Raw genomic sequence first — 230,686 nt, forward strand, 5'->3', positions numbered from 1 at the left:
CCACAATGTAATTTTAATAGACATTGTGGGTAGGTAGATTAACGTATTTATTGTGATAGTAATTGTTTAGCAACATCAAGTTGTTGTTTGACCGATGATTGCCCCGTTGACCCGTAACTTTGACGTCGTTTCAAGCAATTTTCAGGCTGCAAATAATCGTAAATATCGGCATCGATACTAGAATGATGTTGTTGATATGTTGCTAAAGGAACATCTAATAAATAATGACCTTGTTGTATACATTCTAAGACGATTTTTCCTACAATTTCATGTGCAGTTCTAAATGGAATATTTTTAGTTACTAAATAATCTGCTAGTTCCGTTGCATTTGAAAAATCTTCTTTAACAGTTTGATTGAGTCGTTCTTTATTAATTGTCATCGTTTGAATCATACCTTCGAAAATACGTAAAGAACCTTTAATTGTATGGACAGCATCGAATAAACCTTCTTTATCTTCCTGCATATCTTTGTTATATGCTAGAGGTAATCCTTTTAAAGTCATAAGCATGCTCATTAAATGACCAGTCGTTCGACCAACTTTACCTCTAATTAATTCTGCCATATCAGGATTTTTCTTTTGTGGCATAATAGATGAGCCAGTTGAAAATGCATCTGATAATGTAATGAATTTAGCTTCGTCTGTGGACCAGAAAATAATTTCCTCTGCAAAGCGTGATAAGTGAACCATCGTTAAAGAAATATTATGCAATGTTTCAATAATATAGTCTCTGTCACTAACAGCATCTAGGCTATTCTCATAGAGACTGCCAAAGTTCAACAATGCTGTTGTCTCGTGTCTATCGATAGGGTATGTGGTACCACTTAAGGCTGCTGCACCTAAAGGATTAATATCGATTCGTTTTAAACTATCTTCAAATCGTTGTTGGTCTCGTTGTAACATCCAAAAATAAGTCATAATATGATGTGCAAATGAAATTGGCTGTGCACGCTGTAAATGAGTATAACCAGGCATAATTGTATCAACATTATTGGAAGCGATGTCTACAATTACACTTTGTAACGACTTAATTAATGCGATGATATCTTGCACTTGTTTCTTAGTGTACAAGTGCATATCTGTTGCAACTTGATCGTTTCTACTGCGTCCAGTATGCAACTTACCACCAGCATCACCAATACGTTTAATTAATTCATGTTCAATATTTAAATGAATATCTTCTAATGATGCACTAAATTGAATTTGATCTTGATGATAATCATGTTGAATAGATTTTAGTCCTTGTATAATTTGTTCGCTGTCTTGTTGACTAATAATGCCTTGATTCGCAAGCATAGTTGCATGCGCAATGCTGCCTTCGATATCTTGATCTATGAGCGTTTGGTCAAAAGTAATGGATGCGTTAAAGTCGTCAACCCACTCTTCAGGTTGTACTTCAAATCTACCGCCCCAAGCTTTATTGCTCATTGCTATAGCCTCCATGCAACATCGCATTTACTTGAGTAGGTAAACCATAGATATCGATAAAGCCAACAGCAGCGTCTTGATTAAATGCATCTTCTTTTGTATAAGTTGCTAATTTTTCATCATATAATGTGTAAGGTGATTTTCTACCATTCACGATGGCATTACCTTTGAATAATTTAATTCTGACATCACCACTTACGTATTGCTGAGTACTATCAATAAATAATTTCAAGCTATCAGTTAAAGGTGAGAACCAAAGTCCATTGTATAGTTGTTCAGCAAATTGCTTCTCAATGATTGGTTTAAAGTGTGCGACATCTTTAGTTAACGTAATCGTTTCTAATGCTTTATGCGCTTTTAAAATAACTTCTGCAGCAGGTGCCTCATAAATTTCTCTTGATTTGATACCTACAAGTCTATTTTCTACATGGTCAATTCTTCCGATACCATGCTTACCAGCTAATGCATTCAACGTTAAAATTAAATCGTCTAATTCATATGTTTTGCCATCAATTTGAACTGGGATGCCTTTATCAAACGTTAAAATGATTTCATCAGCAGTATCTGGTGTTTCTTCTAAAGCATTTGTTAGATCGAACGCATCCTCTGGTGGCGCAGCATAAGGATCTTCTAAAATACCACATTCATTCGCTCTGCCCCATAGATTTTGATCGATAGAATAAGGTGAATCATGGTTGATTGATACAGGGATATTATGTTTAATTGCATAATCGATTTCTTCTTCACGACTCCATGCCCACTCACGTACAGGTGCGAATGCTTTCAATGATGGGTTTAATGCTTTAATGGCAACTTCGAAACGTACTTGGTCATTCCCTTTACCAGTACAACCATGTGCAATACCTACTGAATTTGTTTTCTCAGCAATCTCTACTAATTTTTTAGCGATTAATGGTCTTGATAAAGCTGAAACTAATGGATATGCATTTTCATACATTAAATTTCCTTTGATTGCATAACTTACATACTCATCACTAAATTCTTTTGTTGCATCAATAATATGACATTCAACTGCTCCCATATCTAAAGCTTTTTTATAAACGATGTCTAAATCTTTACCTTCACCAACATCTAGGCAACAAGCTACAACGTCGTATCCTTTGTCGATAAGCCATTGAACGGCCACACTTGTATCTAGTCCTCCTGAATATGCTAAAACAATTTTCTCTTTCATAAAATTCACCTCATTGTAGTTATCTGAATATTTCGTATGAACACATGATAGCAAACTTTTAATGAAAATAAAACCATTATTTTACATATTTATTCATAAAATGCGATAGAGATAGTTAGAGTTGTAAGTATAAATGCTTATTTATCAATGTTTAAAAGTATTTTAAAAAACATGCAAATTGTATAAAAAATGTTTGAGTGTTTGACGCCAGTTTGAAATGTTTGTTGAAAAATAGGTGTGAAACGTCACATAAATATCAATTTTATTGATTAAGTACAAACTTGTGAATTGAATCGCAAACGTAAACTTAGTAAAATTAAGATATTAAATGAAACAGGAGGCTTTTATAGATGACTCATATTCAATTAGATTTTAGTAAAACGTTAGAATTTTTCGGTGAACACGAATTAAAACAACAACAAGAAATTGTTAAATCAATTCACAAAACAATTCATGAAGGTACTGGTGCAGGTAGTGACTTCTTAGGCTGGGTTGATTTACCAGTTGATTACGACAAAGAAGAATTTTCAAGAATTGTTGAAGCATCAAAACGCATTAAAGAAAATTCTGATGTTTTAGTAGTCATCGGTATTGGTGGTTCTTACTTAGGTGCACGTGCAGCAATCGAAATGTTAACGTCATCATTTAGAAACAGCAATGAATACCCTGAAATTGTATTTGTTGGTAATCACTTATCATCAACATATACGAAAGAGTTAGTTGATTATTTAGCAGACAAAGATTTCTCTGTAAACGTTATTTCTAAATCTGGTACAACTACAGAACCAGCAGTTGCATTTAGATTGTTCAAACAATTAGTTGAAGAAAGATACGGTAAAGAAGAAGCACAAAAACGTATATTTGCAACAACGGATAAAGAAAAAGGTGCTTTAAAACAGTTGGCTACAAACGAAGGTTATGAAACGTTTATCGTACCTGATGATGTAGGTGGAAGATATTCTGTTTTAACAGCAGTAGGATTATTACCAATTGCAACAGCTGGAATTAACATCGAAGCTATGATGATTGGTGCTGCAAAAGCACGTGAAGAATTATCTTCAGATAAATTAGAAGACAACATTGCATACCAATATGCGACAATTCGAAACATTTTATATGCAAAAGGTTATACAACAGAAATGTTGATTAACTATGAACCATCTATGCAATACTTTAATGAATGGTGGAAACAATTATTTGGTGAATCAGAAGGTAAAGACTTCAAAGGTATCTATCCTTCAAGTGCCAACTACACAACTGATTTACATTCTTTAGGTCAATATGTACAAGAAGGCCGTCGTTTCTTATTCGAAACAGTGGTAAAAGTAAATCATCCTAAATATGATATTACTATTGAAAAAGATAGTGATGATCTAGACGGATTAAATTATTTGGCTGGTAAAACAATCGACGAAGTTAACACAAAAGCATTCGAAGGTACATTATTAGCGCATACTGATGGTGGTGTTCCTAACATGGTAGTGAACATTCCACAATTAGATGAAGAAACTTTCGGTTATGTCGTATACTTCTTCGAACTTGCTTGTGCAATGAGTGGATACCAATTAGGTGTAAATCCATTTAACCAACCTGGTGTAGAAGCATATAAACAAAACATGTTCGCATTATTAGGTAAACCTGGTTTTGAAGACTTGAAAAAAGAATTAGAAGAGCGTTTATAAAATACATTACTTCAATGATTAGTGAAGTTTGAAAAGATAGAACTAGACGTTAACTATTTAAAGCATATTTTCGAGGTTGTCATTACAAATGTAAAAATGTAATGACAACCTCGTTTTTATTTATATGCAAGAACTAGGTTACTAGCTAATGTGACAAGATGTTAAGAGAAAATTAAAGAAAAAATAACATCTGTCATACAATAATATTGTTATACTACTAGAGACTGATTTATTAGCATGATTACATGTTAATGTTTCTTTACTTAGTAATTAACTTTATAATGTAAGAATAATTATCTTCAACCAAAGAAAGGGATTGATGATTTGTCGTTTCATCAAGTAGAAGAATGGTTTGAGATATTTCGACAGTTTGGTTATTTACCTGGATTTATATTGTTATATATTAGAGCGATAATTCCAGTATTTCCTTTAGCACTCTATATTTTAATTAACATTCAAGCTTATGGACCTATTTTAGGTATATTGATTAGTTGGCTTGGATTAATTTCTGGAACATTTACAGTCTATTTGATCTGTAAACGATTGGTGAACACTGAGAGGATGCAGCGAATTAAACAACGTACTGCTGTTCAACGCTTGATTAGTTTTATTGATCGCCAAGGATTAATCCCATTGTTTATTTTACTTTGTTTTCCTTTTACGCCAAATACATTAATAAATTTTGTAGCGAGTCTATCTCATATTAGACCTAAATATTATTTCATTGTTTTGGCATCATCAAAGTTAGTTTCAACAATTATTTTAGGTTATTTAGGTAAGGAAATTACTACAATTTTAACGCATCCTTTAAGAGGGATATTAATGTTAGTTGTGTTGGTTGTATTTTGGATTGTTGGAAAAAAGTTAGAACAGCATTTTATGGGATCGAAAAAGGAGTGACATCGTGAAAAAAGTTGTAAAATATTTGATTTCATTGATACTTGCTATTATCATTGTACTGTTCGTACAAACTTTTGTAATAGTTGGTCATGTCATTCCGAATAATGATATGTCACCAACCCTTAACAAAGGGGATCGTGTTATTGTAAATAAAATTAAAGTTACATTTAATCAATTGAATAATGGTGATATCATTACATATAGGCGTGGTAACGAGATATATACTAGTCGAATTATTGCCAAACCTGGTCAATCAATGGCGTTTCGTCAGGGACAATTATACCGTGATGACCGACCGGTTGACGCATCTTATGCCAAGAACAGAAAAATTAAAGATTTTAGTTTGCGCAATTTTAAAGAATTAGATGGAGATATTATACCGCCTAACAATTTTGTTGTGCTAAATGATCATGATAACAATCAGCATGATTCTAGACAATTTGGTTTAATTGATAAAAAGGATATTATTGGTAATATAAGTTTGAGATATTATCCTTTTTCAAAATGGACGATTCAGTTCAAATCTTAAAAAGAGGTGTCAAAATTGAAAAAAGAATTATTGGAATGGATTATTTCAATTGCAGTCGCTTTTGTCATTTTATTTATAGTAGGTAAATTTATTGTTACACCATATACAATTAAAGGTGAATCAATGGATCCAACTTTGAAAGATGGCGAGCGAGTAGCTGTAAACATTATTGGATATAAAACAGGTGGTTTGGAAAAAGGTAATGTAGTTGTCTTCCATGCAAACAAAAATGATGACTATGTTAAACGTGTCATCGGTGTTCCTGGTGATAAAGTAGAATATAAAAATGATACATTATATGTCAATGGTAAAAAACAAGATGAACCATATTTAAACTATAATTTAAAACATAAACAAGGTGATTACATTACTGGGACTTTCCAAGTTAAAGATTTACCGAATGCGAATCCTAAATCAAATGTCATTCCAAAAGGTAAATATTTAGTTCTTGGAGATAATCGTGAAGTAAGTAAAGATAGCCGTGCGTTTGGCCTCATTGATGAAGACCAAATTGTTGGTAAAGTTTCATTTAGATTCTGGCCATTTAGTGAATTTAAACATAATTTCAATCCTGAAAATACTAAAAATTAATATGAAACAAATACAACATCGTTTGTCGGTTTTAATACTGATAAACGATGTTTTATTTTGTTAGTACCACAATAAAAGCTAAGTTCGAAATGAACTTATAATAAATCAATCACAATCACTTTGTGTTAAAATATGTGTCAAAGGAAGTGAGGGTTTGTCATGACATTACATGCTTATTTAGGTAGAGCGGGAACAGGTAAGTCTACGAAAATGTTGACCGAAATAAAACAAAAAATGAAAGCAGATCCGCTTGGAGATCCAATCATTTTAATTGCGCCAACTCAAAGTACATTTCAATTAGAACAAGCCTTTGTCAATGATCCGGAATTAAATGGTAGTTTAAGAACAGAAGTGTTGCATTTTGAACGATTAAGTCATCGTATTTTCCAAGAAGTTGGTAGTTATAGCGAACAAAAGTTATCTAAAGCTGCAACGGAAATGATGATTTATAACATTGTTCAAGAACAACAAAAGTATTTAAAACTTTATCAATCACAAGCAAAATATTATGGGTTTAGTGAAAAATTAACAGAACAAATTCAAGATTTTAAAAAATATGCAGTAACGCCTGAACATTTAGAACACTTTATTGCTGATAAAAATATGCAAACTCGAACTAAAAATAAGTTAGAGGATATTGCTTTAATATACCGTGAGTTCGAACAACGCATTCAAAACGAGTTTATTACTGGTGAGGATTCATTACAATATTTTATTGATTGTATGCCGAAATCAGAGTGGCTAAAACGTGCTGATATATATATTGATGGTTTTCACAACTTTTCAACGATTGAGTATTTAATAATCAAAGGATTAATTAAATATGCGAAGAGTGTCACAATTATATTGACGACAGATGGTAACCACGATCAATTTAGTTTATTTAGAAAACCATCGGAAGTGTTACGACATATTGAAGAAATAGCAAATGAACTCAATATTTCTATTGAACGTCAATATTTCAACCAATTATATCGCTTCAATAATCAAGATTTAAAGCATCTTGAACAAGAATTTGATGTACTTCAAATCAATCGAGTGGCATGTCAAGGTCATATCAATATTTTAGAATCTGCGACTATGAGAGAGGAAATAAATGAAATTGCGCGACGTATCATCGTTGATATTCGTGATAAGCAATTACGATATCAAGATATTGCAATTTTATATCGTGACGAGTCTTATGCTTATTTATTTGATTCCATATTACCGCTTTATAATATTCCTTATAACATTGATACAAAGCGTTCGATGACACATCATCCGGTCATGGAAATGATTCGTTCATTGATTGAAGTTATTCAATCTAATTGGCAAGTGAATCCAATGCTACGCTTATTGAAGACTGATGTGTTAACGGCATCATATCTAAAAAGTGCATACTTAGTTGATTTACTTGAAAATTTTGTACTTGAACGTGGTATATACGGTAAACGTTGGTTAGATGATGAGCTATTTAATGTCGAACATTTTAGCAAAATGGGGCGTAAAGCGCATAAACTGACCGAAGATGAACGTAACACATTTGAACAAGTCGTTAAGTTAAAGAAAGATGTCATTGATAAAATTTTACATTTTGAAAAGCAAATGTCACAAGCGGAAACTGTAAAAGACTTTGCAACTGCTTTTTATGAAAGTATGGAATATTTCGAACTGCCAAATCAATTGATGACAGAGCGAGATGAACTTGATTTAAATGGTAATCATGAAAAGGCGGAGGAAATTGATCAAATATGGAATGGCTTAATTCAAATCCTTGACGACTTAGTTCTAGTATTTGGAGATGAACCAATGTCGATGGAACGTTTCTTAGAAGTATTTGATATTGGTTTAGAACAATTAGAATTTGTCATGATTCCACAAACATTAGATCAAGTTAGTATTGGTACGATGGATTTGGCTAAAGTCGACAATAAGCAACATGTTTACTTAGTTGGAATGAACGACGGCACCATGCCACAACCAGTAACTGCATCAAGTTTAATTACTGATGAAGAAAAGAAATATTTTGAACAACAAGCAAATGTAGAGTTGAGTCCTACATCAGATATTTTACAGATGGATGAAGCATTTGTTTGCTATGTTGCTATGACTAGAGCTAAGGGAGATGTTACATTTTCTTACAGTCTAATGGGATCAAGTGGTGATGATAAGGAGATCAGCCCATTTTTAAATCAAATTCAATCATTGTTCAACCAATTGGAAATTACTAACATTCCTCAATACCATGAAGTTAACCCATTGTCACTAATGCAACATGCTAAGCAAACCAAAATTACATTATTTGAAGCATTGCGTGCTTGGTTAGATGATGAAATTGTGGCTGATAGTTGGTTAGATGCTTATCAAGTAATTAGAGATAGCGATCATTTAAATCAAGGTTTAGATTATTTAATGTCAGCATTAACGTTTGACAATGAAACTGTAAAATTAGGTGAAACGTTGTCTAAAGATTTATATGGTAAGGAAATCAATGCCAGTGTATCTCGTTTTGAAGGTTATCAACAATGCCCATTTAAACACTATGCTTCACATGGTCTGAAACTAAATGAACGAACGAAATATGAACTTCAAAACTTTGATTTAGGTGATATTTTCCATTCCGTTTTAAAATATATATCTGAACGTATTAATGGCGATTTTAAACAATTAGACCTGAAAAAAATAAGACAATTAACGAATGAAGCATTGGAAGAAATTTTACCTAAAGTTCAGTTTAATTTATTAAATTCTTCAGCTTACTATCGTTATTTATCAAGACGCATTGGCGCTATTGTAGAAACAACACTAAGCGCATTAAAATATCAAGGCACGTATTCAAAGTTTATGCCAAAACATTTTGAGACAAGTTTTAGAAGGAAACCAAGAACAAATGACGAATTAATTGCACAAACATTAACGACAACTCAAGGTATTCCAATTAATATTAGAGGGCAAATTGACCGTATCGATACGTATACAAAGAATGATACAAGTTTTGTTAATATCATTGACTATAAATCCTCTGAAGGTAGTGCGACACTTGATTTAACGAAAGTATATTATGGTATGCAAATGCAAATGATGACATACATGGATATCGTTTTACAAAATAAACAACGCCTTGGATTAACAGATATTGTGAAACCAGGTGGATTATTATACTTCCATGTACATGAACCTAGAATTAAATTTAAATCATGGTCTGATATTGATGAAGATAAACTAGAACAAGATTTAATTAAAAAGTTTAAGCTGAGTGGTTTAGTGAATGCAGACCAAACTGTTATTGATGCATTGGATATTCGTTTAGAACCTAAATTCACTTCAGATATTGTACCAGTTGGTTTGAATAAAGATGGCTCTTTGAGTAAACGAGGCAGCCAAGTGGCAGATGAAGCAACAATTTATAAATTCATTCAGCATAACAAAGAGAATTTTATAGAAACAGCTTCAAATATTATGGATGGACATACTGAAGTTGCACCATTAAAGTACAAACAAAAATTGCCATGTGCTTTTTGTAGTTATCAATCGGTATGTCATGTAGATGGCATGATTGATAGTAAGCGATATCGAACTGTAGATGAAACAATAAATCCAATTGAAGCAATTCAAAATATTAACATTAATGATGAATTTGGGGGTGAGTAATAGATGACAATTCCAGAGAAACCACAAGGCGTGATTTGGACTGACGCGCAATGGCAAAGTATTTACGCAACTGGACAAGATGTACTTGTTGCAGCCGCGGCAGGTTCAGGTAAAACAGCTGTACTAGTTGAGCGTATTATCCAAAAGATTTTACGTGATGGCATTGATGTCGATCGACTTTTAGTCGTAACGTTTACAAACTTAAGCGCACGTGAAATGAAGCATCGTGTAGACCAACGTATTCAAGAGGCATCGATTGCTGATCCTGCAAATGCACACTTGAAAAACCAACGCATCAAAATTCATCAAGCACAAATATCTACACTTCATAGTTTTTGCTTGAAATTAATTCAACAGCATTATGATGTATTAAATATTGACCCGAACTTTAGAACAAGCAGTGAAGCTGAAAATATTTTATTATTAGAACAAACGATAGATGAGGTCATAGAACAACATTACGATATCCTTGATCCTGCTTTTATTGAATTAACAGAACAATTGTCTTCAGATAGAAGTGATGATCAGTTTCGAATGATTATTAAACAATCGTATTTCTTTAGCGTTGCAAATCCAAATCCTACAAATTGGTTGGATCAATTGGTGACACCATACGAAGAAGAAGCACAACAAGCGCAACTTATTCAACTACTAACAGACTTATCTAAAGTATTTATCACAGCTGCCTATGATGCTTTAAATAAGGCGTATGATTTGTTTAGTATGATGGATGGCGTCGATAAACATTTAGCTGTTATAGAAGATGAACGACGTTTAATGGGGCGTGTTTTAGAAGGTGGTTTTATTGATATACCTTATTTAACTGATCACGAATTTGGCGCGCGTTTGCCTAATGTAACAGCGAAAATTAAAGAAGCAAATGAAATGATGGTCGATGCCTTAGAAGATGCTAAACTTCAGTATAAAAAATATAAATCATTAATTGATAAAGTGAAAAATGATTACTTTTCAAGAGAAGCTGATGATTTGAAAGCTGATATGCAACAATTGGCGCCACGAGTAAAGTACCTTGCGCGTATTGTGAAAGATGTTATGTCAGAATTCAATCGAAAAAAGCGTAGCAAAAATATTCTGGATTTTTCTGATTATGAACATTTTGCATTACAAATTTTAACTAATGAGGATGGTTCGCCTTCAGAAATTGCCGAATCATACCGTCAACACTTTCAAGAAATATTGGTCGATGAGTATCAAGATACGAACCGGGTTCAAGAGAAAATACTATCTTGCATCAAAACGGGTGATGAACATAATGGTAATTTATTTATGGTTGGAGATGTTAAGCAATCCATTTATAAATTTAGACAAGCTGATCCAAGTTTATTTATTGAAAAGTATCAACGCTTTACTATAGATGGAGATGGCACTGGACGTCGAATTGATTTGTCGCAAAACTTCCGTTCTCGAAAAGAAGTACTGTCAACGACTAACTATATATTCAAACATATGATGGATGAACAAGTCGGTGAAGTAAAATATGATGAAGCGGCACAGTTGTATTATGGTGCACCATATGATGAATCGGACCATCCAGTAAACTTAAAAGTGCTTGTTGAAGCGGATCAAGAACATAGTGATTTAACTGGTAGTGAACAAGAAGCGCATTTTATAGTAGAACAAGTTAAAGATATCTTAGAACATCAAAAAGTTTATGATATGAAAACAGGAAGCTATAGAAGTGCGACATACAAAGATATCGTTATTCTAGAACGCAGCTTTGGACAAGCTCGCAATTTACAACAAGCCTTTAAAAATGAAGATATTCCATTCCATGTGAATAGTCGTGAAGGTTACTTTGAACAAACAGAAGTCCGCTTAGTATTATCATTTTTAAGAGCGATAGATAATCCATTACAAGATATTTATTTAGTTGGGTTAATGCGCTCCGTTATATATCAGTTCAAAGAAGACGAATTAGCTCAAATTAGAATATTGAGTCCAAATGATGACTACTTCTATCAATCGATTGTAAATTACATTAATGACGAAGCAGCAGATGCTATTTTAGTTGATAAATTAAAAATGTTTTTATCAGATATTCAAAGTTACCAACAATATAGTAAAGATCATCCGGTGTATCAGTTAATTGATAAATTTTATAATGATCATTATGTTATTCAATACTTTAGTGGACTTATTGGTGGACGTGGACGACGTGCAAACCTTTATGGTTTATTTAATAAAGCTATCGAGTTTGAGAATTCAAGTTTTAGAGGTTTATATCAATTTATTCGTTTTATCGATGAATTGATTGAAAGAGGCAAAGATTTTGGTGAGGAAAATGTAGTTGGTCCAAACGATAATGTTGTTAGAATGATGACAATTCATAGTAGTAAAGGTCTAGAGTTTCCATTTGTCATTTATTCTGGATTGTCAAAAGATTTTAATAAACGTGATTTGAAACAACCAGTTATTTTAAATCAGCAATTTGGTCTCGGAATGGATTATTTTGATGTGGATAAAGAAATGGCATTTCCATCTTTAGCTTCGGTTGCATATAAAGCTGTTGCCGAAAAAGAACTTGTGTCAGAAGAAATGCGATTAGTCTATGTAGCATTAACAAGAGCGAAAGAACAACTTTATTTAATTGGTAGAGTGAAAAATGATAAATCGTTACTAGAACTAGAGCAATTGTCTATTTCTGGTGAGCACATTGCTGTCAATGAACGATTAACTTCACCAAATCCGTTCCATCTTATTTATAGTATTTTATCTAAACATCAATCTGCGTCAATTCCAGATGATTTAAAATTTGAAAAAGATATAGCACAAGTTGAAGATAGTAGTCGTCCGAATGTAAATATTTCAATTATATACTTTGAAGATGTGTCTACAGAAACCATTTTAGATAATAATGAATATCGTTCGGTTAATCAATTAGAAACTATGCAAAATGGTAATGAGGATGTTAAAGCACAAATTAAACACCAACTTGATTATCAATATCCATATGTAAATGATACTAAAAAGCCATCAAAACAATCTGTTTCTGAATTGAAAAGGCAATATGAAACAGAAGAAAGTGGCACAAGTTACGAACGAGTAAGACAATATCGTATCGGTTTTTCAACGTATGAACGACCTAAATTTCTAAGTGAACAAGGTAAACGAAAAGCGAATGAAATTGGTACGTTAATGCATACAGTGATGCAACATTTACCATTCAAAAAAGAACGCATATCTGAAGTTGAGTTACATCAGTATATCGATGGATTAATCGATAAACATATTATCGAAGCAGATGCGAAAAAAGATATCCGTATGGATGAAATAATGACATTTATCAATAGTGAGTTATATTCGATTATTGCTGAAGCAGAGCAAGTTTATCGTGAATTACCGTTTGTAGTTAACCAAGCATTAGTTGACCAATTGCCACAAGGAGACGAAGACGTCTCAATTATTCAAGGTATGATTGACTTAATCTTTGTTAAAGATGGTGTGCATTATTTTGTAGACTATAAAACCGATGCATTTAATCGTCGCCGTGGGATGACAGATGAAGAAATTGGTACACAATTAAAAAATAAATATAAGATACAGATGAAATATTATCAAAATACGCTTCAAACGATACTTAATAAAGAAGTTAAAGGTTATTTATACTTCTTCAAATTTGGTACATTGCAACTGTAGTATTTTGATTTTCAAAAGAATAAAAAATAATTTCGATTAAGTGCAAAGTCCTTGTAGCAGAATGAACACAACTCATTTTCAAAATTGTCTTACTTATTTATTTGTTATTTGATAACGAAAAAAGTTATAATGTGAATTAAGATAAAGATGAGGAGTTGAGAATGAATGAAATTCTTATCATTCAAGTATAATGACAAAACTTCATATGGCGTTAAAGTAAAACGCGAAGATGCTGTATGGGATTTAACACAAGTATTTGCTGACTTTGCAGAAGGAGATTTCCATCCTAAAACATTGTTAGCTGGTTTACAACAAAATCATACTTTAGATTTTCAAGAACAAGTACGTAAAGCAGTTGTAGCAGCAGAAGATAGCGGCAAAGCTGAAGACTATAAAATTTCATTTAATGACATTGAATTCTTACCACCAGTAACACCTCCGAATAATGTGATTGCTTTTGGTAGAAATTACAAAGATCATGCGAACGAATTAAATCATGAAGTAGAAAAATTATATGTATTTACAAAAGCAGCGTCATCTTTAACAGGAGATAATGCAACAATTCCAAATCATAAAGATATTACTGATCAATTAGATTATGAAGGTGAATTAGGTATTGTTATTGGTAAGTCTGGTGAAAAGATTCCAAAAGCATTAGCTTTAGATTATGTTTACGGCTATACAATTATTAACGATATCACTGATCGCAAAGCACAAAGTGAACAAGATCAAGCATTTTTATCAAAAAGTTTAACTGGCGGTTGCCCAATGGGTCCTTATATCGTTACTAAAGACGAACTACCATTACCTGAAAATGTAAATATTGTTACAAAAGTTAACAATGAAATTAGACAAGATGGTAACACTGGCGAAATGATTCTTAAAATTGATGAATTAATAGAAGAAATTTCAAAATATGTTGCACTACATCCGGGAGATATTATTGCAACTGGTACACCAGCAGGCGTTGGTGCAGGTATGCAACCACCTAAATTTTTACAACCAGGTGATGAAGTTAAAGTGACTATTGATAATATTGGAACGCTGACAACTTATATCGCTAAATAATTATCATTTAAAAAGCTAACCAGTCTTTATATAGATTGGTTAGTTTTTTCTTGCTTTTCTAAAAAGGTGTTAAAGATAAATTATTTATAATGTTACCATTTTGAGATGAAAGTGAAATATTGATATTAAGAAGTAGTTGATTATTTTACAGCAGATTCACAATATTCTAATAAGGAATAAAATGTCATGTTCTTCCTCTCAAATATAGAAGTGTGGTAGAATATATATTCGTGTATAATCAAATCATGATTAAATTACAAGCAAGTGGGTATTAATCCCAAGAAGCTTTAATTTAATAATATAAATAATTAAAGTGGGGGGAATCAGTATGTTATATTTACATATATTAAGTTGGGTATTAGCGATTATTTTATTTATCGCTACATACTTAAACATTTCAAAAAATCAAGGCGGATCACCATTTTTCAAACCGTTGCACATGATTTTACGCTTATTTATGCTGTTGACGTTAATTTCAGGATTTTGGATATTAATTCAGTCATTTATGAATGGCGGGGCAAATCATATGTTGCTTACATTGAAAATGCTGTGTGGTGTTGCAGTAGTTGGATTGATGGAAGTGTCGATTGCTAAAAGAAAGAGACATGAACAAAGTCACAAAATGTTTTGGATAACAATGGCATTAATTATCATCACAATGGTATTAGGTGTCATTCTACCGTTAGGGCCTATATCAAAATTATTCGGTATTGGCTAATTGATAAGACATATAGTATATGACATAAGGCATGGACAATTATTAGTCCAAGACCTTATGTCTTTTTTGATTCTAAAAATGTTTAAACATAAAAAAAGGACTGGATAGTAGTACCAGTCCAACATAATTCTAACCTAGACAATTAAGATTAGATTGAATCGCATGATTCATTTATTTAGCTTTGTAACCAATCATATTGATTAAATCTTTAGGGTGGCTATATGGTGGTGCATAAGCCACTTCAAACTCAGTTAACTCATCTACAGTTAGCTGGTTCATCATTGCCATCGATAGTACATCAATACGTTTATCTGCACCTTCTTTTCCTACTGCAGCTGCTCTTAAAATCTGACGGTTTGAAGTGTCATAATATACCCTTAAGTGTAAAGGGGAATTTCCTGGGTAATAATTCGCGTGTGCACCTTGAGTGACTTCCACCATTTTATAGTCAAATTGCTTTAGTTCATTTGGTTTAACGCCGACACTCGCAAATGTATAATCAAAGAACTTCACAATATTGTTGCCTAAGAAGCCTTTGAATTCAATAGTGTCATTTCCAGCAATTTGTTCGGCAACAATACTTGCTGCACGGTGAGCGCCCCAAGCTAAAGGAACACTAGCCGGTAGATCGACATGTCGATAATGTGATGTTGCAATATCGCCTATTGCATAAATGTTTGGAACATTTGTTTCAAATTTATCGTTTACCGGTATGAAACCTTTTCGATCAAGTTTGATATTTGAACTTTCGATAAATTTTGAATTGGGGTGAGTACCGACACCTTCAATAATCATATCGTAATGTTCAACTTTTCCTGATTTAAATGTAATTTCATTTCCATTGATAGCATCAATTTCCTCATTTAAACGGTATGGAATCTCCCGCTTATCTAATTCATCAAGTATAGGTTGATTCATGTCAGCATCCATTAATTTATTTATCTTATCAGATCGATGAATTAAAGTAGGGTGTAAACCACGTTCGTAAAGATTTTCAAGAACTTCTAATGAAACATACCCTGCACCTATAACCAATACTTTATCAACTTGATTTGCTTTGATGAATTGATCGATAGCATCAGTGTCTTCTAAATTTCTAAGTGTAAATGTAATATCACTTTCAAAGCCAAGGCTATTTGCACTTGCACCAGGGCTTAAAATGAGTTTATCGTAAGATTCTTCAAATTGTTCGTTGGTCTTTCTATTTAATACAGTTACAGTTTGTCTTTCATCATTGATTGCAATAACTTCATGATAAGTTTTTACTGTAATTTGCTTTCTATCATAAAATTTTTCAGGTGTATACGCTAAAGCATATTTTCTATCTTCAACAACTTCGCCAATGACATAAGGCAATGCACAATTAGCAAAGCTCATATCACGATCTTTTTCAAAAATAATAATGTCACTTTCTTTATCTAAACGTCGAATTTGGCTGGCACATGTTGCACCGCCAGCGACTGCTCCGACTACGACTATTTTGGGCATCGTAACTTACCTCCTATTGTTTTAAAATATTATAAAATGATTAGTTATAAATTAACAGTAATATCTAATATTTAAATTAAAGAAATCATTCAAATATCGACCAATGCCATCTTCATTATTGTTGAATGTAATATTGTTCGCTACATCTTTAAGTTCTTGCAAACCATTTTCCATAGCAACACCATGGCGGGCGTACTCAATCATTTCAATATCATTATCTTCATCACCGAATGCAATAATATTATTTCGGTCAATATTTAAAAATTGTCTAACTTGCTCAATGCCTCTTGCTTTATTAATACCAAGTTTTACAATTTCAATGACAGGGAATGGTGCGCCCCAGCGTCGATGCTCAATATGATCGGCATAAAAATGAGTAAGCATATTTTTGATTTCAGGTATTTTACTTTCTTCGGCTTCAATTAAAATTGAGGTAGGGGATTCTTTCAAGTGGACAAGTAAATTACCAGTTTGAATTCTTGGATTACCCATTGAAAAACCTTCAAATAATCTTGGATCATGATTGTTAATGAAAACATAATCTTTCACTTCTGCTATAATATTCGATACTTGATATTGTTGTAATCCTTGAATAATGTTTTGTGCGATGCCTAAATCTAAAATTTCATGGCAAGTTTTGAAGTTTTTATCTTTAGGGTGATGTACGTAAGCGCCATTAAAATTAACAATTGGTGTCGTTAAATTTAATTCATGATAATACATTTGACTTGCACGATAAGGTCTGCCAGTCGCAATCATAATTTGGTGTCCACGTTGTTGTAATTCATTTAATACTTGTTTAGTATATGATGAAATTTCTTTGTTATCGTTTAATAATGTTCCGTCTAAGTCTAGACATATTAAATGTGGTTGCATATCTCTCTCCTCATAAGTTGCTTAGTTCATATAGATACATCATAGCATTTTATTGGCGTTTTGTCGGATATTTGATATATTATGAATAATATGACATTAAAGAGGTGATATGGATGGAAGAGGCATTGAAAGATAGTATCTTAGGTGCATTAGAAATGGTAATTGACCCTGAATTAGGAATTGATATCGTTAATTTAGGTTTAGTATACAAAGTGAATGTTGATGATGAAGGCGTATGTACAGTTGATATGACTTTAACATCAATGGGATGTCCAATGGGACCTCAAATTATTGATCAAGTTAAAACAGTATTAGCAGAGATTCCTGAAATTCAGGATACTGAAGTGAATATCGTATGGAGTCCACCTTGGACAAAAGATATGATGTCACGTTACGCTAAGATTGCACTTGGTGTGAGCTAACATAAACGTGCATTGCCTGTAGAATTTCTTTTAGAAATTCTCTGTGTTGGGTCCCCGCAGTCAATATAACATTGTAGAGTATAATTCATTGTGAATAAGCTCCCTTCAAAGTAGACATTGAAAAATGAAAATTTTGAAGGGAGCCTTATTTATGTTCTAGGTTCTGATTTCATTTTGAAAATTTATATCTAACTTGTTTCAAAAAATATGAATTAAGACAGTGACTTGCACTTCCAAGAGTGCACAATTCATTTTCTAGTTGAATATTTTCTTGGAAATTTTTATAATAAATTGAATTTATATTACAGTTATATTACAATACATAATACTTCATAGTTTTTAAGTTGCCGAGTTGCATTACAAATTGGATTTCGAAGTAAGAATCATCATTGGTAATTTTTTTAATTTAACAGTATTTTAGTCAATATGATTTTGATGATGTCGTAATTCAATAATATACATATGCATTTCAATATTCTTTTAAACAGCATAACTAAATTTAATTAAGCATCTAAGAAGAACAGTTTTAAAAGGGAAGAATGCAAAAATGAACAAAACAAAGGGTTTTACAAAGTATAAGAAAATGAGATATATGCCAGGGCTCGATGGTTTGAGGGCAATCGCTGTTCTAGGAATTATTATTTACCACTTAAACAAGCAATGGTTGACAGGTGGCTTTTTAGGTGTGGATACATTTTTTGTGATCTCTGGTTATTTAATTACAAGCTTATTACTCAAAGAGTATGATGACACAGGTATCATTAAATTGAAAAGCTTTTGGATACGTCGTTTAAAACGTTTATTACCAGCAGTCATAGTTTTATTAATGGTTGTAGGGACAGCAACCTTATTATTAAAATCAGATAATATCATTAGGGTTAAACATGATATTATTGCTGCGATATTTTATGTATCAAACTGGTGGTATATAGCAAAAGATGTTAATTATTTTGAGCAATTTTCATTTATGCCATTAAAGCATTTATGGTCTTTAGCAATTGAAGAACAGTTTTACATATTTTTCCCAGTTATTTTGGTTACATTATTGTTAACAATTAAAAAGCGATACAAAATAGGATTTATTTTTTGGGGAGTATCAATAATTTCTTTAGGGTTAATGATGTTTATCTACAGTATTAATGGGGATCATTCACGAGTGTATTTTGGTACAGATACTAGATTACAGACATTGTTACTGGGTGTTATTTTAGCTTTTTTATGGCCACCGTTTAAATTGAAAAATGATCCACCTAAAGTTGTAAAATATGTTATTGATAGCATAGGTAGTTTATCATTTATAGTACTTATATTATTATTTTTCATTATTAATGATGAGACGAATTGGATATATGATGGTGGTTTCTATTTAATATCCATATTAACGTTATTTATTATTGCCAGTGTCGTTCATCCATCTACATGGATAGCGAAGATATTTTCAAATCCAGTGTTAGTATTTATCGGGAAAAGGTCTTATAGTTTATATTTATGGCATTTTGCAGTAATTAGTTTCGTACATAGTTACTATGTAGATGGACAGATACCTGTATATGTGTACTTTATAGATATAAGTTTAACAATTATATTTGCAGAGCTATCATATCGCTTTATAGAAACTCCATTTAGAAAAGAAGGTATTAAAGCTTTAAATTGGCGACCTTCTTATATACCACAATTTATAAGAATGGCAATTGTAGTAACCTTGTTAATTCCATTTATGTTGATTTTAGTAGGTGCATTCAATAAATATGGTAAAGACATTATTGGAGAAAAAGCGAATAGCTTTGATACCACTATTGAAGATAATTATTTAATGCGGATAGCACCAATTGATAACATTCACATTGATGGCTTAGTAAGTGAGAAGAAAAAGGAATCTTCCGACGTATATAATAATATTAAACCTCTTTTAATCGGTGATTCAGTAATGGTTGATATCGGTGAGTCATTTAAGTCATCAGTTCCTAAGTCTAGAATTGATGGAAAAGTAGGGCGTCAATTGTATCAAACCTTACCTTTAGTTAAAGCGAATTATTCACAATATAAAAAATCATCTGATCAAGTCGTATTAGAATTAGGTACAAATGGCGACTTTACTGTCAAACAGCTCGACGATTTACTTAATCAATTTGGAAAAGCCAAGATTTATTTAGTTAATACACGTGTTCCAAGAATTTATGAGGCAAATGTAAATCGATTATTAGCTGACGCGGCGAAACGAAAGTCCAATGTCACATTAATTGATTGGAATAAGCGATCACAAGGACATAGTGAATATTTTGCACCAGACGGTGTACATTTAGAGTACAAAGGAGTCCTAGCTTTAAAAGATGAAATATTAAAAGCACTTAAAAAGAAATAACATATGTTTAATAAGTCTAGTTAATGTGTAACGTAACATTAGCTAGATTTTTTTATTCAAAAAAATATTTACAAATATTAGGAAATTTAAGTGTAAAAGAGTTGATAAATGATTATATTGGGACTATAATATAATTAAGGTCAAAGAAAGTCAAAGTCAAAAGTGCAACTTGACCAACTCTACAAATTAGAGGTGAAATTATATGGATATAAATAAAATGACATATGCTGTTCAAAGTGCTTTACAACAAGCAGTTGAACTGAGTCAGCAACATAAATTACAAAATATAGAAATTGAGGCAATTTTAAGCGCTGCCTTAAATGAAAGTGAAAGCTTATATAAAAGTATTTTAGAACGAGCAAATATTGAGGTAGATCAATTAAACAAAGCTTATGAAGACAAACTAAACACGTATGCATCTGTAGAAGGTGACAATATACAATATGGTCAATATATTAGCCAACAAGCAAACCAATTGATAACTAAGGCTGAATCATACATGAAAGAATATGAAGATGAATATATTTCAATGGAGCATATTTTACGTTCGGCAATGGACATTGATCAAACAACAAAACATTATATAAATAATAAAGTAGAAGTTATCAAAGAAATTATTAAAAAAGTAAGAGGGGGAAATCACGTGACATCACAAAATCCAGAAGTTAATTACGAAGCATTAGCTAAATATGGCCGCGACTTAGTAGAAGAAGTTAGACAAGGTAAAATGGATCCTGTTATAGGAAGAGATGAAGAAATTCGAAATACGATTCGTATTTTAAGTCGTAAAACTAAAAACAACCCTGTGCTCATTGGTGAACCAGGTGTTGGTAAAACTGCAATTGTTGAAGGATTAGCGCAACGTATAGTTAAGAAAGATGTGCCAGAATCATTATTAGATAAAACTGTTTTTGAGTTAGATTTAAGCGCATTAGTAGCGGGCGCTAAATATCGTGGTGAATTTGAAGAGAGATTAAAAGCAGTCCTAAAAGAAGTTAAAGAGTCTGATGGTAGAATTATATTATTTATTGATGAAATCCATATGCTTGTAGGTGCTGGTAAAACAGATGGTGCCATGGATGCAGGCAACATGCTAAAACCAATGTTAGCACGAGGAGAGTTACATTGTATTGGTGCAACAACTTTAAATGAATATCGAGAATATATTGAAAAAGATTCGGCATTAGAGCGTCGTTTCCAAAAAGTAGCAGTTAGTGAGCCTGATGTTGAAGATACAATTTCAATTTTACGTGGTTTAAAAGAACGATATGAAGTGTATCATGGTGTGCGTATTCAAGATAGAGCCTTAGTTGCTGCCGCTGAATTGTCTGATCGTTACATCACTGATCGTTTTTTACCAGATAAAGCGATTGATTTAGTTGACCAAGCATGTGCAACAATTCGTACGGAAATGGGATCAAATCCAACTGAATTGGATCAAGTTAATAGACGTGTCATGCAATTAGAAATTGAAGAAAGCGCACTTAAAAATGAATCTGACAATGCGAGCAAACAGAGATTACAAGAACTACAAGAAGAGCTTGCCAATGAAAAAGAGAAACAAGCAGCACTTCAATCTCGTGTAGAATCAGAAAAAGAAAAAATAGCAAATTTACAAGAAAAACGTGCGCAACTAGATGAAAGTAGACAAGCGTTGGAAGATGCACAAACAAATAACAATTTAGAAAAAGCTGCTGAACTACAATATGGAACAATTCCTCAATTGGAAAAAGAACTTAGAGAATTAGAGGATAATTTCCAAGATGAGCAAGGTGAAGATACAGATCGAATGATTCGTGAAGTTGTAACAGACGAAGAAATTGGCGATATTGTCAGCCAATGGACAGGCATACCAGTTTCAAAATTAGTTGAAACAGAACGTGAAAAATTACTTCACTTAAGTGACATCTTGCATAAACGTGTTGTAGGTCAAGATAAAGCGGTTGACCTGGTTTCAGATGCAGTAGTTAGAGCAAGAGCAGGTATTAAAGATCCAAACAGACCTATTGGTAGTTTCTTATTCCTAGGTCCAACTGGAGTAGGTAAAACTGAATTAGCTAAATCATTAGCTGCATCATTATTTGATTCTGAAAAACATATGATTCGTATTGATATGAGTGAATATATGGAAAAACATGCAGTATCAAGATTGATAGGGGCACCTCCAGGATATATTGGACATGATGAAGGGGGTCAATTAACTGAAGCGGTTCGTCGTAATCCATACTCAGTTATCTTATTAGATGAGGTTGAAAAAGCGCATACTGACGTCTTTAATGTATTATTGCAAATTTTAGATGAAGGCCGTTTAACTGATTCTAAAGGACGTAGCGTTGATTTTAAAAATACTATTATTATTATGACAAGTAATATTGGATCTCAAGTTTTATTAGAAAACGTAAAAGAGACTGGTGAAATTACAGAATCAACAGAAAAAGCTGTTATGACAAATTTAAATGCATATTTCAAACCAGAAATTTTGAATCGTATGGATGACATCGTATTATTTAAACCTCTATCTATTGATGACATGAGTATGATTGTAGACAAAATATTAACGCAATTAAATATAAGATTATTAGAACAGCGAATCTCAATTGAAGTTTCTGATGATGCTAAAGCTTGGCTAGGTCAAGAAGCTTATGAACCTCAATACGGTGCAAGACCATTAAAACGTTTTGTACAACGCCAAATTGAAACACCATTAGCACGTATGATGATTAAAGAGGGATTCCCAGAAGGTACAACGATTAAAGTTAATTTAAATTCAGACAATAACTTAACGTTTAATGTTGAAAAAATTCATGAATAAAATTGAACCAAGAATGTGATGATTAATCGCATTCTTGGTTTTTTAGATTTGAAATTTATTATAATTGTTCATTGGCAATATACTTTTTAAATGATTTAATAAAAACCAATATTTCTGGGCTTTCTTTTTTGCTGTATATATATGTAAATGAAATAGGCGCTTGTAAAATTTTCGTGTTAATAACCGAAATATTGTAATCACTATCTGTTGTTATATAAATAGGCAGGAATGATATACCTTGATTCATTTCGATTAATTTAATTGAAGTATGCACATCATTGATAGATAGAAATTGTGCTTTTCCATAAATATTTAAAATATTATTTTTAAGTGATGACCAATATTCTGGATGGTTATCACTTATTATTTTGTATTTTTCAAATAAAGATGCCTCAGTTAGAAGATGATTATTCTCTTTATTGGGAGCAATCAATACAATTTTACCTTCGCATACTTTTTCAGAATGAACTTCTCTTAGTTTAGGTTGATTTCTGCTAATCCCGATGTCATACGTATGATTATTAATATCTTTTTCAATATTTTCATTTTTGACATGGAGAGAAACATCGATAAACGGATGCTCGTTAAAGAAAGATTTTAAAAATTTGGGCATAATGAATGTCGCGATATATGAAGACACGACAACATTTAATTTCGATTGAAACATCGTTTTTTTAAGTTGGATATGTTTGATGCCACTTTCATATTGTTCAATAAAACTTTGCGCAATTGGAAGAAATGTATGACCATCTTCAGTCAAGATAATTTGATTTTTATAAGTTTCAAATAGTTTCACATTGAGATGCTGTTCTAAATTTTTAATTTGCTTATGTATAGAAGGTATAGTGAGATTAATTTCTTCACTAGCTAATCGATAGTTTAACGTCTTCGCTAAAATGACAAATGTATAGTACCAATCCAAATTCATGAACTTACCTCTTTCAAAAAAGTTAATAATTCATTAGATAATATTTAATTTTTATTGCATAAAAATAATATTAATATTATATCAGAGGTTATCGAGGGGGTGAAGTAATATGATTCGAATTCAAGATAATACAATAAGGGATGGTATGCAACAAAGTAATGTTCGAAAAAGTCTAATTATAAAAAAAGAAGTATTGAAACAAATTAACAAGTTAAATATAAATTCTGTTGAAGTAGGCATGTGTACAACTATCGAGGATGAATTTAATATTCATCAATTCAGAGACATTTTAAGTCCTGAAAAAGAATTAGTAGTATTGACTAGGCTTAATGAAAAAGAAATAAAAAAAATAGTCAAATTGAAAATTCATAATTTAGTGGTAAAAATACTATTGCCAATATCTGACTTGCATATAAAAGAAAAGCTTAATTTTTCAAATAAATATTATATTCAGAAAATCAAAGACTGCTTGGATATATTAAAGAAAGATAAAAAAGGAGTAGATATTTGTTTTGAAGATGCAACAAGGACTTCTAGAGAAAAATTGAAAGAATACATGGAAATTATTTCAAAATATCAAGTTAGAACAGTTACATTTGCGGACACTGTAGGATGTTCGACACCATTAGAATACGGAGATATTTTTAATTACTTTGTAAAAAAATATTCTAACATAATTTTTTCTGCTCATTGTCATAACGATCTAGGGTTGGCTACTGCAAATACATTAACTGCAATTTTAAATGGTGCAAAGCAAATAGAAACTACATTTTTGGGAATTGGTGAGAGAGCGGGTAATGCTCCTATTGAGGAAATAATTACTATTTTGACAAAAAAACAAATAGAAAGTACGGAATTCACTTTACCCGACGTATATAAAACTAGTATTAATATTTCTAAAATTCTCGATTTTCAAATATCAGAAAACAAACCTATAATTGGTGAAAATATATTTAAACATGAATCAGGAATTCATCAAGATGGTACTAAAAAAAATATAAATATGTATCAATATTTAGTTCCTAGTGATTTAGGATTGAAAAATTCACAAGTTGTTCAGTTTCCAATAAGTAATATTTCTAGTAAGAAAATCTTGCACAATAAATTTAAATCAATAGTTAACACTGAAGAAATTGATGAAAATATTTCTTTCTATAAACTTGTGAACAAGTTTTCACCTGAAGTAGCACCTGAAGATACAGTGGATTTACTTCAGATAATAAAAAGGAGGAGTAAAGATGGAAATTTTAAATGATTCTGTAAAAAGTTTTGAAAAACTTTATTTACAATTACAAGATGGTTTTCCAGTGATTGTTCCTACTGATACTAATTATAATTTATGTAGTTTACCAAACAATGATCTTTGTATCGATAAAATATTTGAATATAAAAAGAGATCGAAAGATAAGCCATTATCATTATTTATTGATAAGCCAGAGGATTGGAAATTGTATGGAGATAATCAAAATACGGAAATAGTTGATAAACTAGTTGAAATATTTTGGCCTGGACCATTAAATATTATTTTAAAAAATAAAACAAGCTATAATTATATGCTCAATAATTCAGATAGTATAGCTATAGGATGTGTGCAAAATAAAACGATGAGAAGGTTTATTTCATATATTAATTCACCTATAGCAATTACTTCAGCAAATATCTCTGGAACTGCCGATGATATTTTAATAACTGAAAATGAAGCAATTAAGCACATGGGCGAAAATGTAAGATATATGCTAAGAAGTCAAAATAAAACTAACTATAAAACATCTAGTACGATTATTAAAGTGACAGATAATAAAATTGAATTATTAAGAGAAGGAGATATAAAGTTTGAAGAAATAAAAGAAAGACTAGGTACAGGTATTATTTATGAATAAGTTAATACTTGGGATTTATTTGTACCGAATTTTTTCACGAGCATACTTTTATTTACCGTTTTTATTAATTTACTTTTTGATTCAAGGTTATTCCATAATACAATTAGAAATATTAATGGCGTCTTATGGCATTGCAGCATTTTTATTCTCTCTATACAAAGAGAAGTGTTTTAAAATTTGTAACTTAAAAGATTCTAATAAATTAGTTGTTAGTGAAATATTCAAAATCATCGGTTTATTGTTGTTATTATATCAAAATCAATATTTAATTTTAGTAGTGGCACAAATATTATTAGGGTTAAGTTACTCAATGATGGCGGGTGTTGATACCGCAATAATTAAAAGAAATATAACAAATGAGAAATACGTACAAAATAAGTCAAATAGCTATATGTTCCTATCATTATTAATTTCAGGGATTATAGGTAGTTATCTTTATGGAATAAATATTAAATGGCCTATAATAATGACTGGTATATTTTCAATTCTAACAATTATAATTATTCGATGCACATTAGTTGAAAATAGGGAATTAAATTTAATAGGAGAAACAAAGGGAAAGATAAAGAAATTTCTACCGGAAGAGAAGTTTTGGATATTGCATTATTCTTTTTTAAGAGCGTTAATATTAGGATTTTTTATAGGATTTATTCCAATTAATATATATAATGATTTAAAACTGAATAATTTACAATTTATTTCAGTATTAACTTGTTACACAGTTATGGGTTATTTATCTTCACGTTATTTAACTAAATACTTGAACTATAAGTTTGTGTCAGAAATTTGTTTAATAATATTTTTAATAATATATACATATCAAAGTTTCATAGCAGTTACTATTTCTATGATATTTTTAGGTATTTCTTCAGGGTTAACTCGTCCACAAACTATAAATAAACTTTCTAGCAGTAGTAACTTAAGAGTGATGCTTAATTATGCAGAAACGTTATATTTTATTTTTAATATCGCATTTTTACTTATTGGTGGTTATCTATATTCAATTGGAACTATTCAATATTTAATGTTATTTATGTCATTATTGACGTTTATATATTTACTAACATTATTTTATTTAAGGAGAGATCAACATGAAAATCAACACAGAATTTAAAGGAAATAATATACCATATGAATATGCGGCAGGCGCAGATATAAGTGATTTAATAAATGGCAATCCAATTAAATCATTCCCGTTTGAAATAACAGAACTTCCAAAAGATACTAAATATCTTGCATGGTCTCTGATAGATTATGATGCAATACCAGTTTGCGGATTTGCATGGATTCATTGGAGCGTTGCTAATGTAAGTATCACTGGTGATTCAATTTCTATAAAAGCAGATTTATCAAGAACAAAGGGTGACTATGTACAAGGTAAAAATAGCTTTACTAGTGGGTTGTTGGCTGAAGATTTTTCAGAAATAGAAAATCACTATGTAGGACCAACACCACCTGATAAAGATCATCAATATGAATTAACAGTTTATGCGTTAGATCATTCTTTAAATTTGAAGAATGGGTTCTACTTGAATGAATTTTTAAAAGAAGTAAATCAACATAAAATTGATCAAACAAGTATTAACCTTATAGGAAGAAAAATTTAATGCTAAATATCTCATCAATATAAAATTGTTCAATTAAAAGTACAAAGAAACAAGAGATTTAATTTATATATTAGGTACGGCGTTCGCTATAATGCAAAGAAGTAATTAAATTTAAGAAATGTAAACTTAGTTATTGTAATGTGAATTTATTTGAAAAAATAGAAAGTATTAACAATTATAGCTTTTACATTAATTAAAATTTATTTTTAAAAACAAGTAAACAATTTACATACTTATAATTTTTGAAACTTTTAGATTTGTGTTATATTGATTTTGTAAGATACTTTAACTCACAAAGGAGAGAGATTATATGAAATTAAAATCATTTATAACTGTAACTTTGGCACTGGGCATGATCGCAACGACTGGCGCTACTGTGACAAGTAATGAGGTATCTGCAGCAGAAAAGGACAAACTACCGGCAACTCAAAAAGCTAAAGAAATGCAAAATGTTCCATATACAATTGCAGTAGATGGCATTATGGCTTTCAATCAATCTTACTTAAATTTACCAAAAGATAGCCAATTATCATATTTAGATTTAGGAAATAAAGTTAAAGCTTTATTATATGATGAACGTGGTGTAACACCTGAGAAGATTCGAAATGCAAAATCTGCCGTTTACACGATTACTTGGAAAGATGGTAGTAAAAAAGAAGTGGATCTTAAGAAAGATAGCTACACAGCAAACTTGTTTGATTCAAATTCAATTAAACAAATTGATATTAATGTAAAAACTAAATAAACACTTAAAATTATCAAATTCAACATGAAGCATTTAATTTTACAGTGATGATTATAATATAATTGCCTTGATACAAAGATTACTCGTAAATGACATCTTTGTATTAAGGCTTTTTCTAAATTTAAAAGTGATGGGTTAGAGGTTATTGAGCTTTAAAATATTCAAAATACAAAACATTAATGGCCAAAAATAAAAGCCGCCTTTATCTGGGCAGCTTCAATAATAAGAAAGACATATTTCATTTTATACTAAATAGTTATTGTGATGAATCTTTCGGCGGTTTAATTACTGCAGCAAAAATTGCTGTGAAAATCGTGAACAATACTGCCATGATAATTGGATTCACTACATTTAAGCTGTCTCCACCTACTAGGCTATTAAGTACAAAGTTAACCATTTGCATTAATAATAATGCCCAAAAGAATGTTACGAGGTGTTTCATGTCATTCTACCTCCACTTTAATTATATATATTTTATTTTAAGTGAAAGTTAGAAATTTGTATAGTAACATCTCATATATTTTGACCATATTATACAGTTTAAATAAATGATTTTATCTGAATGGCTATTCAAATTTAAGCGCATTAAAACCAATTTCATACTGAAATTTGACGATAATAAAGCATTAAAATTTTATTAACTAGTCAATATTCCTACCTCTGACTTGAGTTTAAAAAGTAATCTATGTTAAATTAATACCTGGTATTAAAAATTTTATTAAGAAGGTGTTCAACTATGAACGTGGGTATTAAAGGTTTTGGTGCATATGCACCAGAAAAGATTATTGACAATGCCTATTTTGAGCAATTTTTAGATACATCTGATGAATGGATTTCTAAGATGACTGGAATTAAAGAAAGACATTGGGCAGATGACGATCAAGATACTTCAGATTTAGCATATGAAGCAAGTGTAAAAGCAATCGCTGACGCTGGTATTCAGCCTGAAGATATAGATATGATAATTGTTGCCACAGCAACTGGAGATATGCCATTTCCAACTGTCGCAAATATGTTGCAAGAACGTTTAGGGACGGGCAAAGTTGCCTCTATGGATCAACTTGCAGCATGTTCTGGATTTATGTATTCAATGATTACAGCTAAACAATATGTTCAATCTGGAGATTATCATAATATTTTAGTTGTCGGTGCAGATAAATTATCTAAAATAACAGATTTAACTGACCGTTCTACTGCAGTTCTATTTGGAGATGGTGCAGGTGCGGTTATCATCGGTGAAGTTTCAGAAGGCAGAGGTATTATAAGTTATGAAATGGGTTCTGATGGCACTGGTGGTAAACATTTATATTTAGATAAAGATACTGGTAAACTGAAAATGAATGGTCGAGAAGTATTTAAATTTGCTGTTAGAATTATGGGTGATGCATCAACACGTGTAGTTGAAAAAGCGAATTTAACATCAGATGATATAGATTTATTTATTCCTCATCAAGCTAATATTAGAATTATGGAATCAGCTAGAGAACGCTTAGGTATTTCAAAAGACAAAATGAGTGTTTCTGTAAATAAATATGGAAATACTTCAGCTGCGTCAATACCTTTAAGTATCGATCAAGAATTAAAAAATGGTAAACTCAAAGATGATGATACAATTGTTCTTGTCGGATTCGGTGGCGGCCTAACTTGGGGCGCAATGACAATAAAATGGGGAAAATAGGAGGATAACGAATGAGTCAAAATAAAAGAGTAGTTATTACAGGTATGGGAGCCCTTTCTCCAATCGGTAATGATGTCAAAACAACATGGGAGAATGCTCTAAAAGGCGTAAATGGTATCGATAAAATTACACGTATCGATACTGAACCTTATAGCGTTCACTTAGCAGGAGAACTTAAAAACTTTAATATTGAAGATCATATCGACAAAAAAGAAGCGCGTCGTATGGATAGATTTACTCAATATGCAATTGTAGCAGCTAGAGAGGCTGTTAAAGATGCGCAATTAGATATCAATGATAATACTGCAGATCGAATCGGTGTATGGATTGGTTCTGGTATCGGTGGTATGGAAACATTTGAAATTGCACATAAACAATTAATGGATAAAGGCCCAAGACGTGTGAGTCCATTTTTCGTACCAATGTTAATTCCTGATATGGCAACTGGGCAAGTATCAATTGACTTAGGTGCAAAAGGACCAAATGGTGCAACAGTTACAGCATGTGCAACAGGTACAAACTCAATCGGAGAAGCATTTAAAATTGTGCAACGCGGTGATGCAGATGCAATGATTACTGGTGGTACGGAAGCTCCAATCACTCATATGGCAATTGCAGGTTTCAGTGCAAGTCGAGCGCTTTCTACAAATGATGACATTGAAACAGCATGTCGTCCATTCCAAGAAGGTAGAGACGGTTTTGTTATGGGTGAAGGTGCTGGTATTTTAGTAATCGAATCTTTAGAATCAGCACAAGCTCGAGGTGCCAATATTTATGCTGAGATAGTTGGCTATGGTACTACAGGTGATGCTTATCATATTACAGCGCCAGCTCCAGAAGGTGAAGGCGGTTCTAGAGCAATGCAAGCAGCTATGGATGATGCTGGTATTGAACCTAAAGATGTACAATACTTAAATGCCCATGGTACAAGTACTCCTGTTGGTGACTTAAATGAAGTTAAAGCTATTAAAAATACATTTGGTGAAGCAGCTAAACACTTAAAAGTTAGCTCAACAAAATCAATGACTGGTCACTTACTTGGTGCAACAGGTGGAATTGAAGCAATCTTCTCAGCGCTTTCAATTAAAGACTCTAAAGTCGCACCGACAATACATGCGGTAACACCAGACCCAGAATGTGATTTGGATATTGTTCCAAATGAAGCGCAAGACCTTGATATTACTTATGCAATGAGTAATAGCTTAGGATTCGGTGGACATAACGCAGTATTAGTATTCAAGAAATTTGAAGCATAATTATAAAAATCTTCAGTAACGTTGTTTTAGTTACTGAAGATTTTTTCTGTTTCTTTATACTAAGATGAGCGACAGCACAATCGTCATAATAAAATATAGAATATTTATTAATAATAAGGGGATTATCCATGTAGAAACAAAGTAATGCTCTTTTTTTACCTCTTGTGGGTTGAAAAATGGATCATCAGAGATAGACTTCTTCTTTTTCGAAGATGACATTTGATACTTTAATCTTCTAAAACCATAACTTGTCGCATCAAAAATGCCTTCTTGTACAAGTAAAATCAAAAATATGCTAATAAAAATAATTAATGAAACATAAAACAATATATTTAAATATGTAATGATAGTATGGCTATTAAAAACCCATATAATAAACGTTAATATTGGCGTTATTAGTGCCATTCCAAGCCATTTTTTCAACATTTGATCACTCCCACTTATAGAAAACTCTTACGCATAGTTTACATTAAAATGAGACATTGAGGAATGATTTTTTAATTTCTGCAGCTTTATTGAAATTCTAAAATCAATCATTCTTCATTAGTTTAAAGCAAAAAAATATTGATATATAGTAAATATTGTATATATAATATTAGTTAAGATTTCAGAAAATTTTGAAGGGAATGGAAATTTAGAAATCGGAATTTGTTAGAGGAGGGGATTAGATGGGGAAATATATTTTCAAACGATTTATTTATATGCTTATTTCTTTATTTATTATTATTACAATTACATTTTTCTTAATGAAATTAATGCCAGGTTCGCCATTTAACGATGCTAAATTAAATGCTGAACAAAAAGAAATTTTAAATGAAAAATATGGATTAAATGATCCTGTAGCTACGCAGTATTTACATTATTTAAAAAATGTTGTTACAGGCGATTTTGGTAATTCATTCCAGTATCATAATCAACCTGTGTGGGATTTGATTAAACCGAGACTACTACCTTCTTTTGAAATGGGTCTTACAGCAATGTTCATCGGTGTGATACTGGGACTTATTTTAGGTGTTGCAGCAGCTACTAAACAAAATTCTTGGGTTGACTATACAACTACAGTTATTTCAGTTATTGCTGTATCTGTACCATCTTTTGTACTTGCTGTACTTTTACAATATGTATTTGCAGTTAAATTAAGATGGTTCCCAGTAGCTGGATGGGAAGGTTTTTCGACCGCGGTATTACCGTCACTTGCATTATCTGCAGCTGTTTTAGCAACTGTCGCCAGATACATAAGAGCAGAGATGATAGAGGTATTAAGTTCAGACTATATTTTATTAGCGAGAGCTAAAGGTAATTCGACAATGCGTGTACTTTTTGGACATGCACTTAGAAATGCTTTAATTCCAATTATTACAATTATCGTTCCCATGTTAGCAAGTATTTTAACAGGCACTTTAACAATTGAAAATATTTTTGGGGTTCCTGGATTAGGGGATCAATTCGTACGTTCAATTACAACAAATGATTTCTCAGTAATCATGGCAATCACACTATTATTTAGCACACTGTTTATCGTTTCTATTTTTATTGTAGATATTTTGTACGGTGTGATAGATCCACGAATTCGTGTTCAAGGAGGTAAAAAATAATGGCTGAAAATAAAAACAATTTGTCGATTAACGACGATCATTCTAATGCAGCTATGACGCATACCTCTGACGCTATCGCATCATCTGATTTTATTATTAGAGAATTAGACTTGAATCAGGAACCTGAAATGCAACGAGAAAGCAAAAACTTTTGGCAAGATGCTTGGGCTCAGTTAAAACGAAATAAGTTAGCTGTTGTCGGTATGATAGGTTTAATTATCATTGTAATATTTGCTTTTATCGGTCCAGTTATAAATAAACATGATTATGCTGAACAAAATGTAGAACATAGAAATCTTCCGGCAAAAATACCTGTATTAGACAAAGTTCCATTTTTACCTTTTGATGGTAAAGATGCAGATGGCAAGGATGCTTATAAAGCAGCAAATGCTAAAGAAAATTATTGGTTTGGTACTGATCAGTTGGGTCGAGATTTATGGACAAGAACATGGAAAGGTGCTCAAATTTCATTGTTTATCGGTGTTGTTGCAGCGATGTTAGATATTTTTATTGGCGTTGTATATGGTGCGATTTCTGGATTCTTCGGTGGACGTGTCGATACGATTATGCAACGTATACTTGAAGTCATAGCATCTATTCCGAATTTAATTGTCGTAATTTTATTTGTATTAATTTTTGAACCATCCATTTGGACAATTATATTGGCTATGTCTATCACAGGCTGGTTAGGCATGAGCAGAGTTGTACGTGGAGAATTTTTAAAATTGAAAAATCAAGAGTTTGTCATGGCTTCGAAAACATTGGGGGCTTCAAAATTCAAATTGATATTTAAGCATATTTTACCTAATACGTTAGGTGCTATCGTGGTTACATCAATGTTTACAGTACCTAGTGCTATTTTCTTCGAAGCATTTTTAAGTTTCATTGGTATAGGTGTACCTGCACCTCAAACATCGTTAGGGTCATTAGTAAATGATGGGCGCGCAATGTTATTAATTTATCCACATGAATTATTTATACCAGCAATGATTTTAAGTTTATTAATTCTATTCTTTTACTTATTTAGTGATGGATTACGTGATGCATTTGATCCGAAAATGCGTAAATAAAAGGGGGCATAGCATATGACTGAAAGAATATTAGAAGTAAATGATTTGCATGTTTCCTTTGATATTACAGCAGGGGAAGTGCAGGCAGTGAGAGGTGTAGATTTTTATTTAAACAAGGGGGAAACATTGGCAATTGTTGGTGAATCAGGTTCAGGTAAATCTGTAACAACAAAAGCAATTACAAAATTATTCCAAGGGGACACAGGAAGAATTAAAAAGGGAGAAATTTTATTTTTAGGGGAAGATTTAGCAAAAAAACCTGAAAATGAGTTAATTAAATTACGTGGCAAAGATATTTCAATGATCTTTCAAGATCCAATGACATCTTTAAACCCAACGATGCAAATTGGTAAACAAGTCATGGAACCATTAATTAAGCACAAAAATTATAGTAAAGCACAAGCTAAAAAGCGCGCATTGGAAATACTAAATCTTGTAGGTTTACCAAATGCAGAAAAAAGATTTAAAGCATATCCTCATCAATTTTCAGGTGGACAAAGGCAAAGAATTGTTATTGCAACCGCATTAGCTTGTGAACCTAAAGTGCTCATTGCTGATGAACCAACGACTGCATTAGACGTAACGATGCAGGCACAAATTTTAGATTTAATGAAAGAACTACAACAAAAAATCGATACAGCAATTATTTTTATAACGCATGATTTAGGGGTTGTTGCGAATATTGCTGATAGAGTGGCAGTTATGTATGGTGGTCAAATGGTTGAAACAGGAGATGTTAACGAAATATTTTATGATCCAAAGCATCCATATACATGGGGATTATTATCGTCAATGCCTGATTTATCAACAACAAATGACACACCATTACTAGCGATTCCTGGAGCGCCACCTGATTTATTACACCCACCTAAAGGTGATGCATTTGCGAGACGTAGTCAATATGCATTAGATATTGATTTTAAAGTAGAACCACCGTGGTTTAAAGTTTCACCGACACATTTTGTGAAATCTTGGTTATTAGACGCACGTGCACCAAAAGTTGAACTACCCGAGCTGGTAAAACAACGTATGAAACCGATGCCTAATAATTATGAAAAACCACTCAAGGTAGAAAGGGTGTCGTTCAATGAAAAATGATGAAGTGCTATTATCTATTAAAAATTTAAAGCAATATTTTAACGCAGGAAAGAAAAACGAAGTGAGAGCGATTGAAAATATTTCGTTTGATATATACAAAGGGGAAACATTAGGTTTAGTAGGAGAATCGGGGTGTGGTAAATCTACAACTGGTAAATCAATTATTAAACTTAATGATATTACAAGTGGAGAAATTTTGTATGAGGGTATTGATATACAAAAGATTCGTAAACGTAAAGATTTGCTTAAATTTAATAAAAAGATACAGATGATTTTTCAAGACCCATATGCGTCTTTAAATCCTAGGTTAAAAGTAATGGATATAGTAGCTGAAGGTATTGATATCCATCATTTAGCAACTGATAAGCGTGACCGAAAAAAACGTGTCTATGATTTACTTGAAACTGTTGGATTAAGTAAAGAACATGCCAATCGCTATCCTCATGAATTTTCAGGTGGACAACGCCAACGTATTGGAATTGCCCGTGCATTAGCCGTTGAACCAGAATTCATTATCGCGGACGAACCAATATCGGCATTGGATGTTTCAATCCAAGCTCAAGTAGTTAATTTATTATTAAAATTACAACGTGAAAGAGGGATTACGTTCCTATTTATAGCTCATGATCTATCAATGGTGAAGTATATTTCAGATCGTATTGCAGTCATGCATTTTGGGAAAATAGTTGAAATTGGACCGGCAGAAGAAATTTATCAAAATCCATTACACGATTATACTAAGTCTTTATTATCAGCCATTCCACAACCTGATCCTGAATCAGAACGCAGTCGCAAACGATTTAGTTATATTGATGATGAAGCAAATAATCATTTAAGACAATTACATGAAATTAGACCGAATCACTTTGTCTTTAGTACTGAAGAAGAAGCGGCACAACTACGAGAAAATAAATTGGTGACACAAAATTAAGGGGAAGGGGGAAATGCAATGACGAGAAAATTTAGAACACTTATTTTAATTTTGATTGCTACAATTGCATTAAGTGGTTGTGCTAATGACGATGGTATTTATTCAGATAAAGGTCAAGTATTCAGAAAAATTTTGTCATCAGACTTAACATCCCTTGATACATCATTAATAACGGATGAAATATCTTCTGAAGTGACTGCGCAAACATTCGAAGGTTTATACACATTAGGAAAAGGTGACAAACCGGTGTTAGGTGTTGCGAAAGCTTTTCCTGAAAAGAGTAAAGATGGTAAAACTTTAAAGGTTAAATTAAGAAGCGATGCTAAATGGAGCAATGGTGACAAAGTGACTGCACAAGACTTTGTTTATGCTTGGAGAAAAACAGTTGACCCTAAAACAGGTTCTGAATTTGCATACATTATGGGGGACATTAAAAATGCGAGTGATATTAGTACTGGTAAGAAACCTGTAGAGCAATTAGGTATCAAAGCATTAAATGATGAAACATTACAAATTGAATTAGAAAAGCCGGTTCCATATATTAATCAATTATTAGCACTTAATACCTTTGCACCTCAAAATGAAAAAGTTGCCAAAAAATATGGTAAAAATTACGGTACGGCAGCTGATAGAGCGGTATACAATGGTCCATTTAAAGTTGATGATTGGAAACAAGAAGATAAAACCTTACTATCTAAAAATCAGTATTATTGGGATAAAAAGAATGTAAAATTAGATAAAGTGAATTATAAAGTTATTAAAGACTTACAAGCCGGTGCATCATTGTATGATACTGAATCAGTAGATGACGCAGTTATTACTGCAGATCAAGTAAATAAATATAAAGACAACAAAGGATTAAACTTTGTGTTAACGTCTGGGACATTTTTTGTAAAAATGAATGAAAAACAATATCCTGATTTTAAAAACAAAAATTTAAGATTGGCTATCGCACAAGCAATAGATAAAAAAGGATACGTTGATTCAGTGAAAAACAATGGCTCAATTCCTTCCGATACACTAACAGCCAAAGGAATTGCGAAAGCGCCTAATGGCAAAGATTATGCGAGTACCATGAATTCGCCTTTAAAATATAATCCTAAAGAAGCAAGAGCACACTGGGACAAAGCTAAAAAAGAGTTAGGTAAAAATGAAGTGACATTTTCAATGAACACAGAAGATACACCAGATGCAAAAATATCTGCTGAATATATCAAATCGCAAGTTGAGAAAAATTTACCAGGAGTTACTTTGAAAATTAAGCAATTACCGTTTAAACAAAGAGTATCACTAGAACTGAGTAACAATTTTGAAGCATCACTTAGTGGTTGGTCTGCAGATTACCCTGATCCTATGGCTTATTTAGAAACAATGACCACAGGTAGCGCACAAAATAATACAGACTGGGGTAATAAAGAATATGATCAATTACTTAAAGTAGCAAGAACCAAATTGGCACTTCAACCGAACGAACGATATGAAAACTTGAAAAAAGCAGAAGAAATGTTCCTAGGAGATGCACCGGTAGCACCAATTTATCAAAAAGGTGTTGCACATTTAACAAATCCTCAAGTAAAAGGATTAATTTACCATAAATTTGGTCCAAATAACTCACTTAAACATGTATATATTGATAAATCGATAGATAAAGAAACAGGTAAGAAGAAAAAATAATATGCTTTGTAAATTAGGCTGGAGACATATCTCCAGTCTTTTTGTGTTGGATAAAAACTTTGGGAATAAAAATTTAAAATAAGTCGTTTTTTAAATTACTGAAATTGATTAAATGCATAAATAACTGAATATTCTAAAAATAAACTTGTAATAATTTTTTCTATGAGTAAACTAAAAAGAAAAAATTAGATTGAAAGTAGGAGGCATATGTATGGGGAAGCTAATTAAATATATTTCAATACTTCTTATTGTCGTTTTAGTGTTGAGTGCTTGCGGAAAAAGCAGTAATAAAGATGAAGGAGTAAAAGATGCTACTAAAACGGAAACCTCAAAACATAAAGGTGGTACCTTAAATGTAGCATTAACAGCACCGCCAAGTGGTGTTTATTCTTCGTTATTAAATAGTACACATGCAGATTCTGTAGTTGAGGGATATTTTAACGAAAGCTTATTAGCAACTGATAAAAAAATACGTCCTAAGGCATATATTGCTTCATGGAAGGACATCGAGCCGGCTAAGAAAATAGAATTTAAAATTAAAAAAGGTATTAAATGGCATGATGGTAATGAATTGAAAATTGATGATTGGATTTATTCAATTGAAGTCTTAGCTAACAAGGACTACGAAGGTGCTTATTATCCAAGTGTAGAAAATATCCAAGGTGCGAAAGATTATCATGAAGGAAAAACTGATCATATTAGCGGATTGAAGAAAATAGATGACTACACTATGCAGGTTACATTTGATAAAAAACAAGAAAATTACTTAACAGGATTTATTACTGGACATTTATTAAGTAAAAAATATTTATCAGATGTACCAATTAAAGATTTAGCGAAATCAGATAAAATCCGAAAATATCCTATTGGTATTGGACCGTATAAAGTTAAGAAAATCGTTCCAGGTGAGGCTGTTCAACTCGTTAAATTTGATGATTATTGGCAAGGTAAGCCTGCACTAGACAAAATCAATTTAAAAGTTATTGATCAAGCTCAAATTATTAAGGCAATGGAAAAAGGCGATATTGATGTTGCGAATGATGCTACCGGTGCAATGGCAAAAGATGCTAAGTCATCTAATGCTGGTCTCAAGGTATTATCTGCGCCAAGCTTAGACTACGGTTTAATAGGATTCGTATCTCATGATTACGATAAAAAAGCTAATAAAACTGGTAAAGTGAGACCAAAATATGAAGACAAAGAATTACGTAAAGCAATGCTTTATGCAATTGATAGAGAAAAATGGATTAAAGCGTTTTTCAATGGTTACGCTAGTGAAATCAATAGTTTTGTACCATCTATGCATTGGATAGCAGCCAATCCTAAGGACCTAAATGATTACAAATATGATCCTGAAAAAGCTAAAAAAATCTTAGATAAGTTAGGTTATAAAGATAGAGATGGTGACGGATTTAGAGAAGATCCTAAAGGTAATAAATTTGAGATTAACTTTAAACATTATTCAGGTTCAAATCCTACTTTTGAACCAAGAACTGCTGCGATAAAAGATTTCTGGGAAAAAGTTGGCTTGAAAACAAATGTGAAGTTAGTAGAATTCGGTAAATATAATGAAGACTTAGCAAATGCATCTAAAGATATGGAAGTGTACTTCAGATCATGGGCAGGAGGTACAGATCCAGATCCATCAGATTTATACCACACTGATAGACCTCAAAATGAAATGAGAACAGTTTTACCAAAATCAGATCAATATTTAGATGATGCATTAGACTTCGAAAAAGTAGGCATTGATGAAAAGAAACGTAAAGATATTTATGTTAAATGGCAAAAATATATGAATGATGAGTTACCTGGATTACCAATGTTCCAAGGTAAATCGATAACTATTGTTAACGATAAAGTACGAAACTTAGACATTGAAATTGGAACTGATCAAAGTTTATATAATTTAACTAAAGAAGCTTAGTAATGTAACCTCGACGATTTTGTCGAGGTTTACTTATATGGGGGGATGTTATGAATAATGTATTGTTAGAGGTTAAAGATTTAGAAACATCATTAAAAATAAATAATGAATGGTTAGCAACTGTTGAAAATATTTCTTTTGAATTATCTAAAGGAGAAGTTTTGGGTATAGTAGGGGAATCTGGTTGCGGTAAGTCCATATTAAGTAAGTCAATTATTAAATTATTACCAGAAAAGATATCTAAACTAAGTAGTGGAGAAGTTATATTTGATGGTAAACGAATCGATACGCTCAATGAGAAGCAATTGCTAGATATTCGAGGAAATGATATTGCTATGATTTTTCAAGAACCTATGACTGCTTTAAATCCTGTATTTACCATAAAAAATCAACTTGTGGAATCTATAAAATCACATAAAAAAATTTCTAAAAAAGAAGCAAATAACTTAGCAAAAGATTTACTAAAAAAAGTTGGAATTGCTAGACAAGATGAAATATTAAATAGCTATCCTCATCAATTATCTGGTGGTATGAGACAAAGAGTAATGATTGCAATGGCCATTTCATGTTCTCCTAAATTATTAATTGCTGATGAACCTACAACAGCATTGGATGTCACGATTCAAGCGCAAATATTAGACTTATTAAAAGAATTGCAAAAGGAAACGCAAATGGCAATTATGATGATTACACATGATTTGAGTGTAGTTGCTGAGTTTTGCGATAAAGTCTTAGTTATGTATGCAGGTCAAATTGTAGAATTTGGAGGCATAAAAGAAATACTACACAATCCGAAACATCCTTATACCCAAAAATTATTATCAACAATTCCAAAACTTAAAGAAGGGCAGAAACGACTTGAAACGATAGAAGGAATTGTGCCATCAATCCAAGCATTTCACGTTAATAAGTGCAGATTTGCAAATAGATGTAACAAAAAACTGGATATTTGTAATAATCAATCTCCTAAAATGCATGTTTGTGAAGACGTCATTGTACGTTGTCATTTGTACAAAAATGAATATAAGGAGATATAAGAATGGAAAATATTTTAGAAGTCAACCAAATAAAAAAATACTACAAAATTAAAACTGGATTATTACAAAAAACTCAGTACGTTAAAGCTGTTGATGACGTATCGTTTTCAATAAAAAAAGGACAAACTTTTGGATTAGTAGGAGAATCGGGTTGTGGTAAGTCAACGTTAGGTAAAGTGATTATCAGGCTTGAAGATGCAACTTCAGGTTCAATAATTGTTAATGGTGAAGATATAACAAGATTACAAGGTAAAAAACTCAGAAAATCACGACAACAATATCAGATGATATTTCAAGATCCGTATGCATCATTGAATCCGATGCAAATGGTTGGAGATATCATTTCAGAACCTATTTTAAATTATAAAAAATTGCCAAAAGAAGAAATAAAAAAAGAAGTACTATATTTATTAAAATGTGTTGGCCTAAGTGAAGATGCATATTATAAATATGCACATGAATTTTCAGGTGGACAGAGACAAAGAGTGGGAATTGCAAGAGCATTGGCTTTGCGTCCGAGTTTAATTGTTGCTGATGAGCCTGTAAGTGCATTAGATGTATCTGTTCAATCTCAAGTACTGAATTTATTAAAAGATTTACAAGAGCAATTTAAGTTAAGCTATTTATTTATCGCGCATGATTTAAGTGTAGTGAAACATATTAGTGATGTAATTGGAGTTATGTATTTAGGTCATATAGTTGAAATTGCATCTGATAAAGAAATTTATGAAAATCCCAAACATCCATATACAAAAGCATTAATTTCATCAATACCACAAATTGATAAACATAATAACAATAGAATTATATTAAAAGGAGAATTACCTTCGCCAAGTAATCCGCCGCAAGGTTGTCCTTTTCATACAAGATGTCCGATTGCAAAAGATAAATGTAAAGAAAATATACCACAATTAAAGGACATTGGTAACGAACATCAAGTTGCTTGTTTCTACGTAGATAAAGTAGGTGATTTAAATGCTTAAATTAATACTTAAAAGGTTAGGGTTAATGATCCCGTTACTAATTTTAATCTCAATAGTTGTATTTTCATTAGCAATCATACAACCAGGAGATCCATTTTCAGATTTACAAAACGGTAAAATAAAACAAGAAGCAATAAATGCACAAAGGGAAAAGTTAGGCCTCAACGACTCAATACCACATCAATATATTAGATGGGTCAATCATGTTATACATGGTGATTTAGGGGAGTCAATCAAATATAAGAGGCCGGTAATTGATGTTATTGAGGAAAGAATTCCAAATACAATATTACTCGGTGCTATGTCATTAATTATTACTTATATTATCTCATTTGCTTTAGGAATAACGTCAGGTAGATATTCTTACAGTTTGACTGATTATACTGTGCAAATATTTAATTATTTGATGTTAGCTATTCCATCTTTTATTGCGGGAGTATTTGCAATTTTTATTTTTTCTTTTGAATTACAATGGTTTCCGTTTCAAGGTTCTGTTGATATTAACCTTAAAGAAGGTACTTTTGAATATTATATGAGTAAAATTTATCATACATTTTTGCCTGCATTAACTTTAGGATTATTATCTACTGCTGGTTATATTCAATATTTACGTAATGATATTATTGAAAATTCTAAAAAAGATTATGTATTGACGGCAAGGTCAAAAGGATTATCTATGAATAAAATTTATAATAAACATATATTGAGAAATTCTTTAATACCTATTATTACATTTTTAGGTGCTGATATTGTAAGTATTTTAGGTGGAGCTGTGATTACTGAGACTATCTTTTCATATAACGGTATCGGTAAATTATTTTTAGAATCGGTAATAGGTCAAGACTATCCATTAATGATGGCATTAACGTTATTTTTCTCATTTTTAGGTTTATTGGGTAATTTGATTTCTGATATTACTTATGGATTTATAGATCCAAGAATTAGAAGTAACTAGGGGGGATTGGAATGCAAAATAAGTCAAAATCGCCTTTTAAAATTGCATTGTCTAGATTTATTCATAATAAAATTGCAATGTTATCGATTATTTTTTTATTAATCATAACTATTGTATCAATTATAGCGCCATTAATAGCTCCTTTTCCAGTGAACCAACAAGATTTATTAAATATAAAAGGTGAAATGACAGCACAAAACATTCTTGGTACAGACTCTGGTGGTAGGGATAACTTTAGTCGTTTGTTATATGCAGGTCGTATTTCATTATCCATTGGAATTACATCTACAATAGGAATGCTTTTGATTGGAATTACAGTTGGAGTGATTTCTGGTTATTTTGGAGGTATTGTTGATACATTATTAATGAGAATAACCGAATTTGTTATGTTATTTCCATTTTTAATATTTGCAATTGTATTAAATGCTGCACTTGGAGATAAAATTAAAAATCCTTATGGATCTGCCATAATTCTTGTTCTAGTTATTATCGTATTAAGTTGGGGAGGTATTGCAAGACTTGTTCGTGGTAAAGTACTTCAAGAAAAAGAAAATGAATACTTTTTGGCAGCAAAATCAATTGGTACACCCACATATAAAATTATTTTGAAACATCTTTTGCCGAATATATTAAGTGTAGTTATCGTACAAGCAACATTGTTATTTGCCGGTATGATTGTAGTGGAATCAGGATTGAGCTTTTTAGGATTCGGAATTAGTAAAGCAATACCATCTTGGGGTAATATGTTGAGTGATGCTCAAGAAGGGGATGTTATAAGTGGTAAACCGTGGATATGGATGCCACCTGCTATAATGATTACATTAACTATATTAAGTATAAACTTTGTAGGGGAAGGGCTTAAAGATGCTTTTAATCCTAGAGGTAGACGTTAAATAATAAAAGAGGCACTAGTTAATTCTAGTACCTCTTTATTTTATCTCTTACGTCCTAATCCCATCGCTTTTTCCATTTTTTTGACAGTTTTAAATGAAACTTTGTGTGCTTTATCTCTACCTTGATCTAAAATATCATCAAGTTTATCTGAGTTATAGAAACTTTCGTATTTTTCTTGGAATTCTACTAAAAATGCTTTAACTATTTCAGCAAGGTCACCTTTAAATTTACCATAACCTTCCCCTTCATATTTTGCCTCAATATCTTTAATTGGCATGTCGGTTAATCCAGCGTATATTGAAATTAAATTTGTTATACCTGGCTTGTTGTCACGATCAAATTTAATAATACCATCTGAATCAGTTACTGCGCTTTTAATTTTTTTAGCTGCAACATTCGGCTCGTCCAATAATGAAATGAAGTTTTTAGCATTATCATCACTCTTACTCATTTTTCTTGTTGGGTCTTGTAAACTCATGACACGTCCACCAACTTTAGGCATACGAATTTCAGGTTTCACAAGCACATCATTATAGCGACTATTAAATCTATCTACAAGGTTACGAGTCAATTCGATATGCTGCTTTTGGTCATCTCCAACTGGAACGATATTAGTATTGTAAAGAACAATATCAGCTGCCATTAAAGGTGGATATGTTAATAGACCAGCTGGTATACCTTCAACTGCTTTCTGAGCTTTATCTTTGTATTGCGTCATACGCTCTAATTCTCCAACAGAAGCAATCGTAGTTAACATCCATCCTGCTTGTACGTGTGCAGGGACTTCAGATTGTATGAACAATGTTGCTTTGTCTGGATCTATACCAGAAGCTAAATAAATCGCTGCTAATTGTCTGGTCTGTTTACGTAATTTTAAACGATCTTGTGGCATTGTAATTGCATGTTGATCTACGATACAGAAATAACAATCATAGTCATTTTGCACATCAACAAATTGTTTTAGTGCGCCAATATAATTTCCAATAGTAGGAATTCCACTAGGTTGGATGCCTGAAAATAATGTCTCCATTTAAATGCCTACTTTCTTAGTAATATTTTAATAATTATCATTATAACAGTATTTCTTAAAAATGTAAGATGTGTTAGAATATACGTATAACTTACTACTAACAAAGGATTAATAATCTTTTTTATAAGTGTAGAAACTTATCTGAAAAATTAGGTTTTTCTCATTTAATTTTAATGTTAGATAGTTATAATAAATAGTAACGATTAAGAATTTTAGAAAAAAATGTTTTTTCTTGATCTATAACTAAATTTTAAGCAATGAATTTTATTCATTCAAATAGGAGAGTGAGATGTATGGTAACATTATTTACTTCACCAAGTTGCACATCTTGCCGTAAAGCGAAAGCATGGTTACAAGAACATGACATTCCGTATACGGAGCGTAATATTTTTTCTGAACATTTAACAATTGATGAAATTAAGCAAATATTAAAAATGACTGAAGACGGTACTGATGAAATCATTTCTACACGTTCTAAAACATACCAAAAATTAAATGTTGATATTGATTCACTACCATTACAAGACTTATATTCAATCATTCAAGATAATCCTGGCTTATTACGTCGTCCAATTATTTTAGATAATAAACGACTACAAGTTGGTTATAATGAGGACGAGATTCGACGTTTCTTACCTAGAAAAGTTCGTACGTTCCAATTACAAGAAGCACAACGTATGGTTGACTAATAACCATTTAACTATGTGTCATACTTTACTAAAAGATATGTCAAGCAACACTATTTCTATAGTGTTGCTTTTTTGGTTTTAATTTTACAATAATTGCTTAGTATCTTTTAAATCAAATGTGCAATTGTTAATATAGCTCTATATTAGAGTGTTTTGGATGAAACATTTGCTATGATAAGGTAAAATTAAATTAAGAAAGTGCTTTAATGCTTTAACTGTATAAATCATTTAAATAGTTTTGCTACAACGAATATGTTATTATAAGTTACCAAAATATTTTAGAGAAAGAAATCAAACAAATAAATTGTATTTTGTTTGATGCTTTAATACAATGTGGATACTATTCATCGACTGTAAGGAGTGAGATGATATGAGAATAGAACGAGTAGATGATACAACTGTAAAATTGTTTATAACATATAGCGATATCGAGGCCCGTGGATTTAGTCGTGAAGATTTATGGACAAATCGCAAACGTGGCGAAGAATTCTTTTGGTCAATGATGGATGAAATTAACGAAGAAGAAGATTTTGTTGTAGAAGGTCCATTATGGATTCAAGTACATGCCTTTGAAAAAGGTGTCGAAGTCACAATTTCTAAATCTAAAAATGAAGATATGATGAATATGTCTGATGATGATGCAACTGATCAATTTGATGAACAAGTTCAAGAATTGTTAGCTCAAACATTAGAAGGTGAAGATCAATTAGAAGAATTATTCGAGCAACGAACAAAAGAAAAAGAAGCTCAAGGTTCTAAACGTCAAAAGTCTTCAGCACGTAAAAATACAAGAACAATCATTGTGAAATTTAACGATTTAGAAGATGTTATTAATTATGCATATCATAGCAATCCAATAACTACAGAGTTTGAAGATTTGTTATATATGGTTGATGGTACTTATTATTATGCTGTACATTTTGATAGTCATGTTGATCAAGAAGTCATTAATGATAGTTACAGTCAATTGCTTGAATTTGCATATCCAACAGACAGAACAGAAGTTTATTTAAATGACTATGCTAAAATAATTATGAGTCATAACGTAACAGCTCAAGTTCGACGTTATTTTCCAGAGACAACTGAATAACGATATTAATTAAGCAACGCACTATGAAAGGAGACTCTTTGGAGTCTCTTTTTTTATTGATTTCAAAAGCTGAAAAAGTAATAGTAGTTAAACTTACGTGTAATATTTTGAGGTGAAGATATGTTAGTAGCTTTAAATGAAGAAAAGGAACGTGTGTTAGCAACTACTGCATTGAGAAAGACACAATATTTTTGTCCTGTGTGTGGCAAGCAAGTTATTTTAAAGCGTGGGCTCAAAGTAATTAGTCATTTTGCACATAAACATTTAGCGGAACAAAAATGTTTTAATAATGAAACGATTAAACATTATAAAAGTAAATTGATTTTAGCACAGATGATACAGCAACAAGGATGTAAAGTAGAGATAGAGCCATTTTTAAAAGAAATAAAACAAATTCCGGATATTTTGATTAATAATAAATATGTTATTGAGCTACAGTATTCGCCAATTCCTTATAAACAGATTCTTCAACGAACGGAAGGTTTAAAGAAAATGGGATATAAAGTAAGTTGGTTATTAAATGATGTTGATTATTGTCATAATAAAGTGAAGTTCAATCATTTTCATAGTTTGTTTATTAATCCAATCACTCGAAAACTTCATACGTTCAATTTAGAGAAAAAACAAATAATGATGTTTCAACAAATACAATATTTAGGCGGGCACAAATATGTCGCTGAAAAAAGGAATGCCAAAATTATTGAGTTGTTTAATGAGGCGCCTTGTGATTATCATGCTGTTTATAAATTATCAAAGTTCGCAATTAATCAATATATCAAATATTGTCGCTGGCAAAATTCTGTTTTAGAACCCACTTTAAGTGCAATGTATCAATTACAGTTAACTGATCAAGAAGTAGTGTACAATTATGGTTATATTTTTCCAGAGCAAATTTATATTGAAAATCATCCAATTGAGTGGCAATTACAAGTTGATTTATGGTTAAAGAATGGAAAAAGCAAATTAGTAAATGACAATCTTAATTATTTTAAACTGAAAAAATTTATTGTTGCTCTAGAAAGTAAAACAGCAATTATAGAAAAACTTATTAACAATTATTTAAATATTTGTTCAGATAGAGGTAATGACGTGCAAATTTTGTTCTAAAATGAGAAAATTATATCAATTATATTTTATTAGGAGGTTTACTACATATGAGTCAACAATTATCGAGAGAAGAACAGGAACGTAAATATCCTGAATATACATGGGACTTAACAACAATTTTCAAAGATGATGAAGCTTTTGAGGCTGCATTTAAAGAAGTTGAAAATGAGTTAGGCAAAGAAGAACAATTTAAAGGACACATTGGTGATAGTGCTGAGACATTATACAATGCGTTAGAATTAGAAGATACATTAGGTACTAAATTAGAAAAAGTATATGTATACGCGCACCTAAAACAAGACCAAGACACAACGAACGACAAGTATACTGGTATGGAGTCAAGAGCACATCAATTAATTATTAAATTTAGCTCGGCATGGAGTTTCTTAGTGCCAGAGATTTTACAAATTGATGAAGATAAAATTCAATCATTTGTAAATTCATATGATAAATTACAAAAATTCGCATTTGATTTGAAGTTGATTAATGAAAAACGTCCTCATATTTTAGATGCTGAAACTGAAAAGTTATTAACAGAAGCGCAGGACGCGTTATCAACGCCATCAAATGTATACGGTATGTTTAGCAACGCTGATTTAGTATTTGAAGATGCGATTGATAAAGATGGAAATGCACACCCGTTAACACAAGGTACATTTATTAAGTATTTAGAATCAGATGATCGCAAACTAAGAGAAAGTGCTTTTAGAAATGTATATAAAGCATATGGTGCTCATAATAATACGCTTGGCGCTACGCTAGCAGGTGAAGTGAAGAAAAATGTATTTAATGCTCGTACACACAATTACAAAACTGCAAGAGAAAAAGCATTAAGTAATAATCATATTCCAGAAAATGTATATGACAATCTAGTAAAAACTGTACATAAATATTTACCATTGCTACATAGATATACTGAATTGCGCAAAGAATTGCTAGGTTTAGATGACTTGAAAATGTATGATTTATATACACCATTAATTAAAGATATTAAGTTTGAAATGCCTTATGAAGAAGCTAAAGAGTGGATGTTAAAAGCTTTAGAACCAATGGGTGAAGAATATTTAAATGTAGTTAAAGAAGGCTTAAACAATCGTTGGGTCGATGTCTATGAGAATAAAGGTAAACGTTCAGGTGGCTATTCATCAGGTGCACATTTAACTAATCCATTTATTCTACTTAACTGGTCTAATACTATTTCAGACTTATACACATTAGTTCATGAATTTGGGCATTCAGCACATAGTTACTTCAGTAGAAAATTCCAACCGTCAAATTCTAGTGACTACACTATTTTTGTCGCTGAAGTTGCATCAACTTGTAACGAAGCACTTTTAAGTGATTATATGGATAAACATCTTGATGATGAAAAACGCTTATTATTATTAAACCAAGAATTAGAACGTTTCAGAGCTACATTATTCCGACAAACAATGTTCGCAGAATTTGAGCATAAAATTCATGCAATTGAAGAAGCAGGTGAACCATTAACGCCAACTAGAATGAATGAAGAATATGCCAAATTAAATAAATTATACTTCGGTGATTCTGTAGAAACTGATGAAGATATTAGTAAGGAATGGTCACGTATTCCACACTTCTATATGAATTATTATGTATATCAATACGCAACTGGTTACAGTGCAGCTCAAAGCTTAAGTCATCAAATTTTAACAGAAGGTAAGCCAGCAGTAGATAGATATATTAATGAATTCTTGAAAAAAGGTAGCTCAAATTATCCAATTGAGATATTAAAAAATGCTGGTGTAGATATGACAACACCTGAACCAATTGAACAAGCTTGTGAAGTTTTTGAACAAAAATTGAACGCTTTTGAAAAATTAATGAAAGCTTAGTACTATTGTATTCGCTTACATTATGAACAGATTGTGACAATTTAAATTAAGTACTATTAAAAGGTTGAAATGGTAGAGATAGCATGTTATATTATGAACATGAAATTAATCACATAACAAACATACCCCTTTGTTTGAAGTGAAAAATTTCTCCCATCCCCTTTGTTTAGCGTCGTGTATTCAGACACGACGTTTTTTTATGTTCTTTTTTAATAAGAGAGAAGTGAAGTTGTATAAAAATGTATTAAATATGCACTTTTTATACATTAACGATTAATATAAGTCTATTATGTACCAAATTTATAATTTGTATAATTTTCGAACTGGTTAAATTCGAAAAATATCACTAATATATTTAGATCGATGTGTAACATTACGTTCTAATAATTTAATGTTGCAAAATTAAGAGTCAGTAAAAAGACCTCGTTACATTTATGGTGTACGAGGTCTTTAATTTATTTATTTTGATTTGATTTTAGGCATTTTAGATTTCCAGAAATCGCCGTCTGGATATTTAAGTTTTTCAATTTTTTGTTGAATGGCTAACTTCTTTAACTCTTTGTTTAAAAGTTTTTCTGGCCATTCATAAATAGTAAGTAATTCTTCCATCGTTACAAGTTGTTGTTGCTGTATATAAGTTTCTAATTTAGGAGGAAGATTCTTTTCGATAGGTTTACCCATCAATTCATTAATTATATAAGTATAGATGTGATATGGGTATAATCCTTCGACTTTTAAACCTTCTTCATGAACATCTTCACTAAAGAAAACGAGAGAAGGGGCTTGTTCGATTTCCATTTCTCTTGCAATATGCAAATCAATTTTCAAGCTTTCGGTTAGTTTACTTTTTTGTAAGTCGTCTTTAAATACTTCTAAATCAATACCTGCATTTTGAATACAGTCACAAATCATTGATTCTGTAATAATATCTCTTTTAGGTATGATTTCATTTTGCATTAAATGTATAAATCGTTCGGCACGTACACGACCTTGTAACTCAGCTGCTTTATAAGCTAGGGCGATGTTATCAAAGTTGGATGTACTTTGAGCTTGGCATTTCGTTAATACTTTTAACGAAGGATTTAATATATGTCTGATACGTATATATTGATTATATTCAATTCTTAATTTGGATAAGATTGCTGATAATTTGAAGCAATCGGAGCTAAATGGATCGAAAAATGAATAAATTTCGATTTTACTTACAGGTGATAGATTAATATCTTCACGACTCTTATTTTCCATTATTCGTAATTCTCCAGCCATGTTTATTCACCTACAATTAATTTTAGGAATTCACCATATGATTAGCAGTTAATCTTAAGCGCTCAAATAAATAATCTCCAACACCTTGTGGAAACGCAGCGCGATTAATTGCTGTCTGCATATTTTCTAACCATGCATCTCTTTCAAATTCAGTGATTGTAAAATCCATATGTCTTTTTCTTAGCATAGGATGTCCGTGTTCTTCGGTATAAATGTTTGGACCGCCCAAAAACTGTGTTAAAAATTGTTTTTGTTTACGACTTGTTTCTGCAAAATCTCCTGGAAACAGGTGATTAAGTCGTTCATCTTTTTCTACAAGGGTGTAAAAATAATCAATCATATCGTATAACGCTTCTTTACCAATGATGTCATATGGTGTTGTTGTCATTTAATCACCCATTTTCAAAAATTTACTATTACGAACTTAAGTTAATATATAACTAATATAACATGATTTTAAACATTTGAAAGAAATATGCATATTTGCCAATTTAATTTATATTGTTTGAAAGTGTTTCTTTTTTCTTGAAAAAACGTTGAACTTTATTTAAAGGTTGATGATGTTCGAGGTTTAGTTCGTTTAATAAAGATTGGAACTTTTGTAAACCTTGATTATAGTCTTTAACTTCGAACTCTAACTCATAATCCGCAGTATCGAAATACTCACTTTTATCTAAAACGAGTAAATCACCTTTATATTTAGTTTCTTGGCGATATGTCGTTAATGCACCAAGTATTGATAAAGTTGTATCTTTTACACCAAACTGTTCAACTATAATTTGACGAATGTCATCTGGAAGATTGTCGTTTGAAATAATCAAGTTCATCTCTGGTTTAATGTCGACGATATAGTTGTATTCTAATAGACCAACCTTTGCTGGTGTCTTTAAAGTCATTTCATATTGATTGTCTTTAACTCTTATGCGTAGTGCAGAGCGATGTTCCTTTAATTTGAAATCGGGTGTATCAATATAGTAATTGACTTGCTTAAAAAGCACACTGTCTTTAAAATATTTCTCTTGCAATTTATTATAGATTGATGCAGTTATCATTTGTTTAAATTCTATTTCATGATTTGTTGCCATGATATGTATACACCTCGTATCAAATTCAATTTATCTTAACTATATTATGAATGACAAAGTTGAATTTTAAAAGCAATTTCCTTTATCTATTATCAATGTTAATTTGACCATTAAAAATAGTGTTCGTAAGTGTTTTGTATTATTGAATTGTGTTAAAATGTTATGGAATAAGAGGAGGATTAAGCATGCGTTTATATATTAATGAAATTAAAATTAAAGATGACATACTTTATTGTTATACAGAAGATTCTATTAAAGGATTATCTGAAGTAGGACAAATGCTCGTTGATAGTGATAATTATGCCTTTGCGTATACATTAGATGATGGTAAAGCGTATGCTTATCTCATTTTCGTACAAGAAACATGGACGATGTTGCATGAAAACACGACTAAAAAAATTATTATCAATGATGAACTAGAATTGACTGAATTCCACCAAGAACTTACTTATATTTTAGACAACATAAAAGGGAATAATAATTATGGTAAGGAATTTGTTGCAACCGTTGAAGAAACATTCGACATTGAATAAAGCGGGGTGAAGCACTATGAATCAATGGGATCAGTTCTTAACACCTTATAAGCAAGCGGTTGATGAGTTGAAAGTGAAACTTAAAGGCATGCGCAAACAATATGAAGTTGGTGAACAAGCGTCGCCAATAGAATTTGTTACTGGTCGTGTTAAACCGATCGCTAGTATTATAGATAAGGCAAACAAACGACAAATACCATTTGATAGGTTAAGAGAAGAAATGTACGATATCGCTGGTTTAAGAATGATGTGCCAATTTGTAGAAGATATTGATGTTGTCGTCAATATTTTAAGACAAAGAAAAGATTTTAAAGTAATTGAAGAACGAGATTATATTCGTAACACTAAAGAAAGTGGTTACCGCTCGTATCATGTCATTATTGAATATCCAATTGAAACATTACAAGGCCAAAAATTTATATTGGCTGAGATTCAGATTCGTACATTAGCAATGAATTTCTGGGCAACGATTGAACATACTTTACGATATAAATATGATGGTGCTTATCCGGATGAAATTCAACATCGTTTGGAAAGAGCGGCAGAAGCAGCGTATTTACTTGATGAAGAGATGTCTGAAATTAAAGATGAAATTCAGGAAGCTCAAAAATATTACACGCAAAAACGTTCTAAAAAACATGAAAATGATTAACGAGGTGTTATAAATCATGCGTTATACAATTTTAACTAAAGGTGACTCCAAGTCTAATGCCTTAAAGCATAAAATGATGAACTATATGAAAGATTTTCGCATGATTGAGGATAGTGAAAATCCTGAAATTGTTATTTCAGTTGGTGGTGATGGTACATTACTACAAGCATTCCATCAGTATAGCCACATGTTATCAAAAGTGGCATTTGTTGGAGTTCATACAGGTCATTTAGGATTTTATGCGGATTGGTTACCTCATGAAGTTGAAAAATTAATCATCGAAATTAATAATTCAGAGTTTCAGGTCATTGAATATCCATTGCTTGAAATTATTATGAGATACAACGACAACGGCTATGAAACAAGGTATTTAGCATTAAATGAAGCAACGATGAAAACTGAAAATGGCTCAACACTTGTTGTGGATGTTAACTTAAGAGGGAAACACTTTGAGCGATTTAGAGGCGATGGATTATGTGTATCAACACCTTCGGGTTCAACGGCTTATAACAAAGCGCTAGGTGGCGCACTGATACATCCTTCACTTGAAGCAATGCAAATTACAGAAATTGCCTCAATAAATAATCGTGTGTTTAGAACGGTAGGATCACCACTTGTATTACCAAAGCATCATACATGTTTAATATCACCAGTTAATCATGATACCATTAGAATGACGATAGATCATGTTAGTATCAAACATAAAAATGTTAATTCAATACAATACCGTGTAGCAAATGAAAAAGTGAGGTTTGCACGTTTTAGACCATTCCCGTTCTGGAAACGTGTACACGATTCTTTCATATCAAGTGATGAAGAACGATGAAATTTAAGTATCATATATCACAACAAGAAACTGTTAAAGCTTTTTTAGCACGACATGATTTTTCTAAGAAGACAGTGAGCGCCATTAAAAATAATGGCGCTTTAATTGTTAATGATGAACCAGTCACAGTACGTAAGCAATTAATGCCAAATGATATATTAGAAATTCATTTACCGCGAGAAATACCGAGTGTTAATTTAATACCTTATGCTCGTAAGCTAGAAGTATTGTATGAAGATGCTTTTATCATCATAGTTACTAAACCAAACAATCAAAATTGTACGCCTTCGAGAGAACATCCTCATGAAAGTTTAATCGAACAAGTACTATATCATTGTCAGGAACATGGTGAAAATATTAACCCACATATTGTTACGCGTCTAGATCGTAATACAACTGGTATTGTGATATTCGCTAAATATGGACATATCCATCATTTATTTTCTAAAGTAAACTTGAAAAAAATATATACTTGCCTTGTATATGGCAAAACCCATACATCTGGTATTATTGAAGCTAATATTAGACGGTCAAAGGATAGTATTATAACTAGAGAAGTTGCCTCGGATGGTAAATACGCTAAAACATCTTATGAAGTAATAAATCAGAATGATAAATACAGTTTATGCAAAGTTCATTTGCATACGGGACGTACACATCAAATTCGTGTACATTTTCAACATATTGGGCATCCAATTGTGGGAGATTCTTTGTATGATGGTTTTCATGACAAAATTCATGGTCAAGTACTGCAATGTACGCAAATATATTTTGTTCATCCAATCAATAAGAACAATATTTATATTACAATTGATTATAAGCAATTACTTAAATTATTCAATCAACTCTAATTCACACAGGGGGTGTAAGTATGTCAATGAACACAGATGAAAAAGAGCGTGTTCAAGAGGAATTATATGATGAGACATTATTAGATCAATACTTAGAAAATGATGATATTGATCAATTTAGAGATGAATTTCTAGCATTACACACATATGAACAAAGTGAGTATTTTGAAGATACTACCGATGAAAATAGACAAAAGATTTTTCAATATTTATCACCTGAAGAGGTTGCAAATTTCTTTGATCAATTAGATATTGATGACGATGAATATGAGTTGCTATTTGATAAAATGAATGCGACATACGCAAGTCACATATTAGAAGAAATGTCATACGATAATGCAGTAGATATTTTAAATGAGTTGACTAAACCAAAAGTTGCTAGTCTTTTAACATTGATGAATAAAGATGACGCGAATGAAATCAAAGCATTACTTCACTATGATGAGGATACGGCCGGCGGTATTATGACGACGGAGTATTTATCACTTAAAGCGCATACGCCTGTTAAAGAAGCGTTATTATTGGTCAAAGCGCAAGCGCCAGACGCAGAAACAATATATGTTATATTTGTCGTTGATGATGATGGTAAATTAGTAGGTGTTTTATCACTAAGAGATTTAATTGTAGCTGAAAATGATGCTTATATTGAAGATATTATGAATGAACGTGTCATTAGTGTGAATGTAGCAGACGACCAAGAAGATGTTGCTCAAGTTATGAGAGACTATGATTTCATGGCTGTACCTGTTATAGATTACCAAGAACATTTGCTTGGTATCATCACGATTGATGATATTTTAGACGTTATGGATGAAGAGGCTAGTGAAGACTACTCTCGTTTAGCCGGGGTATCAGATATCGATTCGACTAATGATTCAATCATTAAAACAGCATTAAAACGTTTACCATGGTTGATTATTTTAACATTTTTAGGAATGATTACTGCGACAATTTTAGGGAGATTTGAAAAAACATTAGAAAATGTAGCGCTACTCGCAGCGTTTATTCCTATTATTAGTGGTATGTCAGGAAATTCAGGTACACAATCTTTAGCCGTTTCAGTTCGTAACATTACGACAGGGGAAATTAATGAGCAAAGTAAATTTAGAATTGCATTAAGAGAAGCGGGAAGTGGTGTATTATCGGGCGTTGTATGTTCAACAATATTATTTACAATTATTGTTGCAATATATCATCAGCCACTTTTAGCATTAATCGTTGCAGGAAGTTTAACTTGTGCGATGACGGTGGGGACGTTTGTAGGTTCGATGATTCCATTATTGATGAATAAATTAAATATCGATCCAGCAGTGGCTAGTGGACCATTTATTACAACAATTAATGATATTATTAGTATGTTGATTTATTTTGGTTTAGCTACATCATTTATGGCTTACTTAATTTAAGGAGGAGTTATGGAGTTTTTATCTTTAGTTATTGTTGTTTTAGCAGCGTTTTTAACTCCAATAATTGTCAATCGATTAAATATTAATTTCTTGCCAGTTGTTGTTGCAGAAATTTTGATGGGGATTGTGATTGGAAATTCATTTCTAAATATAGTAGAAAGGGATTCAATTCTAAATATTTTATCAACGTTAGGCTTTATCTTTTTAATGTTTTTAAGTGGTTTAGAAATTGATTTTAAAGCTTTTAAAAAAGATAAACGCGCACGTCAAGGACAAAATGATGATGAATCCTCAATTCCAGGGCATCTTAATCTAGCGTTAACTGTATTTGCATTTATTATGATTATTTCGATTCTTTTAGCGTATGTATTTAAATGGCTTGGATTAGTGGATGATGTGTTATTAATGGTCATTATCATTTCAACTATTTCCTTAGGCGTAGTTGTTCCAACTTTAAAAGAAATGAATATTATGAGAACAACTATAGGGCAATTTATCCTATTAGTAGCAGTACTTGCGGACTTAGTAACTATGATTTTATTAACGGTCTATGGCGCAATCAATGGTCAAGGCGGCAGTACAATATGGTTAATAGGTATATTAGTTGTTTTCACAGCAATTTCATATATTTTAGGTGTTCAATTTAAAAGAATGTCATTTTTACAAAAATTGATGGATGGTACGACGCAAATCGGTATTCGTGCGGTATTTGCATTAATAATATTATTAGTAGCCCTAGCAGAGGGAGTTGGCGCAGAAAATATATTAGGTGCATTCTTAGCAGGTGTCGTTGTTTCATTATTAAATCCAGATGAAGAAATGGTTGAAAAGTTAGACTCATTTGGTTATGGGTTCTTTATTCCTATTTTCTTTATAATGGTTGGTGTAGATTTAAACATACCTTCATTAATTAAAGAACCGAAATTACTAATTATCATACCGATTTTAATCGTTGCATTTATCATTTCAAAATTAATTCCAGTCATGTTTATTCGACGTTGGTTTGATATGAAAACAACGATTGCATCAGCATTTTTATTAACATCAACATTATCGCTCGTGATAGCTGCAGCCAAAATTTCAGAAAGATTAAATGCTATTTCAGCTGAAACGTCAGGTATATTAATTTTAAGCGCAGTCATTACATGTGTATTCGTTCCGATTATTTTCAAAAAACTGTTTCCAGTTCCAGATGAGTTTAACCGTAAAATTGAAGTTAGTTTAATTGGTAAAAATCAATTAACGATTCCTATAGCGCAAAATTTAACATCTCAGTTATATGACGTGACATTATATTATCGCAAAGACTTGAGTGATCGTCGTCAATTGTCAGATGATATCACGATGATAGAAATTGCTGATTATGAACAAGATGTTTTAGAACGACTAGGTCTGTTTGACCGAGACATAGTTGTTTGTGCTACGAATGACGATGATATTAACCGAAAAGTTGCTAAATTAGCCAAAGCACATCAAGTTGAGCGTGTCATTTGCAGACTTGAAAGCACAACGGACGATACAGAGTTAGTTGATTCAGGTATTGAAATTTTCAGTAGCTACTTAAGTAATAAAATCTTATTAAAAGGTTTAATTGAAACACCTAACATGTTGAATTTATTAAGTAATGTTGAAACGTCACTATATGAAATTCAAATGTTAAATTATAAATATGAAAATATTCAATTACGTAATTTCCCATTCGGAGGAGACATCATCTTCGTGCGTATTATCCGTAATAATGAGTCGATTGTTCCGCATGGAGATACACAATTGCGATATGGAGATCGCTTAATTGTTACCGGTGCTAAAGAATACGTTGATGAATTGAAGCAAGAGTTAGAATTTTATTTTTAACAATAATGATATTAAAATGCAGACGTATTTTAGTACGACGTAAAATTAATGATTTTAAAATGCTAGTATGTATATGATTTTGATAAATAAATGCTTTTTACGTAAATCAAGTTTGATACAGAAAGGACTAAATCAAACATTTATCGTTGTAATACGTTTAAATAACTTTATTAAAAAGTCATAATAGTGTTAAAATGTATTGACGAATAAAAAGTTAGTTAAAACTGGGATTAGATATTCTATCCGTTAAATTAATTATTATAAGGAGTTATCTTACATGTTAAATCTTGAAAACAAAACATATGTCATCATGGGAATCGCTAATAAGCGTAGTATTGCTTTTGGTGTCGCTAAAGTTTTAGATCAATTAGGTGCTAAATTAGTATTTACTTACCGTAAAGAACGTAGCCGTAAAGAGCTTGAAAAATTATTAGAACAATTAAATCAACCAGAAGCGCACTTATATCAAATTGATGTTCAAAGCGATGAAGAGGTTATTAATGGTTTTGAGCAAATTGGTAAAGATGTTGGCAATATTGATGGTGTATATCATTCAATCGCATTTGCTAATATGGAAGACTTACGCGGACGCTTTTCTGAAACTTCACGTGAAGGCTTCTTGTTAGCTCAAGACATTAGTTCTTACTCATTAACAATTGTGGCTCATGAAGCTAAAAAATTAATGCCAGAAGGTGGTAGCATTGTTGCAACAACATATTTAGGTGGCGAATTCGCAGTTCAAAATTATAATGTGATGGGTGTTGCTAAAGCGAGCTTAGAAGCAAATGTTAAATATTTAGCATTAGACTTAGGTCCTGATAATATTCGCGTTAATGCAATTTCAGCTGGTCCAATCCGTACATTAAGTGCAAAAGGTGTGGGTGGTTTCAATACAATTCTTAAAGAAATCGAAGAGCGTGCACCTTTAAAACGTAACGTTGATCAAGTAGAAGTAGGTAAAACAGCGGCTTACTTATTAAGTGACTTATCAAGTGGCGTTACAGGTGAAAATATTCATGTAGATAGCGGATTCCACGCAATTAAATAATATCATTCAACAGCTTTGTTCACGTTATCATATATGTGAGCAAAGCTTTTTTGCTTTTATAATAATCGGACTGATGGAAAATTATTTGATATTTCATCTGACTGATTTTTTTTATGCACAAAAAAATCTCCTCAAAAGCTGTAGTTTCAACTTTTGAGGAGATAGTATCTTATATTCTTAAAAGACATCCACAGAATTAGTCCTTAACATTACTGTTTGCTTTATCAATAATGCGTTGGCGGTATTTGAAAATATTACTAACAACCGTTTTAAGTACAGCATATAATGGCACTGCAATCAGAACTAATGTAAAGCCACCTAAATCTCCTGCTGCTAAAATAACAACGATAATTGTTAAAGGATGGATACTTAAAGATTTACCCATTACATTTGGCGTAATGATATTACCTTCAAGTTGGTGTGCAATTAATGTAATGATACAAACCCATATAAATGTAGTAGGACTATCTATAATACCGAGTATTGCTGCAGGTGCAAATGATAACCATGAACCTAAGAAAGGAATTAAGTTTGCGACACCAGCAAATAGAACTAATAAAGGAATATATGGTAAGTCAATAATTGAATAACCGATATATAAGAATATACCTAAAATAACACTGACAGTTACTTGACCTTGAATGTAAGATTTTAATGTAAAGTTTAAATCAGTTAATAAATCTACGAAAAATACTTTACGTTCACCTTTGAAAAATTTAGCAACAGCTGGGATAAATTTTTCATGGTCTTTTAACATATAAATTAAGAAGAATGGAACCATAATCAATAAGAAGATGGTTGAAATTAATGATGTAATGTACTGTAATGAATTAGATAAAATATTAGTAACGCCATCACCCATTGATTTAACCATATTTGTAATTCTACTTGTTACATCTTCAGGTAATTTATCCATTTGAGCTAGTGCGAATTTAATAATTTGCTCTGCTTCTTTTTGTAGGGCAGGTGTCTGACTAATTAAATTGTTGATATTTGAAATGATGATTGGTGCAACAAACGCAACAATTAAGCCGATAATAGCAAACAAAGCTAACATGATTGTTGTTATACTAGCCCATCTTGGAAAACCGACTTTTTCAAGTAAGTTTTGAAAAGGTAGACAGATATAAAATAAAAAACCACTAATTAAAAATGGAAGAAATACAGAACCGATGATTGTAGCTATTGGAGTAAATACTTCGTGCACTTCCATAAATAGTTTGATGAGAATGAACAGCATAATCAGAGCGATGCCAGTTCGGAACCAAACCTTGTTTAACATAAACGATGTTCCTCCTATTTTTCTAAACTTAGTTATTATTTAGTATATCCTAAATAGCAGTGCTTAAAAAGGTTAATATTTTTTAAATATACTTAAATTAACCATTCACTTTCTATTTTAAGATATTTACTTTCAATAGTTTGTGAGACTTTTCAATGACTCGTAAGTCTGCAATTGGATCAAACAGCACCAGTTTATATGAATAACTTATTTTAATATTAAACGTGTTTAAATAATGAAATGATCATATTAATATTTATAAGAATATTCTGAAAAATATATTGAAGTGTCTCGTGCTTAATCGTATAATATTTTTATGTTTAAACAATAGGGGGAATCTTATGATTGAAAAATTAGTAACCTTTTTAAATGAGGTTGTTTGGAGTAAGCCATTAGTTTATGGTTTGCTAATTACTGGTGTGCTATTTACATTGCGTATGCGATTTTTTCAAGTTAGACATTTTAAAGAAATGATTCGATTAATGTTTCAAGGAGAGAAGTCTCCTAATGGTATTTCAAGTTTTCAAGCGATAGCCATGTCTTTAGCAGGCAGGGTTGGTACAGGTAATATTGTCGGTGTATCTACTGCAATATTTATAGGAGGACCTGGTGCAGTATTTTGGATGTGGATTACTGCGTTTTTAGGTGCAAGTAGTGCTTTTATTGAATCTACACTTGGTCAAATATTCAAGAGAGTTGAAAATAATGAATACCGTGGTGGACCAGCGTATTATATTGAATATGGTATTGGTGGTAAATTTGGTAAAATTTACGGAATTATCTTTGCTATTGTTACGATTATCTCAGTAGGTCTATTGCTTCCTGGTGTGCAATCTAACGCTATAGCAAGTTCTATGCATAATGCGATTCATGTTCCACAATGGTTAATGGGTGCTATTGTTGTAGTTATTTTGGGATTAATTATTTTTGGTGGTGTACGTAGTATTGCCAATGTTGCAACAGCCGTTGTACCATTTATGGCAATTATTTACATACTGATGGCTGTCATTATCATTTGTATCAATATACAAGAAGTGCCAGCGTTATTTGCATTAATTTTCAAATCAGCATTTGGATTACAATCTGCTTTTGGTGGTATCGTTGGCGCAATGATAGAGATTGGTGTTAAACGTGGATTATACTCAAATGAGGCTGGTCAAGGTACAGGTCCACACGCAGCAGCGGCAGCAGAAGTATCACATCCAAGTAAACAAGGTCTAGTACAAGCATTTTCAGTTTATATTGATACATTATTTGTATGTACTGCAACTGCTCTGATTATACTTATTTCTGGTACATATAATGTGACTGATGGTACGGTTAATGCGAATGGCACACCGCATTTAATTAAAGATGGCGGTATTTATGTTGAAAATGCAACAGGTAAAGATTATTCAGGTACTGCGATGTATGCACAAGCCGGCATTGATAAAGCGTTCCATGGCAGTGGTTATCAATTTGATCCTACTTTCTCTGGCGTAGTTTCGTACTTTATTGCATTTGCTTTATTCTTCTTTGCATTTACTACAATTTTGTCGTACTACTACATTACAGAAACAAATGTTGCTTATTTAACGCGTAATCAAAATAATCAAGTTTCATCGATATTTATTAATATTGCTCGTGTGATTATTTTGTTCGCTACATTTTACGGTGCAGTTAAAACAGCTGATGTAGCATGGGCATTCGGTGATTTAGGTGTAGGTCTAATGGCTTGGTTAAATATCATTGCGATTTGGATTTTACATAAGCCTGCCGTAAATGCTTTAAAAGATTATGAAATTCAAAAGAAACGTTTAGGAAACGGTTATAATGCAGTTTATCAACCTGATCCGAATAAATTACCTAATGCTGTCTTTTGGTTGAAGACATATCCAGAACGTTTAAAACAAGCACGTGCCAAAAAGTAATCTACTTTTGTTTATAGTATATGTAGTGATCATTTGATAAAAAAAGAAACAGCATTGATAATTTTAGGTGCTCAGAAATTTGAATTTTAAAAATATAGTGTCTCTTGGTACAATAACAATACAACTACTAGGGGGCACTTTTTTATGTCAGAATTTAAAACTGGTAAGATTAATAAACATGTTTTATATAGTAATATTTTAAATAGAGATGTCACGATAAGTATTTATTTACCAGAATCTTATAATCAACTTGTTAAATATAATGTCATTCTTTGCTTTGACGGATTAGATTTTTTACGTTTCGGGAGAATACAACGTACATATGAATCGTTAATCAAAGAAGCGCGTATTGATGATGCGATCATTGTTGGATTCCATTATGAAGACGTTGATAAGCGTAGAGAGGAATTTCATCCACAAGGAAGTCGTTCTCATTTAACTATTCAATCAGTCGGTAAAGAAATATTGCCATTTATTGACTCGACGTTTTCTACACTGAAAGTAGGTAATGCAAGGTTATTAGTAGGGGATAGTTTAGCGGGTAGTATTGCCTTATTAACGGCGTTGACCTATCCAACGATTTTTAGTCGTGTAGCAATGTTAAGTCCACATTCAGATGACAAAGTATTAGATAAGCTAAATCAATGTGCTAATAAAGAACAATTGACAATTTGGCATGTCATTGGTCTAGATGAAAAAGATTTTACTTTACCAACAAATGGTAAGCGTGCCGATTTCTTAACACCGAATAGAGAATTAGCTGAACAAATTAAGAAATATAATATAACTTATTATTACGATGAATTTGAAGGTGGTCACCAATGGAAAGATTGGAAACCATTGCTGTCAGATATATTATTGTATTTTTTACGTAAAAACACAGATGATCAACATTATGAGTAATTTACATTAGTAGATTTAGTATGAATTGTCTTCATATAGTTTGGTCTATAATATAATTTATAAAAGATTTTACTGTTTGATTTAATTTAAATTTGTCGAAATTGCAAAAGATGTATAATGAATTATTTTTAATGTAACGGTTTTCAAAGAAATTTGATATAATAGCAATAGGTTAAACAAAGGAGGAATTCAGATGATTTTAGGATTAGCATTAATTCCATCAAAGTCATTTCAAGAAGCGGTGGATTCTTACCGTAAAAGATATGATAAACAGTATTCACGAATTAAACCACATGTGACAATTAAAGCGCCATTTGAAATTGAAGATGGTGATTTAGATTCTGTCATTGAACAGGTTAGAGCTCGTATTAATGGTATACCAGCAGTAGAAGTTCATGCTACAAAAGCTTCTAGCTTCAAACCAACGAACAATGTGATTTACTTTAAAGTTGCGAAGACGGACGACTTAGAAGAATTGTTTAATCGCTTTAATGGAGAAGATTTCTATGGAGAAGCTGAACATGTTTTTGTGCCACACTTTACAATAGCACAAGGACTATCTAGCCAAGAATTCGAAGATATTTTTGGTCAAGTAGCATTAGCTGGGGTAGACCATAAAGAAATTATCGATGAATTAACTTTGTTACGTTTTGACGATGACGAAGATAAATGGAAAGTTATTGAAACGTTTAAATTAGCTTAAGTAACATAATAGTATTGTTAATCGTAGTATGTTTGAATTAATAAGAAAATGGTCATTTTTATTGAATGTAATAAAAATGACCATTTTCTTTATTTTAAAATACGTTTTAACCTTACTTAGCTTTTTCTCTATTTGCTATAAAGTAGCTTCCATAAAATACAGCTAAGACTAAAAAGATTAATGCCGAGAAATAAAATGTATTGTTTAAATCGTTGGTAAATTGTGTAATTAATCCGCCAAATAATGGCCCTATCATTGAGCCGAATCCTTGGATACTATTAAAAACACCCCAAGTTTCTTCTTGTTCATCTGATTTGATAAATCGTGCCATAAAGGTATTCCATGCTGGTAATAAGATGCCATACATTAGACCGATAGCTAAAGCGATAATCCACACGATGTGAATATTAACAATCATAGATAGAGTAAAAATTAATATCATGTATAAAATAAATCCGCTTAGAATAACACCATACATAAAGTTTCTGCTGCGGTTATCTATTAGTTTCGATAAAAATAGCATCGAAACTGCACAGCCGATACCACCAATAATGATTGCAACAGTATATTCAATTGTGCTTACGTTAATAACCTTAGTAGCATATGTTGGTAATATAGGAACTAGGGCAGCAATTGCGGCACCTTGTAAAAGAATACCAGGGAACAACAATAAATGGCGCTTTGTCACATCAACAATTTGTCTCAATTGAGCTTTAACTGGACGAGTATTATAATTTGTTAACTTTACATCGACAAAATAATATAATATCCATGCAATTAAAACGACTAAAGACATCATGAAGGCAAAGCGTGTTGGGTGCACTTTGATAAGTAGATTCATAAAAACCATACCTACCAATAGGCCTAACAACCATGAAAAATAAACATAGCCCATTTGTTTGCCACGTTTATCTTCTTCAACACTGGATAACATAATGACCCAAATAGGACTAACTGCAATACCGAGCATCATAGCACTAAATATGATTACAAAAGGTGATGCTGGAAACCAAATAACTAAAAATAAACTTGTAAATGCTAAAATAAATCCAGTCGTTAAAACGATTTTTGTGCCGAATTTTTTCAGTAAAAATCCTATAACAAAGTTTGTAGATGCATCAGCAATAAAATGTATTGAAAATGCTAGAGACGTTATTGCTACAGCAATGGATGTAACTGTTGGCAAGAAATTAATATAGCTTAGGATATACATGCCTCTCGCAAATTCCATTAAAAATAAGATAATAAGCATTAAAATGAAATTTTTATGATTAGCGTAATTATTTAACGAAGAATCTTGCATATAAAGGAACCTTTCCATAAATCTCTTGTGGTTGTGATGAATGACCGATTAAATCAAGTAAGTCTCGACATATTGTCTGTGTAGCATACTTAATTTTATCTTGTTCCATTGCACTAATCATGTTAGTTAATTGCTCATTACCGTTCGTTAAACTTGCTACAATTTTTATTGCTTCTTCTGGAGTATCAGCGATTTTACCAAAACCTTTTTCTTCAAAGTAAAGGGCATTTTCAAGCTCTTGACCAGGTGCAGGATTTAGGAAAATCATTGGAATACAACGGGCGAAACCTTCAGTTATTGTGATACCACCAGGTTTCGTAATCATAAGTTGACTTGATGCCATCCATTCATTCATGTGTTTGGTATAACCTAGAATCAATACATTCTCGTTAGATTTAAACTTAGCTATTAAAGAACGCTTTAGCTCTTTGCTCTTACCACAAATCATAACTACTTGTGCATTTGCACTTTTCGCTAATATATCAGTAATCATCGTGTCAAAACCTTTAGATACACCAAATGCACCAGCTGACATTAAAATAGTTTGCTTATCTGGATCTAAGTTGTTGTCTATTAACCACTGCTTTTGATTAATAGGCGTTTCAAATTTGTTATCAATAGGAATACCTGTCACTTTAACTGTTGAAGGATCAATACCTACGTCTATGAAGTCTTGTTTCGTTTCTTTTGTTGCCACATAATATCTTGTTGAATACGGCGTAATCCAGTTTTTATGTAAGCGATAGTCTGTCATCACTGTAGCAACTGGAATATTAATGTTAAATTGCTCAGTTAGTACCGACATAACTGGTGTAGGAAACGTTAATAATATTAAATCTGGCTTTTCTTTTATCAATAAATTAATTAACTTATTAAGTCCATAGTATTTGTAAAAACATTTGTCTAGTTTATCTGGGCGGCTGTAATAAAACCCTTTGTACATATTTCTAAAATATTTAAAGCTATTGATATACCATTTTTTACAAATAGAAGTCAAAATTGGATGAGCTTCCATAAATAAATCGTGCTCAATGACGCTTAAATGGTCTAGATTCATATCATTAAGTTGATTAACGATACTCTGTGTAACTTGCATATGACCGTTACCGAATGAGCCAGTAATAATCAATATCTTTTTATTTTGAGTAACCATTAATAGCCACCCTCCGTTAGTTTGAAAATTTTATTTAAGTGTAACTTATTTTACGGCATTATAAAAGAAATAAAGACGCAAAGTCGTTACATTTATAGCAATTTTAATCAATAGATGAATTGATACAAAATAAAACGTTATTTTATAAAGCAATTTATTGTTCTATGTTTTATTTGTATATTTAAAATTATCCAGTATACAATTATAGCATATTTTTGGAAACAATTATGATATTATACCATGTTACAAGATGGTTTTAATAATTTAAGATGAGCCATAATTGTAAAACTAATTCATAATACCGTATGTTTTATTTTTAATAGTAGAAATTAGAAAATGCTGATTAGTAGGATATAACAGTGAAATTATAAATTTATTAACATCAACAAAACGTGTATAATAAACATATTGTAGAAAAAGGAGCGGTTCAGTTTGGATGCAAGTACGTTGTTTAAGAAAGTAAAAGTAAAGCGTGTATTGGGTTCTTTAGAACAACAAATAGATGATATCACTACTGATTCACGTACAGCGAGAGAAGGTAGCATTTTTGTCGCTTCAGTTGGATATACTGTAGACAGTCATAAGTTCTGTCAAAATGTAGCTGATCAAGGGTGTAAGTTGGTAGTGGTCAATAAAGAACAATCATTACCAGCTAACGTAACACAAGTGGTTGTGCCGGACACATTAAGAGTAGCTAGTATTCTAGCACACACATTATATGATTATCCGAGTCATCAGTTAGTGACATTTGGTGTAACGGGTACAAATGGTAAAACTTCTATTGCGACGATGATTCATTTAATTCAAAGAAAGTTACAAAAAAATAGTGCATATTTAGGAACTAATGGTTTCCAAATTAATGAAACAAAGACAAAAGGTGCAAATACGACACCAGAAACAGTTTCTTTAACTAAGAAAATTAAAGAAGCAGTTGATGCAGGCGCTGAATCTATGACATTAGAAGTATCAAGCCATGGCTTAGTATTAGGACGACTGCGAGGCGTTGAATTTGACGTTGCAATATTTTCAAATTTAACACAAGACCATTTAGATTTTCATGGCACAATGGAAGCATACGGACACGCGAAGTCTTTATTGTTTAGTCAATTAGGTGAAGATTTGTCGAAAGAAAAGTATGTCGTGTTAAACAATGACGATTCATTTTCTGAGTATTTAAGAACAGTGACGCCTTATGAAGTATTTAGTTATGGAATTGATGAGGAAGCCCAATTTATGGCTAAAAATATTCAAGAATCTTTACAAGGTGTCAGCTTTGATTTTGTAACGCCTTTTGGAACTTACCCAGTAAAATCGCCTTATGTTGGTAAGTTTAATATTTCTAATATTATGGCGGCAATGATTGCGGTGTGGAGTAAAGGTACATCTTTAGAAACGATTATTAAAGCTGTTGAAAATTTAGAACCTGTTGAAGGGCGATTAGAAGTTTTAGATCCTTCGTTACCTATTGATTTAATTATCGATTATGCACATACAGCTGATGGTATGAACAAATTAATCGATGCAGTACAGCCTTTTGTAAAGCAAAAGTTGATATTTTTAGTTGGTATGGCAGGCGAACGTGATTTAACTAAAACGCCTGAAATGGGGCGAGTTGCCTGTCGTGCAGATTATGTCATTTTCACACCGGATAATCCGGCAAATGATGACCCGAAAATGTTAACGGCAGAATTAGCCAAAGGTGCAACACATCAAAACTATATTGAATTTGATGATCGTGCAGAAGGGATAAAACATGCAATTGACATAGCTGAGCCTGGGGATACTGTCGTTTTAGCATCAAAAGGAAGAGAACCATATCAAATCATGCCAGGGCATATTAAGGTGCCACATCGAGATGATTTAATTGGCCTTGAAGCAGCTTACAAAAAGTTCGGTGGTGGCCCTGTTGATCAATAAAAGATTTATTGATGAAGGTAAAACTATTGATGTTTATTTATTCGAAGCATTAAATAACCAGATAATCATTGCTATACCAGATTGGTTTTGGTCATATCAGATGGCAATGACATTAGATGAAGAAACTTGTTTTGAAGCAATACTCATGCAATTGTTTGTTTTTAAAGAAGAGGAAGAGGCAGAATCGATTGCATCACAACTAACAGATTGGATAGAAACATATAAAAAGGAGAAAGACTAATGAACTTAAAGCAAGAAGTTGAGTCTAGAAAGACTTTTGCGATTATTTCACATCCCGATGCAGGGAAAACAACGTTAACTGAAAAACTATTGTACTTCAGTGGTGCTATTCGTGAAGCGGGTACAGTTAAAGGGAAGAAGACTGGTAAATTTGCGACAAGTGACTGGATGAAAGTTGAACAAGAGCGTGGTATTTCTGTAACTAGTTCAGTAATGCAATTTGATTACGATGATTATAAAATCAATATCTTAGATACACCAGGACATGAAGACTTTTCAGAAGATACGTATAGAACATTAATGGCAGTTGACAGTGCTGTCATGGTCATAGACTGTGCAAAAGGTATTGAACCACAAACATTGAAGTTATTTAAAGTTTGTAAAATGCGTGGTATTCCAATCTTTACATTCATTAATAAATTAGACCGAGTAGGTAAAGAACCATTTGAATTATTAGATGAAATCGAAGAGACATTAAATATTGAAACATACCCTATGAATTGGCCAATTGGTATGGGACAAAGTTTCTTTGGCATCATTGATAGAAAGTCTAAAACAATTGAACCATTTAGAGATGAAGAAAATATATTACATTTGAATGATGATTTTGAGTTGGAAGAAGATCATGCAATTACAAATGATAGTGCTTTTGAACAAGCGATTGAAGAATTAATGTTGGTTGAAGAAGCGGGTGAAGCCTTTGATAATGACGCGCTGTTGAGTGGAGACTTAACACCTGTATTTTTCGGTTCAGCTTTAGCTAACTTTGGTGTACAAAATTTCTTAAATGCATATGTTGATTTTGCGCCAATGCCAAATGCGAGACAAACAAAAGAAGACGTTGAAGTAAGCCCGTTTGATGATTCATTTTCAGGATTTATCTTTAAAATTCAAGCCAACATGGACCCTAAACACCGTGATAGAATTGCCTTTATGCGTGTCGTTAGTGGTGCATTTGAACGTGGTATGGATGTTACTTTGCAACGTACTAATAAAAAGCAAAAGATCACACGTTCAACGTCATTTATGGCAGACGATAAAGAAACTGTGAATCATGCTGTAGCAGGCGATATCATTGGACTATATGATACTGGTAATTATCAAATTGGAGATACTTTAGTTGGTGGAAAACAAACCTACAGTTTCCAAGATTTACCACAATTTACGCCAGAAATTTTTATGAAAGTTTCTGCTAAAAACGTCATGAAACAGAAGCATTTCCATAAAGGTATTGAACAATTAGTACAAGAAGGTGCGATTCAATACTATAAAACATTACACACAAACCAAATTATTTTAGGTGCTGTTGGTCAGTTACAATTTGAAGTTTTCGAACATAGAATGAAAAACGAATATAATGTTGATGTTGTTATGGAGCCAGTAGGCCGTAAAATTGCACGTTGGATTGAAAATGAAGACCAAATTACAGATAAGATGAACACATCAAGATCGATTTTAGTGAAAGATAGATATGACGATTTAGTATTCTTATTTGAAAATGAATTTGCAACAAGATGGTTTGAAGAGAAATTCCTTGAAATTAAATTGTATAGTTTACTTTAACAGCTCAATTGTATAATCGAATTTGTTACATTAAAAATAATTGTTTCGTTGAAGAAAAATAAATTGTATATTTTAAAAGAAAAAGGTATACTATGATGTATCAAATGAATAACCTATGGCATTTTGTCAGAGGGGAGTAACTTAAGAATCATGACCGTATAAATGATTCGACACTTTATCGTCATTACGAAGATATCTTCCGGTAAAGTGGGCAATTTAAATTGCTTAGTGAGACCTTTGCTATTTATTTAGCATAGGTCTTTTTGTTTGTACTTAACTTATTTATTTAAAGGAGTTGTACATGTTAATGGATCCAAGTTTGATCTTACCTTATTTATGGGTACTTGTCGTTTTAGTATTTTTAGAAGGCTTATTAGCAGCAGATAACGCGATTGTTATGGCTGTAATGGTTAAGCACTTACCACCCGAACAACGTAAAAAAGCTTTGTTTTACGGTTTGTTAGGTGCATTTGTATTTAGATTTTTAGCATTATTCTTAATTAGTATTATCGCGAACTTTTGGTTTATTCAAGCTGCAGGAGCGGTTTACTTAATTTATATGTCAATCAAAAATCTGTGGCAGTTCTTTAAACACCCAGAAATTGAAAGTCCTGAAGCTGGAGATGATCATCATTATGATGAATCTGGTGAAGAGATTAAAGCAAGTAACAAATCATTCTGGGGAACTGTGTTGAAAATAGAATTTGCAGATATCGCATTTGCCATTGATTCTATGCTTGCTGCTTTAGCTATTGCTGTAACACTTCCTAAAGTTGGTATTCACTTTGGTGGTATGGACTTAGGTCAGTTCGTAGTCATGTTCCTAGGTGGAATGATTGGTGTTATTCTAATGCGTTATGCAGCAACATGGTTTGTAGAGCTATTAAACAAATATCCAGGACTTGAAGGTGCAGCCTTCGCGATCGTTGGTTGGGTAGGTGTTAAATTAGTTGTCATGGTATTAGCGCACCCAGACATCGCTGTATTGCCTGAGCACTTCCCACATGGCGTATTATGGCAATCTATTTTCTGGACAGTACTAATTGGATTAGTAATTATCGGTTGGTTAGGTTCAGTTGTTAAAAATAAAAAATCGCATAAATAATTGATGTGAAGCGGACAATCTTAATTTAGTTTAAGGTTGTCCTTTTTCATTTAATTGAGTGATTTATGAAAAATGGATTTTGAAGAATGTGAATCAAAAGATGCGATATAGTATTAAGAAAATGTGCCTTTTATATTTAGCATTTTTTCAATAGAAATTATATAGATTTTAAAGCAAATTAGGTGTTAATGTGTCATAATGATAAGTGATTTTATTGAATGGAGTGGACATTAGTGGATATTGGTAAAAAACATGTAATTCCTAAAAGTCAGTACCGACGTAAGCGTCGTGAATTCTTCCACAACGAAGACAGAGAAGAAAATTTAAATCAACATCAAGATAAACAAAATATAGATAATACAACATCAAAAAAAGCAGATAAGCAAATACATAAAGATTCAATTGATAAGCACGAACGTTTTAAAAATAGTTTATCATCGCATTTAGAACAGAGAAACCGTGATGTTAATGAGAATAAAGCTGAAGAAAGTAAAAGTAATCAGGATAGTAAGTCAGCATATAACAGAGATCATTATTTAACAGACGATGTATCTAAAAAACAAAATTCATTAGATTCAGTGGACCAAGATACAGAGAAATCAAAATATTATGAGCAAAATTCTGAAGCGACTTTATCAACTAAATCAACCGATAAAGTAGAATCAACTGAAATGAGAAAGCTAAGTTCAGATAAAAACAAAGTTGGTCATGAAGAGCAACATGTACTTTCTAAACCTTCAGAACATGATAAAGAGACTAGAATTGATTCTGAGTCTTCAAGAACTGATTCAGACAGCTCGATGCAGACAGAGAAAATAAAAAAAGACAGTTCAGATGGAAATAAAAGTAGTAATCTGAAATCTGAAGTAATATCAGACAAATCAAATACAGTACCAAAATTGTCGGAATCTGATGATGAAGTAAATAATCAGAAGCCATTAACTTTACCGGAAGAACAGAAATTGAAAAGACAGCAAAGTCAAAATGAGCAAACAAAAACCTATACATATGGTGATAGCGAACAAAATGACAAGTCTAATCATGAAAATGATTTAAGTCATCATACACCATCGATAAGTGATGATAAAGATAACGTTATGAGAGAAAATCATATTGTTGACGATAATCCTGATAATGATATCAATACACTATCATTATCAAAAATAGATGACGATCGAAAACTTGATGAAAAAATTCATGTTGAAGATAAACATAAACAAAATGCAGACTCGTCTGAAACGGTGGGATATCAAAGTCAGTCAACTGCATCTCATCGTAGCACTGAAAAAAGAAATATTTCTATTAATGACCATGATAAATTAAACGGTCAAAAAACAAATACAAAGACATCGGCAAATAATAATCAAAAAAAGGCTACATCAAAATTGAACAAAGGGCGCGCTACGAATAATAATTATAGTGACATTTTGAAAAAGTTTTGGATGATGTATTGGCCTAAATTAGTTATTCTAATGGGTATTATTATTCTAATTGTTATTTTGAATGCCATTTTTAATAATGTGAACAAAAATGATCGCATGAATGATAATAATGATGCAGATGCTCAAAAATATACGACAACGATGAAAAATGCCAATAACACAGTTAAATCGGTCGTTACAGTTGAAAATGAAACATCAAAAGATTCATCATTACCTAAAGATAAAGCATCTCAAGACGAAGTGGGATCAGGTGTTGTATATAAAAAATCTGGAGATACGTTATATATTGTTACGAATGCACACGTTGTCGGTGATAAAGAAAATCAAAAAATAACTTTCTCGAATAATAAAAGTGTTGTTGGGAAAGTGCTTGGTAAAGATAAATGGTCAGATTTAGCTGTTGTTAAAGCAACTTCTTCAGACAGTTCAGTGAAAGAGATAGCTATTGGAGATTCAAATAATTTAGTGTTAGGAGAGCCAATATTAGTCGTAGGTAATCCACTTGGTGTAGACTTTAAAGGCACTGTGACAGAAGGTATTATTTCAGGTCTGAACAGAAATGTTCCTATTGATTTCGATAAAGATAATAAATATGATATGTTGATGAAAGCTTTCCAAATTGATGCATCAGTAAATCCAGGTAACTCGGGTGGTGCTGTCGTCAATAGAGAAGGAAAATTAATAGGTGTAGTTGCAGCTAAAATTAGTATGCCAAACGTTGAAAATATGTCATTTGCAATACCTGTTAATGAAGTACAAAAGATTGTAAAAGATTTAGAAACAAAAGGTAAAATTGACTATCCCGATGTAGGTGTTAAAATGAAGAATATTGCCAGTCTAAATAGTTTTGAAAGACAAGCAGTTAAATTGCCAGGAAAAGTTAAGAACGGTGTTGTTGTAGATCAAGTTGACAACAATGGTTTAGCAGATCAATCTGGTCTGAAAAAAGGTGATGTAATTACTGAATTAGATGGCAAACTTTTAGAAGATGATTTACGCTTTAGGCAGATTATATTTAGTCATAAAGATGACTTGAAATCAATTACAGCGAAGATTTATAGAGATGGTAAAGAGAAAGAAATTAATATTAAACTAAAATAATGTTGAGGTGAACAACGTGTCAATTTTTAGCCAGTTTTTAAAAAGATCAAGCCCTCAACAAGGTATTGTATTGTACTATATCGTCGCAATTGTCATTGCATTTTTATTATTAAACTTACCGTATGTTCATAAACCAGGTGTAGAAGTAAATCCAATTGACACATTATTTGTTGCCGTATCCGGAATTAGTGTTACTGGATTGTCTCCGATAAGTATTGTCGATACCTATTCTACATTTGGACAATTAATTATCCTCGTGATATTAAATATTGGTGGAATTGGCGTCATGGCAATTGGTACGATGTTATGGGTGGTACTAGGTAAACATATTGGAATTAGAGAACGTCAGTTAATTATGTTAGATAATAACAAAAACACAATGAGTGGTACCGTCAAATTGATTATTGATATTGTAAAATCAATATTTGTAATCGAACTCGTAGGAGCCATGTTATTAGCATTTTACTTTTATCGAGATAATCCAGATTTAAAATATGCAATCATGCAAGGTGTTTTTGTTTCTATTTCTGCCACTACCAATGGTGGATTAGATATTACAGGTAAGTCATTAATTCCTTATGCACATGATTATTTTGTACAAGCGATAGTTATATTTTTAATAATTTTAGGATCAATCGGCTTCCCAGTATTATTAGAAGTTAAAGCTTATATTCAAAATAGGGTTACTAATTTTAGATTTTCATTATTTACTAAAATTACGACATCAACATATTTATTCCTATTTATTGTTGGGGTATTAGCCATTCTATTATTTGAACATAACCATGCGTTCAAAGGTTTAAGTTGGCATCAATCGTTATTCTATTCGCTGTTTCAATCAGCGACTACAAGAAGTGCGGGTCTTCAAACAATTGATGTGACAACACTAAGTGACCCCACTAATATTATCATGGGTATTTTAATGTTTATAGGATCTTCGCCAAGTTCGGTTGGTGGCGGTATTCGTACAACAACTTTCGCTATTTTAATTTTGTTTTTAATTAACTTTAGTAATAATGCCGATAAAACATCCATTAAAGTTTACAATAGAGAAGTACACATTATGGATATTCAACGTTCATTTGCAGTATTTACAATGGCGACAATTTTAACATTTTTAGGAATGCTAATTATATCAGCTACTGAAAATGGTAAGCTTACATTTTTACAAGTATTTTTTGAAGTCATGTCTGCATTTGGAACTTGTGGACTATCGCTTGGTGTCACAAGTGATATTAGTGATATTTCTAAGGTCGTACTAATGGTACTCATGTTTATAGGACGTGTTGGCTTAATATCATTTATCATTATGATAGCAGGACGTCGAGAACCAGATAAATTCCATTATCCAAAAGAACGTATTCAAATAGGATAATATAATAGCAATCTAAGTTTAGTTAATATAGATTTTAACTGGAACTTAGATTGCTTTTTTAGTTTGTATTTTTAACTTATTTTATAAGACGATTGGTTTTCAAAATGGTAAACTAGTAACAATGAGAGGTGTAACATGATGGAAAAAAATGAAAACATTAATGTAGAGATTTTAACTACGTCAGATATGCATAGTCATTTCTTAAATGGTGATTATGGTTCAAATATTTATAGAGCTGGTACTTATGTTAACCAAATAAGAGCACAAAATCATCGCGTCATTTTATTAGATAGTGGCGGAAGTTTAGCTGGCTCGTTAGCGGCCTATTATTATGCTATTGTTGCACCTTATAAACGACATCCAATGATAAAGTTAATGAACAGAATGCATTATGATGCTAGCGGTGTGAGTCCAAGTGAATTCAAGTTTGGTTTATCATTTTTAACTCGTTCAATTGCTTTGGCACGTTTTCCATGGTTATCAGCAAATATTGAATACAATGTTACTAAGGAGCCTTATTTTTCAACTCCATATTGTATTAAACATTTTGGTGACTTAAAAATTGCTATCGTAGGCGTCACAGCAGATGGTTTAATGGAAAATGAGTATTCTGAAATGGAGCAAGATGTATCTATTGAAAAGACATTAGTGGCATCAAAACGTTGGATTAGATATATCCATGAAGTTGAAGAGCCAGATTTTTTGATTGTAATTTATCATGGTGGATTGAATAAAATTAGTAATAGTACGAAAAATAAAAAGGCAAGTTCGAATGAAGCTGAAAAATTAATGGAAGAACTCGGTGTTATAGATTTAATGATTACAGCTCATCAGCATCAAACAATAGTAGGTCAAGATCATGAAACGTATTATGTTCAGGCTGGTCAGGATGCCAAAGAGCTTGTACATCTTTCGATTAATTTTAAAAAGAGAACAACAACTTATGATGTTGAAAGCATTGATTCTAAAGTGATTGACTTAAATGAGTATGAAGAGGATCAAGAATTATTAGATTTAACATTCTATGATAGAAAAGCAGTGGCTTATTGGTCACAGGAAATCATAAGTGATAAAGGTTTGATGTTATCAGTGAATGGGTTACAAGATTTAGTCTGTCAAACACATCCATTTTCGCAATTATTACATGATGCAATTCAGCTTGCATTTGATAATGATATAACATGTGTCCACGTGCCTATGAACGGAGAGAAGGGGTTGAGTGGACAGATTCGAAATGAAGATTTGTATCATGCATACCCATATCCAGATAAGCCAATGGATATGACAATTAGTGGTCAAAATATCAAAGATATATTGGAGTATAGTTATTCACATTTAGATTTTGTTAACGAGCAATTAAGCTTAACAATTATTGATGAAACGTTATGTACAATGTGGCAAGGATTCAATTATGAGATTGATATGAATCAAGAACCTGGGCAACGAGTAATGTTAGATCAAATTGATTTGACTAAGAGTTATAGAGTTACAATGACTGACTATTGTTATCGTAACTACAAGAATTATTTAAAAAATGCTATTATACATGAATCGTACGATGAAACAATGAGTACATTAATTGCAGAGAAGTTAAGAGATCCGAATTATCGTATTTCATGTAGTGATAATTTTGTAGTTAAAAACAGGTAAATATTGCTATGTAATAAATTAATTATAAGTTCAACAAGTATAAAAACCTTTCTTAGAGAAGATTATCTAGGAAAGGTTTTTAGAATTTTAAAATTGATATAAAAGAACAGTGAAATTCTCATTCATTATATATAAGTAAACAAAAAAGCTAAAATGGTATATACCATTTTAGCAAGTAACGGAAACGGAGGGATTCGAACCCTCGCGCCGCTTTCGCGACCTACACCCTTAGCAGGGGCGCCTCTTCAGCCAACTTGAGTACGTTTCCAATGGCTCCACAGGTAGGACTCGAACCTACGACCGATCGGTTAACAGCCGATAGCTCTACCACTGAGCTACTGTGGATTAATTTGTATGTGTTTGAATATCAAGCACAAATATTATTATAACAAGATTAAGTTAATTTGCAATAGATACCTTAAAAAAATATGCAGAACATTTACACTATATTTATAAAACATTCCGCATATTTTAAAAATAAACAATTTATTTATCTTCAAATAAAGAATAGCGTGTCAATGCTTCAAACACATTCAATGTGGCTTTATTATAATCTATTGGTTGGTCGGGATTTTTTGATATCATGCGAGATTGTTTATCTACCATGTAATAGTAAAAAATGGAATTGTTATATTGATGCCATAAACTGTGGTATGAAACATGAAGAATGATAGATTCATTATTAATAAATGTCACTTTACATTTACGATTTTTTAATTCTTTAATACTTTCGATATAATGCATATTTAACCAAATATTTTCATTTTGTCTGTCAGAATGTGTTGGGAAAAAATAAGTTGGAAATAATGGTGTTAGTAAAATAGGTGGTTTACTAGAAATGCCAGTAATGCGGTTTGTCTCTGCTTTCTTGCCAAGATAAGTATTACCATAAAATTTGCAAGAGCGTTCAATGATTTTCTGGACTTTAAAAGGATTTTGAATACGCGTTTTGTCAAACCGAATTATTTCACTACCGTTTCTTTGATCGTCATCATCAAATGCTGGTCGAATAACCATGTCTCCTTTGCGTATCACATAAATATTTTGAGAATACATAAGCAAAACCTCGCTTTATTAAGTTTTAAACCATTAATATAAAAATACAATTAATGATATAAAGATATTTTATAATAAAATTCTGAGTTGTCAAGTTATTATTTTGGTGAAAATGTACAATAATTTTTAACTAATAGTCAGAATATTCATTGATTTCAAAATTAGAAAAATGTATACTTATTATAAATTAAAGAAAGGTAGTGGTTTCTATGAAATACAATACTAATGTTAAACATACAACTTTAGAAGCGTTTGTCACAACTGTCAATGATTTGGGTATTGAATTAATTATCAATGAAGCACTTCGAGAGGTAAGAAAACGACAGCTCATAGAACTTATAGATGACGCACTCGTCAATAAAGATGAAGCAGCATTTAATCAATATACGGCAGAATACAAAAATTTGGAGGCATTTCTCGGTGAATAACATTGATTCGAATTCCATAACGCAATCATAAAAGGACTATTCTTAACATCTCATACATGTAAGAATAGTCCTTTAATCGTTTATGACATTAATCTAATTAATTCATGTCTATCTATGTCACCGAAATAATGATATAAATCATATTCTGATAGTGCTTCTTCTATGTGCTCAAAGTCGTGTAGACAGCCAACTAATGCATTTTCAAGATCAGTGACATCTCCGACACCAAAGAAATCACCGAAAATTTTTGCATGTTCGATTTTACCTCGTTTAACATCAAACTTAATTTGTACAAATCCTTTTTCAAATTTTTCCTCGCGTTCAAAGTTATATTTAGGGTTTCTACCATAATTCCATGCCCAAGTTCTATATTTGTCGTTACTTAACTTTTCAATATTTTCCCAATCTTCATCCGTTAATTTATATTCTTCTACTTCAGTTTCTCCAAAGATAGTTTTCAAGATGATTTTTTTAAATTCTTCAATTTCTAAAGGGTCATTTAAAAATTCTTGAATGTTTGCTACTCGTTTACGAACAGATTTAATACCTTTTGATTTAATCTTAGCTGGATTAACTTTTAGTGCATTCTGAACTTCGTCTAAATCACTATTTAACATCAACGTACCATGACTAAACATTCTATTTTTAACTTTAACCATAGCATTCCCTGAGATTTTCGCTTGTCCAACTTGAATATCGTTACGACCAGTTAATTCAGCATTTACGCCTAAAGATTGTAATGCTTGAACAATTGGTTCAGTGAATTTTTGGAAATTGTGGAAACTGTTACCATCATCATCTGTTATAAAACTAAAGTTTAAATTGCCAGTATCATGATAAACAGCGCCACCACCAGAAATTCTTCTAACTACATCGATGTTATGAGCATCTATATATGTCTGATTTACTTCCTCTATCGTATTTTGATTCTTTCCAACAATGATAGATGGTCTATTTATGTAAAATAAAAAGTAACTTTCTTCTGCTGGTAAATTTTTTAAAACATATTCTTCCATTGCTAAGTTTAAAGTTGGATCTGTAATATTATTATTACTAATGAATTTCATTACAATCTCTCCCTTATATCTATATATATTCTCTACTTATTTATGCCTTAACTTTGCTCAAAATGCCAATTATATACTCACAAATCATTCTAAATATCGGCTTAAAGTTACATTTTATTATTTTTGATTGTTAATAGTTTATTTGTTAAGTGAATTTTAGTACAATATAATTTAGTTATGATTTAAGGAGGACTTAAAATGACTGTTGCAGAAGTGGGTAACATTGTTGAGTTTATGGATGGATTAAGAGGTCGTGTTGAAAAAATCAACGATAACTCTGTTATTGTTGACTTAACAATTATGGAAAATTTTAATGACCTTGATTTACCGGAAAAAACTGTTATCAATCATAAACGATATAAGATTGTTGAATAAGAAGGTAAGTTATAATGAATAAAATCTCGAAGGCTTTAACTTGGTTTATTATAAGTTTCATTATATTTCATCTCATATTATTTATTATGTGGGGCGAACACCAAGAATACTGGTATTTATATACAGGTATAATGCTAATTGCTGGTATCAGTTATGTATTTTATCAAAGAGATATTGAATCTAAGCGGTTGCTTACATCAATTGGTGTTGGTATTATTACGGCAATTATTTTAATTATGCTTCAACTTTTATTCTCACTTATAACTTCTAATTTAAGTTATAGTTCATTAATTAAAGAATTAGCAAGAACAGGTGTCAATTGGAAGTGGCAAATGTTAGTAACTTTACTTTTTGTCATTCCATGTCACGAGTTATATATGAGAACTGTTTTACAAAAAGAATTAACACATTTTTCAATACCGAAATGGATAGCTATATTAATAACTGCAATTTGTTCTAGTTCATTATTTATTTATTTAGATAATTGGTGGATAGTAACATTTATATTTGTTGCACAAGTGATATTATCATTAAGTTATGAGTATACTCGACGCATAGCAACAACATCCGTTGCGCAAATTGTTGCTATTATATTGTTATTAATTTTTAATGCTTAAATAAGCTTTTCTTAGACGTCTGTGTTCTAAGAAAAGCTTTTTGCTTTAGAAAAGCAATACGAAGATTCAAGGCATGCTTTATTATAGTGTATACATTTTTAACGGCAAGCAGTTATTATTGAGGTTATATTTTAGTCAGTTTTTATTACTAAATATTTTATAAAAATAGTATAATATTTTGTGGGCAAGTTGAATTGATGGTGGCTATCTGAGTAAAGGGGGGTGGTACCTATGGCATTACTTAACACTTTTGAAAGGAAAAGCCTATTGTGATATCTATTGCAAACGCATTACATTTAATGTTAAGTTTCGGTATGTTTATCGTCACTTTCATTGGTATAGTAGTAGCAATAATAAATTTAAGCAATAAAAAATAACCATCATTTCAAAACTTTGACATAGAATGATGGTTAAAGAAAATCTCATTTAGTCACCGTCTTTTTAACGGGCTCATTAGGCGACATGTTCCTGCATGTCGTCTTTTTACATTTTTATAGTAACATATCTTTTATTTAATTGTCTATTTTTATTAGATGTGTAACAAAATTTTGAAGTATTTTCCGTATATTGCCTGCTAAACATGTCAGATTTGAAAGGAAAATCATACTGTGGTAGAAATCAATTATGATTATATGGTAGTACTTATAAATAAGTGATTTCTATTGAATATGTAATGAAGTTCATATATTAATATAACTTTCATTGATATAGAAGTCGCAATGATTAATTTAAACAATAAAAAACAACCATCATTTCAAAACTTTGACAACGAATGATGGTTAAAGAAAATCTCATTTAGTCACCGTCTTTTTAACGGGTTCAATAGGGGACATGTTCCTGCATGTCGTCTATTTATGCACTGCGCAATTTAACAATAATACAATTATACTTTGATGTCCATTTAACATAAAGTGGTTGAAATTTGTAGCAAATAAATTAACCTTGACTATTTTCAGAAAATTCTGTATAAATAACGAAAAAGAGATATGGATTAAATATGAAGAGGTGTTTTTATAGAAGAATAAAATTTTTGGCACTATATTATATTTAACTTTATCACTTGGATTATCAACAGCAGCTTATGCATCTACAGAATACGCAGAAGGAGGCACTTGGAGTCACGGTGTCGGCAGTAAGTATGTTTGGTCTTATTATTATCATGGTCATAAAGGACATGGTGCAACAGCTATTGGAAAATATAGATCATTTAGTGGTTATACAAGAGCTGGTGTAAAAGCAAAAGCATCAGCTACTAAACATAATTGCTGGGTCAATAGAGCGTATTATAACATTTATTAAATACTAAAAAATCATAGAAAATAAACAACGCAAGAGGTACAACATGAAATGGTTCAAATTAATACTTGATGTTACAACCTTCATTCTGATTGCTATATTGTTATTTGTTTATACATATAAAGAAAACGAAGAAATATTGCCTGATACTAAATACCCTATAGCGGTAACTGACTGGAATAAAAAATATAGTAAAAATGAGATTTATAAACGTATAAATCAATTCGCTAAAAATGAGAACGTAGCAATCTATAAATCAACTTCAAATTATACAAACAAAAACGTAGATAAAGATATATATGTATTTAATAAATCAAAAGCAACAACTATCACTCCTTTTAACGCTAAATATAACATTCATTATTTAAGTGACGACGAATTATTAAAAAAAGATATCAAAGGAAGTTATTTTGTAAAAGACAAAAATTTTGACGTGTCTAAATTCATAAATTTTTTAAAAGAATATGGTGTTACTGCTGAATCATACAAAATAGATCATATGATGATTGCCGTTGGTGTCATTAAACAAATGAATATAGAAGTTCCGTTATCCGCACTTTTAATCGTTTATTTTATTTATTATATTTTCGAAAAGAACATTAATTTCAAAGCGTATGCGATTAAGTATTTAAATGGTTTTACATTAAGAAAAATAATTTTTGAAAATTTTTCAAAAAAATGCACGTATTGGGTAACGTTAATCATAAGTCAAATTCTTTTAACTACAAGTGTACTTTGGATATTAAATTACACGGGTAATTTAGATTTATTCATATTAAGATTAGTTCTGCTTTCATGTCTTTTCATTTTAACGATTAGTGTTATTAATTTATGGACTTTCTTAATGTTACTAAATTTAAATATTGCTAATATGATTAAAGGTAAGCAGCACTTTAAAACAATTCGTTTTATTAATACAGTTTGTAAAAGTATTCTCTTAGTACTAATAGCTAGTGTAATGATAGAAAATACTAGTGTTATTAAAGATTTGAATAAAATAAAGGAAACTGAGAAATATTGGAATGTATTAGATGATTATTACACGATTGAATTTGCACCTTATCACGAAACGAAACAAAGTTTGATTGATAATATGCTGCGATCAGAACAATTAGTAAAGGCTAGTGAAGCAGAAAATAATGCGATTTTATTCAAACCAAAGGGTGACTCCGTTGACAATGACAACTTTTCGCCTGATGAGGGGAATGTAATATTAGTAAATAATCAGTTCTGGTCGATTTATTACAAGCAGTTTCAACCTGATATTCCGATAAAAAATCAAAAAAATAATGTCGAAGTAATTATTCCACAAAAGTTTCATGCAATGCGTAATGAAATCAATCAAGCATATCATTCATGGTTTGAATTTGTACAAAATAAAAATAATAAAGAGAATAAGTTATCTATACAGTTTATCAACAAAAATGATTATCGAATTTTTTCATTTGATGCACGAGATAGTCGCCATTTGTCATTTATAGAGGCGCCAATCATTGTGAATGTTCAGGCATCAGATTTATCGAATGATTTTTATTATGCCATGATCAGTCAAGGCGGGTATTTATTCAAAAATTATGACGCGCTAGTAAAAAATATTGAAAATTATCATCTTGATGGGGAAATCAGTGGAATAACCAATTATAAAGATAGCGTGATGGAAATGTATCATGAAAACAATTTGAAATTAACAGTACTCAACTTTTCACAAATCATTATCGCAATCATTTTAATAATTATTATTTTATTTGATGTGAAATATTATTTTGAACAGCATCGAAAATTACTCGTAATCAAAAAGCTATATGGTTATTCAACATTAAGAGCCAATTACCAATACTTATTAATAAATAATATAGTTGTTGTTTTTATTGGAATATTGACGAATGTAATTTTACATTCTCAGTATATAATGATGATATTTGCAACGATTCTTGTCGTTCAAATATTATTGCAGATTTGCAGCCTATACTATCATGGCCGACGTTTTAATGAAGTTATCAAGGAGTTTTAACTATGAAATTTATCATTGCAATATTATTAGGATTAATCGTATCCATTACTATTGCTTTTACAATCATACATCATCCTATACTTGATCGTTTTAATCCTTTCTTAAAAACGGAGTATAGTTATGCCAAAGTGCCAAAAGGTACGCAACAATATGTTAATATTACGGCTTATAGTGAAAGAGGGGAAAAGCTTGATTATAAATTAACATTTAATGGATTTTCACCTAGTAGAACGTATGTCGAAATAAAGCATAAAGGGCAATATGTCATATCGATCACATATGTTGAAAAAGAGGATATACCAAAAGAGGTAAGACAAGAATGATAGAATTAAAAGATTTAACCATACAAAAAGGTAATATACATATTTTGAAGAAACTTAATTTGAAATTTCAATGTGGAAAATCATATGCACTTATTGGTAAAAGTGGATGCGGTAAATCTACATTATTAAATACTATTGCTGGACTTGAAAAAACGGGGAAACAATATGTCTATTTTAATGGTCAATTAGAACAATTTAAATCTAATTTTTACAGAGATAAATTAGGATATTTATTTCAAAATTATGGATTAATCGATAATTTGACAGTAAATGAAAATTTAGATATTGGATTAGCATATAAAAAAATAAGTAAGAAAGAAAAAGAACAATTAAAGATACGTTATATAGAACAGTTTGGTCTGTCAAACAGTTTAAAAAGAAAAGTTCATACGCTAAGTGGAGGTGAACAACAACGTGTCGCTTTAATTAGAATGATGTTAAAAGATCCGATTGTTATGTTAGCTGATGAACCAACGGGTGCGTTAGATCCTAAAACAGGACAGATGATTATTCAATCATTATTTGATTTGGTCGATGAAAATAAAGTGCTGATTTTAGCAACACATGATATGGCTATTGCAAATCAATGTGACGAAATAATAGATTTAGAACAGTATAGTAAAGTAGCATCTATGTGATATCCAAAAGATAAAATTAAAAGCCAATCAATGGGAAATGTTGACTTCAACACTCCGTTTGATTGGCTTTTATAATGTGTTACTAAGTTATGAAAGTAACAACGGTAAACTGAAAAAAAGCAATATAATAATATTTAATACGATTAGTAATAAATGTAATTGATTTTTCGTTTTAATATAGCAAAAAACAATGACTAAAGATAACAACAATATCATGATTGCACCTGGGAAGAACCATAATGCTGAAGCTGTGTACCAAATCATTGGTAACGCCATAATAATAAAAGATATAAGACAAGAAAGGATACCAATAATATTATAAGTTCTAGTCAAAATTACACCTCCAATTTTCATTTTAAAATGACATGCGTAAAACAATCATTTTAAATACATCATACAATAAAATTAAATTGTGCGGTAGAAGAATTTGAAATTAAATTGAATTGGCTTGATTAAAAGGTGATTTTATAGAAGTTAATAAAAATGGTTATTTAATAGAAAAACATAATATTAAAGACATGGCTGATAAAATACTAAAGCTTGTTAATAATGATGTTTTAGCAGAGGAGTTTGGTTCGAAAGCGAGAGAAAACATTATAGAAAAATATTCAACGGAATCAATATTAGAAAAATGGTTAAATCTTTTCAATAGCTAAATGAAAAAATCCTAGGTATTCATGAGTACCTAGGATTTTTACGCATGATATATACAAAAAAAGAGAGGATAGTCCTCTCAAATAATAGTTAATAAAATTGTAGCCATTTCTTCCAGCTGTAACTACTAATACAAGCTAAGTTCATTACGATATGTATGATTTCAAATTCATAACCACTTACATATCCTCTTGTAAGTTTAAGTGTGAAGATTGAGCCTAACATAACACAAATATAAAAAACATTAACATAAGGCGTTAAAAAGCCGATAATAAGTGCTAAACCTCCAACAACTTCACCAATTGACATCAATACTGCGATGGTAGGTGGTAAACCTAAAGAGCCTAAGAAGTGAATTGTTCCATCTAAATCAACAAATTTCAAAGTACCATGCACTAAGAATGATGTTGCTAACATCCATCTAATTAAAAGCATACCTAATTTCATCATGTCACCTCCAACATTCATATTTTTAAAACATAGTCCAAATTATATTTGTAAACATGTGGAAAGTAAAGATTTTTTATAAGATTAATTATTAAATATTTATTAAATATTCTATTGTATTGAACAATTGTTGTAGAAAGATGTTTAAGTCATCAGTTACTTTTTGTATTTATAAATAAAGATTAGTACAGCATAGTGCAAAGATTATAGGGAAATGAATTAACTATTGCATCGCTATTTATGAATCGTAAACACTATTATGAAATTGCGAGAGTAGTATGGATAATTAGAATGATGGTTTGAGATAAATGAGTATTATTAACCAGTGCGTCATCTTCAAAATTAGAGGCCATTTGCTGTTTATAATAAGAAGATTTGATAATAAACTATGATAAGAAAAAATAATAGCATACCAAATATATCATAAACAAATTAAATGATAAAATAATAATGCAGTTTTCTATTAAAGTTGTTTGGAGGTAAATATGTGAATAGGAATATCGTTAAATTAGTTGTGTTTATGCTAATCTTAGTTGTAGCAGTAGCGGGTTGTGGTCAAAAAGATACTGAAGAGAAAACTGAAATGACGACAATAAAAGATGAATTAGGAACTGAAAAAATTAAGAAAAATCCTAAACGTGTTGTTGTATTAGAATATAGTTTTGCTGATTATTTAGCAGCATTAGATATGAAACCTGTTGGTATTGCAGATGATGGCAGCACTAAAAATATAACAAAGTCAGTAAGAGATAAGATTGGGGCATATGAATCGGTTGGATCTAGACCGCAACCGAATATGGAAGTGATAAGTAAATTAAAACCGGATTTGATCATTGCAGATGTTAGCAGACATAAGAAAATCAAATCAGAATTGAGCAAAATTGCTCCGACAATCATGTTAGTTAGCGGTACGGGAGATTATAATGCAAATATTGAAGCATTTAAAACAGTCGCTAAAGCAGTAGGCAAAGAGAAAGAAGGCGAGAAGCGTCTGGAAAAGCATGATAAAATATTAGCGGAGATTAGAAAGAAAATTGAACAGAGTACGTTAAAATCTGCATTTGCATTCGGTATCTCAAGAGCAGGTATGTTTATTAATAATGAAGATACATTTATGGGACAATTCTTAATTAAAATGGGTATTCAACCTGAAGTCACAAAAGACAAAACTACGCATGTTGGTGAACGCAAGGGTGGTCCTTATATATATTTAAATAATGAAGAACTTGCCAATATCAATCCAAAAGTTATGATTTTAGCCACTGACGGAAAAACGGACAAAAATAGAACGAAATTCATTGATCCTGCAGTTTGGAAATCATTAAAAGCTGTGAAAGATAACAAAGTTTATGACGTTGACCGAAATAAGTGGTTGAAATCAAGGGGGATTATCGCAAGTGAAAGTATGGCAGAAGATTTAGAAAAAATTGCAGAAAAAGCAAAATAAAAATACAGCGCTACTCGTAAATCATATAAGAGTGGCGCTGTATTTTTAATTATGTTTATTATCTGTCGGATGTGATGATTTACCTGAAAGTTTATTTCGAATAAATTTAATTACATAACCGACAAGGATTGTTTTAACAGTTCTTTTAATGAATTGGCGCATCGTTACATACCTCATTTCTCTATATCTTACGAACTATATACCCATTCATATATGCTTTTTAAACGTCATTGTCACAATTTAATTTTTAGGGAATATAATATAACCATCTTTATCTGCTTTTTTAGTAAAAATGACAAAAATTGCATGTATTATTGAGATGATGGTAGGGATACCTGTCCAGAAAAATAATAAGTGAAAAAGACCTTGTCCAAATTTATCAGCATAAAATTTATGAATACCTAAACCTCCAAGAAATAATGCAACAATAACATAAATGGCTTTATTGACTTTCATTTGTAAATCCTCCTTAACTATAATTCTACTTAAATTCGTTGTGAAAACCAATATTTCTAACTTTAGAATTTTCAAACTTTCTAAAATTATAAGTATATCTTTTTAAAATAAGCTAGAATTTCTATATAATAAATGTTAATAACGTAAAAGGGAATGATGACATAGTGATACGTCAAGCACGTCCAGAGGACCGATTTGATATTGCGAAGTTAGTTTATATGGTTTGGGATGATATGGAATTAGAATTGGTAAAGCATCTACCTAAAGACATGGTATTAGATGCAATTGAAAAAAGCTGTGTTGATGCAACATATCGAACTTTTTATCAGCATATTTTAGTTTATGAAGTAGAAAATAAAGTAGCAGGTTGTATTATTAGCTATAGTGGTGAAAATGAATTGAAATACGAAAAAGCATGGGAACTACTTGACTTGCCAGAAGAAATAAAACAATATGGCACGCCATTACCTGTAAAAGAAGCTAAAGACGATGAGTATTATATAGAAACAATTGCGACATTTGCAGCATATAGAGGTAGAGGCATCGCGACAAAGTTATTAACGTCATTACTTGAATCAAATACACATGTTAAATGGAGTTTGAATTGCGATATTAATAATGAAGCAGCATTAAAGTTATATAAAAAAGTAGGCTTTATATCTGATGGACAGATTGAATTATACAAGCACATGTATCATCATTTAATTGTTAAATAAAAAAACTCGACAGTTCGATGTAAGTCGATTGCCGAGTAGTATCATTTTCTATTAAATGCCTGCAAATAATGCACTAATATAAATACCTAATGCATATAATAAACCGAAAAATGTATTTGTTTTACCAGCAGCAGCCATTGCTGGCATCATTGTAGGCGGTGTATCATTCTTCTTGAAACGTCTGATAACTTTAACAGGCATTGGGAATGATAACAACGCAAGTAAGTAAAATAATGAGCCACCAGGTTTAATAATGATCGTAAGTACAATAAAGGCATAAGCGATAAAGTACATGATTGCCATAAATGTTAAAGAAGCATTTTTACCTAATAGAATGGGTAAAGTTTTGCGACCACTTGCTTTATCTTTGACACGGTCGCGAATATTGTTAGCCATATTAATTAAACCGATAGTGATTACTATAGGTACACTTAACCAAATTACATAACTTTGAATATTGCCAGTTTGAATAAAGAATGCAATAACGATAATAAACATACCCATAAATACGCCTGAGAATAATTCACCGAAAGGCGTCCATGAAATAGGGAAAGGGCCACCTGTATATAGGTAACCAACAGCCATACATACTAATCCAACTGGTAATAACCAAAATGAAGAGTTAGCAGCTAAAAACAAACCTAATATTGCTGCTAAGATGTAAAATGCAATGGCTAATCGTAGCACAAGCTCTGGGCTCATACCGTTGCGAACAATGGCACCACCAATGCCTACAGATTCATGATCATCAAGGCCTTTTTTATAATCATAGTATTCATTAAACATATTAGTTGCTGCTTGAATAAGTAAGCATGCTAGTAACATGGCAATGAATAGGCTGATTTTAATATGATCTTCGCTACCAAGAAAATATATTTTAGATGCTGCTGTACCAACTAAAACGGGTACTACGGAAGCAGTTAATGTATGAGGACGCATTAAATGCCAATATTTCTTAACTGTAGAATATTGCTGATATTGATTACTCATTGAATACAAAACCTCTTTAAATCATATTTTTTATAACAAAGATATTTTAATAGAAAGTAGCATAAAGGTCAATTGACGTGAAAAATTGCAAGATAAGTTTAAGCAATTCTTGTAACACAATTATCCAAAAATGATACAATATAATAATGAGTGAAAAAAGACGAAGAAAGAAGTGAAATGGATGGCTACGGGCGTATTAGAGGACGATATTGTCAAAGAGATATATGGCAGCTCAAAGGAATGGGTTTCAGTTGAAGTGAAATTATCACAGTCACTAGACCCGAGCACATTATTTCATCTCACTGACAATGAGGCAGGAGATCGCTTTTATATGCGTTTGAATGATAATCGAACGTCATATTTTGGCTACAAAGCAATTCAATTATTCAAAAATAATTCTAAAAATAAACAATCTATTTTTAAAGACTGGGAAAAATTAAAACATAACATCACATTTATACATCCGCAATCTGAGAAACATCATCTTCGAGTTGTTGGAGGGTTTCAATTTTCAAGTCATAAATCAGATGATGAATGGCGAGAGTTTGGACTAAATCATTTTGTATTACCTGAAGTTTTAATTTCAACTGATAATAATGGGACATTTTTAACTTATACAGTTAAAAGGGAAAGTTTTACTGTTGAGGCATTGAACGATTTAATGGATTTGTTCAACAATATATCGGATATAGATGTGGACGAGCAAATTGGGGAAATTACTAGAAATGAAGATATTTATAAAGATGACTGGCGTCAACTTGTAGTAGAAGCTATAGAATCTATTAATAATGAAGAAAAAATTGTACTAGCACGTAGACGGTTAATAAAGTTCGATAAAGATATCAGTATTCCATATATTCTAAAGCAAGCATATTCTAAAGAAAAAAACAGTTATATATTCTTGTTAGAATCACAAGATTCTATTTTCTTTTCACAAACACCTGAACAATTAATAAAGGTCAATAATAAAATACTATCGACTAAAGCTGTAGCAGGTACAATTAAACGTTCACAAGATGAGGACGAAGATACAAAAAATGTTGAAGCATTTTTAAAAGATAATAAAAACTTAATCGAACATCGATTTGTTGTTGACAGTATTTTACATGATATTAAACCTTATATCACTGAATTACATTATGATAAGACGCCTAAAATTCTAAAAAATGATCATTTATATCACTTGTACACTGAAATAAAGGCGCCACTGAAGGATGATTCGTATATTAGTTTAATTGATCATTTACATCCAACACCTGCTTTAGGTGGCTATCCAAAAGAATTTGCGATGGATTTTATTGAACAGAAAGAATTTGGTACACGAGGATTATATGGTGCGCCGGTTGGCTATATAGATATATATGATGATTGTGAATTTATTGTTGCAATTCGTTCGATGCTTATTAAGAAAGCACAAGCAACTTTATTTGCTGGGTGTGGCATTGTTAAAGATTCTGATCCAGATAGTGAATTGGCAGAAACGAACCTTAAGTTCACACCTATGATGAATGCATTAGGAGTCGATATGAATGGGAAATCATAAAGCAGCTTTAACGAAGCAAGTTTTTACATTTGCATCTGAGTTATATGCATACGGCGTAAGGGAAGTAGTTATCAGTCCGGGATCACGCTCAACGCCACTTGCACTTGCATTTGAAGCACATCCAAATATTAAAACATGGATACACCCCGATGAGCGAAGTGCAGCATTTTTTGCAGTTGGGTTAATTAAAGGCAGTGAAAGACCTGTCGCTATATTATGTACGTCAGGTACAGCAGCAGCGAATTATACGCCTGCAATTGCTGAAAGCCAAATTAGTAGAATTCCATTAATCGTTTTAACAAGTGACCGTCCGCATGAATTAAGAAGTGTAGGCGCACCACAAGCGATTAATCAAGTAAATATGTTTAATAATTATGTAAGTTATGAGTTCGATATGCCTATTGCGGATGATAGTAAAGAGACCATTAATGCAATTTATTATCAAATGCAAATTGCTAGTCAATATTTATATGGACCACATAAAGGGCCAATTCATTTTAACTTGCCATTTAGAGATCCGTTAACACCTGATTTGAATGCAACAGAATTGTTAACTTCTGAGATGAAGATTTTACCGCACTATCAAAAAAGTATAGATGCATCGGCATTAAGACACATTTTAAATAAGAAAAAAGGTTTAATTATTGTAGGGGATATGCAGCACCAAGAAGTTGATCAAATACTAACGTATTCAACGATATATGATTTGCCTATTTTAGCTGATCCTTTAAGTCATTTAAGAAAATTTGATCATCCGAATGTTATCTGTACATATGATTTGCTGTTTAGAAGCGGCTTAGACTTAAATGTTGATTTCGTAATTCGTGTTGGGAAACCAGTGATTTCTAAAAAGTTGAATCAATGGTTAAAGAAAACTGATGCATTTCAAATATTAGTGCAAAACAATGATAAGATTGATGTCTTTCCTATAGCGCCAGATATTTCATATGAGATTTCTGCAAATGATTTCTTTAGATCATTAATGGAAGACACGACCATCAATCGCGTAAGTTGGTTAGAAAAATGGCAATGCTTAGAGAAAAAAGGGCGTAAAGAAATTAAATGTTATTTGGAACAAGCTACAGATGAGAGTGCATTCGTTGGTGAATTGATTAAGAAAACATCTGAAAAAGATGCATTATTTATTAGTAATAGTATGCCTATCAGAGATGTAGATAACTTGTTATTGAATAAAAATATAGATGTCTATGCGAATCGTGGTGCGAATGGTATTGATGGTATCGTTTCAACTGCACTGGGTATGGCTGTGCATAAACGAATAACATTATTGATAGGTGATTTGTCATTTTATCATGATATGAATGGACTATTAATGTCAAAATTAAATAATATTCAGATGAATATTGTATTATTGAACAACGATGGTGGCGGTATTTTTTCATATTTACCACAAAAAGAAAGTGCAACTGACTATTTTGAACGGTTGTTTGGCACACCGACGGGATTGGATTTCGAGTATACAGCTAAGTTATATCAATTCGATTTTAAACGTTTTAACAGTGTTTCAGAATTTAAAAATGCCACATTGTTATCTGAAACTTCGACGATTTATGAATTGATAACGAATCGCGAAGATAACTTTAAACAGCATCAAATTTTATATCAGAAATTGAGTGAAATGATTCATGACACATTATAAATACTATGAAGCAAACGTTGAGACCAATCAAGTTTTAGTATTACTGCATGGTTTTCTTAGCGACAGTCGTACTTATTATAATCACATCGATAAATATACTGATATCTGTCATGTCATCACTATAGACTTACCAGGCCATGGCGAAGATCAGTCTTCAATGGATGAAACGTGGAATTTTGATTATATTACGACGTTGTTAGACCGAATTTTAGATAAATATAAAGATAAATCAATAACATTGTTTGGATATTCAATGGGTGGGCGTGTTGCATTATATTATGCAATTAATGGTCACATCCCTATATCTAATTTGATATTAGAAAGTACGTCACCAGGTATTAAAGAAGAAGCAAATCAATTGGAACGCCGTCTTGTTGATGATGCACGTGCTAAAGTATTAGACATAGCAGGTATTGAATTATTTGTTAATGATTGGGAAAAGTTGCCATTATTTCAATCGCAACTAGAATTACCAGTTGAAATACAACATCAAATAAGACTACAACGATTGTCTCAATCGCCACAGAAAATGGCCAAAGCATTAAGAGATTATGGTACAGGTCAAATGCCAAACTTATGGCCGCGCCTGAAAGAAATTAAAGTACCAACATTAATATTAGCTGGAGAATATGATGAAAAATTTGTACAGATTGCGAAAAAAATGGCAAATTTAATTCCTAATAGTAAATGTAAATTAATTTCTGCTACAGGTCATACAATTCATGTGGAAGATAGTGATGAATTTGATACAATGATATTAGGATTTTTAAAGGAGGAGCAAAATGACTAACAGACAATGGGAAACACTTAGAGAATATGATGAAATCAAATATGAATTTTACGAAGGGATTGCTAAGGTAACAATAAATCGCCCTGAAGTACGCAATGCGTTTACACCTAAAACAGTTGCTGAAATGATTGACGCATTTTCACGTGCACGTGATGATCAAAACGTTTCAGTTATCGTATTAACTGGTGAAGGTGATTTAGCATTCTGTTCTGGTGGTGACCAGAAGAAACGTGGACATGGTGGTTATGTAGGTGAAGACCAAATCCCTCGCTTAAATGTATTAGATTTACAGCGTTTAATTCGTATTATTCCAAAACCGGTTATCGCGATGGTAAAAGGTTATGCTGTAGGTGGCGGTAATGTACTAAATGTTGTTTGTGACTTAACGATTGCTGCTGATAATGCTATTTTTGGACAAACTGGTCCTAAAGTAGGTTCATTTGATGCAGGTTATGGTTCAGGATATTTAGCACGTATCGTTGGACATAAGAAAGCACGTGAAATCTGGTACTTATGTCGTCAATACAATGCACAAGAAGCTTTAGATATGGGCCTAGTAAATACAGTGGTACCTTTAGATAAAGTTGAAGATGAAACTGTGCAATGGTGTAAAGAGATTATGAAACACTCACCAACAGCTTTACGATTCCTTAAAGCAGCTATGAATGCTGACACAGATGGTTTAGCTGGTTTACAACAAATGGCTGGGGATGCAACATTGCTTTATTACACAACTGATGAAGCGAAAGAAGGCCGTGATGCGTTTAAAGAAAAACGTGATCCTGACTTCGATCAATTCCCTAAATTCCCATAAGTTATTTTGAATATGATATTAAGTCACTTGCGTCGTTTATTAGCGACGATAGGTGGCTTTTTTATTTTATAAGAATTTAAAAGAGAATTTTAATTAATTATCATAAAGATAAGATGGTTTGAGTAAATTAATAGAGAAAGAATAAATGTTAAAGATTATTATTACAATGAAAAAACGAGCTGGTGAGAAATTGAATTCTCGCCAACCCGCTTTATGAAGTGAAATCATTTAAATTAGTTATACTAAGCGCTCATAAACGATTGGGCGCGAAGTGCCAATACCTTGTTTGGATGACGTTTGCATGAGGATATGCTGTGTATCATCATAATCAAGAATATAAGTGATTTCTTCATTATCAATAGATGAAAATTTAATGCGTTGATGTGCCGTATCTATAAAAAGAATATGATATTGATTGTGACTTGTATCATCGCCATGACGTATACAAATTGATTTTTGTAATTGATGATTACTCCAATTACCAATGAATAAATTGATATTGGTTTGTTCTAGATGTGTGAGTTTGGTTGTGTCGTAAACTAAATTTATAAATTGTAGTTGATACATAGTTTTACCTGCCTTTAATCAATATCTATATTACTTTTTAGTAACCTATCATTGAACCATACCAGTTATAATCACGATTGAATGATAAATGTAATAGGCTTGAATCTGCATCTTGGATTGATAATTCTGTATCCCAAGGATTCCAGTAAATAAGTTTTTCTTGGTCATTAATTTTAGCATTACCAACAACTGCTAGGGCATGTCCTAAATGTGGATCATTAGGGTTTTGAGATACACTTTGTGCAAGAATCATAATTCCTACATTATCTTTTGTAAGTTGATCAACTTGTTCATATGATGGTACGCCTTCTTGATAATGAATATCTCTGCCTTGTGATTTACCGTATTCAATCATTTGATTAGGGAATGTTGAGCAATTAGGAAGGTCTTGCTCACTTACTTCAGGGTATAATGTACGCATAATATCATGTGCATTATAAGTGTCTGTATTTTTAGTTGCATTTAATAATGCTGCCATACTAAATCCTGCACACCATGAGTTATCGAATTGTTGTTCTCTAATTTTGAAGTTTTTTAATGTATTTTCATATTGAACTTGATCTTCTTGTATCGCTTCGTTTTCTTCAACTTTAGTAGGTGTTACTGTATTTTTTAACTCTTGTTTCAATTTTGCTGAAACTGTTTTAGCACTTTCTTTTTCTTTTACATTACCAGGTAGTGGCGTAGCTTTTACTAATCTAACTTTGCCATCTTCTTCAAAATAAAACCCTTTTTCATCAGTAAGAACAGTGATATTTGAATTTTTATCTTTAATTTGGTCTAAATCTTTAGCGATGAAGTTTGAAATTTTAACACTGTAATTCATGTCTTCTTTTGATTTGTTTAAATCATCTTTATTTTTAGGGCTAAGTGTTAAAGTATAAACAATTTTACCGTCTTTTATAACTGGATAATAGTAACTATTATCTTCTTCACCATTAAATTTATAAATTTTAAAAGCTTCGCCAAGTTCATATTTACCAGTTTTTGCATTACTTTGTTTATCTAATGCTTTAGCATAACCAGCAAATTGTTGTTGTGCTAGATCTTTTACTTTTTGAGGTACTTTGTCACTCTTAACATTAATTTCTAGCTGTTTAGAGTGTGAATCGGCTTTGGCTTTATTGTTATTAGCAAATGCGCCTAGTGATAAAATAAGCATTGAAACCATTATGATGCTTATAATATTGAATACTCTAGATTTATATGAACTATTCATATAATACCCTCCATTTAAATCAAAATATTTTGCGTTGCTAAGACTTTGCTTCTATTTACTAAATCTAAATTAAGATGAAGTTTATGCAGCGTCAGGGTTGTCTGAATTATTGTTATCGCCATTGTCTGGATTATCAGGGTTGTTAGGGTTGTCAGGGTTATTTGGTTCATCTGGGTTGTTAGGGTTATCAGGATTGTTAGGGTTATCAGGATTGTTAGGGTTATCAGGATTATCTGGGTTATTAGGTTGGTCATCGTTGGCAAAATGGATATCTTCAATATTTTGTTTTAAGAAGTTGCGTACATTTTCATTAATAAATACCGCACCATTAAATTCATTTGGTACACCGCCCCAATGAATTCCGATCACTTCATTTTTTTCATTAAATACAGGTGAACCTGAGTTACCACCAGTTGTACTTAAATCATATTGCATAGCTTCGCCTTTGAGGTAAGTGATTTTTCCTTTACTTTCCCACATTGTTGCTACAGGTTTATCACCAGGATATCCTGTTACAGTAATATTTTGGTTAACTTGTGTTTCAGCATTATTACTCATTGTTGCTGGTTTAACTACTTCACCAATATGTTTGTTTTGCTCATTAGGGGAGAATTTAACTATTGCTAAATCACCTTCGCCTGAATATTTAGTGATTTGTTCAGCAGTGAAACCACCATTTGGATAATTGTCTTGGTTAATTGCAGAAGGGAATGCTTTTAAAGCATGAGGATCACCGTGCGTAGCATCTACGACGTGTTTATTTGTTAAAAGAGTATCTTTACCTACAACTACACCGGAAGCAATAAATGTACCAGTAGGTGCTTCAACTTGAATATAAGTTACGGGTGCATAATGACCATTCGTTGTATCTGTGATTTGGTGACGATCGTTATTCGGTAATATAACATTTGCGTGTTCACGTTGTTCTAATGGTTTAAGGTTACCGCCTTTTTTAATCTTAGGTGTTTGCTGTTTGCTTGACTGCGTTTGTTGTGGATGATTGTCCATAGCTTTTGATGATAACGCGTTTGCTGCTGGAGAACTCACAAGTGTCGCTGTTGTCAAAGTTGCAACGAATAAAGAACTAACTTTTAAAAATTTACCTTTCATCTAAAAACCTCCAAAAAATTTATTTACAAGTTAAATATAACACTAAAAATTTTTAAGTCAATAAGAATATATAAATAAATTAAAAAGTTTTTGTAAAGATTAGAGTTTACAAAAACATTAAGGGAATTAAAATTGAATTGTATTATACTTTATTCAATTGAGTTAAATTGATAAGATCGTCAATTGTTTGCATTTATCTAAAAGAATAAATAAGAAAGGAATTGAGAGCGAATGGAAAGTATTTGTTTATAATAATAAATAGTAACTTTTGAATAATAATTGTTTGGCCAAAGGTAGATTAATATGAATGGTGATATATTATTTGAGTGCTTAAGTTTCGAAGAACAATTATAAGTTAGCATATTAAAACCTTTTGATAGAATCATTTTGAGTGAGGTGTTTAAAGGAGAGGAATATAACTCGGTAGTATTTACAGTCTCTATAGAGTATTATTTAAAACTTATAGAATATAAAAAACTGAACGTACTATGAATTTAGTTCACGACGTCCAGTTCAACATATCATTTTTATTTAGTATTTAAATATTTAGCAAGTCTCTTCATACCTTCTTTTAAAACATCCATTTCATAAGCATAGGAAATCCTTACAAATCCTTTACCGAATTCTGTAAAGGATGAGCCTGGAACGATTGCTAAATGTGTTGATTCAAGTAAATCGACACAAAATTCGAAATCGTCATCGGTGATATGTTTAATACTTGGGAAAATATAAAACGCGCCTTCAGGTTGAGCGGTAATCTCAAAACCTAATTTAGTTAATTCAGATACTAAATAATTTCTTCGTTCTACATAAGCTTCGTTCATATATTTAGGAGCTTCTAATCCTTCGTTAAGTGCTGTTATACATGCTATTTGAGCTGGAACATTGGCACAAATACAATTATAGGCGTGCATAAATGTTAATTTATCAATCAAATATTGAGGCCCTAATAGAAAACCAATTCTTATTCCGGTTGCTGAGTGTGATTTACTTAAACCACCAATTAATATTAATTGATCACGAATGTCTTCAAATTCAGCGAAGGATACATGTTTACCACTAAATGTATTTTCAGCATAAATCTCATCGCTAATAATAAATATCGGATATTTTTTTAATACATTTACGATATTTAAAACTTCATTTCTTTTTAAAACTACGCCAGTTGGATTAGTCGGATAATTTAACAAGACAGCTTTTGTCTTTGGAGAAATATGACTTTCTAATGCATCAGGTGTAATTTTGAATTGTGTTGCTGTTGTATCAATATAAATTGGTTTACCACCTAGTACTTCGATGAGTGGTATGTAGCCTGCATAAATTGGTCCCGGTATTATAATTTCATCTCCAGGCTCTATGATAGAACGTAACGTTGTGTCTATTGCTTCACTTGCTCCATTTGTCACAATAATTTCTTCAGGATCATAGGAAAAATGATAACGATTTTTGAAGTATTGACTAATTGCTTCGCGAGTTTCTAATAACCCTTTATTGTGAGAGTATGATGTCTTGTCATTGTTAATAGCATCAATATATGCCTTTTTCACAACATCAGGCATCGGGAAGTCTGGTTGGCCAATAGTTAAATTAACACAATCATCCAAATTATTCATACGATTTGAAAATTGGCGAATACTTGGTGCTCTTAAATATTTAGAATTAGAATTTAAAGAAAGTTTCATTTGTGACACCTCAAATATAAATCAAATATTGTCTAAAAATTTAGAAATTAATAATATCATAACATACTTTTAAACCAAAAAAGGGTAAATTACTTAAGCTTTATTTGAAAAACGAAAAATGTCTAAATACACTGTAGTAACTACTTTTCAAAATGAATAAAGTGGTTACAGTTAATGTACTTAGACACTATAAAATTATGAATCTTTAAACTGTGATGGTCTTTGTAAATTAATTATTGGATTTGTCCATTTACAAACAAAGTTTGTAGATAATACATATACGATGATTACAGATATACTTATTAAATAAAGATAAGTCATTAATGATATAGGATTATCGAATGGGTACCATTCAAATCCTCTAACAATGCCAATAATTAAACCATGTAATAAATATACGTATAGCGTACGACTACCAATATAAGTATATAATTTTTTCTTTGTTGACATTAAATTTAGAAACGCAGTCATTGCGATTAATATAATTCCATATAATATAAGTCGTTTAAAAGGACTGAATATACTCTGTCCTTCATTTTCAAGTGAAGTATATGGTGAACTTCCCAATAACCAATCTGCATTGATAGGATGAATCACGTAAATGATAAAAAACAAAATAAAGGTAATGATAGATACTGGTATTAGTTTTTTATTTTTAAAAATAGCCGTATGTTTTTTGGTGAAAATGTAACCTAGGTAAAATATTGGGAAAAATACGATTGTCCTTGAAATGCTCAAGTAGCTATCGATGTTATCTGAAAAACCTGCTCCAATAGATATAATAATTGAAACTGATAGCACTTTATATGGATTAAATCTTCTAACTATTACTAAAATGACATGAAAGAAAAATAGCGTGATCAAAAACCATAACGCAAATACTGGGTTAAAAGGATCAAGTTGTAATTCGTCACTTTTACCTGTTAAGAAATAATATATTGAAAAGAATGCAAAAAATATCATATAAGGTACTATCAAACGTTTTGAAATTTTTTCTAAATAGTATGGTTTATCAATATTTTTCGCGAAATAACCAGATATAAACAAAAATGTTGGCATATGGAAACTATAAATAACTAGGTATAATGCTGATAAATATTTATCGCCACTAGTGTAGGGTTGTAACATATGTCCAAATACGACTAATAATATTAAAATTGCTCTTGCGTTGTCAAAAAAATAATCTCTCTCTTTTAATGAAGTCATATTTTATCTCCTTTATGTCCATAAGACTCTTACTAATTTATTATATTTTGTATTAGTTATGCAACAAATTTGTCTATTGTGTCGAATAGTATTGTAAAAATTATAAAAAAAGCATATAATATTATAAATAATATGTAGTGGAGTAGATCAACATGTATAAACAACTTGAAAAACTTATTACACTGACTAACAATGACTTAAACTTAGTGAATAGAAGATTTGGACAACGCACGGATATCACATCTGAACAGCTAGAACTTCTCCGTATTTTATTTAATTACGATCGCTTATCACAGTATGATTTGACGATGAAGATTAGCAGGGAACAATCTATAGTTTCAAGGTGGATTAAGAAATTAGTTTTGAAAGGTTACATCACAAGTCAACAATCTAGCGAAGATTTAAGATGTAAAGAATTAATTTTGACTGATCAAGCACGTACATTAATTTCACAAATAAATAATGCACGTTGCGAATTGATTGAAGCAAGATGTCAATGTTTATCGGAAGTCGAATTAGACAATTTAAATCAATTACTTGATAAGTTAAATCAACGACGCATATCGTTGTAACACGACAATAGCAAACACATAATTTAGTGTCATTGTGCACACAACAAAAATTGAATCATGAATTACAAGCAAAAGTAGCGGTGATTGTTAAAATTGATGGTAAACAATCACCGCTATTTTTGCTTGTGTATGTATAAAAAAGGGATCAAAGGTCATCCCCCATGATTGATAGTGGGGGATGACTTTTGATCCTATGTTCATGTTGCTTATTTATATTGTGGGATGTCGAAGTATTTGCCGACTTCGCCAATTTTATCATAGTAGCCTTTGATGATTTTAGCATTGATGTTAGCCCAATCTACATCTGTAGCATATTGGTGTGTTCCTGGATGTGCAGGATTCCATCTCATTTTGTAAAGTGTATTTTGACCAGCTTTTACATATGAGTTGCCGATGAATTTAGCACCACCAACGATTGCTTTTGATACTGTGTCCCAACCAGCTTGTTTAGCATATTTAATACCTTCACGTAAAGGATCGTTATCATATGCAGCAATACCAAATACGTTATGGTATTTCGTGTTTGAGTTAGTTACAACTTTGTTGTTCACTACATCTGCACCTTTCGCTAATTGAGAAGTACCGTTACCTGTTTCTAATAGGGCATGTGAGATAAGATAAACTTCATTAATGCCATACATTTGAGCAGCTTTGTTAAATGCAGCACCTTGGTTTTCTAATACACCTTTACCTTTTAAGAATTGATTAATTTTATCAATAGAAATATTTTGTGGTTGGTCTAAGCGTAAGAATTGATATTTTAATGCTGGATCTTGAGCTAAACGCTTCGTATCCATTGCATGCTTAACATCATTAAAGTTAGCATCTGTCCACTTACCTGGTACACGTTGTACTTGTGGTTTATATTGTAAACCAGCTTGTATTTGAGCAACTTGGTTTAATGTCATACCTGTTTGATTATACTTAATTAATTCTTTAGCTAAATCAGTTGATTTAATCCATGCTAATTTACCGTTAGATAATTTACCATAGTACCAAGTTTGTCCATTAATGACTTGTTCTTTAACAACTGCGAATGGTTGTTCATTAAATGCTTTTAATGAGTATTTAGCTGTATCAGAATTTGGTGTTACATAGTAATAACCATTACCATTTTTAATTACATAAGTGTAGTTATAATCTTTGGCAGCTGATGTAGTTGGTTTCACAGCAGTTGGTGCAGTTAAATCTTTTGCATTTACCCAACCAGTGCGGTTATTAATAGTACCGTATAAATAAACATCTTTGCCTACAGATACTTGTTTCGTTGCATTAAATGTACCTTGAGCAATGTTATTGCCTGTTAAAATGACTTGGTTTTTAGTACCCCAAGGAACCATTGATAAGCCGTTATTTGATTTATTAACAGTATATTTTTGAGTCGTTTTAACTTCTTTGCCTAGGTTTTGAACATTTAAGTCTTTTACATTGAACCAACCTAATGGGATGTTATGGCTTGTATTGTTTAATAATACATACGTTTCATTACCATGAGCACGCTCTTTTGTTACATAGAACGTACGGTCTGCATATTTCGCACCGTTTTTCGCTGTTTTTTCATAAACAGAAGCACGAATACCAGTGTTGTTTGGTTTAACTTGAGCAATCTTGCTAACTGTTTGAGTCGTTTGTGGTTTAGTAACAGTATAAGCTTTTACAGCTGTTTTTGGTTGTGCTACTGCTTTTTTAGGTGCAGCAGGTACAGCTAAATATGCTTTACTTACCCAACCAGATTTACCATTTACAGTTCCAAATAAATAGATAGATTTATCAATTTGTTGTTGCTTAGTCGCTTTAAAAGTTTGGTTACCTGTACCAGAAACTGCACCAGCTTCTTGTTTATAAGTGCCCCAAGGTACTGAATATAATTTAGTGCCTGGTTTTACTGTATATGTTTGCATTACATTTACAGGTGATTTTGCATTGTTATAAATAACGTCACCTTGTTTAACCCAACCAATTAAAGTTGGACTATTGTAATCTTTAACTAAGTAGAATTTGTTTCCACCTAAACTTGCTTCTTTTGTTACAGCAAATGTTTTTTGAACTTCTTTCGTTGGCTTACCAGTTTTGTCATAAACTGTAGTGAATAAGCCATTGTTTTTAGCATTAATTTGAGCAACACCGTTTAATGATGAAACTGTTAATTTATTATTTGTTGTAGGTGTTGATGGCTTAGGTATTGGTGTAGGCGTAGGTTTAGCAGTATCAACTAAATATGCTTTACTTACCCAACCAGATTTACCATTCACAGAGCCATATAAATAAATTGATTTATCAATTTGTTGTTGCTTTGAAGCCTTAAATGTTTGGTTTCCAGAGCCAGACACGCTACCAGCAACTTGTTTAGATGTACCCCAAGGTACTGTATAAAGTTTCGTACCAGATTTGATTGAATATGATTGATTTACATTTACAGGTGATTTAGCTGTGTTGTAAACCACATCGCCTTCTTTAACCCAACCAAATTTATTACCAGAATTGTAATCTTGAACAAGATAGAATTTTTGATTACCTAATGTAGCTGTTTTAGATACAGCAAATGTTTTTTGAACTTCATTAGTTGCTTTACCAGTTTTGTCGTAAACAGTAGTATATAAACCACTATTTGTTGGTTTGATTTGTGCGACACCATTGTTTGCTGCAACTGTTAATTTACCAGTTGATGGTTTCGACGGTGTTGTTGGTTTTGATGGTGTAGTAGGGGTAGTTGTAAATTGCGTACCCCATGGCGCCACTTTACCCATTTTTATTAAATATTTTTCATTAATTAAGTCATATAATTGATCATAACTATAATTATGACTTCTTAAATATCCATGTGGATCGGCATGGTCCGTACCACCTAAATATTTACTTACAGCGTAGTGAGTCCATACTGTACCATTTCCATCATACTCAGCACTGTCTGGTTTTAAACCATAATATTGTAATTGTGTAGCTGCATAGTCAGCATAGTTATTCATTGAACGTGCAAATGAAGCATAGTCGTGTGTGTGTACGATTTCAACATTGATGAATCTAGGGTTACCGACTGCACCGACACCCCAAGATAAGTAATCCGTTGGTGCTGTTTCGATTATACGATCCCCATCAACAAATGCATGTACGAATGCGTTTTGATAGTTATTTTTCATATAACTAATTTCACCATTTATCGTCGAACGATCATTAGCTGTATCATGAACTACGATACCTTCAGGACGACCTACGCCGTTACGGTATGCGTATTTAGGGAAGTAAGATGTATAATCTTCTTCAATTTTAGGTGCTTTTAAGTTATTTTTACGAATGTAATCGTTAATTGAAGAGTTTACTTGTGGTTTATATTTTGGCAAACTCGTTTTTGGTGTTGCAGCAACTGATCTTGGTTGTGCTGAAGCGCTAAAAGTAGTTACTTTAGGTGTCGCTTCAGTTTTAGCTTTAGGTGCTGCGGCTTTATATTGCGTTTCAAGAGCTGCAGGTTTAGCAGCTGATTTAATTAATTCTGGATTAATTTGATGTTCTGAATTATCATCTTCATCATCAACTAAACTATAACCAGCATTTGTAACATTAGTGTTAGTTTTAGGTGCTGTAGTGCTTGTTGACTTTGCAACAGGCTGCGTATTATTTGTAGTCGCTGATTGATTAGCACGAGTGTCACCATTTACTTGTGCAGTATCAACTTTTTGACTTACTTGAGCATTGCCTGTTTTGTTATTTGCTGTTTTTGGTTGGACAATAGCAGGGTCTTGATATACTTGAGTGCCAGAAATGTTTTGCGTTGGATTTTTTACCTCAGCTTTTGCTTGTTCAGTAGTTGCTTTAACTTTATTACTATCTAAAACATTTTTATTAGTAGTTTGATCTTGTGTCGTCTCAGCTGCTTGAACTTGATGTGCAGTGACTGCTGAACCTACAAGCGTTAATGCAACCATTGATGGTAGTTTGTAATTGAATTTTTTCGCCATTCTATTTATTACTCCTAACATTTATTAATTATTACTAACATTATAGTACCTGTTTTATATACCTGTGCGTATTTAACCAATTTGTAATATACTCTTAATTTACATTTTCACTGTAAAAAAATGAAAAAAATTTTGAATCTCAATGGTGACGTGACAAATCAAATAGAATTGATGTCAATTTAAGAATTGGTTTATTACAAATGTTTCTAAAATAGATACAACTTTTTTTAATTAAGCGAGGTTAACTTTTTTGTCATTTCAATATGCTCGATGCCTTCCTCAAGAAATATATTACCTCTCATTTTAAAGTTTAAACTTTCATAAAATGGGATAGCATGACATTGGGCATTCATAGTAGCTACGTAAAAACCTTCATCTTTAGCTAATGATTCTACAGCTTGCATAAGCATTCTACCCATTCCTTGTCCACGATGTGATTTCATCACAGCTACTCGTTCTATTTTGACAGTTGTTTCATTAATAGGGCGTATTCGAGCAGTGGCAACTGGCTGTCCATTATCATATCCAATGAGGTGAATAGATTCAGATTCATATTCATCAATTTCACTTTCCTCAGGGACGCCTTGTTCTTCTACAAACACTTTCTTTCTTATATAGAAGCAATCTTCTAACATCTTTTGATTGTTTACTTTTGAAAACATAAAATTCCTCCACATCCTAACAAAATCATTTACATTTAATTTACTAATAATAACATAGAATAACGATTGTTATTTTCCTCAAAAATAATTAGACATAAAAAAGCTATAAAGATGATTCACAAGAATCATCTTTATAGCTAATTAATTATTAATGTTATAGTGCTTCTTTTCTAATAATTGCTGTATATTGCCAAAAGATTCGCATTTGAGCAATATTCCAATTATTCATTCCCATTGTAAATCCTGAAGGCTTAAATATATTCACATCAGTTACTTCTAATGCTGCTGCAACTAAATATTGTAATGGAATGCTTAGTGATTTCATTGTTTCGGTAATGCCATTTTCATCATATACCCATGAAAATGGTAACTCTGATTCGAAAACATCAACACTATTGAAAATTTCAGGTAGGGCTAAAATATAACATGCACCATCTACAATAGGATTGTCGATACTATTTTTGTAATAAATTAGGAGTGCTTCATAGTTTTCTCGATGCTCATGATTGACGTAAAAAAATTCACTTCTAAAATGAGCCATATCTTGGCTATGAATGATTTGTTGTTCTAACATATTAAACATGCCATTTATATTTGCAATCTTTTCGTATGTTTTTCTACTCATGTATGATGCTCCTTTCATAAATAGTAAATGTTAATCGTCATATAATATTAATTTACAACACCATTTTGGTTATTTGAAGCTTGTGGCGCTTGTTGTGTGCCACCTTGATTTTGATTTAAGTTTTGATCTGTAGCAGGTTGTTGTTGATTGCTGGAATCACTGTTATTAGTTGAATCATTGTTCTCGTTAGATGTCTTATCTTTATCTGTCGTATCATTTTGTTCTTTTCTCAATAAACTACTATCTAAAGGCGTTAACGGTATTAATGAACCATAATGATTAATGACACGTTGATCTAAGAAATCATTTTTATCATTAATAGGTGATAATTCTAAGTCTTTACGAAGTAAGTTTGCATATTTTTGAATGCTTTCAACACTTGGATGATAATAGTAAATACCATTTAACATATCATCTTTACCTTTTAATTGCGCAGTTTTAATTTCAACATCATTTGTTAAGTACATTTTTGCTAAAGCTTTAATTTCAGAGTTAGTTAAATTATGCTTTGCATTTTTGCCTACAATTTGAATCACGTTATCAAGTTTATCAATAGAATCAACTTCCTGTGCTTTTTGGAATAAAATCTTAATTAATTCCATTTGACGTTGTCCACGTTTTAAGTCTGAATCATGATGTCTAGTTCTAGCAACTGCTAAAGCCTCATCACCATTTAATTTTTGGTACCCTTTTTTAATTTTAATCTTACCAGTATCATCTGTGTTAGGTTCATTTAAGTCGTATGGCACATCATAGTATATGCCACCAAGCTCATTTACAGCCTCGACAAATGCTTTCATATTGACTCTCACATAATAATCAACAGGTACATTCATGGTAGCTTCTACCGAATCCATTGCGGCAATTGGACCACCATATGCATGTGCATGGGTAATCTTATCGTAATAGCCAACTTTAGGAATGTAGCTGATAGTATCACGTGGAATACTAAGCATTCTAATTTGATGTTTTGATTGATTAAAAGTAGTTAAAATCATAGCGTCTGATCTAGAGTGTTCAGCATCCTGTCCTTTTTTTCTTCTTCCATCGTTATCATCGATACCTAAGAAAAGAATAGAGATAGGTTGTTCTTCGGGATTGACTTTATTATCTCTTAAGTTGGATTGACGATTAGCATTTTTGCTGTCTTGAGAAGATTCGAATGCATCTTGGGACGTTTTAAAAAGTAACGTAGCGAAGACTATTGGAACAACAATGAGAACCAATGCTAGAAGGATCAAAAAGTATTTTAAAAATTTATTCATGATTGATGCTCCTATATTAAATTTTTGTTAAATCATAATCATAATTTTAAAATATAATTAGTTGAACGATATTTATACAACTTCATTACTAATACATTATAGCCTTAAATTGTAGTACTTTATAGTAAAAAATACAAATGTTATGTCAAAGTTCCTTGTAATTTGAATGTTTTGTTAAAATCAAAAAGCATTTTTAAAAATATAATGCGACTTTAGTATGATGTCTTAAAAAATTTAAAGGCGTAATATAAATTCGAGTGATTTATACAAAGTGATAAGGTATAATTAATTTTGTTGTATAGATAACATATTAGAAAAACTTATTACTATGTAGCGTAAAGCATAAATGAATGATAAGTTAATTTTTGTAAGTTGTATTATTAGGCATCTAGGTTCAAATTTTTAACGATTTAAATATATAAAATGAATACATTGTGAGGCAATTATCAAATGAAATTTAATAAAGTAAAACTAGTTATACATGCGTGTGTACTATTATTTATCATTATTTCTATAGCGTTAATTTTTCATCGATTACAGACGAAGACACATTCTATAGACCCAATACATAAGGAAACAAAATTATCAGACAATGAAAAATATTTAGTGGATCGTAATAAGGAAAAGGTTGCGCCGTCTAAACTAAAAGAGGTATATAATAGCAAGGATCCTAAATATAAGAAAATTGACAAGTATTTACAAAGTTCATTATTTAACGGTTCAGTAGCTATATATGAAAATGGCAAATTGAAAATGAGTAAAGGTTATGGATATCAAGATTTTGAAAAAGGTATTAAAAACACACCGAATACGATGTTTTTAATAGGTTCAGCTCAAAAATTTTCAACAGGGTTACTGTTAAAACAGTTAGAAGAAGAACATAAAATAAATATCAATGATCCAGTAAGTAAATACCTTCCATGGTTTAAAACATCTAAGCCTATCCCATTGAAAGATTTAATGTTGCATCAAAGTGGATTATATAAATATAAATCCTCAAAAGATTATAAAAATTTAGATCAAGCAGTTAAAGCGATTCAAAAACGTGGTATTGATCCTAAGAAATACAAAAAGCATATGTATAACGATGGGAATTATTTAGTACTTGCGAAAGTTATTGAAGAAGTTACAGGTAAATCTTATGCTGAGAATTATTATACAAAAATAGGAGATCCTTTAAAACTTCAGCACACAGCATTTTATGATGAACAACCTTTTAAAAAATATCTAGCAAAAGGTTATGCTTATAATAGTACAGGACTTTCATTCTTAAGACCTAATATTTTGGACCAATACTATGGTGCAGGTAATTTATATATGACACCAACAGATATGGGTAAATTAATTACTCAAATACAACAATATAAATTATTCAGTCCTAAAATAACCAATCCATTATTACATGAGTTTGGTACGAAACAGTATCCAGATGAATATCGATATGGTTTCTATGCTAAGCCAACATTGAATAGACTTAACGGGGGATTCTTTGGACAAGTCTTTACTGTTTACTATAATGATAAGTATGTAGTTGTACTTGCATTAAATGTAAAAGGAAACAATGAAGTTCGAATCAAACATATTTATAATGATATTTTAAAACAAAATAAACCTTACAATACGAAGGGTGTTATTGTTCAATAATTAATATAGAAGATATAACATGTATATGGCATTAAGGCATCGACCTTATCTGACCAGTATACGAGTTATATCTTTTTTTTTATAGTGGTAAAAAGTTTAAAGTATAAGGTTGAAGAAGGATGAGTTTAAAAATATGTGTTAACTGATAAAAGGGGAAATCATTTGGTGAGTTGGCATCAGACTAAAATGAATGAAGACGAATACATTGGTCCATGCGTGGTGTGAATGTTTTCTAAATCTAACTGGAAATGATAATTTAATAATGTACACTTTTGATTGTTTAAACATGTACAATTTTTAAAAACCTAGGGATAATTTTATTGACGTGAACAACATTGAGATTATCTTTAGACATAAATATGGATTTTGAAGTTACTATATTTATTAGTTGTGGTTGTTAATGTATTAATTGAATTGATTATAATGATTGTCTTATAAGATATAGAAGGGGACTTAACCATTTAAAAATTGAAGGAAAATAAAAACCAGCTAACAAAAGTGTTAGCTGGTTAAACTTTACATTATTAAAATGTTGTTTATAAGTGTGAAGAGTGACCGCCTTGCATAACCCAATATGTTCCGACAACGAAACAAAGTGTAATTACAAGAGCAAAGATAACTTTGAATGTTTGTAAACGTCCATCTTTACCTTCAGTTAAATGCATGAACATTAATAATTGAAGTCCTGCTTGGACGAATGCAAAGCCAAAGATAATTGTCAACTTCGCGTGGAATGTTAATGACGTGTATAGTGTTACGTAAACTGCTAAAAGCGTTAATACGATAGATGCGATAAATCCTACAGTATGTTTCATTATTGTACTCATCCGCTATACACCATCCCTATCATATATACGGCAGTAAAGATGAAAACCCAAACAACATCTAAGAAGTGCCAGTATAAACTTACTATAAATAATTTTGGCGCATTATATTTGTCTAATCCGCGTCGTTGGATTTGGATTAATAAACAAATGGCCCAAACGATACCTAGCGATACGTGACAACCATGCGTTCCTAATAGGATAAAGAAACTAGACCAGTAAGAACCAATTGTTGGGTTAACGCCTTCTGATGCATAGTGTGCGAATTCATAAATTTCGAATCCAACAAAGACTAAACCTAAAAGTAACGTAATGATCATCCAAAACATCATTAACTTTTGTTTTTCTTGGCGCATGTAGTAAATAGCAATACCACATGTGTAAGAACTGAATAATAATGCAAACGTCATTATTAAAACAAGAGGCAATTCAAATAACTCAGTAGTCATTTTACCTGCATAATCGCCACCATGTTGCAAAGTTAATAGTGTCGCAAATAGGGTACCGAATAACGCAAATTCGGCTGTAATGAAAATCCAAAAGCCAAGCTTATTTAATTCGCCTTCATGTGTGCGTGAATCAATAGTGTTTGTATCATGACTCATGACTTACAGCCTCCCTTTCTTTAATACGCGCTTCTCTTAATCTAGCTTCAGTTTCAGCAACTTCAGCAGCAGGGATATGATATCCGTGATCGATTTGGAAACTGCGATAAATCATAGTACCAAAAATACCGAATAAACAAATTAATGCTGGAATTACAGTTTCGAAAATTAAGAAGAAACCGCCGATAGTCATAAAGATACCAATCCAGAATCCAACAGGAGTATTGTTTGGCATATGAATGTCTTTGTAATTATGGTTGTCTAAGTAATGACGACCATGTTCTTTCATATCAACAAATGTGTCGTAGTCATTCCAATCTGGTGTAATGGCAAAGTTGTATTTAGGTGGAATTGCTGATGCAGTAGTCCACTCTAGAGTACGGCCAAGGCCATCCCAGTTATCTCCAGTTGCTTCACGTGGAGATTTGAAGTGACTGTATACGATACTAACAACAAGGAATAAGAATCCGATTGCCATTAATAATGCACCGATAGTTGAAATTAAGTTTAATAAGAACCAACCATCTGATGGCATATAAGTGTATAAACGACGTGGCATACCATCTAATCCAAGAATGAATTGTGGTAAGAAACAAACGTTAAATCCGATCATGAAGAACCAGAAGCACCATTTGTTTAATGTTTCGTTTAATTTGTAACCCATCATCTTTGGATACCAGAAGATTAAACCAGCTAAGCAGGCAAATACAACACCAGTAACCAATGTATAGTGGAAGTGAGCTACTAAGAAGTACGTATTGTGATATTGATAGTCAGCTGATGCCATTGCTAACATTACACCCGTAACACCACCTAAAAGGAAGTTAGGGATAAATGCTAATGAGAATAGCATTGGTGACTCAAATGTAATACGTCCTTTATATAATGTTAATAACCAGTTAAACAATTTCACACCAGTTGGAATACCAATCAGCATTGTTGAAATTGAGAAGAATGAGTTGATTAACGCACCATTACCCATTGTGAAGAAATGGTGAACCCAAACTAAGAAACTAAGGAACGCGATACCGGCAGTTGCCCATACCATACTTTGATGTCCGAATAAACGCTTACGAGCGAATGTCGGGATAATTTCTGAGTAAATACCAAATGCTGGAAGGATAACGATATAAACTTCAGGGTGCCCCCATACCCAGAAGAAGTTAGCCCAAAGCATTGGCATACCGCCATGTGCAACTGTGAAGAATGCTGTGTCAAATATTCTATCAGTTGTCATTAATGCTAACGCTACTGTTAAAGGAGGGAAAGCAAGAATAACAATTAATGTAGTAATAAATGTTGTTACTGTAAACATTGGCATTTGCATAAACTTCATAGTTGGTGTTTTACATCTTAAAATTGTTACAAAGAAGTTGATACCTGTAGCTAAGGTACCAAGCCCTGAAATTTGTATAGCTATTAAGTAATAGTTAACACCCGGACCAGGACTGAATTCACCTGCTAGTGGCGCATAGTTTGTCCAACCAGCTGCTGGTGAACCACCAATAATAAATGACAGGTTGAATAAAATCATACCTGCAAAGAATAGCCAGAAACTTACGTTGTTTAATACTGGGAATGCAACATCACGTGCTCCAATTTGTAATGGAACAACGATATTCCATAAACCAAAGATAAATGGCATTGCCATGAAGATAATCATGATTACACCATGTGTACTAAAAATTTCGTTATAGTGGTTAGATTCTAAAAATTTGTTATCAGGTACTGTTAATTGCGCACGAATAAGTAACGCATCAATACCACCACGGACGAACATTAATACGGCACAGATTAAATACATAATACCGATTTTCTTATGGTCTACAGATGTGAACCATTCTTTGTAAAGATATTTCCATAATTTAAAGTAAGTAATTACTGCGATTAAACCAATAACTAAGAATGGGGCACCAATTTGTGCCATTGTAATCATCCAGTTACCTTTAACTAGTAATTGATCCCATGGAAAATTCATTAATGTCCACCTCCATGATCATCATTGTCTTGATCTTGCGCATCTTTTGAAATTTTCTTCATTTCTTTCGCATTTTTCGATTCATCTTTCTTGAACTCATTGTTATATGGTTCGTCATTTCCAAGAATCATCAACTTCATACCATGTCGTTTATAGTTCGCATTTGTAATTTGAGCTTTACGAGCAGGTATTAATGGTTTGTCTGATACATCTTTAAACATATTTTCTTCACTAGTGAAGTTTGGATCTTTCAATTCGAAATTGAAACGTTTATATGCATAGAAGATGTATTCTGGATCGGCTGCTGGATCAACAAACGCCATATGTGTACCATTAAATTCTAAAGCTTTATTAGGTGTGCTTGGTAATAATTGTTTATCAAATGTATCTTGATCTAACGTTTTCTTACCTTTAACTTCTTTCACCCATTTGTCGTAGTCTTTTTGACTAACGGCATTTACTTTAAATGTTTGACGTGAGAATCCTTCACCATTGAAGTTAGAGTTACGACCTCTGAACGTACCAGTTTGAGATGCTTCTAACGTCCAATTCATTGTCATGCCAGTCATGGCATATTTTTGACCACCTAATTGTGGAATCCAGAAACTTGTCATTGTATCCATAGCTTGAAGCTTAAATACGACAGGACGATCTTTAGGGATTGTTAATGTATTAACAGTCTCTATATGTTCATCTGGATAAGCAAAGAACCATTTGTATCCTGCACTTACTGCATATACAACCATTGGATCTTTCTCACTCTTCGGTGGTTTTTCGTAATCGTATAAAGTTTTAACTGTAGGAATAGCTAAAGCAGCAACGATTATGATAGGTATTACAAACCATATTGTTTCAATGATGGCATTATGGTGCATCTTACCAGATTCGGCATTCTTATTATAACTATACTTGTAAATAAAAATGGCGAACATGCCAAGTACAACGAAACAAATAACAAGCATGAAGACGATTGAATAAAGAATCAAGAACTTCTGACTACTTGCTACTGGCCCTTTTGCGTTGAAAATTTCTATATTTGAACAACCACTAAGTAAAATTAGTGTGCCAAATAATAGAAGCAAAGACTTAAATTTTGACACTTTTTTGACCTCCTAATACTACAAATGTAGGGCTTAACATTAATTTTAAGTTATTACACAATATTTACAAGGGCTTATGGGAAAAAAATTAATAAAATTGTATCAAAAATGTTGATAAATCAAGGTGTGACGTGGGTTCACACATTTGTTAAAATTATGTGTACATTTTGTGACTAATAGCGTTTTTGAAAAAATTGCTTCATATTTAAAAGGAAAGTTGAGAATAGCTTTCAATTAAAGGTTAATTGAATGAAAATAAAAAAAGTTTGAAATTGTCTAATAAATTGAAAATGATGGCTAGTTCATTGAAAGGAAGCGCAAACACTTTAAAAAGGAATTTGCCAAAAGTAATTTATCGTTAAACAATGAAAAGTGGAAATTTGTTTGTTCAAAATCAAAACATTTTTTAAAAAGAGCAGTTAAGTTTTAATAATTTGATAGGTAGTCCTTTGGTATACAGAAAAAATACAATATTTAGGTTAAAGTTGCAGATGAAGTTGGAATAACAAATAAAATGGTAGCAAAACATGTTCGTTTGCTACCATTTTATTTACAGTATAGTGATGAGGGCTATTTAACCTCAATATACCTAGTGGAAATTTTAATTGCACCATCTGAATCAGTGACATGATATTTAATTTGATATTTACCAGATTTAGATGTATCAATTTGGCCATCGACTTTAATTTTATCGGTTAAATCTCCATCTTCTTTATCAAATGCACTTATGCCGTTTAGAAGGTTATAATCTTGACCTTTCTTAATAACGATATCATTAGCGCCTTTAATTTGTGGTGTAGTATTCGTCGTTGCATCTGCATTTAAATTTGGTGTTACTAGTGTAGCAGAAACACCGAGGGCTGATAATGACTGTAATAGTTTATTCATAATGTAACCTCCGAATGATAAGTCATTTCTGAGTTAGCTTTACTATACCTTAATTTATATTATTTACACATCATACTATAGTCCTAATCTTACCCTATAAAGAATGAAATTTAAATATAAATTTATAAATAATGAGGAAATAATTATTATTTTGAAAATCTGCCACAATTGTAAAATTAATAATTTAGGGATAATTTGAAATCAAATATAACTTTATTCGACAGTTTGAACTTAAATTTTTGTGTATCAAAACAATAAGAAAAGGGAGGCGAAAATGATAAAGAACCACTAATGATTAACTATGTAGTAGTACTTTATCATAGTCACAGCTTCTTTGTTGGGGCCTCGCTGACTTGCATTGTCTGTAGAATTTCTTTTCGAAATTCTCTGTGTTGGGGCCCATCCCCAACTTGCACATTATTGTAAGCTGACTTTTCGTCAGCTTCTTTGTTGGGGCCCCGGACTATAATTGAAAAATGCTTGTTACAAGCTTATTTTCATTCAATTAACTACTGTCTATATAAAATTGTTGAGCCAAGAACAAAGTGAAATGCTCCCTTCAAAGCCTTCATTTATTCAATGTCTACTTTGAAGGGAGCATTTGATCGATTAATGTCCCAGGTTTTTCTTGTTATTCATTGCAATTGCAAAATAATATTTAATGTGGGTTAAAAGAGTTCATTAAAACTCAGTTATTAGGGAGTGGGACAGAAATGATATTTTCGTAAAATTTATTTCGTCGTCCCACCCCGGCAAGGTTGACTAGAATTGAAAAAAGCTTGTTACAAGCGAATTTTCGTTCAGTCAACTACTGCCATTATAACTTTGTAGAGCATAGAACATTGATTTATGTCTCAGGCTCTTTACGAATCAATACCTCGACGCATTTTTTCTGCAAGCAAAGTATTATTTAATACCATAGTAATTGTTAATGGACCAACGCCACCAGGAACTGGTGTAATAGCTCCAGCAATTTCTTTAACCGCATCATAATCAACGTCACCTTTTAATTTGCCATTTTCATCTGGCGTATTGCCAACATCGATAATTACTGCTCCTTCTTTGACCACATCTTTTGTTACTAAACTAGGCTTACCAACTGCACTGACAATGACATCAGCATCTTTTAAATATGATGCCATATCTTTTGAACGAGAATGTAAGATTGTTACTGATGCATTTTTTTGAAGTAGTAACTTAGAAACTGGTTGTCCGACAATATGACTTCGTCCAATTACAACTGCATTTTTAGCTTCTAAATCAATATCAGCATGTTTTAATATTTCCATGATGCCGAGCGGTGTGCAAGGTACAAAAGTTTGTTCATCGATATATAATTTCCCTATATTTATTGGATGAAATCCGTCCACATCTTTTTCAGGATTGATTGCTTCTAATATTTTCTGTTCGCTAACTTGTTTTGGTAATGGTACTTGTACCAAAATACCACTTACAGAATCATCATTATTTAGTCTATTTAGTTCGTTTAATACTTCTTCTTCAGTAGCTGTTTCTTCCAAATGTACGATTTCTGAAATCATACCAATTTTTTCAGCTGCTTTCTTTTTTGATCTAACATAACTTTGACTAGCGCCATCATTACCAACTAATATAACGGATAATTTAGGTGTAAAACCCTTTTCTTTTAGCGCTTCAACTTGATCTTGTAACCCCTGTCTGTAGTCTTTGGCAATTTGTTTACCATCTAAAATTTTAGCAACCATAAAAACTTCTCCTCCTATTGTCAATATCCTAACTTTGTTAGTTTATAAAACTAATTTACATAGCAAAAGACGTAAATTCAAACAAAAAATCAAAATAAAGTTCGATTTTTGATTGAAAAAGCAGAAATTGCTTGTTATGCTATATCTATAATATACAACTAAAGTAATTCACAATTCAAACTTTTGAAAGGGTGTACAAAGTGAAAGTAGCAGTCATTATGGGCAGTTCTTCCGATTGGAAAATTATGCAAGAGAGTTGTAACATGTTGGATTATTTTGAAATTCCGTACGAAAAACAAGTAGTATCCGCACATCGTACGCCAAAAATGATGGTTCAATTTGCTTCTGAAGCGAGAGAAAGAGGTATAAACATTATCATTGCAGGCGCTGGCGGTGCGGCACATTTACCAGGTATGGTTGCATCATTAACGATGCTACCAGTTATTGGTGTGCCGATTGAAACAAAAAGTTTAAAGGGTATAGATTCTTTATTATCAATTGTTCAAATGCCAGGAGGTATTCCGGTTGCAACGACTGCAATTGGTGCAGCAGGTGCTAAAAACGCAGGTATACTTGCAGCAAGAATGTTAAGTATTCAAAATCCTTCTTTAGTTGAAAAACTAAATCAGTATGAATCTTCGTTAATTCAAAAAGTGGAGGACATGCAAAATGAACTTCAATAAATTAAAGTTTGGTGCGACTATTGGCATTATTGGTGGTGGTCAGCTTGGAAAGATGATGGCACAATCAGCTCAAAAAATGGGTTATAAAGTGGTTGTATTGGATCCTTCTGAAGATTGTCCATGTAGATACGTTGCACACGAATTTATACAAGCCAAGTATGACGATGAAAAGGCACTCAATCAATTAGGACAAAAATGTGATGTGATTACTTATGAATTTGAAAACATTTCAGCCCAACAATTAAAACTATTATGTGAAAAGTACAATATTCCGCAAGGTTACCAAGCTATACAGTTATTACAAGACCGCTTAACTGAAAAAGAAACATTAAAAAGTGCTGGTACCAAAGTTGTCCCGTTCATTTCAGTAAAAGAATCTACAGATATTGACAAAGCAATTGAAACATTAGGATATCCTTTTATTGTAAAAACTAGATTTGGTGGCTACGATGGCAAAGGTCAAGTTTTAATTAACAACGAAAAAGACTTACAAGAAGGTTTTAAATTAATTGAAACTAGTGAATGCGTAGCTGAAAAATATTTGAATATCAAGAAAGAAGTATCTCTTACTGTTACAAGAGGAAACAACAATCAAATCACTTTTTTCCCATTACAAGAAAATGAGCATAGAAATCAAATACTTTTCAAAACAATTGTTCCAGCGAGAATAGATAAAACAGCTGAGGCGAAAGAGCAAGTTAATAAAATTATCCAATCGATTCATTTCATTGGAACATTTACAGTGGAATTTTTTATAGATAGTAACAACCAATTGTATGTGAACGAGATTGCACCAAGGCCTCACAATTCCGGACATTATTCAATTGAAGCATGTGATTATTCACAATTTGATACTCATATTTTAGCAGTTACCGGACAATCATTACCAAATTCAATTGAATTATTAAAGCCTGCAGTCATGATGAACTTACTAGGTAAAGACTTAGATTTATTGGAAAATGAATTTAATGAACATCCAGAGTGGCACTTACATATTTATGGTAAGTCTGGGCGTAAAGATAGCAGAAAAATGGGGCATATGACTGTACTAACGAATGATGTAAACCAAACTGAACAAGATATGTACGCTAAATTTGAGGGGAGTAATTAAAGCATGACATTATTATATGAAGGAAAAGCGAAGCGCATTTTCTCAACAAATCAAGAAAATGAATTAAGAGTTGAATATAAAGATGAAGTTACTGCTGGAAACGGGGCTAAGAAAGACACAATGGCAGGTAAGGGGCGATTAAATAATCAAATTACTTCTATTATATTTAAATATTTACAAGAAAATGGAATAGAAAGTCACTTTATTAAACAATTATCTGAAACAGAACAATTAGTTAAGCCTGTGAAAATAATTCCATTAGAAGTAGTTGTTCGTAATATTGCTAGTGGATCTATTACAAAGCGTTTAGGTTTTGAAAATGGTGAAGTTTTTAGAGAACCACTTGTAGAATTTTTCTATAAAAATGATGCGTTAAATGATCCGTTGATAACGGATGACCATGTTAAATTGCTCAATATAGCATCAGATGAAGATATTGAAATACTAAAATCCAAAGCATTAAAGATTAATAATGTGTTGAAACAATTAATGGATGCTATGAATTTAAAATTAGTAGATTTTAAAATCGAATTTGGAAAGACTGAGACTGGTCAAATTTTGTTAGCGGATGAAATATCTCCAGATACATGTCGAATTTGGGATAAAGCTACCAATGCAAACTTTGATAAAGATGTATATAGAAATAACACTGGATCACTGATTGAAACATATCAAATATTTTTAAACAAATTGGAGGATTTAAAATAATGAAAACAATTGAACTACATATCACATTACAACCACAAGTATTAGATACGCAAGGACAAACGCTTACTCGAGCTGTACATGACTTAGGTTATGCACAAGTGAATGATATTCGTGTAGGAAAAGTATTATATATGACAGTGGATGAGGTTAGTGATGAAAAGGTACACAACATTATTACAACTCTAAGTGAAAAATTGTTTGCAAATACAGTGATTGAAGAATATAGCTATAAAGTGTTAGATGATGAAAAGGAGAATGCATAAAATGAAATTTGCGGTTCTTGTTTTTCCAGGTTCGAATTGTGATAGAGACATGTTTAATGCTGCTATTAAAAGTGGTGTTGAAGCGGAATATGTAGATTATAGAGAAACATCACTAAGTGGATTTGATGGCGTACTTATTCCTGGTGGATTTTCATTCGGGGATTACTTAAGATCTGGGGCAATGGCTAGTGTAGCGCCGATTATTTCGGAAGTTAAACGTCTTGCAACTGAAGGTAAGCCAGTATTAGGTGTTTGTAATGGGTTTCAAATTTTAACTGAAATAGGCTTATTACCTGGTGCATTATTGCATAACGATTCACATTTATTTATTAGTAGAAATGAAGAGTTAGAAATAGTGAATAATCAAACGGCATTTACAAATCTTTATGAGCAAGGTGAAAAAGTTATATATCCTGTAGCTCACGGTGAAGGTCATTATTATTGTACTGATGAAATATATCAACAATTAAAAGCTAACAATCAAATTATTCTGAAATATGTGAATAATCCGAACGGTTCATATGATGATATTGCAGGAATTGTTAACGAAAAAGGCAATGTATGTGGCATGATGCCACATCCTGAAAGAGCTTTAGAAACGTTGTTAGGTACTGATAGTGGTGTGAAATTATTTGAAGCGATGGTAAAAAGTTGGAGGGAACAACATGTCTAAATTTATCGAACCAAGCGTTGAAGAAATTAAACTTGAAAAAGTATATCAAGATATGGGATTAAGTGATCAAGAATATGAAAAAGTTTGCGATATTTTAGGCAGACAACCTAACTTTACAGAAACAGGTATCTTTTCTGTTATGTGGAGTGAACATTGCTCTTATAAACATTCTAAACCGTTTTTAAAGCAATTTCCTACGTCAGGTGAGCATGTGCTTATGGGTCCAGGTGAAGGTGCAGGGGTAGTCGATATAGGTGATAATCAAGCCGTAGTATTTAAAGTAGAGTCTCACAATCATCCATCAGCAATTGAACCATATCAAGGGGCTGCTACAGGCGTTGGTGGAATCATTCGTGACATTGTTTCTATTGGGGCTAGACCTATTAATTTGTTAAACAGTCTTAGATTTGGAGAATTAGATAATAAACAAAACCAAAGATTACTTAAAGGGGTTGTAAAGGGTATCGGAGGTTATGGTAACTGCATTGGTATTCCAACAACTGCTGGTGAAATCGAATTTGATGAACGTTATGATGGCAATCCACTTGTTAATGCAATGTGTGTTGGTGTTATCAATCACGACATGATTCAAAAAGGCACAGCAAAAGGTGTAGGTAATTCGGTCATTTATGTTGGTTTGAAAACTGGTCGAGATGGTATTCATGGTGCTACTTTTGCATCTGAAGAATTGACGGAAGAAAGCGAAAGTAAACGACCTTCTGTACAAATCGGTGATCCATTTGTAGGTAAAAAATTAATGGAAGCAACACTTGAAGCAATTACATTTGATGAATTAGTTGGTATTCAAGATATGGGTGCTGCTGGTTTAACATCTTCATCGTCTGAAATGGCGGCAAAAGGTGGTAGTGGGTTACATTTGAGATTAGAACAAGTGCCAACACGTGAGCCAGGTATTTCTCCTTATGAAATGATGCTTTCAGAAACTCAAGAACGTATGTTACTAGTTGTTGAAAAAGGTAATGAACAAAAATTCTTAGATTTATTTGATAAGCACGAATTGGATAGTGCTGTTATAGGTGAAGTTACAGATACAAATCGTTTTGTTTTAACATATGATGATGAAGTTTATGCTGACATTCCAGTTGAACCACTAGCTGATGAAGCACCTGTATATATTTTAGAAGGAGAAGAAAAAGATTATAATACTTCTAAAAATGATTATACACACATCGATGTTAAAGATACTTTCTTTAAATTACTTAAGCATCCGACTATAGCATCTAAACACTATTTATATGATCAATACGACCAACAAGTTGGTGCCAATACGATAATTAAGCCAGGACTTCAAGCATCGGTAGTACGTGTGGAAGGCACAAATAAGGCAATTGCTTCAACAATTGATGGTGAAGCGCGTTATGTATATAACAATCCATATGAAGGTGGAAAGATGGTAGTAGCTGAAGCTTATCGAAATTTAATTGCCGTGGGTGCAACACCATTAGCAATGACAGATTGTTTAAATTATGGTTCTCCTGAAAAGAAAGAAATCTATCAACAGTTGATAGATTCAACGAAAGGTATGGCAGAAGCATGCGACATTCTTAAGACACCAGTAGTTTCTGGAAATGTATCTTTATATAACGAAACGAAAGGTACTTCTATTTTCCCAACACCAGTTGTTGGAATGGTAGGTTTGATTGAAAATGTAAATTATTTAAATGATTTTGAACCTCAAGTTGGAGATAAATTATATTTAATCGGTGATACTAAGGACGACTTTGGTGGTAGTCAACTTGAAAAGTTAATTTATGGCAAAGTTAATCATGAATTTGAGTCATTAGATTTGAGTTCAGAAGTTGAAAAAGGTGAATCAATCAAGACCGCTATTCGTGAAGGACTATTATCACATGTTCAAACAGTTGGTAAAGGTGGCTTACTGATTACCTTAGCTAAACTAAGTGCGCATTACGGTTTAGGATTAAAATCTTCAATAGATATAACAAATGCACAATTGTTTAGTGAGACACAAGGCCGATATGTTGTTTCTGTTAAATCAGGTAAAACTTTAAATATTGATAATGCAATAGAAATTGGACTTTTAACAGATAGTGATAATTTCAAAGTAACAACACCATATACAGAGATTAGTGAAAATGTTTCAGATATTAAACAAATATGGGAAGGGGCAATTGCTCAATGTTTAACTACTCAGGATTAAACGAAGAATGTGGCGTGTTTGGTATTTGGAATCATCCTGAAGCAGCGCAACTAACATATATGGGACTTCATAGTTTGCAACATCGTGGTCAAGAAGGTGCAGGTATAGTTGTTTCTGATCAAAATGAATTAAAAGGCGAGCGAGGATTAGGCTTACTAACTGAAGCGATTAACGATGATCAAATGGAACGATTAAAAGGATATCAACATGCAATTGGTCACGTCCGTTATGCTACTTCAGGTAATAAAGGTATTGAAAATATTCAACCGTTTCTGTATCACTTTTATGATATGAGTGTAGGTATTTGTCATAATGGTAACCTCATTAATGCTAAATCATTGCGTCAGAATTTAGAAAAACAAGGTGCTATCTTCCATTCGTCTTCAGATACTGAAGTCATTATGCATTTGATACGTCGAAGTAAAGCTCCTACTTTTGAGGAAGCATTGAAAGAAAGTTTGCGAAAAGTTAAAGGCGGTTTTACATTTGCGATATTAACTAAAGATGCGTTATATGGCGCAGTAGATCCAAATGCTATCAGACCACTTGTTGTAGGTAAAATGAAAGATGGTACATACATCCTTGCAAGTGAAACATGTGCAATAGATGTGTTAGGTGCAGAATTTGTTCAAGATATTCATGCAGGTGAATATGTCGTGATTAACGATAAAGGTATTACAGTTAAATCTTATACACATCATACGACAACTGCAATTTCTGCGATGGAATATATTTATTTTGCTAGACCAGACTCAACAATAGCTGGTAAAAATGTCCATGCAGTACGTAAAGCTTCTGGTAAAAAATTAGCCCAAGAAAGCCCTGTAAATGCTGATATGGTCATCGGTGTACCCAATTCATCGCTATCAGCTGCGAGTGGTTATGCTGAAGAAATAGGTTTGCCATATGAAATGGGACTAGTTAAAAATCAATATGTTGCAAGAACATTTATTCAACCAACTCAAGAATTACGTGAGCAAGGTGTGAGAGTGAAGTTATCTGCGGTAAAAGATATAGTAGATGGGAAAAATATCATTCTTGTTGATGATTCCATTGTTCGCGGTACGACAATTCGACGCATTGTGAAAATGTTAAAAGATTCTGGTGCAAATAAAGTGCATGTGCGTATAGCATCACCGGAATTTATGTTCCCAAGTTTTTATGGAATCGATGTTTCAACTACGGCAGAATTAATTTCTGCAAGCAAATCACCTGAAGAAATTAAAGATTATATTGGCGCTGATTCATTAGCATATCTATCTGTAGATGGGTTAATTGAATCAATTGGTTTAGATTATGACGCGCCATATAGTGGCTTATGTGTAGAAAGTTTCACTGGAGATTATCCTGCAGGGTTATATGATTATGAAGCAAATTATAAAGCACATTTAAGTCATCGACAAAAGCAATATATTTCTAAAAACAAACACTTTTTTGATAGCGAGGGAAATTTAAATGTCTAAAGCATATGAACAATCTGGTGTAAATATTCATGCTGGTTATGAAGCTGTAGAAAGAATGTCTAGTCATGTTAAACGTACGATGCGTAAAGAAGTTATCGGTGGTTTAGGTGGATTCGGTGCTACATTTGATTTATCACAATTAAATATGACAGCGCCAGTTTTAGTTTCTGGAACAGACGGAGTAGGTACGAAATTAAAACTAGCTATCGACTATGGGAAACATGATTCGATAGGTATCGATGCAGTTGCAATGTGTGTTAATGATATTTTAACGACAGGTGCAGAACCATTGTATTTTTTAGATTACATCGCTACAAATAAAGTTGTTCCTGAAGTTATTGAACAAATTGTTAAAGGTATTAGTGATGCATGCGTTGAAACGAATACTGCACTTATCGGTGGAGAGACTGCTGAAATGGGTGAAATGTATCACGAAGGTGAATATGATGTAGCCGGATTTGCTGTTGGAGCAGTTGAAAAGGATGACTATGTAGATGGTTCAGAAGTGAAAGAGGGACAAGTTGTTATAGGACTTGCGTCAAGTGGCATTCATTCAAATGGATACAGTTTAGTGCGCAAATTAATTAATGAATCAGGCATTGATTTGGCATCAAACTTCGATAATCGTCCATTTATAGATGTCTTTTTAGAACCAACTAAATTATATGTCAAACCTGTACTTGCTTTAAAAAAAGAAGTTTCTATTAAGGCAATGAATCATATTACTGGTGGAGGTTTTTATGAAAATATTCCACGTGCATTGCCAGCCGGATATGCTGCTAGAATTGATACTACATCATTTCCAACGCCAAAAATATTTGATTGGTTACAACAACAAGGCAATATAGACACAAATGAAATGTATAACATTTTTAACATGGGTATTGGCTATACGGTTATCGTTGATGAAAAAGATGCATCACGCGCTTTGAAGATTTTAGCAGAACAAAATGTGGAAGCTTATCAAATTGGTCATATTGTGAAAAATGAGTCAACTGCAATTGAATTGTTGGGGGTATAACAATGGTTAAAATTGCGATTTTTGCATCAGGTTCAGGAAGTAACTTTGAAAATATAGTTGAGCATGTTGAATCAGGAAAACTTGAAAATATTGAAGTTACGGCGCTATATACGGATCATCAAAATGCGTTTTGTATAGATAGAGCAAAAAAGCACGATATTCCTGTTTATATTAATGAACCAAAACAATTTGATTCAAAAGCAGCGTATGAACAACATTTAGTAACATTATTAAATAAAGATAAGGTAGAGTGGATTATTTTAGCTGGCTACATGCGTCTAATTGGTCCAGATTTATTAGCTTCATTTGAAGGTAAAATATTGAATATACATCCATCTCTATTGCCGAAATATAAGGGGATTGACGCAATAGGCCAAGCATATCATAGTGGCGATACTATTACTGGTTCGACAGTACATTATGTTGATTGTGGTATGGATACGGGAGAAATTATTGAACAGAGACAATGTGATATTAGACCGGACGATTCAAAAGAACAATTAGAAGAGAAAGTAAAAAAATTGGAATATGAGTTATATCCAAGTGTTATTGCTAAAATTGTAAAATAAGGAGTATGTATGTGATGAAGAAAGCTATTTTGAGCGTATCAAATAAAACAGGTATTGTAGAGTTTGCTAAAGCGTTAACGCAATTAAATTATGAATTATATTCAACTGGTGGTACTAAACGTATATTAGATGAAGCAAATGTACCAGTTCGTTCTGTTTCAGACTTAACACATTTTCCAGAAATAATGGATGGCCGTGTTAAAACATTACATCCGGCTGTTCATGGTGGCATTTTAGCTGATCGAAATAAACCGCAGCATTTAAATGAATTATCAGAACAACATATAGATTTAATTGATATGGTAGTAGTTAATTTATATCCATTCCAACAAACTGTTGCAAACCCTGATGTGACGATGGACGAAGCAATTGAAAATATTGATATTGGTGGTCCAACAATGTTACGTGCTGCAGCTAAAAACTATAAACATGTAACAACAATTGTACATCCGGCAGATTATCATGAAGTATTGACGCGATTAAGAAACGATTCGTTAGATGAGTCATATAGACAATCATTAATGATTAAAGTTTTTGAGCATACTGCAGAATATGATGAAGCGATTGTACGTTTCTTTAAAGGGGATAAAGAAACTTTAAGATATGGAGAAAATCCACAACAATCAGCGTATTTTGTGAGAACTTCGAATGCTAAGCACACGATTGCAGGTGCTAAACAATTACATGGGAAACAATTAAGCTATAACAATATTAAAGATGCAGATGCTACACTAGCTTTAGTTAAAAAGTTTGATACACCTGCTGCAGTTGCGGTTAAACACATGAATCCATGTGGTGTTGGTATCGGTGACACGATTGAACAAGCATTTCAACATGCGTATGAAGCGGATAGTCAATCAATATTTGGTGGAATTGTTGCATTAAACCGAGCTGTAACACCTGAGTTAGCAGAGCAATTGCATAGTATCTTTTTGGAAGTCATTATTGCACCAAAATTTACAGATGAAGCATTAGATATTTTAAAACAAAAGAAGAATGTAAGATTATTAGAAATTGATATGACTATAGACAGTAACGAAGAAGAGTTTGTTTCAGTATCTGGCGGATATTTAGTTCAAGATAAAGACAATTATGTCGTGCCAAAAGAAGAAATGAAAGTTGTTACAGAAGTAGCACCTACTGATGAACAATGGGAAGCAATGTTATTAGGATGGAAAGTTGTACCATCAGTAAAAAGTAATGCAATTATTTTAAGTAATAATAAACAAACTGTAGGTATAGGTGCTGGACAAATGAATCGTGTCGGTGCTGCTAAAATTGCGTTAGAGAGAGCTATTGAAATCAATGATCATGTAGCGTTAGTATCTGATGGATTTTTCCCTATGGGAGATACAGTTGAACTTGCAGCACAACATGGTATAAAGGCAATTATCCAACCGGGTGGTTCGATTAAAGATCAAGATTCAATTGATATGGCTAATAAACATGGTATTGCAATGGTAGTCACAGGCACTCGACATTTTAAACACTAATTTTAAAGGGGCGTAACATAAATGAATGTATTAGTAATTGGTGCTGGTGGACGAGAACATGCACTTGCATATAAACTTAATCAATCGAATCTAGTTAAACAAGAGTTTGTCATTCCAGGTAATGAGGCAATGACACCTATAGCTGAAGTACACACTGAAATTTCAGAATCTAATCATCAAGGGATACTAGATTTTGCTAAACAGCAAAATGTTGATTGGGTAGTTATAGGTCCAGAACAGCCGCTAATTGATGGATTAGCAGACATTTTACGAGCGAATGGTTTCAAAGTGTTTGGTCCAAATAAGCAAGCAGCTCAAATCGAAGGCTCAAAATTATTTGCTAAAAAGATAATGAAAAAATATAATATTCCAACTGCTGATTATAAAGAAGTTGAGCGAAAAAAGGATGCTTTAACATATATTGAAAACTGTGAATTGCCCGTTGTTGTCAAGAAAGATGGGTTAGCTGCTGGGAAAGGCGTTATTATTGCAGATACTATTGAAGCAGCCAGAAGTGCTATTGAGATTATGTATGGTGATGAAGAAGAAGGTACTGTTGTATTTGAAACGTTTTTAGAAGGTGAAGAGTTCTCGCTAATGACATTTGTTAATGGTGATTTAGCAGTACCTTTCGACTGTATTGCACAAGATCATAAACGCGCATTTGATCATGATGAAGGACCAAATACTGGTGGTATGGGGGCTTATTGTCCAGTACCACATATTAGTGACGATGTTTTAAAACTTACAAATGAAACAATTGCACAACCCATTGCAAAGGCAATGCTTAATGAAGGTTATCAATTCTTCGGTGTATTATACATTGGTGCTATTTTAACTAAAGATGGTCCAAAAGTAATAGAATTTAATGCCCGTTTTGGTGATCCTGAAGCTCAAGTATTATTAAGTCGCATGGAAAGTGATTTAATGCAGCATATTATTGATTTAGATGAAGGAAAACGTACTGAATTCAAATGGAAAAATGAATCTATTGTAGGGGTCATGTTGGCATCAAAAGGATATCCTGATGCATATGAAAAAGGGCATAAAGTAAGTGGCTTTGATTTAAATGAAAACTATTTTGTTAGTGGATTAAAGAAGCAAGGTGATACCTTTGTTACTTCAGGTGGTAGAGTTATACTTGCCATCGGAAAAGGTGACAATGTACAAGATGCACAGCGAGACGCATACGAAAAAGTATCTCAAATACAAAGTGACCATTTATTCTATCGTCATGACATTGCGAATAAAGCACTACAACTTAAATAAGTATATTTAAAAAATACTAAGATTAGCTATGAAGAAATCTATAACGATAGTTTTTTTCATAGCTTTTTTAGTTGTAGAGTCTAGGACATTGATTTCTGTACCAAATTTGTGATTATGCATATGTAATACAAAAGAGGCGCCACAACATGTTTGGATGAACAAAATAACATGTTTGTGGCACCTCTTTTGTTTAGTATGGAATAAATGGTTTTCTTTTTCTATACAATGAATTTCTAATTTAGTATCTATACAATTATGGATAAAATTTAACCTACACGACCAAGACGAACATCATCTATGCCCGTGATGGGTAAGGTGATTGAACAATAATATGCCATAGTAATAATGGCAATTAAAACTATAATAAAGATTATATCTTTATATGAGAAAGGTACGTTGTAATAGTAAGTACGAGGACCATCTCTAAATCCTTTCGACTCCATCGCAACTGATAATTGATGTGCCTTTCTAATATTTTGGCTTAATAGAGGTATAATTAAATGCTTAAATCTCTTTAACCCTCTATAATTTGCTGCGTCTATCATCTGATAGCGCATTTTTAAAGATCTGCGAAGCTGTATTAAAGAACTAATCATTAAAGGTATCATACGAATGGCAGCCATGAATGCATAAGCAACTTTTGATTTAACCTTTAAATGTTGCATTAAACTATAAAATATCATGACAACCTGAGATGTAAGTGCGATTAAGATACCGAAAAATGAAATAGCAATGGTTCTTAATGATACATGTAAACCACGAACTAAACTTTCTGTTGTAATATGGATAAATCCGAATTTCAAAATTGTATGGCTACCATTCCCGTATAAAATCATGAACAGGGAAGAGAGTAATGCAAAGCCAATACTTATAGTTATAAAAATTGCTGTAATTTTAAACTGAGTACCATTAAACATCAATAAGAAAACTAACATTAAGATAGTGATATAAAGCATAAAATCGAAATTATGCACAAATATAATAAAGAAAAATAGTATAATTCCAAGAAATAGTTTCGTTATAATGTTGACATCATCAACAAATGATTGCCGAACTTTCCATTGCTCATACATTCGTATCACCATCACAATCTAGTAACGCACCATCTGAAATTTTAAGTCTTCTTGATGGATAACGTTCAATTATTTCATCGTCATGTGTAACCATGACAATACTTTGTCCCAAATTAATTCGCTTTTGGAAAAGTTTGATCAACTGGAATGTATTATGGCTATCAAGTCCAAATGTCGGTTCATCTAAAAAGATAATATCAGCTTTAGAACTTAGTGCGGTAGCTACGCTAAGGCGTCGTTTTTGACCAATAGACAACTCATAAGGATGTTGATCTTTTACATTTTGTAAATCTAAAAGTTTTAAAAGTTGTATCGTTTCATCATCACTTTGATCTTTAGAAAGGTGATTAAAATGAATGTTAATTTCATCATAAACCGAATTTGTTATAAATTGTAATTCTGGGTTTTGATAAACTAGGTACATGTGTTTTGCTGCATGTTTAATTTTTGTTAAACGCTGATTTTCAAAATAAACATCACCTTGATATTTAATCAATTGCATAATTGATTCAAGCAAGGTTGTTTTACCACTACCATTTGCCCCTGTAATTGTAATCCACTCACCTAGACCAATTTCTAAATCTGAGAATGAGAGCAATGTTGATTTACCGCGAATAATACGTCCATTTTTAAATTGTAATAAGTGTGAGTTTGTTGTTGGAAAGTCAACACGACTTGGTGCGAATTCCCATGCACGTGGATGCCACACACCATATTCACTGAGTAAATGAACATACTTCTGTAATATGATTTCAGGACATTCATCGGCAATGATATTTCCGTTATAATCCATCAAAATGACGCGGTCGACATGATTCCAGATGTGTTTAACTTTATGTTCAACGATTACAACAGTTTGATCTTCCCAAAGTTCAATTAGTTTAGTCCATAAATCTTCTGTTGCTTGAACATCTAACATTGCTGTCGGTTCATCTAAAAACAATGTTTTTGATTGTTGAAGAATGGTTTCAACAATTGCCAATTTCTGTTTCATCCCGCCACTTAAATCTTTGATATACGTTTCAGGGGTAACATTTAAATTGACCATATTTAAAGCATTGATAATTAACGCATCCATGTCTTCACGTGGTACTTGTCTATTTTCTAAAACGAATGCAAGTTCTTCGTATACTTTTGGCATACAAAACTGGCTATCAGGGTCTTGGAAAATAACGCCACTTAATGGGTCAACGATTAGTTCATCATATTTCATAGGTAATTCAATTAAATTAGGAACAATACCACTTAATACATTCAGAAGTGTACTTTTACCGCAACCAGAAGGACCGAGTAAAAGTACTTTTTCTTTGTCTTGAATAGTGATATTTAAATGATCGAAAATTTTACGCTGACCATTTGGATATTTTAATCGTAAATCACTTACTTTTAACACTCTGAATGCTCCTCTTATAAGTTGTCGTAATCTTCTTTAGCAGCTGGTCTAAATAATTTTGTTACGCCTGTCTTATCTAAAGCTTTTACTAAAAGGTAAGATAGGACGCCGGCGACTACTGCACCACTAATTAATCTAAATACGATGAATAATGTTAAGTTCCAACCTGCAACTTCATTTAAATAACCATAGAAATAATCTATAGGGAAAGCCGCGATTGCTGTACAAAAACCTGCTAACATAGCTACCATAACTGAACGAGATTGATATTTAAAAATTGCAAAGACAAGTTCACACGCTAAACCTTGTATGAAAGCGTAAACGATTGTCGGAATATCGAAACGACCCATAATGATAGTTTCGCCGGCACCTGCAGCAAATTCAGCCAGTAAAGCAATACCTGGTTTTGGAATAATTAGATAGCAGACAATCGCTGCCATGAACCAAACCCCGTTTGTTAATTGTTCGAGGTGAAGGCCTGTAGCTTGCACACCATTGTAAACAAACCACCATAAATTGTAAATAACTGCGAATACTACTGAAATAAGTACGGTTACTAGTATTTCAGATAGCTTTAAACCTTTTGACATTTTTACATCCTCCTAATAAAAAAACGCACAACCATCCATAGGAAAGTTATGCGTTCACAATATATATTAGTAAAACATATGTATAGTAACACTTTCCTACGCTAGTTCAAGCTAGATCAGGTTCAAAGGGTTTGAGGGCAAGCCTCATCTCAGTATAAAACACCCCTAGTGTGTGCGATTTATTTAATTAATTATACTGTAAGACGTTTGTAAACTTATGTCAATAGGTTGTCTTCATGAAATTTCGTTTAATTCGATTTAAAATTTATAATATTAGCATTGGATTTAAATTGAAGATGTAGTAGGAATGTTAGTAATTAAAGATATAAAAATATGCGACATGTAATAAGATTGAGCTGATAAATGAAGAGGGATACTTATCAATCATACCTCTTTAACAACAGTGAAGAACCCGTGCATAATGGCTTACGAATTATAGTTTGTAGGGTAAAAGAGGGATACATGCGCCGAGCACATGCAAAAAAGCCCCTAACAACTAAAAGTTGTAAGGTAAAAGAGGGATACATGCGCCGAGCACATGCAAAAAAGCCCCTAACAACTAAAAGTTGTAAGGTAAAAGAGGGATACATGCACCGAGCGCAAGCAAAAAAGCCCCTAACAACTAAAGGTTGTAAGGAAGAAGAGGGATACATGCACCGAGCACATGCATAAAATCCCCTAACAACTAAAAGTTGTAAGGTAAAAGAGGGATACATGCGCCGAGCACATGCATAAAATCCCCTAACAACTAAAAGTTGTAAGGAAGAAGAGGAACACATGCGCCGAGCACATGCATAAAATCCCCTAACAACTAAAAGTTGTAAGGGGATTTAAATTAATTTAGTGTATCTTGGATATCTTGTTTTGTTTGATTAATATCTTCTGTTTTTTCTTCTTTTTTATCTTTTAATTTTTCTTCAACTTCTTTAGCTTTTTCTGCTGCTTTTTTATTTTGATTTTCATTAGACATGATTAATTCCTCCCAAATTGGATAATTATTTATATATAAATCTTACCCGGTTGTACTTTCGTTAAACTTTTCTAAGTCTATAGCACTATTTATTCATTTATCTAAAGACAACAACATTAGATTAATATATAATGATTTTGAGGTGAACATAATGTCTTTTCTTAGGAAACACGCCGAAATTATTTTTAGCTATTTAATCGGTATCGTTTCACTCTTCACTGGTCTCATTATTTTAATTAACTTGCCATTAATTAAACAATTAAATGGTGGTAAAAAAGTTGATACACATGTTCATAATGTGTGGGAATTTCTGAATGCATTTTTCAGTGAAATTATTAAAGTAATGAGTCGATTTATAGGTAATTTCCCTATAGTTAGTGCAATTGTGATAATTATATTCGGTATTTTAGTTATGTTGATTGGTCATACATTACTTAGAACTATTAAGTATGACTATGATATTTCTATCTTTTTCTTAGTTATCGGTATCATGTACTTTATTATTACTCTTATATTAATGACTCAAGTTTATGGATTCTTTGCAGTGATTTTCATTATTCCATTTACAATTCATATAGGATATATCGTCTATAAAGATGAATTGAATCAGGAAAATGTAAAAAATCATTTCATGTGGATAATTGTGAGTTATGGTATAAGTTACTTAATTACACAAATTGCATTGTATGGCAGAATTGATGCTAATGAAATAGAGTCAATTGATATCTTAAGTGTCAATGCTTTCTTTATAATTATGTGGTTACTTGGTCAAATGGCTATTTGGAATTTCTTGTTCTTGCGCCGAGCTTTACCTTTAACAAAGCAAGAATTAGGTGAAGAGGAGCCAGAATTATCAAGAACAAGTAAAGGGAATGTCACGAATCAAACTAAAATTCACTTGAAACAACTCCAAGATAAGACTACAGAATATGCACGTAAGACAAGAAGAAGTGTCGATTTAGATAAAATTAGAGCTAAAAGAGATAAATTCAAAAAGAAAGTTAATGATATTATCGATATTCAAGAAGACGATATTCCTGATTGGATGAGAAAACCGAAATGGGTTAAACCAATGTATGTCGAACTATTTTGTGGTGTCGTCATCTTTTTATTCACATTTTTAGAATTTAATAATCGTAATGCATTATTTGTATCTGGTGATTGGAAATTATCACAGACACAATATGTTATTGAATGGGTTACATTATTAATTCTGTTATTCATTATTATCGCATATATCGCTACAACGTTAACTTTCCACTTGAAAGGTAAGTTTTATTATTTACAACTATTTATGGGGAGCATTTTATTCTTTAAATTGTTAACGGAATTTATAAATATAATGATTCATGGACTACTACTTTCAGTGTTCATTACGCCAACATTACTATTAATGTTATTGGCAATCATCATTTCTTATTCGTTACAATTACGAGAGCGACCATAATTAAAAGCATTATAAAAGTACTATCTATTAAACATTTTGATGTGTACGCTATAAGTTAGATATATCTCTAACTTATTTAGATACAGGTCAATGAAGTTTATGGATAGTACTTTTTTTGTAACTAGATTTGATTGATTCAGGTGATGTGAATTAAGTATTGAAAATTGTATACAAAGTTTTAGTGCAAATAAAATAGTTGAAAAGTTATCCATTTGTAAAATCAAGAAAACTAGTAAATAGTTGAAGCGACATATGGAATTTGCGAAACGATATATAGTATTTCCTTTGTAGAAATTTAACATATATCATTCGAATTACTAATTTGTTAAAATCAACAGTAAGATTAGAAGTAGATGATATTGAAATTTGGCAAACAATTTAATCTATATAAAACTACAACGAAACACAGAAAGGAAGTTGTCAGATGAAAATAGCAACTCTGAACAAAGGCAAAGAAACAAAATATTTTAATGGATATCCTTTAATTGAAGAAGAGGATATCTATTCACAAGATCATTTAAAAGAAGGAGATATTTTTCAAATTGTGACTGATAAATCACAATATGTTGCAACGGCTTATGTTGGTCGCCAACATAAAGGATTAGGTTGGGTTCTAACATACGATAAAGCTCAAGAAATCAACACAGCTTTCTTTGTGAAATTGTTTAATACTGCATTAGCAGAACGTGATTATTATTTTAATATAGATGGAACAAATGCTTTTAGATTATTTAATGCTGAAGGTGATGGTGTTGGGGGATTAACAATCGACAATTACGATGGTCATTTGTTGATTCAATGGTACTCAAAAGGTATTTATAAATTTAAATATGCCATTCTTGAAGCGGTTAGAAAAGTATTTGATTATAAATCTATTTACGAAAAAGTAAGATTTAAAGACAGCGAATATAGTGGTGGTTTTGTTGAAGGCGATGCACCTGAGTTTCCAATTGTTATCGAAGAAAACTTCACATTTTATAATGTAGACCTTGAAGATGGTTTGATGACAGGTATCTTTTTAGATCAAAAAGAAGTGCGCAAGAAATTAAGGGGTCAATATGCCAAAGAACGCCATGTTTTAAACTTATTTAGTTATACAGGTGCTTTTTCTGTAATAGCAGCAAGTGAGGCATCTTCAACAACAAGTGTAGATTTGGCTAATCGTTCTCGTAGTTTAACTGAAGAAAATTTTGGATTAAATGCTATTGATCCTAAATCCCAATATATTTATGTCATGGACACTTTTGATTTCTATAAATATGCTGCACGACATGGACATAGTTATGACACGATCGTGATTGATCCACCTAGCTTTGCACGCAACAAAAAACGTACATTTTCAGTGCAAAAAGATTATGACAAATTAATTAATGGCGCCTTAAATATTTTATCATCTGAAGGAACATTATTGTTATGTACAAATGCAAGTGTATATCCATTAAAGCAATTTAAAAATACTATTAAAAAGACGCTTGAAGAGAGTGGCGTTGATTATGAATTAACTGAAGTTATGGGTTTACCAAAAGATTTTAAAACGCATCCACATTATAAGCCATCTAAATATTTAAAAGCTGTTTTTGTAAATATTAGACATTAATTTGATAAAAAGGGGTATAGTAACTTATTGAGAAAAAGAAGGGTGATAATATTATGGGATTCAAAAACAATTTAACATCAAATTTAACAAATAAAATTGGTAATTCAGTCTTTAAAATAGAAAATGTTGACGGAAAAGGTGCAATGCCAACGACGATTCAAGAATTGAGAGAAAGACGACAACGTGCTGAAGCAATTGTAAAGAGAAAGTCTTTAATGTCATCAACAATGAGCGTTGTTCCAATTCCGGGTTTAGATTTTGGTGTTGATTTAAAATTAATGAAAGATATTATCGAAGATGTAAATAAAATATACGGATTAGATCATAAGCAAGTTAATAGCCTTGGGGATGATGTGAAAGAAAGAATTATGTCTGCAGCAGCAATTCAAGGTAGTCAATTTATTGGTAAAAGAATTTCAAGTGCATTTTTAAAAATAGTTATTAGAGATGTAGCTAAACGTACTGCTGCAAAACAAACAAAATGGTTTCCTGTTGTAGGACAAGCTGTGTCTGCATCTATTAGTTACTATTTTATGAATAAAATTGGAAAAGATCACATTCAAAAATGCGAAAATGTTATTAAAAATGTCATGTAGGTGCTATAATAGTTTTGCAATTTGCAAATTTTACTGAAACCGGTTTTAAACGAATTGAATTTAAAGCATGGTTTTGGTAAAGTTAATGTATAAAACTAAGTTAGTATTGTAATAATATTGAAGATTCTAACTATACGAAGGAGAAATGTAATTATGGAACAAAATTCATATGTAATCATCGACGAGACTGGTATTCACGCTAGACCAGCAACAATGTTAGTACAAACAGCTTCAAAATTCGATTCTGATATTCAATTAGAATATAACGGTAAGAAAGTAAACTTAAAATCAATCATGGGTGTTATGAGCCTTGGTGTTGGTAAAGATGCTGAAATTACAATTTATGCTGACGGTAGTGATGAATCTGACGCCATTCAAGCAATCAGTGACGTCTTATCAAAAGAAGGATTGACTAAATAATCATGTCTAAATTAATTAAAGGTATTGCTGCATCTGATGGTGTCGCAATTGCTAAAGCTTATTTATTAGTTGAGCCAGACTTAACATTCGACAAAAATGAAAAAGTCACTGATGTTGAAGGAGAAGTTGCAAAGTTCAATAGCGCTATCGAAGCTTCTAAAGTTGAGTTAACTAAAATTAGAAATAATGCAGAGGTTCAACTAGGTGCTGATAAAGCTGCTATCTTTGATGCACATTTATTAGTTTTAGATGACCCTGAATTAATTCAACCAATCCAAGATAAGATTAAAAATGAAAACGCTAATGCTGCTACAGCATTAACGGATGTAACAACACAATTTGTTACAATTTTTGAATCTATGGATAACGAATACATGAAAGAACGTGCGGCTGATATTCGCGACGTTTCTAAACGTGTGTTATCACATATTTTAGGTGTAGAATTACCGAATCCGAGTATGATTGATGAAAGCGTTGTTATTGTAGGGAATGACTTAACGCCATCTGATACTGCTCAATTAAATAAAGAATTCGTACAAGGTTTTGCTACAAACATTGGCGGAAGAACAAGTCACTCTGCAATTATGAGTCGTTCTTTAGAAATTCCAGCAATTGTTGGTACAAAATCAATTACTCAAGAAGTTAAACAAGGCGACATGATTATCGTAGATGGATTAAATGGTGATGTAATCGTTAATCCAACTGAAGATGAGTTAATCGCTTATCAAGATAAACGTGAGTGTTATTTTGCTGACAAGAAAGAATTACAAAAACTACGTGATGCTGATACTGTTACAGTTGATGGTGTTCACGCAGAGCTTGCTGCAAATATTGGTACACCTAATGATTTGCCAGGTGTTATTGAAAATGGTGCACAAGGTATCGGCTTATATAGAACTGAGTTTTTATATATGGGTCGTGACCAAATGCCTACAGAAGAAGAACAATTTGAAGCTTATAAAGAAGTATTAGAAGCAATGGACGGTAAACGTGTTGTTGTACGTACTTTAGATATAGGTGGAGATAAAGAATTATCATACTTAAACTTGCCTGAAGAAATGAATCCATTCTTAGGTTACCGTGCGATTCGTTTATGCCTTGCGCAACAAGATATTTTCAGACCACAGCTACGTGCATTATTACGTGCATCAGTTTATGGTAAGTTAAATATCATGTTCCCAATGGTTGCAACAATTAACGAATTTAGAGAAGCAAAAGCTATATTATTAGAAGAAAAAGAAAACCTTAAAAATGAAGGTCATGACATTTCGGATGATATAGAATTAGGAATCATGGTAGAGATACCTGCAACAGCAGCATTAGCTGATGTCTTTGCTAAAGAAGTAGATTTCTTCAGTATCGGTACAAATGATTTAATTCAATACACATTAGCTGCTGACCGTATGTCAGAGCGTGTATCATATCTATACCAACCATATAACCCTTCAATCTTACGTTTAGTTAAACAAGTTATTGAAGCGTCACATAAAGAAGGTAAATGGACAGGTATGTGTGGTGAAATGGCTGGAGATGAAACAGCTATTCCATTATTGCTTGGTTTAGGTTTAGATGAGTTCTCTATGAGTGCAACGTCTATTCTGAAAGCAAGAAGACAAATTAATGGTTTAAGTAAAAATGAAATGACTGAACTTGCTAACCGTGCAGTCGACTGTGCAACGCAAGAAGAAGTTATTGAATTAGTTAACAACTACGTAAAATAATTAATTCTTTCGAAAGACAGAATTATAAATAAACCCGAAGTATTCATTGTGAGTAATTATGAATACTTCGGGTTCTTTTTTATGATTTATGTTAATTTCAATGGAATGTTGTTGCTAACTAATTAAACAACTATGTGTCATTAACAAAATGTTGTTCTTTAATTAATGTTAGTTAATTTAAAAATCGATATTTAATTTATGATAGCTATAAATGATGAAGTTGATTTAGATGAAAATTAATCTTAGATATTTAATACTTTGTTGATTTCATCAAGATCAACATGGTACATTGGATTGCCATTCAACAAAATAAACGGAGTTGAAAAAGCATCAAAATCTATCATTTCGTTTCGATATTGTTGATTGTTGATATTTCTCTCTTCAAAATCAATTTGATGCTCATTTAGATAATTTTTTACAAATGTACAAGGTGGACAATCATTCTGCGTATAAACGATTATTTCTGACATGTATCATGCTCCTTCGTGCTTTATTCTAATGTAATATACACAATTATACATTGAAATTCAAATTTGTGAACACATTGTGAACTGACATAAATTATACACAATTTCATAGCGCATAATGTTTTAAAAATACACATTATAGCAATTATAATTAAGTTCATTGTGTTGTCATCAAAAAAAGAAAAAGGTGATGTTTTTAAATGGATACAGTTGAAATCAGTCGGTTTTTGACAGCTATGACTTTAGCAGTTCATATCATTTTTGCAACGATTGGTGTTGGTATGCCTTTAATGTTCGCAATTGCAGAATTTTTAGGTATTCGCAAAAATGATCTTCAATATATAGCTATGGCCAAAAGATGGGCTAAAGCTTATACAATTACTGTAGCAGTGGGAGTTGTTACAGGTACAATTATAGGACTTCAATTATCATTGATTTGGCCTACATTTATGGAAATGGGTGGACACGTTATTGCACTTCCATTATTTATGGAAACATTTGCGTTCTTCTTTGAAGCTATTTTCTTAAGTATATATTTATATACTTGGGATCGTTTTAAAAATAAATGGACACATTTCTTAATTAGTATACCAGTAATTATTGGTGGCTCTTTCTCAGCCTTCTTCATTACTTCAGTGAATTCATTTATGAATACGCCTGCAGGTTTTGAGTTGAAGAATGGAAAGATGGTCAATGTTCAACCTATAGAAGCGATGTTTAACCCATCGTTTATAGTTCGATCATTTCACGTAATTACTACAGCCGGTATGACGATGGCATTTGTTATTGCATCAATAGCAGCTTTTAAATTATTGCGTAATCGTCAACCTAAAGATACTGTCTACCATAAGAAAGCTTTGAAAATGTCTATGATTGTTGGATTCTTTTCAACTTTACTTTCTATGTTGGCAGGGGATTTATCTGCAAAATTTTTGCATAAATTCCAACCTGAAAAATTAGCAGCTTATGAATGGCATTTCGATACATCTTCCCATGCTAAATTATTATTATTTGGTGTGTTAGATGAAAAGACTCAGCAAGTTAAAGGTGCGATTGAATTACCTGGACTATTGAGTTTCTTAGCAGATAATAGTGTCAAAACTAAAGTGCAAGGGTTAAATGATTTTCCAAAAAGTTTACATCCGCCTATGATTGTCCATTATTTCTTTGATTTAATGGTAACGATGGGAATTTTATGTTTTGTCATTTCAGGTGTTTATGTTTTAACTTTAATGTTTAAAAAGCTTAGAAAGTTTTCTACTCATAAATGGATGCTTTACGGAATATTATTAACAGGACCAGCTTCAATGCTAGCTATAGAATTTGGATGGTTCTTAACAGAGATGGGTAGACAGCCTTGGATTGTTCGTGGTTATATGCGCGTGGCAGAAGCAGCAACACAAGCAGGCGGAATAACCTTCGTTACAATTTTATTTGGCATATTGTACATCATTTTAATGTATACATGTGCATACGTATTAATTCGTATGTTTAAAAATAAACCGGCGTATGAAGATGTAAATCGTTTAGCCAAGAAGCAAGGAGGAGAAATAGAAAAATGATTTATGCATTTATAGGTATAACAGTGTTATGGTTGTTTTTATTTTGCTATATCATTATTGCTTCTATAGATTTTGGGGCAGGTTTCTTCGCATTGCATTCAAAGTTAACTGGTGATGAAAAGAAAATTAATCACTTAATTTCACGTTATTTGAACCCAGTTTGGGAAGTTACGAATGTATTCTTTGTTTTCTTCTTCGTAGGATTCGTAGGTTTCTTTCCAGAGTCAATCAAATATTTAGGCACGGTATTGTTAATACCAGGTTCAATAGCACTGATTATGATATCATTGAGAAACAGTTTTTATGCATTTGAAAATTATGGTCAAGATACAAAATTAGCATGGATGATCATGTATGGGGTAAGTGGATTATTAATTCCAGCTTCATTATCTACTGCTTTAACTATTACAGAAGGTGGCTATATTAATGTTCGAAACAATGTTATCGATCTAGATTGGGTGCAGTTACTATTAAGCCCATTTGCTTGGTCTGTAGTATTCTTGGCAATTATTTCAGTTTTATATATTTCATCAGGATTTTTGACATATTATGCTAAAAAAGCAAATGACGAACCAGCATATAATTTAACAAGACAATGGCACATATTTTTAGGGCCACCGATGATTATCATTTGTTTATTCGTATTTCTATCATTACGCATTCAAAATTCTGAACATTTTTATTCAGCTGTTTTTGACTACTGGTGGATGTTTGCTATAAGTTTCTTATTCTTTGCATTAGCTTCATTGTTAACATTCTTTAAGAAAAAACATGGTTTGGCTTTTGTATTTGTTATTTTACAAATGATGTTCGCGTTCTTTGGCTATGGAATTAGTAAATTGCCATACCTTTTATATCCGTTTGTAAAAATTACAGATGCATATGTTAATCCAGAAATGGGCTGGACATTAGTGATTGTCTTTATTTTAGGTTTACTTTTATTACTTCCATCGTTAATATTATTATTAAGATTATTTGTTTTCGACAAAGAATATGTTGAAGGAAAGAAATCATAAGTTGAGACGATACCCCAACTTTCATTTACTTGCATTACTGCATTTAGATAATTTAGTTGGGGTACTCATTTATAATAATTTTAAATTTATATTTTCAATGAATTGATGAAAATCATTTAATGGAGGGCGAGTATGGGTAAAGAATATGTAGTCATCGGTCTAGGTCGTTTTGGAGGTAGTATCGTTCGTGAGTTGAATGCATTAGACATGGATGTAATGGCCATCGACCATGATGAAAATAGAGTGAATGAATATAGTGATATCGCTACTCATGCGGTTGTTGCAGACACAACAGATGAAGCAGTTATGAAAAGTTTAGGTATCCGTAACTTTGATCATGTCATTGTGGCAATTGGTGAAAATATTCAATCAAGTACGTTGACGACTTTAATTTTAAAAGAGTTAGGTGTAAAAAAAGTAACTGCTAAAGCACAAAATGATTATCATGCAAAGATTTTAAATAAAATTGGAGCAGATACGGTTGTGCACCCTGAGCGTGATATGGGTAGACGTATTGCGCATAATGTTGCGAGTGCAAGTGTACTTGATTATCTTGAGTTGGCAGACGAGCATTCTATTGTAGAATTGAAAGCAACTGAAAAGATGGCGGGGCAGTCTATCATTGATTTAGATATAAGAGCACAATATGGAATTAACATTATTGCAATTAAACGAGGCAAAGAGTTCATCATTTCACCAAATCCAAATATTAATTTAGAAATAGGTGATATTTTAATCATGATTGGACATGATAATGATTTAAATCGCTTTGAAAAAAATATTGCGACGAGATAATCGGGAGTGGGACAGAAATGATATTTTCTCAAAATTTATTTCGTCGTCCCACCCCGGCAAGGTTGACTAGAATTGAAAAAAGCTTGTTACAAGCGCATTTTCGTTCAGTCAACTACTGCCAATATAACTTTGTAGAGCATTGAACATTGATTTATGTCTCAAGCTCATCATATATAAAGAAAAAGCTACTAACAATGGGTGGTGAGTTTAATTAAAACTTCACTTCAAAGTTAGTAGCTTTTTGATTATTTATTGTTTGATTCTTTTTGTTCGTTTACCTTCATAATGACTGGTAAAATCATTGGTTTTCTAGCTGTTTTTTCAAATAAATAAGGTTGTAATGTTTCAATGATAGAAGATTTAATCTGATGCCATTGAATATCTTTATTTTGATTTAACTTACTAATAACATCAGTTTTGATTTTGCGTTGTGCATCATAAATTAATTGACCTGATTCCCTCATATATACAAATCCTCGAGAAATAATGTCTGGACCAGAAAGTAATTTATTTGTATTAAAATCAATACTAACAACAACGATAACTAAACCTTCTTCAGATAATAGCTTACGGTCTCTTATTACAACATTACCGATATCACCGATACCACTACCATCAACAAGTACATTACCAGATGGAATGCGACCAGCTTTACGTGCTGAATCGTGTGTTAAAGCTAAGACATCTCCAATATCAAAGATGAAGACATTATCTTCTTCAACGCCGCATTCAACACCAGTCTCACCATGTGCTTTTAACATACGGTATTCACCATGAATAGGTAAGAAATATTTCGGCTTGATTAATCGAAGCATTAATTGTTGATCACCTTGAGAACCATGCCCTGAAGTATGGATGTTAGAAATCTTGCTATGGATAACATCTGCACCAGCTTTATACAAGGAATTAATAGTTCTGTTAATACTTTTTGTATTACCTGGGATAGGTGATGAACTAAATACAACGGTATCTTCAGGTATAATTTTAATTTGCTTATGAGTACCATTAGCAATTCTAGATAATGCTGCCATTGGTTCACCTTGTGAACCAGTACATAGTATCAATAACTCATGCTTCGGTACGGTATTAATTTTATTAGGTTCAATAAATGTTTCAGGTGGTGCTTTAATATAACCAAGTTCCATACCGATTTTAATATTGTTTTCCATCGAACGACCGAACGTAACAATTTTACGGTTATTTTTGATAGCAGCTTCAACTGCTTGTTGAACTCGGTAAATATTAGAAGCGAAGGTAGCAAATATAATACGACCTTTACAATTACGGAAGATCTTATCTACGTTTTGACCAACTTCACGTTCGCTTAAAGTAAAATCAGGCACAAGTGAATTTGTTGAGTCTGAAAGTAAACATAGAACGCCTTCTTCGCCTAATTGAGCCATTTTAGCAATGTTTGCTGGTTTGCCTACAGGTGTAAAATCAAATTTAAAGTCACCGGTATGAACTACTTTTCCTTCAGGTGTATCTACGATGACGCCATAAGTTTCAGGAATACTATGCGTAGTTAAGTAGAAAGAAATCGTAAAGTGCTTAGATTTAATCACACTGTCCTCATTGATTTCATTTAGTTTAGCAGTACGTAATAAATGATGTTCTTCAAGTTTATTACGGATTAAACCTAATGCTAAAGGACCACCATAAATAGGTATATTAAGTTGTTTTAATAGGAAGGGCACACCGCCTATATGGTCTTCGTGACCATGTGTTATAAATAGGCCAACAATTTTATCTTGGTTTTGAACTAGATATGTGTAGTCAGGTATAACATAATCAATCCCTAATAAGTTATCATCAGGGAATTTGATACCTGCATCGATAATGACAATTTCGTCTTTATACTCAACTGCATAAGTATTTTTACCGATTTCACCTAGACCTCCAAGTGCATATACACCTACTTCATTTGGATGTAATTGTTTCATTATTTAGCAATCTCCACATTAAAGTGTTCTGAGTTTTCTTTTTCGTAATCTAAATGTGCGCCCTCTAATTTAGTGATAAATTCGATATTAAAATTACGATCTTTCAAGTAACGACGTACTTGTTCTTCTGTTTGAGCTTCAACATAAAGTGATTGTGTATTTTCACGCACAATTACCTCGTCTCTGTTATGTTGATAAAAAACTTTAAATACTGCCATGTTAAAAATTCCTCCTAAGAATGTTTGTTTAATTTATTGTTAACCCTAGTAAAATCGTATTGGAGTATATATCGATAAATTCATTCCAATCATCTCTATAATTTAACTTAATAACGATTTGGTTAATAACTAGGTTCATCATGTCGTTCATTTTAAAAAATTAGTGAAATAACACTAAAATTTCAGTTAAATCTTATTTTACATGATGAATGATAATAAATAAAGCAGTTTATCTCACTAGAAATCTAAGTATTTCGAATAAATGTGCAGTTCTATTTATTAAAATAAATGTAGAGATTATAAATTAATGTTAAGAAAGAATTAAAGGATTTTATATGAAACGGTAAAATTTAAATGAGGGGATAAAAAGTTTGGTAGAAAGGTGAATATATTTAACTGTTGTTTATTCGAAAAAGTTGTACAAGAAAAAGCTTAGGACATCATATTTATCCTAAGCTTTGATAATTAGTAAAAATGTGCTTTAAACTTCTACAGCATCTGTATGTGGTTGTAATGGGTGATTTTTGTCAATGTGATCATAGAACATTACACCATTTAAATGGTCAATTTCATGTTGGAAAACAATTGCTGGATATCCTTTTAGTCGTAATTGTATATCATTACCTTCGATGTCTTTGGCTTTAATTGTAATTCTATTATGACGGTGAACTAGACCAGCAACATTATCATCGACACTAAGGCAACCTTCACCAGTTGGTAAATAAGCTTCTTGAACGCTATGACTTACAATTTTTGGGTTCACAAGCATATAGTCATAAGATTTGCCACTGCCATCATCTGGTATTAAAACAGCAATCATACGTTTAGAAATATTAATTTGAGGTGCAGCCAAACCAACGCCTGAACGTAAACCATATCGTTTCGCGATTTCCTCATCTTGACTATTTACTAAAAACTCTCTCATGGCGATTAATGTTTCTTTTTCTTCTTTAGTTAATGGTAATTCTAACTCAGCTGCTTTTTGACGCAAAGTTGGATGACCATCTCTAATGATGTCTTTCATTGTTAACATATATTGCACCTTCCTTATTTTAATTTGTTTTAGTTGAATGACAGTAAAAAGGTTGTTAAGATACTCATACATTTTTATGTGTAAATATCTACAAAGTTAACCAACTACTGCCAATGTTTATTTTAGATAGTATATGTAAATTTTCAGATATGCTAATTGCTTAAAAAATGATTAAAGTGTTGGTTCCAAGCAATGATACTTTAGAAATTTATTTATCATCTTGACTTTAAAAATTATATTATAAATGACGTAACTGTCAACAGATATACTTAGTAATGAAGATGTGTAATGTAATTGTTTAAAATTGATTTCCAAGCAGATTTTATTTATCATTTAATTTAAATAGCAAGTGGAGGTACAAGTAATGAAATTTGGAAAAACAATCGCAGTAGTATTAGCATCTAGTGTCTTGCTTGCAGGATGTACTACGGATAAAAAAGAAATTAAGGCATATTTAAAGCAAGTGGATAAAATTAAAGACGATGAAGAACCAATTAAAACTGTTGGTAAGAAAATTGCTGAATTAGATGAGAAAAAGAAAAAATTAACTGAAGATGTCAATAGTAAAGATACAGCAGTTCGCGGTAAAGCAGTAAAAGATTTAATTAAAAATGCCGATGATCGTCTAAAGGAATTTGAAAAAGAAGAAGACGCAATTAAGAAGTCTGAACAAGACTTTAAGAAAGCAAAAAGTCACGTTGATAACATTGATAATGATGTTAAACGTAAAGAAGTAAAACAATTAGATGATGTATTAAAAGAAAAATACAAATTGCATGGTGAATACGCGAAAGCATATAAAAAGGCTGTAAACTCAGAGAAAACATTATTTAAATATTTAAATCAAAATGACGCGACACAACAAGGTGTTAACGAAAAATCAAAAGCAATAGAACAGAACTATAAAAAGTTAAAAGAAGTATCAGATAAGTATACGAAAGTACTAAATAAGGTTGGTAAAGAAAAGCAAGACGTTGATCAATTTAAATAATTAATATAATACAGATGGTAGGAAACAACTAATACAGTTCCTATTATCTGTATCTTTTTTTATTAAAACAGAACTTTTTCAAATGGTTTAACAGTCCCATTTATTTGTGGTACAATTAGTAAGGATAAAATGAATTTCTATACAATTATGGGAAAGGTATGGTGAATTGAATGGCTCCTAAGTTACAAGCCCAATTCGATGCAGTAAAAGTTTTAAATGATACTCAATCGAAATTTGAAATGGTTCAAATTTTGGATGAGAATGGTAACGTCGTAAATGAAGACTTAGTACCTGATCTTACGGATGAACAATTAGTAGAATTAATGGAAAGAATGGTATGGACTCGTATCCTTGATCAACGTTCTATCTCATTAAACAGACAAGGACGTTTAGGTTTCTATGCACCAACTGCTGGTCAAGAAGCATCACAATTAGCGTCACAATACGCTTTAGAAAAAGAAGATTACATTTTACCGGGATACAGAGATGTTCCTCAAATTATTTGGCATGGTTTACCATTAACTGAAGCTTTCTTATTCTCAAGAGGTCACTTCAAAGGAAATCAATTCCCTGAAGGCGTTAATGCATTGAGCCCACAAATTATTATCGGTGCACAATACATTCAAGCTGCTGGTGTTGCATTTGCACTTAAAAAACGTGGTAAAAATGCAGTTGCAATCACTTACACTGGTGACGGTGGTTCTTCACAAGGTGATTTCTACGAAGGTATTAACTTTGCAGCAGCTTATAAAGCACCTGCAATTTTCGTTATTCAAAACAATAACTATGCAATTTCAACACCAAGAAGCAAGCAAACTGCTGCTGAAACATTAGCTCAAAAAGCAATTGCTGTAGGTATTCCTGGTATCCAAGTTGATGGTATGGATGCGTTAGCTGTATATCAAGCAACTAAAGAAGCACGTGACCGCGCAGTTGCAGGTGAAGGTCCAACATTAATTGAAACTATGACATATCGTTATGGTCCTCATACAATGGCTGGTGACGATCCAACTCGTTACAGAACTTCAGACGAAGATGCTGAATGGGAGAAAAAAGACCCATTAGTACGTTTCCGTAAATTCCTTGAAAACAAAGGTTTATGGAATGAAGACAAAGAAAATGAAGTTATTGAACGTGCAAAAGCTGATATTAAAGCAGCAATTAAAGAGGCTGATAACACTGAAAAACAAACTGTTACTTCTCTAATGGAAATTATGTATGAAGATATGCCTCAAAACTTAGCAGAACAATATGAAATTTACAAAGAGAAGGAGTCGAAGTAAGCCATGGCACAAATGACAATGGTTCAAGCGATTAATGATGCGCTTAAAACTGAACTTAAAAATGACCAAGATGTTTTAATTTTTGGTGAAGACGTTGGTGTTAACGGCGGTGTTTTCCGTGTTACTGAAGGACTACAAAAAGAATTTGGTGAAGATAGAGTATTCGATACACCTTTAGCTGAATCAGGTATTGGTGGTTTAGCGATGGGTCTTGCAGTTGAAGGATTCCGTCCGGTTATGGAAGTACAATTCTTAGGTTTCGTATTCGAAGTATTTGATGCGATTGCTGGACAAATTGCACGTACTCGTTTCCGTTCAGGCGGTACTAAAACTGCACCTGTAACAATTCGTAGCCCATTTGGTGGTGGCGTACACACACCAGAATTACACGCAGATAACTTAGAAGGTATTTTAGCTCAATCTCCAGGTCTAAAGGTTGTTATTCCTTCAGGCCCATACGATGCGAAAGGTTTATTAATTTCTTCTATTAGAAGTAATGACCCAGTCGTATACTTAGAGCATATGAAATTGTATCGTTCATTCCGTGAAGAAGTACCTGAAGAAGAATATACAATTGACATTGGTAAGGCTAATGTGAAAAAAGAAGGTAATGACATTTCAATCATCACATACGGTGCAATGGTTCAAGAATCAATGAAAGCTGCAGAAGAACTTGAAAAAGATGGTTATTCTGTTGAAGTAATTGACTTACGTACTGTTCAACCAATCGATGTTGACACAATTGTAGCTTCAGTTGAAAAAACTGGTCGTGCAGTTGTAGTTCAAGAAGCACAACGTCAAGCTGGTGTTGGTGCAGCAGTTGTAGCTGAATTAAGTGAACGTGCAATCCTTTCATTAGAAGCACCTATTGGAAGAGTTGCAGCAGCAGATACAATTTATCCATTCACTCAAGCTGAAAATGTTTGGTTACCAAACAAAAATGACATCATCGAAAAAGCAAAAGAAACTTTAGAATTTTAATACATTTTAAAAGTTAACGAAGTTAGCGTATTTTAGTCTCATTGATTAAAATGAAATGTTTAATTTACGAAATCTTAGGAGGGCAAAAACGTGGCATTTGAATTTAGATTACCCGATATCGGGGAAGGTATCCACGAAGGTGAAATTGTAAAATGGTTTGTTAAAGCTGGAGATACTATTGAAGAAGACGATGTTTTAGCTGAGGTACAAAACGATAAATCAGTAGTAGAAATCCCATCACCAGTATCTGGTACTGTAGAAGAAGTTATGGTAGAAGAAGGTACAGTAGCTGTAGTTGGTGACGTTATTGTTAAAATCGATGCACCTGATGCAGAAGATATGCAATTTAAAGGTCATGATGATGATTCATCATCTAAAGAAGAACCTGCGAAAGAGGAAGCGCCAGCAGAGCAAGCACCTGTAGCTACTCAAACTGAAGAAGTAGATGAAAACAGAACTGTTAAAGCAATGCCTTCAGTACGTAAATACGCACGTGAAAAAGGTGTTAACATTAAAGCAGTTTCTGGATCTGGTAAAAATGGTCGTATTACAAAAGAAGATGTAGATGCATACTTAAATGGTGGTGCACCAACAGCTTCAAATGAATCAGCTGCTTCAGCTACAAGTGAAGAAGTTGCTGAAACTCCTGCAGCACCTGCAGCAGTATCATTAGAAGGCGACTTCCCAGAAACAACTGAAAAAATCCCTGCTATGCGTAGAGCAATTGCGAAAGCAATGGTTAACTCTAAGCATACTGCACCTCATGTAACATTAATGGATGAAATTGATGTTCAAGCATTATGGGATCACCGTAAGAAATTTAAAGAAATCGCAGCTGAACAAGGTACTAAGTTAACATTCTTACCTTATGTTGTTAAAGCACTTGTTTCTGCATTGAAAAAATACCCAGCACTTAACACTTCATTCAATGAAGAAGCTGGTGAAATTGTGCATAAACATTATTGGAATATCGGTATTGCGGCGGACACTGATAGAGGTTTATTAGTACCTGTAGTGAAACATGCTGATCGTAAGTCTATTTTCCAAATTTCAGATGAAATTAATGAATTAGCTGTTAAAGCACGTGATGGTAAATTAACAGCCGATGAAATGAAAGGTGCAACATGCACAATCAGTAATATCGGTTCAGCTGGTGGACAATGGTTCACTCCAGTTATCAATCACCCAGAAGTAGCAATCTTAGGAATTGGCCGTATTGCTCAAAAACCTATCGTTAAAGATGGAGAAATTGTTGCAGCACCAGTATTAGCATTATCATTAAGCTTTGACCACAGACAAATTGATGGTGCAACTGGCCAAAATGCAATGAATCACATTAAACGTTTATTAAATAATCCAGAATTATTATTAATGGAGGGGTAAAACATGGTAGTTGGAGATTTCCCAATTGAAACAGATACTATAGTAATCGGAGCAGGTCCTGGTGGATACGTTGCAGCAATTCGTGCAGCTCAATTAGGACAAAAAGTAACAATCGTTGAGAAAGGTAATCTTGGTGGTGTTTGCTTAAACGTAGGATGTATTCCTTCAAAAGCATTACTACATGCTTCTCACCGTTTTGTTGAAGCACAACATTCTGAAAACTTAGGTGTTATTGCTGAAAGTGTTTCTTTAAACTTCCAAAAAGTTCAAGAATTCAAATCATCAGTTGTTAATAAATTAACTGGTGGTGTTGAAGGCTTACTTAAAGGTAACAAAGTTAACATCGTTAAAGGTGAAGCATATTTCGTAGATAACAATAGCTTACGTGTTATGGACGAAAAGAGCGCACAAACATACAACTTTAAAAATGCAATCATTGCAACAGGTTCAAGACCAATTGAAATTCCTAATTTCAAATTCGGTAAACGTGTTATCGACTCAACAGGTGCTTTAAACTTACAAGAAGTACCAGGTAAATTAGTTGTAGTTGGTGGAGGATACATTGGATCAGAATTAGGTACAGCATTTGCTAACTTTGGTTCAGAAGTAACCATCCTTGAAGGTGCTAAAGATATCTTAGGTGGCTTCGAAAAACAAATGACACAACCTGTTAAAAAAGGTATGAAAGAAAAAGGTGTTGAAATCGTTACTGAAGCTATGGCTAAATCAGCTGAAGAAACAGATAACGGAGTTAAAGTTACTTATGAAGCTAAAGGCGAAGAGAAAACAATCGAAGCTGATTATGTATTAGTAACTGTAGGTCGTCGTCCAAACACAGACGAATTAGGCCTAGAAGAATTAGGTGTTAAATTCGCTGACCGTGGATTATTAGAAGTTGATAAACAAAGCCGTACGTCTATCAGCAATATCTATGCAATTGGTGATATCGTTCCAGGTTTACCACTTGCTCACAAAGCTAGCTATGAAGCTAAAGTTGCTGCTGAAGCAATTGATGGTCAAGCTGCTGAAGTTGATTACATTGGTATGCCAGCAGTATGCTTTACTGAACCAGAATTAGCTACAGTTGGTTATTCAGAAGCGCAAGCTAAAGAAGAAGGTTTAGCAATTAAAGCTTCTAAATTCCCATATGCAGCAAATGGTCGTGCATTATCATTAGATGATACTAACGGATTTGTTAAACTTATTACACTTAAAGAAGATGATACTTTAATCGGTGCTCAAGTAGTTGGTACTGGTGCATCAGATATTATCTCTGAATTAGGTTTAGCAATTGAAGCTGGTATGAATGCTGAAGATATCGCATTAACAATCCATGCACATCCAACATTAGGTGAGATGACTATGGAAGCAGCAGAAAAAGCTATCGGATACCCAATCCATACAATGTAATAACTGATTATCTATAAAGATTCAGTCATTAAAAGCTGTAGCATATGCTACGGCTTTTTTGTTTTAGGTAAAGTAATGTAAGGAAATTGATTTGAGATATCGTTAACATGTGACATGCATGTTATACTAGCGATGCTAACAAAAGAATTGAAATGGAGGGTTCAACAATGGAATATGAGTATCCAATTGATTTAGACTGGAGTAATGAAGAGATGATTTCAGTGATAAATTTCTTTAATCATGTAGAGAAGTATTATGAATCCGGCGTGACGGCAGGCGACTTTATGGGTGCATATAAAAGATTTAAAGAAATTGTGCCTGCTAAAGCAGAGGAAAAACAAATTTTTAATACTTTCGAAAAAAGTAGTGGCTATAATAGTTACAAAGCAGTTCAAGATGTAAAAACTCACTCTGAAGAACAAAGAGTAACAGCTAAAAAATAATTCGTTCGAAATTAACACAATTTAATAGGATTTTTTCTTTAAAACTATTGCTAATAAAGCTATATTTTGATACCTTTATCAAGTGTTAAACAAAATGTTTGATAAAAGTAAACTTAATATAGCTTTTTTAGGTGGAAAAATAAATGAACATAGGTAATAAAATTAAAAATCTTAGAAGAATTAAAAATTTAACGCAAGAAGAACTTGCTGAACGTACAGACTTATCGAAAGGCTACATTTCACAAATAGAAAGTGAACATGCCTCACCAAGTATGGAAACTTTCTTAAATATTATAGAGGTGTTAGGAACGACGCCAAGTGAATTTTTTAAAGACAGTGAAAATGAAAAAGTATTATACAAGAAGGAAGAACAAGTTATTTATGATGAGTATGATGAAGGTTATATATTAAATTGGTTAGTTTCAAAGTCAAATGAATATGATATGGAGCCATTAATATTAACTTTAAAGCCTGGAGCATCATATAAAAATTTTAATCCATCAGAGTCTGATACGTTTATTTATTGTATGTCAGGTCAGATAACACTTAATTTAGGCAAAGAGATATATCAAGCACAAGAAGAAGACGTTTTGTATTTTAAAGCACGAGATAATCATCGTTTGTCAAACGAATCAAACAATGAAACACGAATACTTATTGTAGCGACAGCTTCATATTTATAGGGGGGATCTTATTTGGAACCGTTATTATCATTAAAATCAGTTAGTAAAAGCTATGATGATCTTAATATCTTAGATGACATAGATATTGATATTGAATCAGGATACTTTTATACATTATTAGGTCCTTCAGGTTGTGGTAAAACAACAATTTTAAAATTAATTGCAGGGTTTGAATATCCTGACAGTGGTGAAGTGATTTATCAAAACAAACCAATTGGTAATTTACCACCAAATAAACGTAAAGTGAATACAGTCTTTCAAGATTATGCATTATTTCCACACTTAAACGTATATGATAATATCGCTTTTGGTTTGAAATTAAAAAAATTATCAAAAACCGAAATTGATCAAAAAGTAACTGAGGCATTAAAATTAGTAAAACTTTCAGGTTATGAAAAAAGAAATATTAATGAAATGAGTGGCGGACAAAAGCAACGTGTTGCAATTGCACGTGCTATCGTAAATGAACCAGAAATATTATTGTTAGATGAATCTTTATCCGCATTAGATTTGAAATTGCGTACTGAAATGCAATATGAATTACGAGAATTGCAATCTAGATTAGGTATTACATTTATATTTGTAACACATGATCAAGAAGAAGCGTTAGCATTAAGTGACTTTCTTTTTGTATTAAAAGATGGGAAAATTCAACAATTTGGCACACCAACAGATATATATGACGAACCAGTGAATCGATTTGTAGCTGATTTTATTGGAGAATCTAATATTGTTGAAGGACGCATGGTTAGAGATTATGTCGTGAATATTTATGGGCAAGATTTCGAATGTGTCGATATGGGTATTCCTGAAAATAAAAAAGTAGAAGTCGTTATTCGACCAGAAGATATATCATTAATCAAAGCTGAAGAAGGATTATTTAAAGCAACTGTTGATTCTATGTTATTTAGAGGGGTCCACTATGAAATATGTTGTATAGACAATAAAGGTTATGAATGGGTAATACAAACGACTAAAAAAGCTGAAGTAGGCAGTGAAGTTGGTCTTTATTTTGATCCTGAAGCCATTCATATTATGGTTCCTGGAGAAACAGAAGAAGAATTTGATAAACGTATTGAAAGCTATGAGGAAGTAGACAATGCGTAATACTAATAAATTTCTCTTAATCCCGTATTTACTATGGATGGTTATATTTATTATTGTACCAGTTGTATTACTCATTTATTTTTCATTTTTAGATATCAATGGACATTTTAGTTTCACGAATTATCAACAAATTTTTACTACAAAATATTTGAAAATGTTTGCATATTCAATTTTATATGCCGCTTTAATAACAATTATTACGTTGGCTATCAGTTATCCAGCTGCCTATTATATTACTCGTTCGAAATTTCAAAATATCTTATTAATGATAATGATTATTCCAACATGGATAAATTTATTGTTAAAGACATATGCTTTTATAGGTTTATTAAGTCATGATGGCGTGATTAATCAATTTTTCCACTTATTTAATTTACCATCATTCAATTTGTTATTTACAACTGGTGCGTTTTTAGTAGTGGCAAGTTACATTTATATACCATTTATGATTTTACCTATATTTAATAGCATGAAAGCAATTCCTAATAATTTATTGCAGGCCTCAAGTGATTTAGGTGCCAGTCCTTTCTATACTTTTAGAAAAGTAATCATGCCGTTAACAAAAGAAGGTGTTATGACTGGGATTCAAGTAACCTTTATTCCATCACTTTCATTATTTATGATTACAAGATTAATTGCAGGTAATAAAGTCATAAATATAGGTACGGCAATAGAGGAACAATTTTTAACAATTCAAAATTATGGTATGGGATCAACTATAGCTATATTCTTAATTGTATTTATGGCATTCATTTTAATCATTACAAAATCATCTAATGGGAGAGGGTGAATCATATGAAATGGTATGGAAAGCTGTATATCGGGATACTTTTAGCGATTTTATACATCCCAATATTCTTTTTAATGTTCTATTCATTCAATTCGGCTGGTAATATGATTCACTTTGAACATTTTACATTAGAGCATTATCAATCATTATTTCAAAATGATCATTTAATGTCGGTCATTTTTAATACGATAGCTGTAGCACTTTTAGCAGCCTCAATTTCTACAGTTATTGGTACATTTGGTGCCATTGCTATTTATTATTTAAGAAATAAAAAGTTTAAAGTAACTTTACTAACATTGAATAATGTCTTGATGGTATCATCCGACGTTGTCATAGGTGCATCATTCTTAATTATGTTTACAACGATTGGCCATTTTACTGGTCTTGGTTTAGGATTTTGGACAGTTCTAATATCTCATATTGCATTTTGCATACCTATAGTTGTGATTATCGTCTTACCACAACTGTATGAAATGAATAATAATATGTTAAATGCTGCAAGAGATTTAGGAGCGACTGAACCACAATTATTAAGCAACATTATTATTCCTAATATTTTACCTTCTATTATAGGAGGTTTCTTTATGGCTTTAACTTATTCACTAGACGATTTCACAGTAAGTTTCTTCGTTACTGGTAATGGCTTTAGTGTGTTATCAGTTGAAGTTTATGCTATGGCGAGAAAAGGAATTAGTATGGAAATTAATGCGATTTCAACATTATTGTTTGCTGTTATTGTATTAGGAATACTAGGATATTATTTGATTCAATACGTGATAAATAAGAAAAAACTAATCAAGCGAGGTGTAAAATAATGAAACGTTTTTTACAACTCATTATAGGTGCATTAGTTGTGGGTATGCTTTGTCTTACTTTAAGTCATTGGTTTAAATCTAAAGAACAAGTGCATACAAATCAAAAAATTTACGTATACAATTGGGGCGAATATATTGATCCAGAGTTAATTAAGAAATTTGAAAAAGAAACTGGCATTCAAGTCGTTTATGAAACTTTCGATTCAAATGAAGCGATGGAAGCCAAAATTCGCAATGGCGGTACACATTATGATGTTGCTTTTCCTAGTGAATATACAGTTCAAAAATTGAAAAGAGATCATTTATTGTTACCAATAGATCATAATAAGGTACCTAATATTAAAAATTTAGATTCAGATTATATGAATATGTCATTTGATAAAGGCAATAAATATTCTTTACCTTATTTCTTTGGAACTGTAGGTATTTTATATAATAAAGAAAAGTATCCAAATGAATCATTTGATAGTTGGAAGTCATTGTATAATCCTAAATTTAAAAACCAAATTTTACTAGTTGACGGTGCTAGAGAGATTATAGGCATGAGTTTGAATAAACTTGGGTATAATCTTAATGACCGTAATTCGCACCATTTAAAAGAAGCAGAGCGAGATTTAACCAAACTAGCACCACAAGTAAGAGGTGTCGTAGGTGATGAAATTACCATGATGCTTCAACAAAATGAAGGTAACATAGCGGTTGTTTGGAGTGGTGTTGCAGCACCTCTAGTGCAAGAAGGGGATAAATATAATTATGTTATTCCTAAAGAAGGATCGAATTTATGGTTCGACAATATGGTAATTCCAAAAACGGCACAAAATAAAGAGGGTGCATATAAATTTATGAATTTTTTATTAGATGCTAAAAATAACAAGCAAAATACAGAATTCGTAGGCTATGCAACGCCAAACAAGGCTGCTCGACAATTGTTGCCTAAAGAGATTAAAGACGACCATCGTTTTTATCCGACTAAGAAAGAGCAAGAACGCCTTGAAGTTTATAAAGATTTAGGACCTGAAGTTTTAAGTGAATACAATGAAAACTTTTTGAATTTCAAAATGTCATTAAAATAAAATCATAAATAGTAGTTATTTACTGTATATTTAGTTATAATAACGGGATAAGTACTATAAGGAGTTGTAACGAATGACTGGAGAACAATTTACTCAAATTAAACGTCCAGTAAGTAGATTAACTGAAAAAGTTCTAGGTTGGTTATGTTGGGTGATGTTATTAGTGCTTACTGTCATTACGATGTTTATAGCACTTGTTTCATTCAGTAATAACACATCGATAGCTAATCTTGAAAATACATTAAACAATAATGCATTTATCCAGCAATTATTAGCTGGAAATGGCTATAATACAACACAATTTGTAATATGGTTACAAAATGGTATATGGGCTATTATCGTTTACTTTATTGTTTGTTTGTTGATTTCATTTTTAGCTCTCATATCTATGAATATAAGAATCTTGTCAGGTTTCTTATTCTTAATATCAGCAATTGTAACGATTCCTTTAGTTTTACTTATCGTTACTTTAATCATTCCGATATTATTCTTTATTATTGCGATGATGCTATTTATAAGAAAAGATAAAGTTGAAATGGTTGCGCCACAATATTATGAAGAGTATAACGGACCGATTTATGATTATCGTGAACCTGTGTATGAGCGCCCCCAACCGAAAGATGATTATTATGATGTGCCTAAATATGAAAAAGAATTGGATAAATCAAATACTGTATATGATCAAGAACAGGAAAGAGATAAATATGATCAATTTCCTAAACGTGCAGTTGAAAGTGAATATAATCATGATGAGCGCACTGAGGAAGAACCATCAGTATTATCCAGACAGGCTAAATACAAACAAAAAAGTACTGAAGAACTAGGTATTGAAGATGATGGTTATTATGCAGAACCTGAAGTTGATCCAAAAGAATTGAAAGCACAACAAAAGCGAGAAAAAGCTGAAATTAAAGCTAAGAAAAAAGAAAAACGTAAAGCTTATAACCAACGAATGAAAGAACGTAGGAAAAATCAACCTAGCGCAGTTAGTCAACGTCGAATGAATTTTGAAGAGCGACGTCAAATTTACAACAATGATATTTCTGAAGAACGCAATTCAAGTGAAGTTAAGGACAAAAAAGAGCAAGAATAAATATTGATGATACCCAGATTAGTAAGTAGAGGTCTTTTGCTTATTAATCTGGGTTTTTATATGAGGTTAATCATCGATAACGTTTAATTAAAGTGTTTAGGTGTCAAAATTTTAAATGACGATTTCTCATTACCATACACCTAAATTATCATCAATCTGAATTCAGATGTTTATTATAAAAATTAGATGAAAAATATGTTAATATACAAGTAATTTAATGTGCGTATATCTATAGGCTCGTAGTATACTTATTAAAATATTAAACAAAGAAAGGATTTTAAGATGAATAGAAAACCTGAATTAATCATGGCTTGGATTGCAAATAGTATTAGTATTATTTATTTATTAGTTATGGGGCTATCCTATTTTTCTTTAAAAAGTGGTAATGCATCACAACGTGAAGAATTAGCGAAGCAATTATCTCAGAACGGTGGCAATGTTTCTTTAGATATGCTTCAGACAACAATGGGTGCATTAGCAATTATTTTATTAATTTCAACACTTTATGGTATATTTGCGACAATTTGTATTAAAGGGCGTAGAAAATTATCGATTATACTTTTTGTTATCGCGATAATTGTAAGTTTGATGGCTCTTAATTTAATTGCAATTGTCTTATGGGTTATCGTGATGATTATGTTGATTTCTAAAAAAGAATCAAAAGAAACTACACATAAGGACGATGAGTATATTTATCATTAATATGTTCATAGCAAAAAAACCATTAAAATGTTAAGTTGTTAATTATTAGATACAACCAACATTTTAATGGTTTTATTTTTAACTTTGTAGTTCTTGGAATGTTTGAACGATTAAATAGACATTTAAAATACTTAGAATAATAATAAGTGTCCATGAAATGATATTAACCCATGTTTTATTATAGAAAGGTCCCATCAAGTCTTTATTACTAGTAGCTAATTGTAATGGTATTAAACAGAATGGCAGAGCAATACTTAAAAATACTTGAGAGAATACAAGTAGTTGCTCAATTTTAGCTGCATTACCTTTAAAAATGATTAAGCATACGATAACAGGAATGACAGCAAGGGAACGTGTAATTAAACGTCTTAACCAATTTGGTATGTGTAATCTTAAAAATCCTTCCATTACAATTTGTCCTGCTAAAGTACCAGTAATCGTTGAATTTTGACCTGACGCTAATAATGCAACTGCAAATAATGTACTCATGATTGCACCCATTGTTGCACCTAGTACAGGTTCAGTTTTTAAGGCGTGATATAAATCATAGAAACCACCTAAATCGTCAGCGTTCGAGTTGAAAAATAGTGATGCTCCTAACACTAATAATAAGCAATTGACTACAAATGCGATTGATAACTGAATGTTCGAATCTATCGTAGCAAATTTAATCGCTTGCGCCTTTTCTTCATTGTTATGTCTTGAGTATGTTCTAGATTGTACAATTGATGAATGTAAGTACAAATTATGAGGCATAATTGTAGCGCCAATAATACCTAATGCAATATAGAGAATGCCGTTATTTGTAATGATTTCACTATGTGGTATAAATCCATTTAACACAGCATTCAACTGTGGTGATGAAATATAGACTTCAAATATAAAGATGAATAACACTGTGAAAATTAATGTACCAACAATAGCTTCAATTTTTCTAAAACCATATTTCATTATAAATAGTAGTAAAAATACATCAAGTACAGTTATTAGTGCACCGACGATTAAAGGTATGTTAAATAGGAGATTAAGAGCAATAGCACTACCAATAACCTCAGCAATATCTGTAGCGATAATTGCTAGTTCTGCAATGATCCAAAAGATTATAGCAATAGGTCTTGATAAATAATGTCGTGTCATTTGAGCTAAGTCCATACCTGTTGCTATTCCTAATCTCACTGTCATGCTTTGAAGTAACATTGCTGATAAACTTGAAATAAGAATTACGAATAGCAAAGTATAGCCATATTGGGCGCCACCTTGCATTGATGTTATCCAGTTTCCGGGATCCATGTAACCAACAGCGACTAATAACCCAGGTCCAAGAAATGATAAAAATTTCTGTTTATTTGAACTGCGATGATCGAATTTAATTGTATTGTTTATTTCGTCTAAACTTAATTGTTCATTTGTTGAATGTCGTTTATTATTCATTTTGACTCACCTCTACTTCTTATGGACAATATAATAACCTAATAAAATGTTTAGGTCAACCTAAATTTATTTTAATTTTTTTAAAAGTATGAATTATTATGTTGAACGTTCGATTTAATATTAAGAAAAAAGAGCACGAAATCATGGATGTGATTACGTGCTCTATTATTTAAACAAAGTTATTTATGCAGAATAAAATGGTAAGAACTGATCGAAGGTTTCTTCTAAAAATGCAATAAATGCTTTGTCACTTTTTAATCTTTTATCTTGTGGTGTGATTGCACGCGCTATAAAGAATTCACCTTTTTTCACATTGATGGCTCTTTGTATCGCTTCTTTTAAATCATCATCCGTTAAATCTTTAATAAATGGTTTATCAGGTTTCATATGATCTAAGCAAACACGATAATCATCAGGTAATTGTTGAATAGCTTTAAATTTTCTTTCAAAAACTTTTGCACGTGTTGCTTTATCTTTTGCTTCATGCATGATTCCAAACATAACAAACAGTTGATCTTCAAACATACCAATTTGGAAATGAGGTAACATTTTATAGCCTCTTTTGCTTGTAGCAAAAGCAACCCATGTATCTTTAGGAGGATTCACACTTCTTCTAGCATGTTTTGCTACGTGAGGATAAAATGTTTCACCAGTTTGACTTGTAAAGAAGTCACTAAAATATTCTCCTAATTCATGGAGTTGTGGTCGTATGTATTCGTTTAAAGCTTCCATTCGTGCGTCTAAGCCTTCTACGTTGAACGCTTTGAAATCTTTAGGTTTAAATGTATATTTTGTCATAGAGTACCTCCTGTATAGTGTTTAAAAATATTGTAGCATATGTTTTATCAATTGCGGCTTAAGACGCTCTCATTAAAATTAGTATTTTCATTTTTATCATAAGAAGTTATTTTTATAAAATGTTGATGTATAATAAAGATGTTAGGAGATGATGTTATGGCACTTTATGGATTTGCCCAAGGACTTATTCAAGAAGCAGGAATTAGAATTAAACAATTGATGGAGCAAAATTTAACAATTGAAACAAAGTCAAATCCGAATGACCTTGTTACAAATGTAGATAAAGCAACAGAAGATTTCATTTTTGATACAATTTTAGAAACATATCCCAATCATCAAGTATTAGGTGAAGAAGGGCATGGTCATGACATCGATACTTCCAAAGGTACGGTATGGGTTGTTGACCCAATAGACGGTACATTGAATTTTGTTCATCAACAAGAAAATTTCGCAATTTCAATTGGTATTTATATCGATGGTAAACCTTATGCAGGTTTTGTATATGATGTTATGGCTGACGTCTTATATCATGCTAAAGTAGGGGAAGGCGCATATCGAGGTAGCCAACCCTTGAAACCATTGAATGATTCTAATCTAAGACAAAGCATTATTGGGATCAATCCGAACTGGTTAACTAAACCAATTTTAGGAGAAATCTTTAAAGAAATTGTTAATGATTCTAGAAGTGCAAGGGCATATGGTAGTGCAGCGCTTGAAATCGTTTCAGTTGCTACAGGTAATTTAGAAGCATATATGACGCCAAGACTTCAACCATGGGATTTTGCTGGCGGATTGGTTATTTTATATGAAGTAAATGGACAAGCTTCAAATTTACTAGGAGAACCATTAACAATTAGTGGTCCAAATTCAATCTTAGTTGGAAATCGAGGTCTCCATCAAGAAATTAGCAATGATTATTTAGAGCCCTACCATGATACGTTAATACAATTACATGAACAACGATTTAAAAGAAAATCAAAATAATTACCAAAAGCGTAATATGTAGTCCTAACAATTAGGTAACATATTACGCTTTTATACCTTAAATAATAAAAACACGCGCCAATATAAAACCATTTAAATGTTCATAATGAACATGTGTGGTCTTAAATCAACGCGTGTTATTGTCGATATAACTTATAGCCAATCGTTTTCTCGATATTTTTTCTTTGTAGTAAATCCAATTCCAAAGGTTGCAACGAGTAATATAAATGTTAAAATCATCATTGGTACATTTGATGCACCAACAGCAAAACTAAATAATACTAAGAAAACAACAGCTAATATAGAAAATACCCAAAAGATATTTTTAGATTTTTTTTGTTTCATCCTATCCCCACCTTTTGCTTATCTTTTCTCAATTATATGATATAATAAAAAAGTTGTAATTAAAAGTGGGATTTTACTTAAGAAAGAAGGAAACTATTTATATGACTAATAAAAGAGAAGATGTCCGCAATATAGCAATTATTGCTCACGTTGACCATGGTAAAACAACTTTAGTAGATGAGTTGTTAAAACAATCTGGTATATTCAGAGAAAATGAACATGTCGATGAACGTGCAATGGACTCTAACGATATCGAAAGAGAGCGTGGAATTACGATTCTAGCCAAAAATACGGCTGTTGATTATAAAGGTACACGTATTAATATTTTGGATACACCAGGACATGCAGACTTTGGTGGAGAAGTAGAACGTATTATGAAAATGGTTGATGGGGTTGTCTTAGTAGTAGATGCGTATGAAGGTACAATGCCTCAAACACGTTTTGTACTTAAAAAAGCGCTAGAACAAAACCTGAAACCTGTTGTTGTTGTTAATAAAATTGATAAACCATCAGCACGTCCAGAGGGTGTTGTAGATGAAGTTTTAGATTTATTTATTGAATTAGAAGCAAACGATGAACAATTAGAATTCCCTGTTGTTTATGCTTCAGCAGTAAATGGAACAGCTAGCTTAGATCCTGAAAAACAAGATGATAATTTACAATCATTATATGAAACAATTATTGATTATGTACCAGCTCCAATTGATAACAGTGATGAGCCATTACAATTCCAAGTAGCATTGTTGGACTACAATGATTATGTTGGACGTATTGGTATTGGTCGTGTATTCAGAGGTAAAATGCGTGTCGGAGATAATGTATCACTAATTAAATTAGACGGTACAGTGAAAAACTTCCGTGTAACTAAAATCTTTGGTTACTTTGGATTAAAACGTTTAGAAATTGAAGAAGCACAAGCTGGAGATTTAATTGCTGTTTCAGGTATGGAAGACATTAATGTTGGTGAAACTGTAACACCACATGACCATCAAGAAGCATTGCCAGTTCTACGTATTGATGAGCCTACTCTTGAAATGACATTTAAAGTTAACAATTCTCCATTTGCTGGCCGTGAAGGTGACTTTGTAACAGCACGTCAAATTCAAGAACGTTTAAATCAACAATTAGAAACAGATGTATCTTTGAAAGTTTCTAACACAGATTCTCCAGATACATGGGTAGTTGCTGGTCGCGGTGAATTGCATTTATCAATCCTTATTGAAAATATGCGTCGTGAAGGTTATGAATTACAAGTTTCAAAACCACAAGTAATTATTAAAGAAATAGATGGTGTAATGTGTGAACCATTTGAACGTGTGCAATGTGAAGTGCCACAAGAAAATGCAGGTGCTGTTATTGAATCATTAGGTGCACGTAAAGGTGAAATGGTTGATATGACTACAACTGATAATGGACTTACACGTTTAATCTTTAATGTACCGGCTCGTGGTATGATTGGTTATACGACTGAATTTATGTCAATGACAAGAGGTTACGGTATTATTAACCATACATTTGAAGAATTTAGACCACGTATTAAAGCACAAATTGGCGGTCGTCGTAATGGTGCATTAATTTCAATGGATCAAGGTTCTGCAAGTACTTATGCCATTTTGGGACTTGAAGATAGAGGTGTAAACTTCATGGAACCTGGTACTGAAGTTTATGAAGGTATGATTGTTGGTGAACATAATCGTGAAAATGATTTAACTGTTAACATCACTAAAACAAAACATCAAACTAACGTACGTTCTGCAACGAAAGACCAAACACAAACAATGAATAGACCGCGTATTCTAACATTGGAAGAAGCGTTACAATTCATTAATGATGATGAACTTGTTGAGGTTACACCAGAAAGTATACGTTTAAGAAAGAAAATTTTAAACAAAAATGTTCGTGAAAAAGAAGCAAAGCGTATCAAACAAATGATGCAAGAAAACGAATAATTTAACATAATAAAAGAGAAGCTGAGCGATGAAAGTTGCTTAGCTTCTCTTTTGGCATATAATATTTGAAAAAGTGTTTAAATGCTATTATTTCCTGTTACTTTCACATTTTCAAATTTCTAACTTGTTTATTCAGATATTAATCGAGCGGATAGTGTTGCGCACGTTGTTTAGGTGTGTCTAATCGACTTTTACAATCATCACACATAAATGTTCGAATAGGATTGTTTTTAAGTCGTTTAGACTCAGTTGTGCGCTCATCTATAAATACTTTTGCATCACAGATAATGCATTGCACTTGTCTCAAATTAAATCACCTCAATATGAGTTACATGGTTGATTCGATATGAATAACCATCTTCTTGATTGTAAATAAAACTATCTACACCATTATCGCTGTAAAGTCGTTTACCGTCTTTTGCAAATTGGAAAAATAAATAGGGTAATAGATCTATCGGTATATCTAAATGATCATGCTCATTTGATAATCGAATAGTAGTTGCAGAGTCATGTGGTTCGGAATGTTTGAAAAATGGTGTCATATTAATGACAAATGAACCTTCTAACATGGCACGTTTTTTATATTTTATTTCTGAATTTAAAGTAGGCGGATTAGTTTGTCCTTCTAGGATAGCACGATTCCATTCATGATTATCTTCAAAGTCGATTGGTTTTGAACCATCAAATACACCTTTTTCTAAATCTTCGATGCTAACTTTTCTATCATCGAAAATCCAAGTCGTACTATCTAATGTTATAGGAAACTTTACGGCTCCTTTAATTTGTATCATTTTCCCACTCCCTATCAATGTATATAGCATTATTTTAACACAAATTGCTAACGACACATTTTAAATCTACTTGCTTTTTAATATTTAGTAAGATAAACTTTTAGTAAGACTTGAGAATTTATATAGAGGGGGAGCGTGTCATGGCGAAACAAGCAACAATGAAAAATGCAGCTTTGAAACAATTGACTAAAGATGCTGATGAAATCTTGCATCTGATTAAAGTTCAACTAGATAATTTAACATTACCTTCATGCCCATTATATGAAGAAGTACTAGATACACAAATGTTTGGACTTCAAAAAGAAGTTGATTTTGCTGTTAAATTAGGTTTAGTTGACCGCGAAGATGGCAAACAAATTATGTTACGTCTTGAGAAAGAACTTTCAAAATTACATGAAGCTTTTACACTTGTTTAAGGTTTAATATATAAGCATATTAAAATGGCGTGAGATATCGACAATTGAGCTGCGCCGATTTTATATTTATAGTTTAATTACTGATTAAAGTGGCTGTTATGTTGTCTTCTTGATGACATGTCAGTCACTTTTATTGGGTTTTAGCAATTCACGATATTAAGTAAACAAATATTCTATAAATTACCTCAAGAGACCTGTTAATATTTGTGATTATGACTGTGTCATGTATATAATAAGTAACATGGATTTTTAAAATTAAAGTATAAAACGAAATCATTTGAAGTATAAATTGTAGAATTGGATGACTGAATATATGAAGAATTTTAGAAGTATTTTACGGTATATTGGTAAAACCTCAAAGTTTATTGATTATCCGTTATTAGTTACATATATTGTATTGAGTTTAATTGGATTAGTGATGGTATATAGTGCAAGTATGGTTCCAGCAACTAAAGGCACATTGACTGGTGGTATCGATGTTCCAGGAACGTATTTTTACAACCGACAATTAGCATATGTCATAATGAGTTTTATAATTGTATTTTTTATTGCATTTTTAATGAATGTTAAATTACTGAGTAATATTAAAGTGCAAAAAGGTATGATTATAACTATCGTCTCACTATTATTACTGACGTTAGTAATAGGTAAAGATATTAATGGTTCTAAAAGTTGGATAAACTTAGGATTTATGAACTTACAGGCATCTGAGTTATTAAAAATTGCAATCATATTATATATCCCATTTATGATCAGTAAAAAAATGCCTAGAGTATTAAGTAAACCAAAATTAATTTTAAGTCCTATTGTATTAGCATTAGGTTGTACGTTTTTAGTTTTCTTACAAAAAGACGTAGGGCAAACATTACTAATATTAATTATTTTAGTTGCGATTATTTTTTATTCAGGAATTGGGGTAAACAAAGTCCTAAGATTTGGTATACCAGCAGTGCTAGGATTCTTAGTAGTATTTGTCATTGCATTAATGGCTGGTTGGTTACCAAGCTATTTAACTGCCAGATTTAGTACGCTAACAGATCCATTCCAATTCGAATCAGGAACTGGATACCATATTTCCAATTCATTGCTTGCGATAGGTAACGGTGGCGTATTTGGAAAAGGATTAGGAAATAGTGCAATGAAATTGGGCTATTTACCAGAACCACATACAGATTTTATTTTTGCAATTATTTGCGAAGAATTAGGTTTAATCGGAGGATTGCTAGTTATTACTTTAGAGTTCTTTATTGTATATCGTGCCTTCCAGTTTGCAAATAAAACATCATCATATTTTTATAAACTTGTGTGTGTTGGGATTGCCACATACTTTGGAAGTCAAACGTTTGTAAACATTGGCGGTATTTCGGCAACAATTCCATTAACTGGTGTGCCATTGCCATTTATCAGCTTTGGTGGATCATCAATGATTAGTTTAAGTATTGCTATGGGATTACTTCTGATTGTAGGTAAACAAATCAAAGTAGACCAGCAACGAAAGAAACAACAACAAAAAGTTGATATAAGAAGACAATTTAATTAAAAAAATACTAGCCAATATTTAGTACGAGATGACTTCTGTCATTAAGCAATGCTAAACATTGGCTATTTATATACTCTTTGTCAAATTGGACTGATGAGTTCAATAACGGAAGTTAGGCAACCAAACAACGCTTAACTTCCTTTTTGTTTTGATATTACGAGATTACTCATGATTATCAAATTTTATAAACAAAACAACGTATAATTATAACTAAATTTTATGACTAAAAATTACTAAATGTGGTGGCGAAATTAGAATCATGATGATAAGATAAAGTTATCGCTATTGATAATAAATGTTGATGTTTTGCAATTTTATTTTTAATTTTTTAGAGTTGTAGAAATCGAAAATGTTTCACAACAAAAACGTGAACTACCTGTTGTTGCATAGTCATTTTTGAAATTATTATTTCTGAAGCGGAGGTTTTAATTGTCTCAAGAATGTTAAATTTTGAAAATTTGAAACATAACTATAGCAAAACAGAGCGCTTTAAGATAAAATTTTATTATCTAATTAGTTAGAAAATTCTAATAGTTTGAGGAGTGTATCGCTATTGAAACAAATAAAAAAGTTACTTGTTGCTAACCGTGGAGAAATTGCAATTCGTATATTCAGAGCGGCGGCAGAATTAGACATCAGCACAGTTGCAATTTATTCGAATGAAGACAAAAGTTCATTACATAGATATAAAGCAGATGAATCCTATTTAGTTGGAAGTGATTTAGGTCCTGCTGAAAGTTATTTAAATATTGAGCGTATCATTGATGTAGCAAAACAAGCGAATGTGGATGCGATTCATCCTGGCTATGGATTTTTAAGTGAAAATGAACAATTTGCGCGTCGTTGTGCAGAAGAAGGAATTAAATTTATTGGTCCTCATTTAGAACATTTAGATATGTTTGGAGATAAAGTTAAAGCTCGTACAACGGCTATCAAGGCAGATTTACCAGTTATTCCTGGTACAGACGGTCCAATTAAATCATATGAATTAGCAAAAGAATTTGCAGAAGAAGCTGGTTTCCCGCTAATGATTAAAGCCACAAGTGGTGGCGGCGGTAAAGGTATGAGAATCGTTCGTGAAGAAAGTGAATTAGAAGATGCTTTCCATAGAGCAAAATCAGAAGCTGAAAAATCATTTGGTAATAGTGAAGTTTACATAGAAAGATACATTGATAATCCAAAGCATATTGAAGTACAAGTCATAGGTGACGAACATGGAAATATCGTACACTTATTTGAACGTGATTGTTCAGTACAACGTCGTCATCAAAAAGTTGTAGAAGTTGCACCATCAGTTGGATTATCACCAACATTACGTCAACGTATTTGTGATGCTGCAATTCAATTGATGGAAAATATTAAATATGTCAATGCAGGTACTGTTGAATTTCTAGTATCTGGTGACGAATTCTTCTTTATAGAAGTTAACCCTCGTGTACAAGTAGAGCATACAATTACAGAGATGGTAACAGGAATTGATATTGTTAAGACACAAATTTTAGTTGCAGCAGGTGCCGATTTATTTGGTGAAGAGATTAATATGCCGCAACAAAAAGATATTACAACATTAGGCTATGCCATCCAATGTCGTATTACAACAGAAGATCCGTTAAATGATTTCATGCCGGATACTGGAACAATCATTGCTTATCGTTCAAGCGGTGGCTTTGGTGTACGTCTTGATGCTGGAGATGGTTTCCAAGGTGCTGAGATATCACCTTATTATGATTCATTACTCGTAAAATTATCTACACATGCGATATCATTTAAACAAGCAGAAGAAAAAATGGTACGTTCATTACGAGAAATGCGTATTCGTGGTGTTAAAACTAATATTCCATTCTTAATTAATGTAATGAAGAATAAAAAGTTCACAAGTGGTGATTACACAACTAAATTTATTGAAGAAACACCAGAACTTTTCGACATTCAGCCGTCTCTAGATAGAGGTACTAAAACATTAGAATATATAGGTAATGTAACAATTAATGGTTTCCCAAATGTTGAGAAACGTCCGAAACCAGACTATGAATTAGCATCAATTCCAACTGTATCTTCAAGTAAAATCGCTTCATTTAGTGGTACGAAACAATTGCTTGATGAAGTAGGTCCAAAAGGTGTAGCTGAATGGGTTAAAAAGCAGGATGATGTCTTACTAACAGATACAACCTTTAGAGATGCACACCAATCATTATTAGCTACACGAGTTAGAACTAAGGATATGATTAATATCGCATCCAAAACAGCGGACGTATTTAAAGATGGTTTCTCACTAGAAATGTGGGGCGGTGCTACATTTGATGTGGCATATAATTTCTTGAAGGAAAACCCATGGGAACGACTTGAACGTCTACGTAAAGCTATCCCAAATGTATTATTCCAAATGTTGTTACGTGCTTCAAACGCAGTTGGTTATAAAAACTATCCTGATAATGTTATTCATAAATTCGTACAAGAAAGTGCTAAAGCAGGCATAGATGTCTTTAGAATTTTCGATTCATTAAACTGGGTAGATCAAATGAAAGTTGCCAATGAAGCAGTACAAGAAGCGGGCAAAATCTCTGAAGGTACTATTTGTTATACAGGTGACATTTTAAATCCTGAGCGATCAAACATTTATACTTTAGAGTATTATGTCAAACTAGCTAAAGAGTTAGAACGTGAAGGTTTCCATATTTTAGCGATTAAAGATATGGCAGGCTTATTAAAACCTAAAGCCGCTTACGAATTGATTGGTGAGTTAAAATCAGCTGTAGATTTACCAATTCATCTTCACACTCATGATACAAGTGGTAATGGTTTATTAACATACAAACAAGCAATAGATGCTGGGGTCGATATCATTGATACTGCTGTTGCTTCAATGAGTGGTTTAACAAGTCAGCCAAGCGCCAATTCGTTATATTATGCATTAAATGGCTTCCCACGCCACCTTAGAACTGATATTGAAGGTATGGAGTCACTTAGTCATTATTGGTCAACTGTACGTACTTATTATTCAGACTTTGAAAGTGATATCAAATCACCGAATACTGAAATTTATCAACATGAAATGCCTGGTGGACAGTATTCGAATTTAAGTCAACAAGCTAAAAGTTTAGGTTTAGGCGAAAGATTTGATGAAGTCAAAGATATGTATCGCAGAGTGAATTTCTTATTTGGTGATATCGTAAAAGTAACTCCATCGTCTAAAGTAGTTGGTGATATGGCACTTTATATGGTACAAAATGATCTTGATGAACAATCCGTGATTACAGATGGCTATAAATTAGATTTCCCAGAATCAGTAGTGTCGTTCTTCAAAGGCGAAATAGGACAACCTGTAAATGGTTTTAATAAAGATTTACAAGCGGTTATTTTAAAAGGCCAAGAAGCACTAACAGCTCGTCCAGGTGAATATCTAGAGCCAGTTGATTTTGAAAAAGTCCGTGAGTTGCTTGAAGAAGAGCAACAAGGTCCTGTTACGGAGCAAGATATTATTAGTTATGTATTATATCCAAAAGTATATGAACAATATATTCAAACTAGAAATCAATACGGAAACTTATCGTTACTTGATACGCCTACATTCTTCTTTGGAATGCGTAATGGTGAAACAGTAGAAATCGAAATCGATAAGGGTAAACGATTAATTATTAAACTAGAAACGATTAGTGAACCAGATGAAAATGGTAATAGAACGATTTACTATGCGATGAATGGTCAAGCGAGACGTATTTACATTAAAGATGAAAATGTGCATACAAATGCGAACGTTAAGCCAAAAGCAGATAAGAGTAATCCAAGTCATATCGGTGCTCAAATGCCAGGTTCAGTAACTGAAGTCAAGGTTAGTGTTGGTGAAACTGTGAAAGCTAATCAGCCGTTGCTAATTACTGAAGCTATGAAAATGGAAACAACAATTCAAGCACCATTTGACGGTGTGATTAAACAAGTAACTGTAAATAATGGTGACACAATAGCGACAGGCGATTTATTAATCGAAATTGAAAAAGCAACTGACTAAAATGATTAAAATAAAACGAGATTACACAACAATTGACGTGTAATCTCGTTTTTACATGGCTTAGGTTTAATTTTAAATATTGATATAAAAAACCGTAATTTTAATGGGCGTGCCATTAAAATTACGGTTTGCTTTTTTGTTATTGCTTGTCACTTCTTACTGATCGTAACATTAGCATGATAAAGTATGTTGTCATACCAAATAAATAAGTGATAAATAATGCATGGAAAAGTGCGATTATCAGGTTAACATTTGTCATAATAGATAATGCACCTGTGATAACTTGTAATATAACAAGTATAAATGCAGCTGTATAACCATAATGAACAGTACGATTATTTGGATAATTTTTAACAGCGTGAATATAAGTAATCATAATAATCGTAAACACTATAAAAGCCATGATACGATGCGTGAGTTGAACCCAATCTTGTTCTGAATGTGGTACAAGATCGTGGAATGGCAATGGCCAACCACCATATGCTAAACTTGCATCCGCATGTCTCACTAGTGCACCAGTATAAACACCACAATAAATGATGATTGCCATTAACCATGTTAAACGTCTTAATGGCTTTTTGATATATAATTCGTCAGCTTCATATTTTTGATCTATAGAGAAAATAATCAATGTTATTAAAAATACAGATGAGAAACTGATTAATGATATACCAAAGTGCAATGCTAAAACGTAATCGTTTTGTTGCCAAATAACAGCGGCAGCTCCGATTAATGCTTGCAATAATAAGAATCCAACACTAATGATTGATAAAGGTTTAATTTCTTTAATATAGCCTATATGTTTCCATGCAGTGATAACTAACCATAAGACCATTAATAAAGACAAAGCTGAAACGGCTCTATGACTTAACTCAATAATCGTATCAATAGGAAAGAATTCTGGAATCAACGCACCATGACATAGTGGCCAAGAAGAACCACAACCATCAGCTGATCCGGTTTTGGTAACTAAGGCTCCACCAAGTTGTACAAATGTCATCATTAACGTTGCTACGACACCTAACCATTTTAAATTCTTTTTGCCAAACAATTTATACACCCCATCATAAAAAAACGCATCACTGAGAATTAGAATTAATAGCCGGATTTGAGATGATACTATAAATTGACCTGATTGTAGGATATGAAAAGATGGGATCCAACGCAGGAAATATGATTTAATTTTACAAGTATTGTATGTGGACGACATAAAAAGAACTTAATCGTAATGATTTTTTTATTGGGATAATTATGTAATCCACGTTTACTCAAATTTGAAGCTTAAATATTAATCTCTTTTAGATGCATGATTCTACTTATTAAAATTTTCTAACATATACATTATAGCAATAAATTAAATGTTATTTGTGTCACAAAATTGACATTTTCTCTTGTCGTTAATTTGTCACATTTTAATTTTATTAAACCTAGTCTTTTTATGCAATCTAAGATATCATAATCTTATATGAACAAATTTAAGGAGGGGGATTATGAGCAAAGAGCATACTTTGTCACAAAATATTAGCAGAGTTAACTTCAAAGAATTGCAACAGATAATTAAAATGGGACTTGTTCAAGGTAACTTAATTCCGGCTTTTGCGGGCGCATGGCTAGCAGTTGTAATGACAAATCATTCCTTCTTATCATCAATACCTCAAATTTTATTAATGCTATTTGGATCTACTTTAATTATGGGTGGCGCATGTGCGTTAAATAATTATTACGACCAAGATATTGATCGTATTATGCCTAGTAAACAAAATAGACCAACTGTAAATAATAGAATTACAGATCAAAATTTATTACTATTAAGTTTTGGTATGATGTTAGTTGGAGAAATTTGTTTGTTTTTATTGAATATACCATCAGGCGTACTTGGTCTTATGGGGATTGTAGGTTATGTGTCTTATTACTCAATATGGTCTAAAAGACATACAACATGGAACACAGTGATTGGGAGTTTTCCTGGAGCAGTACCACCACTAATTGGATGGGTTGCAATTGAAGGACAAATTAGTTTAACAGCGATTGCGCTGTTTTTAGTTGTATTTTGTTGGCAACCAATTCATTTTTATGCCTTAGCTATTAAACGTAAAGATGAATATGCACTTGCAAATATTCCAATGTTACCATCAGTTAAAGGCTTTAAACGTACACGTGTCAGTATGTTTATCTGGTTGATTATTTTATTGCCAGTACCTTTATTACTAATAAATTTAGGTGTCGTATTCGTAGTGTTAGCTACATTATTAAATTTAGGATGGATTGCATTAGGTTTAACAACATTTAAGAAAAATTCAGATCAAACAAAATGGGCAACACAAATGTTTATATATTCACTAAATTATTTAGTGATCTTTTTCGTGTTAGCTGTAATTGTTTCATTACTTACTTTGATCTAGATTAATTAAGTTAGGATGAAAAATATGGGCGTTCCAATTTTACCAACGATTAGTACGACATGTATTGTCATTAGTGCAATTTTAATTGCCATTGGTTGGAGACTTATTTGGAAAAGGGAAATAAATAAACACAAAAATGTTATGTTAGCTGCAGCTGTTTTTGCTTTAACTTTTTTCTTAATCTATGCAAGTAGAACGATTTTTATCGGTAATACAGCATTTGGCGGACCAGCATCAATTAAGAAATATTATACGATTTTCTTATTTTTCCACATTAATTTAGCAACAATTGGTGGTATTCTAGGCCTAGTTCAAATTATTACTGCATTTAAAGATAAATATAATGTACACCGCAAATTCGGGCCATTCGCTTCAGTTATATGGTTCTGTACTGCAATTACAGGTGTAGCAGTTTACTTATTATTATATGTATTATATCCAGGTGGAGAAACGACATCACTGATTAAAGCAACATTTGGTCATTAATATGCTTATACAAATGATACTAATCTGATAAGGCAATTTGTTTTATCAGGTTTTTTGATGAAGAATAGTCGGACAGTTGATGGTATTCATTTGATACCTTAACTGTCCATTTTTTTATACATATTTTAATCTTAATAATGAAATTCAACCTGAAAACATAAAGATAGGTTATGATATAGAGTGTAGGGAAAATCTTTATGACGTTAAAATTATGCCTGAAGATGATTTTGTTTTATCGAAACGACACAGTTATGTCAGTGTTGAAAATTTGCTAATTAATGTGTTGTTTTTTACAATAGTATTAATACTTTTTAGGTGGTTGATTGATGAAAAAGTTAATTATAAGAGTCGTCGGTGTATTATTTTTAGTTGGATTTTTAATATATCTTTTTTATTCACCGAGATTAAAATTTGATGTATTAGAGAACCCGAATAAAGGTAATAAAGTAAATAGATCTGAACAGGTGAATAAATCAAATAACCATGCTGAAAATCCAAAGCCTAAAGAAGGTGTTGGTACATGGGTAGGTAAAGATATTAAAGTGCTTACTTCTAAATTTGGACAAGCAGATCGTGTCTACCCTTTTAGAGATGGTTACAAAAATTATGTGTTTAAAGACAAAAACAGTTATTACATTGTTTCAACTAAACGTGAAGAAATCGTTTCAGTGTATGCTACAGGTGAGAAAGTCAATGTTAGTCCGTTAAAAATAGGACAACATTCTGCAGAAATTTTTAATCATACAAGTATTAATCCAGAACCTTCCTTTAAAGTTGATGGTAAAAAATATGAATTTGAACTTTCAGATGAAGATTTAAAAACACAAACACTGATTAAATATGGCGACATATATGCACAAGTGTATTCTGATCAACAATCGAAAAAGGTGCTAAGTGTACGATTTTTAACAAAAGAAATGTTAGCAGATATTGAACCTTATCAATTAAATTCTAATTCTACGTCAGAAGAGCATAATAAGCGTCCAGTTGAGCAAAATCCAAATCAATTAATTTCTCTTTATGAAGTAACGAATGAAATGAGAAAATTAAAAGGATTAAAACCATTGAAAATCAATAGCGATTTAGCACATATTGCATCTAATAACTTATATGAAGCGACCTCTAATGGTTCTGATAGTGTTGAATTTACAGAGGACGCATTAAGAGGGCAATTAGATAAAAATCACGTTACTTATAAAACAACTGCTCAAAATGTTGGTTATGCGTTTAATGATGTACCAACATTAATCCATAGTTGGATGAATTCAGATATACATCGATCTCGTCTATTAAATTCAAAATACGATGAGATGGGTGGAGATGTAATGAGAGATTATTATTCACTAATTTTCTTAGAAAAATAACAATGAGGGGTATTTATGATTAATGAAGCTTCACTAGCGATATTAGATGATATTGATGAACTAGCTGATATGATAGTTGCATCAGATATTTATGCATCATTTGAGCAAGCTAAACAGGCGCTCGAAAACAATGACGAAGCACATTTACTTTATCAATCATTTTTAAAATCAAAAGAGAAATATGATGAAGTAATGCGTTTCGGGAAATATCATCCTGATTATAAGAAAGTCATGTTAGAGACAAGACAACGCAAAAGAGCATATGAGATGCTTGACGTTGTGATGCATTACAAAGCTAGGGAAATGGCACTTCAACATTTAATTGATGAAGTTGTTACGAAAATTGCGTACGCTGTTTCAGAGCATGTCAAAATAGAAACAGGTAATCCATTCTTTCAAACATCACATAGTGGTTGTGCGACGGGCGGATCCTGTAATTGTTCATTATAAAAAACATCGAGTCAGAAAAAGGTGGTTATTGAAACCACTAACTAGCATCTGACTCGATGTTTTTATTTATTCGGGATTGTTTGTTTGAATTGTTGTGCTAAATCTGGTCGATCTGTCACAATCGTGTGTGCACCTTTTTGGTATAAATCATTCATCAGATCTATACTATTTACGCCATAATAGCCTGGAATGATATTCATATCATTTAACCATTTGATAAAACGAGATGAAGTCAAATCAATGCCTTTAAAATGAGTAGGCATTTGGAACGTTTGTGCTAATGGTTGGTAGTACCTACCACCTAATAAATGATATTTTAAAAATGCTTCTGTAACTTCCTGTTGGCTAGCACCAATTGCGACGGATCCTTGTGCAATTTTATTAAAACGAACGATTTGTTCTTTATAAAAACTTGTCACAAGAACGCGGTCAAATGCTTGATTTTCTGCAATTGTATCAAACATAATTTGTGGTGCGATTGAGCCTTCATAGGATTCAGGAGCATCTTTTAAGTCTACGTTTATATACATATCAGGATATTGCTTCAGCAACTCATCGAAGGTTAGTATAGTTGTGTGTGCATGACCACGATATGGTGTTAGTCCATTGATATCTTTGAAGTGATAAGCTGCGTCTAATTTCTTTAATTCTGCTAATGTGTGGGCACTAACTTTTCCAGAGCCGTTCGTCGTTCTATCAACAGTTGCGTCATGAAAAACGATAAGCTGTTGATCTTTTGTGAGTCTCACATCTGTTTCAAAGCCATCAACGCCTAATTGTTTAGCATAGTCAAATGCAAGTTGCGTTTGCTCTGGTCTTAAAGCCATACCACCGCGATGCGCAAATATATATGGTGCATTGCCTTTGAAAAAAGCAGGGATGGTTTGCTTTTTAGTAATCACTTTATTTTTATTGATCATTAATAGACTACTTAAAAATCCAGCACCGACTAGTACCGCATTTAAAATGTTTCTGTTTACTTTTTTCATAGAAAATTCCTCCTCGTTTACTTTTATAGCTTAACAAAATCATAGTTCTGACTACAGCGAAATGTGTGGTTAATCATATAGTGATGCTCTTGAGAATTGAATTAATATAATGATGTTTAATATAATCTAAATACATTTATCGAGCAATTACATAAGACATAATTAAGGTAGCTTAATATTTTAAAATTAATAAAGACATGATATGATTAATGCTGAAAATAAATGGAGTGAGGTTTAAATGAATTTAATCCCAAGAACTAGTATTGTAGTTTATTTAAAACATATGAAACATGAACGACAAATCCGAAAATATGGACATATCGTTCATTCAAATAGAGATCGTAAATTTGTAATTATGTATGTGAATGAGCAGGATGTTGATCAAATTGTACATAAACTAATGCAACTTAAATACGTTAGACACATTGATGGCTCACCATATAAATACTTAAAGAAAACTTACGAAAAAGAGAAACACGAAATATATAATTAATATTATTGAAGTTCTGGTATCCATTTTTGGAGCCTTAACACACTAATTAAATAATTATAATATAACGATAAATCATGAAATGCTTGAGGGGGCTGTACATCGATACCTAAAATTGGTATGTCGAATTTTTCAGCACAATCATTAATCATTTGAAACTTTTTATTTGAATCTGGATATGGATATTTAATAGCGTTAATCATGATATAAAATGCTTGGAAATGATTGCCAGTTGTAGGGTTCATAATGATTGCTACAGATGACTTTTTATTTTCAGCTTGTGGTGAATGAAAATAGATAATTTTATCAATACGTTGATGGTTATATTCAATCATCGTCATGAATTCGAACAAATCTGTTAGACCTTCACCAAGTGTAATAAATGTTTGTTTCATTGGTTTATCATTCTCCTTTTTCTCAATAAATTATATTAAATAACTAAATGAATTGGAAGTGTGAACAACATGCGCGTCATTGCAGGTAAACATAAAAGTAAAGCTTTAGAAAGTATGGAAGGCCGTAATACGAGACCAACTATGGATAAAGTTAAAGAAGGTATCTTTAATAGTTTATATGATGTGTCAGGTATAGGTTTAGATTTATTTGCAGGAAGCGGGGCGCTTGGAATAGAAGCACTCTCTCGAGGTATGGATAAGGTAATCTTTGTTGATCAAAATTTTAAAGCTGTAAAAGTTATTAAATCAAATCTTGCGAATTTGGATTTAGAGGCACAATCTGAAGTTTATAAAAATAATGCAGATAGAGCTTTAAAAGCATTGTCAAAACGTGATATTCAATTTGATGTCATTTTCTTAGATCCACCTTATAATAAAGGTCTCATTGATAAAGCTTTAAAACTAATTTCAGAGTTTAATTTATTGAAAGAAAATGGTATCATCGTTTGTGAATTTAGCAATCATGAAGAAATAGACTATCAACCGTTTAATATGATTAAACGTTACCATTATGGGTTGACAGACACATTGTTATTAGAAAAGGGAGAATAGCATGGAACATACAATAGCGGTCATTCCGGGTAGTTTTGACCCCATTACTTATGGTCATTTAGACATTATTGAGAGAAGTACAGATAGATTTGATGAAATTCATGTCTGTGTTCTTAAAAATAGTAAAAAAGAAGGTACGTTTAGTTTAGAAGAGCGTATGGATTTAATTGAACAATCTGTTAAACATTTACCTAATGTCAAGGTTCATCAATTTAGTGGTTTACTAGTCGATTATTGTGAACAAGTAGGAGCTAAAACAATCATACGTGGTTTAAGAGCAGTCAGTGATTTTGAATATGAATTACGCTTAACTTCAATGAATAAAAAGTTGAACAATGAAATTGAAACGTTATATATGATGTCTAGTACTAATTATTCATTTATAAGTTCAAGTATTGTTAAAGAAGTTGCAGCTTATCGAGCAGATATTTCTGAATTCGTTCCACCTTATGTTGAAAAGGCATTGAAGAAGAAATTTAAGTAATAAAAATAACAGTATTTTAGGTTTATCATGGTTTACAATCCTAAAATACTGTTTTCATTTGTTAACGATATTGCTGTATGACAGGCGTGTTGAAATCTGTTTGTTGTTGCCCGCTTATTGCATTGTATATGTGTGTTGCTTTGATTTCATTTGTGAAGTAATGTGCATTGCTTTTGTTAATATTGGTTATATATTGTCTTTCTGGGAACGCTGTTTTTAAATGCTTTAAATATTGTCTGCCACGGTCGTTCATCGCTAATACTTTAACTGCGTGAATGTTACTCGTAACATCTGTAGGTTTAATGTTTAATAATACATTCATTAACAGTCTTTGGATATGCGTATATGTATAACGCTTTGTTTTTAGTAATTTTACAAAATGATGAAAATCAGTTGCTTCATAAATGTTAGATTTCAAACGATTTTCAAAACCTTCAGTAACAGTATAAATATTTTTTAATGAATCTGTAGTCATAGCTATGATTTGATATTTCAAATATGGAAATATTTGATTTAATGTTATATGAGGTGTTACGTACAAGTGTTGAATATCTTTAGGTACCACATGATGCCAATGATCATCTTGACTAATGATTGATGTTCTAATAGATGTACCACTTGCAAACTGATGGTGTTGAATTAATGAATCATGATGTTGAGCATTTTCTCGTTTGATAGAAATTGCATTGATGTTTTTAGCATTTTTAGCAATTGCTTTCAGGTAACTAATACCAAGTATGTTGTTAGGACTTGCTAGTGCTTCATGATGCTCTAATAATTCGCTAATGATACGAGGGTAGCTTTTACCTTCTTTTACTTTTTGTGAAAAGGATTCAGATTGTTCAATTTCATTAATGCTGTGTGCTAATTGCTTTAATGTTTTGATATCATTATTTTCACTACCAAATGCAATTGTATCGACACTCATATAATCTGCGACTTTAACTGCTAGTTCGGCAAAATGATCGCCAGATGATAAACTGGCAGTTGCTGGTAGTTCGATAACTAAATCAGCTGTTGATAATGCCATTTTTGCACGAGTAAACTTATTATAGATTGCTGGTTCGCCACGCATGACAAAGTTACCACTCATTATTGCAATAGTAACGTCAGCATTTGTAAGTTTTTTAGATTGATTAATATGATATTGATGCCCATTATGAAAGGGATTATATTCTGTGATTAAGCCAACGCTTTTCATTTGCAATTCGTCCTTTCGGTATTCATTATTAATATTGTAACAGAACATGATATGTTAAGAAAAAATCTTGACAACTTGTTCTTAGAAAGTTAAAATAAATTTTGTGCTTGTTAGAGGTGAAGCCATATGAAATGGTCAATTACGCAATTAAGGAAATATCAAGGTAAGCCATTTGAATTTGATCAAACGGTGAGTTTTGACAATTTAAAAGAATCATTAGATTTAATTGATTTATCTCCAATTACAATCCAAGGTCAGTTAACCATTAAGTCAACAGAAGTCGTTGCGGATATTCACATTACTGGAACGTATACAATGCCTTGTGCACGTACTCTTGTACCAGTAAAAGTCCCACTAGATGTAACTACTACAGAAGTATTTGATTTAGAAGGGTACAATCAGTATAACGATGATCAAGATGATGTAGATGAACACTATCACATTATTAAAGATGGTATGGTTAATCTTCAGGATATTGTCGAGGATATAGTTATTATTGAGAAACCAATGAGAGCTTATTCAGAGCAAAGTGACCAAATGTTGACAGTAGGTAATGGTTGGGAAGTAATCGATGAGGATCAATTAGATGAGCTTGCTAAACAGCAAGAACAAGATGATTCAGAATCACGACAAGTTGATCCAAGGCTTCAAAAATTACAACAATTATATGATAAAGAGCAATAAGTAGTTTAATTAATGATATAATGTTGTTAATTAAACTAACATTTAGTATTTTTCGTTTATAATCTAAGGAGGATATATCATGGCAGTACCAAAAAGAAGAACTTCTAAAACTAGAAAAAACAAACGTCGTACGCATTTCAAAATTTCAGTACCAGGTATGACTGAATGCCCAAACTGTGGCGAATACAAATTATCACACCGTGTATGTAAAAACTGTGGTTCTTACAATGGCGAAGAAGTAGCAGCTAAATAATTTTAGTTACTCAATATAAAAAGTCCCGCTTAAAATGATTGTTTTAAGTGGGACTTTTTATATTGCGAAAAATAATTGGCGAACGAGGTAACTGGATACCTCATCCGCCAATTAAAATTTGTTAATTTAATAATTAAATATAAAGACGATTTATTAGTTTTTACGTTTTCTAGGTAATACGAATGCAACGATGCTACTTAAAGCTAGTAATGCCATTAATGGTAATGTCATATCTTTATTTGATTCTTCACCAGTTTGTGGTAATGATTTTGCTTTATTTTCTTGTGTATTTTTATTGTTTTGGCTTTGAGTGTGTCCATCATTTGTGTTTTTAATGTTTGCTTTTTGTAATGGAGCACTATCTTTTGCTTCGCTAGAACCTGCTGAAGTTTGAACAACATCTTTTGTTGTTTTTGATGAAGCAGTTGTTGGTTTTGCAACATTTTGAGTCGTAGATACTACCTTAGTTGGAGTTGTACTACTTGATTCTACTTCACCTTTAGTTGGTTTTGTAGCAGGCGTTTTGTCTTTACCTGACTCACTAGATGCGTCATTTTCTTTTTCAACACTTGGTAATTGTTTATTGTCATCTTTTTGGCTGTCTTGTTTTTGTGATTCTTTTTCAACAGGTGATGGTGTTGGTTTGCTAGGCGTAGCTGGAGTAGCTTCCTTCTTAGCTGAGTTATCTTGTTGTTCTTTTTTGTTAGATTTATCGGTATTGGCTTTTGTAAATGCTTCTTTATCAACGATTCTGACATGGTATTGTCCATCATAATCAATCGTTTTTACGTGAACTTTAACGATAGCATCATATAGAGTTTTACCTTCAACATATGGGAAAATAATTGTTCTAGTATTATTTTTAGCATCTTTGCTTATAGTTCTAACACGTTGACCTTCAACCATGAAATCTTTCCAGTAATCGTCATTAGTAGTTTCCATGACCATATATTTTTTGCCGTTAAGCATACCTGTTTTAATAGGGTGTTTAACAAAAGTATCCATCATAGATTCGTTATTCTCAACACTTTCATAAACAACATATTTTGTATCTTGTAAATCAGTCATTTTTTCATTTGTTGGTTGTACATTTTGGAATTCAGTAATAGCTGATTTCACTTGCTCATCTAAAGCTTTCTTTGTATCCTCTAATTTCTTCTTGTACTCAGCCTTTAATTTTTCAGGAAGTTTATCTTGAATTTTATTTAATTCATAAACTTGTCTTTCTAGTGTTTTCGCTTTTTTATATGGCGCTAATAATTTTTCAGCTTTATAATCTTCTTCAGTTTTGAATTTATCTGCACTGTTATAAATTGGTTGTGCGAATTCCATTAATGTGTAATCGTATTTTTCTTCTTTGTTATTGAAGTGAGTTGAACTTACAATTTTAACGGCTTTTGTTCCATTTGAAACAGAGAAGCGAATGTAAGCGTAATCTTTAACAGTATCGTATGATACTAATTTAATTGGCAACTTTTTGTCACCTTCATAAACTTCAAATTTTCTCCAAAATTGACCTGATTGTAATCCTAATTCAATTTCTGGTTTTGAATCAGTGAAAATAACTCTAGCAGGTTTAACAGAGCTGGCATAATGATAAAATTGTTGCTCACCATTTTCTTTTTTCATTTCAAAATCAATTGGACGAGAGTTTGGTGCGCTATGATCTTTATCTTTTATTGCAGGGTTTTTAATCGCTTCTCTAAGTTCCTGATTCAAAATAGGATATGTATTGTTAGTGGCTTTTGCTGCTGGTTTAACTGCTTTTGTTTCCTTAGGGGCTTTAACTTCTTTAACTTCTTTAGCTTCTTTTGTTTCAGAAGTAGGGGCCTCAACTTCTTTATTAGATACTGAGACAGCATTAGCTACTGGTTTAGTTTCTGGAGCTTTTTCAGATGTTGTTGTTGGACTTGCAACTGCTTCAGTTTTTGGTTGTGCTTCTGTATTTGTACCACCTGTTTCTTCAGCTGCTGCTTGTGCTTCGCCATTTGACATTAATAATAAAAGTGTACTAATCGCTACAGATGCAACGCCTAGTGATGACTTTCTAATTGAATAAAATGATTTAAATTCTTTTTGCTGTTTGTTCATGTTGTAGAAACAACTCCTAATTGTATATTATCAACTGATAATCATTATCAATTGATTACTTGTATTGTACATTGAAATGGTAGTTAATTGCAACATTATTTTATAAAAAAATAACCTATGTTATAGATTATGAAATATCTATGACATAGGTTAAATAAAATTTAAAATAAAAAATATATTAAGTTATGAGTGTGACGATGATTTATTTAGATTCTTTTCTTTTGAAAAGTAATAAAGATAATGAACCTAAAAGGGCAAGTGTTGCGAAGGCAACTGTGCTAATAAAGTTATCAACTGAAGTTAAACCAGTTTTTGGTAATTCTTTAGCTTTAGATGCTTGTTTAGGCGTTTCGTTATGTTTTGTAACTTTGTTAGTTTGTTGTGATTTATTATCACTTACAGCTTGATTGTTGCTTTCAGATTTCGCTGTTGCAACATCTTTAACAGGTGTTTGAACTTTATTTTGTTCTTGAGCAGTTTGTGCTGTTTTAACTGTATGAGCAGTTTGTGTTTTAGTTTGATCTTTTGTTGTGTCAGTACTTACAACTTTAGTAGAGTGATTGTCTTCAACTTTGCTTGTTGTAGTTACAGTAGGTTTAACTTTTTCAACTTTAGGTTGAACTGGTTTAGTTTGCTCAGTAGGTGTTTTAGGTTGAGCTGGTTTTGGTTGAACCGGTTTAACATTGTTTGGTTTTGCTGCGTCAGCTAATGTAGGAATTGCTTTTTCAAATTCCAAATGCGTAGTATATCTATGATTGTAATTAATTTGTGGCACGACAATATGTACTTTAGTAGTTAAGCTCTTATATCCAGGTTCAACTGCAACATTGATTGTTCTAGTATCCGCTTTTTTATTATCGTTAACAACAGTTGTTGCTAATTCTTGATTGTTTGCATTGTAAAATTTGTATTCTTTCCAGAATGATGCATTGTTTAACACGGTTTGGAAATAATATTTATTATTTTGTTTAATTACTTTACCAGGGTGTTGCATATAGTCATCCATGTGTGACTTCTCTGAAGAGCCATCTTTTTGCACTTGGAAATTAATTGGTTGTGATGTTGCTTGAGAAACTTGTGTGCTTTGATTATTAGTTGCGTTCGTAGCTTCTGTTGCCGCATTGACTTGTTGGCTGTCTGCGCCTATGTATACAAGGGAACCTAAAATGATAGATGCTGTACCCATTGTAATCTTTTTCATAGCTGATGAACGTTGTTCTGATTGATACTTACTGTTTAAATAATGTTTTGTCATGTTGTTTTCCTCCTAAGGATACAAATTATGTGTTGTTATATGAGATGATTAACCATTGCAATTGATAATGGTTATCAATTATACTAGCACATCTATTTCCGTATAACAATAATAAATTGATTATAAAATAAATATTGACAATGATAATCATTATTATTTATGATTTTACTAAAGACTTAAAAGCAATCATAAAAAGGAGGATTATGTTTTGAAAAATATTTTAAAAGTTTTTAATACAACGATTTTAGCGTTAATTATCATCATCGCGACATTCAGTAATTCTGCAAATGCCGCAGATAGCGGTACTTTGAATTATGAGGTTTACAAATACAATACCAATGACACGTCAATTGCTAATGACTATTTTAATAAACCGGCAAAGTACATTAAGAAAAATGGTAAATTGTATGTTCAAATAACTGTCAACCACAGTCATTGGATTACTGGAATGAGTATCGAAGGACATAAAGAAAATATTATTAGTAAAAACACTGCCAAAGATGAACGCACTTCTGAATTTGAAGTAAGTAAGTTGAACGGTAAAATAGATGGAAAAATTGACGTTTATATCGATGAAAAAGTAAATGGAAAGCCATTCAAATATGACCATCATTACAACATTACATATAAATTTAATGGACCAACTGATGTAGCAGGTGCTAATGCACCAGGTAAAGATGATAAAAATTCTGCTTCAGGTAGTGACAAAGGATCTGATGGAACGACTACTGGTCAAAGTGAATCTAATAGTTCGAATAAAGACAAAGTAGAAAATCCACAAACAAATGCTGGTACACCTGCATATATATATGCAATACCAGTTGCATCCTTAGCATTATTAATCGCAATCACATTGTTTGTTAGAAAAAAATCTAAAGGCAATGTGGAATAATGAGAAATGTTAAACAAATTGCTACAAAATCTATTATAGCTATTATTAGCTTATGTATACTTACATATACAACAATGATTGGTAGCGTGTTGGCTGATGAGATAAAATATCCATCAGCCAAATTTAATCAACCTGAAGCAAAAGATAAAACAGAATTAACTACATCAATTTTTGATGAAAAGATAAAAGAGAATAAAGCGTTAGAGTTACTAATTTTTAATCAAGAAAATAAAAATGTAACTGAGGAACAACAACTAGTTGACGAAAAGGCGCAATTGATTTCAGATATGACTGGTAAAATTTACTTGCAAGTAAAGCTAAAAGGTCAAATAGATAAAGAACAACTTGTTTTTCAAAATGACAAAAATGAAGAATTTCCTTTTGTTATAAAAGATGAAAAGGATGACACAATAGTAAGAATTTTAATTGAACAGCATATGGATAAAATCAATATGCATGTTAAAACGTTGGCTGAAAAGAAAAATCTAGATAACAAAGAAATGGTGTATTCTATTCATTTTAAAGAGAAAAAAGTACAACATGATGATGCAAAAGAAGTGCCTTCAAAACATCAAAATCAAGAAAATAATCAAGATCAGCTTAAAAAAGATATTGATGACAAAAAAGATAGTCAAAAATCAGATACTAAGGAAAGACGTACTAGCCTTTTTACTGAAAAAGGATTAAATGATATTCCTGTACAAAAAGATAAAGTGCAACAAGACAGTAATAAAAAGATTGAAAATGAGCGACCTAAAGCATCAGGTACATTAAAAGTTGAAAATAGCCCTCCAACAATAAAAAAGGTTGAAAATAATCACAAAGAGCAACCGAAACATAAAGATGAAAAATCAAAAAAGGAAAAGAAAAAAGTAGTTGAAAAAGAAAAAGCGTTACCAGCTTTTAATAGAGATGATGATAGCAAGAATAGTAGTCAATTATCTAGTGATATTAAAGAACTTGATGAACCAAATCATAAAAAGCAATATATGTTATTTGCAGCTGGCATTGTGTTAGCAACTATTTTACTTATTTCGGCACATTTATACAGCAGAAAGAGAGGTAACCAAGTTTGAGAATCATAAAGTATTTAACCATTTTAGTGATAAGCGTCGTTATCTTAACCAGCTGTCAATCTTCCAGTTCTCAAGAATCAACTAAATCCGGCGAATTCAGAATCGTACCAACAACTGTTGCATTGACAATGACATTGGACAAATTGGATTTACCAATTGTCGGCAAACCCACGTCATATAAGACATTGCCTAATCGTTATAAAGATGTACCGGAAATTGGTCAACCAATGGAGCCGAATGTTGAAGCTGTTAAAAAGTTAAAACCAACACATGTTTTGAGTGTGTCAACGATTAAAGATGAAATGCAACCATTTTACAAACAATTAAATATGAAAGGCTACTTTTATGATTTTGATAGTTTAAAAGGGATGCAAAAGTCGATTACACAATTAGGTGATCAATTTAATCGTAAAGCACAAGCAAAAGAATTAAATGACCATTTAAATTCTGTAAAGCAAAAAATTGAAAATAAAGCAGCTAAACAAAAGAAACATCCCAAAGTATTAATATTAATGGGTGTACCGGGTAGCTATTTAGTAGCAACTGATAAATCATATATTGGTGATTTAGTTAAAATAGCAGGTGGAGAAAATGTTATTAAAGTGAAAGATCGTCAATATATTTCGTCTAATACTGAAAATTTGTTGAATATCAATCCAGATATTATTTTACGATTACCACACGGAATGCCTGAAGAAGTTAAGAAAATGTTTCAAAAAGAATTTAAACAAAATGATATTTGGAAACATTTTAAAGCTGTGAAAAATAATCATGTTTATGACTTAGAGGAAGTGCCATTCGGTATTACAGCAAATGTTGATGCTGATAAGGCAATGACTCAATTATATGATTTATTTTATAAGGATAAAAAATAGTGAGTTGATATGATGATAAAAAATAAAAAGAAACTACTATTTTTATGTTTGTTAGTCATTTTAATCGCAACTGCTTATATTTCGTTTGTAACCGGTACAATTAAATTGTCATTTAATGACCTATTTACAAAATTTACAACTGGTAGCAATGAAGCAGTGGATTCAATCATTGATTTGCGATTGCCACGTATATTAATTGCATTGATGGTTGGCGCAATGTTAGCAGTTTCTGGAGCATTATTACAAGCAGCACTACAAAATCCTTTGGCAGAGGCGAATATCATTGGCGTTTCCTCAGGTGCACTTATAATGAGAGCACTTTGTATGTTGTTTATTCCACAATTGTACTTTTACTTACCATTATTAAGTTTTATTGGAGGTTTAATACCATTTTTAATAATTATATTGTTGCATTCTAAATTTAGATTCAATGCTGTAAGTATGATATTAGTAGGTGTTGCGTTATTCGTATTATTAAATGGTGTTTTAGAAATTTTAACTCAAAACCCTTTAATGAAAATTCCTCAAGGCTTAACAATGAAAATATGGAGCGACGTATACATATTAGCAGTATCAGCATTATTGGGATTAATATTAACATTACTATTGTCCCCTAAATTGAATTTACTAAATTTAGACGACATACAAGCGCGAAGTATCGGTTTTAATATTGATCGTTACAGATGGTTAACAGGTTTATTAGCAGTATTTTTAGCAAGTGCAACTGTTGCGATTGTTGGACAACTAGCCTTTTTAGGTATTATTGTGCCACATGTGGTTAGAAAGCTAGTTGGGGGCAATTACAGAGTACTTATTCCGTTTTCTACAGTTATTGGTGCATGGCTATTGTTAGTGGCTGATTTATTAGGACGAGTGATACAGCCTCCTTTAGAAATTCCAGCCAATGCTATTTTAATGATTGTCGGTGGTCCAATGCTAATTTACTTAATTTGTCAAAGTCAACGAAATCGAATCTAAAACGGTACAACAACTGGTTTAGTGATGACTGAAGAAACGTCGTTAATAAAAGAGGATTTTTATGAGAATGAAGCGATTTTTAACTATTGTACAAATTTTATTGGTTGTAATTATTATCATTTTTGGTTACAAAATTGTTCAAACATATATTGAAGACAAGCAAGAACGCGCAAATTATGAGAAATTACAACAAAAATTTCAAATGCTGATGAGCAAACATCAAGAACATGTGAGACCACAATTTGAATCACTTGAAAAAATAAATAAAGACATTGTTGGATGGATAAAATTATCAGGAACATCATTAAATTATCCAGTACTACAAGGTAAGACAAATCACGATTATTTAAATTTAGATTTTGAGCGAGAACATCGACGTAAAGGTAGTATTTTTATGGATTTTAGAAATGAATTGAAGAATTTAAATCATAATACTATTTTATACGGGCACCATGTCGGTGATAATACGATGTTTGATGTGTTAGAAGATTATTTAAAGCAATCGTTTTATGAAAAACACAAGATAATTGAATTTGACAATAAATATGGTAAATATCAATTGCAAGTATTTAGTGCATATAAAACTACTACTAAAGATAATTACATACGTACAGATTTTGAAAATGATCAAGATTATCAACAATTTTTAGATGAGACAAAACGTAAATCTGTAATTAATTCAGATGTTAATGTAACGGTAAAAGATAAAATAATGACTTTATCAACGTGCGAAGATGCATATAGTGAAACAACGAAAAGAATTGTTGTTGTCGCAAAAATAATTAAGGTAAGTTAAACAGAAAAGAGGATAATTATGAAATTTATGGCAGAAAATAGGCTGACGTTAACAAAAGGAACAGCAAAAGATATTATAGAACGATTTTACACGAGACATGGGATTGAAACATTAGAAGGCTTTGATGGCATGTTTGTTACACAAACTTTAGAACAAGAAGATTTTGATGAAGTGAAAATTTTAACAGTTTGGAAATCAAAGCAAGCTTTTACGGATTGGTTAAAATCTGATGTCTTTAAAGCAGCGCATAAACATGTTAGAAGTAAAAATGAAGATGAAAGTAGCCCGATTATCAATAACAAAGTAATTACATATGATATAGGCTATAGTTACATGAAATAATTGAATTTAAAGAGGTTGCAGTACTTGTTATGACAATTGGTATTGTTAGCTTTTGTAACGACCATACATGATACCGATGATGGTCGTTTTTTTAATGAACACAAACATGCTAACAACAAATTGCTAAAACATAGTTTGATTTGAATGTGCTTTGAAAATAATCATCAATTATATCATTTTGATTTATTTTGAAGAAGAAAAGAATTAATAATGATATTTTGGGGCGTATGATTTATAGTAGTAGTATCGATAAAAGAAATTTATGCAATTTGAAATATTATGAGTGATAAAAGCGATTAATTAATATTAACTATACAATCAAATGTTTTCATCTTATTAATGATTAATATTTTTATTTTTAAAAATAAAGCGAGGAGCTATCAATGGAACAAATTACTTCTGCACAAAATAATAGAATTAAACAAGCGAACAAGCTAAAAAAGAAACGTGAGAGGGATAAAACTGGATTAGCTTTAATTGAAGGTGTGCATTTAATTGAAGAAGCTTATCAAAGTGGAATTGTAATTACACAATTATTTGCAATTGAACCGGCAAGATTAGATCAGCAAATTATCGCATACGCGCAAGAAGTTTTTGAAATAAACATGAAAGTTGCTGAATCTTTATCAGGTACAGTGACACCACAAGGGTTTTTCGCAATCATTGAGAAGCCGCATTATGATATTTCTAAAGCACAACAAGTATTGCTCATCGATCGTGTTCAAGATCCTGGAAATTTAGGCACATTAATTAGAACTGCGGATGCTGCTGGAATGGATGCTGTAATAATGGAGAAGGGTACGACAGATCCTTATCAAGATAAAGTGTTGCGAGCGAGTCAAGGTAGTGTTTTCCATTTGCCAGTTATGACACAAGATCTCGATACGTTTATTACTCAATTTAATGGTCCTGTTTATGGTACAGCACTTGAAAACGCAGTGGCATACAAAGAAGTTACTTCAAGTGATTCTTTTGCATTACTATTAGGTAATGAGGGAGAAGGTGTTAATCCTGAATTATTAGCACATACTACACAAAATTTAATCATACCTATTTATGGTAAAGCTGAAAGTTTAAATGTAGCGATTGCAGGTAGTATTTTACTTTATCATTTGAAAGGTTGACCGTGTTGAAAGTTTTCCGATATAATTATAATTAATTGTTTAACAGAACATTTCTACGTGAATGCATACACAATTGAATATAAACCAATAAAAAGGCATGGACATTTATATAAATAATTGTTTTAGGGAGAATAATCGTGACTGCAAGTTATTCCAATTATTTAAAGTCTTTTCACCTTTTTGGTTACTTAAAGAGATTTAAGTCGGAAAGACAATCCGTTATCAATATTAAACAAGTGTATGCTTAGGCATAAATTTGGGTGGTACCACGGAAATGACTTTCGTCCCTTATTTTTAAGAGGATGAAAGTCATTTTTTAGTTAAACAACAAATATGATCAATAGAAAATGAATAGTTCGAATAGGGAGGTCAGTGACATATGTCTGAACAACAAACAATGTCAGAGTTAAAACAACAAGCGCTTGTAGATATTAATGAAGCAAATGATGAACGTGCACTGCAAGAAGTTAAAGTGAAATACTTAGGTAAAAAAGGGTCAGTTAGCGGACTAATGAAATTGATGAAGGATTTGCCGAATGAAGAGAAACCTGCGTTTGGTCAAAAAGTGAATGAATTGCGTCAAACAATTCAAAATGAATTAGATGAAAGACAACAGATGTTAGTTAAAGAAAAATTAAATAAGCAATTGGCTGAAGAAACAATTGATGTATCATTACCAGGTCGTCATATTGAAATCGGTTCAAAGCATCCATTAACACGTACAATAGAAGAAATTGAAGACTTATTCTTAGGTTTAGGTTATGAAATTGTGAATGGATATGAAGTTGAACAAGATCATTATAACTTCGAAATGCTGAATTTACCTAAATCACACCCTGCACGTGATATGCAAGATAGTTTCTATATTACGGATGAAATTTTATTACGTACGCATACATCACCAGTGCAGGCACGTACGATGGAATCACGTCATGGTCAAGGTCCAGTTAAAATTATTTGCCCTGGTAAAGTGTATCGTCGTGACTCTGATGATGCGACACATAGTCATCAATTTACACAAATCGAAGGATTAGTTGTTGATAAAAACGTTAAAATGAGTGATTTGAAAGGCACTTTAGAATTGTTAGCTAAGAAATTATTTGGTGCTGATCGTGAAATTCGTTTACGTCCAAGTTACTTCCCATTCACTGAACCTTCTGTAGAAGTTGATGTGTCATGTTTTAAATGTAAAGGAAAAGGTTGTAATGTGTGTAAACACACAGGATGGATTGAAATTTTAGGTGCTGGAATGGTACATCCTAATGTATTAGAAATGGCTGGTTTTGATTCTTCAGAGTACTCTGGATTTGCATTTGGTATGGGACCAGACCGTATTGCAATGTTGAAATATGGTATAGAAGATATTCGTCATTTCTATACTAATGATGTGAGATTTTTAGATCAATTTAAAGCGGTAGAAGATAGAGGTGACATGTAATGTTGATATCAAATGAATGGTTGAAAGAATATGTAACAATCGATGATTCTGTAAGTGATTTGGCAGAACGTATTACGCGCACAGGTATTGAAGTGGATGATTTAATTGACTACACAAAAGATATCAAAAATTTAGTTGTCGGTTTCGTTAAGTCAAAAGAGAAACATCCTGATGCCGATAAATTAAATGTTTGCCAAGTTGATATCGGAGAAGACGAACCTGTACAAATCGTATGTGGTGCACCGAACGTTGATGCAGGACAATATGTCATTGTTGCTAAAGTAGGTGGCAGATTGCCTGGTGGTATTAAAATTAAGCGTGCCAAATTACGCGGTGAACGTTCAGAAGGTATGATTTGTTCGTTACAAGAAATTGGTATTTCAAGTAACTATATACCGAAAAGTTTTGAATCAGGCATTTATGTTTTTAGTGAATCCCAAGTTCCAGGAACAGATGCCTTACAAGCTTTATATTTAGATGATCAAGTAATGGAATTTGATTTAACGCCGAATCGTGCAGATGCTTTAAGTATGATAGGTACTGCTTATGAAGTTGCAGCATTATATAATACAAAAATGACTAAGCCAGAGACAACATCAAATGAGCTTGAGTTATCTGCAAATGATGAATTGACTGTGACAATTGAAAATGAAGATAAAGTACCATATTATAGTGCACGTGTTGTTCACGACGTGACAATTGAACCTTCGCCAATTTGGATGCAAGCACGCTTAATAAAAGCGGGTATACGTCCTATTAATAATGTTGTTGACATTTCAAATTATGTGTTATTAGAATACGGTCAACCATTGCACATGTTTGATCAAGATGCGATTGGTTCACAACAAATTGTTGTTCGTCAAGCTAATGAAGGCGAAAAAATGACAACATTAGATGATACAGAACGTGAATTATTAACGAGCGATATTGTCATTACTAATGGACAAACTCCAATTGCATTAGCTGGTGTTATGGGTGGCGATTTTTCAGAAGTTAAAGAACAAACATCAAATATAGTGATTGAAGGTGCTATTTTTGATCCAGTTTCAATTCGTCATACATCAAGACGTTTAAATTTACGCAGTGAATCATCTAGTCGTTTTGAAAAAGGAATAGCTACTGAATTTGTAGATGAAGCAGTCGACCGTGCATGTTATTTATTACAAACTTATGCAAACGGAAAAGTGCTAAAAGATAGAGTGTCTTCAGGAGAACTTGGTGCATTTATTACACCAATCGACATCACTGCTGATAAAATTAATCGCACTATTGGATTTGATTTGTCACAAAATGATATTGTTACTATTTTTAATCAACTAGGGTTTGATACAGAAATAAATGATGATGTTATTACAGTGCTAGTACCATCACGTCGTAAAGATATTACAATTAAAGAAGATTTAATTGAAGAAGTTGCACGTATATATGGATACGACGATATTCCATCAACGTTACCTGTCTTCGATAAAGTTACTAGTGGTCAGCTAACTGATCGCCAATATAAAACTAGAATGGTTAAAGAAGTGTTAGAAGGTGCTGGATTAGATCAAGCTATTACGTATTCGTTAGTTTCTAAAGAGGATGCTACTGCATTTTCGATGCAACAGCGTCAAACAATTGATTTATTGATGCCAATGAGTGAAGCGCATGCGTCATTACGTCAAAGTTTATTACCACATTTAATCGAAGCAGCATCATATAATGTGGCACGCAAAAATAAAGATGTAAAATTATTTGAAATCGGCAATGTCTTCTTTGCTAATGGAGAAGGTGAACTACCAGATCAAGTTGAATATTTAAGTGGTATTTTAACTGGAGATTATGTAGTCAATCAATGGCAAGGTAAGAAAGAAACGGTTGATTTCTATTTAGCAAAAGGTGTCGTGGATCGAGTATCTGAAAAGTTAAACCTTGAATTTAGTTATCGTCGTGCTGATATTGATGGATTACATCCAGGTCGTACTGCTGAAATCTTATTAGAGAATAAAGTTGTTGGTTTTATTGGTGAATTACATCCAACATTAGCAGCTGATAATGATTTAAAACGTACGTATGTTTTTGAGTTGAATTTTGATGCATTAATGGCTGTGTCGGTAGGTTACATTAATTACCAGCCAATTCCGAGATTCCCAGGCATGTCTCGTGACATTGCATTAGAAGTAGATCAAAATATTCCAGCAGCTGATTTATTATCAACGATTCATGCACACGGTGGCAATATATTAAAAGATACACTTGTCTTTGATGTATATCAGGGCGAACATTTAGAAAAAGGTAAAAAATCAATTGCAATACGTTTAAATTATTTAGACACAGAAGAAACATTGACAGATGAGCGCGTTTCAAAAGTGCAAGCGGAAATTGAAGCAGCATTAATTGAACAAGGTGCTGTTATTAGATAATGATTTAAACCCCATGTATAAGGATATCTGAAGTAGATTGATATCCTTAACATGGGGTTTTATTTTTGGATTCACCAATTAGGTTTCGATTCATTTAAAAATCAAAGAGGCACAGCGGAATACAGATGATGCTTCTCACAACTGCATATAAAGTCATACTTATGAGCAAAGCAAATTAGTATGACTTACCTAATAGGATTTCCTATTAGGATCCAATTTATCTTGATTTTATAAATCATAGAGGCACAGTGGATTACAGATGATGCTTCGCATCACTGCATATAAAGTCATACTTATGAGCAAAGCAAATTAGTATGACTTACCTAATAGGATCACCTATTAGGATCCAATTCATTTTATAAATCAAAGAGGAACAGCGGAATACAGATGATGCTTCGCACAACTGCATAAAAGCCTCTAATGATTAAAAATCAAAGAGGCTTTAAAATTTTTTGGGCTTTTTCACGATTTTTAAAATGCTTTTTTGAAATGGTATCTAAACGTGAAAGACCGTATTTTTTTATAATTTTTGCGGCAATTACATCGACTTTAGCACCGGCACCTTTAGGAATCGTCATATTAATATATTTTGATATTTGATCCATATATGTAATAAATGCGTATCTAGAAATTATGCTTGCCACTGCAATGGCTAATGACTTCGATTCTCCTTTTGTTTCAAATTTTGTTTTCTTTGGAAGTGGTATATCGGATAATGCGTAATGGCTATACACTTCGCGTTTTGCGAACTGATCAATGACGATATAGTCTAATTGAGACGAATCAATTTTTTCAAGTACATTTTTGATGGCTTCATTATGAAGAACAGCTTTCATTTTTACTTGAGTCCAGCCTTTTGCTTGCTGAATATTATATTTATCATTGTGTAGTGTTAATAGTGAATGTGGGATGAAAGCAACCAATTGCTCAGCAAGTTCTACAATTTTGGTATCGGTTAATTTTTTTGAATCATCTACACCCAAAGTTTTTAAAATAGGAACATGCTCTTTGGTAACAAAAGCAGCACACACAGTCAAAGGACCAAAGTAATCGCCACTTCCAGCCTCATCACTACCAATACAGTTAAATTGATCATACATTAAAGTTTGTTCAAGAGAAGAATTAGCCATATTTTTCTTTTTAGTTTTATTAGTATTCAATTGAGAATGCTGCGGTAGAAGTTCTTTAGACACAGCTTCTGCATGATTACCTTGAAACATGACTTTACCTGATTGGTAAATATTTACAGTTGTATTTTGATACTTTGCACGTGCTTTCATACCTTGAGGTAAATTCTCAGTATCAAAAGTAATGCGTGACATTAATGTCGTTATGTCTTTATCCGACAATTTAAAAACGATATTCGCCATTTGTGTAAATCCTTTCATATAATTTCATTATCATTAGCAAAAATAATCATATCATAAATGATAATAACGTCAGAAACATTTATGTATGTTGTAAAGAATTAATTGCGGATACTTACAAAATACATAGTGGTCATGTATAATGTTTATGAAAATGTTATAGTGACACAATTTAAACATGATAAAGTATTGAATAGAAAATTCTTTACATTATTTCATTATAAAAAGAACATTAAGTCATCTATAGAGATTGTGTTGTTGTTTTATCATAATTGCAATATAACAATATTAGTATCAAATTCAGACAAACTATCCAGTCATATTTTATAACGTGAATTTAGATTTTAAAAAAAGGATCAGGAGAAATTATAAATGGCACAGTTTAAAAACAAGGTAAATGTATCAATTAATGATCAGCTTTTTACAATTGTTGGGGAAGATAACCCAGAGCACATACGATATGTAGCACATTTAGTTGATGATAAAATAAAAGAATTAGGGTATAAAGCAGCAGGTTTAGATACTTCAAGAAAAGCAATACTAACTGCTGTGAATATTATGCATGAAAAAGTACTACTAGAAGAAGAAAATCGACGTTTGAAACAACAAATTCACAAATTGCAGCAGCGTGAGCAATAAATGGTCATTGATTTTATCATAATCATTTTCTTTGTGTATTTTGTCATCGTTGGATTCAGACGAGGTTTTTGGTTATCTATGATACATTTGAGTGCAACGATTGTATCATTGTGGATTGCCAGTCAATTTTACAAATCTATTGTAGAAAGATTAATTGTATTTATTCCATATCCTAAAACAACAGCATTTAATACAACTTTTGCGTTTCATTTTAATCATCTACAAAATCGATTTGAAGCGATTGTAGCTTTTTTAATGATTACATTGTTTTGTAAGTTCATTTTATATCTAATTATCGTAACTTTTGATAAAATAATAGCGTATCAAAACATTCATATTTTCAGTCGTGCAATGGGAATGATAGTTGGTGTGTTTATGACGATAATTGTCTTACACTTTACGTTATATCTATTGGCATTATATCCTAACGAAGCATTACAACATCAGCTTAAAATATCTATTGTGAGTCATTCATTGATTTTTCACATCCCATATTTATCGGCTTTCACCATTAATTTATAAATTATCATAAGAGGTCAGGACAAAGGTATATATTAATGATACGTCCTGGTCTTCTTTTTATGGAGTGTTATTATGACAAAAAAAGATGTTATCAAACTATTAGAACAAATTGCTACTTATATGGAATTAAAAGGGGAAAATACTTTTAAAATATCAGCGTATCGAAAAGCAGCTCAAAGTCTTGAATTAGATGAACGACCATTAGATGAAATATCTGATGTAACGGAGTTAAAAGGCATTGGTAAAGGTGTTGCAGAAGTAATCAATGATTACCGTGAGACCGGTGAATCTCAGTATTTACAGCAATTACAGGAAGAAGTTCCGGAAGGTCTTATTCCACTTTTGAAAATTCAAGGACTTGGAAGCAAGAAAATTGCTAAGCTATATAAAGAGTTGAATATTGTTGATAAAGCGTCACTTCAAGTTGCTTGTGAAAATGGAAAAGTTAGTGAATTAAGCGGATTTGCTAAGAAAACGGAACAAAACATATTAGAAGCTGTGAAACAACTTGGTGCTAAGAAAGATAGATATCCAATTGATCAAATGAGAAGACTTAATCAAGAAATCATTGATTATATAGATACATTAAATTATATCGATCAATATTCATCTGCAGGAAGCTTCCGTCGTTTTAAAGAAATGAGCAAAGATTTAGATTTCATAATAAGTACCGATAACCCAAAAGCAGTGCAGCAGCAATTATTAAATATTCCCAATAAAGTAAAAGAAGTTGCAGTGGGGAACACAAAAGTTTCATTAGAATTAGCGTATGATGATGAAACGATTGGTGTCGATTTTCGATTAATTGAACCAAGGGCTTTTTATCATACATTGCAACATTTTACTGGGTCAAAAGAACATAATATAAGAATTCGACAACTTGCTAAAGCACGTGATGAAAAAGTAAGTGAATATGGAATTGAACAAGCTGATGGTACATTAATTCAATATGATAGTGAAGCCAAGATATATGAACATTTTAATGTGAATTTTATACCACCTGCTATGCGAGAAGATGGTAGCGAATTTGATAAAGATCTAAGTAATATCATTACATTAGATGATATTAATGGTGATATTCATATGCATACAACGTATAGTGATGGTGCGTTTTCTATTCGAGACATGGTAGAAGCAAATATCGCAAAAGGTTATAAATTCATGGTAATTACTGATCATTCACAAAGTTTACGTGTTGCTAATGGCTTACAAGTGGAAAGACTTTTAAGACAAAACGAAGAAATTAAGGCTTTAGATAAAGAATATAGTGAAATTGATATTTATTCAGGTACAGAAATGGATATATTACCTGATGGCTCGCTGGATTATGATGATGAAATTTTAGCACAACTTGATTATGTAATTGGAGCTATTCATCAAAGCTTTAACCAATCAGAAGAACAAATTATGGAACGATTAGCTAATGCATGTCGCAATCCATACGTGCGACATATAGCGCATCCAACAGGGCGTATTATAGGTAGAAGAGATGGTTATAAACCGAATATTGAACAATTAATGGCATTAGCTGAAGAAACGAATACAGTATTAGAAATTAATGCCAATCCACATCGACTGGATCTGAACGCTGAAATCGTTCGTAAATATCCAAATGTGAAATTAACTATTAACACTGATGCGCATCATACAAATCATTTAGATTTTATGAATTATGGCGTAGCAACTGCGCAAAAAGGATTTGTAACAAAAGATAGAGTGATTAACGCATTATCGCGTGAAGCTTTTAAAGACTTTATTGAAAATAATATAAAACTTAAGAAATAGAGGGATTTTATGAGACAAAAAACATTAGACGTCTTAGAATTTGAAAAAATAAAATCACTCGTTGCCAATGAAACTATTAGTGACTTAGGCTTGGAAAAGGTCAATCAAATGATGCCAGCTACTAATTTTGAAACGGTTGTTTTTCAAATGGAAGAAACGGATGAGATTGCTCAAATCTATAATAAGCATCGTTTACCAAGCTTGAGTGGCTTATCTAAAGTATCAGCATTCATTCATCGCGCTGATATTGGCGGCGTTTTAAATGTATCAGAGCTTAACTTGATAAAAAGATTAATTCAAGTACAAAATCAATTTAAGACATTTTATAATCAATTGGTTGAAGAAGATGAAGGTGTTAAATACCCAATATTAGATGACAAGATGAATCAATTACCTGTGTTAACTGATCTTTTTCATCAAATAAATGAAACATGCGATACGTATGATTTATATGATAATGCGAGTTATGAATTGCAAGGGATTAGAAGTAAAATTTCTAGCACGAATCAACGTATTAGACAAAATTTGGACCGTATTGTTAAAAGTCAAGCAAATCAGAAAAAATTATCAGATGCTATTGTAACAGTTAGGAATGAAAGAAACGTTATACCTGTCAAAGCTGAATATCGACAAGATTTTAATGGGATTGTACATGATCAATCTGCTTCAGGACAAACATTGTATATTGAGCCATCATCAGTTGTTGAAATGAATAATCAAATTAGTCGATTACGTCATGACGAAGCAATTGAAAAAGAACGCATTTTAACGCAACTAACTGGTTATGTGGCTGCGGACAAAGATGCACTACTTGTGGCAGAACAAGTCATGGGGCAGTTAGATTTTTTAATCGCAAAAGCGAGATATAGTAGAAGTATTAAAGGAACAAAGCCGATATTTAAAGAGGAACGTACTGTATATTTACCTAAAGCATACCATCCATTATTAAATCGTGAGACTGTTGTAGCTAATACCATCGAATTTATGGAAGATATTGAAACGGTAATTATTACAGGACCGAATACAGGTGGTAAAACTGTAACATTAAAAACATTAGGTTTAATTATTGTTATGGCTCAATCAGGATTGTTGATTCCCACACTTGATGGTAGTCAGTTAAGTGTATTTAAAAATGTATATTGCGATATCGGAGATGAACAATCAATAGAACAATCATTATCAACTTTTTCATCTCATATGACGAATATAGTTGAAATTTTAAAGCATGCAGACAAACATAGTTTAGTTTTATTTGATGAATTAGGTGCAGGTACAGATCCAAGTGAAGGTGCTGCATTAGCAATGAGCATTTTAGATCATGTTAGAAAAATTGGTTCTCTAGTAATGGCAACGACGCACTATCCTGAACTTAAAGCATATAGTTATAATCGAGAAGGCGTTATGAATGCGAGTGTAGAATTTGATGTAGATACTTTGAGTCCAACGTATAAGTTATTAATGGGTGTGCCGGGTCGTTCAAATGCTTTTGACATTTCTAAAAAGTTAGGTCTTAGTTTGAATATTATTAATAAGGCTAAGACGATGATTGGTACTGATGAAAAAGAAATAAATGAAATGATTGAATCATTAGAGCGTAATTATAAACGTGTAGAGACACAGAGGTTAGAACTGGACCGTCTTGTAAAAGAAGCGGAGCAAGTGCATGATGATTTATCTAAGCAGTATCAACAATTCCAAAATTATGAAAAGTCTCTAATAGAGGAAGCGAAAGAAAAAGCAAATCAGAAGATTAAAGCTGCAACAAAAGAAGCTGACGATATTATTAAAGACTTAAGACAATTGCGTGAACAAAAAGGTGCAGATGTTAAAGAACATGAATTGATTGATAAGAAGAAACGATTAGATGATCATTATGAAGCGAAATCTATAAAGCAAAATGTACAAAAGCAAAAATACGATAAAATTGTTGCTGGTGATGAAGTAAAAGTATTATCTTACGGTCAAAAGGGTGAAGTTTTAGAAATTGTCAATGATGAAGAAGCAATTGTTCAAATGGGAATTATTAAAATGAAGTTACCTATTGAAGATTTAGAGAAAAAACAAAAAGAAAAAGTTAAGCCAACGAAAATGGTTACACGTCAAAATCGTCAAACAATTAAAACTGAACTTGACTTACGAGGCTATCGTTATGAGGATGCTTTAATTGAACTAGATCAATATTTAGATCAAGCCGTTTTAAGTAATTACGAACAAGTTTATATCATTCATGGTAAAGGTACAGGTGCACTTCAAAAAGGTGTACAACAACATTTGAAGAAGCATAAAAGTGTTAGTGACTTTAGAGGTGGTATGCCAAGCGAAGGTGGATTTGGCGTTACCGTTGCAACACTAAAATAAATTATAATTTGATAAATTAAATAGCTGCAGTTAAAATAATGTAAAGCAACAAGAATACATTTCAAACATGTTATTTGAAATAAGCATAAAAATTGAGCAAATAGAAATACATGAAGCATGTTATCTGATATAATTTGAACATCATAATAATAATTAAGGAGGATTGGCATTTATGGCAATCGTAAAAGTAACAGATGCAGATTTTGATTCAAAAGTAGAATCTGGTGTACAACTAGTAGATTTTTGGGCAACATGGTGTGGTCCATGTAAAATGATCGCTCCGGTATTAGAAGAATTAGCAGCTGACTATGAAGGTAAAGCTGACATTTTAAAATTAGATGTTGATGAAAATCCATCAACTGCAGCTAAATATGAAGTGATGAGTATTCCAACATTAATCGTCTTTAAAGACGGTCAACCAGTTGATAAAGTTGTTGGTTTCCAACCAAAAGAAAACTTAGCTGAAGTTTTAGATAAACATTTATAAGTTATAACCAATGACGACTGGGGCATTTCTTTAATGAATTGCTCCAGTTTTTGTTTGTGTTTTTAATATAAAAAGTTGAGTGATAAGTCATCATATTGTTTACGACTTGAGAATGGTGGGATTAATAAATCTATGAACGTTAAATGATAATCTAGCATGCTGATAGATTTGTAGCAGTTGGTTTGATAAAACCATGTTCAATATTACATGATGTGCATGAAAAGTCATACTCGAAGATGTTGATTATGAGCTAGAATTAGTGGTGATAAATTTGAAGCACTTTTGTAGCATCATTCATTTTAAAATTAGAAGGGGGGATATTTTTGGAAGACTATAAGCAACGAATTAAAAATAAATTAAATGTCGTACCTATGGAACCAGGCTGCTATTTAATGAAAGATCGTAATGATCAAGTGATATATGTTGGCAAAGCTAAAAAGCTAAGAAATCGATTGAGATCATATTTTACGGGTGCTCATGATGCTAAAACAACGAGACTGGTTGGTGAAATACGTCGTTTTGAGTTTATTGTCACGTCAAGTGAAACAGAGTCACTTTTACTGGAATTGAATCTGATAAAACAATATCAACCAAGATATAATATATTATTAAAGGATGATAAAAGTTATCCATTTATTAAAATTACGAAGGAGAAATATCCTAGACTACTAGTGACGAGAACTGTAAAACAAGGTACTGGCAAATATTTCGGACCGTATCCGAATGCATATTCTGCTCAAGAAACTAAAAAGTTATTAGACAGAATATATCCATATCGCAAATGTGATAAGATGCCAGATAAATTATGTCTTTATTACCATATTGGACAATGTTTAGGACCATGTGTATATGACGTTGATTTGAGTAAATACGCACAAATGACGAAGGAAATTACTGATTTTCTGAATGGGGAAGACAAAACAATTTTAAAAAGTTTAGAAGAGCGAATGTTAACTGCAAGTGAATCACTTGATTTTGAACGGGCTAAAGAATATAGAGATTTAATTCAACATATTCAAAATCTGACAAACAAACAAAAAATTATGTCATCAGATAAAACGATTCGTGATGTCTTTGGTTATTGTGTTGATAAAGGATGGATGTGTATCCAAGTTTTCTTTATACGACAAGGTAATATGATAAAGCGAGATACAACGATGATTCCATTACAGCAAACAGAAGAAGAAGAATTTTATACATTTATTGGACAATTTTATAGCTTAAACCAACATATTTTACCTAAGGAAGTTCATGTACCACGTAATTTGGATAAAGAAATGATTCAATCTGTTGTGGACACTAAAATCGTTCAACCCGCGCGAGGTCCCAAAAAAGATATGGTTGACCTAGCTGCACATAACGCTAAAGTATCCTTAAATAATAAATTTGAATTAATATCACGTGATGAGTCAAGAACGATTAAAGCTATTGAAGAACTTGGAACACAAATGGGAATTCAAACACCAATTAGAATTGAAGCATTCGATAATTCTAATATTCAAGGTGTGGATCCAGTGTCAGCAATGGTTACATTTGTCGACGGTAAACCAGATAAGAAAAATTATAGAAAGTATAAAATCAAAACGGTTAAAGGTCCAGATGATTACAAATCAATGAGAGAAGTAGTAAGACGACGATATTCTCGCGTTTTAAACGAAGGATTACCATTACCTGATTTAATAATAGTCGATGGTGGTAAAGGACATATGAACGGGGTTATTGATGTGCTACAAAACGAATTAGGTCTTGATATCCCTGTTGCAGGTTTGCAGAAAAATGATAAACACCAAACATCTGAATTATTATATGGCGCTAGTGCAGAAATTGTACCACTGAAGAAAAATAGCCAGGCATTTTATTTGTTGCATCGTATCCAAGATGAGGTTCACAGATTCGCAATCACATTTCATAGACAAACACGTCAAAAGACAGGCTTGAAATCAATACTTGATGATATAGATGGTATCGGTAACAAACGTAAAACATTATTATTGCGTTCATTCGGTTCAATCAAGAAAATGAAGGAAGCTACACTTGAAGATTTTAAAAATATAGGTATTCCTGAAAACGTCGCAAAGAACCTACATGAACAATTGCATAAATAAATTACTGGGCGTGAGAATCATTCTCATGCCCCAAAATATATGAAATAATGTTACAATATGGTTAACAAAGTTATTTTTTTGAATGTACGTGGAAGCGTTTTCTAAATGAGAAAGTTTATCATCACAAGCAATTTTAAATATCGAATCCAAATGTTACATTGTTCGACATGCAGTTTGGTGATCGTACAGTGTGTATTTGTCTTTAAAATGTTTCGCTTAATGATAATGACAACGCTAGAAACGATATCACTTTAGGGGGTTAAGCGTACGTTTAATATAAATAGCTCAATAAATTAAATATTCGTTCACAGGGGGGACTCCTTTTGGCTCAATCAAAAAATGAATTTTATCTAAGACGTATTCACTCGTTATTAGGTATTATCCCAATAGGTGCATTTTTGGTCGTTCATTTATTAGTGAATCACCAAGCAACACAAGGTGCTGAAGCGTTTAATAAGGCATCTAACTTTATGGAATCATTACCATTTCTAATTATTGTAGAATTTTTATTTATATACATTCCGTTGTTATATCACGGTTTGTTTGGTATACACATTGCATTTACAGCAAAAGAAAATGTTGGACATTACTCGATTTTTAGAAACTGGATGTTCTTCTTCCAAAGAGTGAGTGGTATCTTAACATTTATCTTTATTGGTATCCATTTATGGCAAACACGTTTACAAAAAGCATTTTACGGCAAAGAAGTGAATTACGATTTAATGCACGAAACATTGCAACATCCTGGATGGGCAATATTTTATATTATTTGTATTATTGCTGTTGTGTTCCACTTTGCAAATGGCTTATGGTCATTCTTAGTTACTTGGGGTGGACTTCAATCTCCAAAATCACAACGAGTATTTACATGGGTTTCATTAATCGTATTTTTAGTTATTTCGTATATTGGTGTTACTGCAATTATTGCCTTTATGTAATACATCGCATTTAACAAATATAGATTGAAAATTTAGGGGAGTGAAATTTTTATGGCAGAGAAACATCTTATTGTTGTCGGAGGTGGCCTAGCGGGCTTAATGTCAACAATTAAAGCGGCAGAAAAAGGTGCACATGTAGATTTGTTCTCAGTTGTACCAGTAAAGCGTTCGCACTCTGTTTGTGCCCAAGGTGGCATTAATGGTGCGGTCAATACTAAAGGGGAAGGCGATTCTCCTTGGATTCACTTTGATGATACAGTGTATGGTGGCGACTTCCTTGCAAACCAACCACCTGTTAAAGCGATGACAGAGGCAGCACCTAAAATTATTCATTTATTAGACCGTATGGGTGTAATGTTCAATAGAACAAATGAAGGTCTATTAGATTTTAGACGTTTCGGTGGTACATTACACCACAGAACAGCATATGCAGGGGCAACAACTGGACAACAATTATTATATGCATTGGATGAACAAGTTCGTGCATATGAAGTAGATGGATTAGTTACGAAGTATGAAGGATGGGAATTTCTTGGCATAGTTAAAGGTGACGATGATAGTGCAAGAGGTATCGTTGCACAAAATATGACAACTGCTGAGATTGAAACATTTGGTTCAGATGCAGTTATTATGGCAACGGGTGGCCCTGGTATTATTTTCGGTAAAACAACAAACTCAATGATTAATACAGGATCAGCGGCTTCCATTGTTTACCAACAAGGCGCTATTTATGCTAATGGTGAGTTCATTCAAATTCATCCTACTGCAATCCCTGGTGATGATAAACTGCGACTAATGAGTGAATCAGCACGTGGTGAAGGTGGACGAATTTGGACATATAAAGATGGTAAGCCTTGGTACTTCTTAGAAGAGAAATATCCTGATTATGGTAACTTAGTACCTCGTGATATCGCAACGCGTGAAATTTTCGATGTATGTATTAACCAAAAATTAGGTATAAATGGCGAAAACATGGTATATCTTGATTTGTCACATAAAGATCCACATGAGTTAGATGTAAAACTAGGTGGTATCATTGAAATTTATGAAAAATTCACTGGTGATGACCCACGCAAAGTACCAATGAAGATTTTCCCAGCTGTTCACTATTCAATGGGTGGTCTATATGTAGATTATGATCAAATGACAAATATTAAAGGGTTATTTGCAGCTGGAGAATGTGACTTCTCTCAACATGGTGGTAACCGCTTAGGTGCCAATTCATTGTTATCAGCGATTTATGGTGGTACAGTAGCAGGTCCAAACGCGATTGATTATATTTCAAATATTGATCGATCATATACTGATATGGACGAAAGTATTTTTGAAAAACGTAAAGCTGAAGAGCAAGAACGTTTTGATAAATTATTAGCTATGCGCGGTACAGAAAATGCCTATAAATTACACCGTGAACTTGGTGAAATTATGACAGCAAATGTAACTGTTGTTCGTGAAAATGAAAAACTGTTAGAAACAGATAAAAAGATTGTTGAATTGATGAAACGTTATGAAGATATTGATATGGAAGATACTCAAACTTGGAGTAACCAAGCGGTATTCTTTACCCGTCAACTATGGAACATGTTAGTACTTGCACGTGTTATTACGATTGGTGCATATAACCGTAACGAATCACGCGGTGCCCATTATAAACCAGAATTCCCAGAGCGTAATGATGAAGAGTGGTTAAAAACGACAATGGCCTCATTCCAAGGCGCATTTGAAAAACCACAGTTTACTTATGATGACGTCGATGTGAGTTTAATACCACCTCGTAAACGTGATTACACAAGTAAGTCTAAAGGGGGTAAAAAATAATGACTGAACAATCAGTGAAAAACACTCCACAACATGAAACACAATCTAAACCGAAACAAAAAACAGTAAAATTAATTATTAAACGACAAGATACAAGTGATTCTAAGCCTTATGAAGAAACATTTGAAATTCCATATCGTGAAAATTTAAACGTCATTGCTTGTTTAATGGAAATTAGACGTAACCCAGTTAATATTAAAGGTGAAAAAACAACACCTGTTGTCTGGGATATGAACTGCTTAGAAGAAGTATGTGGAGCATGTTCTATGGTTATCAATGGTCGTGCAAGACAATCTTGTTCTGCGATTGTTGATCAATTAGAACAACCTATTCGTTTAGAGCCAATGAATACTTTCCCAGTTATCCGTGACTTACAAGTTGATCGTTCTAGAATGTTCGATAACTTAAAACGTATGAAAGCATGGATCCCAATTGATGGAACGTATGATTTAGGTCCGGGACCACGTATGCCAGAGAAAAAACGTCAAACAGCTTATGAATTATCTAAATGTATGACATGTGGTGTATGTTTAGAGGTTTGTCCTAATGTTACTGAAAATAATAAATTCGTTGGTGCACAAGCAATCTCGCAAGTTCGTTTGTTTAATTTGCACCCAACAGGATCTATGACTAAAGATGAACGTTTAAATGCATTAATGGGTACTGGTGGCTTACAGCAGTGTGGTAATTCACAAAACTGTGTTAATGCTTGCCCTAAAGGTATTCCATTAACAACATCCATTGCAGCAATGAACAGAGAAACAACATTCCACATGTTTAAATCATTCTTTGGTTCAGACCATGAAGTAGAATAAAAATTAATCCCTTTTGAGTTAAAATGTTATGTTCCTTTCAAAATTAAATTGAATGGAGATACACAATAACTTGGAAGGGATTTTTTTAATAAGCAGATTACATGACAATATGATAGTGGGCTGATTTAAAATAAATATTATAATGACAAAAATGGTAAACACAGTGCATAATACTAAAATCCAATGCTTAGTTATGATAAACTAAAAATTAAATTAAAAGTAAGGATGACCGAATATGAATAAACCAATAGGTGTAATAGACTCTGGTGTCGGAGGTTTGACAGTAGCTAAAGAAATTATGCGTCAGTTGCCAAATGAGACGATTTATTACTTAGGTGATATTGGACGATGTCCATATGGGCCAAGACCAGGAGAACAAGTAAAACAATATACAGTTGAAATCGCTCGTAAATTAATGGAATTTGATATAAAAATGCTCGTGATTGCTTGTAATACAGCAACTGCTGTAGCTTTAGAATATTTACAAAAGACCTTATCAATCCCAGTGATTGGTGTAATTGAACCAGGTGCTAGAACAGCAATAATGACTACTAGAAATCAAAATGTATTAGTACTAGGAACTGAAGGCACAATTAAATCTGAAGCATATCGTACGCATATTAAACGTATCAATCCACATGTAGAGGTACATGGCGTTGCCTGTCCAGGTTTTGTGCCACTTGTAGAACAAATGAGATATAGTGATCCAACAATTACAAGCATTGTCATTCATCAAACACTGAAACGTTGGCGTAATAGTGAGTCTGATACTGTCATTTTAGGATGTACCCACTATCCATTGCTCTATAAACCTATCTATGATTATTTTGGTGGTAAAAAGACAGTGATTTCGTCTGGATTAGAAACGGCTCGTGAAGTTAGTGCATTGCTAACATTTAGTAATGAACATGCAAGTTATACTGAACATCCAGATCATCGATTTTTTGCAACAGGTGATCCTACTCACATTACTAACATTATCAAAGAGTGGTTAAATTTATCTGTCAATGTGGAACGTATATCAGTGAATGACTAGGAGGATTTTTAATGAAAGAGATTGTTATTGCATCGAATAATCAAGGGAAAATAAATGACTTTAAAGTAATATTTCCAGATTACCACGTAATAGGTATTTCAGAACTAATACCAGATTTTGATGTGGAAGAAACAGGATCAACATTTGAAGAAAATGCTATATTAAAATCAGAAGCTGCTGCAAAAGCATTGAATAAAACTGTCATAGCTGATGACAGTGGACTAGAAGTTTTTGCATTAAATGGTGAGCCAGGTATATACTCTGCACGTTATGCTGGTGAAAATAAAAGCGATGAAGCAAATATTGAAAAATTATTAAATAAGCTTGGTAATACAACTGATCGTCGTGCGCAATTTGTTTGTGTCATAAGTATGAGTGGCCCTGATATGGAAACAAAAGTATTTAAAGGTACTGTTTCAGGTGAAATTGCAGATGGAAAATATGGCGAAAATGGTTTCGGATATGATCCGATATTTTATGTACCGAAATTAGATAAAACCATGGCTCAACTTTCAAAAGAACAAAAAGGGCAAATTAGTCATAGACGAAATGCGATTAATTTACTTCAAGCTTTTCTTGAAGGTGAAAAAAATGTCTAAATGGATTATTGTGAGTGATAACCATACTGAATCAGGCGTTTTATATCAAATTTATGAAATGCACCCAGATGCAGATGTATATTTACATTTAGGAGATTCAGAATTCGCGTATGATGATACGGAACTTAGCTTATTTAATAGAGTAAAAGGCAATTGTGATTTTTACCCAGAATTTGAAAATGAAGCGGTCGCAAAATATAATGACGTGAAAGCATTTTATACTCATGGACATTTATATCAAGTCAATCGAACAAGAGATTTATTAGCTGAAAAAGGACTTGAATTAGGTTGTTTGTTTGCATTTTATGGACATACACATGTGGCAAAATATGAGTATATTAATGGTGTTCATGTTATTAATCCTGGAAGTATATCTCAATCTAGAAGTTCAATGGAAGAAACATATGCTGAAGTTATTATTGATGATCAAACTTTACATGGCACCATCAATTTCAAAAATCGACATCACGAAACAATCAGTCATACTACTTTTTAAATAGAAGTAGCTATGGCTTTTTTTAGTTTATAGACTGATTTAACTAGGAGGTCGTGTCATGAATGTTTGTTTAAAAGTATTTCTGACAATTTTATAAGATAATTGGAATGAATAACACATTTATGTTATGAAAAGAATTGTAATTTTGGAGAATGTGATTGTTGATAACCCTATATGGTTGAATCATGTTGATTATTTGGTTAAAAGTGTATTATTAAAAAGTATAAAATTAAGATTCCAAGAAGTCAGGAAATTTGAAATTTTAGTTAAAATCATGAATCGTATACATATTTAAAAGGATTTCTAAAGTCATAAATTATATCAATAATTTGATGGTTAAAATATGGAGTAGCAAAATTCTTGAAATTCAGAAATGTAGTGACACAAATATTAATGTTTAGTTAATAAATAGTTAATGTAGTTTTTTGTATCTGTCTATTATTATAAATATATACAAAATAAATATTTGAGGATAGGTGTTATTAATTATGAAAAAGAATTTTATTGGGAAATCAATTTTAAGCATAGCTGCTATTAGTTTAACGGTATCAACGTTTGCCGGTGAATCTCATGCACAAACTAAAAACGTTGAAGCTGCTAAAAAATATGATCAGTATCAAACAAACTTTAAAAAACAAGTAAATAAAAAAGTTGTGGATGCACAAAAAGCTGTAAACTTGTTCAAACGTACAAGAACTGTTGCAACACACCGTAAAGCACAAAGAGCTGTTAATTTAATTCATTTCCAACACAGCTATGAAAAGAAAAAATTACAAAGACAAATCGATCTAGTTTTAAAATATAATACTTTAAAATAATTGATAGAAGCCATGCTATAGAGTGTGGCTTTTTGCTATATCCAAAGGTATAATTATTTTATAATATTGTGTTTATTTGAATGGTGAGCTTATTGGGATAAATCATATAAATAATTACTTAAAAGTGAATGCAATAGTTGTTTATGTTTTGAACAAGCGAGGTGGCTATTGTGAAAAGGAAATCGAATGTATTAACAATCATAAAAATTGTAACGGATATAGTGGCAACCGTGTTAATCATACGTGCTTTATTAAACAGTCGTAAAGATGCTAAATAAATTGGAAGTTACTTAAAATAAAAAAGCACGCCAATACGTTAGCATTGTTTTCTAACGTTTGGCGTACAACTATTTAATTCAGTATGTTAATTAATCCCAATAAATCGAGTCGATTTCACCGTTTTTAACAACTTTAATATTTTTTCTGTTCTCTTCTAAAGGACGAGTTAAGTCAAAAGTATAGTAATCTCTAGGACCACCATCTTTAATTCTGACAACTGCTTTCTTCACATCACCTTGGCTTAATTTTTTAACAATAAGGTACAGATCATTAACAGTTTCAGCTTTGTAAGGAGTTAGATTTTTATCAGACTCTTTCATTAACTTATCAATACGTTCATCGTCCTTTTTAGCTTGATCTGCTAAATTTTTTGCGATTTCTAAACCTTTCCATTCATAACTAAAGAAAGCTTTAGCATCATTAGTTTGAGTTAAAAGACCTGCAGCGATTACTGTAGATGCGATAATAGTTTTTGTGATATTTTTTTTCATAATAAGTTCTCCCTGTAAAATAAATTTGTACTTACTAATGCGAGTACACTGCTATTTTACAAACGGTTTCATGCATTTACCAGTTAACACTTCATTAATTAAAATTAAGTGCAAATTAATAAGGTTTAATGCAATCGAAAAAGAATAATGATGAATTTGATGGTATTATTTTTATTTGAGGTATTATTGAATTTGTTGATAGTATAATAATAGTAGTAAACGTCACTCAACTATGATTGGATAATTTTTATTGTTAAAACGATATATATTTCTTTGCATTTTGTTTGCAATGTTGGGTAGACAAACACTCCAAATTGTTATACATATAGCTTTTTTGATATATATTTTTTATAAAACAAAGAAATGATTCATAGTAGAGAAGTAATTAATATGTATAATTTTACTTATAAAGAAATAAGAGATATATTCTAATTATGGTTGATATGTTATGATTAATATATAAGTTAAAAATTATACTATTTAATTGAATTATGCATTTTCGAAGTAAACATAATTCAACACTTACATTTTTAATTAGATAAAATAGTGTAAAATCACGTGCCAAGATTACTATAGAGTAGGCATTGAGTATTATTGGCAATCACTTAAGTGATTGTTATTTTTCGTGGTCAATAATAAAGATATAAATAAATATATTGAGGTCAAACGATGATAATTAAAATTTTAACAATTCTATTACTACTTTGTATATTGAGCTATTTGGTTACAAATAGAAAGAAGCCTTTTCTGTTCTTAAAGACACTCTTTATGGGTGTGGTATTTATCTTTATAGGATATATTTCACTGGCAATATCTGCCGTAATTATTTATGGTATTATTCAATTTATCACAATTGATTTTGGTAGTTTTTTCTTAATGGGTATTATATTGATCTTGATTTCAAGTATATTCCAATTATTTATAGTTAGATTACTTTTTAGAAAAAAGAATGTCGATTTGACAGAGGTTGTCGTTTTAGAGCATTTAATTCAATGGTTCTTAGTTTACTTTGCGATCTATCAAGCAGTAAATGAAAAAATGGACATTAATGATATTAATATCGACAATTTCCAATCTGTCTTTTTTGACGTGTCTAATTTGAATTTAGTAATTCTACCAACGTTAATCATTAGCTGGGTCACAATATTTAACTATAGAATGAGAAGTTACAAATAAAATCTATGAAATTATACCATCAGACACCAACATTCAAATGGTGTCTTTTTTTGTTGTGTGGTTTTATTTTTGAAATTCGAAAAAGTAGAGGCGTGAATTTTTTGACTAGTGTATAAGTGCTGATGAGTCACAAGATAGATAACTATATTTTGTCTATATTATAAAGTGTTTATAGTTAATTAATAATTAGTTAATTTCAAAAGTTGTATAAATAGGATAACTTAATAAATGTAAGATAATAATTTGGAGGATAATTAACATGAAAAATAAATTGATAGCAAAATCTTTATTAACAATAGCGGCAATTGGTATTACTACAACTACAATTGCGTCAACAGCAGATGCGAGCGAAGGATACGGTCCAAGAGAAAAGAAACCAGTGAGTATTAATCACAATATCGTAGAGTACAATGATGGTACTTTTAAATATCAATCTAGACCAAAATTTAACTCAACACCTAAATATATTAAATTCAAACATGACTATAATATTTTAGAATTTAACGATGGTACATTCGAATATGGTGCACGTCCACAATTTAATAAACCAGCAGCGAAAACTGATGCAACTATTAAAAAAGAACAAAAATTGATTCAAGCTCAAAATCTTGTGAGAGAATTTGAAAAAACACATACTGTCAGTGCACACAGAAAAGCACAAAAGGCAGTCAACTTAGTTTCGTTTGAATACAAAGTGAAGAAAATGGTCTTACAAGAGCGAATTGATAATGTATTAAAACAAGGATTAGTGAGATAATACTTCTGTCATTATTTTAAGTTCAAAATAATTTAATATTATATTATTTTTTATTAATAAAACGACTATGCTATTTAATGCCAGGTTAATGTAACTTTCCTAAAATTGACTATATAATCGTTAAGTATCAATTTTAAGGAGAGTTTACAATGAAATTTAAAAAATATATATTAACAGGAACATTAGCATTACTTTTATCATCAACTGGGATAGCAACTATAGAAGGGAATAAAGCAGATGCAAGTAGTCTGGACAAATATTTAACTGAAAGTCAGTTTCATGATAAACGCATAGCAGAAGAATTAAGAACTTTACTTAACAAATCGAATGTATATGCATTAGCTGCAGGAAGCTTAAATCCATATTATAAACGTACGATTATGATGAATGAATATAGAGCTAAAGCGGCACTTAAGAAAAATGATTTCGTATCAATGGCTGATGCTAAAGTTGCATTAGAAAAAATATACAAAGAAATTGATGAAATTATAAATAGATAATAAATAAAACAGGTTGAGACAAAAAATGGTCTTAACCTGTTTTCAATTTGCATATGTGATAAATTCTATATCAAAATGCTTATGTATAATGAATGACATTTAAAAGTAGGGGAGACAAATATAAATACAATAGTTCCTAGGATTACTCTCAAAATAACTATATCAATTATTTACTTTGCTCTTCTATTTTTTAAAATATGTACATGTTTAAATAATCAAAAGTGTACATTATTAAATTATCATTTCCAGTTCTAGTGCTATATTGGTAGTAGTTGACTAAATGAAAATAAGCTTATAACAAGTTTTTTCAATACTCGTGGGGCCCCAACACAGAGAATTTCGAAAAGATATTCTACAAACAATGCAAGTTGGGGTGGGGCCACAACAGAGAGAAATAGGATCACCAATTCCAACAGACAATGCAAGTTGGCGGGGCCCCAACATAGAGAAATTGGATCACCAATTTCAACAGACAATGCAAGTTGGGGTGGGGCCCAACACAGAAGCTGGCGAAAAGTCAGCATACAAAAATGTGCAAGTTGGCGGGGCCCCAACATAGAAGCTGGCGCAAAGTCAGCTTACAAAAATGTGCAAGTTGGGGTAGGACATCGATAAAAAAATACTTTTTCTTTAGAAATTAGTATTTCTTATGCATGAGTTTTACTCATGTATTCATTTTTTAAGTAGACATTAGCTACAGCTAATGATAAAGAACCACTACATAATAAATCATTAGTGGTTCTTTATCATTTCTATTTCACTCTTTTACTGGAAGAAAAAGTTTACGTTTGTAGAACATGCCACAATACCAAAAATAATTAAGAAAAATAAGACGATAAGCATGATGACACTTTTCAAACAACCTCTATCAGTTTCTTCCGATTTTCTTTGTTGAACCTTTTTATAATCTTCAAGTAGTTTTGTCGCTTTTTTATTTATATGTTTATTCATGATGTTGACTCCTTATAATATATGTTTAATTCATTAAAATAGTTGAAAACATGACTTGAAATAAAGATATAAAGCTAAAGTAAGGATGTTCAATTGTTTCAAATTTTATGAAAGTATAACGTTAAATATGTTAATTTGATGATGATATTTGCTTTTTATTTTCCAAATGGAATTTACTTAAACTGATGCATTAAAATATTAATGAAGCACTAGAATACATAAATGAATAGTAATGGTGCACAGTATAGAATAATTAAGGCTATATTAAGTATAAATATCGTTAACTGTAAGCTATCTTTAGTTTTAATATAAACTATTAGGATAATCGACGTAAGAAGAATCATATATATTAATGATGAAGAAGTCCATACAAAATCCGCATCATTTGTTGTTAATAATGGGACTATAATTAATCCGAAATTAATCATGCATGCTATATATACTATAATGTTATACACAATGTTAATTTTTGTTCACCACCTTATACTTCTATTTTAAAAACTTCTTTATAATGATATATTGTTTAATGTTGAAATAATTAGATTATCTAATTTTCATTTGCTTTACATGTAAAAGGCTATATATAGTATGCTCTTTATGATTCTAAATGCTTTTTAATATTTAATGCTCATCAACATTTGGATTTTGAATATTCAATTCAAAAACTTTATTAGCTACGTCAATTGTAAAATCAGAACCATAGTTGACATGAGCTACTTTTAATTTTCCATCTAAATAATAGATTGCGATTGCAACATCGTAAAATTCGTCAATGACAAATAAACTCTTTTCGTTTGTTACAACCTCATGCTCTCCTGAGTATACAACGTTAATTTCCCAATCATTAAAAACCATTTGTTAACCTCCTTGAACATTTAAATTGATTCAACTTAAGTTTAACTTATTCATACAACTTCGTACAATATCTAGATGAACATTAATTGTATTTCTAGAAATCTTTTTCAATTATATGTACTAATTATACTTTTAAATTTCTTATTTCAGTATAGTTTTAAAACGATTTTAAAATAATTCTGCAAATATATTAACACATAATGTGTTCAAAAAGTTTTGAACAATTTCAAAACTTTTATATAAAGGGTTTGACAACATGGAATTCAAATTTCTTATTTTAAAAATCACCTCATATAGTGTCATGTTTAGTCTAATTTTTAAGTCAGGAAAGCAAATCAAGTACATAGTTTAAATTAAAAATATCATAAGTTAATTAAACTAAATTAAGTATAAAAATTAGGTTCTTCATCTTTTATGGTGGGAAGGTAAAACTTCCTGCTTTTTTTAATACACAAAAAGCGCAATTGCCTCTATAATTTAAAGTGACCAAACCCAAACTAAAGGAGACAAGTGCGCCTATGTGTAATGATACCTTAGAATTACTAAGAATAAAAGATGAAAATATAAAATATATAAACCAAGAAATTGACGTCATTATCAAAGGAAAAAAAGCAACAGTGGTTAATGCTGTACTAACGTATAAGCCTTCGGCCTGTTATTGTTGTGGAGTTAAAAATGAAGGACAAATTCATAAACATGGTAAGCGTGTTTCTCGTATTACTTTACTTAAAACTCAAGGGTATAACACATACCTCAACTTAGCTAAACAACGTTTTAAATGCTTAGAATGCAATGGCACTTTTACTGCTAAAACGTCAATTGTTGATGAGTCGTGTTTTATCTCAAGATGTGTTACTCAAAAAGTTATAGAAGAAGCTACTAAAGTTAAAACAGAGATTGATACTGCAGAAGATAACTGTATCTCTCCATCTACTGTAAGTCGTATTAGAACTAAAGCGGCTAATTCATTACGAATTAAACCGTTTAATTGTTTGCCAGAACACATCGCTATGGATGAATTTAAAAGCGTTAAAAATGTAACTGGATCAATGAGTTTCATTTTTATAGATAATGATACTCATGATGTTATAGATATTTTAGAAAATAGAACTACAAGATTCTTGCGTGCCTATTTCGAGCGATTCGATTTAAAAAATCGACAACAAGTTAAGACGGTTACTATTGACATGTATGAACCCTATGTCCGATTATTTCGCGACCTATTTCCTAATGCAGCTATTATTTTTGACAGATTCCATATCGTTCAACATTTAAATAGGGAACTTAATAAGTATCGTGTACAAGTTATGAATGAATACCGTAATAAAAAAGGACCTAATTATACAATTTTTAAGAATAACTGGAAAGTTCTATTGATGGATACTAGTAAAACCATATTTAGTAAATACAGATGGAATAAATCTTTTAAGGCTTATAAACGCTCATCTGACATTGTAGAATTCATGCTTTCAAAAGACGATATACTACGACGCTCCTACGAACTTGTCCAAGGATTAAGAAAAGATCTAAGGTTATGTAATTGGCCTAAATTTATTAATCGTTTAAATTCAGTTAGTAAAAAGTCTGTGAGTAAAGGTGTATGGAAAGTGGTTAAATATTATAGAAAACATCAAAGGATGTTAAGAAATACAATTTATTACCCAGCATTTAATAATGGTGCTATAGAAGGAATTAATAATAAGATAAAATTAATCAAGCGAATTTCTTTTGGTTACAGAAATTTCAACAACTTTAAAGCACGTATAATGATGATTTTCAGCTTATACAAAGGAGAAAAAAAGAAGACAACCAAGCCCAATAATGGACTGGCCGCCTAATAATAAAAACTCTAAAAGTTGTAATTTAAAATAGTTCTTTAAATTATATACCCACCACATTTGGTGGAGAACCAAAAATTAGCCGAAAAACATCATTTCTGAAGTTATCGGCTAAAGTTATAAATTATATTTATTTGTACATGAACAAATAATTTACATTAATTTGTCATTTCTTCTTTTTCCCAATCGATTTTATATCTTTCTGAAGAACGATCTGTCCATTTATCTTTAGTATTGGTACCTTTCCAATTTGTTGAAGTCCAATGCAATTGGTAGTCATCACGAACTCGTTCGTATATTACATCTATATTTGTTTGTTGTTTGGATGCTTTTCTATCCATAGTAATAACTGTAGCGAAGTCTGGTGAAAACCCTGAAGATAATAGAGAACTTGCTTTGTTAGGATCAAGGAAGTTCTCTGCTGCTTTCATAGAACCATTTCTAGTTTTCATGAAAAGTTGATTGCCATATACCGGGTTCCAAGAATCTCTATCATATGGTCCCCAATTTTGATTCACCATATTGTTAAATATCACTTTCCAGCCTACTTTTTTATCAGTTGGGCTCTCTAAAATTGTTTTGAAATCAGGTTGAACATATTTCAGTGTATGACCAATCGAAACATTTGCACCAATAAGGCCGCCAATTTTTCCTGTATCATCACCAGTAACATTACCGTTGAATCCATAAGTTAAAGTACTCATATACTCTTTTGTATCAATCGAATTTCTTGGATAGTAATCAGATATTTGAGCTACTTCATTATCAGGTAGTTGCAACTGTACCTTAAAGGCTGAAGGCCAGGCTAAACCACTTTTGTTAGCACCTTCTTCGCTATAAACTCTATATTGACCAGCAATGGTACCTTTCGTTCTAATAACTAGCAGTTTTTTATTGTGATTTTTATCATCGATAAAACTATAAAATACTTTTTTGTGCATGCCATTTTCTTTATCATAAGTAACTAAATCACCTGTTTTTACTGTAGTATTGCTTCCAATATCTGTAGTACCGGTTTTAATATTAATATCAGAATCTGCGGCATTAGCGACAGGATTCATTAATATGGAACCTAGCAATAGTGTTGTTGTTACTGAGCTGACTATACGTGTTTTCATTTTCATCATCCTTCTATTTTTTTTAACGATTTGAGGAAACAATAATCAATATGTCAATTTAGAATATTGCAGTTGAGACATATCAAATATTTATAATCGTTTATATTAGTATATTTAATGTAGCAACTGATAAATTACTGAGTGATGATGAGTGATTATTTTAAGAATATGTTTTTAACTTTTATTTAAAATTTGAAAGGAAGCATTTCAATTTCGAGGGTTAGTCAAAGTTGAATAAATTCTTTATGAAACAAGGAAAAGACATAGCTAATTTTATTGATTAATTTCTTTAAAACTAATGATTTGTTTGATTTAAAAATGTAATCGATTACAATATAAAAATACAAATATCTTAGAATTAAATCAATTAATTAACTATTAAATAAAAATTAACTATATATTAACTACTGTAAATTAATAAATAGAAATAGAGAAAAAGGGTATTAATTATGTTTGGAATTTCGTCGGGAATAATTTTTGCCATTACATAGAAATATCTAATAGATAATGAAAAAGTATCGTATGTATTTTTAATATAGTGTAAAATATCATATGTAAAATAAAATGTAGATTTTTAGTTAGAGGCATTATAAGAAAATTTTGAGTATAGGTTAGCTTTTAATTATGAATCTTATTGAAATTTGATTAATAAATATATGATAGGGGATTAAAATGAAACTATTTTATATCGTATTTCTTATTATTATATGGCTGAATATATTTTTAGGAAATGAAATTATCCATACACTGACTGTTTTAATAACAACATTGTATATTGTTAATTCAAGAAAGGGGATTAAAAATGACAGAGTTGAATAATATTATAAACTCTCTTCAATCTTTGTTTGAGTCTGAATCAGGCTATAAAATTTCGAAAAATTCAGGAGTTCCATATCAAACAGTACAAGATTTAAGAAATGGGAAAACCAAACTAGAAGATGCTAGATTTAGAACGATTATTAAACTTTATAGTTACTATGTCTCATTAAAAGAACATTAATCATGGGACAATAAAGTATTGCTATAATAATTGAATCATTAAATGAAGGAATAGAGCCTAAGACATAATAAATCAATGTCTTAGGCTCTACAATATTATATTGGTAGTAGTTGACCGAATGAAAATGACCATGTAACAAGCATTTTTGGGGCCCCAACACAGAAGCTGACGAAAAGTCAGCTTACAATAATGTGCAAGTTGGGGATGGGCCCCAACACAGAGAATTTCAAAAAGAAATTCTACAGACAATGCAAGTTGGCGGGGCCCCAACATAGAGAAATTCAAAAAGAAATTCTACAGACAATGCAAGTTGGGGAGTGACAACGAAATAAATTTTATAAAATACCATTTCTGTCACATTCCTACTCCCAATTCCATTTAAATATATAGAAAATTTCACCTATTATATACATCATACACTTTAAAAATTATCATTTAAATAATCTGATTTGGAATTAAAGTGCATGAAGTATAAGTCACCTTCATATACTAATCAAAGAGGACGTCAACAGTTATTTTATTAGGATTTTTAACATAAACATTTGCTAGATCTGAATGTAATCTTTTGCTTAAATCAATAGTGTAGTTATTACCGCCACCGGTGATCTTAAGCTTACCTTTATTACGATTTTCGGTATATAATATTTTATTTTTTATTAACGCTTCTCGTGCACGGAAATCGATTTCTTTCAATGTTAATACTGGTTTATTGCCTTGGTATATTTTATGCGCACCAATAATCGTTTGTAGTTTATCTTTGTATTGCACAAAAAGATTATAAGTTTTATCAGAAGGTTTTGCGGCTGGTGTAACGCCACCTGTAAATGTCTCTCTATAAGACCACCATAACTGATCAGTATCTTTGTCTTTTAGTCCAAACACATCTACGTAACGATCTTTTAACTGATTAATATTTCCCCAACTTTCAGCGCCCCATAAAGATATATGTGCTGACCATGAATATCTCTTAAGTTCAACATAAATGTTTCCATTATCATATTGATATAGCCATTTATTTGAAAATGAAAAATGAGGCTGTGTGTAATATTTAATTAATTCATTGATGTTAGTTTCATCTTGACCAATGCTATAAGCTTTAGCTTCAGAGTAAAAACTAAATACTGGTTTTTGATTTTGAGGTAATACAGTACCTAATAGTAATAATGTTGTCGTTAAAATTATATTTTTCGTGATGTTCTTACTCATTAGAACATCTCCTTTCAGAGGAATCATGATACGAGGAATAAGAAATTTAAATGTGAGCGAAGTCAATATAGTATTTGCGATTATTTTTATTAACTCCATTATTATTGTTAGTTTGATTTTTCGAGGATAACTTCAATTTTTGCATTTTGAGGTTTTTTAACATATCTATTTGCATCAGTTGATGGCAACCTTTTACTTAAATCTATTGTGTAGTTATTGTCTGTACCTGTTATTTTAATTTGTCCTTTATTATAAGAATTATTATATAATTTTTTACTTTTAATTAATGTTTGACGAATACGAAAATCTAATTCTTTTAAAGTTAAAACAGGCTTATTGCCTTCATAAACTGGAAATCCGCCAGTAAACGTTTCTGCTTTATCTTTATATGTTACATTCAGTTTATAGTGTTTATCGTTAGATGTTGCTGCAGGAGTAACACCACCAGTAAACGTTTCTTGAGATAATGCAAAAGAATCAATGGTTTCTTGGTCTTTTATGCCAAAAATATCAACGCTTTTATTTCTTAATTGGTTGATATTGCCCCAACTTTCAGGTCCATAAACTTGAATATGACTATACCAAGAAAACTGTAACAACGTTGCATGAATCGTACCGTTATCTTTTTGCCATAACGTACTGTTAGAGAAGGTTAAATATTTTTGCGAGTAATATTTAGTTAACTCATTAACGTTAGTTTCGTTTTGATTTATATAATAAGCTTTCGCTTCAGATGAAGAATTGATAGGTGTATTAGGAAATTGTGTAAATGCTGTACCTAATAGTAACAATGTTGTTGATAAAATAATTTTTTTCGTGATGTTATTGTTCATTCGAATTTCTCCTTTGAGTATTGTTGGAATGTTTAATTATAAAAAGGGGTTAATTAGATAATTGAAATTATCCGCATTTACAAAAGGTAATAGGTTAGTTAGATTTTTCGAGTATGACTTCAATTTGTGCATTTTTAGGATTTTTAACATAACGGTTTGTGTCAGTTAATTTTAACTTTTTACTTAAATCAATCGTGTAATTATTTCCATCAGCAGTTATCTTAATTTGACCTTTATTAAATTCTCCGTTATATAACTTTTTATTCTTTATTAATGTTTGACGAATACGGAAATCTAATTCTTTTAAAGTTAATACTGGTTTATTTCCTTTGTAAAATTCATGTCCACCGATGATAGTTTGTTGTTTATCACTATATTTTAAAAATAGTCTATAAGGTTTATCAGATGAAGTAGCTGCTGGCGTAACACCACCAGTAAATGTTTCATCATAAGTCCAGTAACCTTCAACTGTGTCCTCATCTTTAGTTCCAAATATATCAACGTATTTATTTCTTAACTGATTAATGTTTCCCCAACTCTCGGATCCAAACACTTGAATATGACTATACCAAACCCACGTTTGCAATGTTGCATGAATGCTACCATTGGGCTTTTGCCATAGCCATTTTCCAGATAATGAAAAATGCGGCTGAGTGTAATATTTGATTAACTCATTGATATTAGTCTCGTTTTCACTGATATTATAGGCTTTTGCTTCAGATGAAAAACTGATTGGTGTTTTAGGAAGTTGTGTTGATGTGGTTCCTAAAAGTAACAATGCTGTTGATAAAACTAATTTATTCATGATGTTCTTTTTCATATGAAAATCTCCTTTGCGTGAATTACCCAAAGTATATAAGCTATTACACCGATTCGGAATTAAATAAAAGCTAAAACTATGTTAAATAAACTTAAACAGTTAGTAGTGTTATTTAAGCAAAACTTATCATTTTTAAGTTTTGGACAGAAACAGTACTTAATAAAGTAGGCGGGAGTTATATATTAAAAACGACACGTTACAATTATTCTCTAATCAATTGCATTAAATTGTTTGATAATTGAATTTTCTAACTACTTGAAAAATAGTTATACTTTAAATGTAGTACTTATTTTAATTATTTCCTACTACTTAAATTTAATATTAATAAAATGTTCATTTAATTATTGATAAAATATTACAAATTTTAATAGTAGGTTGTGTTTATTTTGTATGCGCTTACAATTTAGGTGTAACTAAAATAAAAGGAGTTGTTATTAATGAAAAATTTACGAAACAGAAGTTTTTTAACTTTATTAGACTTTTCACGACAAGAGGTAGAATTCTTATTAACACTCTCCGAGGATTTAAAACGTGCTAAATATATTGGCACTGAAAAGCCTATGTTAAAAAATAAAAATATTGCACTGTTATTTGAAAAAGATTCTACAAGAACGCGATGTGCATTTGAAGTTGCAGCGCATGATCAAGGTGCAAATGTAACTTATTTAGGCCCAACTGGATCACAAATGGGTAAAAAAGAAACAACTAAAGATACTGCACGTGTGCTTGGTGGAATGTATGATGGCATTGAATACCGTGGTTTTTCACAAAGAACAGTAGAAACTTTAGCTGAATATTCAGGCGTACCAGTGTGGAATGGTTTAACTGATGAAGATCATCCTACTCAAGTTCTTGCTGATTTCTTAACAGCAAAAGAAGTCTTAAAAAAAGATTATGCAGATATTAACTTTACATATGTTGGAGATGGTCGTAATAACGTTGCAAATGCATTAATGCAAGGTGCTGCCATTATGGGTATGAACTTCCATTTAGTTTGTCCAAAAGAATTAAATCCAACAGATGAATTATTAAATCGCTGTAAAAATATTGCCGCTGAAAATGGTGGCAACATATTAATCACAGATGATATTGACCAAGGTGTAAAAGGTTCGGATGTAATTTACACTGATGTTTGGGTATCAATGGGTGAACCTGATGAAGTATGGAAAGAACGACTTGAATTATTGAAACCATATCAAGTAAATAAAGAAATGATGGATAAAACTGGTAATCCAAATGTTATTTTTGAGCATTGCTTACCATCTTTCCATAATGCTGATACGAAAATTGGTCAACAAATTTTTGAAAAATATGGTATTCGAGAAATGGAAGTTACAGATGAAGTATTCGAAAGTAAAGCTTCAGTTGTATTCCAAGAAGCTGAGAACAGAATGCATACAATCAAAGCAGTCATGGTTGCTACATTGGGTGAATTTTAAATGATATAAGGAAGTGAATATGATGGCGAAAATAGTAGTAGCATTAGGTGGTAATGCTTTAGGAAAATCACCTCAAGAACAACTCGAGCTTGTTAAAAATACTGCGAAATCATTAGTAGGATTAATAACAAAAGGACATGAGATTGTTATTAGTCATGGTAATGGACCACAGGTTGGAAGCATTAATTTGGGACTTAACTATGCTGCAGAACATAACCAAGGTCCGGCATTTCCATTTGCTGAATGTGGCGCAATGAGTCAAGCTTACATCGGCTATCAATTACAAGAAAGCTTACAAAATGAATTGCATTCTATTGGAATGGATAAACAAGTGGTAACACTAGTGACACAAGTTGAAGTTGATGAAAATGATCCGGCATTTAACAATCCTTCAAAACCAATTGGGTTATTTTACAACAAAGAAGAAGCTGAACAAATTCAAAAAGAAAAAGGATTTATATTTGTTGAAGATGCTGGAAGAGGATATAGACGCGTTGTTCCTTCACCACAACCCATCTCTATTATTGAATTAGAGAGTATTAAAACACTTATTAAAAATGATACACTCGTTATTGCTGCTGGTGGTGGAGGTATACCAGTAATTAGAGAGCAACATGATGGTTTTAAAGGTATTGATGCAGTTATAGACAAAGATAAAACAAGTGCGTTGTTGGGTGCTAATATTCAATGCGATCAATTGATTATTTTAACAGCAATTGATTATGTATATATTAATTTTAACACTGAAAACCAACAGCCTTTGAAAACAACAAATGTTGATGAATTAAAACGATATATAGACGAAAATCAATTTGCAAAAGGAAGTATGTTACCAAAAATTGAAGCAGCCATATCATTTATTGAAAACAATCCAAAAGGAAGTGTGCTTATAACATCATTAAATGAATTAGATGCTGCCTTAGAGGGTAAAGTAGGTACTGTGATTAAAAAGTAATTGAATTGAAACGCTTTTCAATTACTATATGTCAAATGCATGATTTTTATTATTTATGTGCACCCCCTGAAAATAATGCCTCTATTTTGATGCGGGGTGCACTTTCTTAATTTATATTTATAAAATCTTTAAGGTAGAAATGCTAGGTTAAATGTCGAAGGAGATGAAACCGTGGAAAATACAATTAATGAAAGTGAAAAGAAAAAACGATTTAAATTAAAAATGCCAGGTGCATTTATGATTTTATTCATTTTAACGGTTGTTGCAGTTATAGCAACATGGGTTATTCCTGCTGGTGCATATTCTAAACTTTCTTACGAACCTTCATCCCAAGAACTAAAGATAGTTAACCCTCATAACCAAGTGAAAAAGGTTCCGGGTACGCAACAGGAACTAGACAAAATGGGGGTTAAAATTAAGATTGAACAATTTAAATCAGGTGCAATTAATAAGCCAGTATCAATTCCGAATACTTATGAAAGATTAAAGCAACATCCAGCTGGACCAGAACAAATAACAAGTAGCATGGTTGAAGGTACGATAGAAGCGGTCGATATCATGGTATTCATTCTTGTACTAGGGGGACTTATTGGCGTAGTTCAAGCCAGTGGTTCTTTTGAATCGGGATTGTTAGCTTTAACGAAGAAAACAAAAGGGCATGAATTTATGCTAATTGTGTTTGTATCAATACTAATGATTATCGGCGGGACGTTATGTGGTATTGAAGAAGAAGCTGTAGCATTCTATCCGATTTTAGTCCCTATATTTATAGCGTTAGGATACGATTCTATCGTTTCAGTTGGTGCCATATTCCTTGCCAGCTCTGTCGGTAGTACATTTTCAACTATTAACCCGTTCTCGGTTGTAATTGCCTCTAATGCCGCTGGTACAACTTTTACGGATGGCTTGTATTGGAGAATAGGTGCTTGTATTGTCGGTGCGATTTTTGTTATTAGTTATTTATATTGGTACTGTAAAAAAATTAAAAACGATCCTAAAGCGTCATATTCTTATGAAGACAAAGATGCTTTTGAACAGCAATGGTCTGTATTAAAAGATGACGATAGTGCCCATTTTACTTTGCGTAAGAAGATAATCCTTACATTATTTGTACTACCATTTCCAATTATGGTATGGGGAGTTATGACGCAAGGTTGGTGGTTCCCAGTTATGGCTTCAGCATTTTTAATATTTACAATTATAATAATGTTTATTGCTGGGACAGGTAAATCTGGATTGGGAGAAAAAGGAACTGTAGATGCATTTGTCAATGGTGCATCAAGTTTAGTAGGTGTATCTTTAATTATTGGTTTAGCTCGAGGTATTAATTTAGTGTTGAATGAAGGTATGATTTCAGATACAATCTTACACTTTTCATCATCTTTAGTTCAACATATGAGTGGACCATTATTTATCATCGTATTACTATTTATTTTCTTCTGTTTAGGTTTTATCGTGCCATCATCTTCTGGATTAGCGGTATTATCAATGCCTATCTTTGCACCACTAGCTGATACAGTAGGTATACCAAGATTCGTCATCGTTACGACATATCAATTTGGTCAATATGCGATGTTATTCTTAGCGCCGACTGGACTTGTTATGGCCACACTACAAATGTTAAACATGCGATATTCACATTGGTTCCGATTTGTATGGCCGGTAGTTGCTTTTGTATTGATTTTCGGTGGCGGAGTACTAATTACGCAAGTACTAATTTATTCATAATTTGAAATGCTATATTATAAAAATACTAATTGGGTTTTATGCATCTCGTAGGTTTGTAGAAATACTAAACTAAGCGAGGTGCATTATTATTTTTGATTAAGAAAATAATGACGGTAATGATAACACTAGTAAGTAATTGATACAATGCTCTATTTAATAATGATATTTTTAAAATTTGTTTTTAATGTAATGTTAGATCTATGGTATATTATATTTATCGTGGTAAATATGTATTTGCTGTAAACAGTTTTTGTAACACATGACACATATGGTTGTGAAAATAGCATATATAAAGGATGGCTATAAATGACACATTTGACAAAGGTTTTAGATACACTAACTGGAATATGCGTAGTATTATTATTTAGTAAATATTTTGTGGCGTATGCAAATATGGTGTTTGATTGGAATTTAAGATGGTATTTGCTAGAAAACATACCACATTTGCCAATTATATTATTTATTCTGATGTTTATTTTCGGAGTACCTTCTGAAATGATAAAAGATAGGCAAAGGAAAAATAACGGTGTTTAATTTATCGATATTTAGAGGTGATAAAATTTGTCAACTATTACAAAGACTAAAATAAAAATCTTTATTAATTATTTTATTGGTATATTAGCCTTGGCGTTTGCTGCTTATATATTATTTAAATAAAGGTTAGAGTGAAACGTGTTTATGAACTAGACGTTCTAGTATAGTTACTACAGCTTTAGTCAGAAGGTATCATTGATAAGATCATATTAAATCAAAGAGGCATTGATATACACTAAAAAGAGGCAAGATTACCTGCCTCTTTTTTAGTTATTAAATATGCGTGTTAATTCTTGGTAATAGTGTTACTGAGACGCATTACGAAGAAATTTATCTTGATTTTCCTTTTTTAAAAAGAAGTGAAGATATCCTATAAAGACTCTAAGTACTATTACAGTGGCTAATAACACTTCGATAAACAAAAGACCTTTCCAAATATCTGGAAACATAAGTACAGGCAAACTGTTCTTTAAAGCAGTTGCTGAGATTACTAAAGGGAATGTGAAAGCTGAAAATACGGGCGAAAAAGGTTCTTTTAGTAATTTAGGCAATTGTATAATGATATAAAAATAAAATATTTGAGCTAATATTAAAAATATAATTACGATAAAAGCATTCGCCTTAGGAAAGGCTATAACATATGCTGCAGCGACTAAAGAAAATGGTGCACAAATTGTCGATGTGTTCGGTTTGATTGACGTCTGCAATGGAAATGCTTTTAATCGCTTGAAAACAATAGGTAAGACAATACAAGTAGCTACAAAGCCATATATTACTGTTAATTGACCTATGAAAAAACATCCGCTAACGGGTGCCGTCAATCCTGCGATAGCAATACCAATAAAAAGTACAGTCCACGAAGGATAAACATTTTCAAGTGAAAAATCTTTTAAATATTTTATTGAAAAAATAATCATATGCGTCATAATTCCCACAAGGCATAAAATCCAAATAGGCGTTATTAAGCTATTGATAAAAGTTATGTTACTAAAAAATGTATTTAAATAAGTAGTACCTAAAAAGCCAGACATGAAAAATGTTGTGAACACTGATGAAACTAGAGGACTGTTTAATTGTTCTTTCACATTATTAAAATATTTGATCATAGTACATAAAAGGTGAATCCAAATCAAGAAAGCAAAGATTCCGCAAACAGCGTTTAAAGTAAGAGATAAGTCTTTTAATAGATTACCCAGGCCTAATAATCCTAAGACTAGTCCTGACGTTACTAGAGGTGCTTTTTGAAGTCTCATGATTTACAACCTTTCTTATGTGATTTTCTTCACTAATTATATCATGATAGCTATGGCCAATTAATAAGAAGAGTGTGTACTATTACGTTATTAGAGTATGTATATTGGATTGATAGACACATAATTGACATTTAAATCTCAAAATTAATGATATTTGAGGTATGCTTTGCAACCTAAATATTGGAATATGTGGAAAAGTAATTATTTAATTTAAATGATGATTGAAGATTTACAAGGGGGTGTACAAAATGAGAAATCAAATTCAAAAACTATTAGACAGTGATTTGAGCAGTTTACATATATCGAAACAAACAGGAGTTCCACAAAGCACAATACACAGAATGAGAAAAAAAGAAAGATCATTAGACAATATGTCATTGAAAAACGCTGAACTACTTTATAAATTTGCCAATAGTATATTTAGCAATGAAAATTAAGAAGAATAATTAGTGAGTTAAATAATTAAAAAACCACGTCTCGATGGACGTGGTTATTTTTTTAAATGTATTTAATTATAGGATTTCGGGCCCCTGAAAAGTCCCTAAAATTTTGAATAGTATCAAAATCTATAGGAATAATATAATAATAAAAATCTCTACGCATGCAAATGGTGAGTGTTAAAAATCTTGGTGTAGTGTTGGTGTAGTTCAGGTGCAGTATAGATGAAATTTGAGCACAAAATTACTTAATTAAAAATGTATAAACAAGTGTCAGACGCGTGTCAATTGTGTGTCAAAAAATTCTATGACGAATAAGCATGCTTGTTTTAATTACTGTATTTTCGGGGCTTATGCGGGGGACGTTTTGGTGACGCATCATACTATATTACTGAAATTCAAAACAAAAAGAGCCCCGTAATCACGGAACTCTTTTGTTTGGTAATGCGTATAAAAATACCTATAAACGTCCTGGGAGGGATTCGAACCCCCGACCGATGGCTTAGAAGGCCATTGCTCTATCCAGCTGAGCTACCAGGACACGTTTAACAACACAAGAATTATTATATCTAAATGAACTTAAATTAGCAATACCTTGTAAATAAAAATGTTTATATTTTTCACTATTATAGAGCTATTTATCTAAAAAGGTTCAATAAGACTTAAATGCGAATTCAGGCAACTTAATTGTGTTAAATACAGTTTTGAATGCCTAACTGTATTTCTTTTCTCTTTAAAATACAGTTAAGTACATTATAAGATGTTGTGCGGATAAACAAACTAATTGCATCAAATTTATTTTAAAATAACAACAACAAAACGTTAAGCGAATAACATTTCGGTGATTTAAAAGCTACGCACGTTTTTGTTATCTTCAAATTTAAATTTTAAGGAGTGTTTTCAATGGAAGGTTTATTTAACGCAATTAAAGATACCGTAACTGCAGCAATTAATAATGATGGCGCAAAATTAGGCACAAGCATTGTGAGCATCGTTGAAAATGGCGTAGGTTTATTAGGTAAATTATTCGGATTCTAATTTCAATATGTTATGTAAGTAATCAGTATTATTTCAAAGGTGAGGGAGAGATTTAAATGACTGGACTAGCAGAAGCAATCGCAAATACTGTGCAAGCTGCACAACAACATGATAGTGTGAAATTAGGCACAAGTATCGTAGACATCGTTGCTAACGGTGTGGGTTTACTAGGTAAATTATTTGGATTCTAATATAATAACTAATATTCTTTAAAATAAACTGGGTGAGCATACTTTAATGTTATGCACTCAGTTTATTTTATTTGCAGAAATTTGAGCCTCTGTTAAGATTTAGATACATAGACAATATAGGAGATGGGGAAATTGGGATATAAAAATATTTTGATAGACTTTGATGATACAATTGTTGATTTTTATGATGCAGAAGAATGGGCGTTTCACTATATGGCGAATGTTTTTAATCATAAAGCAACAAAGGATGATTTTTTAACATTTAAAAAAATCAATCACCAACATTGGGAAGCTTTTCAACAAAATAAATTAACGAAGTCTGAAGTATTATCAGAACGATTTGTGAATTACTTCAAACATCATCAAATGGAAGTTGATGGGCATCGTGCAGATGTGTTATTTAGAAATGGATTAGCAGAAGCTAAAGTTAAATACTTTGATCAAACATTAGAAACAATTGTCGAATTATCGAAAAGACATGATTTATATATTGTTACTAATGGTGTAACCGAAACGCAAAAGAGAAGGTTAAATCAGACGCCGTTGCATAAATATATTAAAAAGATATTTATATCTGAGGAAACAGGATATCAAAAACCTAATCCGGAATTTTTTAATTATGTTTTTAATGATATTGGTGAGGATGAAAGACAGCACTCGATTATAGTTGGAGATTCTTTAACATCTGACATTCTAGGTGGAATCAATGCGGGTATAGCTACTTGCTGGTTTAATTTTAGAGGATTTGATCATAATCCAGGAATTATACCTGATTATGAAATTAATTCATGGAAACAACTAAATGATATTGTACGTTAAGACAAATAATTTGAAAATGATTTACTTATATTAGCTTAAGAAAGTAATTGTAAAAACGACACTACGAAAAGATGCATTTTCATGCTCGTAGTGTCGAATATTATTATCTTATGGTTTCCACAATAAGACATCATGTCCCTCTATATTTTTAGCTTCCACATCTGTAAATCCATGATGTAAAAAGAAATCCTTAGAATCATTTCTGCCAATGGCTTTAATTGGCATATTGAAACTCTTTGCAAAATCAATCAATTCTGAAGCGTACCCTCTGTTTTGATATTTTGGTAATACTTCTAACTTCCATAATAATATATAATCTTCAAAATCTGGGAAGTAGATTTCTTCGACATCACCTTTTTTTAGTAATGCCATTCTAGCTCCTAATTGATCTCCGACAAATATGCCATAAAATGGTGAATCTGAACTTGCATCAATCATTTGACCGTTTAACTCATTGACCATGTATAAGTCTTTGTTGCCAAACGCTCTAAAGTTTTCGAATAATTCGTCAGTTTTGTAATTAATTTCAAGACGTTTGATTTCACTCATATTTATCTACCCCTTATTTGTTTACTACTATTATTATACATTAAACCACTTGTGTTTTTCATTGATTTGAAAATGTAAAACAATGAATATTATAAATTTTCCATGATTAAATTGATTTTCAAGCCGTAAAATTGTCAATCACCGGTATAGACTTTATACTATAGTTTGTAATCGCGTACTTAAGGAGAAAAAACATGGACTGTAAAGTAGTTAGTTTAAATGAAAAAGATCAGTTTATACCAAAAATAAAGAGCAGTGACCCTGTAATAACAGGATTATTTCAATATGATGCAGCTCAACAAACTAGTTTTGAAAAAAGGATGTCTAAAGAAAATAATGGAAGAGAAGCGGCATTAGCGAATGTTATTCGTGAATATATGAGTGATTTAAAGCTTTCAAATGAACAAGAATTAAACATACAACATTTAGCTAATGGTTCAAAAGTTGTGATTGGTGGACAACAAGCAGGGCTTTTCGGGGGACCATTGTATACATTCCATAAAATATTTTCAATCATTACTTTATCTAAGGAATTAACGGATACACATAAGCAACAAGTAGTACCAGTTTTTTGGATTGCAGGAGAAGATCATGATTTCGATGAAGTGAATCATACATTTGTTTATAACGAAAATCATGGGTCGCTGCATAAGGTTAAATATCATACAATGGAGATGCCAGAGACGACAGTCTCTAGATATTATCCTGATAAGGCTGAGTTGAAACAAACTTTAAAAACGATGTTCATTCATATGAAAGAAACTGTTCATACACAAGGTCTACTGGAGATTTGTGACAGAATTATTGACCAATATGACTCGTGGACTGATATGTTTAAAGCACTACTGCATGAAACATTTAAAGCATATGGCGTTCTATTTATAGATGCGCAGTTTGAGCCGTTAAGAAAAATGGAAGCGCCTATGTTTAAAAAGATTTTGAAAAAACATCAGTTGCTTGATGATGCTTTTAGAGCAACACAACAACGTACTCAAAATCAAGGCTTGAATGCGATGATACAAACAGATACAAATGTTCATTTATTCTTACATGATGAAAATATGCGCCAATTAGTTTCGTATGATGGTAAGCATTTTAAATTAAATAAAACAGATAAGACATATATAAAGGAAGAAATTATAAATATTGCGGAAAATCAACCTGAATTATTTTCTAATAATGTAGTGACAAGACCATTAATGGAAGAATGGTTATTTAACACGGTGGCATTTGTTGGAGGACCGAGTGAAATTAAGTACTGGGCTGAACTAAAAGATGTATTTGAACTATTTGATGTTGAAATGCCTATCGTGATGCCAAGGCTTAGAATTACTTATTTAAATGACCGTATAGAAAAATTACTTTCGAAATACAATATTCCATTAGAAAAAGTGTTAGTCGATGGTGTTGAAGGAGAAAGAAGTAAGTTTATTAGAGAACAAGCATCACATCAATTTATTGAAAAGGTAGAAGGTATGATTGAACAACAGCGTCGTCTAAACAAAGACTTATTAGATGAAGTGGCGGGGAATCAAAATAATATTAACCTTGTGAATAAAAATAATGAAATTCATATACAACAGTATGATTATTTGTTAAAACGTTATCTTTTAAACATTGAAAGAGAAAACGACATCAGTATGAAGCAATTTAGAGAAATTCAAGAAACACTCCATCCAATGGGAGGATTACAAGAAAGAATATGGAATCCACTTCAAATTTTGAATGATTTTGGGACAGATGTGTTCAAGCCCTCCACCTATCCACCACTTTCTTACACTTTTGATCATATTATTATAAAACCTTAATATACCAAGGGTTTAGCCCGATTTATCTTAATGATAAATCGGGCATTTTTTTGTTTTTTAAAATAAATTTCACAAATTTTGTATAAATAGTGGTGGATAGTGGGGAGATGTGGTAAATTATATATAAGGTGAGGTGATAAAAAATGTTCATGGGAGAATACGATCATCAATTAGATACAAAAGGACGTATGATTATACCGTCCAAGTTTCGTTATGACTTAAATGAGCGTTTTATTATCACAAGAGGCCTTGATAAATGTTTATTCGGTTACACTCTAGACGAATGGCAACAGATTGAAGAGAAAATGAAAACCTTACCTATGACAAAAAAAGACGCACGTAAGTTTATGCGTATGTTCTTCTCTGGTGCTGTTGAAGTAGAACTTGATAAGCAAGGGCGTATTAACATCCCTCAAAACTTGAGGAAATACGCTAATTTAACTAAAGAA

222 protein-coding genes, 3 tRNA genes, 3 pseudogenes and 2 riboswitches (1 of these 230 cut by a window edge) are annotated in these 230,686 nt (G+C 31.9%); of the genes and pseudogenes, 157 read left to right on the plus strand and 71 right to left on the minus strand.

Going from position 1 to position 230,686, the window contains the following annotated elements; all coding sequences use genetic code 11:
- Positions 1 to 47: 47 nt before the first annotated feature.
- Together argH and NSS86_RS03355 are read right to left on the minus strand one after the other, a co-directional pair.
- The gene (argH, locus tag NSS86_RS03350) at positions 48 to 1,427 is read right to left on the minus strand and encodes an argininosuccinate lyase (RefSeq protein ID WP_000066053.1); all 1,380 of its coding nucleotides are present in this window, start codon (positions 1,425 to 1,427) and stop codon (positions 48 to 50) included.
- Positions 1,417 to 2,622, minus strand: a complete 1,206-nt coding sequence (locus tag NSS86_RS03355; protein ID WP_000660045.1) for an argininosuccinate synthase — start codon at positions 2,620 to 2,622, stop codon at positions 1,417 to 1,419. The genes argH and NSS86_RS03355 overlap by 11 nt, the downstream gene beginning before the upstream one ends.
- 350 nt (positions 2,623 to 2,972) lie before the next feature.
- On the opposite strand from NSS86_RS03355, the gene NSS86_RS03360 reads away from it, so the two are divergent.
- From NSS86_RS03360 to NSS86_RS03395, 8 genes are all read left to right on the plus strand, one after another.
- Positions 2,973 to 4,304, plus strand: coding sequence for a glucose-6-phosphate isomerase (locus NSS86_RS03360; protein ID WP_000148852.1), 1,332 nt, complete (start codon positions 2,973 to 2,975; stop codon positions 4,302 to 4,304).
- 324 nt (positions 4,305 to 4,628) lie between these two features.
- The gene (locus tag NSS86_RS03365) at positions 4,629 to 5,204 is read left to right on the plus strand and encodes a TVP38/TMEM64 family protein (RefSeq protein WP_000007967.1); all 576 of its coding nucleotides are present in this window, start codon (positions 4,629 to 4,631) and stop codon (positions 5,202 to 5,204) included.
- A 4-nt stretch (positions 5,205 to 5,208) separates the two neighbouring features.
- Positions 5,209 to 5,733 carry a signal peptidase I gene (gene lepB / locus NSS86_RS03370; RefSeq protein WP_000758209.1) on the plus strand — a complete coding sequence of 175 codons (525 nt, stop codon included), beginning with the start codon at positions 5,209 to 5,211 and terminating at the stop codon, positions 5,731 to 5,733.
- Between the two features lie 15 nt (positions 5,734 to 5,748).
- Positions 5,749 to 6,324 carry a signal peptidase I gene (gene lepB / locus NSS86_RS03375; protein WP_000711896.1) on the plus strand — a complete coding sequence of 192 codons (576 nt, stop codon included), beginning with the start codon at positions 5,749 to 5,751 and terminating at the stop codon, positions 6,322 to 6,324.
- A gap of 159 nt (positions 6,325 to 6,483) precedes the next feature.
- Positions 6,484 to 9,957, plus strand: a complete 3,474-nt coding sequence (gene addB / locus NSS86_RS03380; protein WP_000172350.1) for a helicase-exonuclease AddAB subunit AddB — start codon at positions 6,484 to 6,486, stop codon at positions 9,955 to 9,957.
- A 3-nt stretch (positions 9,958 to 9,960) separates the two neighbouring features.
- The gene (gene addA, locus NSS86_RS03385) at positions 9,961 to 13,614 is read left to right on the plus strand and encodes a helicase-exonuclease AddAB subunit AddA (RefSeq protein ID WP_339302333.1); all 3,654 of its coding nucleotides are present in this window, start codon (positions 9,961 to 9,963) and stop codon (positions 13,612 to 13,614) included.
- A 165-nt stretch (positions 13,615 to 13,779) separates the two neighbouring features.
- Positions 13,780 to 14,682 (plus strand): fumarylacetoacetate hydrolase family protein, encoded by a 903-nt coding sequence (locus NSS86_RS03390; protein WP_000670752.1) that lies wholly within the window; start codon positions 13,780 to 13,782, stop codon positions 14,680 to 14,682.
- A 328-nt stretch (positions 14,683 to 15,010) separates the two neighbouring features.
- Positions 15,011 to 15,400 carry a YisL family protein gene (locus tag NSS86_RS03395; protein WP_339302334.1) on the plus strand — a complete coding sequence of 130 codons (390 nt, stop codon included), beginning with the start codon at positions 15,011 to 15,013 and terminating at the stop codon, positions 15,398 to 15,400.
- Between the two features lie 171 nt (positions 15,401 to 15,571).
- On the opposite strand, the gene NSS86_RS03400 is transcribed toward NSS86_RS03395, so the two are convergent.
- Both NSS86_RS03400 and NSS86_RS03405 read right to left on the minus strand, forming a co-directional pair.
- Positions 15,572 to 16,888 carry a CoA-disulfide reductase gene (locus tag NSS86_RS03400; RefSeq protein ID WP_001124506.1) on the minus strand — a complete coding sequence of 439 codons (1,317 nt, stop codon included), beginning with the start codon at positions 16,886 to 16,888 and terminating at the stop codon, positions 15,572 to 15,574.
- Positions 16,889 to 16,939: 51 nt separating this feature from the next.
- Positions 16,940 to 17,764 (minus strand): Cof-type HAD-IIB family hydrolase, encoded by an 825-nt coding sequence (locus NSS86_RS03405; RefSeq protein WP_001182436.1) that lies wholly within the window; start codon positions 17,762 to 17,764, stop codon positions 16,940 to 16,942.
- A gap of 113 nt (positions 17,765 to 17,877) precedes the next feature.
- On the opposite strand from NSS86_RS03405, the gene NSS86_RS03410 reads away from it, so the two are divergent.
- The 3 genes from NSS86_RS03410 (at position 17,878) to clpB (ending at position 23,360) form a co-directional block, all read left to right on the plus strand.
- Positions 17,878 to 18,186 carry a metal-sulfur cluster assembly factor gene (locus NSS86_RS03410; protein WP_000390575.1) on the plus strand — a complete coding sequence of 103 codons (309 nt, stop codon included), beginning with the start codon at positions 17,878 to 17,880 and terminating at the stop codon, positions 18,184 to 18,186.
- Positions 18,187 to 18,733: 547 nt separating this feature from the next.
- Positions 18,734 to 20,548, plus strand: a complete 1,815-nt coding sequence (locus tag NSS86_RS03415; protein ID WP_001044230.1) for an acyltransferase family protein — start codon at positions 18,734 to 18,736, stop codon at positions 20,546 to 20,548.
- A gap of 202 nt (positions 20,549 to 20,750) precedes the next feature.
- The gene (gene clpB / locus NSS86_RS03420; RefSeq protein WP_000353954.1) at positions 20,751 to 23,360 is read left to right on the plus strand and encodes an ATP-dependent chaperone ClpB; all 2,610 of its coding nucleotides are present in this window, start codon (positions 20,751 to 20,753) and stop codon (positions 23,358 to 23,360) included.
- A 58-nt stretch (positions 23,361 to 23,418) separates the two neighbouring features.
- Here clpB and NSS86_RS03425 read toward each other — a convergent pair whose 3' ends face one another.
- The gene (locus tag NSS86_RS03425; protein WP_001047069.1) at positions 23,419 to 24,288 is read right to left on the minus strand and encodes a LysR family transcriptional regulator; all 870 of its coding nucleotides are present in this window, start codon (positions 24,286 to 24,288) and stop codon (positions 23,419 to 23,421) included.
- A gap of 109 nt (positions 24,289 to 24,397) precedes the next feature.
- Between NSS86_RS03425 and NSS86_RS03430 the strand changes: the two genes are divergently transcribed.
- The 5 genes from NSS86_RS03430 (at position 24,398) to NSS86_RS03450 (ending at position 28,520) form a co-directional block, all read left to right on the plus strand.
- Positions 24,398 to 25,543, plus strand: coding sequence for a LeuA family protein (locus NSS86_RS03430; RefSeq protein ID WP_000619364.1), 1,146 nt, complete (start codon positions 24,398 to 24,400; stop codon positions 25,541 to 25,543).
- Positions 25,527 to 26,168: an L-threonylcarbamoyladenylate synthase gene (locus NSS86_RS03435; RefSeq protein ID WP_000404422.1), complete on the plus strand. Its 642-nt coding sequence runs from the start codon at positions 25,527 to 25,529 to the stop codon at positions 26,166 to 26,168. Before NSS86_RS03430 ends, NSS86_RS03435 begins: the two co-directional genes overlap by 17 nt.
- A complete protein-coding gene (locus NSS86_RS03440; protein ID WP_001037440.1) occupies positions 26,161 to 27,282 on the plus strand; it encodes an MFS transporter in 1,122 nt (373 codons plus the stop codon). Before NSS86_RS03435 ends, NSS86_RS03440 begins: the two co-directional genes overlap by 8 nt.
- A complete protein-coding gene (locus NSS86_RS03445; RefSeq protein WP_000700882.1) occupies positions 27,260 to 27,775 on the plus strand; it encodes a YbhB/YbcL family Raf kinase inhibitor-like protein in 516 nt (171 codons plus the stop codon). Before NSS86_RS03440 ends, NSS86_RS03445 begins: the two co-directional genes overlap by 23 nt.
- Positions 27,776 to 28,085: 310 nt before the next feature.
- Positions 28,086 to 28,520, plus strand: coding sequence for an MAP domain-containing protein (locus NSS86_RS03450; RefSeq protein WP_000769694.1), 435 nt, complete (start codon positions 28,086 to 28,088; stop codon positions 28,518 to 28,520).
- Positions 28,521 to 28,776: 256 nt separating this feature from the next.
- Here the strand turns inward: NSS86_RS03450 and NSS86_RS03455 are convergent, their stop codons facing one another.
- Complete coding sequence (locus NSS86_RS03455) at positions 28,777 to 28,962, minus strand: YjzD family protein (RefSeq protein ID WP_000682089.1); 186 nt, start codon at positions 28,960 to 28,962, stop codon at positions 28,777 to 28,779.
- A gap of 294 nt (positions 28,963 to 29,256) precedes the next feature.
- On the opposite strand from NSS86_RS03455, the gene NSS86_RS03460 reads away from it, so the two are divergent.
- Both NSS86_RS03460 and fabF read left to right on the plus strand, forming a co-directional pair.
- Positions 29,257 to 30,198: a beta-ketoacyl-ACP synthase III gene (locus NSS86_RS03460; protein ID WP_001100526.1), complete on the plus strand. Its 942-nt coding sequence runs from the start codon at positions 29,257 to 29,259 to the stop codon at positions 30,196 to 30,198.
- A gap of 11 nt (positions 30,199 to 30,209) precedes the next feature.
- Positions 30,210 to 31,454, plus strand: coding sequence for a beta-ketoacyl-ACP synthase II (gene fabF / locus NSS86_RS03465; protein ID WP_000081231.1), 1,245 nt, complete (start codon positions 30,210 to 30,212; stop codon positions 31,452 to 31,454).
- Between the two features lie 54 nt (positions 31,455 to 31,508).
- Here fabF and NSS86_RS03470 read toward each other — a convergent pair whose 3' ends face one another.
- Positions 31,509 to 31,880, minus strand: coding sequence for a DUF3899 domain-containing protein (locus NSS86_RS03470; RefSeq protein ID WP_000915157.1), 372 nt, complete (start codon positions 31,878 to 31,880; stop codon positions 31,509 to 31,511).
- Between the two features lie 242 nt (positions 31,881 to 32,122).
- Between NSS86_RS03470 and opp3b the strand changes: the two genes are divergently transcribed.
- The 10 genes from opp3b (at position 32,123) to opp4C (ending at position 43,617) form a co-directional block, all read left to right on the plus strand.
- Positions 32,123 to 33,049: an oligopeptide ABC transporter permease gene (gene opp3b / locus NSS86_RS03475; protein WP_000521533.1), complete on the plus strand. Its 927-nt coding sequence runs from the start codon at positions 32,123 to 32,125 to the stop codon at positions 33,047 to 33,049.
- Positions 33,049 to 34,119, plus strand: a complete 1,071-nt coding sequence (gene opp3C, locus NSS86_RS03480) for an oligopeptide ABC transporter permease (protein ID WP_000829632.1) — start codon at positions 33,049 to 33,051, stop codon at positions 34,117 to 34,119. The genes opp3b and opp3C overlap by 1 nt, the downstream gene beginning before the upstream one ends.
- A gap of 15 nt (positions 34,120 to 34,134) precedes the next feature.
- Positions 34,135 to 35,217, plus strand: coding sequence for an ABC transporter ATP-binding protein (locus tag NSS86_RS03485; protein WP_000140050.1), 1,083 nt, complete (start codon positions 34,135 to 34,137; stop codon positions 35,215 to 35,217).
- Positions 35,207 to 36,148 carry an ATP-binding cassette domain-containing protein gene (locus NSS86_RS03490; RefSeq protein ID WP_000786734.1) on the plus strand — a complete coding sequence of 314 codons (942 nt, stop codon included), beginning with the start codon at positions 35,207 to 35,209 and terminating at the stop codon, positions 36,146 to 36,148. The genes NSS86_RS03485 and NSS86_RS03490 overlap by 11 nt, the downstream gene beginning before the upstream one ends.
- A gap of 18 nt (positions 36,149 to 36,166) precedes the next feature.
- The gene (locus NSS86_RS03495; RefSeq protein ID WP_000197018.1) at positions 36,167 to 37,822 is read left to right on the plus strand and encodes a peptide ABC transporter substrate-binding protein; all 1,656 of its coding nucleotides are present in this window, start codon (positions 36,167 to 36,169) and stop codon (positions 37,820 to 37,822) included.
- A gap of 211 nt (positions 37,823 to 38,033) precedes the next feature.
- A complete protein-coding gene (gene opp4A / locus NSS86_RS03500; RefSeq protein ID WP_000517183.1) occupies positions 38,034 to 39,749 on the plus strand; it encodes an oligopeptide ABC transporter substrate-binding protein in 1,716 nt (571 codons plus the stop codon).
- Positions 39,750 to 39,799: 50 nt separating this feature from the next.
- Positions 39,800 to 40,786: an ABC transporter ATP-binding protein gene (locus NSS86_RS03505; protein ID WP_001067052.1), complete on the plus strand. Its 987-nt coding sequence runs from the start codon at positions 39,800 to 39,802 to the stop codon at positions 40,784 to 40,786.
- 2 nt (positions 40,787 to 40,788) lie between these two features.
- Positions 40,789 to 41,769 (plus strand): dipeptide ABC transporter ATP-binding protein, encoded by a 981-nt coding sequence (locus NSS86_RS03510; protein WP_000427767.1) that lies wholly within the window; start codon positions 40,789 to 40,791, stop codon positions 41,767 to 41,769.
- The gene (gene opp4B / locus NSS86_RS03515; protein ID WP_000915997.1) at positions 41,762 to 42,724 is read left to right on the plus strand and encodes an oligopeptide ABC transporter permease; all 963 of its coding nucleotides are present in this window, start codon (positions 41,762 to 41,764) and stop codon (positions 42,722 to 42,724) included. The genes NSS86_RS03510 and opp4B overlap by 8 nt, the downstream gene beginning before the upstream one ends.
- Positions 42,725 to 42,735: 11 nt before the next feature.
- Entirely contained in the window at positions 42,736 to 43,617 is an 882-nt protein-coding gene (gene opp4C, locus NSS86_RS03520; protein ID WP_001180280.1) for an oligopeptide ABC transporter permease, read from the plus strand.
- Positions 43,618 to 43,658: 41 nt separating this feature from the next.
- On the opposite strand, the gene trpS is transcribed toward opp4C, so the two are convergent.
- Positions 43,659 to 44,648, minus strand: a complete 990-nt coding sequence (gene trpS, locus NSS86_RS03525) for a tryptophan--tRNA ligase (protein WP_000448934.1) — start codon at positions 44,646 to 44,648, stop codon at positions 43,659 to 43,661.
- Positions 44,649 to 44,941: 293 nt separating this feature from the next.
- On the opposite strand from trpS, the gene spxA reads away from it, so the two are divergent.
- The 4 genes from spxA to pepF all read left to right on the plus strand — a co-directional run bounded on the left by spxA (position 44,942) and on the right by pepF (position 49,390).
- On the plus strand, positions 44,942 to 45,337 hold the full coding sequence (spxA, locus tag NSS86_RS03530; protein ID WP_000258003.1) for a transcriptional regulator SpxA: 396 nt from the start codon (positions 44,942 to 44,944) through the stop codon (positions 45,335 to 45,337).
- 370 nt (positions 45,338 to 45,707) lie between these two features.
- Positions 45,708 to 46,427, plus strand: a complete 720-nt coding sequence (gene mecA, locus NSS86_RS03535; RefSeq protein ID WP_001217728.1) for an adaptor protein MecA — start codon at positions 45,708 to 45,710, stop codon at positions 46,425 to 46,427.
- Between the two features lie 120 nt (positions 46,428 to 46,547).
- Positions 46,548 to 47,534, plus strand: coding sequence for a competence protein CoiA family protein (locus NSS86_RS03540; protein WP_000959282.1), 987 nt, complete (start codon positions 46,548 to 46,550; stop codon positions 47,532 to 47,534).
- Positions 47,535 to 47,581: 47 nt separating this feature from the next.
- Positions 47,582 to 49,390: an oligoendopeptidase F gene (gene pepF / locus NSS86_RS03545; RefSeq protein ID WP_000082725.1), complete on the plus strand. Its 1,809-nt coding sequence runs from the start codon at positions 47,582 to 47,584 to the stop codon at positions 49,388 to 49,390.
- Between the two features lie 459 nt (positions 49,391 to 49,849).
- Here pepF and yjbH read toward each other — a convergent pair whose 3' ends face one another.
- From yjbH to NSS86_RS03560, 3 genes are all read right to left on the minus strand, one after another.
- Positions 49,850 to 50,656 carry a protease adaptor protein YjbH gene (yjbH, locus tag NSS86_RS03550; RefSeq protein WP_000896697.1) on the minus strand — a complete coding sequence of 269 codons (807 nt, stop codon included), beginning with the start codon at positions 50,654 to 50,656 and terminating at the stop codon, positions 49,850 to 49,852.
- Positions 50,657 to 50,678: 22 nt separating this feature from the next.
- Positions 50,679 to 51,044, minus strand: a complete 366-nt coding sequence (locus tag NSS86_RS03555; RefSeq protein ID WP_000214070.1) for a truncated hemoglobin YjbI — start codon at positions 51,042 to 51,044, stop codon at positions 50,679 to 50,681.
- 103 nt (positions 51,045 to 51,147) lie between these two features.
- Positions 51,148 to 51,741, minus strand: coding sequence for a CYTH domain-containing protein (locus NSS86_RS03560; protein WP_000224619.1), 594 nt, complete (start codon positions 51,739 to 51,741; stop codon positions 51,148 to 51,150).
- A 185-nt stretch (positions 51,742 to 51,926) separates the two neighbouring features.
- On the opposite strand from NSS86_RS03560, the gene NSS86_RS03565 reads away from it, so the two are divergent.
- The 7 genes from NSS86_RS03565 to fabI all read left to right on the plus strand — a co-directional run bounded on the left by NSS86_RS03565 (position 51,927) and on the right by fabI (position 58,911).
- Positions 51,927 to 52,274: a hypothetical protein gene (locus tag NSS86_RS03565; protein WP_001242103.1), complete on the plus strand. Its 348-nt coding sequence runs from the start codon at positions 51,927 to 51,929 to the stop codon at positions 52,272 to 52,274.
- Between the two features lie 16 nt (positions 52,275 to 52,290).
- On the plus strand, positions 52,291 to 52,926 hold the full coding sequence (locus NSS86_RS03570; protein ID WP_001077683.1) for a GTP pyrophosphokinase family protein: 636 nt from the start codon (positions 52,291 to 52,293) through the stop codon (positions 52,924 to 52,926).
- 16 nt (positions 52,927 to 52,942) lie between these two features.
- Entirely contained in the window at positions 52,943 to 53,752 is an 810-nt protein-coding gene (locus NSS86_RS03575; RefSeq protein WP_001270834.1) for an NAD kinase, read from the plus strand.
- Positions 53,749 to 54,603 carry an RluA family pseudouridine synthase gene (locus NSS86_RS03580; RefSeq protein WP_000669923.1) on the plus strand — a complete coding sequence of 285 codons (855 nt, stop codon included), beginning with the start codon at positions 53,749 to 53,751 and terminating at the stop codon, positions 54,601 to 54,603. The genes NSS86_RS03575 and NSS86_RS03580 overlap by 4 nt, the downstream gene beginning before the upstream one ends.
- Before the next feature lie 20 nt (positions 54,604 to 54,623).
- Positions 54,624 to 56,009 (plus strand): magnesium transporter, encoded by a 1,386-nt coding sequence (gene mgtE / locus NSS86_RS03585; protein WP_000062407.1) that lies wholly within the window; start codon positions 54,624 to 54,626, stop codon positions 56,007 to 56,009.
- Between the two features lie 9 nt (positions 56,010 to 56,018).
- Positions 56,019 to 57,863 (plus strand): monovalent cation:proton antiporter family protein, encoded by a 1,845-nt coding sequence (locus tag NSS86_RS03590; protein ID WP_000395153.1) that lies wholly within the window; start codon positions 56,019 to 56,021, stop codon positions 57,861 to 57,863.
- A 277-nt stretch (positions 57,864 to 58,140) separates the two neighbouring features.
- On the plus strand, positions 58,141 to 58,911 hold the full coding sequence (gene fabI / locus NSS86_RS03595; protein ID WP_000933195.1) for an enoyl-ACP reductase FabI: 771 nt from the start codon (positions 58,141 to 58,143) through the stop codon (positions 58,909 to 58,911).
- Positions 58,912 to 59,107: 196 nt separating this feature from the next.
- Here fabI and cozEa read toward each other — a convergent pair whose 3' ends face one another.
- On the minus strand, positions 59,108 to 60,193 hold the full coding sequence (gene cozEa, locus NSS86_RS03600; RefSeq protein ID WP_000933105.1) for a cell elongation protein CozEa: 1,086 nt from the start codon (positions 60,191 to 60,193) through the stop codon (positions 59,108 to 59,110).
- Between the two features lie 341 nt (positions 60,194 to 60,534).
- On the opposite strand from cozEa, the gene NSS86_RS03605 reads away from it, so the two are divergent.
- From NSS86_RS03605 to NSS86_RS03615, 3 genes are all read left to right on the plus strand, one after another.
- Positions 60,535 to 62,103 carry an alanine/glycine:cation symporter family protein gene (locus NSS86_RS03605; protein WP_000570690.1) on the plus strand — a complete coding sequence of 523 codons (1,569 nt, stop codon included), beginning with the start codon at positions 60,535 to 60,537 and terminating at the stop codon, positions 62,101 to 62,103.
- A gap of 144 nt (positions 62,104 to 62,247) precedes the next feature.
- On the plus strand, positions 62,248 to 63,006 hold the full coding sequence (locus NSS86_RS03610) for an esterase family protein (protein WP_001288675.1): 759 nt from the start codon (positions 62,248 to 62,250) through the stop codon (positions 63,004 to 63,006).
- A 193-nt stretch (positions 63,007 to 63,199) separates the two neighbouring features.
- On the plus strand, positions 63,200 to 63,709 hold the full coding sequence (locus NSS86_RS03615; RefSeq protein ID WP_000600387.1) for a YjcG family protein: 510 nt from the start codon (positions 63,200 to 63,202) through the stop codon (positions 63,707 to 63,709).
- A 112-nt stretch (positions 63,710 to 63,821) separates the two neighbouring features.
- Here NSS86_RS03615 and NSS86_RS03620 read toward each other — a convergent pair whose 3' ends face one another.
- Positions 63,822 to 65,012, minus strand: coding sequence for an MFS transporter (locus NSS86_RS03620; protein WP_001154223.1), 1,191 nt, complete (start codon positions 65,010 to 65,012; stop codon positions 63,822 to 63,824).
- The gene (locus NSS86_RS03625; RefSeq protein WP_000258644.1) at positions 64,990 to 66,165 is read right to left on the minus strand and encodes a diglucosyl diacylglycerol synthase; all 1,176 of its coding nucleotides are present in this window, start codon (positions 66,163 to 66,165) and stop codon (positions 64,990 to 64,992) included. Before NSS86_RS03625 ends, NSS86_RS03620 begins: the two co-directional genes overlap by 23 nt.
- A 432-nt stretch (positions 66,166 to 66,597) precedes the next feature.
- Between NSS86_RS03625 and NSS86_RS03630 the strand changes: the two genes are divergently transcribed.
- The 7 genes from NSS86_RS03630 to NSS86_RS03660 all read left to right on the plus strand — a co-directional run bounded on the left by NSS86_RS03630 (position 66,598) and on the right by NSS86_RS03660 (position 76,558).
- Positions 66,598 to 68,082 (plus strand): UDP-N-acetylmuramoyl-L-alanyl-D-glutamate--L-lysine ligase, encoded by a 1,485-nt coding sequence (locus tag NSS86_RS03630; protein WP_000340119.1) that lies wholly within the window; start codon positions 66,598 to 66,600, stop codon positions 68,080 to 68,082.
- Complete coding sequence (locus NSS86_RS03635; RefSeq protein WP_000608862.1) at positions 68,072 to 68,323, plus strand: YueH family protein; 252 nt, start codon at positions 68,072 to 68,074, stop codon at positions 68,321 to 68,323. Before NSS86_RS03630 ends, NSS86_RS03635 begins: the two co-directional genes overlap by 11 nt.
- Positions 68,323 to 69,885 carry a peptide chain release factor 3 gene (locus tag NSS86_RS03640; protein ID WP_001049950.1) on the plus strand — a complete coding sequence of 521 codons (1,563 nt, stop codon included), beginning with the start codon at positions 68,323 to 68,325 and terminating at the stop codon, positions 69,883 to 69,885. The genes NSS86_RS03635 and NSS86_RS03640 overlap by 1 nt, the downstream gene beginning before the upstream one ends.
- Before the next feature lie 119 nt (positions 69,886 to 70,004).
- Positions 70,005 to 70,111: riboswitch (yybP-ykoY riboswitch) on the plus strand.
- A 75-nt stretch (positions 70,112 to 70,186) separates the two neighbouring features.
- Positions 70,187 to 70,990, plus strand: coding sequence for a TerC family protein (locus NSS86_RS03645; protein ID WP_000928413.1), 804 nt, complete (start codon positions 70,187 to 70,189; stop codon positions 70,988 to 70,990).
- 218 nt (positions 70,991 to 71,208) lie between these two features.
- The gene (locus NSS86_RS03650; RefSeq protein ID WP_001795272.1) at positions 71,209 to 73,533 is read left to right on the plus strand and encodes a S1C family serine protease; all 2,325 of its coding nucleotides are present in this window, start codon (positions 71,209 to 71,211) and stop codon (positions 73,531 to 73,533) included.
- Positions 73,534 to 73,549: 16 nt separating this feature from the next.
- Positions 73,550 to 74,908, plus strand: coding sequence for a TrkH family potassium uptake protein (locus NSS86_RS03655; RefSeq protein WP_000021865.1), 1,359 nt, complete (start codon positions 73,550 to 73,552; stop codon positions 74,906 to 74,908).
- A 138-nt stretch (positions 74,909 to 75,046) separates the two neighbouring features.
- A complete protein-coding gene (locus NSS86_RS03660; protein ID WP_000414165.1) occupies positions 75,047 to 76,558 on the plus strand; it encodes a bifunctional UDP-sugar hydrolase/5'-nucleotidase in 1,512 nt (503 codons plus the stop codon).
- A 179-nt stretch (positions 76,559 to 76,737) separates the two neighbouring features.
- Here the strand turns inward: NSS86_RS03660 and NSS86_RS03665 are convergent.
- The 3 genes from NSS86_RS03665 to NSS86_RS03675 form a co-directional block, all read right to left on the minus strand.
- Positions 76,738 to 76,826 (minus strand) — tRNA-Ser (locus tag NSS86_RS03665).
- Between the two features lie 2 nt (positions 76,827 to 76,828).
- Positions 76,829 to 76,903, minus strand: a tRNA-Asn gene (locus tag NSS86_RS03670).
- 141 nt (positions 76,904 to 77,044) lie between these two features.
- Positions 77,045 to 77,614 (minus strand): competence protein ComK, encoded by a 570-nt coding sequence (locus NSS86_RS03675; RefSeq protein ID WP_000287265.1) that lies wholly within the window; start codon positions 77,612 to 77,614, stop codon positions 77,045 to 77,047.
- A gap of 209 nt (positions 77,615 to 77,823) precedes the next feature.
- On the opposite strand from NSS86_RS03675, the gene NSS86_RS03680 reads away from it, so the two are divergent.
- Positions 77,824 to 78,042: an IDEAL domain-containing protein gene (locus NSS86_RS03680; RefSeq protein ID WP_000876826.1), complete on the plus strand. Its 219-nt coding sequence runs from the start codon at positions 77,824 to 77,826 to the stop codon at positions 78,040 to 78,042.
- 80 nt (positions 78,043 to 78,122) lie between these two features.
- Here the strand turns inward: NSS86_RS03680 and NSS86_RS03685 are convergent, their stop codons facing one another.
- On the minus strand, positions 78,123 to 79,109 hold the full coding sequence (locus NSS86_RS03685) for a lipoate--protein ligase (protein WP_000668818.1): 987 nt from the start codon (positions 79,107 to 79,109) through the stop codon (positions 78,123 to 78,125).
- Between the two features lie 198 nt (positions 79,110 to 79,307).
- Between NSS86_RS03685 and NSS86_RS03690 the strand changes: the two genes are divergently transcribed.
- The 8 genes from NSS86_RS03690 to NSS86_RS03725 all read left to right on the plus strand — a co-directional run bounded on the left by NSS86_RS03690 (position 79,308) and on the right by NSS86_RS03725 (position 84,369).
- A complete protein-coding gene (locus NSS86_RS03690; protein ID WP_000214898.1) occupies positions 79,308 to 79,484 on the plus strand; it encodes a YkvS family protein in 177 nt (58 codons plus the stop codon).
- A 14-nt stretch (positions 79,485 to 79,498) separates the two neighbouring features.
- Positions 79,499 to 80,101, plus strand: a complete 603-nt coding sequence (locus tag NSS86_RS03695; protein ID WP_001033865.1) for a CPBP family glutamic-type intramembrane protease — start codon at positions 79,499 to 79,501, stop codon at positions 80,099 to 80,101.
- Positions 80,102 to 80,415: 314 nt separating this feature from the next.
- Complete coding sequence (locus NSS86_RS03700) at positions 80,416 to 80,478, plus strand: hypothetical protein (protein ID WP_228764722.1); 63 nt, start codon at positions 80,416 to 80,418, stop codon at positions 80,476 to 80,478.
- A 538-nt stretch (positions 80,479 to 81,016) separates the two neighbouring features.
- On the plus strand, positions 81,017 to 81,118 hold the full coding sequence (locus tag NSS86_RS03705) for a hypothetical protein (RefSeq protein WP_031763719.1): 102 nt from the start codon (positions 81,017 to 81,019) through the stop codon (positions 81,116 to 81,118).
- Positions 81,119 to 81,139: 21 nt separating this feature from the next.
- On the plus strand, positions 81,140 to 81,400 hold the full coding sequence (locus NSS86_RS03710) for a lactococcin 972 family bacteriocin (RefSeq protein ID WP_339302384.1): 261 nt from the start codon (positions 81,140 to 81,142) through the stop codon (positions 81,398 to 81,400).
- Positions 81,401 to 81,443: 43 nt separating this feature from the next.
- Positions 81,444 to 83,408, plus strand: a complete 1,965-nt coding sequence (locus NSS86_RS03715) for a bacteriocin-associated integral membrane family protein (RefSeq protein ID WP_000870829.1) — start codon at positions 81,444 to 81,446, stop codon at positions 83,406 to 83,408.
- Between the two features lie 2 nt (positions 83,409 to 83,410).
- Positions 83,411 to 83,731: a YxeA family protein gene (locus tag NSS86_RS03720; protein WP_000668627.1), complete on the plus strand. Its 321-nt coding sequence runs from the start codon at positions 83,411 to 83,413 to the stop codon at positions 83,729 to 83,731.
- Complete coding sequence (locus NSS86_RS03725; protein ID WP_000571167.1) at positions 83,728 to 84,369, plus strand: ABC transporter ATP-binding protein; 642 nt, start codon at positions 83,728 to 83,730, stop codon at positions 84,367 to 84,369. Before NSS86_RS03720 ends, NSS86_RS03725 begins: the two co-directional genes overlap by 4 nt.
- 87 nt (positions 84,370 to 84,456) lie before the next feature.
- Here NSS86_RS03725 and NSS86_RS03730 read toward each other — a convergent pair whose 3' ends face one another.
- Complete coding sequence (locus NSS86_RS03730; RefSeq protein ID WP_001795266.1) at positions 84,457 to 84,747, minus strand: hypothetical protein; 291 nt, start codon at positions 84,745 to 84,747, stop codon at positions 84,457 to 84,459.
- Positions 84,748 to 84,887: 140 nt separating this feature from the next.
- Here NSS86_RS03730 and NSS86_RS03735 point away from each other — a divergent pair, with 140 nt between their 5' ends.
- The gene (locus NSS86_RS03735; protein WP_001792054.1) at positions 84,888 to 85,025 is read left to right on the plus strand and encodes a poly(glycerol-phosphate) alpha-glucosyltransferase; all 138 of its coding nucleotides are present in this window, start codon (positions 84,888 to 84,890) and stop codon (positions 85,023 to 85,025) included.
- A gap of 88 nt (positions 85,026 to 85,113) precedes the next feature.
- Here NSS86_RS03735 and NSS86_RS03740 read toward each other — a convergent pair whose 3' ends face one another.
- Complete coding sequence (locus NSS86_RS03740; protein WP_000766009.1) at positions 85,114 to 85,470, minus strand: DoxX family protein; 357 nt, start codon at positions 85,468 to 85,470, stop codon at positions 85,114 to 85,116.
- A 487-nt stretch (positions 85,471 to 85,957) separates the two neighbouring features.
- Here NSS86_RS03740 and NSS86_RS03745 point away from each other — a divergent pair, with 487 nt between their 5' ends.
- Positions 85,958 to 86,917, plus strand: a complete 960-nt coding sequence (locus NSS86_RS03745; RefSeq protein WP_001081351.1) for an ABC transporter substrate-binding protein — start codon at positions 85,958 to 85,960, stop codon at positions 86,915 to 86,917.
- A 45-nt stretch (positions 86,918 to 86,962) separates the two neighbouring features.
- On the opposite strand, the gene NSS86_RS03750 is transcribed toward NSS86_RS03745, so the two are convergent.
- Both NSS86_RS03750 and NSS86_RS03755 read right to left on the minus strand, forming a co-directional pair.
- Complete coding sequence (locus NSS86_RS03750; RefSeq protein ID WP_001790177.1) at positions 86,963 to 87,094, minus strand: SAR1012 family small protein; 132 nt, start codon at positions 87,092 to 87,094, stop codon at positions 86,963 to 86,965.
- Between the two features lie 63 nt (positions 87,095 to 87,157).
- Entirely contained in the window at positions 87,158 to 87,373 is a 216-nt protein-coding gene (locus NSS86_RS03755; RefSeq protein ID WP_000867357.1) for a TM2 domain-containing protein, read from the minus strand.
- Positions 87,374 to 87,537: 164 nt separating this feature from the next.
- On the opposite strand from NSS86_RS03755, the gene NSS86_RS03760 reads away from it, so the two are divergent.
- Complete coding sequence (locus tag NSS86_RS03760) at positions 87,538 to 88,089, plus strand: GNAT family N-acetyltransferase (protein ID WP_000620949.1); 552 nt, start codon at positions 87,538 to 87,540, stop codon at positions 88,087 to 88,089.
- Between the two features lie 51 nt (positions 88,090 to 88,140).
- Here NSS86_RS03760 and NSS86_RS03765 read toward each other — a convergent pair whose 3' ends face one another.
- On the minus strand, positions 88,141 to 89,079 hold the full coding sequence (locus tag NSS86_RS03765; RefSeq protein WP_000070966.1) for a 1,4-dihydroxy-2-naphthoate polyprenyltransferase: 939 nt from the start codon (positions 89,077 to 89,079) through the stop codon (positions 88,141 to 88,143).
- A 150-nt stretch (positions 89,080 to 89,229) separates the two neighbouring features.
- Between NSS86_RS03765 and NSS86_RS03770 the strand changes: the two genes are divergently transcribed.
- From NSS86_RS03770 to menB, 5 genes are read left to right on the plus strand one after another with little or no spacing between them, the layout of a single operon-like run.
- Positions 89,230 to 89,334 carry a hypothetical protein gene (locus NSS86_RS03770; protein WP_001791731.1) on the plus strand — a complete coding sequence of 35 codons (105 nt, stop codon included), beginning with the start codon at positions 89,230 to 89,232 and terminating at the stop codon, positions 89,332 to 89,334.
- Positions 89,300 to 90,622: an isochorismate synthase MenF gene (locus NSS86_RS03775; RefSeq protein ID WP_223197981.1), complete on the plus strand. Its 1,323-nt coding sequence runs from the start codon at positions 89,300 to 89,302 to the stop codon at positions 90,620 to 90,622. The genes NSS86_RS03770 and NSS86_RS03775 overlap by 35 nt, the downstream gene beginning before the upstream one ends.
- Positions 90,609 to 92,282: a 2-succinyl-5-enolpyruvyl-6-hydroxy-3-cyclohexene-1-carboxylic-acid synthase gene (gene menD, locus NSS86_RS03780; protein WP_000526694.1), complete on the plus strand. Its 1,674-nt coding sequence runs from the start codon at positions 90,609 to 90,611 to the stop codon at positions 92,280 to 92,282. Before NSS86_RS03775 ends, menD begins: the two co-directional genes overlap by 14 nt.
- On the plus strand, positions 92,269 to 93,072 hold the full coding sequence (gene menH, locus NSS86_RS03785; protein ID WP_000150197.1) for a 2-succinyl-6-hydroxy-2,4-cyclohexadiene-1-carboxylate synthase: 804 nt from the start codon (positions 92,269 to 92,271) through the stop codon (positions 93,070 to 93,072). Before menD ends, menH begins: the two co-directional genes overlap by 14 nt.
- On the plus strand, positions 93,065 to 93,886 hold the full coding sequence (gene menB / locus NSS86_RS03790; protein ID WP_000184945.1) for a 1,4-dihydroxy-2-naphthoyl-CoA synthase: 822 nt from the start codon (positions 93,065 to 93,067) through the stop codon (positions 93,884 to 93,886). Before menH ends, menB begins: the two co-directional genes overlap by 8 nt.
- A 237-nt stretch (positions 93,887 to 94,123) precedes the next feature.
- On the opposite strand, the gene sspC is transcribed toward menB, so the two are convergent.
- The 5 genes from sspC to NSS86_RS03815 form a co-directional block, all read right to left on the minus strand.
- Positions 94,124 to 94,453 carry a staphostatin B gene (sspC, locus tag NSS86_RS03795; protein ID WP_000284458.1) on the minus strand — a complete coding sequence of 110 codons (330 nt, stop codon included), beginning with the start codon at positions 94,451 to 94,453 and terminating at the stop codon, positions 94,124 to 94,126.
- A gap of 37 nt (positions 94,454 to 94,490) precedes the next feature.
- Positions 94,491 to 95,672, minus strand: coding sequence for a cysteine protease staphopain B (sspB, locus tag NSS86_RS03800; protein WP_001089094.1), 1,182 nt, complete (start codon positions 95,670 to 95,672; stop codon positions 94,491 to 94,493).
- Positions 95,673 to 95,753: 81 nt separating this feature from the next.
- Positions 95,754 to 96,782, minus strand: coding sequence for a Glu-specific serine endopeptidase SspA (gene sspA / locus NSS86_RS03805; RefSeq protein ID WP_000676539.1), 1,029 nt, complete (start codon positions 96,780 to 96,782; stop codon positions 95,754 to 95,756).
- A 527-nt stretch (positions 96,783 to 97,309) separates the two neighbouring features.
- Entirely contained in the window at positions 97,310 to 98,464 is a 1,155-nt protein-coding gene (locus NSS86_RS03810; protein WP_000777577.1) for an aminotransferase class I/II-fold pyridoxal phosphate-dependent enzyme, read from the minus strand.
- Positions 98,465 to 98,659: 195 nt separating this feature from the next.
- Positions 98,660 to 99,670, minus strand: coding sequence for an acyltransferase family protein (locus NSS86_RS03815; RefSeq protein WP_000202433.1), 1,011 nt, complete (start codon positions 99,668 to 99,670; stop codon positions 98,660 to 98,662).
- 152 nt (positions 99,671 to 99,822) lie between these two features.
- Between NSS86_RS03815 and NSS86_RS03820 the strand changes: the two genes are divergently transcribed.
- Complete coding sequence (locus NSS86_RS03820; RefSeq protein ID WP_000278015.1) at positions 99,823 to 100,242, plus strand: MarR family transcriptional regulator; 420 nt, start codon at positions 99,823 to 99,825, stop codon at positions 100,240 to 100,242.
- A gap of 26 nt (positions 100,243 to 100,268) precedes the next feature.
- Complete coding sequence (locus tag NSS86_RS03825) at positions 100,269 to 100,379, plus strand: hypothetical protein (RefSeq protein WP_001788579.1); 111 nt, start codon at positions 100,269 to 100,271, stop codon at positions 100,377 to 100,379.
- A gap of 69 nt (positions 100,380 to 100,448) precedes the next feature.
- Here the strand turns inward: NSS86_RS03825 and atl are convergent, their stop codons facing one another.
- From atl to NSS86_RS03845, 4 genes are all read right to left on the minus strand, one after another.
- On the minus strand, positions 100,449 to 104,195 hold the full coding sequence (gene atl, locus NSS86_RS03830; protein ID WP_001074534.1) for a bifunctional autolysin: 3,747 nt from the start codon (positions 104,193 to 104,195) through the stop codon (positions 100,449 to 100,451).
- A gap of 227 nt (positions 104,196 to 104,422) precedes the next feature.
- Positions 104,423 to 104,857, minus strand: a complete 435-nt coding sequence (locus NSS86_RS03835) for a GNAT family N-acetyltransferase (RefSeq protein WP_000491986.1) — start codon at positions 104,855 to 104,857, stop codon at positions 104,423 to 104,425.
- A 154-nt stretch (positions 104,858 to 105,011) separates the two neighbouring features.
- Positions 105,012 to 105,482, minus strand: a complete 471-nt coding sequence (locus NSS86_RS03840; protein ID WP_000088431.1) for an osmotic stress response protein — start codon at positions 105,480 to 105,482, stop codon at positions 105,012 to 105,014.
- A 47-nt stretch (positions 105,483 to 105,529) separates the two neighbouring features.
- On the minus strand, positions 105,530 to 106,747 hold the full coding sequence (locus tag NSS86_RS03845) for a polyisoprenyl-teichoic acid--peptidoglycan teichoic acid transferase (protein ID WP_001031978.1): 1,218 nt from the start codon (positions 106,745 to 106,747) through the stop codon (positions 105,530 to 105,532).
- Between the two features lie 450 nt (positions 106,748 to 107,197).
- Between NSS86_RS03845 and fmtA the strand changes: the two genes are divergently transcribed.
- Positions 107,198 to 108,391 (plus strand): teichoic acid D-Ala esterase FmtA, encoded by a 1,194-nt coding sequence (gene fmtA, locus NSS86_RS03850; protein WP_000671245.1) that lies wholly within the window; start codon positions 107,198 to 107,200, stop codon positions 108,389 to 108,391.
- Positions 108,392 to 108,927: 536 nt separating this feature from the next.
- Here fmtA and qoxD read toward each other — a convergent pair.
- The 4 genes from qoxD to qoxA are packed head-to-tail and all read right to left on the minus strand — an operon-like array spanning position 108,928 to position 112,898.
- The gene (gene qoxD, locus NSS86_RS03855) at positions 108,928 to 109,206 is read right to left on the minus strand and encodes a cytochrome aa3 quinol oxidase subunit IV (protein WP_001797236.1); all 279 of its coding nucleotides are present in this window, start codon (positions 109,204 to 109,206) and stop codon (positions 108,928 to 108,930) included.
- Positions 109,207 to 109,214: 8 nt separating this feature from the next.
- On the minus strand, positions 109,215 to 109,820 hold the full coding sequence (qoxC, locus tag NSS86_RS03860; RefSeq protein ID WP_000017736.1) for a cytochrome aa3 quinol oxidase subunit III: 606 nt from the start codon (positions 109,818 to 109,820) through the stop codon (positions 109,215 to 109,217).
- Positions 109,810 to 111,798, minus strand: a complete 1,989-nt coding sequence (qoxB, locus tag NSS86_RS03865; protein ID WP_001010762.1) for a cytochrome aa3 quinol oxidase subunit I — start codon at positions 111,796 to 111,798, stop codon at positions 109,810 to 109,812. The genes qoxC and qoxB overlap by 11 nt, the downstream gene beginning before the upstream one ends.
- Positions 111,798 to 112,898 carry a cytochrome aa3 quinol oxidase subunit II gene (gene qoxA / locus NSS86_RS03870; protein ID WP_000032836.1) on the minus strand — a complete coding sequence of 367 codons (1,101 nt, stop codon included), beginning with the start codon at positions 112,896 to 112,898 and terminating at the stop codon, positions 111,798 to 111,800. Before qoxA ends, qoxB begins: the two co-directional genes overlap by 1 nt.
- Positions 112,899 to 113,202: 304 nt before the next feature.
- Between qoxA and NSS86_RS03875 the strand changes: the two genes are divergently transcribed.
- Complete coding sequence (locus NSS86_RS03875; RefSeq protein WP_031761471.1) at positions 113,203 to 113,328, plus strand: hypothetical protein; 126 nt, start codon at positions 113,203 to 113,205, stop codon at positions 113,326 to 113,328.
- Between the two features lie 140 nt (positions 113,329 to 113,468).
- On the opposite strand, the gene NSS86_RS03880 is transcribed toward NSS86_RS03875, so the two are convergent.
- Both NSS86_RS03880 and folD read right to left on the minus strand, forming a co-directional pair.
- Positions 113,469 to 113,786 carry a DUF5011 domain-containing protein gene (locus NSS86_RS03880; RefSeq protein WP_001037831.1) on the minus strand — a complete coding sequence of 106 codons (318 nt, stop codon included), beginning with the start codon at positions 113,784 to 113,786 and terminating at the stop codon, positions 113,469 to 113,471.
- Positions 113,787 to 114,649: 863 nt separating this feature from the next.
- Positions 114,650 to 115,510 carry a bifunctional methylenetetrahydrofolate dehydrogenase/methenyltetrahydrofolate cyclohydrolase FolD gene (gene folD, locus NSS86_RS03885; RefSeq protein WP_000225836.1) on the minus strand — a complete coding sequence of 287 codons (861 nt, stop codon included), beginning with the start codon at positions 115,508 to 115,510 and terminating at the stop codon, positions 114,650 to 114,652.
- Between the two features lie 200 nt (positions 115,511 to 115,710).
- On the opposite strand from folD, the gene purE reads away from it, so the two are divergent.
- The 11 genes from purE to purD are packed head-to-tail and all read left to right on the plus strand — an operon-like array spanning position 115,711 to position 126,945.
- Positions 115,711 to 116,193, plus strand: coding sequence for a 5-(carboxyamino)imidazole ribonucleotide mutase (gene purE, locus NSS86_RS03890; protein WP_001813550.1), 483 nt, complete (start codon positions 115,711 to 115,713; stop codon positions 116,191 to 116,193).
- Complete coding sequence (gene purK / locus NSS86_RS03895; protein WP_001010413.1) at positions 116,180 to 117,304, plus strand: 5-(carboxyamino)imidazole ribonucleotide synthase; 1,125 nt, start codon at positions 116,180 to 116,182, stop codon at positions 117,302 to 117,304. The genes purE and purK overlap by 14 nt, the downstream gene beginning before the upstream one ends.
- 3 nt (positions 117,305 to 117,307) lie before the next feature.
- The gene (gene purC / locus NSS86_RS03900) at positions 117,308 to 118,012 is read left to right on the plus strand and encodes a phosphoribosylaminoimidazolesuccinocarboxamide synthase (RefSeq protein WP_000174053.1); all 705 of its coding nucleotides are present in this window, start codon (positions 117,308 to 117,310) and stop codon (positions 118,010 to 118,012) included.
- Positions 118,012 to 118,275: a phosphoribosylformylglycinamidine synthase subunit PurS gene (gene purS / locus NSS86_RS03905; RefSeq protein ID WP_000848350.1), complete on the plus strand. Its 264-nt coding sequence runs from the start codon at positions 118,012 to 118,014 to the stop codon at positions 118,273 to 118,275. Before purC ends, purS begins: the two co-directional genes overlap by 1 nt.
- Before the next feature lies 1 nt (position 118,276).
- Complete coding sequence (gene purQ / locus NSS86_RS03910) at positions 118,277 to 118,948, plus strand: phosphoribosylformylglycinamidine synthase I (RefSeq protein ID WP_000666806.1); 672 nt, start codon at positions 118,277 to 118,279, stop codon at positions 118,946 to 118,948.
- Entirely contained in the window at positions 118,941 to 121,130 is a 2,190-nt protein-coding gene (gene purL, locus NSS86_RS03915) for a phosphoribosylformylglycinamidine synthase subunit PurL (RefSeq protein ID WP_000032740.1), read from the plus strand. Before purQ ends, purL begins: the two co-directional genes overlap by 8 nt.
- Entirely contained in the window at positions 121,109 to 122,593 is a 1,485-nt protein-coding gene (gene purF, locus NSS86_RS03920; protein ID WP_000483720.1) for an amidophosphoribosyltransferase, read from the plus strand. Before purL ends, purF begins: the two co-directional genes overlap by 22 nt.
- On the plus strand, positions 122,586 to 123,614 hold the full coding sequence (purM, locus tag NSS86_RS03925) for a phosphoribosylformylglycinamidine cyclo-ligase (RefSeq protein ID WP_000030811.1): 1,029 nt from the start codon (positions 122,586 to 122,588) through the stop codon (positions 123,612 to 123,614). Before purF ends, purM begins: the two co-directional genes overlap by 8 nt.
- 2 nt (positions 123,615 to 123,616) lie before the next feature.
- Entirely contained in the window at positions 123,617 to 124,183 is a 567-nt protein-coding gene (purN, locus tag NSS86_RS03930; RefSeq protein ID WP_000238669.1) for a phosphoribosylglycinamide formyltransferase, read from the plus strand.
- Between the two features lie 14 nt (positions 124,184 to 124,197).
- The gene (gene purH / locus NSS86_RS03935; RefSeq protein ID WP_000709277.1) at positions 124,198 to 125,676 is read left to right on the plus strand and encodes a bifunctional phosphoribosylaminoimidazolecarboxamide formyltransferase/IMP cyclohydrolase; all 1,479 of its coding nucleotides are present in this window, start codon (positions 124,198 to 124,200) and stop codon (positions 125,674 to 125,676) included.
- 21 nt (positions 125,677 to 125,697) lie between these two features.
- Positions 125,698 to 126,945 carry a phosphoribosylamine--glycine ligase gene (purD, locus tag NSS86_RS03940; RefSeq protein ID WP_001101899.1) on the plus strand — a complete coding sequence of 416 codons (1,248 nt, stop codon included), beginning with the start codon at positions 125,698 to 125,700 and terminating at the stop codon, positions 126,943 to 126,945.
- 266 nt (positions 126,946 to 127,211) lie between these two features.
- Here purD and NSS86_RS03945 read toward each other — a convergent pair whose 3' ends face one another.
- The 4 genes from NSS86_RS03945 to graF form a co-directional block, all read right to left on the minus strand.
- A complete protein-coding gene (locus tag NSS86_RS03945; RefSeq protein WP_000273253.1) occupies positions 127,212 to 128,018 on the minus strand; it encodes an energy-coupling factor transporter transmembrane protein EcfT in 807 nt (268 codons plus the stop codon).
- Positions 128,011 to 129,411 carry an ABC transporter ATP-binding protein gene (locus NSS86_RS03950; protein ID WP_000921965.1) on the minus strand — a complete coding sequence of 467 codons (1,401 nt, stop codon included), beginning with the start codon at positions 129,409 to 129,411 and terminating at the stop codon, positions 128,011 to 128,013. The genes NSS86_RS03945 and NSS86_RS03950 overlap by 8 nt, the downstream gene beginning before the upstream one ends.
- A 14-nt stretch (positions 129,412 to 129,425) precedes the next feature.
- Positions 129,426 to 130,001 carry an ECF transporter S component gene (locus NSS86_RS03955; RefSeq protein WP_000033477.1) on the minus strand — a complete coding sequence of 192 codons (576 nt, stop codon included), beginning with the start codon at positions 129,999 to 130,001 and terminating at the stop codon, positions 129,426 to 129,428.
- A 76-nt stretch (positions 130,002 to 130,077) separates the two neighbouring features.
- Positions 130,078 to 130,178: riboswitch (TPP riboswitch) on the minus strand.
- 658 nt (positions 130,179 to 130,836) lie between these two features.
- Complete coding sequence (gene graF, locus NSS86_RS03960) at positions 130,837 to 130,971, minus strand: glycopeptide resistance-associated protein GraF (RefSeq protein ID WP_000064214.1); 135 nt, start codon at positions 130,969 to 130,971, stop codon at positions 130,837 to 130,839.
- A gap of 151 nt (positions 130,972 to 131,122) precedes the next feature.
- On the opposite strand from graF, the gene NSS86_RS03965 reads away from it, so the two are divergent.
- The 5 genes from NSS86_RS03965 to ptsP all read left to right on the plus strand — a co-directional run bounded on the left by NSS86_RS03965 (position 131,123) and on the right by ptsP (position 136,752).
- Positions 131,123 to 132,418, plus strand: coding sequence for a hypothetical protein (locus NSS86_RS03965; RefSeq protein WP_000009069.1), 1,296 nt, complete (start codon positions 131,123 to 131,125; stop codon positions 132,416 to 132,418).
- A gap of 424 nt (positions 132,419 to 132,842) precedes the next feature.
- A complete protein-coding gene (locus tag NSS86_RS03970; protein WP_000685067.1) occupies positions 132,843 to 134,015 on the plus strand; it encodes a class I SAM-dependent rRNA methyltransferase in 1,173 nt (390 codons plus the stop codon).
- Between the two features lie 53 nt (positions 134,016 to 134,068).
- Positions 134,069 to 134,611 (plus strand): hypothetical protein, encoded by a 543-nt coding sequence (locus NSS86_RS03975; protein ID WP_000505966.1) that lies wholly within the window; start codon positions 134,069 to 134,071, stop codon positions 134,609 to 134,611.
- 153 nt (positions 134,612 to 134,764) lie between these two features.
- A complete protein-coding gene (locus tag NSS86_RS03980) occupies positions 134,765 to 135,031 on the plus strand; it encodes a phosphocarrier protein HPr (protein ID WP_000437472.1) in 267 nt (88 codons plus the stop codon).
- Between the two features lie 2 nt (positions 135,032 to 135,033).
- Positions 135,034 to 136,752 (plus strand): phosphoenolpyruvate--protein phosphotransferase, encoded by a 1,719-nt coding sequence (ptsP, locus tag NSS86_RS03985; protein WP_000040051.1) that lies wholly within the window; start codon positions 135,034 to 135,036, stop codon positions 136,750 to 136,752.
- 242 nt (positions 136,753 to 136,994) lie between these two features.
- Here ptsP and nrdH read toward each other — a convergent pair whose 3' ends face one another.
- The gene (gene nrdH / locus NSS86_RS03990; protein ID WP_001289617.1) at positions 136,995 to 137,222 is read right to left on the minus strand and encodes a glutaredoxin-like protein NrdH; all 228 of its coding nucleotides are present in this window, start codon (positions 137,220 to 137,222) and stop codon (positions 136,995 to 136,997) included.
- A gap of 197 nt (positions 137,223 to 137,419) precedes the next feature.
- On the opposite strand from nrdH, the gene NSS86_RS03995 reads away from it, so the two are divergent.
- The 3 genes from NSS86_RS03995 (at position 137,420) to NSS86_RS04005 (ending at position 140,592) form a co-directional block, all read left to right on the plus strand.
- Positions 137,420 to 138,781: a cytochrome ubiquinol oxidase subunit I gene (locus NSS86_RS03995; protein ID WP_000381849.1), complete on the plus strand. Its 1,362-nt coding sequence runs from the start codon at positions 137,420 to 137,422 to the stop codon at positions 138,779 to 138,781.
- Positions 138,778 to 139,797, plus strand: a complete 1,020-nt coding sequence (locus NSS86_RS04000) for a cytochrome d ubiquinol oxidase subunit II (protein WP_000638453.1) — start codon at positions 138,778 to 138,780, stop codon at positions 139,795 to 139,797. The genes NSS86_RS03995 and NSS86_RS04000 overlap by 4 nt, the downstream gene beginning before the upstream one ends.
- Before the next feature lie 132 nt (positions 139,798 to 139,929).
- The gene (locus tag NSS86_RS04005) at positions 139,930 to 140,592 is read left to right on the plus strand and encodes a TrkA family potassium uptake protein (protein ID WP_000514290.1); all 663 of its coding nucleotides are present in this window, start codon (positions 139,930 to 139,932) and stop codon (positions 140,590 to 140,592) included.
- Positions 140,593 to 140,837: 245 nt separating this feature from the next.
- On the opposite strand, the gene NSS86_RS04010 is transcribed toward NSS86_RS04005, so the two are convergent.
- From NSS86_RS04010 to def, 4 genes are all read right to left on the minus strand, one after another.
- Positions 140,838 to 142,535, minus strand: coding sequence for a ribonuclease J (locus tag NSS86_RS04010; protein ID WP_000811375.1), 1,698 nt, complete (start codon positions 142,533 to 142,535; stop codon positions 140,838 to 140,840).
- Positions 142,535 to 142,753 carry a DNA-dependent RNA polymerase subunit epsilon gene (locus NSS86_RS04015; protein WP_000257888.1) on the minus strand — a complete coding sequence of 73 codons (219 nt, stop codon included), beginning with the start codon at positions 142,751 to 142,753 and terminating at the stop codon, positions 142,535 to 142,537. The genes NSS86_RS04010 and NSS86_RS04015 overlap by 1 nt, the downstream gene beginning before the upstream one ends.
- 28 nt (positions 142,754 to 142,781) lie before the next feature.
- Entirely contained in the window at positions 142,782 to 142,904 is a 123-nt protein-coding gene (locus NSS86_RS04020; protein WP_001792047.1) for a hypothetical protein, read from the minus strand.
- Positions 142,905 to 143,234: 330 nt separating this feature from the next.
- A complete protein-coding gene (gene def / locus NSS86_RS04025) occupies positions 143,235 to 143,786 on the minus strand; it encodes a peptide deformylase (protein ID WP_000957037.1) in 552 nt (183 codons plus the stop codon).
- A gap of 364 nt (positions 143,787 to 144,150) precedes the next feature.
- On the opposite strand from def, the gene NSS86_RS04030 reads away from it, so the two are divergent.
- From NSS86_RS04030 to NSS86_RS04090, 13 genes are all read left to right on the plus strand, one after another.
- A complete protein-coding gene (locus NSS86_RS04030; protein WP_000668336.1) occupies positions 144,151 to 144,777 on the plus strand; it encodes a YkyA family protein in 627 nt (208 codons plus the stop codon).
- Positions 144,778 to 144,947: 170 nt separating this feature from the next.
- Positions 144,948 to 146,060: a pyruvate dehydrogenase (acetyl-transferring) E1 component subunit alpha gene (pdhA, locus tag NSS86_RS04035; protein ID WP_000035320.1), complete on the plus strand. Its 1,113-nt coding sequence runs from the start codon at positions 144,948 to 144,950 to the stop codon at positions 146,058 to 146,060.
- A gap of 3 nt (positions 146,061 to 146,063) precedes the next feature.
- Entirely contained in the window at positions 146,064 to 147,041 is a 978-nt protein-coding gene (locus NSS86_RS04040) for a transketolase C-terminal domain-containing protein (protein WP_000068176.1), read from the plus strand.
- Positions 147,042 to 147,131: 90 nt separating this feature from the next.
- Entirely contained in the window at positions 147,132 to 148,424 is a 1,293-nt protein-coding gene (locus tag NSS86_RS04045) for a dihydrolipoamide acetyltransferase family protein (protein ID WP_000863439.1), read from the plus strand.
- 3 nt (positions 148,425 to 148,427) lie between these two features.
- On the plus strand, positions 148,428 to 149,834 hold the full coding sequence (gene lpdA, locus NSS86_RS04050; protein WP_000260117.1) for a dihydrolipoyl dehydrogenase: 1,407 nt from the start codon (positions 148,428 to 148,430) through the stop codon (positions 149,832 to 149,834).
- Positions 149,835 to 150,001: 167 nt separating this feature from the next.
- Complete coding sequence (locus NSS86_RS04055; RefSeq protein WP_000455597.1) at positions 150,002 to 150,277, plus strand: UPF0223 family protein; 276 nt, start codon at positions 150,002 to 150,004, stop codon at positions 150,275 to 150,277.
- A gap of 143 nt (positions 150,278 to 150,420) precedes the next feature.
- Entirely contained in the window at positions 150,421 to 150,960 is a 540-nt protein-coding gene (locus NSS86_RS04060; protein ID WP_001020625.1) for an XRE family transcriptional regulator, read from the plus strand.
- A 12-nt stretch (positions 150,961 to 150,972) separates the two neighbouring features.
- Positions 150,973 to 152,067, plus strand: a complete 1,095-nt coding sequence (locus NSS86_RS04065; protein ID WP_000433551.1) for an ABC transporter ATP-binding protein — start codon at positions 150,973 to 150,975, stop codon at positions 152,065 to 152,067.
- Complete coding sequence (locus NSS86_RS04070) at positions 152,060 to 152,857, plus strand: ABC transporter permease (protein WP_001246555.1); 798 nt, start codon at positions 152,060 to 152,062, stop codon at positions 152,855 to 152,857. Before NSS86_RS04065 ends, NSS86_RS04070 begins: the two co-directional genes overlap by 8 nt.
- A gap of 5 nt (positions 152,858 to 152,862) precedes the next feature.
- Positions 152,863 to 153,672 (plus strand): ABC transporter permease, encoded by an 810-nt coding sequence (locus NSS86_RS04075; RefSeq protein WP_000872390.1) that lies wholly within the window; start codon positions 152,863 to 152,865, stop codon positions 153,670 to 153,672.
- Complete coding sequence (locus NSS86_RS04080; RefSeq protein WP_000819684.1) at positions 153,672 to 154,745, plus strand: spermidine/putrescine ABC transporter substrate-binding protein; 1,074 nt, start codon at positions 153,672 to 153,674, stop codon at positions 154,743 to 154,745. The genes NSS86_RS04075 and NSS86_RS04080 overlap by 1 nt, the downstream gene beginning before the upstream one ends.
- Positions 154,746 to 154,818: 73 nt before the next feature.
- On the plus strand, positions 154,819 to 155,838 hold the full coding sequence (locus NSS86_RS04085) for a DUF4064 domain-containing protein (RefSeq protein WP_000145499.1): 1,020 nt from the start codon (positions 154,819 to 154,821) through the stop codon (positions 155,836 to 155,838).
- 282 nt (positions 155,839 to 156,120) lie between these two features.
- Complete coding sequence (locus NSS86_RS04090; protein WP_001080466.1) at positions 156,121 to 156,540, plus strand: DUF4064 domain-containing protein; 420 nt, start codon at positions 156,121 to 156,123, stop codon at positions 156,538 to 156,540.
- A gap of 78 nt (positions 156,541 to 156,618) precedes the next feature.
- Here the strand turns inward: NSS86_RS04090 and NSS86_RS04095 are convergent, their stop codons facing one another.
- Positions 156,619 to 157,971, minus strand: coding sequence for an Nramp family divalent metal transporter (locus tag NSS86_RS04095; RefSeq protein ID WP_001060842.1), 1,353 nt, complete (start codon positions 157,969 to 157,971; stop codon positions 156,619 to 156,621).
- Between the two features lie 183 nt (positions 157,972 to 158,154).
- Positions 158,155 to 158,769, minus strand: a complete 615-nt coding sequence (locus tag NSS86_RS04100; RefSeq protein WP_000170603.1) for a YktB family protein — start codon at positions 158,767 to 158,769, stop codon at positions 158,155 to 158,157.
- Between the two features lie 156 nt (positions 158,770 to 158,925).
- Between NSS86_RS04100 and NSS86_RS04105 the strand changes: the two genes are divergently transcribed.
- Positions 158,926 to 159,753: an inositol monophosphatase gene (locus tag NSS86_RS04105; RefSeq protein WP_001240318.1), complete on the plus strand. Its 828-nt coding sequence runs from the start codon at positions 158,926 to 158,928 to the stop codon at positions 159,751 to 159,753.
- A 153-nt stretch (positions 159,754 to 159,906) separates the two neighbouring features.
- Here the strand turns inward: NSS86_RS04105 and NSS86_RS04110 are convergent, their stop codons facing one another.
- The gene (locus tag NSS86_RS04110; protein ID WP_000810620.1) at positions 159,907 to 160,098 is read right to left on the minus strand and encodes a DUF5325 family protein; all 192 of its coding nucleotides are present in this window, start codon (positions 160,096 to 160,098) and stop codon (positions 159,907 to 159,909) included.
- A 101-nt stretch (positions 160,099 to 160,199) separates the two neighbouring features.
- Here NSS86_RS04110 and typA point away from each other — a divergent pair, with 101 nt between their 5' ends.
- Entirely contained in the window at positions 160,200 to 162,047 is a 1,848-nt protein-coding gene (typA, locus tag NSS86_RS04115) for a translational GTPase TypA (RefSeq protein WP_000182654.1), read from the plus strand.
- 139 nt (positions 162,048 to 162,186) lie between these two features.
- On the opposite strand, the gene NSS86_RS04120 is transcribed toward typA, so the two are convergent.
- Together NSS86_RS04120 and NSS86_RS04125 are read right to left on the minus strand one after the other, a co-directional pair.
- Entirely contained in the window at positions 162,187 to 162,354 is a 168-nt protein-coding gene (locus tag NSS86_RS04120) for a YlaI family protein (protein WP_001250275.1), read from the minus strand.
- Between the two features lies 1 nt (position 162,355).
- A complete protein-coding gene (locus tag NSS86_RS04125; RefSeq protein WP_000614712.1) occupies positions 162,356 to 162,838 on the minus strand; it encodes a hypothetical protein in 483 nt (160 codons plus the stop codon).
- A 140-nt stretch (positions 162,839 to 162,978) separates the two neighbouring features.
- On the opposite strand from NSS86_RS04125, the gene NSS86_RS04130 reads away from it, so the two are divergent.
- The 3 genes from NSS86_RS04130 to NSS86_RS04140 all read left to right on the plus strand — a co-directional run bounded on the left by NSS86_RS04130 (position 162,979) and on the right by NSS86_RS04140 (position 168,800).
- Complete coding sequence (locus NSS86_RS04130) at positions 162,979 to 163,254, plus strand: DUF1507 family protein (RefSeq protein WP_001118417.1); 276 nt, start codon at positions 162,979 to 162,981, stop codon at positions 163,252 to 163,254.
- A 313-nt stretch (positions 163,255 to 163,567) separates the two neighbouring features.
- Positions 163,568 to 164,794 (plus strand): cell division protein FtsW, encoded by a 1,227-nt coding sequence (ftsW, locus tag NSS86_RS04135; protein ID WP_000787940.1) that lies wholly within the window; start codon positions 163,568 to 163,570, stop codon positions 164,792 to 164,794.
- Positions 164,795 to 165,347: 553 nt separating this feature from the next.
- Positions 165,348 to 168,800, plus strand: coding sequence for a pyruvate carboxylase (locus NSS86_RS04140; protein WP_000809514.1), 3,453 nt, complete (start codon positions 165,348 to 165,350; stop codon positions 168,798 to 168,800).
- A 139-nt stretch (positions 168,801 to 168,939) separates the two neighbouring features.
- Here the strand turns inward: NSS86_RS04140 and NSS86_RS04145 are convergent, their stop codons facing one another.
- Positions 168,940 to 169,851: a heme A synthase gene (locus tag NSS86_RS04145; RefSeq protein ID WP_000467123.1), complete on the minus strand. Its 912-nt coding sequence runs from the start codon at positions 169,849 to 169,851 to the stop codon at positions 168,940 to 168,942.
- Positions 169,852 to 170,290: 439 nt separating this feature from the next.
- Between NSS86_RS04145 and cyoE the strand changes: the two genes are divergently transcribed.
- The 4 genes from cyoE (at position 170,291) to NSS86_RS04165 (ending at position 173,502) form a co-directional block, all read left to right on the plus strand.
- Positions 170,291 to 171,202 carry a heme o synthase gene (gene cyoE, locus NSS86_RS04150; protein ID WP_000031401.1) on the plus strand — a complete coding sequence of 304 codons (912 nt, stop codon included), beginning with the start codon at positions 170,291 to 170,293 and terminating at the stop codon, positions 171,200 to 171,202.
- A 24-nt stretch (positions 171,203 to 171,226) separates the two neighbouring features.
- Positions 171,227 to 171,688 carry a DUF420 domain-containing protein gene (locus NSS86_RS04155; protein WP_000538766.1) on the plus strand — a complete coding sequence of 154 codons (462 nt, stop codon included), beginning with the start codon at positions 171,227 to 171,229 and terminating at the stop codon, positions 171,686 to 171,688.
- A gap of 326 nt (positions 171,689 to 172,014) precedes the next feature.
- Positions 172,015 to 173,052 (plus strand): CAP domain-containing protein, encoded by a 1,038-nt coding sequence (locus tag NSS86_RS04160; protein ID WP_000733409.1) that lies wholly within the window; start codon positions 172,015 to 172,017, stop codon positions 173,050 to 173,052.
- 15 nt (positions 173,053 to 173,067) lie between these two features.
- On the plus strand, positions 173,068 to 173,502 hold the full coding sequence (locus NSS86_RS04165; protein ID WP_000606480.1) for a YlbF family regulator: 435 nt from the start codon (positions 173,068 to 173,070) through the stop codon (positions 173,500 to 173,502).
- A gap of 62 nt (positions 173,503 to 173,564) precedes the next feature.
- Here the strand turns inward: NSS86_RS04165 and NSS86_RS04170 are convergent, their stop codons facing one another.
- On the minus strand, positions 173,565 to 174,491 hold the full coding sequence (locus tag NSS86_RS04170; RefSeq protein WP_000757575.1) for a glycerophosphodiester phosphodiesterase: 927 nt from the start codon (positions 174,489 to 174,491) through the stop codon (positions 173,565 to 173,567).
- 238 nt (positions 174,492 to 174,729) lie between these two features.
- On the opposite strand from NSS86_RS04170, the gene NSS86_RS04175 reads away from it, so the two are divergent.
- A complete protein-coding gene (locus NSS86_RS04175) occupies positions 174,730 to 174,984 on the plus strand; it encodes a YlbG family protein (protein ID WP_001049150.1) in 255 nt (84 codons plus the stop codon).
- 2 nt (positions 174,985 to 174,986) lie between these two features.
- On the opposite strand, the gene NSS86_RS04180 is transcribed toward NSS86_RS04175, so the two are convergent.
- Entirely contained in the window at positions 174,987 to 175,376 is a 390-nt protein-coding gene (locus tag NSS86_RS04180) for a hypothetical protein (RefSeq protein ID WP_000814565.1), read from the minus strand.
- A 69-nt stretch (positions 175,377 to 175,445) separates the two neighbouring features.
- On the opposite strand from NSS86_RS04180, the gene rsmD reads away from it, so the two are divergent.
- Positions 175,446 to 175,988 carry a 16S rRNA (guanine(966)-N(2))-methyltransferase RsmD gene (gene rsmD / locus NSS86_RS04185; protein WP_001263796.1) on the plus strand — a complete coding sequence of 181 codons (543 nt, stop codon included), beginning with the start codon at positions 175,446 to 175,448 and terminating at the stop codon, positions 175,986 to 175,988.
- Position 175,989: 1 nt separating this feature from the next.
- A complete protein-coding gene (gene coaD / locus NSS86_RS04190; protein ID WP_000401377.1) occupies positions 175,990 to 176,472 on the plus strand; it encodes a pantetheine-phosphate adenylyltransferase in 483 nt (160 codons plus the stop codon).
- Positions 176,473 to 176,533: 61 nt separating this feature from the next.
- Here the strand turns inward: coaD and NSS86_RS04195 are convergent, their stop codons facing one another.
- Positions 176,534 to 177,673: a nucleotidyltransferase gene (locus NSS86_RS04195; protein WP_000843611.1), complete on the minus strand. Its 1,140-nt coding sequence runs from the start codon at positions 177,671 to 177,673 to the stop codon at positions 176,534 to 176,536.
- Positions 177,674 to 177,799: 126 nt separating this feature from the next.
- Here NSS86_RS04195 and NSS86_RS04200 point away from each other — a divergent pair, with 126 nt between their 5' ends.
- Both NSS86_RS04200 and rpmF read left to right on the plus strand, forming a co-directional pair.
- Positions 177,800 to 178,357, plus strand: coding sequence for a DUF177 domain-containing protein (locus tag NSS86_RS04200; RefSeq protein WP_000872158.1), 558 nt, complete (start codon positions 177,800 to 177,802; stop codon positions 178,355 to 178,357).
- Between the two features lie 79 nt (positions 178,358 to 178,436).
- On the plus strand, positions 178,437 to 178,610 hold the full coding sequence (gene rpmF / locus NSS86_RS04205; protein WP_000290472.1) for a 50S ribosomal protein L32: 174 nt from the start codon (positions 178,437 to 178,439) through the stop codon (positions 178,608 to 178,610).
- 153 nt (positions 178,611 to 178,763) lie between these two features.
- Here rpmF and isdB read toward each other — a convergent pair whose 3' ends face one another.
- Together isdB and isdA are read right to left on the minus strand one after the other, a co-directional pair.
- Positions 178,764 to 180,701, minus strand: a complete 1,938-nt coding sequence (isdB, locus tag NSS86_RS04210) for a heme uptake protein IsdB (protein WP_001041583.1) — start codon at positions 180,699 to 180,701, stop codon at positions 178,764 to 178,766.
- A 202-nt stretch (positions 180,702 to 180,903) separates the two neighbouring features.
- A complete protein-coding gene (isdA, locus tag NSS86_RS04215) occupies positions 180,904 to 181,956 on the minus strand; it encodes an LPXTG-anchored heme-scavenging protein IsdA (RefSeq protein ID WP_000160859.1) in 1,053 nt (350 codons plus the stop codon).
- Between the two features lie 208 nt (positions 181,957 to 182,164).
- Between isdA and isdC the strand changes: the two genes are divergently transcribed.
- The 10 genes from isdC (at position 182,165) to pheT (ending at position 191,879) form a co-directional block, all read left to right on the plus strand.
- Complete coding sequence (gene isdC / locus NSS86_RS04220) at positions 182,165 to 182,848, plus strand: heme uptake protein IsdC (RefSeq protein WP_000789821.1); 684 nt, start codon at positions 182,165 to 182,167, stop codon at positions 182,846 to 182,848.
- Positions 182,848 to 183,924, plus strand: coding sequence for an iron-regulated surface determinant protein IsdD (gene isdD / locus NSS86_RS04225; RefSeq protein ID WP_001246685.1), 1,077 nt, complete (start codon positions 182,848 to 182,850; stop codon positions 183,922 to 183,924). Before isdC ends, isdD begins: the two co-directional genes overlap by 1 nt.
- Complete coding sequence (gene isdE / locus NSS86_RS04230) at positions 183,921 to 184,799, plus strand: heme ABC transporter substrate-binding protein IsdE (RefSeq protein WP_001220199.1); 879 nt, start codon at positions 183,921 to 183,923, stop codon at positions 184,797 to 184,799. Before isdD ends, isdE begins: the two co-directional genes overlap by 4 nt.
- Before the next feature lie 12 nt (positions 184,800 to 184,811).
- Positions 184,812 to 185,777: a hemin ABC transporter permease protein IsdF gene (gene isdF / locus NSS86_RS04235; protein WP_000594530.1), complete on the plus strand. Its 966-nt coding sequence runs from the start codon at positions 184,812 to 184,814 to the stop codon at positions 185,775 to 185,777.
- A gap of 61 nt (positions 185,778 to 185,838) precedes the next feature.
- The gene (gene srtB, locus NSS86_RS04240; protein ID WP_001242427.1) at positions 185,839 to 186,573 is read left to right on the plus strand and encodes a class B sortase; all 735 of its coding nucleotides are present in this window, start codon (positions 185,839 to 185,841) and stop codon (positions 186,571 to 186,573) included.
- An 18-nt stretch (positions 186,574 to 186,591) separates the two neighbouring features.
- Positions 186,592 to 186,915, plus strand: a complete 324-nt coding sequence (gene isdG / locus NSS86_RS04245) for a staphylobilin-forming heme oxygenase IsdG (protein WP_000670950.1) — start codon at positions 186,592 to 186,594, stop codon at positions 186,913 to 186,915.
- Between the two features lie 36 nt (positions 186,916 to 186,951).
- Complete coding sequence (locus tag NSS86_RS04250; protein ID WP_001788617.1) at positions 186,952 to 187,059, plus strand: hypothetical protein; 108 nt, start codon at positions 186,952 to 186,954, stop codon at positions 187,057 to 187,059.
- Between the two features lie 239 nt (positions 187,060 to 187,298).
- A complete protein-coding gene (locus tag NSS86_RS04255) occupies positions 187,299 to 188,039 on the plus strand; it encodes an RNA methyltransferase (RefSeq protein ID WP_000435374.1) in 741 nt (246 codons plus the stop codon).
- A gap of 379 nt (positions 188,040 to 188,418) precedes the next feature.
- Entirely contained in the window at positions 188,419 to 189,477 is a 1,059-nt protein-coding gene (pheS, locus tag NSS86_RS04260; RefSeq protein ID WP_000003566.1) for a phenylalanine--tRNA ligase subunit alpha, read from the plus strand.
- The gene (pheT, locus tag NSS86_RS04265; RefSeq protein WP_000908969.1) at positions 189,477 to 191,879 is read left to right on the plus strand and encodes a phenylalanine--tRNA ligase subunit beta; all 2,403 of its coding nucleotides are present in this window, start codon (positions 189,477 to 189,479) and stop codon (positions 191,877 to 191,879) included. The genes pheS and pheT overlap by 1 nt, the downstream gene beginning before the upstream one ends.
- Before the next feature lie 431 nt (positions 191,880 to 192,310).
- Here pheT and rnhC read toward each other — a convergent pair whose 3' ends face one another.
- A complete protein-coding gene (gene rnhC / locus NSS86_RS04270) occupies positions 192,311 to 193,249 on the minus strand; it encodes a ribonuclease HIII (protein ID WP_001284282.1) in 939 nt (312 codons plus the stop codon).
- A 369-nt stretch (positions 193,250 to 193,618) separates the two neighbouring features.
- Here rnhC and zapA point away from each other — a divergent pair.
- The 5 genes and pseudogenes from zapA to trxA all read left to right on the plus strand — a co-directional run bounded on the left by zapA (position 193,619) and on the right by trxA (position 199,037).
- A pseudogene (gene zapA / locus NSS86_RS04275) lies at positions 193,619 to 193,878 on the plus strand (cell division protein ZapA).
- 7 nt (positions 193,879 to 193,885) lie between these two features.
- Positions 193,886 to 194,407, plus strand: a complete 522-nt coding sequence (locus tag NSS86_RS04280) for a CvpA family protein (RefSeq protein ID WP_000234068.1) — start codon at positions 193,886 to 193,888, stop codon at positions 194,405 to 194,407.
- A 72-nt stretch (positions 194,408 to 194,479) separates the two neighbouring features.
- On the plus strand, positions 194,480 to 196,192 hold the full coding sequence (gene polX / locus NSS86_RS04285; RefSeq protein WP_000161938.1) for a DNA polymerase/3'-5' exonuclease PolX: 1,713 nt from the start codon (positions 194,480 to 194,482) through the stop codon (positions 196,190 to 196,192).
- Positions 196,193 to 196,201: 9 nt separating this feature from the next.
- A complete protein-coding gene (locus tag NSS86_RS04290; protein WP_001249272.1) occupies positions 196,202 to 198,550 on the plus strand; it encodes an endonuclease MutS2 in 2,349 nt (782 codons plus the stop codon).
- 172 nt (positions 198,551 to 198,722) lie between these two features.
- Entirely contained in the window at positions 198,723 to 199,037 is a 315-nt protein-coding gene (gene trxA, locus NSS86_RS04295; protein ID WP_001018928.1) for a thioredoxin, read from the plus strand.
- A 62-nt stretch (positions 199,038 to 199,099) separates the two neighbouring features.
- On the opposite strand, the gene NSS86_RS04300 is transcribed toward trxA, so the two are convergent.
- On the minus strand, positions 199,100 to 199,195 hold the full coding sequence (locus NSS86_RS04300) for a hypothetical protein (protein ID WP_339302342.1): 96 nt from the start codon (positions 199,193 to 199,195) through the stop codon (positions 199,100 to 199,102).
- A gap of 165 nt (positions 199,196 to 199,360) precedes the next feature.
- Here NSS86_RS04300 and uvrC point away from each other — a divergent pair, with 165 nt between their 5' ends.
- From uvrC to ecb, 9 genes are all read left to right on the plus strand, one after another.
- The gene (gene uvrC / locus NSS86_RS04305) at positions 199,361 to 201,142 is read left to right on the plus strand and encodes an excinuclease ABC subunit UvrC (protein ID WP_000390524.1); all 1,782 of its coding nucleotides are present in this window, start codon (positions 199,361 to 199,363) and stop codon (positions 201,140 to 201,142) included.
- Positions 201,143 to 201,465: 323 nt separating this feature from the next.
- Positions 201,466 to 202,080: a succinate dehydrogenase cytochrome b558 subunit gene (locus tag NSS86_RS04310; protein ID WP_000079317.1), complete on the plus strand. Its 615-nt coding sequence runs from the start codon at positions 201,466 to 201,468 to the stop codon at positions 202,078 to 202,080.
- Positions 202,081 to 202,131: 51 nt separating this feature from the next.
- The gene (sdhA, locus tag NSS86_RS04315; protein ID WP_000818278.1) at positions 202,132 to 203,898 is read left to right on the plus strand and encodes a succinate dehydrogenase flavoprotein subunit; all 1,767 of its coding nucleotides are present in this window, start codon (positions 202,132 to 202,134) and stop codon (positions 203,896 to 203,898) included.
- A complete protein-coding gene (gene sdhB / locus NSS86_RS04320) occupies positions 203,898 to 204,713 on the plus strand; it encodes a succinate dehydrogenase iron-sulfur subunit (RefSeq protein ID WP_000139712.1) in 816 nt (271 codons plus the stop codon). The genes sdhA and sdhB overlap by 1 nt, the downstream gene beginning before the upstream one ends.
- A gap of 235 nt (positions 204,714 to 204,948) precedes the next feature.
- Positions 204,949 to 205,749, plus strand: coding sequence for a glutamate racemase (racE, locus tag NSS86_RS04325; protein WP_001039659.1), 801 nt, complete (start codon positions 204,949 to 204,951; stop codon positions 205,747 to 205,749).
- 11 nt (positions 205,750 to 205,760) lie between these two features.
- A complete protein-coding gene (locus tag NSS86_RS04330) occupies positions 205,761 to 206,348 on the plus strand; it encodes an XTP/dITP diphosphatase (RefSeq protein WP_000659319.1) in 588 nt (195 codons plus the stop codon).
- Complete coding sequence (locus NSS86_RS04335) at positions 206,341 to 206,844, plus strand: metallophosphoesterase (RefSeq protein ID WP_000049484.1); 504 nt, start codon at positions 206,341 to 206,343, stop codon at positions 206,842 to 206,844. Before NSS86_RS04330 ends, NSS86_RS04335 begins: the two co-directional genes overlap by 8 nt.
- Before the next feature lie 127 nt (positions 206,845 to 206,971).
- Entirely contained in the window at positions 206,972 to 207,139 is a 168-nt protein-coding gene (locus NSS86_RS04340) for a hypothetical protein (protein WP_001791787.1), read from the plus strand.
- Between the two features lie 193 nt (positions 207,140 to 207,332).
- Positions 207,333 to 207,662, plus strand: a complete 330-nt coding sequence (gene ecb, locus NSS86_RS04345) for a complement convertase inhibitor Ecb (protein ID WP_000739210.1) — start codon at positions 207,333 to 207,335, stop codon at positions 207,660 to 207,662.
- A 316-nt stretch (positions 207,663 to 207,978) separates the two neighbouring features.
- Here the strand turns inward: ecb and NSS86_RS04350 are convergent.
- A pseudogene (locus tag NSS86_RS04350) lies at positions 207,979 to 208,071 on the minus strand (hypothetical protein).
- Complete coding sequence (locus NSS86_RS04355) at positions 208,031 to 208,432, minus strand: formyl peptide receptor-like 1 inhibitory protein (protein ID WP_000739564.1); 402 nt, start codon at positions 208,430 to 208,432, stop codon at positions 208,031 to 208,033. Before NSS86_RS04355 ends, NSS86_RS04350 begins: the two are co-directional and overlap by 41 nt.
- A gap of 669 nt (positions 208,433 to 209,101) precedes the next feature.
- Here NSS86_RS04355 and NSS86_RS04360 point away from each other — a divergent pair.
- From NSS86_RS04360 to scb, 3 genes are all read left to right on the plus strand, one after another.
- The gene (locus NSS86_RS04360) at positions 209,102 to 209,608 is read left to right on the plus strand and encodes a hypothetical protein (protein ID WP_000584398.1); all 507 of its coding nucleotides are present in this window, start codon (positions 209,102 to 209,104) and stop codon (positions 209,606 to 209,608) included.
- A gap of 259 nt (positions 209,609 to 209,867) precedes the next feature.
- Positions 209,868 to 210,365 (plus strand): complement convertase inhibitor Efb, encoded by a 498-nt coding sequence (gene efb / locus NSS86_RS04365; protein ID WP_000791581.1) that lies wholly within the window; start codon positions 209,868 to 209,870, stop codon positions 210,363 to 210,365.
- Positions 210,366 to 210,514: 149 nt separating this feature from the next.
- Positions 210,515 to 210,865, plus strand: coding sequence for a complement inhibitor SCIN-B (gene scb, locus NSS86_RS04370; protein WP_000669537.1), 351 nt, complete (start codon positions 210,515 to 210,517; stop codon positions 210,863 to 210,865).
- A 765-nt stretch (positions 210,866 to 211,630) separates the two neighbouring features.
- Here the strand turns inward: scb and NSS86_RS04375 are convergent.
- Complete coding sequence (locus NSS86_RS04375; protein ID WP_001032817.1) at positions 211,631 to 211,816, minus strand: hypothetical protein; 186 nt, start codon at positions 211,814 to 211,816, stop codon at positions 211,631 to 211,633.
- A 621-nt stretch (positions 211,817 to 212,437) separates the two neighbouring features.
- Entirely contained in the window at positions 212,438 to 212,671 is a 234-nt protein-coding gene (locus NSS86_RS04380; RefSeq protein WP_000231632.1) for a hypothetical protein, read from the minus strand.
- Between the two features lie 518 nt (positions 212,672 to 213,189).
- Between NSS86_RS04380 and NSS86_RS04385 the strand changes: the two genes are divergently transcribed.
- Both NSS86_RS04385 and NSS86_RS04390 read left to right on the plus strand, forming a co-directional pair.
- Positions 213,190 to 214,509 carry an ISL3-like element IS1181 family transposase gene (locus NSS86_RS04385; protein ID WP_001557163.1) on the plus strand — a complete coding sequence of 440 codons (1,320 nt, stop codon included), beginning with the start codon at positions 213,190 to 213,192 and terminating at the stop codon, positions 214,507 to 214,509.
- Between the two features lie 2 nt (positions 214,510 to 214,511).
- A pseudogene (locus NSS86_RS04390) lies at positions 214,512 to 214,586 on the plus strand (hypothetical protein); the annotation flags it as partial.
- Between the two features lie 81 nt (positions 214,587 to 214,667).
- Here NSS86_RS04390 and hyl read toward each other — a convergent pair.
- The gene (gene hyl / locus NSS86_RS04395) at positions 214,668 to 215,627 is read right to left on the minus strand and encodes an alpha-hemolysin (protein WP_000857488.1); all 960 of its coding nucleotides are present in this window, start codon (positions 215,625 to 215,627) and stop codon (positions 214,668 to 214,670) included.
- A gap of 672 nt (positions 215,628 to 216,299) precedes the next feature.
- Here hyl and NSS86_RS04400 point away from each other — a divergent pair.
- Both NSS86_RS04400 and NSS86_RS04405 read left to right on the plus strand, forming a co-directional pair.
- The gene (locus tag NSS86_RS04400; protein ID WP_000765708.1) at positions 216,300 to 216,446 is read left to right on the plus strand and encodes a hypothetical protein; all 147 of its coding nucleotides are present in this window, start codon (positions 216,300 to 216,302) and stop codon (positions 216,444 to 216,446) included.
- On the plus strand, positions 216,403 to 216,627 hold the full coding sequence (locus tag NSS86_RS04405; protein WP_001802045.1) for a hypothetical protein: 225 nt from the start codon (positions 216,403 to 216,405) through the stop codon (positions 216,625 to 216,627). The genes NSS86_RS04400 and NSS86_RS04405 overlap by 44 nt, the downstream gene beginning before the upstream one ends.
- Positions 216,628 to 217,116: 489 nt before the next feature.
- Here NSS86_RS04405 and NSS86_RS04410 read toward each other — a convergent pair whose 3' ends face one another.
- The 3 genes from NSS86_RS04410 to NSS86_RS04420 all read right to left on the minus strand — a co-directional run bounded on the left by NSS86_RS04410 (position 217,117) and on the right by NSS86_RS04420 (position 219,486).
- Positions 217,117 to 217,833 carry a superantigen-like protein SSL12 gene (locus NSS86_RS04410; protein WP_000041897.1) on the minus strand — a complete coding sequence of 239 codons (717 nt, stop codon included), beginning with the start codon at positions 217,831 to 217,833 and terminating at the stop codon, positions 217,117 to 217,119.
- A 107-nt stretch (positions 217,834 to 217,940) separates the two neighbouring features.
- On the minus strand, positions 217,941 to 218,666 hold the full coding sequence (locus NSS86_RS04415) for a superantigen-like protein SSL13 (protein WP_001063553.1): 726 nt from the start codon (positions 218,664 to 218,666) through the stop codon (positions 217,941 to 217,943).
- Positions 218,667 to 218,760: 94 nt separating this feature from the next.
- The gene (locus NSS86_RS04420) at positions 218,761 to 219,486 is read right to left on the minus strand and encodes a superantigen-like protein SSL14 (protein ID WP_000739531.1); all 726 of its coding nucleotides are present in this window, start codon (positions 219,484 to 219,486) and stop codon (positions 218,761 to 218,763) included.
- A 437-nt stretch (positions 219,487 to 219,923) separates the two neighbouring features.
- Between NSS86_RS04420 and argF the strand changes: the two genes are divergently transcribed.
- From argF to NSS86_RS04440, 4 genes are all read left to right on the plus strand, one after another.
- Positions 219,924 to 220,925: an ornithine carbamoyltransferase gene (gene argF / locus NSS86_RS04425; RefSeq protein WP_000793607.1), complete on the plus strand. Its 1,002-nt coding sequence runs from the start codon at positions 219,924 to 219,926 to the stop codon at positions 220,923 to 220,925.
- Between the two features lie 22 nt (positions 220,926 to 220,947).
- Complete coding sequence (arcC, locus tag NSS86_RS04430; RefSeq protein WP_001074342.1) at positions 220,948 to 221,880, plus strand: carbamate kinase; 933 nt, start codon at positions 220,948 to 220,950, stop codon at positions 221,878 to 221,880.
- Positions 221,881 to 222,051: 171 nt separating this feature from the next.
- Positions 222,052 to 223,608 carry a YfcC family protein gene (locus NSS86_RS04435; RefSeq protein WP_000432077.1) on the plus strand — a complete coding sequence of 519 codons (1,557 nt, stop codon included), beginning with the start codon at positions 222,052 to 222,054 and terminating at the stop codon, positions 223,606 to 223,608.
- Between the two features lie 306 nt (positions 223,609 to 223,914).
- Positions 223,915 to 224,142, plus strand: coding sequence for a hypothetical protein (locus NSS86_RS04440; RefSeq protein WP_000149423.1), 228 nt, complete (start codon positions 223,915 to 223,917; stop codon positions 224,140 to 224,142).
- Between the two features lie 305 nt (positions 224,143 to 224,447).
- Here NSS86_RS04440 and NSS86_RS04445 read toward each other — a convergent pair whose 3' ends face one another.
- On the minus strand, positions 224,448 to 225,395 hold the full coding sequence (locus NSS86_RS04445; protein WP_001239282.1) for a TDT family transporter: 948 nt from the start codon (positions 225,393 to 225,395) through the stop codon (positions 224,448 to 224,450).
- A 248-nt stretch (positions 225,396 to 225,643) separates the two neighbouring features.
- Between NSS86_RS04445 and NSS86_RS04450 the strand changes: the two genes are divergently transcribed.
- The gene (locus NSS86_RS04450) at positions 225,644 to 225,832 is read left to right on the plus strand and encodes a hypothetical protein (protein ID WP_001245796.1); all 189 of its coding nucleotides are present in this window, start codon (positions 225,644 to 225,646) and stop codon (positions 225,830 to 225,832) included.
- 467 nt (positions 225,833 to 226,299) lie between these two features.
- Here NSS86_RS04450 and NSS86_RS04455 read toward each other — a convergent pair.
- Positions 226,300 to 226,373 (minus strand) — tRNA-Arg (locus NSS86_RS04455).
- 362 nt (positions 226,374 to 226,735) lie between these two features.
- Here NSS86_RS04455 and NSS86_RS04460 point away from each other — a divergent pair.
- The 3 genes from NSS86_RS04460 (at position 226,736) to NSS86_RS04470 (ending at position 227,880) form a co-directional block, all read left to right on the plus strand.
- Positions 226,736 to 226,870, plus strand: coding sequence for a beta-class phenol-soluble modulin (locus tag NSS86_RS04460; RefSeq protein WP_000398672.1), 135 nt, complete (start codon positions 226,736 to 226,738; stop codon positions 226,868 to 226,870).
- Between the two features lie 56 nt (positions 226,871 to 226,926).
- Positions 226,927 to 227,061 (plus strand): beta-class phenol-soluble modulin, encoded by a 135-nt coding sequence (locus NSS86_RS04465; RefSeq protein ID WP_000147103.1) that lies wholly within the window; start codon positions 226,927 to 226,929, stop codon positions 227,059 to 227,061.
- 123 nt (positions 227,062 to 227,184) lie between these two features.
- Entirely contained in the window at positions 227,185 to 227,880 is a 696-nt protein-coding gene (locus tag NSS86_RS04470; protein ID WP_001788648.1) for a YjjG family noncanonical pyrimidine nucleotidase, read from the plus strand.
- Between the two features lie 108 nt (positions 227,881 to 227,988).
- On the opposite strand, the gene NSS86_RS04475 is transcribed toward NSS86_RS04470, so the two are convergent.
- Positions 227,989 to 228,429, minus strand: a complete 441-nt coding sequence (locus NSS86_RS04475) for an N-acetyltransferase (RefSeq protein WP_001289711.1) — start codon at positions 228,427 to 228,429, stop codon at positions 227,989 to 227,991.
- Between the two features lie 194 nt (positions 228,430 to 228,623).
- Here NSS86_RS04475 and bshC point away from each other — a divergent pair, with 194 nt between their 5' ends.
- Both bshC and mraZ read left to right on the plus strand, forming a co-directional pair.
- Positions 228,624 to 230,237 carry a bacillithiol biosynthesis cysteine-adding enzyme BshC gene (bshC, locus tag NSS86_RS04480; protein WP_000340465.1) on the plus strand — a complete coding sequence of 538 codons (1,614 nt, stop codon included), beginning with the start codon at positions 228,624 to 228,626 and terminating at the stop codon, positions 230,235 to 230,237.
- Positions 230,238 to 230,380: 143 nt separating this feature from the next.
- A protein-coding gene (gene mraZ, locus NSS86_RS04485) for a division/cell wall cluster transcriptional repressor MraZ (RefSeq protein WP_000480800.1) crosses the window boundary here: on the plus strand, positions 230,381 to 230,686 show its 5' portion. Its footprint extends 126 nt past the window's final position; 306 of the gene's 432 nt are visible here — the first part of the coding sequence; it begins with the start codon at positions 230,381 to 230,383; its stop codon lies beyond the right edge, outside the window.

Origin of the sequence: Staphylococcus sp. FSL W8-0056 (assembly GCF_037963075.1) — a bacterium.
Classification (GTDB): Bacteria; Bacillota; Bacilli; order Staphylococcales; family Staphylococcaceae; genus Staphylococcus; species Staphylococcus aureus.

Excerpts from the sequence above, each read along its gene's own strand:
- NSS86_RS03540 (WP_000959282.1), top strand. The coding sequence starts at position 46,548 with ATGTTAGTAGCTTTAAATGAAGAAAAGGAACGTGTGTTAGCAACTACT.
- NSS86_RS04075 (WP_000872390.1), top strand. The coding sequence starts at position 152,863 with ATGAAATGGTATGGAAAGCTGTATATCGGGATACTTTTAGCGATTTTA.
- pepF (WP_000082725.1), top strand. The coding sequence starts at position 47,582 with ATGAGTCAACAATTATCGAGAGAAGAACAGGAACGTAAATATCCTGAA.
- NSS86_RS04170 (WP_000757575.1), bottom strand. The coding sequence starts at position 174,491 with ATGAAAAAAGTAAACAGAAACATTTTAAATGCGGTACTAGTCGGTGCT.
- opp4B (WP_000915997.1), top strand. The coding sequence starts at position 41,762 with ATGCTTAAATTAATACTTAAAAGGTTAGGGTTAATGATCCCGTTACTA.
- NSS86_RS04330 (WP_000659319.1), top strand. The coding sequence starts at position 205,761 with ATGAAAGAGATTGTTATTGCATCGAATAATCAAGGGAAAATAAATGAC.
- NSS86_RS04360 (WP_000584398.1), top strand. The coding sequence starts at position 209,102 with ATGATAATTAAAATTTTAACAATTCTATTACTACTTTGTATATTGAGC.
- NSS86_RS04080 (WP_000819684.1), top strand. The coding sequence starts at position 153,672 with ATGAAACGTTTTTTACAACTCATTATAGGTGCATTAGTTGTGGGTATG.
- sdhB (WP_000139712.1), top strand. The coding sequence starts at position 203,898 with ATGACTGAACAATCAGTGAAAAACACTCCACAACATGAAACACAATCT.
- fmtA (WP_000671245.1), top strand. The coding sequence starts at position 107,198 with ATGAAATTTAATAAAGTAAAACTAGTTATACATGCGTGTGTACTATTA.
- menD (WP_000526694.1), top strand. The coding sequence starts at position 90,609 with ATGGGAAATCATAAAGCAGCTTTAACGAAGCAAGTTTTTACATTTGCA.
- ftsW (WP_000787940.1), top strand. The coding sequence starts at position 163,568 with ATGAAGAATTTTAGAAGTATTTTACGGTATATTGGTAAAACCTCAAAG.
- isdG (WP_000670950.1), top strand. The coding sequence starts at position 186,592 with ATGAAATTTATGGCAGAAAATAGGCTGACGTTAACAAAAGGAACAGCA.
- addB (WP_000172350.1), top strand. The coding sequence starts at position 6,484 with ATGACATTACATGCTTATTTAGGTAGAGCGGGAACAGGTAAGTCTACG.
- NSS86_RS04180 (WP_000814565.1), bottom strand. The coding sequence starts at position 175,376 with ATGAAACAAACATTTATTACACTTGGTGAAGGTCTAACAGATTTGTTC.
- NSS86_RS04450 (WP_001245796.1), top strand. The coding sequence starts at position 225,644 with ATGAGAAATCAAATTCAAAAACTATTAGACAGTGATTTGAGCAGTTTA.
- cyoE (WP_000031401.1), top strand. The coding sequence starts at position 170,291 with ATGAGCAAAGAGCATACTTTGTCACAAAATATTAGCAGAGTTAACTTC.
- NSS86_RS04125 (WP_000614712.1), bottom strand. The coding sequence starts at position 162,838 with ATGATACAAATTAAAGGAGCCGTAAAGTTTCCTATAACATTAGATAGT.
- NSS86_RS04020 (WP_001792047.1), bottom strand. The coding sequence starts at position 142,904 with ATGAACGACATGATGAACCTAGTTATTAACCAAATCGTTATTAAGTTA.
- NSS86_RS03455 (WP_000682089.1), bottom strand. The coding sequence starts at position 28,962 with ATGAAACACCTCGTAACATTCTTTTGGGCATTATTATTAATGCAAATG.
- NSS86_RS03965 (WP_000009069.1), top strand. The coding sequence starts at position 131,123 with ATGTCTTTTCTTAGGAAACACGCCGAAATTATTTTTAGCTATTTAATC.
- NSS86_RS03555 (WP_000214070.1), bottom strand. The coding sequence starts at position 51,044 with ATGACAACAACACCATATGACATCATTGGTAAAGAAGCGTTATACGAT.
- purK (WP_001010413.1), top strand. The coding sequence starts at position 116,180 with ATGAACTTCAATAAATTAAAGTTTGGTGCGACTATTGGCATTATTGGT.
- NSS86_RS03975 (WP_000505966.1), top strand. The coding sequence starts at position 134,069 with ATGGGATTCAAAAACAATTTAACATCAAATTTAACAAATAAAATTGGT.
- arcC (WP_001074342.1), top strand. The coding sequence starts at position 220,948 with ATGGCGAAAATAGTAGTAGCATTAGGTGGTAATGCTTTAGGAAAATCA.
- NSS86_RS04175 (WP_001049150.1), top strand. The coding sequence starts at position 174,730 with ATGAATTTAATCCCAAGAACTAGTATTGTAGTTTATTTAAAACATATG.
- bshC (WP_000340465.1), top strand. The coding sequence starts at position 228,624 with ATGGACTGTAAAGTAGTTAGTTTAAATGAAAAAGATCAGTTTATACCA.
- NSS86_RS03740 (WP_000766009.1), bottom strand. The coding sequence starts at position 85,470 with ATGAAATTAGGTATGCTTTTAATTAGATGGATGTTAGCAACATCATTC.
- NSS86_RS03720 (WP_000668627.1), top strand. The coding sequence starts at position 83,411 with ATGAAATTTATCATTGCAATATTATTAGGATTAATCGTATCCATTACT.
- NSS86_RS03695 (WP_001033865.1), top strand. The coding sequence starts at position 79,499 with ATGAATAAAATCTCGAAGGCTTTAACTTGGTTTATTATAAGTTTCATT.
- NSS86_RS04335 (WP_000049484.1), top strand. The coding sequence starts at position 206,341 with ATGTCTAAATGGATTATTGTGAGTGATAACCATACTGAATCAGGCGTT.
- qoxC (WP_000017736.1), bottom strand. The coding sequence starts at position 109,820 with ATGAGTCATGATACAAACACTATTGATTCACGCACACATGAAGGCGAA.
- NSS86_RS04110 (WP_000810620.1), bottom strand. The coding sequence starts at position 160,098 with ATGAAACAAAAAAAATCTAAAAATATCTTTTGGGTATTTTCTATATTA.
- NSS86_RS03470 (WP_000915157.1), bottom strand. The coding sequence starts at position 31,880 with ATGTTGAAAAAATGGCTTGGAATGGCACTAATAACGCCAATATTAACG.
- trxA (WP_001018928.1), top strand. The coding sequence starts at position 198,723 with ATGGCAATCGTAAAAGTAACAGATGCAGATTTTGATTCAAAAGTAGAA.
- NSS86_RS03490 (WP_000786734.1), top strand. The coding sequence starts at position 35,207 with ATGAAAAATGATGAAGTGCTATTATCTATTAAAAATTTAAAGCAATAT.
- NSS86_RS04415 (WP_001063553.1), bottom strand. The coding sequence starts at position 218,666 with ATGAACAATAACATCACGAAAAAAATTATTTTATCAACAACATTGTTA.
- NSS86_RS04400 (WP_000765708.1), top strand. The coding sequence starts at position 216,300 with ATGAAACTATTTTATATCGTATTTCTTATTATTATATGGCTGAATATA.
- NSS86_RS04375 (WP_001032817.1), bottom strand. The coding sequence starts at position 211,816 with ATGAATAAACATATAAATAAAAAAGCGACAAAACTACTTGAAGATTAT.
- NSS86_RS03445 (WP_000700882.1), top strand. The coding sequence starts at position 27,260 with ATGAAAATCAACACAGAATTTAAAGGAAATAATATACCATATGAATAT.
- yjbH (WP_000896697.1), bottom strand. The coding sequence starts at position 50,656 with ATGGCTGGAGAATTACGAATAATGGAAAATAAGAGTCGTGAAGATATT.
- NSS86_RS03405 (WP_001182436.1), bottom strand. The coding sequence starts at position 17,764 with ATGCAACCACATTTAATATGTCTAGACTTAGACGGAACATTATTAAAC.
- NSS86_RS03485 (WP_000140050.1), top strand. The coding sequence starts at position 34,135 with ATGACTGAAAGAATATTAGAAGTAAATGATTTGCATGTTTCCTTTGAT.
- ptsP (WP_000040051.1), top strand. The coding sequence starts at position 135,034 with ATGTCTAAATTAATTAAAGGTATTGCTGCATCTGATGGTGTCGCAATT.
- NSS86_RS04340 (WP_001791787.1), top strand. The coding sequence starts at position 206,972 with ATGAAAAGAATTGTAATTTTGGAGAATGTGATTGTTGATAACCCTATA.
- polX (WP_000161938.1), top strand. The coding sequence starts at position 194,480 with ATGACAAAAAAAGATGTTATCAAACTATTAGAACAAATTGCTACTTAT.
- sspC (WP_000284458.1), bottom strand. The coding sequence starts at position 94,453 with ATGTATCAACTACAATTTATAAATTTAGTTTACGACACAACCAAACTC.
- NSS86_RS04195 (WP_000843611.1), bottom strand. The coding sequence starts at position 177,673 with ATGAAAAGCGTTGGCTTAATCACAGAATATAATCCCTTTCATAATGGG.
- NSS86_RS04130 (WP_001118417.1), top strand. The coding sequence starts at position 162,979 with ATGGCGAAACAAGCAACAATGAAAAATGCAGCTTTGAAACAATTGACT.
- rpmF (WP_000290472.1), top strand. The coding sequence starts at position 178,437 with ATGGCAGTACCAAAAAGAAGAACTTCTAAAACTAGAAAAAACAAACGT.
- purC (WP_000174053.1), top strand. The coding sequence starts at position 117,308 with ATGACATTATTATATGAAGGAAAAGCGAAGCGCATTTTCTCAACAAAT.
- rnhC (WP_001284282.1), bottom strand. The coding sequence starts at position 193,249 with ATGGCGAATATCGTTTTTAAATTGTCGGATAAAGACATAACGACATTA.
- efb (WP_000791581.1), top strand. The coding sequence starts at position 209,868 with ATGAAAAATAAATTGATAGCAAAATCTTTATTAACAATAGCGGCAATT.
- NSS86_RS03450 (WP_000769694.1), top strand. The coding sequence starts at position 28,086 with ATGAAATTAAAATCATTTATAACTGTAACTTTGGCACTGGGCATGATC.
- ecb (WP_000739210.1), top strand. The coding sequence starts at position 207,333 with ATGAAAAAGAATTTTATTGGGAAATCAATTTTAAGCATAGCTGCTATT.
- lpdA (WP_000260117.1), top strand. The coding sequence starts at position 148,428 with ATGGTAGTTGGAGATTTCCCAATTGAAACAGATACTATAGTAATCGGA.
- NSS86_RS03835 (WP_000491986.1), bottom strand. The coding sequence starts at position 104,857 with ATGTTTTCAAAAGTAAACAATCAAAAGATGTTAGAAGATTGCTTCTAT.
- NSS86_RS04355 (WP_000739564.1), bottom strand. The coding sequence starts at position 208,432 with ATGAAAAAAAATATCACAAAAACTATTATCGCATCTACAGTAATCGCT.
- NSS86_RS04290 (WP_001249272.1), top strand. The coding sequence starts at position 196,202 with ATGAGACAAAAAACATTAGACGTCTTAGAATTTGAAAAAATAAAATCA.
- fabF (WP_000081231.1), top strand. The coding sequence starts at position 30,210 with ATGAGTCAAAATAAAAGAGTAGTTATTACAGGTATGGGAGCCCTTTCT.
- NSS86_RS03360 (WP_000148852.1), top strand. The coding sequence starts at position 2,973 with ATGACTCATATTCAATTAGATTTTAGTAAAACGTTAGAATTTTTCGGT.
- NSS86_RS03685 (WP_000668818.1), bottom strand. The coding sequence starts at position 79,109 with ATGAAATTCATTAGTAATAATAATATTACAGATCCAACTTTAAACTTA.
- addA (WP_339302333.1), top strand. The coding sequence starts at position 9,961 with ATGACAATTCCAGAGAAACCACAAGGCGTGATTTGGACTGACGCGCAA.
- isdA (WP_000160859.1), bottom strand. The coding sequence starts at position 181,956 with ATGACAAAACATTATTTAAACAGTAAGTATCAATCAGAACAACGTTCA.
- menH (WP_000150197.1), top strand. The coding sequence starts at position 92,269 with ATGACACATTATAAATACTATGAAGCAAACGTTGAGACCAATCAAGTT.
- spxA (WP_000258003.1), top strand. The coding sequence starts at position 44,942 with ATGGTAACATTATTTACTTCACCAAGTTGCACATCTTGCCGTAAAGCG.
- NSS86_RS04440 (WP_000149423.1), top strand. The coding sequence starts at position 223,915 with ATGACACATTTGACAAAGGTTTTAGATACACTAACTGGAATATGCGTA.
- NSS86_RS03880 (WP_001037831.1), bottom strand. The coding sequence starts at position 113,786 with ATGAATAAACTATTACAGTCATTATCAGCCCTCGGTGTTTCTGCTACA.
- NSS86_RS03970 (WP_000685067.1), top strand. The coding sequence starts at position 132,843 with ATGAAAATAGCAACTCTGAACAAAGGCAAAGAAACAAAATATTTTAAT.
- purD (WP_001101899.1), top strand. The coding sequence starts at position 125,698 with ATGAATGTATTAGTAATTGGTGCTGGTGGACGAGAACATGCACTTGCA.
- isdB (WP_001041583.1), bottom strand. The coding sequence starts at position 180,701 with ATGAACAAACAGCAAAAAGAATTTAAATCATTTTATTCAATTAGAAAG.
- NSS86_RS03650 (WP_001795272.1), top strand. The coding sequence starts at position 71,209 with ATGGAGTGGACATTAGTGGATATTGGTAAAAAACATGTAATTCCTAAA.
- NSS86_RS04160 (WP_000733409.1), top strand. The coding sequence starts at position 172,015 with ATGAAAAAGTTAATTATAAGAGTCGTCGGTGTATTATTTTTAGTTGGA.
- NSS86_RS03505 (WP_001067052.1), top strand. The coding sequence starts at position 39,800 with ATGAATAATGTATTGTTAGAGGTTAAAGATTTAGAAACATCATTAAAA.
- purN (WP_000238669.1), top strand. The coding sequence starts at position 123,617 with ATGGTTAAAATTGCGATTTTTGCATCAGGTTCAGGAAGTAACTTTGAA.
- NSS86_RS04010 (WP_000811375.1), bottom strand. The coding sequence starts at position 142,535 with ATGAAACAATTACATCCAAATGAAGTAGGTGTATATGCACTTGGAGGT.
- opp4A (WP_000517183.1), top strand. The coding sequence starts at position 38,034 with ATGGGGAAGCTAATTAAATATATTTCAATACTTCTTATTGTCGTTTTA.
- mgtE (WP_000062407.1), top strand. The coding sequence starts at position 54,624 with ATGTCAATGAACACAGATGAAAAAGAGCGTGTTCAAGAGGAATTATAT.
- rsmD (WP_001263796.1), top strand. The coding sequence starts at position 175,446 with ATGCGCGTCATTGCAGGTAAACATAAAAGTAAAGCTTTAGAAAGTATG.
- qoxD (WP_001797236.1), bottom strand. The coding sequence starts at position 109,206 with ATGAAACATACTGTAGGATTTATCGCATCTATCGTATTAACGCTTTTA.
- NSS86_RS04040 (WP_000068176.1), top strand. The coding sequence starts at position 146,064 with ATGGCACAAATGACAATGGTTCAAGCGATTAATGATGCGCTTAAAACT.
- NSS86_RS04155 (WP_000538766.1), top strand. The coding sequence starts at position 171,227 with ATGGGCGTTCCAATTTTACCAACGATTAGTACGACATGTATTGTCATT.
- sspA (WP_000676539.1), bottom strand. The coding sequence starts at position 96,782 with ATGAAAGGTAAATTTTTAAAAGTTAGTTCTTTATTCGTTGCAACTTTG.
- NSS86_RS03765 (WP_000070966.1), bottom strand. The coding sequence starts at position 89,079 with ATGAGTAATCAATATCAGCAATATTCTACAGTTAAGAAATATTGGCAT.
- cozEa (WP_000933105.1), bottom strand. The coding sequence starts at position 60,193 with ATGTTAAACAAGGTTTGGTTCCGAACTGGCATCGCTCTGATTATGCTG.
- NSS86_RS04465 (WP_000147103.1), top strand. The coding sequence starts at position 226,927 with ATGACTGGACTAGCAGAAGCAATCGCAAATACTGTGCAAGCTGCACAA.
- NSS86_RS04000 (WP_000638453.1), top strand. The coding sequence starts at position 138,778 with ATGATTTATGCATTTATAGGTATAACAGTGTTATGGTTGTTTTTATTT.
- NSS86_RS04410 (WP_000041897.1), bottom strand. The coding sequence starts at position 217,833 with ATGAGTAAGAACATCACGAAAAATATAATTTTAACGACAACATTATTA.
- NSS86_RS03410 (WP_000390575.1), top strand. The coding sequence starts at position 17,878 with ATGGAAGAGGCATTGAAAGATAGTATCTTAGGTGCATTAGAAATGGTA.
- NSS86_RS04105 (WP_001240318.1), top strand. The coding sequence starts at position 158,926 with ATGGCACTTTATGGATTTGCCCAAGGACTTATTCAAGAAGCAGGAATT.
- NSS86_RS03645 (WP_000928413.1), top strand. The coding sequence starts at position 70,187 with ATGTTAATGGATCCAAGTTTGATCTTACCTTATTTATGGGTACTTGTC.
- menB (WP_000184945.1), top strand. The coding sequence starts at position 93,065 with ATGACTAACAGACAATGGGAAACACTTAGAGAATATGATGAAATCAAA.
- NSS86_RS03755 (WP_000867357.1), bottom strand. The coding sequence starts at position 87,373 with ATGAAAGTCAATAAAGCCATTTATGTTATTGTTGCATTATTTCTTGGA.
- NSS86_RS03640 (WP_001049950.1), top strand. The coding sequence starts at position 68,323 with ATGAACTTAAAGCAAGAAGTTGAGTCTAGAAAGACTTTTGCGATTATT.
- trpS (WP_000448934.1), bottom strand. The coding sequence starts at position 44,648 with ATGGAGACATTATTTTCAGGCATCCAACCTAGTGGAATTCCTACTATT.
- purS (WP_000848350.1), top strand. The coding sequence starts at position 118,012 with ATGAAAACAATTGAACTACATATCACATTACAACCACAAGTATTAGAT.
- NSS86_RS04445 (WP_001239282.1), bottom strand. The coding sequence starts at position 225,395 with ATGAGACTTCAAAAAGCACCTCTAGTAACGTCAGGACTAGTCTTAGGA.
- NSS86_RS04095 (WP_001060842.1), bottom strand. The coding sequence starts at position 157,971 with ATGAATAATAAACGACATTCAACAAATGAACAATTAAGTTTAGACGAA.
- NSS86_RS04165 (WP_000606480.1), top strand. The coding sequence starts at position 173,068 with ATGATTAATGAAGCTTCACTAGCGATATTAGATGATATTGATGAACTA.
- NSS86_RS03680 (WP_000876826.1), top strand. The coding sequence starts at position 77,824 with ATGAAATACAATACTAATGTTAAACATACAACTTTAGAAGCGTTTGTC.
- NSS86_RS04470 (WP_001788648.1), top strand. The coding sequence starts at position 227,185 with ATGGGGAAATTGGGATATAAAAATATTTTGATAGACTTTGATGATACA.
- hyl (WP_000857488.1), bottom strand. The coding sequence starts at position 215,627 with ATGAAAACACGTATAGTCAGCTCAGTAACAACAACACTATTGCTAGGT.
- NSS86_RS03580 (WP_000669923.1), top strand. The coding sequence starts at position 53,749 with ATGAAATTTAAGTATCATATATCACAACAAGAAACTGTTAAAGCTTTT.
- NSS86_RS03945 (WP_000273253.1), bottom strand. The coding sequence starts at position 128,018 with ATGTATGAGCAATGGAAAGTTCGGCAATCATTTGTTGATGATGTCAAC.
- def (WP_000957037.1), bottom strand. The coding sequence starts at position 143,786 with ATGTTAACAATGAAAGACATCATTAGAGATGGTCATCCAACTTTGCGT.
- NSS86_RS03820 (WP_000278015.1), top strand. The coding sequence starts at position 99,823 with ATGTATAAACAACTTGAAAAACTTATTACACTGACTAACAATGACTTA.
- graF (WP_000064214.1), bottom strand. The coding sequence starts at position 130,971 with ATGTCTAATGAAAATCAAAATAAAAAAGCAGCAGAAAAAGCTAAAGAA.
- purF (WP_000483720.1), top strand. The coding sequence starts at position 121,109 with ATGTTTAACTACTCAGGATTAAACGAAGAATGTGGCGTGTTTGGTATT.
- isdD (WP_001246685.1), top strand. The coding sequence starts at position 182,848 with ATGAGAAATGTTAAACAAATTGCTACAAAATCTATTATAGCTATTATT.
- NSS86_RS03675 (WP_000287265.1), bottom strand. The coding sequence starts at position 77,614 with ATGTATTCTCAAAATATTTATGTGATACGCAAAGGAGACATGGTTATT.
- NSS86_RS04085 (WP_000145499.1), top strand. The coding sequence starts at position 154,819 with ATGACTGGAGAACAATTTACTCAAATTAAACGTCCAGTAAGTAGATTA.
- NSS86_RS03810 (WP_000777577.1), bottom strand. The coding sequence starts at position 98,464 with ATGAAACTTTCTTTAAATTCTAATTCTAAATATTTAAGAGCACCAAGT.
- racE (WP_001039659.1), top strand. The coding sequence starts at position 204,949 with ATGAATAAACCAATAGGTGTAATAGACTCTGGTGTCGGAGGTTTGACA.
- NSS86_RS04380 (WP_000231632.1), bottom strand. The coding sequence starts at position 212,671 with ATGGTTTTTAATGATTGGGAAATTAACGTTGTATACTCAGGAGAGCAT.
- scb (WP_000669537.1), top strand. The coding sequence starts at position 210,515 with ATGAAATTTAAAAAATATATATTAACAGGAACATTAGCATTACTTTTA.
- NSS86_RS04255 (WP_000435374.1), top strand. The coding sequence starts at position 187,299 with ATGGAACAAATTACTTCTGCACAAAATAATAGAATTAAACAAGCGAAC.
- NSS86_RS03715 (WP_000870829.1), top strand. The coding sequence starts at position 81,444 with ATGAAATGGTTCAAATTAATACTTGATGTTACAACCTTCATTCTGATT.
- NSS86_RS03565 (WP_001242103.1), top strand. The coding sequence starts at position 51,927 with ATGCGTTTATATATTAATGAAATTAAAATTAAAGATGACATACTTTAT.
- NSS86_RS03625 (WP_000258644.1), bottom strand. The coding sequence starts at position 66,165 with ATGGTTACTCAAAATAAAAAGATATTGATTATTACTGGCTCATTCGGT.
- NSS86_RS03390 (WP_000670752.1), top strand. The coding sequence starts at position 13,780 with ATGAAATTCTTATCATTCAAGTATAATGACAAAACTTCATATGGCGTT.
- NSS86_RS03355 (WP_000660045.1), bottom strand. The coding sequence starts at position 2,622 with ATGAAAGAGAAAATTGTTTTAGCATATTCAGGAGGACTAGATACAAGT.
- clpB (WP_000353954.1), top strand. The coding sequence starts at position 20,751 with ATGGATATAAATAAAATGACATATGCTGTTCAAAGTGCTTTACAACAA.
- NSS86_RS03735 (WP_001792054.1), top strand. The coding sequence starts at position 84,888 with ATGGCTGATAAAATACTAAAGCTTGTTAATAATGATGTTTTAGCAGAG.
- purQ (WP_000666806.1), top strand. The coding sequence starts at position 118,277 with ATGAAATTTGCGGTTCTTGTTTTTCCAGGTTCGAATTGTGATAGAGAC.
- NSS86_RS03660 (WP_000414165.1), top strand. The coding sequence starts at position 75,047 with ATGGAAAAAAATGAAAACATTAATGTAGAGATTTTAACTACGTCAGAT.
- opp4C (WP_001180280.1), top strand. The coding sequence starts at position 42,736 with ATGCAAAATAAGTCAAAATCGCCTTTTAAAATTGCATTGTCTAGATTT.
- NSS86_RS03415 (WP_001044230.1), top strand. The coding sequence starts at position 18,734 with ATGAACAAAACAAAGGGTTTTACAAAGTATAAGAAAATGAGATATATG.
- NSS86_RS03510 (WP_000427767.1), top strand. The coding sequence starts at position 40,789 with ATGGAAAATATTTTAGAAGTCAACCAAATAAAAAAATACTACAAAATT.
- qoxB (WP_001010762.1), bottom strand. The coding sequence starts at position 111,798 with ATGAATTTTCCATGGGATCAATTACTAGTTAAAGGTAACTGGATGATT.
- NSS86_RS03610 (WP_001288675.1), top strand. The coding sequence starts at position 62,248 with ATGTCAGAATTTAAAACTGGTAAGATTAATAAACATGTTTTATATAGT.
- pheS (WP_000003566.1), top strand. The coding sequence starts at position 188,419 with ATGTCTGAACAACAAACAATGTCAGAGTTAAAACAACAAGCGCTTGTA.
- NSS86_RS03440 (WP_001037440.1), top strand. The coding sequence starts at position 26,161 with ATGAATAAGTTAATACTTGGGATTTATTTGTACCGAATTTTTTCACGA.
- NSS86_RS04280 (WP_000234068.1), top strand. The coding sequence starts at position 193,886 with ATGGTCATTGATTTTATCATAATCATTTTCTTTGTGTATTTTGTCATC.
- NSS86_RS03845 (WP_001031978.1), bottom strand. The coding sequence starts at position 106,747 with ATGAATAAATTTTTAAAATACTTTTTGATCCTTCTAGCATTGGTTCTC.
- coaD (WP_000401377.1), top strand. The coding sequence starts at position 175,990 with ATGGAACATACAATAGCGGTCATTCCGGGTAGTTTTGACCCCATTACT.
- NSS86_RS04070 (WP_001246555.1), top strand. The coding sequence starts at position 152,060 with ATGCGTAATACTAATAAATTTCTCTTAATCCCGTATTTACTATGGATG.
- argH (WP_000066053.1), bottom strand. The coding sequence starts at position 1,427 with ATGAGCAATAAAGCTTGGGGCGGTAGATTTGAAGTACAACCTGAAGAG.
- purL (WP_000032740.1), top strand. The coding sequence starts at position 118,941 with ATGTCTAAATTTATCGAACCAAGCGTTGAAGAAATTAAACTTGAAAAA.
- purH (WP_000709277.1), top strand. The coding sequence starts at position 124,198 with ATGAAGAAAGCTATTTTGAGCGTATCAAATAAAACAGGTATTGTAGAG.
- NSS86_RS04385 (WP_001557163.1), top strand. The coding sequence starts at position 213,190 with ATGTGTAATGATACCTTAGAATTACTAAGAATAAAAGATGAAAATATA.
- NSS86_RS03995 (WP_000381849.1), top strand. The coding sequence starts at position 137,420 with ATGGATACAGTTGAAATCAGTCGGTTTTTGACAGCTATGACTTTAGCA.
- NSS86_RS03980 (WP_000437472.1), top strand. The coding sequence starts at position 134,765 with ATGGAACAAAATTCATATGTAATCATCGACGAGACTGGTATTCACGCT.
- isdF (WP_000594530.1), top strand. The coding sequence starts at position 184,812 with ATGATAAAAAATAAAAAGAAACTACTATTTTTATGTTTGTTAGTCATT.
- NSS86_RS03435 (WP_000404422.1), top strand. The coding sequence starts at position 25,527 with ATGGAAATTTTAAATGATTCTGTAAAAAGTTTTGAAAAACTTTATTTA.
- NSS86_RS04100 (WP_000170603.1), bottom strand. The coding sequence starts at position 158,769 with ATGACAAAATATACATTTAAACCTAAAGATTTCAAAGCGTTCAACGTA.
- NSS86_RS04005 (WP_000514290.1), top strand. The coding sequence starts at position 139,930 with ATGGGTAAAGAATATGTAGTCATCGGTCTAGGTCGTTTTGGAGGTAGT.
- NSS86_RS03690 (WP_000214898.1), top strand. The coding sequence starts at position 79,308 with ATGACTGTTGCAGAAGTGGGTAACATTGTTGAGTTTATGGATGGATTA.
- opp3C (WP_000829632.1), top strand. The coding sequence starts at position 33,049 with ATGGCTGAAAATAAAAACAATTTGTCGATTAACGACGATCATTCTAAT.
- pheT (WP_000908969.1), top strand. The coding sequence starts at position 189,477 with ATGTTGATATCAAATGAATGGTTGAAAGAATATGTAACAATCGATGAT.
- NSS86_RS04420 (WP_000739531.1), bottom strand. The coding sequence starts at position 219,486 with ATGAAAAAGAACATCATGAATAAATTAGTTTTATCAACAGCATTGTTA.
- NSS86_RS04090 (WP_001080466.1), top strand. The coding sequence starts at position 156,121 with ATGAATAGAAAACCTGAATTAATCATGGCTTGGATTGCAAATAGTATT.
- NSS86_RS03955 (WP_000033477.1), bottom strand. The coding sequence starts at position 130,001 with ATGTCAAAAGGTTTAAAGCTATCTGAAATACTAGTAACCGTACTTATT.
- pdhA (WP_000035320.1), top strand. The coding sequence starts at position 144,948 with ATGGCTCCTAAGTTACAAGCCCAATTCGATGCAGTAAAAGTTTTAAAT.
- typA (WP_000182654.1), top strand. The coding sequence starts at position 160,200 with ATGACTAATAAAAGAGAAGATGTCCGCAATATAGCAATTATTGCTCAC.
- sdhA (WP_000818278.1), top strand. The coding sequence starts at position 202,132 with ATGGCAGAGAAACATCTTATTGTTGTCGGAGGTGGCCTAGCGGGCTTA.
- sspB (WP_001089094.1), bottom strand. The coding sequence starts at position 95,672 with ATGAATAGTTCATATAAATCTAGAGTATTCAATATTATAAGCATCATA.
- nrdH (WP_001289617.1), bottom strand. The coding sequence starts at position 137,222 with ATGTCAGAAATAATCGTTTATACGCAGAATGATTGTCCACCTTGTACA.
- NSS86_RS03750 (WP_001790177.1), bottom strand. The coding sequence starts at position 87,094 with ATGAGGTATGTAACGATGCGCCAATTCATTAAAAGAACTGTTAAAACA.
- NSS86_RS04475 (WP_001289711.1), bottom strand. The coding sequence starts at position 228,429 with ATGAGTGAAATCAAACGTCTTGAAATTAATTACAAAACTGACGAATTA.
- NSS86_RS03425 (WP_001047069.1), bottom strand. The coding sequence starts at position 24,288 with ATGAATTTGGATTGGTACTATACATTTGTCATTTTAGCGAAGACGTTA.
- NSS86_RS04015 (WP_000257888.1), bottom strand. The coding sequence starts at position 142,753 with ATGGCAGTATTTAAAGTTTTTTATCAACATAACAGAGACGAGGTAATT.
- NSS86_RS03615 (WP_000600387.1), top strand. The coding sequence starts at position 63,200 with ATGATTTTAGGATTAGCATTAATTCCATCAAAGTCATTTCAAGAAGCG.
- NSS86_RS03460 (WP_001100526.1), top strand. The coding sequence starts at position 29,257 with ATGAACGTGGGTATTAAAGGTTTTGGTGCATATGCACCAGAAAAGATT.
- NSS86_RS04060 (WP_001020625.1), top strand. The coding sequence starts at position 150,421 with ATGAACATAGGTAATAAAATTAAAAATCTTAGAAGAATTAAAAATTTA.
- NSS86_RS03495 (WP_000197018.1), top strand. The coding sequence starts at position 36,167 with ATGACGAGAAAATTTAGAACACTTATTTTAATTTTGATTGCTACAATT.
- NSS86_RS03840 (WP_000088431.1), bottom strand. The coding sequence starts at position 105,482 with ATGAGTAGAAAAACATACGAAAAGATTGCAAATATAAATGGCATGTTT.
- srtB (WP_001242427.1), top strand. The coding sequence starts at position 185,839 with ATGAGAATGAAGCGATTTTTAACTATTGTACAAATTTTATTGGTTGTA.
- purM (WP_000030811.1), top strand. The coding sequence starts at position 122,586 with ATGTCTAAAGCATATGAACAATCTGGTGTAAATATTCATGCTGGTTAT.
- NSS86_RS04200 (WP_000872158.1), top strand. The coding sequence starts at position 177,800 with ATGAAATGGTCAATTACGCAATTAAGGAAATATCAAGGTAAGCCATTT.
- argF (WP_000793607.1), top strand. The coding sequence starts at position 219,924 with ATGAAAAATTTACGAAACAGAAGTTTTTTAACTTTATTAGACTTTTCA.
- folD (WP_000225836.1), bottom strand. The coding sequence starts at position 115,510 with ATGGTTGCTAAAATTTTAGATGGTAAACAAATTGCCAAAGACTACAGA.
- NSS86_RS03570 (WP_001077683.1), top strand. The coding sequence starts at position 52,291 with ATGAATCAATGGGATCAGTTCTTAACACCTTATAAGCAAGCGGTTGAT.
- opp3b (WP_000521533.1), top strand. The coding sequence starts at position 32,123 with ATGGGGAAATATATTTTCAAACGATTTATTTATATGCTTATTTCTTTA.
- NSS86_RS03815 (WP_000202433.1), bottom strand. The coding sequence starts at position 99,670 with ATGACTTCATTAAAAGAGAGAGATTATTTTTTTGACAACGCAAGAGCA.
- NSS86_RS03725 (WP_000571167.1), top strand. The coding sequence starts at position 83,728 with ATGATAGAATTAAAAGATTTAACCATACAAAAAGGTAATATACATATT.
- NSS86_RS03395 (WP_339302334.1), top strand. The coding sequence starts at position 15,011 with ATGTTATATTTACATATATTAAGTTGGGTATTAGCGATTATTTTATTT.
- NSS86_RS04030 (WP_000668336.1), top strand. The coding sequence starts at position 144,151 with ATGAAATTTGGAAAAACAATCGCAGTAGTATTAGCATCTAGTGTCTTG.
- NSS86_RS04055 (WP_000455597.1), top strand. The coding sequence starts at position 150,002 with ATGGAATATGAGTATCCAATTGATTTAGACTGGAGTAATGAAGAGATG.
- NSS86_RS04460 (WP_000398672.1), top strand. The coding sequence starts at position 226,736 with ATGGAAGGTTTATTTAACGCAATTAAAGATACCGTAACTGCAGCAATT.
- mecA (WP_001217728.1), top strand. The coding sequence starts at position 45,708 with ATGAGAATAGAACGAGTAGATGATACAACTGTAAAATTGTTTATAACA.
- fabI (WP_000933195.1), top strand. The coding sequence starts at position 58,141 with ATGTTAAATCTTGAAAACAAAACATATGTCATCATGGGAATCGCTAAT.
- NSS86_RS03430 (WP_000619364.1), top strand. The coding sequence starts at position 24,398 with ATGATTCGAATTCAAGATAATACAATAAGGGATGGTATGCAACAAAGT.
- NSS86_RS03620 (WP_001154223.1), bottom strand. The coding sequence starts at position 65,012 with ATGCAAGATTCTTCGTTAAATAATTACGCTAATCATAAAAATTTCATT.
- NSS86_RS03560 (WP_000224619.1), bottom strand. The coding sequence starts at position 51,741 with ATGGCAACAAATCATGAAATAGAATTTAAACAAATGATAACTGCATCA.
- NSS86_RS04300 (WP_339302342.1), bottom strand. The coding sequence starts at position 199,195 with ATGCTAGATTATCATTTAACGTTCATAGATTTATTAATCCCACCATTC.
- NSS86_RS03605 (WP_000570690.1), top strand. The coding sequence starts at position 60,535 with ATGATTGAAAAATTAGTAACCTTTTTAAATGAGGTTGTTTGGAGTAAG.
- NSS86_RS03400 (WP_001124506.1), bottom strand. The coding sequence starts at position 16,888 with ATGCCCAAAATAGTCGTAGTCGGAGCAGTCGCTGGCGGTGCAACATGT.
- NSS86_RS03575 (WP_001270834.1), top strand. The coding sequence starts at position 52,943 with ATGCGTTATACAATTTTAACTAAAGGTGACTCCAAGTCTAATGCCTTA.
- NSS86_RS03590 (WP_000395153.1), top strand. The coding sequence starts at position 56,019 with ATGGAGTTTTTATCTTTAGTTATTGTTGTTTTAGCAGCGTTTTTAACT.
- atl (WP_001074534.1), bottom strand. The coding sequence starts at position 104,195 with ATGGCGAAAAAATTCAATTACAAACTACCATCAATGGTTGCATTAACG.